This window comes from Pedobacter sp. SL55, assembly GCF_026625705.1.
Lineage (GTDB): Bacteria > Bacteroidota > Bacteroidia > Sphingobacteriales > Sphingobacteriaceae > Pedobacter.
Genome location: NZ_CP113059.1, coordinates 1,785,707 through 2,016,392, shown reverse-complemented (window position 1 = coordinate 2,016,392; position 230,686 = coordinate 1,785,707). Strand labels below are relative to the sequence as shown.

Here is a 230,686-nt window from a genome sequence, read left to right as displayed (position 1 = left end):
GCCCTGAGTAATTGAACCATCGGTGCTATTTTTAACCTTACCAAAATCTTTAGCACCTGAAGCAGTGCCATCGCCCCAGGCAGCGCCGTCAATAAATTTCCATTGCTCATTTGCGATAAGATTTACTAAACCAAGAAACTTATTAGTACCTATCAATGTAAGGCCTTGAGACGGAAAAACTCCTGGAGGGTTCCACCCAGCCGCTGTAGCCGAGCCTACTGCCCCCATTCTACCTTGCTGTATATAATATTTGTTGTTTTTCAAATCGGCGCTAACGCGATAATAACCCGCAGCTGGAATATCGATATTACCGCTGCCGCCGCTCTGAAGCAATTCGCCATCAGCCGAACCCTTTCCGTATATTTTCTGAGATGGTGTATTCCAATCGGTGTTTTCACTTAAAAACTTCATACCATCTTGTGTTAAATACACATAAGAATAAAAAGTTCCTGGTAGGTTTTTATCTGCAATCATTTGTATCGCCTGTGGTGGGTTCCAGCCAATTGGCGTTGCCCCACCAACCATAAACAATTTTACTTCTCTTACAATACTTAGATCATTTACGTAATCAGAATTTTTTACGTAAGTTCCCGACTTTGCTTCAACCGTCCATTGTATTTTAGCTGCCGATGACTGATCAGCAAAACCGTTTGCAGTTAGCATTTGATCCATCGCTTGGTAGCTAATGGTAAATGTAGAATCAGCTCCTGAATTGTTAGATACCGCTTCAAAAATTGGCGCATCAAAACTACCGCCCTCGCGTACAAATTTGATTTTGTAAGTTACTGGACTAGTCGACTTTCCAGGGAATGCCTTTTGCCATTTAAAGGTGATCAAATCTGTAGTAGAGTTGGGGTTAATCTCTACATTGTTGGCTGAAGAAACTGGACCATAAAGTAGGAAGTTGCTGATACCATCTCCAAAACGAGTGATAGAGATATTGTAGTTAGCATTTGCCAGTTCTTTTTTAGTGCCGTTATCTGCACGTACATTCCATATCAGATCTGTTTTTGCACCCTCTGCAACTCCCTTTGCTTTTAAGGCATCATCTAATTGTTTTTGCGTTAAGGTTAATTTGTTGCTTTTACCGCTGTTATCCGATGGAATTTCTAATAAAGGCTGTGTTAATGAGCCAGTTTTGAGGGCAGCTACAAACGTGTAAGTTGGTGCAGTTGAAACACCTGGCTTAGCGGCCGACCAAGTAATTTGTACTTGAGCGTTAGGCGTAGCACTGTTTAAAACTAAAATAGCGTTGTTTTGCGGTGCAGTTAAACTAAAAGTACCCAAAGCCTCGCCTCTCGATTGCTCGTCGAAATCGATTTTCTTACATCCAAAAATTATTACTGATACTGACAGTAATAAATAAAATATTTTATTCTTCATATCAATATTAATTAAAGGTTAAATAAGCTACCTCAACTACTGGACCCATGGTAACTATGTTAGCCCCCGTTGCGTCTTTAATATTACCCGAAAACTGATAACTAAATTTAGATAGCATTGTTCCCGCAGGAAGCGTGATTAACTTATCTGGAATGAAAGAATACGAGTATAATTTATCTGATTCCTTTTTAGCTACGAGGTTTGCCCTTTGAGCGAATTGATTACCAGCACCGTCGTAAAAGGTAATGGTCACCTTCACATCGAACATACGCTGCAAGTTCTGGTCGGTAGCTAAATCTTGATGAAAATAGACCGAAGCCATATCCGTTTGATCTAGCTTTGAAGGAAATATCCTGAACTGCGATGGCGAAAACACCAAAGGATCGAATTTGTAAGGCTTAAAATCTTGGGTTTGCTTTGAACCGTCTTTCGTTTTGGCCAAGAAACCAAAGTTAATCAGCTCTGCCGGACTTTGCGCAAACAAAGTAGTACCTATAAATTTAAAGGTAAACCTGTTAGTGCCAATCTTGGTAAACTTAGCAGCATCAGACGAGTTAGTCCACTGACCGTTTGCAATAGCATCTTTTCCACCCCCAACGCCATCGTTAGAGAAAGCCCAAATATAAATGTCGTCTATACCAGCTAATGGTGTATTGGAAACATCTAAGGTAATGGTTACCTCGTCTTCTGCAGTAAATGACGCTGGACTAAAAGTTACCTGAGCAAAAGCCCAAAGCGTGCATAAACTAAATATGGTTGATAATAAAAACTTTTTCATCGTGCCGTTACTTTTTAGTGAACTCGTATTTGTAAGAAATAATTACTTTACCATTAATAGATTTATTTCTGGTTAAGTAAAGCTTACCGCTGCTTAACCCGGCATAAGAACCCAATTTTAACATATTGGTTACCGTGCCGTTTTTAAGGGTAATTGCGGTTGGTGCCGTTGCATCGTCTACTGTCCAAGTACCCGAAGTTAAATCAGCAATTTTAGGTGCATTACCATTGGTGATGGCAAAATTTGTTGGGTTTCCGCTGGCATCGCCCTGTAAAGCGATGGTTAAATCTTTGTAAGGATAAATATTGGTAATATCCAATTCTTTATAGGGAAAGCCTTTTGTAGCGGCATCCTGATCTACCTGAGTAACTTTAGTTAAGCCCCAAGTTCCCTGCATTTGTTTTACTACTTCTACCTTAGAAGTGATGGGACCAAAGTCTTCCGGCTTGCAACCAAAAGTAAAAAGTATACAAGCTAATAATGAGAGATATTTTAATGTTTTCATCTTGTTATTTTTTAATTACAACCACCTTCTGGATTACGAACGAAAATATCGCTAGCGGCCATTTCGCCTTGCGGAAATTGCAAGTACTAAGCCGTTGCAATTCCACACCGCACCACGTCTATCGATATTCTCTCCTTTTGCGCCAATACGCTTAATTTCTGATAAGCGATTACCTTCGCCAGCCATTTCAATGCTACGCTCGAACCTGGCATTGGTTTTAATTAAGCTTGCTGAAGAACCCACCGGTATAGACTTGGTACCGCCATAAGCTCTAGCCAGAATTTCATTGATATCTTGCACTGCCACGGTTAAATTGCTATTGGTTTCTGCAGCAGCTTCTGCCCTAATTAACTTCATATCGGTTAAATAAAGTACCGGAATTTCAAACCTATCGCTGTTATACTTTTTAATAGCGATAAATCCTGGATATTTTACCGTTTCGAACCAAGCTTTTCTAACATCGTTAGTAGTATTTACGGTGCTCCAAAATGCCGTATTGAAACGCAATGTTGGCAAATTAAAATCTGACCTAAATTGACCTCTTAGTTCGCCTCCAGCTTCATAGGTGCCTCTTGTACTTATAATCTTGAAAACACTTTCCTTTGATCCTGTTTCTGAGAACCTAGATGCATAAGTATCTAAGAAAAACTTATTAGAAACGATGACTTCATTAGCGTATCTATAAGCATTTGGAAAATCATTCATTTGGAAATAAACCTTTGCCAGCAAAGCTTTGGCAGCCCACTTAGTGGCATAACCATTGTTTTCATCAGGTAGTTTTACTTCCGAGATTTTTAAATCTGCAATGATTTGATCGTAAACTTGCTTTACTGTAGCTCTAGGCTGCGAAGCAATATTTGTGGTTACTCTCAAAGGCACGCCTAAATGATCGTTATTAGCGGTAAATCCAAAGGGTTGCGCCCACAATTTCACGGCTTCGAAATGTCCAATAGCACGTACAAACCTGGCCTGTCCTTCTAGATTGTCTTTTAAACTAGCTGCCTTATCTAAGTTTGCTATTACAATATTAGCTCTATAAATGGCCTGATAGATATCGGTATACATATCATTTTTATAAGCGCCGAACACCGATGTATTTCTATTAAAAATTTCACCGAAATCTCCACTTAATTGTACCCCATCTAACTGGTCGGCAAGTAATTCGTTCATCACTTGTATTTTGCCTCCAAACATATTGGTTCCTCCAACAATTTGATAGGCTCCATTCATTGCTTGAACTAAGCCTTGCTCGTCTTTAAGGGCAACCCCAATTTCAATGGAATTAGCAGGAGGTGCATCTAAAAAATTTTTACAACCAGTACCAAAACCTGCAACTACAGAAAGCACAAGGAATGATTTCCATATATTGTTATACTTAATTTTCATTTCTTTGATGTTTATTTTGGTTAAAATGATGTAGTTAAACCGAAAGTGATAGATTTTTGCTGTGGCGTAGTTAAGTAAGTTACGTTAGGGCTCATGTTTCTATCTTGTGGATTTTCGAAATCTCTGGCAATTTCAGGATCGCCCCCTGGATACTTACTGAATGTTAACAAATTCATACCAGTAGCAAATAACCTTAAATTTTGCAATCTTAATTTACTTACGGCTTTTACTGGCACATTATAAGAAAGTGTAATTTCTCTTAAGCGAACGAAGCTAGCATCATATAGGAACATGGTAGAGTTGTACTGCCATTCGCTTGATAAACCAGGGTAATTGCTAGCATTCATGGTTAAGCGAGGAAACCTAGCCACATCGCCGGGCTGTCTCCAACGATCTGCAATATCTTCCCTAATGTTCCAATCTGTTACCACACCTAACTGGCGTTTTGCTGAACTATCGTATAAGTTACCACCAATAGCAAAAGTGAACAAGGTGTTTAACTCGAAACCTTTATAAGTAAACGTATTCGTTAAACCTCCTACATAGTCTGGTAATATTTTACCTACAGGTACGCGATTATCCAAAGAGAATGTTTTAGTTTCAAATCCGTCTTTATCTAACCAAATTGGCAAGCCATCATTAGGATCAACGCCCTTATATCTAACTAAGAAGTTCGTGCCAATTGGGTAACCGACAGCAATACGCGTATCATTTGTACCACCGCCCACAGCGTCAGGACTTAAGCCACTCAAGCTCAACACTTCATTAAAGTTTTTTGATGCATTTAAACGAGTTACCCATTTAAAACTTTTGGTTTCTACATTTACGGTATTCAACGATAGCTCATAGCCTTCGTTTAAGATTTCGCCCACGTTTCTCCAACCAGCATTGAAACCTGTAGACGGAGATATCCCACCGTTTAATAAAGCATCTTTGGTATTTTTGCGATAATAAGAAAGTTCTCCGCTAATGCGACCGTTAAATAAACCAAAATCAATGCCAAGGTCCAGATTTCTTCCTTCTTCCCATTTCAATCCAGGATTTTCTACATTCACAGGAAATAAAACTGGTTGCCCATTATATGATCCAGAAAATTGAAATTGCTGAAAATACTGTCCAGCAAGAAAACTTGAGCTCCCCACTAAACCATAACTGGCTCTCAATTTTAAATTACTGATGATTTTGCTATTTTTCAGGAATTCTTCTTGGTTAATGTACCATGAAGCTGAAGCCGAAGGGAAGTATCCATATTTATTGCTAGGGCCAAATTTAGACGAACCATCTCTACGAATTACCCCTTGCAAATAATACTTATCCTTGTACGAATAGTTGATACGACCAAACAACGAATAAAAATTATCCTTCTCAGCACCTACATAATAATTAGAGGCTCCCGATGCCGAAATTAGTCTCAATGCTTCATTATAGCTAGCGCCGTCAACATCAAATCTTGCATCTGCATCGCCAAAAATACCATTCAAATACAAGCTTTTATCAGAAAATTGCGTTTCTGCACCAGCTAAGAAAGTAAACTTGCTGTCTTTGTTTACTGCCCAATCATAAGCTGCAGTACCAGTAACGGTTCTATTATAAACTTTTACAGGATAAGAACTTGCGTAACCTCTAGCGGTATTCCGCAATTCTGCAGGAGTGAACACATTATCCTTAATGCCCAAGTTATCCATATTTGCAATGGCTTTAAGACTTAAATTTTTAACCGGCTTTAGCTCAAAGGTAACGCCAGCAATCAAACGCTCGTTAATGGTTTTCCAATCCAACAGTCCTAAATTTCTTGCCGGATTGGCTCCATTTGCGAAAAAAGAACCGTCTGCATTGTAAACTGGGAAAATTGGCAATGCTGTAGACATAGCCTCGCCCAAACCGCCCGACCAAGCTGCATTTACACGGTTGTTGGTACCGTTATCATAAGCAATGTTGATATTGGTAGTAAAATATGAGGTTGGTTTAACATCTACATTTGCCCTGAAACCGTAACGCTCGTAAGAGTTACCCTTTAGAAAGCTATTATTATCACTATAATTAGCAGAAAAATAAGTGTTTATTTTTTCCGACCCCTGGCTTATCGAAATAGACTGGTCGTTAGACCTACCAGTCTCGGTTACAATGCCCCACCAATCCGTATTATTTTGACGAGCCTGCACCCAGGTTAAACCACCAGGCAGTGGTGCCAAGCCGGTATTACCATCGTTAGTCCAAGCTTCTTGACGTAGCGACAACCACTCCTCGCCTGTAGCAAAAGTTGGCTTATTGGCATAAGTGCTTAAACCAAACTTACTGGAAAGCGTAACCCTTGGCTTTGTACCAGCTTTACCTCTTTTGGTAGTAATTAAGATTACGCCATTGGCACCCCTAGAACCGTAAATACCAGCTGCAGCAGCGTCTTTTAAGATTTCTATAGATTCAATATCATTAGGGTTAATTGTTGCTAGCGGATTTTGGTTCATTGCACCTCGGTTTCCTGAAATAAATGGATCGGAAGTGATAGGAATACCATCCAGTACATAAAGTGGATCGCCACCAGCACTAATAGAGCCAATACCTCTAATACGAATTACAGAGCCACTACCTGCCAAACCACTACCCTGTGTTACCTGAACGCCTGGTGCTTGCCCTTGTAAACTCGCTTCAAAACTTGGGGTTGGAAGCGCCGTTAACTTATCGCCAGTAACCTTTGAGATAGCTCCCGTGACCTGACGCTTAGTTTGCGTACCGTAACCCACAATCACTACATCATCTAGCATTTGGTTATCAGACTGTAAGGTAATGGTGACCTCTGCTTTACCGCTTACCTTTACTTGGCGTTCTAAAGTTTTGAAGCCGATAGAACGTACTTCCAACAAAACATCTCCATTGGCTACACCGGTAATTTGGAAAGCTCCACTATTGTCGGTCGACGAAGCTTTTTGAGTTCCTTTAATAAAAACAGAGGCACCCGGCAAAGGTAAGCCAGTTTCATCGAGCACCTTTCCTGAGATAACCCCAGTTTGCGCCTGAACTTTTAAAGCTACCAACATAAGTAACATTAAAAGCCCCCGTTTTAACAAGTAAAATATTTTCATACTTAGGCTTAATTTGATTAATAAATTTGGTTAGAATTTCAATTAAAATACACGAAGCACTAATTTACAAGGAGAAATTATTAATCAAAATTATTTTCAAAATAATTTTTTAAGTCGAAAAAAGAGTAAAAATTTAGATGCTTGGTTTACACTTAGATCATAAAAAAACACTCATAAAAAAGAGCAACTAAAAAATTTAAAATACTAATTAACAGTAATTTAAAATTTAAAAAATACTCATTAAAGTGTATTAAAAACACTAAGTTATTTTATACACTAATTATCGGGAACGTTCCCGATAATTGAACGCAAAAATCATTGCCTTTTTCGGGAACGTTCCCGAAAAAAGAGCAAAATTCTTCTTAAAATACACTAAGTGTCGATTTATTTTTAGAAAAACAGGGGTAAAAAAGCAGGTAAATTATGGCTTATTTTTCGGTTGATTTTCGGGTATAAAGTTTTGACTTTAGTACTACCTCTTGTATGGTAGCTACAGCTTCTTCTCCTTCCAGCATATTGAACAGTAATTGTGCTGCTTGCGAACCTATCTCGGTTGCAGGCTGTGTCATAGTTGTTAATGATGGATTGAGCAAAGGAGCTATTTCTAAACTAGAAAAACCTATCACTTTTAAGTCTTCTGGTATGCGTAATTGCAAATCGAAGCAAGCATAATAAGTAGCAAATGCTAAACGCTCTACCGAGGCAAACAAGCCATCAGGTTTTAATTCTTGAAGCGCAGCTTTTATAATTGTGGCGTTTTCTTCATAACTGTTACTACAATCTATTACCAGCTTTTCGCTAAAAGGAATGTTGTATTTCTCCAGTGCGTCCTGATAACCTCTCATTCGCGTTTTACCAATACTTAGGTTTTTATTTACCACCAAATACCCAATACGTTTGCAGCCTTGTTGAATAAGGTGTTCGGTAGCTTTAAAGCTACTATCGTAATCATTGGTAATTACACGAGGCGCTTCTATATCTTCATAAATCCGATCAAAAAAACTAATGGCAGTCTTTTTGACCCAAGGTTACTTAGATAGTCGTGGTCATTTGCCTCACCAGAAGCAGACATAATAATTCCATCTGCCCTACCATTGTGCAACAATCTAATGAAGTCAACCTCTTTTTGATAATCGTCATCGGTTACATAAATCAAAATATGATAATCGTGTTTCCGAGCAATACGCTCTATGCCATGAATAGCCTGCGAAAAATAATTATTTGCCAATTCCGGAACGATGATCGCAATTGTACGGCTTTTCTGTTCCCTTAAATTACTGGCATAATGGTTAGGCTGGTAATTAAGTTCGCGGGCTTTGGCCAGAATTTTTTCCTTGGTATCAGGTTTTATGTCGCTATTATCCCTAAATGCTCTCGAAACTGTAGATTTTGAGAGGTTGAGCGCTTCGGCCAGTTTCTTGATATTAATACGATCCATTTGTATAGCGATTAGATGATCACACATCCAGCAGCTTAAGGTTACATTAAAATTATCACCTACAGCGAGGGCAAATATAAAGGATAAATTTCCACATAAAAAAACCAAGATAGCTACTGCCACCTTGGTCCAATTCAAAAAAAACATTGCTAAACTTATCCCCTCATTACACCAATTTTCTTTCCGTCAAAATCTGGGAATAATACCTTATCGTTTTCGATGCCCAAATGCACATCTGCAACTTCGCTAAATACACTTCTAAAATCGGTAGTTACGGCCAAATCTCTGCCATCTTCCAAATTATCTTTAGCTAATGGATTTACCACACCATGTACCAAGCCACCGTTTACCGCATTGCCTAAAATAAAGTTACACGAAGCACGTCCATGATCTGTACCACCGGTACCATTTTGTGCCACAGTACGTCCAAATTCGGTCATGGTCATTACAGTAACCTCACCTTGGTATCTAGATAAATCGTTCCAAAAAGCCATCATACAATTACTCAAATCGTTTACGTTACGTGCAAACACCCCGGTATCCTTACCTTGGTTAAAATGTGTATCCCAGCCCCCAGACTCTGCAAATGCCACCTCCAAACCTACATCCATTTTAATTAATTGCGCAATTTGCTTTAACGAATTACCTAATGCGGTAGTTGGATAAACCACATTATTTTCTGGCTTATAATTTCTAACATCGGTTTTCTGAAGCATTTTTATGGCATCAAAACTTTCCTTGCCTGTATTTTTCAGCAAATCAGATGATGTTTGATCATATAGGTCTTCGAAACTTTTAGAAGCCACTTTTGCACCAGCTTGGTTTCCTCTTAATTGTATGTTAAAATCTGCCAGGTTTCTAATCGCTACGGCAGGGTTATCCCCATAAAATGATCTAGGTAAAGAAGACGTTAAGCTTACGCCCTGAAAAGGGGTAGCAGCATCGTGCCCCAACAAGCCTACGGCTCTGTTTAACCATCCACTTGTTGTCCCTTTTTTAAATGGCGTACCCGACTCCATGAAATCTTGTGCATCGAAGTGAGAACGAGTATTGTTTGGCGAGCCAATACCATGAACAATGCCTAATCGCTTTTCTCTAAACATAGGCTCTAAAGCCGCCATAGCGGGATGTAAGCCGAACCTACCGTCCAAATCTATCAATGGCTTTTCATTGCCTGCTCCTTTTGCGGCAGTCATAAACAGCGATGGGCGTGCAGCTTTCAAATAATCATCGGTGAATGGAGTGACAGCCATTAGACCATCCATTGCCCCACGTTGAAAAATGCAAACCAATATTTTTTTCTTTTTAAATAATGCAGGCCTTACTGTACCTGCAACGGCGTCTGCTAAAAAACCAGGAACACCGCCAAGGCCAATACCAAATAAGGCTAAACCACCTGCTTTTAAAAACCCTCTTCTAGAAACCATAATGTTAATTATTTACGTTGAAACTCTGGAGAACCAATGATTACACCCACTACCTGCGCCAGCATGGTATTGTTACCTGCCTGCGTTTTTATTGTTGGATTTTCGTTGGCCTTTTTGCCGTTGCCAAACTTCATTTTTTCTTCCTTCAATGGCACTTCATTCATGCGCTGCATTTCCATACCCGTATTGTTGCTATCCTTTTTTGCGCTATTTTGCGCTGCAGCTTTGGCTACCTTCTGCTGCAAATTAGGATCGTTTAACATTGGCTTTAATCTAGCAACTGTTTTTCCTAAATCTCTCTCGGGCATAATTAACTTACTATAGGTTACCAATGCCGCTTCCACACTTTCGGGCTCTCTGTTGCTATTTAACGCCGCTAAATTGAGTTTAACACCAGGTATACGTTGCGATGCCAATGCCAAACCAAAATTCATTCTATTTAATAAAGACCCAGTATTGATCCAGTATTGTCCATTGTCTGGAAAACCGGTTGGTGCCTGGTAATAATACATCTGCTGCCCCATTCTGTTTATCCAGCTGTATAATTGAAAAGGTTGATCAATTTCTGCTTTCAAGCTGCGCACCGCACTCATGGCCAATTCAAAAGGAGATTTCGTTTTCTCTCTTAATGCTTGTTCAGACCAAAACTCTGGCGAGTTAACCATAGTAATGAGTACACTTTTGATATCGCCTTTGGACGAAGTGAACGTTTTTGCCATCTTATCAATCAAAGAAGCCGGAGGCGTATCGTTAACAAAACGTACGGCTAATTTTTTTGAGATAAATTTAGCGGTAGACTGATGATGAGCTAACATTTTCAATAATTCTACTCCTTCTTCGTAGCCTCCACCAGCAGGAAATTTTTTACCCAACACTACTTTCTCTCCGTTATCGTGTCTGTTGGCATTGAAAAAGAAATCTCCATCTAATACAAAACCTTTGTCTTTAAGGCCGCTAGCACCTAAGCGTTCTATGATATTTCTATTCGCTGCGCCGTAGCCCTCTTTTCCTAGCGGAGCCACTGTCCAGCCGGTTAAAACCCTGGCCGCTTGTGTAACGTCGTTTTGTGTATAGCCCCCATCTACGCCCAAGGTGTGTAGTTCCATTACCTCACGGGCATAATTCTCGTTTAGGCCGCCTTGCTTTTTCTTATTCTGGATTTGCTGTTTTATCCTCTTTACACGTTCGTTCTTTTTTGCTTTTTGCTGCGCAGACATGCCCATGTCGCTCATAATCATCATGTCTTGATCTTCCATTGGCACGTTTACACCAGAACTAGATGAATTATCTAGGTACATTAGCATAGCTGGAGATTTTGCCGTAGCCAATAGCAAATCCTCGAACCCTCCAAACACATTAGGCCTAATTACATCCCGCTCATAGGCTGGTACAAAACTGGCACATTGGGTTTTATTCAATGCTACGTTAAAATGGTTGAACCAAAAATCGGTCATCATTTCTCTAAACTGATTTTCGCTGTAAGCCGCTCTTAATATTTTTTGGTTAAAAAATTGGCGGTATAGCTCTTGCAAAGGGCGATACCCTTTATCTTTCATGTAAGTTTGAAGAATTTCTCTCTGATATTTGTTATCGGCGCTATTAAGGGAATCTTTGTGCAAATAACCGTCTCTCACGGCCCAACGCCTAACCCTTGGCCCTTGCGGAAATTCATCTTCTACTTGGCTATTTGAAAAACCAATCGCATCATATTTAGCAAGCATTTGGTTCAGTTGCTCATCATCGGCATTAGCTTCTAATTGCTTTTTAAACCACTTTTCTAAACCCATTTTGGCTACTTCTTCTACTTGGCCCGGTTGTGCCCCATAAGTAAACCTGCTTAATAAGTGTGCCGCTGCCTGTCCTGTAGTTAAGCCAGCCTTTTTGTAAGGCATAGCAAGTTTATCAGCTACGCTAGCCATTCTAACAAATGAGGATAGAAGTATGGCAAAGCAAAATAAGATTACACTGACATAAAAATTACGAATATTACCTTTCATTTCTTTTGGTTTAGTTTGATGGTAAGACAGCGAAAGTTTAGCAAAGGATTAATAACCAATTGAAAAAAAACATCAAATATTAAAAATACACCCTAGCAGCCTTAAAACAAGCATATACAACTAATAGTTTTACCAACTGAAAGTATACAATTAAAGAGTTTAAAGCAATTTTGTCGAAAAACTAGATAAGATGTTATAGTATTAAATGATAATATCGTATCGCAATTTTTATTTTTCAACCATAAACGTTATATACTAAATATTTTGCTAGCATAAATTACCCTACAATAAGCACAAATAAATCTATTTGAAATATTTAGAACCTTTTAATAAGTTGAAGAACCACCAAAATCTTAGACTTTGCCGCTGTTTTTAGTATATTCGTTAACATTATGCCATTGCAACTATCATCAACCTCTGTTTTTAATGAGAAAGAGCTACTTCAAAAAGTAGCCAGTAATGATCAGCGTGCTTTTGAAACCATTTACCATACCTATGCTAAAAAAATCTATTTTTTCGCAAACAAAATACTTCAGCACGAAGAAGCAGCAGAAGAAGTGGTGCAAGAAGTGATGCTGAAATTATGGAACACCAGAAATGAGCTAACAAAAATAAATAGCTTAGAGGCTTTTATAAAAGTGCTTTCGCGAAACATCGCATTAAATGCACTACGCAGACTAGAAATAGAGAACAGGGCAAACCAGCGATTAAAAACCTATTGGACAGACGAAAGCAACCATACTGAAGAGCAGGTGGCTTTAAATGAAACCCGAGCTATATTAAACAAGGGCATAGCAGAGCTTCCCTTACAACAACGAGAGGTTTACCTATTATGCCACCAACAAGGGTTAAAATATGATGAAGTTGCTCAAAAACTAAATTTATCTCCGGCCACGGTAGCCACACACATGAAACTGGCCTTGCGTTTTTTACGTACCTATCTGCAAAAAAACACCGATTTGGCCATTATTTGTATCATTTTAAAAATTTTTTAACTTTTTTTCCATTTCCATTACCCTTAACCTAGGGAGAAGTGTGTCTTAGATATATAAAGCATTTTATAATTATCTAATTACGCTCCCTAATTATGGAAAAAGAAAGAATATTACATTTATACAAGGCGTATCAGTTACAAACGGCCACCAAAGAAGAAGAATTAGAGTTTGCCAAATTGTTGCACGACGAGCAATATGAGGAAATCTTTAACGAAATCTTAGATGAAAATTGGACAGAAATTACAGCACAGCAACTTCAAAACGCTGAGTTTGCCGGCCATGCCACTGTACTCGACAATTTAAAAAGCCAATTAACTGCCACGGCAAACCGTAGGAAACTATGGCCAAGCATAACTGCTGCCGCAATATTGTTGGCAGTTTTAGGCATAGGTTTCTTCTGGATATCAAACAAAAAAGCAGAAGAAATACACTTTGCAAATGATATTGCTCCCGGTAAAAATGGCGCTACCTTAACTTTAGCCAACGGACGCAAAATTTTAATTAACGATGCCATTGCCGGAAATATAGCCAACGAAACTGGCGTAAAAATCTCTAAAAATAAGGATGGACAGATTGTTTACGAAGTTGTTGGAAACCAAACTGGGGCTTTAGTATATAATACGCTAACTACCACCCGCGGCGAACAAACTCAAATACGGTTACCAGATGGAACAACTGTTTTTCTTAATGCAGAATCTTCGTTAAGATTTCCAACTAGTTTTGCTAATACGGCAAAGAGAAAAGTTTCTTTAACTGGAGAGGGATATTTTGAAGTTTCTAAAGACAAAAACCATCCATTTGTTGTAGAAAGTAACCAACAAGAGGTTGAAGTTTGGCACCTCATTTAACATCAACAGTTATACAGACGAAACAGCGGTAAAAACCACCTTGTTAGAGGGAAGTGTGCGTATAACCAATTTGAACACCAAAGTACAAGCATTACTTACACCAGGCCAACAGGCTATGATTAACAACGATAAGTTAGACACTAAAAACGTAGAAACAGAAGATGTGGTGGCTTGGAAAAATGGGTACTTTATGTTCAACAACGAAACCTTGGCCAGTATCATGAAGAGAGTATCTAAATGGTACGATATGGAAGTGATATATCACGATGAAAGCTTAAAAAACAAAAGGTTTTTTGGCTCTATTAGCCGTTATGAAAATATCTCTGAACTATTAAAAACATTACAAAAAACCGAAGTGGCCACTTTTGAAATTAAAGGCCAACAAGTAATTGTAAATGCCGAATGACGACCTCAACAATTAAAATCAACTTATTAACCTAACCTAACAAACAACATGAAAAGCCCAAAAGACATCCCATAACCACCATCATCAATTGCTGCTATGGGCAAAAAAAGGACCTCGACTGCCATCGAAGCCCTTATGGCCTGTACAAATTTGATAAACAAACTTTTTAACTGAGGGAATAGCAATACAATTAACAAACAATGCTATACCTATACAGACATTCCAAACTTAACAAATATTGCTTAGTTAAGCAATGGCGTATGCGTGTTTATCGCCGAGGGAGAGAGTGTCTGTAAAATGATGGATAAATATGCAAACAGACTATACTAAAATTTTTCCAACGCCAAAAGGCAAACTATCGAAACTACTATTGATGATGAAACTAACCACTTTCATATTAATGATTTCGCTAATTCAGGTTAATGCGGCAACTTTTGCCCAGAAATTAAACCTGGTACAATCTCCCGTAACAATTGAAAAGGTGCTACGAGAAATTAAAAAGCAAACCAATTACAACGTACTGGTAGAAAGCACAAATTTTAACACCAATACAAAGATCAATGCCAACTTTGTGAATACTTCGCTTGAGAAGGTAATGGAAACATTACTTAGCGGCAGCGAAATGACCTATGTTATTGAAAATAAAAACATTATAATTAAGCACAAGCCTAAATCCTTTTTTGAGAGGGTGGTAGAAAATTTTTTAACGATAGACGTAACGGGCAGGGTAGTTGACTCACTAACCAACAGACCTTTGGCTGGAGCCTCTATCATTTTAAAAAACAGCAACAAAGGAGTAACTAGCGGGGCTGATGGCTCGTTCAGTTTGGCAAATGTTGATGAAAATGCAGTTATTGTAATTAGGTACACAGGCTATAAAACAAGAGAAGTAAAAGCAGCCAAAAACCTGGGTACTATTTTGTTAAGTTTTGATGTAGGCGAGCTAAAAGAAATTGGCGTTACGGTAAACACGGGCTACCAACGTATTAAGCCAGAGCAAAGCACTGGTGCCATAGCACAAATTAGCACTAAAGAGTATGAATCTAGGGTAAGCTCGAACTTTTTAGATGGTTTGGTAAACAGACTACCAGGTTTAATGATTAACAATACCGTTAATTTTACCAGTACCTCTCCAGATGGCACCCAATCATCAAGACCTTTATTCAATATCCGCGGTATCTCTACCATGTCGGCAAACCAAAGTCCGTTAATTGTGGTAGATGGTTACCCAACCGAATTGACCTTAGAAATGATCGATCCGAATGAGATCAAGTCGGTAACGATTTTGAAAGATGCCGCCGCCGCTACGGTATATGGCGTAAGAGCTTCAAATGGAGTAATTATCATCGAAAGAAAACAAGCCGAACCGGGTGCAGCGCAGTTCAATTTCAGAACTACCTTAGGTTTAACGCCTGAAGAGAATTATAGCCGCTACAGGTGGGATCCAGAGGCGTCAAGTATCAACGCTAATTATTTACGCGAAAGGCAAGCGCTCATTGTAACACCCAATAGTTGGGGACAATTGTTTGCGCCTAGTTCATCAACTGGCGGAAACGTACGCCGTTCTATCCCTTTCTATATCTTAGCGCAGCAAGCTGCTGGAATTATCTCAAATGAGCAGGCAGAAAGCTCTTTTGCAGAACTAGAAAACTACGATAACATTAAAGACTATAATCGATTATTCTTAAGAACAGCCGCTACCCAAACGCACACATTAAACGTTTCTGGGGGTACACCTAACGCATTGTACTACATCACGGCCAACTACACAGGCAATAGAAATAACCAAATTATGAATGATAATAATAGGTTATTGCTAACTGGTAGAACTACACTTAAATTGGCCAAACGACTAAGTTTAGAACTTACTACCGAGTATCAAGAACAACGCAATAACGGTGCTCCAGTACCTATCCCTTTTTTAATTGCACCTTACGAACGTTACGAAGATGTAAATGGCAATCCTGCAGCAATAATCTCACAAAGCTTTGCTCCAGTATATAATAACCTAATTCAAGCGCAGGGTTTGCTAGACCAAAACTATTACCCTTTAGTTGATGCCAACTTAATTAGTGACAAAACACGAACCCTAAACTATAAAACCATCGCCAATTTCAACTACAGTATTGGTAAAGGCTTTAATCTATTGTTCGGTGGTGTTTATGAAAATTCAAATTCGGAATATAAGTACTTGGCTCGCCAAGGCTCGTCGGTAATCAATGCTTGGGTTAACAACTACACCGTTACCCCTACAGCTGCACAACCTACATTGGCTTTTAAACGGAATATTCCCGACGGAGATTTTCTTCGCCAGCGCAACACTAATTCTAGGAGCTACACGGGACGTGCACAACTGAATTACGACAAAAAAATTGGCAACCATTCTCTAAATGGAATCATCGGTGCAGAGATTAGAAGCGTACTCAATCAGGGTAATCTAGCATCCTATTTCGGTTACAATGACCAAAGTTTATTGCAACAATAGGTAGATTATGAGTCTATATTTAGCAATGCTGCTGCGGTTAGAGGTACATTGGTTACTTCAAATACACTAGGTTCTTTAAATAGTTTCTTTAACCAAACTTTTAGTGATGACCGCTTTTTATCAGGATTTTCAAATATTGTTTACTCCTACAAAGATACTTATTCGTTATCCGGAAGTATACGTGTAGACCAATCGAATCTTTTCGGAACTGATCCAAAGTACAAGTATAAGCCACTATGGTCATTAGGTGCTGCTTGGAACATCCATAAAGAAGATTTTATGAAGGGCTTTAATTGGCTAAACATGTTAAAGCTGCGTGGTGCTTTTGGATTTAACGGCAATGTGGCCAAGCTTTCACTACCTCAGGTAATTGCGCAATCACAACTCAACCAATCTAACACACCAACGTTAAATTCGCTTATTTTATCTTCTAATGCCAATAGCAGTTTACGTTGGGAACAAACAGAAAACTTTAACCTTGGCTTAGATTTTAATATCTTCAAGAACGTTTCTGGTAGTGTAGATTATTATACGAAAAAGACCACTGACATCATGGGTAATTCTACTGTTGATCCAACGTTGGGTGCCGCAGACCCATCATCTGGCGCTAGCAGAGCTTTGATCAATTATGCCACCATCAGAAACAACGGTATAGAATTTAGCCTTAAAGCAGATTGGATAGCCAACAGAAACTTTAACTGGAATACAGGATTAGTAATTGCGAAGAACAACAGCAAAGTTCTTGATGTGTTCAGAGTGGGCCAATACAATCCACAGGTATTAGATGTTTTGGGGTATGTAAGTGGCTATCCTGTAGGCGCTATGTTTTCTTACAACACCATTGGTCTTAATAACGAGGGCCACCCAATTATTGTAGATCAGAACGGAAACCAGTTCGTAGTAAATACCAGTTCTTCAACCAATCCTTTGGTGCAGGCCATGTCTAGAGAAGACTCAGGTCTAGTTCAATATTCTGGAACTACCGTTCCGAGTATTAGCGGAGGCTTAAGTAATAGGATTGATGTTGGAAATTTCTACTTTTTCGCAATGGTTAACTACTATGGTGGCTTCAAAGTAAGAGTACCAAGGCCTACACCTGCCGAAAACAGGCCATTAACAGGATCTAATAATTTTTGGAGAGTGCCTGGCGATGAATTGAATACCGATATTCCAAACTTAGTAGATCTAAATAGTTTTGCTCCGAGTATTGCTTACAGATCTAACAACAATTATGTAGTTCATGGCGATTACTTAACGCTTGGAGATGTGACCGTTTCGTACAGATTCAACAACCTTAACTTCATTAAAAAGGCTGGTTTTAAAAACTTCGAGCTTAAAGCACAAGCCTCCAATCTTTACACGGTAGGCTTTAACCGTTATAATTTTAGTATGGGTACCGGCAGCTATGCCAAATCTTACGTTACCCCTACTTATACACTAGGTTTATTCACTAACTTTTAAAATTTAAACCGATGAAAAAATTTCAATACATAGCCGCTCAACTTTTACTTTGCTGTTTAGTTTTTAGCGGTTGCGACAAATATTTGGATGTAGAACCCAAGGGTAAACAACTGTTAAAAACCACTGGCGACTATGATTTATGGTTAAACAATTCGAAACTTGTTACCGAAACCAATGCCGACAATATTTTGAATCTAATGACGGACAATATCGATTTAGTTACCGTCAACAATCCGCCTACTTCCCTTGGCGACCTTATTTACACCTGGGCGCCACAGTTTACCAATGATGTGAACTCGCTTGCGTATTTATGGGGAGAGCATTACAACCGAATTAACCTTTTTAACACGGTATTATTAGGTATTGATGCAGCACAGGGAGGCACAGATTCTCAGAAAAAAAGTCTAAGGGCAGAAGCTTTGCTTGGGCGTGCGCATTCTTATTTTTATTTGGTTAACGAATATGGTAAGCCTTATGATGCAGCAACAGCTGCTACCGATTTGGCTGTTCCTTTCGTTACGTCTGATGATGTGAGTAAGAAATCTCCTCCAAGAAGCACAGTTGCCGAAATCTATAAACATATCATAGACGATATCAACGAGGCTATCCCAAACCTTCCTCAAGATAATAGCAATGCAAGATTTAGGGGTTCTAAAGGGGCTGCTTACAGCGTATTAGCTCGTGTTTATTTATACAGAAGAGAATATGCAGAAGCGCTACGATACGCTGAATTAGCTTTAACTAATACCCGTGCCGTTATGATAGACTATACCAATGCTGCAACTTTCCCAACCACCACCAATGTGGTTTCCCATCCAGATGTGATCTATGGGCGGTCATCTGCTGCTTATGGGCTATCTATCTCTGCAGAATTAAAAAATCTATTTGCAAGTAACGATGCCCGTAGAACGGTTTTGTATTATAACTGGGCAAGTACGGCCAGAGGTGGAACTTCGTTTTATGCAGCTGCAGTTACCCCTGCTTTTCAGTTAACCAACTCTGGCACATCTGTACAAGAAATGCACTTAATTGCAGCCGAAGGTGCAGCAAGAGCAAATAGCTTAACCAATGCGCTTAGCCACTTAAATGAGGTTCGTAGAAATCGTCTCACAGGCACACCTATTACTAGCAGAGATTTTAGCTCTACCGACCAAAATGAGATACTAGATGAGATACTAAAGGAACGAAGACGAGAATTACCTTTTCATGGTTTACGATGGTTTGATATGCGCAGGCTGGATACAGAAAACAGGATGCCAGTAATCATTAGAACCACAGCTCAGAATGTGGAAATAGCTAGGTTAGAACCTCATAGTAATAAATACACACTGCAGATACCGATACAGGTATTGGCATTCAATCCAGACATGGTCCAAAACCCATAACATTAATACACTAGAGATGAATACATATCAATTAAATATACTGGCAGTGTGCGTGATGGCATTGTCAATTATATCGTGCAAAAAAGATAATGCTGGCCGAGAAGCGCTAGAAGAAGGGCGTGTAACTTTTGACCTACCCGCGACTACAGATGTAGTAACGACTTCCCTGAATATCAAAGAAGTTACATTGATAAGCACTGAAATGAAAGCGACATTACAAGGGGGCGCTTCTTCTGACGTACACTATGTGACATTTGCGCCAGATACTACCAAAATTGTGGATTACAGGTTAAAATATGGCAATAGTGCCATACTACTTCCCACTAAGAGTTATTTGTTTTACAAGCCCATAGTGGCCATTCCGGCCGGGAGCAATGTTTCTGAAGCAGCGGTGCTTAACCTTAGTTTCCAAACTACTTTAAGACCACTTAGTACTTTACGTGCTACCTTTAACCATTACTTCTGTTGATGGAAAGCCACAAGACCCGGTAACAAGAAGAGTAGTGTATTATGTTTTCAATACGGGCGAAGCACTATATGTAGACCATACTGGCTACGCACCTACCGCTACGGCCTCTTCAACTGCAGGTACAAATACAGCCAGCAGAGCCATAGACGCAAATATCAGTGGAACCTATTGGGCCAGTGCTACAACCGCAGCTTTGCCACAATGGATCAACATTGATTATGGCCGCAACGTTACCTTTTCTGGTTTAGATTACTTCTTCCCAACTGCAGTAACCCCAGCTGTTGGAGGTTATACTACCTCTGCTAAAATAGAAACCAGTACAGACAACACCAATTGGACCGATAGAGGAACCTATGCGATAGACGTTAATAACGCAGCTAAAAAGCAAACATTAAATTTACCAGCACCAGCTACCGGTAGATATGTGCGTTTTACTATTTTGGCTGCCACACCATACTCTAACACCTTTAGCATTGGCTTTGTGGCTGGCATTCTACTGAGGAATTAATCATTCTAACTAATTCACATAAAACACACAAATGAAAAAATTATTCTTAATGTTGTCGCTGCTGCCATTTTTGGCGGCAGCCCAACAATCTTACATCCTTACGGGTAAACTACCAGCTGTAAAAACACCTACAAAAGCCTACCTCACATTCCTTAAAAACGGTGCTTGGGTAGAAACTGATTCTACTGAAGTGAAGAATGGAAAATTTCAGTTTACCGGAACTTTGGACGAACCTAAAGATGTAATACTTGCCGTTAGGCCCACAACTACCGGGAAAAGAGATTACATCAGTTTTATCCTAGAAAACTCAAAAATTACTTTAGAAAGTAAAAGCACCTTAGCAAATGCCCTTGTTACGGGATCGGTTGCTGAAAAAGAAAATAGCGAACGCGAAGCGATGATTAAACCGTTGACTGAAAAAATCATGTCGCTACAAAAAGAGTATGGCAAGAAAAATAAAGATGGACAGTTTGAGAAACCTATAGAAATTAGAAAAAAAGCCGGGGATGCCGTTTCTATGCTGGTTGCAGAAATTAAAAACACTAACAGAAAATTTGTAGAAAGCCACCTGAACTCTTACGCTGGCTTATCTGCCTACAACCTTTACATACTCGATAGCAAATTTGTAGCTAAAGAAGAAGAGCCGCTTTTTAACCGCTTTTCTGCTGCACTAAAATCATCGCCACTGGGCAAACGTACTTTAGAGAAAATTGAGATTGGCAAACGCCGCCAAGAAGGTTCTAAAGCAACAGATTTTACGCAAAACGACCAAAATGGCAAACCTTTTACCCTATCCTCATTAAGAGGGAAATATGTGTTGGTAGATTTTTGGGCGAGCTGGTGTGTACCCTGTAGAGCAGAAAACCCCAATGTGGTAAAAGCTTACAATGCACTTAAAGGAGATAAATTTGAAATTGTTAGCGTATCTCTTGATGCCGGAAAAGAACAATGGTTGGCAGCTATTGAAACTGATGGCATGCCGTGGATACACGTAAGTGATTTAAAATATTGGAAAAACGAGGTGGCGGTAATGTACGGCATCAACTCGGTACCACAAAATATTTTGTTAGATCCCACCGGTGTGATTGTGGCCAAGAATTTAAGAGGCGAAAATCTTACCGAATTATTAAAAAATTACATCAAGTAATACCCACCGAATTAGAACTGATATGAAAAAAATAATTTTAGCTGCATTAATATCATCTGCAATTAGCGCAAAGGCGCAAGATAAATTTAACATTACTGGCACCCTTTCTGGCGTTGGAAACGACAAAATGATTTTGCTGTCATTTACCAACAGCGAAGGCAAAAGCGCTAAGGATAGTGCTAATGTTATGAATGGCAAATTTACCATTTCGGGAACAACAGCCTACGGCAACAGGGCTTATTTAGAACTTAAGCCTATTGTAAAAGATACGAGCAAGAGAAGAATGGTAGATTATCAAGAATTCTATCTCGAAAAAGGAAATACGGTTGTTGCTGGCACAGATAAAATTGCTACCGCAACCATTTCTGGCACTAAAGTACAAGCCGAAAACTTGGCCTATCATGCACAAATGGACCCATTACAAGCCGAATACAAAAAAATAGTAGATCGTTTTTACAAAGCTAGAGCGGCGAAAGATTCTGTGGAGCTTAAAAAGATTTCAGAAGATGCAAAACCTGTGATGGCTAAAATGGAATCAACATTAGATGATTTCATTAAAAACAACCCAGACTCGTACATGACCGCAGATTTAGTTTTGGGCAATAGAATGGCTGTGGTTGATTTGGAAAAGTTTGAACCCATTTACAACAGTTTGAGCAAAAGAGTGCTTGCCAGCTTTACTGGCAAAAAAATAACCGACAAGTACAACAAGGCAAAAAACATTGCCATTGGTAAACAAGTAGATTTTACATTGCCTGATGTTAAAGGAAACGAGTTTAAATTATCGTCTCTTAAAGGAAAATATGTGTTGGTAGATTTTGGGCTAGTTGGTGCGTACCGTGTAGAGCAGAAAACCCACACCTATTAAAAGCTTACGGAGAACTAAAAGACAAAAACTTTGAAATTGTAGGCGTTTCTTTAGACGATAAAAGAGAACCTTGGTTAAAAGCAGTAGAACAAGACAAACTACCCTGGACACAAGTAAGCGACGTTAAAGGCTTCAAAACCGAGGTAGCGGTAAGGTTTGGCATCTCAGCCATTCCGCAAAATTTCTTGATAGACCCGAGCGGAAAAATCATAGCTAAAGATTTACGGGGCGAAGATGTAAACAAGAAAATTGCTGCTTACATTAAATAATGCTAATTACCGCTATAAAACGGCATAAAATGTAAAAAACAGGTTAGTAAGAATAAGATGGCGAACTGGATGGTTCGCCTCTTTATTTTCTCAAGATCTTTTCCATTGCTTTCCCTTTGGCCAGCTCATCAACCAGTTTATCTAGGTAACGCACTTGGCGCATTACTTCGTCTTCAATTTCTTCGATACGATAGCCGCAAATTACACCCGTAATTTTGGTGGCATTTTCATTTAACTTAGCTTCTGCAAAAAAGTCCTGGAAATTAGTTTTGGTATCAATGTGTTGTTGTAAAGCGTTCTCGCTGTAACCAGTTAGCCAATAGATTACTTCATTTAGTTCGGCTACGGTACGGCCTTTCTTTTCTACCTTGGTAACGTAATGCGGGTATACACTAGCAAAAGACATTTTGTACACTTTTTCGTTGTTGCTTTTCATTTTTTAAAAATCTTTACATCAAAATTAATCAAAATTTTTAAGCAGGCTTTACAAGAACTGTTGCTATTCCTTTGCCCTCATGTTTTCTCCATCCTTAAAATGCAACCTCCTAAAAACCAATCCCGATAGGATGGTTAAGCCACCAATAACCAAAAACGTATAGCGAAAAGCATTGTGGATTTCGTTATGGATCAATTTTACATCGCCTTGAAAAATTTTCAATACAATTAGACCAAATGCAACGCCAAAACCAATGGCCAGCTGCTGATTTACCGAAGCCAAAGAGTTACCACTACTAGTATGGTAATGCCGTAAATCGGCAATAGAGATAGAATTCATGGCCGTAAATTGTATAGAATTGAAAAAACCTAGCAAAGCGATGATAGGCATATACCAATAAATGGAATTATCGATTACTGGGATGGCCATGCAACAAATTAAAACCCCAATCATAAAAGTATTGACCATTAAGGTGGTACGATAACCAAATTTGTTGAGGATTTTGATGACTTTAGACTTGGCCAACATAGCGGTAAGTGCCATTGGCGCAACAATCCAACCAGAGGTAACTGCCGATTGTCCAAAGGCAATTTGTATCATCATAGGCAGCAACAACGGCACCGAACTAATGCCTAAACGCGTAGCCAAACTACCCACAATACCCACCCTAAAAGTGCGTACTTGAAACAAGTTCAACGGAAAAATAGCATCCTTATCTCGGCTTGCGTGCCTATAGTAGAAATACAACATTAAAAAACCAAGAAAAAACACCGATAGCACGGGGGTAATGTGTGCCGTGTTGCCGAACATTTCTAAAGCTATAGATAGCAATAAAGAAGCCGCCGCAAAAATCAAGAAACCTTTCAAATCAAAATCTATGATACTAGATTTATAATCGGGCATGTATTTGATGCTCAAAATAATACCAACTAAACCGATAGGGATATTGATGAGGAAAATCCAATGCCAAGAAAGGTAATCTACCATATAGCCACCCACCAATGGCCCCAAAACCGGACCAATTAAAGCGGGGATAATGGCAAAGTTCATGGCTTTGAGCAGCTCGTTTTTAGGAAAAGTTTTAATGAGTGCCAATTTGCCCACGGGGGTCATTAAGCTACCACCAATACCTTGTAAAACACGGGCAAACACCAATTGCATTAAATTTTGCGAAAGCGAACAAAACAGAGAGCCCGCTGCAAACAAGATGAGCGAGGCGATAAAAATCTTTCTCGTACCGAATTTATCGGCCAAAAAACCACTTACCGGCATAAAAAGTGCCAGGGTAAGCACATAGCTGATAATGGCATTCTGCATATTAAGCGGCGATTCGTTTAAATCTTGGGCAATGGTTGGCAGCGAAGTATTCAAGATGGTAGAATCCAACATCTGCATAAAAATGGATGTCGCCAAGATGATGGGCAGCAGCTTTTTAGTGGTATCGATATGGGTAGGCGGTTGATTCATCCGTTGCTAGCTTTTAGAAATGCGTTTGTAAAATTACGAAGTAAAAAACGCATTGTACGATTTTGTTTTAGTGAAGATTTTTTATCGCACTACTCAACCTCTGGTTGTGATATGGTATGGTAATAACACCAAGCACAGGAACAATAGCGGTTAAAAGTTCGTATAAACTCTCAACCTCGCTAACAGGCAAAAGACCAACGAAAGTTGGGCTTTTTTTGGTTTTAGGCTACTTAGGTTTTACTCTGCTATAGGAAGATGCAAACAGCGAAATTTATTATCCGCATTTAATTTATAATTTTTCAGTTTAAAACCAAAAGTTGTACTACCTTTAATACTTAAAGACTAAAATGTGTAACTACTGAATTTTAATTTATGATGCAAAAACTATCAAAATATTTGATTTATACAGCAATTGGACGTCTTTGTTCATTAATTACGTTACTTTTCATCATCAATGCAAATGATGTAACGGCACAAATTACTGCAAAAGATGCTGGAGGTTGCATCCTTACTACTGATACTTGGTCTCCAGATGGCACTGTAGCTGGACACAACACCTATAAAACTCTCCTTTCATGCTGTGGGGCTCCTGCCAAAGTGGTGTGGAGCATATCCAACAACCGATGGGAAATAATCGCAGCATTAGAATCAGACGAAATTTTTAATGATTTATTACATTATAACACTACCAATACTTCCCCTAATCCCCCAGCTTTGGGAATAGGCACATGGCAAGACTCAGGATACGGATGCGGGTCACTCACTCAATTTAGCGGACCTTATACCACTACAGTGCTACCAGTATCTCTTGATGGCTTTAGCGCAAAATCTAACGGAAGTTTTATAAAGTTTGAATGGTCTACCACATCAGAGCAAAACAATAGTCATTTCATAGTACAGGCTTCTACAAACGGCAGCAAATGGACAGACTTAGGAACTGTGTTATCTAAATCTAAGGACGGTTCATCGTCGACCCCGCTTTCTTATTCTTTTAATTATAGCTTTACTGATATTGCAATTGCAGGATTTGGTTTATTGGGTTTGCTACTCTTACCAGCAAGCCGCAACAGGTACATTAAATTTGGCATATTTACATTAGCCATTATTACCTTGATATCTTGTACTAAAGACCAAGGCGATGCTAAATCTTTTGAGGGAAATCTTAAATCTGGAAAGCATGTATATGTAAGGCTTGCACAGTATGATTTTGACGGAAAAGTAACCTTTAGTGAAATTATTAACGTAAAGTAAACCATAACGAAGTTTGCCTTAAACTCTGGTTGGTATTATTACCAATCAGTTTGAATTAGGCATGTGGTATGGTATAGCAATCACACCCACCACAGGAAAAAATAATTAACCACAAAGACACAAAGAACAAAAAGCTTTGGACTGCGTCTATACATCTGAAAAGATAACTATTTTGGCTAATCTTTATCCTAAATCAATAGATATAAATTGTTCCGAACAGTTATGGTAATAACACCAATCACAAGAAGAAGATTTTTTAACGCACTAGTCTTTATTCAACAATGAACTTTTCTTGGTGTCTTTCATGAAAATATAAACAATCAATGAGAAAGCGATACAACCGGTAATATACCAATAGTAATAATGTTCTACCTGATGCTGCTTAAACCACAGCGCCACGTATTCGGCAGAGCCACCAAAAACCGCTACCGTAATAGCGTAGGGTAAGCCAACGCCCAATGCTCTAATATTGGTTGGAAACAATTCTGCTTTAACCACTGCATTAATTGACGTGTATCCAGAAACGATAATCAATGCGGCAATGAGGTAGGCAAATGCTTCCCATAAGTTGGTGGTTTTACCCAAAGCTGTTAACAACGGCACAGTAAACAGCGTACCCAAAATGCCAAAACCCAGCAGCAAAGGCCTACGGCCAATTTTATCAGAAAGCAAGCCAAAAAATGGTTGTAAACAGGCAAAAATGAGCAAAGACAGAAAGGAGATTAACGTTGCCTCTTGCTTACTCAGCAGCACAGTATTTACCAAAAATTTTTGCATGTAAGTGGTATAAGTGTAGAATGCCAGCGTACCTCCGAGGGTCAATCCAACTACTGTAAGCAACGCTTTGGGGTGTTTCAACAGCTCTCCTACCGAACCTTTTTTACTTTTTTGTTCCCGCAACTTTTCGCTACTTTTTTCAAACGATTCTGTTTCGTGCAAACTCTTTCTGAGGTATAATGCAATTACCGAAAGTACGGCTCCAATTACAAAGGGAATGCGCCAGCCCCATTCGTGCAATTGTGCATTGGTTAAAATCCATTTTTGCAAAATAAGCTGAATGCCCAATGCGGTTAACTGCCCTCCTATCAACGTTACATACTGAAAACTCGAATAAAAGCCCCTTCTATCGGCTGTTGCCATTTCGCTTAAATAAGTAGCCGAAACACCGTATTCGCCGCCAACGCTTAGCCCCTGCAACAACCGAGCAACTAATAGCAATATAGGTGCAAAAATGCCAATAGTTGCATAGTTAGGTGTTAAAGCAATGAGCAACGAACCAAAAGACATTAGTAAAACAGAGGTGGTCATTGCTTTTTTGCGACCCACCTTATCGGCTATGGTGCCAAACAGCCAACCGCCTATTGGGCGCATTAAAAAACCAACTGCAAAAATGCCTGCGGTATTTAGCAACTGGGCCGTTTGATCTCCGTTAGGAAAAAATGACGCTGAAAAATAGATAGCAAAGGCAGCATAGGCATACCAATCGTACCATTCTACCAAATTACCTACAGAACCGCCAACAATGGCTTTGATACGATTGCTGGTTGAAATTATCGGTGCTGTGGTACTTTTTTGTAAATCCATGGATGTGGAAAGATACGAGGTTGAAGCCTAAGTAGCAAAAAACAGGAGGCATCAGCTAGGGCAAACACATTAAAATTAAACATTATGTTAGGTTGTCACTCAAATAATAGCACAACCTTAGCCAAGCATGGATTGGCCTAGTAGATATTTTGAGGAAAAATCGTTGAAACCACCTATAGTTCCGCCCAAGTTGCATTGCACAAAATAATTTTCAGTCGTGTGGTGGCCAAAATAAAGGGTAAGACCTTAAATTATTTTCGAGAGTGGTTCGACGAATTTTTACCAAAATAGATACAAGCCTTGATTTAATCATTAGTAAATATGTTTTTAATGGTATTCATGCGCTCGCAAGCTCGGGTTTGCTCCACTTTTTATCAAGAAACCTGCGAAGCAAGCTAGAAGACCGTTAAAAACATAAAAGCTACTGAAAAAAGTGGAAAGCCTGTTTAGCAAGACAAAAATATTTTAATGCGTTTGCCCTGAGAGATCAGCCAAAATCATATTCGCCTACCAACTCATTTCTTTTTTAAGGTAATTGGATAATTCTGCCGCAATTTGCTTGTGCTCTGCCAAAGACGGATGGCTACCGCAACCACTACGATATTGCTTGGCAAAAAAGAAACTGCCAATATTATTTTCTCCTTCTTTACGGAGCGATTCTGTTACTGCGTTAATGTATTTTACTAAAGCAGCCTTCAGCTTTTCGTTTGCCATTGGACTGCTCAGCAATATCAATTTAGATTTAGGGCAATAGCTGCGCAACCGTTTCACAAAGTGGATATAGGCAGTAGTAAATTTTACCGAATCTTGTATGCCATCGTTTTGCCCTAAGCAAATAGTGACCACATCGGGTTGATACCTACTAAAATCCCACGCTATGGTATCTTTTGCTAAGTTTATCTTATCAAAAACTTGTGGCATTACTATTTTTTTATCGCAGCAACTATGCATTAAGCCAATGCCAGAAACCGAAGAAAGGTGCCATTGTGCATTTAAACTCCTGGCAGTTGTAGGGCCATAGGCAAAGTAAGCATTGTGCTGATCGTGCCACGAAGCACCTGGCGTTTCGCATTTCACTTCACTTTCGTCGCTTCCTGCACCACAGGTAATAGAATCGCCAATAAATTCCATCTTACGTACAGGTTTGGCATCGGGCTTTAATAACTCTTTGCAATTAAAACCCACAATTTCAATATAACCGTTTTCTGCCTCCGAGTTTTTACAAATGAGCACAGTATGGTTTCCCTTTGGGAGATTTTTGGCCAAAACTATGGTGTTTTCTTTACCGTAAGTCGAATGCGATAAGCCGGCTGGTCATCTACTTTTATTTCCAAATAGTTGAGCACCGTACCCCACAACATTTCGTCATTAATTTTTACGGAACAAAAGCTACCACTAAATTTAATTTGCACATAAGCGCCAGATGCCCAAGCTTTGGGCCTTGCAGGGTTGCTATAATCAAACCTGCCCGTGTATTGCACAAAGCGATGGTTGGCTTCATAAAATTTGCCTTCCGTAGCAGAAACCTGCAAGCCTACTAAAATTAAGCAAAGCTGAAATAATCGTCTCATATATCTATGTTGATTTGGTTGAACTTGATTTTTTATGCTAATGTTAGGCTAAAGGAGCTTTTCGAAAACTAATGATGAGAAAATGTTTCGACAAGCTCAACATGACACATCGCTCAATAAACCACCAATTTTCTTTAAACAAATATGCGATGGCCCGAAAGGTTATCTCTAAACTCTTTAGGCGTACACCCCTTCTTCTTTTTGAAAATACGATTGAAGTTGGAAATGTTATTGAAACCACAATTATAAGCCACTTCTGATACCGCTTCGGTAGTATCAATTAATTTCCTGGAAGCATGCCCCAAACGTATTTCTATTAAACTATCAATAAAACTTACGCCCGTTCTATTCTTAAAAAACCTGCTGAAAGACACCTCTGTCATGTTGGCAATACGGGCTACCTCAGCTAAAGACACTTGCTTATCAAAATTAAGGTTGATATACTCCATTACCTTCTCTACCCTTCTACTACTGTAAGAAAACTCAGCCTGGCTAAAAGTAGAATCAGAAAGGGTACGCATACTACGTGAGCTAGAAAGATCATGTAAAATAGACATCAGCTCTAACACAGAATCGAAACCGTGTTGCTTGTTAAGCTTAATTAAACGTGGACCAATATTCTTGGCTGTTTCTTCAGAAAAAAGAATACCGCACTTTGCTTTTTCAAACATGTCTCTGATGATTCGTAACTGATTACGTCGCAAAAATTTTTCATCGAACAAATCTTTATGAAACTGAATGGTAACTTCATGAATTTCCTTTCCATTTAATTTATGAGTTTCCCAAACATGGGGCAAATTAGCGCCAACAAGCACCAATTCTATATCGCCAATTTCTTCTATATGGTCTCCTACTACCCTGCGAGCCCCACTGGCATTAACAATATAGTTCAGTTCCATTTCTTCGTGATAATGTAATGGAAAATCAAAATCTTGCTTTTTCCGTTCAAAAATGGTAAAGCAATCGCCGGGAGTAAGCGGCGTAATTTCTTTGATTATATTTGATTGCATAGCATAAATGAATATAAAAACAACTTTAAAGATAAAATAATATCATAACCAAAGATAGGCTTTAAAAACCCTATTCATCAATAAAAAAGGCTATTACAAATACGCAAACCCACACAGGATTACTAAAACTGATATTGAAGCGATAAAAACATTACAAATGGATAAAATAGTATTACTTATTGCAGCACAATGAAGACTAATTTTGATATCAACCAAATAATATATTTATGCTTAATAAACTAACCACTATTTTATTGGCAGTATTTGTATGTATGTTAACCACTACCTTGTGTTTGGCACAAGACAAAAAGTTAACAGGAAAGCTAGTGAACGAAAGCGGTACTCCACTTCCAGGTGCTTCTGTAAGTATCAAAAATTCAAAAATTTCTACAATTACAGACGAGAATGGAAATTTTAGCCTTATGGCGCCAGCAAATGCGCAAACCTTGGTATTCTCTTATTTAGGGATGGAACCACAACAAGTAGCTATTGGCAGTACCACAAATTTCAATATCAGGCTTAAAGAAAGTGCCACCACATTATCAAATATTGTTGTGGTGGGTTATGGCACTGTTAAAAAGAGCGACCTAACAGGTTCTGTAACCAGATTGGAACGAGAAGAATTTATTAGAGATGCTCCAACCAATATTTTGCAAGCCATGCAGGGAAAGATTGCTGGTGTAAACGTTACGCAAAACGATGGTGCCCCAGGTGCAGGTTTAAGCATTAGAATTAGAGGATCTAACTCATTTTTAGGCGGCACTGAGCCACTATATGTGATTGATGGTGTTCCGTTTAACAACTCTAGTTCTGGTTCTACTCCTATGTCAATAGGCGATGACGAAAAACAAACGCTTAACGCCATGTCTTTCATCAACCCAGATGATATTGAAAGTATCGATATTTTAAAAGATGCTTCGGCAACTGCAATTTATGGTTCTCGTGGTGCAAATGGCGTAGTTTTAATTACTACCAGAAAAGGGAAAAGTGGCAAAGACAAAATTGAAGCAAACTTTACAGCAGGAATGGCGCAGGTTTCTAAAAGACTGGATGTTTTGAATGCCGCCGAATATGCGGCCTATCAGAACTTGGCCTACACCAACTCTAACATTTACACAGGTACGGCTTACACCCTGCCTTACAGGGGCGAAAATGTTCCAGACCCAAACAACCCCGGACAAACCTATTATGACAAAGGACCACAGGATTTTATTGGCGACAATAACAATTGGCAAGATAGAATTTTTCGCAGCGGCCTGTACCAAAACTATTCGGTAAATATCAATGGTGGTACCGATGCTGGTACACACAGTATCACTTTTAATTACTTAGACCAAGAAGGAACCATCCAAAATTCAGACTATAACAGATTTGGTTTAGGCCTAAACTTAGGCAGGAACATTAGCAAAACCTTTAAAATCGGAACCAGCACTTCATTGGCCAGCACCCTAACCAACGGCGTAAAAACAGGCACAGATAAATCTGATGCGGCAAGTGCTGGAGTAATTCGCTCGGCACTAACCTTTCCTTCTACCATTTCAGACCCTATTGCTTACGATGGTGTAGGAGATGCTTTTATAACCAACCCGTACATCTATGTAAACGATGTATTGAATAAAGTAAGGGGCTTAAATATTTTCTCTTCCAACTATCTGGAAGCCAAATTCTTGAATAATTTCAAATTTAGGCAGAATGTAGGTTTCAACTATTCTAATAGTGCGAGAGACCAATATTATCCAACAAGCGTTTATGAAGGCTTCTCCATGAGAGGATGGGGCTTAAAGGCTGATAACATTTGGAATAACATTACCTCTGAGAGCATTCTTACTTACGACAAAAAAATTGAAAAACACAGTTTGAACGTAATGGGTGCAGGAACTTTTGAACGCACCAACGGACAGAGCAAAAGAGCCGAAGCAAAAACCTTCCCTAACGATAACCTACAAAATGAAAACCTTGCTGCCGGCGAAGTAATTATGCTGGTAGTTACCAATCGCTATCAATCTACCTTGATTTCATTTTTAGGACGTGCAAACTACAGTTTTGATGATCGTTACCTCTTAACATTATCATATCGCCAAGATGGTTCTAGCAAATTTGGCAAGAATAACAAATGGGCAGGTTTTCCATCGGCCGCAGCCGCTTGGAAAATCTCTAACGAGGATTTCATGAAGAACATAAAAACCATCAGCGATTTAAAATTACGTTTCAGCTATGGAAAAACAGGGAACCAAGGCATAGGATCTTATGCATCTTTAGCAAAATTGAGTGTTTACAACTATGTTTTTGGCGGCGCTGTACAAACAGGTTTAGCTAACGATATATTTGCTGGCCCGGCCAATGAGAAACTAAAATGGGAAACTACCAGTGCTTACAACCTTGGTATAGATGTGGGTCTATTTAAAAATAGGCTAAACCTAACCATAGAAGCTTACAAAAAAATAACCGACGACTTATTGCAGAACCTAACCATTCCATCATCTACAGGTTTTAAAACCAAACTGGTAAATTCTGGCTCTATAGAAAACAAAGGTTTAGAAATTAGCTTAAACGGAACAGTAGTTAAAGCCAAAGATTTCGAGTGGAATTCAAATTTTAACATCTCCTTTAACAGAAATAAAATATTAAGCCTAAGCGCCGATGTAACCGAGCAATATGCCCGCAACATTTCTACTGCGATGCGCCATTTATACAAACGGTGGGCAAACCCATAGGTGCGCTTTACGGCTATGTAGAGGATGGCTACTACGACAATGAAGCCGAAGTAAGAAACGACCCCCAGTACACTAACCAAGGCAATGCTATTATTTTACGCACCATCGGAGAAATCAAGTATAAGAACCTAGACGGCGACCCAACAAGTATGTCGCAAAGCGATAGAACCTTTATTGGCGATGTAAACCCCGATTACACTTTTGGTTTTACCAATAACTTTAAATACAAGCGATTTGATTTAAGTGTATTTGTAAATGGTGTACAAGGCAACGATATTATTAACATGAACACTAGGTTTAATGCTAACCTGGGCACCAACAAAAACATAACCCAAGAAATGGCCGATGGCGCTTGGACTGCGGGCCAAGACAACAGCAATGCTACTGGCCCGAAAATTATGCGTCAGTTCTTTAGAAACCTTTTGTTTAGCAGAAGATTTGTTGAAGATGGTAGTTTCGTTAGGATTAAAAACGTGACTTTAGGTTACGACATTCCCCTAAAATCTACCGTAATTTCGAGAATGCGGGTGGCTGTAGGGGTAAACAACCTATTAACGTTTACCAATTATTCTGGTTTCGACCCAGAGATGAACAGCTACGGAGATAATCCAGCCCTATTTGGTGTAGATTTAGGCGGATACCCAAACAACAGAACCTTCAATTTTTCTTTACGTTGTAATTTTTAACCTTAACAAAATAATCAAATGAAAGCGATTTCAACCTATCTTATGGCATCAGTTTTCGGCTTAGCTTTGTTAAGCACTAGTTCATGCAAAAAAGCTTTAGAAGAAAAACCCTACTCTTTTTATTCGCCAGAAAACTCTTACAATAACCAAAACGATGCCAGAGCCGCCATTAACGGCGTTTATAACGAACTGTACTCTTGGGAATTATTTCAACAACCGTTTTGGAACATGACCGTACTAGACGATGACCACGTATCTGGGGCCGATTGGTATTTAGGCACTACTGGTGCTGGCAACCCGCAATCTTACTGGGGTGTTGATGGTCCTTGGGTGGGCTGCTACGCGATGATTGCCAGAGCAAATACGGTTTTAGAGAACGTCCCTAACATTACCGATATTGATCCCGATATCCAGAAACGTATCATGGGAGAAGCCTACTTTTTACGTGGCTGGGCTTACTTCCAACTTGTACAACTGTATGGCGGCGTGCCTATCAAACTAAAAGCGCTATCGGCTAGCAATCCAGAAACCAATGTACCAAGAGCTACCGTAAAAGAAACTTACGAAGTAGTGATTGCAGATTTTAAGGCAGCAGAAACCAATCTTTTCCAATTGGGACATGCCAAAGCTGGCGAACCAGGCAGAGTAAACCAAGGAGTAGCCAAAGCTTTTTTAGCCAAAACCTACCTAACTATGGCCTCTGGAGCATCTACGGGCAGTATTACCGTACGCGGCGGAACAGACAATGGCTACTACACTTATACCAAAAATGTGGTAGCAGGCTTAGAAGGTTTAGATGCTAGAGCATATTACACCTTAGCAAGAGACAAAGCACAAGAAGTAATTGACAGTGAAAAATACTCCCTCACAGAAAGCTGGAAAGAACTATGGAGCATAGCCGGCAGAAACAATAAAGAACAAATGTGGCAGTTACAATCTTTGGCTGGCACTGTATTCATTAATAACCTTCATAACTATTTCTCAGCTCGCTCTACCTTTGGTGTAGGCGCCGTTTGGACTACCAATAACCATTACAACGACTATGATGTTTTAGACGAACGGGTGCTAGATGGCATTACCCATAATTATCAAACACTGCAAGGTACTTATATTTTTTACCCATCGTGGCAAGCGGCACAATACAAAGTGGTGGGCGGCATTACCTATAACAATACAGGAAGCACAACCGCAGAACGTGCCTACACCATTAAATACGCTAGTGTAGCAGATCCGAGTGTGGCTAATAGCGATGCTTTTTACCCCCTAATGCGTTATTCGGAGGTTTATTTAATGATAGCCGAAGCTGAAAACGAAATTAATGGGGCAAATAGCAGTGCCTATGCAGCACTAAATAAAGTGAGGCTTCGCTCCTTTCCTTTATACACGCCAGCTCCGCCACTACCGCAAACCCCAATACCAGTACCAGAAGCTTATGCACCAGCCAACATGACACCAGAGCAGTTCCGCAGTTTTGTATTGGCAGAACGAGCTAGAGAATTTAACATGGAAGGCATTAGGCGCTTTGATTTAATGCGATGGGGAATTTACTTGCAAGTAATGAATAAAATTGGAACCGGACAGAACAACATCTCGAAAGTGCGTCAAGCAAAAAATTTGTTGCTTCCTATACCGCTCAACGAAATCAACTCAAACACTGCCCTAAAAGGCAAAAACAATCCTAATTGGTAATTTACGAAATTTTTTCAAGATGAAAATGATCAAAAAACATATAAATGCAAGCATAATTTTGCTCACATTTATGGCTATTAGTGCTTGTAAAAAAGATAACAGCGAAAACACCGCTCCGCCAACCTTAAGTTCGGTAACTACCCTTAACGACAGAAATACCTCATTGCAATCTATCGGTTATGGCGAGTGGATCATCATCAAGGGCACCAATTTGAGCACTACTTCGGAAGTAGATTTCAATGGTACTTTGGCTGCCGACTCGCTAACCTACGCTGACGATAACACCATTACCGTAAAAATTCCGGCCAACCTTACAGATCCAATCAACAATCCAATTAAAGTAACCACCAAATATGGTACAGCAACCCTAAACTTCCAAATTAAGCAACCAGGCCCACAAATCGATGATTTTAGTCCTGGAGCAGGTGTAGTTGACGACGAAATTACCATTAACGGCAATTATTACAAGGGAATAACCGGGGTAACCATTAATGGAGTAGCAGCTACTATTGTATCTAGCACACAAACTCAAGTAAAAATTAAAGTGCCAACAGGCGGAACTTTTGGGCAAGTGGTAATTACCACTCCTGTAGGCTCAGTAACAGCTACCAAAACCTTTGGGTTAAAACATGTAATTTATGACGACGGCTTTAAGAATTCTTGGACCAATACTTCGTATTCTACCACTTCGCTTAATTTAGCCAGTACTACCAACACAAGACGAGGAACCTCTGCCATTGACGTGACGCATAAATCGTTCTCTGCTGTACGTTTCAGGTTAGTTTCTAAATTCTCAACAGCAGGTTACAGCATGGTTAAAATATCAATGTTTGGAGGCCCAGGCACACAAGGCAAAAAAGTAAGAATAACAGTTTCTCCTGCCGCAGGAAACTATGAACTCTTACTTAACGAAGGCAAATGGACCGACTACCAAGTACCATTCATCAACATTGGCAATCCTGCAACTATTGAGTACATCACTTTTCAAGAGTTTAGTGGCTTTGCCTCGCAAATATTTATTGATGATGTAGGGTTTTACTAACCTATAATTTTGCTGTATATCTTAGTCTAAACCATTTTTAACCAAACAAACTATGAAGAAAATTTTATTACTCTTGTTAATAGCTACCAGTAGCCACTGCCAAGTATATGCGCAAGAATTAAGTAATAAAAATGCCACCAAAGCCACCAAAGCACTTTACCAGAACCTCCATAAGCTAAGCAAAAAACAGGTGCTTTTTGGCCATCAAGATGATTTGGCTTATGGTGTTGGCTGGAAGTACGAACCTGGCAAAAGCGACATCAAAGAAACCGTAAACGATTATCCTGCAGTATATGGCTGGGACCTTGGAAAAATAGAACATCAACGAGAAAAAAACTTGGATGGCGTACCTTTTGACAAAATGCGTGAATACATCAAAACTGCGCATCAAAAAGGTGCGGTAATTACCATTAGCTGGCATGCCGATAACCCACTTACCAATGGTTCATCTTGGGACACAGCTCATCACACCGTTAAATCTATTTTACCAAATGGCGAAAAACACGAAATCTTCAAAACCTGGCTTGATAGGGTTAGTGTTTTCTTACAAAGCTTAAAAAATGCCAAAGGCGAAGAAATTCCTGTTTTATTTAGGCCGTTTCACGAGTTAAAGGGCAAATGGTTTTGGTGGGGAAGAAACACAACCTCCCCAGAAGAGTATAAAGCAATTTGGAGGTTTACCGTAAACTATTTGCAAAATCAAAAAAAGTTAAACAACCTTATTTGGGTTTACAACACCAACGAATTTGATAACGAAAATGAATTTTTAGAAAGCTACCCAGGAGATGATGTAGTAGATGTTTTAAGCTTCGATCAATATCAATATGGCATTGAGGGAAAGAAAAAATTCATCAACACTGTTAAAAAGCAACTTGATATTACTACCAAACTAGCCACAGAAAAGAACAAACTTTCGGCTTTCGCAGAAACAGGTTTCGAAAACATTCCAGACCCAAGTTGGTGGACAGGAACACTATGGCCAGCCATCAAAGACTATCCTATTTCTTATGTGTTGGTGTGGCGCAACGCAGGCTACATGCCATCAACAAAAAAAATGCACTATTACGCACCCTACAAAGGGCAGGCATCTGCTAAAGACTTCAAGAAATTTTACCAAAACAAAAAAGTATGGTTTGAGAAAATGCTAAGCACCAAAAACCTATACCAAACCAAATGAAGCGTTCACGAGTAAACTACCATTAACACATCGTAATGATAATTTACTCGTGGCAAGCTCCTCCGATAAATCGCAACAAGCTATCTCACAAATAAAAACATATAGATCACTAGATGAACTTACAACTAATAGATATTGCCATTCTTGTTGTTTACCTTATTACCATGGTAATGATTGGCTTTTACATGAAAAACAAAGCCAAGCAAGACAAAGAAAGTTACCTTATGGGTGGCAAAAAACTGCCTTGGTATATGCTCGGATTAAGCGATGCCAGCGATATGTTCGACATTAGCGGCACCATGTGGATGGTTTCACTCTGTTTCGTATACGGCTTTAAAAGCATTTGGATACCTTGGTTGTGGCCGGTATTTAACCAGGTTTTTATGATGATGTTTCTTTCTAAATGGCTAAGAAGATCTAACGCCACTACTGGCGCCGAATGGTTAAAAACAAGATTTGGAATAACCGGAAAAGGGGTAACGGGCTCTCACGCCATCGTAATTGCATTTGCCTTAATTAGCTGTTTGGGCTTCTTAGCTTATGGCTTTGTTGGCTTGGGCAAATTTATTGAAATTTTTATCCCTTGGGAATACGTACAAAACTATATACCTTTTACTGTACCTGCTAAATATGTACCGCATTTTTACGGCATTGTATTTACGCTTTTTGCCATGTTCTATTCCATTTTAGGGGGTATGCACAGCATTGTTTTGGGCGATGCCATTAAATATGCCATCATGACTTTAGCTTGCATAGCCATTGGTGTTATTGCGATAATGCACTTACAAAACCAAAAGCTTAATGTACCTACCGGATGGAATACCCCATTTTTTAGTTGGAAATTAGATATGGATTGGAGCGCCATTGCAGCCGAGGCCAATAAAAAAATAGAAGAAGATGGTTTCAGCTTGTTTGGAGCTTTCTTTATGATGATGCTACTCAAAGGTGTTTTTGCTTCTCTTGCAGGCCCAGCACCAAATTACGATATGCAGAAAATTTTAAGTACCCGCAGCCCAAAAGAAGCCAGCAAAATGACAGGTTTTGTGAGTATTGTGCTACTACCAATCCGCTATTCTATGGTAACTGGCTTAACGGTTTTGGCTTTGCTCTACTATAATCAATTGTACTTAAAAGGGCCAGATGGCGTAACCGATTTTGAAAGAATATTACCTGCAACAATTAACAACTTTTTACCAGTGGGAGTTTTAGGCCTAGTGCTTACTGGATTATTGGGTGCTTTTATGGGCACGTTTAGCGGCACCTTAAATGCGGCGCAAGCCTATATTGTAAACGATATTTACCTCAAGTACATTAATCCAGCGGCAGCAACCAAAAAAATTATTTACATGAATTACATTATAGGCGTTGTAGTAGTAGCCGCAGGAATAGGCTTTGGTTTTTTAACCAAAGATGTGAATAACATTTTACAATGGATTGTAGGCGGCCTATATGGCGGTTATGTTGCTGCCAACTGCTTAAAATGGTATTGGTGGCGCTTTAATGCCAATGGCTTTTTTTGGGGAATGGCTGTGGGAGTTGGCGCAGCACTATTAATGCCTTACGTTACTACCGGACTGCCGCTATTTTGGTGGCCAGCACTTTTCTTACTATCGTTAGCCGGATGTTTAATTGGCACTTACACCGCCCCCGCTACCGACATTAAAGTACTGAAATCTTTCTATAGCACCGTAAAACCATGGGGCTTTTGGCAACCTATACACCAATTAGTAGCTGCAGAAAACCCCTCTTTCCAACAAAACAAAAATTTCAAACTCGATATGTTTAACGTGGCCATTGGTATTGTTGCTCAATTGTGCCTAACCATATTTCCAATGTATTTAATTACCGGTATGTACCTGCCGTTGCTAGTAACTATAGCCATTTTAGCAGTTATCGTTACCATTTTAAAAAGAACCTGGTGGAATAGATTAGAAGATTAAGATTATGAACACGAATTTCAAAGAGCGCATCTTGCAAATGGCTACAGCGCAAACTCAATTGCTAGAAAAACAAAACACACCAATTAATTTTAATAATGGCGTTTATCAACGTTATCAAAACCCCGTGCTTACAGCCAAGCATATTCCTTTCAATTGGAAATACGACCTCAACGAGGCTACCAATCCGTTTTTGATAGAACGCTTTGGCATCAACGCGGTGTTAAACCCAGGCGCAATAAAATGGAATGGAAAATATATTTTGATGGCAAGAGTCGAAGGCATAGACAGAAAATCGTTTTTTGCCATTGCCGAAAGCCCCAATGGCATAGATAATTTCAAATTTTGGGACTACCCTATTGAAATGCCCGAAACAGAAAACCCAGACACTAATATTTACGATATCAGATTGGTAGCACATGAAGACGGTTGGGTTTATGGCCTTTTTTGCACCGAAAGAAGAGATCTAAGCGCTAGCGAAGGCGATCAATCTGCTGCTATTGCTCAATGTGGTATTGCCCGCACCAAAGATTTAAAGAACTGGGAACGCTTGGCCGACCTTAAAACCAACTCGCCACAACAGCGAAACGTAGTATTACATCCAGAATTTGTAGCGGGCTGCTATGCTTTTTACACCCGCCCGCAAGATAGTTTTATAGAAGCAGGTAAAGGTGGAGGCATTGGCTTCGGCTTATCTAAAGCTATTGAAAATGCCTTGGTTGACGAAGAAATTGTTATCGATAAAAAAGTTTACCATACTGTTTACGAAGCAAAAAACGGACAAGGGCCGGCCCCAATCAAAACCGAAAAAGGATGGTTGCACTTGGCGCATGGCGTTAGAAATACCGCCGCTGGCTTGCGCTACGTACTCTATATGTTCATGACCGATTTGCACGATTTAACCAAAGTAATTCATAAACCTGCCGGATATCTTATTGCGCCAGAGGAAGATGAGCGAATTGGCGACGTTTCTAACGTAGTGTTTTGCAACGGATGGATTGCAGATGAAGATGGCAAAGTGTATATTTACTATGCTTCATCAGACACCCGCATACATGTAGCTACAAGTACAATTGAACAATTATTAGATTACGTAGCCAACAACCCCGAAGATGGGCTACGCTCTGCCGCTACGGTGCAAACCATCATTAATATTATTGATGCCAATAAAAGCTTGGCCAAAAAAACTGAGAACACCTTACATTTGAACGGACAAGTAGCACGCCCCTGAATGCAGGCACTAAAAAATTTTAAACCAGCCTTAGAAGCAGAATTACAAGATTTGCTCAGTTGGTGGTCTACTCACACCTTAGACCACCAGCTTGGGGGTTTTTATGGCCAAATTAACAACGCAAACCAGGCCATAAATTCTCCAAAGGGATTGGTGCTCAATGCCCGTATATTGTACACTTTTTCATCAGCCTACTTATTAAAACCAAAACCAACATACCTAGAAATTGCGGATAGAGCTTACAACTATTTAGTAGATTTTTTTCAGGATAGAAAAAACGGAGGTTTTTATTGGTCGCTTACACCAGAAGGGCTACCTCTAGACACCAAAAAGCAAGTTTACGGGCAAGCTTTTGCCATTTATGCACTAGCCGAATATTACAAAATAAACAATAGCAAAGCCGAATTAGATTTAGCAAAAAGCACTTATCAATTAATAGAAGAACACAGCTTCGATAAAGTAAACAGTGGCTATATAGAGGCGCACGCACAAAATTGGCAGGCAACAGACAATTTGCGATTGAGCGAAAAAGATCAAAATGATAAAAAATCGATGAATACGCATCTGCACATCATCGAAGCTTATGCAAATCTGTATCTGGTTTGGCCTAACAATCAATTAAAAATTGCCATACAAAAACTCTTAACAAACTTTAAAAATCATATCATTCATACAGAAACTGGGCATTTACAATTGTTTTTTAATATGGATTGGGAAGTAAAATCTAACTTGGTTTCTTTTGGACACGATATAGAGGCTGTTTGGCTTTTACTAGAAGCTGCAGAAATAATTAATGATAAAGAAGAAATCCAGGACTTTAAAATATTAGCTTTAAAAATGGCCGATGCGGCTTCACAAGGTCTACACAAAAACGGTGGCTTAGTCTACGAATTTAATCCAATTAACCAACATTGGATTAACGAATTTCATTGGTGGCCACAAGCAGAGGCTATGGTAGGTTTTTTTAATGCTTGGCAAATATCGGGTAACGAAAATTATTTAAACGCTACATTTAAAGTTTGGAATTTCATTAAAAACCATTTAAAAGACAACAAAAATGGCGAATGGTTTTGGGGTTTACACGAAGATCATTCTATAATGAAAAACGAAGACAAAGCTGGCTTTTGGAAATGTCCTTATCACAACGGCAGAGCTTGTATTGAAATTATTAAGAGAATTAACAAAATAGCTTCTTAATACAACGTACATAGCATAACAAATTTTACTTTAAACAGTCTTTTTCCTCAATTTTTACACCTGCCGTGATTAGAAAAATATCGCTCAATTTTTCTCATATAATTTAAAAGCCTCATTACTTACCATGAAAAAATGACTTGAATTTTGCAATCAACAGGTAGTAATTATTCGTTATTTGTACTACAAAACAAAAATAATAATTATGCAAACAACAAGTGTTAAAGCTTTTGGTACTACGGCACCCGAAGCAGATTTAGCTCCTCTGAGCATTAACCGTAGAGCAGTACAGCCAAACGATGTAGAAATTGAGATTTTGTACTGTGGCGTTTGCCATTCGGATTTACATACCGCCCGCAACGACTGGGGTGGTTCTATTTACCCAGCAGTACCCGGACACGAAATTGTAGGTAAAATTACCGCAGTGGGTAGCGAAGTAAGCAAATTTAAAGTAGGCGATTTAGCAGGCGTTGGCTGTATTGTAGACTCCTGCAAAACCTGTAGCAGCTGCCAACAAGATTTGGAACAATATTGCTTAAACGGTTTTATTGGCACTTATAATGGTAAAGATTTGCACTTGGGCGGGCAAACCTTTGGTGGCTATTCAGAAAAAGTAATAGTTAAGGAAGATTTTGTGCTGGCTGTACCTGCCAACCTAGATTTAGCTGCGGTAGCTCCATTATTATGTGCTGGCATTACCACGTGGTCACCATTAAAGCACTGGAATGTGAAAGAAGGCAGCAAAGTTGCCGTGATAGGCTTAGGTGGTTTAGGTCACATGGCCATTAAATTAGCAAAAGGTTTAGGAGCAAATGTTACCTTGTTTTCTAGAACACCAGATAAAACTGAAGATGCCAAAGCATTGGGTGCAGATACGGTAGTAATTTCTACAGACAAAGCGCAAATGAGAGCGGTAAGTGGGCACTTCGATTTGATTATCGATACTGTTCCTTATGTGCACGATCTAAATCCTTACATAGCTACTTTAAACATTAACGGAACTTTGGTTTTAGTAGGCTATTTAGGCGGATTAGAAGATATGTTAAACACCGTACCAATGATTTTGGGTCGTAAATCGGTAGCTGGGTCGGTAATTGGTGGCATTGCCGAAACTCAAGAAATGTTAGATTTCTGCGGAGAAAAGGGTATCGTTTCTGAAATAGAAATCATTAAAATGCAGGAAATTAACCAAGCTTACGAGCGTATGCTAAAAAGCGATGTACGTTATCGTTTCGTAATTGATATGGCATCGTTAAAAAACAGTTAAAAACTTGCCACAGATGCACAGATAAAATAATATGATTTAAATTATCCGTGCACCTGTGGCTACTTCTCTGCACTTTGTCAGTCTGAGCTTGTCGAAGACTTATTATAATCATTCTATTGCTATTGTAATACTACCTTTAAGATTCCCGCCTACGCGGGAATGACGCGATGATGAACGAAACTACTGTATCAAATTTGAGCGATTATCAAATCCCAACTTATTTTTCTTACTTTTATTTAGGGATTGCGCAACGCATATCTCCAACAAACAAAACAATTTCATTTAATAAATCCGTTGTCTTAAGCGATAAACATCCTTTATGAAGCAGGAGTACAATTTTTCTCGCAGGTTTTTCCTTAAAACCTCGTCGGCACTTGGTGCGTTGGCTTTTATCCCTAAAGGAGTAAAAGCATTTTACGAAGAGGTCAAAAACTTTATCGTACCACCAAAAGAGCAAATTCCGTTAAAGGTTTCTATCAATAAAAAAAGTTACGCTATAAAGGCGGATACACGAACTACGTTGTTAGATTTGCTACGCGAAGATTTGAACTTAACCGGAGCCAAAAAAGGTTGCGACCATGGGCAATGCGGTGCCTGTACCGTTCATGTAGATGGGCAGCGGGTACTCAGCTGTCTTACCTTGGCGGCCACTTTACCGGGCAAAGAGGTAACCACCATAGAAGGTTTGGCCAATGGTAACCAACTTCATCCAATGCAAGAAGCTTTTATCGAGTGCGATGGTTTCCAATGTGGTTATTGTACCCCGGGGCAAATCATGTCGGCGGTGGCTTGTGTAAACGAAGGCCATACCAAATCTGTTGCTGAAATTAAGGAGTTTATGAGCGGCAACCTCTGCCGTTGTGGTGCTTATAACGGAATTGTAGAATCTATCCAAAAAGTTGCTGCACAATGAGACCATTTCTATTTTCAAAATCTACTGCGGCTAATCAGGCTTTAGCAAAGAAAAACAGTACCACACAGTTCATTGCTGGTGGTACTAACTTGGTAGACTTGATGAAAAAACATATTGCCAATCCAGAAAGCTTGGTAGATATTTCATCGGCTTTGCCCAATAAAGTAGAAAATACAGCAAAAGGCATTAGCATTGGTGCAATGATGCGAAATAGCGCTACCGCAAATGATCCAAGCATTTTAACAAAAGCTCCGTTGGTAGCCAAAGCAATTTTAGCGGGTGCTTCGCCACAAATACGCAACATGGCCAGTGCTGGCGGCAATTTGTTACAGCGCACCCGTTGCCCCTATTTTTATGATGTAACTACGCCGTGCAATAAACGCCAACCTGGTTCGGGCTGTAGCGCTATCAATGGCGAAAACAGAATGAGTGCCCTTGCTGGTTACAGCGAACAATGCGTAGCCGTTCATCCTTCAGATTTGTGTGTAGCACTGGCCGCTTTAGATGCCAACGTAAAAATGCTCGATAAGGCTGGAAAAACACAGACCATTGCATTTACAGATTTTCATAGGCTACCAGACACAACGCCAGAACGCGACAATAATTTACCTGCAAATGCACTAATCCAAGCTATCGAAATTACAGATAATCCCTTTGCTAAAAACTGCGCTTATGTTAAACTTAGAGATAGAGAAAGTTATGCTTTTGCACTAATTTCGGTAGCTGCGGCCTTGCATTTAAATGGCGATAAAATTATAGAAGCTAGATTGGCCTCTGGCGGTGTAGCGCACAAACCTTGGCGCTGGCTCCAAGCAGAGCAATATTTAAAAGGCAAAACGGCCAATGCAGCAACTTTCGAAGCTGCTGCAAATATCGCCATTAAAGGCTTGAAACCTTTGGCACATAATGGTTTTAAAATCCCGATGTTAAAAGGGGCTATTGAAACTGCTTTACAACAATGCTTGGATCGTTAATCGTTCTTCGATAATCGAGAAGTGAAAAACAATAAACAAAAAAACATGGGATTTTTTGATGAACCTTTTGATTTAATGGCAACAACCGATAGACGTGTAGAAGGCGTAGCCAAAGTAACTGGCGCTGGCAAATACGCTGCAGAATATCAAGTCAACGGACTTTGCCATGCCGTGTTAGTAGGTAGCACTGTAGCCGCTGGCACTATTAAAAGTATTAACATAGACAATGCCAAGCAAGTAAGTGGCGTGCTAGAGATAATTACACACTTAAATAAGCCCTTTGTACCAGGTTTAGCCGACGAAGCAAAAATTAAAGAAGCTAGATTAGGTTTTGCCATTTTTCATACCGACAAAATCTATTTTAAAGGCCAGCCAATTGCCATGATAGTTGCAGAAACCTTAGAAGACGCTACTTATGCGGCATCTTTAGTAACGGCAAGCTATGAAAAAACCGAAGCTCACGTAGATTTTGATGCGGCGCTTAAAAACGTTCAGCTTACTGCGGCAGGAAAAGATCGTGGAAATACAGATGCCTTAAACAACGCTACACAAGTAGTTGAGGCCGAATACAACATTAAATCCGAGGTGCACAACCCAATGGAGATGCATGCCACCATTGCTGAATGGAAAGCTGATGATAAACTGAAACTTTTCGACAAGAACCAAGGCGTAAATAGCGTACAGCGTACTTTTGCCAAGCTATTTAATATCCCAACGGATAACATTGAAGTGATTAGCGAATTTGTAGGTGGCGGGTTTGGCTCTGGTTTACGGGTTTGGCCCCATGCCTTGGCTTGCATTATGGCGGCAAAACAGGTTAAACGCCCAGTAAAACTGATGTTAACCCGTCCACAGATGTTTCACTCGGTGGGTTATCGCCCTGCGGCTTGGCAAAAAATCAAATTAGGTGCTAATGCCGATGGCAAGTTTGTAGGCATACACCACCAAGCTAAAAATGGAACATCTGTTTACGAAAATTTTAATGAGGGCATTACTCGTGTAACCCGACTGATTTATCATTTCGAGAACTTGAAAACCGAAGCAGCCACAGTTCCGCTAAATTTATCTACACCAACTTGGATGCGTGGCCCCGGCGACTGTACCGGAGATTTTGCCATAGAAAGTGCTATTGATGAGTTGAGCTACAAACTTAACATAGACCCTGTGGCTTTAAGAATGAAGAACTTGGCCTTAGACAAACATCCAGATAATGGAATGCCGTGGTCTACCAACTACATTAACGAGTGTATTGAAAAAGGTGCCCAAATGATAGGCTGGAAAGATAGGAAACCAGCGCACTCGCAAAGTATTGATGGCGATTGGAGCATTGGCTATGGCATGGCTGTAGGCGCTTGGAATGCCGGCAGAGGCAATGCAAGCGCAGGCATACAAATGCAGAAAGACGGAGCTATTACCGTACAAACGGCGATGACCGACATTGGTACCGGAACCGGAGTTTCGATGCAGAACATTGCCCACGAACAAACAGGGATTTCTAAAAACAAAATTAATATTGAATTAGGCAATTCTAACCTCCCACCTGCACCTAGTCAGGGCGGCAGTAACGGCTTATCTTCTATTGGCGGGGCGGTTGTGGCTGTCGTAAGTGCATTAAAATTGAAGCTGGCAGGATATGCCTCGGCACAAAATGAGGCTTATCAAAACGCTGCACCTGCTGATATTTTACTATCGGATAGTGGCATTTCGTTGAAAACACCAAACAATCAGTTCATCAGCTATGCTGCACTTTGGGAAAAAAATAATTTAGACGTTTTAGAAGTTGAGGCAAGTTCTGGCCCGGGAGCCGAGCGACAAAAATATGCGTTTTGTTCTTCCGCAGCGCATTTTTGCAAAGTAAGGGTTAACCGAAAAACGGGAAAAGTAAAACTAGAAAGAATGGTAACCGTAGCCGATGGTGGTAAAATCATCAGCGAAAAGGCGGCAGCCAACCAAATGTCTGGCGCAGCGGTGGGCGGTATTGGGATGGCCTTAATGGAAGAACAGCAAACCGACGAACGTTTGGGCACTTTGGTAGGTAATGATTTTGCGGGCTATCACTTTCCGGTAAATGCCGATGCGCCAATTATTGAAGTTGCTTTTGTGAACAAACCAGATCCGAATATCAATCCGCAAGGTTCTAAAGGTTTAGGCGAAGTAGGTATTATTGGTACAGCGGCAGCCATTGCCAATGCCATTTACAATGCCACAGGAAAGCGATTGAGAGATTTACCAATTACACCAGATAAGGTATTGTTGGGGTAAATATTTTGTTAGACTTACGAAGTTTTGAAAACTTCGTAAGTCTTAAAAGGCCTTTTGTACTCTTGCCATGTTAAGCTTGTAGAAACATTTGCTATAGTATTCGACAAGCTCAGACTGACGGGATGCAAAACACTCAGCAGTTACCAACTCTCATCGGCAGCTTCTCGGCGTTCTTTATCGCTCAAGCCACTTTCTAAATGGTCTATTTTACCATCGGCTTCTGCCGCATTTGTTCTTTCTTTTTCAGATAAGCCACCAATTAAGGTTCCACTTGCAGCACTTCTCGAATCATCTGCTGCACTATCAACCGATTTATTTTCTGCCTCCGCAGCTTGTAACCGTTCTTTATCACTCAGCCCAGAAAGTACATTTTCCTGAGATTTGATTGCTACATTAGCACCTTCTTGTTGGCTTTTGATATCCTGGTTTTCTGAATTATTTTGATTTTCCATTTTACTAGTATTAGATTATTGGATGGAAATACTCCTTCCAGTTACCTAATAGTTTTTGTTAGTAAAAAGTTTTAGTAAAGTACACAAAACCATTAATCTAATCCTCAAATAAATAGCCACTATAAGCTAAACCTTTGGCAACACTTTTAAAGTTATCTCCCGAGTTTAATTTAAGATGTGGAAATTTACTTTTAAATAGGTTTTGAATACTTGCCACCATAGAAGTACCGCCAGTTAAAAACAAACTATCTATATTCGCCACATCAATCTTATTTTGCTGAAGAAACTCTTCCAGATAACTCGCAATCCTATCTACATCTTTTTGTATAATTTGTTCATACGCTGTTAACGAAACCTGTTCATCAATCTCTATTTCCATTTGATGATAGGCAAACCGTGCTTGTTGCTCAGTAGATAAAGTAATTTTTGCTTGCTCAATAGCTTGAAATACCGAGTAACCCAAGTTGTTTTCGATTAGCGTAATCAAGTTTTTAAACTTCTTGTCTTTACCAGAAAAATAATAGTAATCATCAATATCTTTTCTTATGCGTTGACCATTAAAAAAGTTCATTTGTTCCCACGAACAGATGTTTGCAAACAAAGATTTAGGAACAGTTAGCACTTTGCCAGGCGTGGCTTCGTAAGTGGTGTTTTTACCAAAATAAGGTGTTCCTCTTTCCCACATAAAAGCCGAATCGAAGCTGTCGCCTCCCACGTAAATACCGCCAGTAGCCATCATGTCTTTTTTACGGTCTTTACTCCCAACTTTTGCAGGATCTAAAATCAAATAAGTAAAATCGGTAGTACCGCCACCTAAATCTCCAACCAGCACATGCTCTTTTTTGGCTAAAGTTTGCTCGTAGGCAAAAGCCGCCCCTATGGGTTCAAACTGAAAACGAACTTCGGTAAAACCAGCAAGTGTTGCGGCTTTGTCTAGTCTGTTCTGCGCTAAAGTATCTTTCTGTACGTTATCGTCATCGAAGAAAACAGGTCTTCCAATTACCGCTTTTTGCACATCTTGCCCCACAATATCATCAGCTCTGCTTTTAAGTTCTTTTAAAATAATGGCTACCAAATCTGAAGCATTATATTTCCTATTATGAATGCGGGTTTCGGTAAAGCTACTTCGAGAAAGAATTTGTTTAATAGATTTGATGAAACGGCCTCTCATACCATCTTTCAAGTAAGCGCTGATGGCTTCTTCTCCTACTACGTAATTTTTTTCTTCGCCAGTATTTAGTTGATGATAGAAATAAATTAACGAAGGAATAATGATGGTACTGTGAATTTCTTTCAATCTTCGTTGTAAATAGCCAAAGCAGAATTGGTGGTACCAAAGTCGATACCATATAAAAATCGGTTCATAAGGAAAAGCTAAAACAATAAAAATTTGCGGGGCGACGAAGGTAGGTAAAATTTTAATCTTCTTTAGCCTAAGTGCAATTATCCAGAGCAATTGCCATACTATTTGCCCTATATTCTTTACCATTTCAAGTAAACTAAATCCCTAACTTTACCTCATGGAAAATCTCAATCAAGTAGAAGAACTAAAATCATCGCCAGAGCTAATCAAGAAACTGTACGAAAACAGCATCATGAAAACCTATGCAGCTGGCAGCGTGATTTTGAATGAAAATGCACACATCAGGGCTATCCCTATTGTAACTAAGGGCAGTATGAAGGTTATTCGCACCGAAGAAGATGGCAGAGAGATTTTACTGTATTACATTAAAGCTGGCGAAAGCTGCATCATGTCTTTTTTGGGTGGCATGCACAACGAAACCAGCAAGGTAAAGGCCGAAGTGGAAGAAGATGCCGAGATATTATTTTTACCAATAGATAAGGTTTCCCTTTTTATCAAGGAATATCCGCAATGGTTAGACTATATTTTCCGCTTATACCACAAACGTTTCGAAGAATTACTAGAAGTTGTTAACGCCATTGCCTTTAAAAAAGTAGATGAACGTTTGCTTAACCTGCTGTACAAAAAAGCTGAACTTACCAACAACAAAATTATTGCCATCACACACGAGCAATTGGCTAATGAGTTGGGTACGGCACGGGTAGTGGTTTCTCGCTTGCTCAAACAGCTAGAAGACCAAGGCACTGTGAAACTAGGCAGAAACAAAATTACCCTTGTGTAACTAAAGTAACTGTATTCCTTTTGGCTTTGCACTAGCTTTGAACCATCAAAGTAAAACATGGAAATAACAGGATATTTGGCTTCAATTCTCATAGGCATTTCGCTGGGCTTAATTGGGGGCGGCGGCAGCATTTTAACCGTACCGGTTTTAGTTTACCTCTTTGCGGTAGATACAGTTCTGGCCACCACCTATTCGCTATTTGTGGTAGGCTCTACCAGCTTGGCAGGTTCATTCTCTTACTTTAAAAAAAGATTAATTGATTTAAACACCGCCATTTACTTTGGCCTACCTTCAATTGTTACCGTATTTTTAACAAGACATTTCTTGCTACCCGCTATACCCGAAAACGTAATTCAGGTAGAAAACTTCTTGTTAACCAAATCTATTTTACTGATGGTATTTTTTGCGGTGCTCATGCTTTTTGCAGCTTACAGCATGATTAAAAAAGATACAAAAAACAATACCACACTACCGCAAACTACAGCCTTATCAATAATTATACAAGGCTCGGCTGTAGGCATAGTAACCGGATTAATTGGTGCCGGTGGTGGCTTTTTAATTATCCCAGCTTTGGTTAATTTATTAAGGTTACCTATTAAAACAGCCATTGGTACATCGCTACTTATTATTGCTGTAAATTCTTTGGCAGGTTTTATCTTCTCCATTAGTCAAAGCCAAATCCAATGGTCGTTTCTACTAACCATTACCTTTATTGCAATTATCGGCATTTTTATAGGCAGTTACCTATCTACCAAAATAGAGGGCAAAAACCTAAAACCTGCTTTTGGCTGGTTTGTTCTGGTAATGGGCGTTTATATTTTGATGAAAGAAACCATTTTGAAGTAACGTGATTTTAACAGACTTGCACGGTAGATCAACTCCAGCCTTAGCAAAACATCTCCGTTTACCTAAAATCGGCCTTGGCCTGTTCGGGTAGCAATAATAAGCATACATTCTGACTTTAATAGAACAGGGCGCAGCCGAGAGTTTATCAGCAAAGCTGATGAGCTCCGTAAACTCCGGTTTTGTTAATTTTGCGGTCAACCTGCGAAGCAAGCTTGAAGGCAATTAAAAACATAAAGAAATTCTGAAAAAAAGTAAGAGCCCAGCGGCGGCGAGCAAAAAAATTAACACTTCATAAAAATAACCTCACTTGTGTAACCAAAGTAACTGTACTACAAAACTATTAGTCGCAAATTTGTATCATCACTTAAATATTCAAAACTTATGTTTTTTCAACACGTATACGATAAAAGTTTAGCTCAAGCGAGCTATATCATCGGCTGCCAAGCCAAAGGCAACGCCATTGTAATAGATGCACAACGCGATGTAGACGTTTACTTAAAAATTGCAGCGCAAAACAACCTTAAAATTACCCAAATTACCGAAACGCATATCCATGCCGATTTCTTAGCGGGTTCTAGAGAATTGGCTGCCGTTACGGGCGCTCAACTCTATTTATCAGACGAAGGCGGCACAGATTGGCAATACCAATTTGATCACGTTGGCTTAAAGCATGGCGATATAATTAAGGTGGGCAACTTAACTTTAGAGGTTTTACATACCCCTGGCCATACACCAGAAAGCATCAGTTTTTTATTAACAGATCATCCGGCAACTAGCCAACCAGTAATGATTTTTACGGGCGATTTTGTTTTTGTAGGCGATATTGGAAGACCAGATTTACTAGAGAAAGCAGCCGGCTTAGCAGGTACGCAAGAGAAAGGTGCTAAACAAATGTACCAATCGGTACAACGTTTTGCCGAATTAGCACCTTTTATTCAAGTTTGGCCAGGCCACGGTGCGGGTTCTGCCTGTGGTAAGGCTTTGGGATCGGTGCCAAGCTCAACCGTAGGTTACGAAAAAATTAGAAATTGGGCTTTTAAATACGAGAACGATGAAGCTGGCTTTGTAGCTTATTTATTGGAAGGCCAACCTGAGCCACCTAAATATTTTGCCATGATGAAACACCTTAACAAAGTAGAAAGACCATTACTAGTTGAAGTGCCAAAACATAACAAATTAACCGCAGCAGAATTTAAAAAAGCTTATGCAGACGGCCTAAAAGTAATTGATACCCGCAACAAAGCTGATTTTGCAAAAGGATTTTTACCGGGCAGTATAAACATACAACATAACAATAGCTTAGCCACTTGGGCGGGATGGATTTTAAACTACCAAGAACAGTTTATTTTAGTTGCCAATGCTAGCGAGATGGAAGAAATTACACGAAAACTAATGCGCATTGGCCTTGACCATATTTATGGCTTTGTTGAAAGCGTTGATGATTTAGACATTGAGCTACAAACCGCCGATGTGATTGATTTAGCAACATTTAAAACTTATTTAGGTAAAGATGATGTACAAATTGTTGATGTACGTAATTCGAAAGAATACCAAGATGGACATATTGAAGGTGCAGAACCTATTTTTGTTGGTACTTTGCAAGATAACCTAGATAAAATTAGTAGAGATAAGCAGGTCATCATCCATTGCCAAAGTGGCGATCGTGCTGCCATTGCCTATTCCATTTTAAGGAGAAATGGTTTCAACGATGTAAAAAACTTCTCGGGCGGTATGAAAGAATGGTTGGCTAATACAAAACTTACAGATTAAAAAGCATTATGCAACAGACACATCCACTCGATCAATCTTTTTGGAATAGCCGTTGGGAAAACCAACAAACTGGCTGGGATATTGGTATGGCCTCGCCCGCCATTATTACTTATATGGCACAATACACTAATAAAGATGCCGCTATTTTAATTCCGGGTTGTGGCAATGCTCACGAAGCCAATTGGTTACTCCAAAATGGTTTTACCAACATTACACTGATAGATATTGCTCCAAAAGCGGTAGCTCAGCTACAACAGAAATATGCCAAAAATCCATCAGTAAAAATTATTCTTGGCGATTTTTTTGAGCATAAAGGCCAGTACGATTTAATGATTGAGCAAACCTTTTTTTGTGCCATAGATCCTAAGTTGCGCCAAAATTATGTAGCACAAGCTGCATCCTTATTAAAAGAAAATGGGCAAATTATAGGTCTGCTGTTTAATGTAGATTTCCAAAAACAAGGCCCACCTTTTGGAGGAAATACCATCGAATACCAAACGTTATTTGAAAAATATTTCTCCATCAAAAAATTGGAAGATTGTTACAATAGTATCAAGCCTAGAACAAATACAGAAGTTTTTATCAACTTTGTAAAGAAGTAAATATCCTATCTAAGTAATTAAATATTTGGCATGACTTTTCAAGAAATCATCAATCAAGATAAACCCGTTTTAATAGACTTTTTTGCCGAGTGGTGTGGGCCATGTAAAATGATGGCCCCTATGTTAGCAGACCTCAAAAAACGTGTGGGCGATAAAGCCAGTATCATTAAAATAGATGTAGATAAAAATCAGCAAGCAGCAGCAACCTACCGAGTAAGCGGTGTGCCTACGCTCATTTTATTTAAAAAAGGAAATATCATTTGGCGCCAGTCGGGTTTAATTCCAGTTGCCGACTTAGAAAGATTAATTACCCAAAACCTATAAAATCTATGTATAAAAGTATTTTCATTTGTGTTGCCGCAATAATTTTAGCCAGTTACAGTTACGCTCAAACCACCCCTACCATAACTAGTGTTTCGGCTACCGAATTGACCAAACAACTCGAAAAAGAACACCACATCCAACTCCTTGATGTTCGTACGCCAAGTGAATTTAAAAATGGGCATATCCAAAATGCCATCAATGCCAACATTAACGATAAACATTTTGAAGATAAAATTGCCGCACTAGACAAAACAAAACCTGTTTACGTATATTGTTTAAGTGGCGGCAGAAGCAAAATTGCGGTAAAACAATTAAGTGCCGTAGGCTTTAAAAACATAGTAGAAATGCCTGGCGGGATGATGGAATGGCGAACCAACAACTTACCAGAAACCAAAGATACCAATGCAACAGCAACCAAAGGAATGACTTTAGCACAATACGAAAAGCTATTAAAATCAGACAAAATGGTATTGATAGATTTTTATGCGGATTGGTGTATACCTTGTAAGAAAATGAAACCTTATTTAGATAAAATAGCTAAAGACATGGCCAATAAAGTGGTAATTGTACGTATTGATGCCGATGCCAACATTGACCTTTGCAAAAATCTAAAAATTGAGGCACTACCTGTACTTAAACTCTATAAAAACGAAAAATTAGTTTGGGATAATTTAGGTTTTGTTGAGGAAACTACGGTACGTAAGCAGTTGAAGTAAAGTTAATTTTAGAGCTTTAAGTCAGAGTGCTTTTGGGGATGTATCGTGGAAACATAATTTTACTCATTGCATTTTGGCATTTTGCTAAGGTCAGTTCATATATTGCTGTCTTAAGCTAAGCACGTCCGTCAATCCCCAGTGCCAGCTAAATCAAAAAAACAGGAGCACAACAGAAAAAATAGCACTACCAAATCTTAAACGCAGTGGTTTTGCGTTGGGGTTTGCACAAACAATGTTTTAGGAATTGCTAGCAAAACGAAATGCCACTGTTTTTTTGATGAGCGTTGGCTTGTGAAAAGGCACATAGCGGGATTGAAAAGCATTTATTCATCTATTAATATTTTAATTGGCATGAATGAGCTACGCTGCGCTCCGGGTTTGTTTACTTTTGATGCCTCAAAAGTAAAATGCCTCGCGGCATAGAGCGAAAAACAGCTTAATATTTATGTATATCCGATAAGAAACTAAAGTAGAAGTATTTTTGGATTTGACATTTAACCCATCGCTACAATTTAAGCTTAAAAGACCGCTCGGCTGCGCTCGAGACGAGGAAATTGGCCTAAATCTACGCTACACATCAATAATTAAGAATGAGAACTTTAAAACAATCTCCTTGTGTAACCAAAGTAACCGAACTTACAGTTTCGATATTGCACCTTTGTAACATTCAGAATTACATTATAAAATTATGTTAGAATTTTTAAAGCAACCTTGGCCTTGGTACATTGCTGGACCGCTAATTGGTTTAACCGTACCTGCACTGCTGATATTGGGCAACAAGTCTTTTGGTATTAGCTCATCGTTAAGGCACATTTGTGCCGCTTGTGTGCCGGCAAACATTCCGTTTTTTAAATACGATTGGAAGAAAGAGGCTTGGAACTTATTTTTTGTGTTCGGCATATTGCTGGGTGGCTTACTGGCCATAAGCATTTTTGCAAACCCCAACCCTATTCAAGTTAATCCTAAGTTAGTTACAGAATTATCTGGCTACGGTATTACCAATTATAATAACCTAGTGCCAGAAGACATTATGAACTGGCCTGCATTACTAAGCTTAAAAGGGTTTTTATTGATGGTAGTTGGTGGCTTTTTGGTAGGTTTTGGTACGCGTTATGCTGGCGGCTGCACCAGCGGACATGCCATTATGGGTTTATCAAACTTGCAATGGCCTTCTTTAGTTGCAACCATTTGTTTTATGATTGGCGGCTTTATCATGGCCAATTTAATTTTACCTCACATTTTAGCACTTTAATGTTATGAAAAATCAAGAAAATACAGATTTTGAAGTAAGATCTTTAGATACCATTTGTGTAAACGAAAGTCACTTAACGCACAAGTGGTACCACAACCTTAAATACTTAATTGTGGGACTGCTATTTGGCGTAGTGTTCGTAAAATCCGAAGTAGTAAGTTGGTTCCGTATTCAAGAAATGTTCCGCCTGCAATCTTTCCACATGTATGGCATTATTGGCAGTGCTATTTTAGTAGGTACAATTTCTATTTGGTTGATTAAAAAATTCAACATCAAAACCATTTACGGCGAAACCATCGAATTTCATCCAAAAACTTTTAACAAAGGTCAAATTTATGGTGGTTTACTGTTTGGCTTGGGCTGGGCAGTAACAGGTGCTTGTCCGGGGCCACTTTTCGCCCAAATTGGCACGGGTGCAACCGTAATTTCGGTAACACTTTTGAGCGCTATTGCAGGCACTTGGGTGTATGGTTTACTGAGGGATAAACTGCCGCATTAGTCGTTTCAATAAGTTTTCATTAAACATTAACAACTACTTGGCTCAGTTCAAGTAAGATTTCCTGACTACGTTACTTAACGTGTCAGAAAAAACTACTTTTAAGAATATTGTAGATATAGGGCCAAATGTCTTTAAAAGAAATCGGCAATATTTGAGGTAAACTTTGTTTATCAAAATTTACCTCTAAAATGTATCGAGAGCACAATTGATGACAATGGGTGTATTCATCATATCAAACCTTAGATAACATTCCGTCAATCTTTTAAGACTAACATGTTTTGTTAAATCCATGTACTATTTCAAAGGTAATATGTTTATACCAAGTAAATTATACCCTAATTAATTATAGCAAATTAATGCTATATAAGTTTAAAGAAACAACAATAAATTGTTACGAATAGTTGTACAAAAACATTCAATTGCAAACTGAGCTTAATTAAAACATTTTCTATTTTATTTTAGCCAAAAAAGATAAAAAAACGCAAAAAGAATTTTGTAAAGCATCAAAAATAAATAGCAAACTTATGCTATTATACAATACATCAATAGCATTAATTTGCCATAAAATAACCTAAGAACTACAAATATAAAGCTTCTCCATACTTTTATGATATATTTGGTTCGTTTATGAAAAAAAACGACGCTATTGCAATTATTTTTGACGACCATCTTTTATTTGCTGATTCATTTTCTGCATTAATTGAACGGTTGGAACTTTTCAGCTCGGTACATACCTTTAGCGAAGAGAAGGAGCTTACCCATTTCTTAATCAAACATCACCAATCTCCAATTTATCTATTTTTAGATTATTACCTGAAGCAAAAAAATGGGCTACCATTAATTAACGAGGCAAAAAGGTTAAATAAAAGCGTTACCATTATCATTATGAGCTCGGTAATAAGCCCAACGGCAATTACCAATATTTTAAGCTACAACCCTAATGGTTTTGTAAGTAAGTCTTCGGGGTTCAGTACAATTTTAGAATGCCTTACCACTATTTCGCAAGGCGAGCAATATATCTCTCCCACCATTAGCGATATTGTGCTAAATTCTAATTTAACAAAAAAGCTATTATTTACGGCACGTGAACTTGAGCTTTTGCAGTATTTTGCCCGCGGATTGTCTATTGCCCAAACCGCAGAGCAAACACATTTAAGCAGGCATACCATTGTGGCGCATCGGCGTAAAATGATGGCCAAGGTAAACGTAAATTCAATTACAGAACTACTTTCTTATGCACGTGAGCAGGAGCTGATTTGATATCTGCATCAATTGTTTAATAATGAGCCCTAAAATTTAGCTCTTACCTAGCGGGCTTAGCTTCTCACTTATTGTTTTATAAAAAAACTAAAACTTTCGTAGAACAAAAAAGGCAGCTACTATTAAAGTAGGCTGCCTATTCATAGGTAATTGATAATTTTTTAAGGATATTTATATTAAGAATAATAGCTATTAAATAGCTTTAACGTTTATAAATCGTTTTATACTATTCTTTAATAGAATGTTAAGACAAACATCGGTGTCGTGGGAAAATATATTCGGATAATAACCGTTTATAAACGCTTATAATCATATAAATGCCATTTACTGCATTTTTTCCAATAATTTCTTCGTATTTTTAGTTGGTACAAACCGATAAAGCCTATGAGTCGATTTTGTTTAGATTGCCACACCGAGATTAAAGGACGGGCAGATAAGAAGTTTTGTGATGATCAATGCAGAAACAATTACAATAACAAGCGTAAGAGTGAAGACGGAGAAACCATCAGAAAAATAAATCAAATCTTAAATAAAAACAGAAAACTGTTAAAAGAAGAGAGCAACAATGGTAATAACAAAGTAAAAAAAGAGAGCTTAGCTAAAAAAGGTTTCGATTTTGATTACCATACACACTACTACCTTGCCGAAACAGGAAACGTATATGTTTTTTGTTATGAATATGGATATATGTTTTCTCAAAATGATGAAGTTATCTTATTAAAAAGAGAATAGCAACGCTTTTGCCTGTTATGTTATTTGTGTTTAACCTAGGCTAACCATATATTTATGACAAATGATTACAGAAATTATGGAAGAAGTATTAGTGACTACCGGAGGAAGCAAAGGAATTGGAAAAGGCATTATTGCGGCATACTTAGCGAATGGTACAAGTATATTCTCAATTGCTAGAACTGTTAATACAGAATTAACCGAGAGCGGCGTAACCCAAATAACGCTAGACCTTACGCAAACAAATCTCATAGAAGCAACGCTGATCAACATATTTAGCTTACTTGATAAAGCAAAATTGCGCAAAATTACCTTAATCAACAATGCGGGCACATTGGGTACTATTGCACCTTTAGATCGGTTAAACCAAGATATAATTGAAAAAACGATATTGTTAAACACCACTGTGCCGTTTATATTAAGTTCGCTTTTCATCCACTATTTTAAAGATTGGACAATCGAGAAATCAATTATCAATATTACTTCTGGTGCTGCGTTAAAACCTTATTTTGGCTGGTCGGTATATTGCAGCAGCAAGGCTGCCATAAATATGTTAACCCAAACCATTGCCGCAGAACAGGCCGATGCTAAGTATGCCGTTAAAGCCCTCGCAATTGCACCAGGTGTGGTAGATACTGATATGCAAACCGAAATTCGCCAAAGCAATAAAAGCAATTTTAAAGATATAGAACGGTTTATAGCACTTAAAGAAGATGGCGCTTTAAATGATGCTGTAACTGTTGGGAAAAAGATTTTTGAAATGGATAATGATAAATCTTTACCGAGCGGCAGTATCTTAAGAATAGAAGGCAATTAGTTCTTTATCAAAAACATTTTTAGAGTTTCAACGTTCTTCTAATCAACTAAAACTAGAAGACTACATGAGAATTATTGGTGCATTAATAATCTCGGCAGGTTTATTTGCTTGCCAAGAAAGAACTAAAGTAACCGGACAAAAAGTAGAAAATGATACCGTGGCGGGCAATATTCCAATAGCAAAGCAAGATTGCTATTCTTATATTAAAGGTAAAGATACTGCGCAGCTAACTTTAATTACAACAGGCATGGTATCTACGGGAGAATTGAGCTACAAATGGTTCGAAAAAGATAAAAACAACGGGAGCATAGCAGGCGAAATGCGAGGAGATACGTTGATTGCAGATTACACATTTAATTCAGAAGGCAAACAATCGGTACGTGAAGTAGTTTTTCTAAAAAAAAGAGATCAGTTGATAGAGGGTTTTGGCGAAGTTGAGGATGAAGGCGACAAAGTTCGGTTTAAAGATTTGAGCCAAGTGCAATTTAACAATACCATTATTTTTAAAAAAGTAACTTGTAATTAGTTTCAAAAGCGAAAAGAATAACAGCAATGTAATTTTAACGATTGGTTAATTTAGCTCTTATAGTTTGCGTAGCTTTGTAGGCTCTTACAAAAACTGTATGGTTAAAACTGTGTGGCGTGCTTGTGCTTTCTATTTATTTTTTGCTGGCAGTATGTTTTGCTCAATTGCTCATGCCCAAAAAATAGTAGAGATAAACGACAATATAGAGCAACATATTTTCAATTTTTCGGAAATTGAGGTTTTAGAAGACCCAAAAGCACAGTTCACTTTTGAAGAAATAAGCAGTACGCTATTTGCTAGCAAATTTAAACCAAGCATCAAAAGCACACCACAAACCGCAAATTTTAACACTACTTATTGGTATAAAATCAACATCAAGCATAATAGCAAAGCTAATAACCGATTTTTGTTAGAGCTTTTCGATCAAACCATAGATCATCTTACTATTTATGCTCCTAATGGCAATGGAAATTACGATGTAAAAGAACTAGGAGATCGGTTACAGTTCAAACATAGAGACTTATCTCACAAGAACTTCGAATTTTACATCAATAATGATAATGACGAGGTTAAAACCTACTATTTCAAAATACAATCATCCCAAATAGCAGACGTAATTATTGTACTTAGGTCTGTAAACTGGTTTATTTCCTATGCGCTAGATGAGTATTTCTATTTCGGGATATTTTACGGCATGATCCTGGTTTTCAGTTTTTACAATCTAATTATGTACATCGCCATACGGCAAAAACAGTATCTGTTTTATGTATTATACAATTTGAGCGTAGGTTTATTTGAAATGAGCTCAGATGGTATTGCCTATCAGTACCTATGGCCAAATGCACCCAATTGGAACCAAATTGCTTATGCGTTTTTTCTGTGTGCCACCAGTATTTTTGCGTTACTATTTACTAGAGAACTACTCTTTGTAAAAGCCAAAGCACCTAAGCTCAACAAATTGATTATCGGTGTCATTCTAGTTCGATCGTTGTTTTTTCTCTATTGTTTATTGTTCGATCAAGAACTATTTAATTACAAATTTCTAGAGTTTATCCCTTTAACGGTTGCTTTTTTCACAGGGATTTACATCTTTAAAAACGGCTATCAACCAGCTCGTTTCTTTGTATTAGGTTATAGCTTTTTATTTTTTGGGTTTATGCTCAAATTCTTAATCATGTTGGGGATTTCGTGGTTAAATTTTGGTGTCATCAGCTATTATAGTCTGAGTTTCTGTTTCGTCTTAGAGATGATATTCCTATCATTTGCCATTGGCGATAAAGTACGCATCCTAAAAAAGAAAAAGGAAAAAGCACAGCGGCAAATGATTCAGCAAATGAGCGTTAACGTTAAGCTGAAAGATAAATTGAACCAAGAGTTAGAAGAGCAAGTCGAAGCTCGTACCAAAGAGGTTTTTAATAAATCAATAATTATTGAGGCCCAAAATGAGGAATTGCTGAGGGCTAACGAACAGTTGAAACAGCAAGCGGAAGAAATCTCAAGAATGAATGTGCTTTTGGAGCAAGACAATCAGGAGTTACAAATCAATGTAGAGAAAGTAACTAGAGACAGAGTAATGTCGGCTGATGTTGATTTTGACGAGTTTAGTAAAATCTATCCTGATAAGGAAAGCTGTGATAGCTTTTTGGCAGAACTGAAATGGAAGAATGGTTACGCTTGTAAAAAGTGTAAAAACGATCATTTCTATGCTGGTCATACACCTTACAGCCGCCGCTGCAGTAAATGCGATTATGACAATCGGTAACGAGTTATACTATTTTTCATAATACACGCATTCCCATCAATAAAGCATTTTACATGATTTTCTTGATTTATTCTACCAAAGGAAAAATCTCTTCACATAAACTTTCTGAGCTATTAAATATTAGGCAAAGCACCTGCTGGACCTACGGAACCCGTGTAAAAGCCATCATGGAAGAGCGAAAATCTATGCTCAAAAAATCGAATAAAAACGGTTGGAGCTTATTGGTATTAGATTAAAATCCTCTAAATTTTAATGTAAATGCATTTTTTTTCGATAAGGTGCTCAAGCGTATCAAGCTAGTTGCTTAACGCTTTCCCTAAATAACCGTTAGGTACTGAAAATCAATAGTAAGTAAGGCCATCCACTAAGGTGCTATAGCGTATCAAAATTAATATAAGTTATTGTTTTACAGTATTTTATGTAAATTTTAACTTGCATTTAACATAAAAATGAACTTAACTTTACCCTCGCTAAATATTTAACTGTAAAAATATGAACAAGAAAATTACGTTGCTTGCAGGGTTTCTTTTTTGTTTCGTGAGTTATGTCATGGGACAAGAGATTACCATCAGTGGTCAAGTGAAAGATCAACAAGGTTTACCTCTACCAGGGGTTTCCGTTAGGGTTAAGAACTCCAATTTAGGAGTGTCTACAGAAAGTAATGGTACTTTTAAATTAAAGGCCAAGGCAGACGCCATACTTACCTTTTCATTTATAGGTTTTAAGGCAATTGAAGAACCTGTAAACAATAGAACGACATTAACAATTACGCTTTCGGAAGATGATAATAAGCTTAACGAAGTGATTGTAGTAGGTTATGGTACCACTACCAAAAAGGACTTAACCACTGCTGTGGTTTCTGTTTCTTCAAAAGATTTGGAAAACCAGCCTATCACCAATCCTCTACAAGCTATTCAGGAAGAGCCGCCGGGGTTCAGGTTTCTTCACAATCTGGCAAACCAGGCGCAGGTATAGCTGTAAGTATTCGAGGTAACACTTCTATCACAGCTTCCAATAGTCCACTTTATGTCATTGATGGAGTGACATCTCGTGACGCAAGCTTCTTGAATGCCAATGACATTGAGACAATGACCATTTTGAAGGATGCCTCTGCTGCGGCTATTTACGGATCTAGCGGTGCAAACGGTGTAGTTTTAATTACCACTAAAAAAGGTTCGGCAAACAAATTACAAGTAGGTTTTAATGCATTTACAGGCTTTTCTAACTTTTGGCAAACGCAAGATGTGCTAAACCGCGACCAGTACATTTCGTTGATGACCGATTTGGGTTACACTAGCTTTGGAGGTGCCGAAAACACAGACTGGCAAAAGGAAACATTTGGTACAGGAACTCAAAATCAGTATCAAGTTTCTATATCTGGTGGTGTAAAAGGAGGTCAGTATTATTTCTCTAGCGGTTACCAACAAGACAAAGGAGTGGTAGCACCAGCGAGACTAGATCGATACACGGCTAACTTTAATGGTTCGCAGAACATCACACCTTGGTTAAAATTAACTGGTAACGCCATTTTAACTTCTAGCAAATCTGTAGATGTTGGCGATAACAGTAGCGTTTCTCGTGGTGGTGTTATCTTAGGGGCATTAACTACGCCTCCAACCATTGGTATTTTTGAACCAAATGGACAATATACCACTATTCCTAATGCGGGTGGTTGGGATAACCCATTAGCCTTGGCATTTGGGTCTAACAACTTGAACAGAAACTTTAGATTTATCGGTGCTTTTGGTGCTCAAGTAAACTTTACCAAAGATTTGTACCTAAAATCTACGATCAGCACTAATTCAAATAAAAATTTCTATCGTTACTTTACCGATAACTTTTTAACTACTTATGGCCGTCAGGAGCGTGGTGTTTATCGTGATAATACTACGAACGACCATGTTTGGTTAAACGAAAATATTTTAAACTATACCAAAAACGTAGGCAAAAATGCATTTACAGCAACTGGTGGTTATACGCTACAAGCTTCTGATTGGCAGTACAAAAACAATGAGCGTACTCGCTTTTTCGATACCGCTGGTAACCCAATAGCACCATCCGTAGCACTAACTATTCCTCAAAGAGCACAATGGAGCAAGCAATCTTATTTGGCTCGTATCACTTATGCTTACGATAATAAATACCTTTTCAGCTCTAACTTCAGGGCCGATGGTTCTTCTAGGTTTGCGAAGGAAAATCGTTTCGGTTACTTCCCTTCTGTATCTGCAGGTTGGAGAATTTCTGCAGAGAATTTTATGAAGGACAGCAAAACTATTGACGATTTAAAACTTCGTGGAAGCTGGGGTAAAGTAGGTAACGATGAAGGGATTGGAGACTATGCTTATATGAAGTTGTACGGCATTAATGCACAGGGCGAATATAATTTGCAAAATCCAGCGAACGATGAGCTATCATGGGAAAAAACTACGCAAACTAATATTGGTTTAGATTTAACCATGTTTAATAACCGCTTAACTTTTACGGCCGATGCTTATTTGAAAAAAACAAATGATTTGTTGATTAATGTACAGTTACCTCCATCTTCTACCTTTAGCAGCCAAGCTTACAATGTTGGTTCTATGGAAAACAAAGGTTTGGAGTTTGTGCTTTCTATCAAAAATGTGGATCGTGAAAAATTCAGATGGACAACCGATCTTAACTTCTCTATCAACCGCAATAAGGTTACCAGTTTGGGTACTACCACGCAATCTTTAGATTTCGCTGGTATTTACGAGCGTGATGCCGCGGTTAGAATTGTTACTGGCCGTCCCTTGGGTAGTTTTTATGGCTATGTATTTACAGGTGTAAACCCTGCTACGGGTGCAGCGCAATATGCAGATACCAACAACAATGGAACTACAGGTTCTGCAGATCCCGCCGATAGAACTTTTATTGGTTCGGCACAACCTGATTTTATTTACGGCTTAACCAATAACCTAACTTTTGGAAACTGGAATTTCAATTTCTTTTTCCAAGGTGTACAGGGCAATCAATTGTTTAATGCATCTAGAATTGATTTAGAAGGTATGTTCGATTCTAAAAATCAATCTACTGCGGTGTTAGATAGATGGACTACACCGGGTCAATTAACTAATGTGCCAAGAGCAACAAGAAGTGCAGAAAACTCATTAACCTCTAGCCGCTTTGTAGAAGATGCTTCTTACCTACGTTTAAAAACAGCAACCTTATCATACAGCTTTGGTTCGGCAGCTTTAGCAAAGCTGAAGATGAGTAAGTTAACCTTGTTTGCAACGGGTTATAATATCTTCACTTTTACCAAATACTCTGGCTTAGATCCAGAAGTAAATGTGAACTCTGCAAATGGCCCAGCTATGGGAGTTGATTATGGTACTTACCCACAGTCAAGAAGTTTCTTGTTTGGTGTTAATGTTGGATTTTAAGATTTAAAGAGATGAAACTAAATAAATATACTTTAGTAATGATTGCAGCTGCGGCATTTGGCTTGCAGAGCTGTAAAAAAGATTTCCTAGATAAACAGCCCTTTAACCAGGCAACTGCCAATGTAGCGTTTACTACCGCAGCTGGTGCAGAGAAGTTAATGGCTGGTGTTTACGGTGGTATGTATAACGATTATCACATTTGGGATTACATGATTAATGGTGATGTGACGGCAGACAATGCTTACGCAGGAGGCGATAATCCGGCTAATATTCAAATTGATGTATTTGATGTTAGTGCTACAAATGGTAACATTGGTCGCGATTGGGGCGGCTTATATTCCAATATCAAAAATGCCAACGAGGTATTAGAAAATGTGCCGAATATTCAGGATGCTGCGCTAGATGCAGGTAACAGAAGAGCGCAAATGCTTGGCGAAGCAAAAGCATTGAGAGCCTACTTTTATTTCCATTTGGTGCGTTTATGGGGTGCTGTTCCATTGGTTTTAAAATCGCCTACTAGCTTAGAGGAAATGCAAAAACCTCGTTCTACGGTAGATCAGGTATATGCCCAAATCATCAAAGATTTAGAAGAGGCTTTACCAGATGTACGTGTTACAGCGCCAAATAAAGGCATCATTACAAAAGGTGTAGTAAATGCTTTGTTAGCAAAAGTTCACGCCTCTAAACCTACGCCAGATTGGACAAAAGTAAATCAATATGCCGATGCAGTAATTGCAGGCGGCTATGCTCCGGTATCAAATTTCGACCATCTATTTGATGGCGCACATAAAAATAACTCCGAATCTATTTGGGAGATGCAGTACGACGGTTGGGGTGGGCCCACTGGTCGTGGTAACTGGATGACCAGCGTAATTGTTGGTTCGGGTTGGAAACGTTTCTGTACGCCTACAAATGATTTGGTAGCTGCTTTTGATGCCGAAGGCGATGTGATCCGTAAAAATTCTAGTATCAGTTTCAGAAACGTATCTACCGAAGGTTGGTCCGATGCTTACTGGAGCAAATCTAATTATCCATTCATCAATAAATATCGTAACGATGATTTGGCTAATTCTTATATCCTGCGTTTAGCAGATATTAAATTGCTAAAAGCAGAAGCATTAAATGAATTATCAGCTACTGGCTGGTCGGCCGCTAAAACCATTGTAGATGAAATTCGTAACCGTGTAAATTTAGGTGGAACCCCTGCAAACACACAAGCGGCAATGCGCTTGGCTATAGAAAAAGAGCGCAGGTTAGAGCTAGCTTTCGAAGGCCATCGTTGGTTCGATTTATTGCGTACCAACCGTGCAGTTGCCATAATGAATGCACAACGCGATGGTAATGGAAATCTTTTGTACAACATTTCAGAATCGAAGTTGCTGTTCCCAATTCCGCAGACAGAGCGTGACCGTAACCCTAACTTGTAGAGTAGACGTAAAAATTGTAGTGTGGGCACTTTAGGTGCTCATACTACAATACTACTACAGGGCATTGTTTTTTAAGCGTATTGTAACTGTTGTCTAACAGATAGGAAAAACGGCTTTTTAGATATGTAGACACCTATTTTGGTTAGATACTCAAGCGTGTTACTAGTTTTCGCAATGATATTACCATACGGTTGATGCACTCATCAACCTTTTATTAAAGGGAATTGACTGCTTATTTTTAAGGCATCAAATTACCAAAATAACACACTATGAACATTAAAAATTTTAGTTTATCGCTCTTACTTTTCTTAGCCGCTACTTCAGTTTTTGCGCAAAAGAAATTAAGCAAATCAGAAATTGACCAAAAAGTAAATGCCTTATTGTCTAAAATGACGGTTGAGGAGAAAGTAGGCCAGATGGCTCAAATTACTTTAGATGTGATAGGCAAGGGCAAAGATCGCTACACCAGCGATGAGCCTTTTTCTTTAGATAAGAAAGAAACCGAAAAAGCTTTATTACAATACCATATTGGTTCGGTATTAAATACCTCAAACAATAGAGCCAGAACGCCACAAGTTTGGTACAACATCATTAACGAAATACAAAATGTAGCCCTTAAACAAGGCAAGAATAAAATCCCGGTAATTTATGGGGTTGATGAAGTTCACGGTGCTACCTATACAGTTGGAGCTACCATGTTCCCTCAGCAAATTGGTCAGGCGGCAACCTTTAACCGAGCTTTGGTTAAGCAAGGAGCTAGCGTAACTGCTTACGAAACCCGTGCAAGCGCCATTCCTTGGAACTTCTCTCCTATTTTAGATCTAGGTGCCGACCCTCGTTTTCCTCGCCAGTGGGAAAGTTTTGGCGAAGATCCTTATTTGGTTTCACAACTAGGCATACAAATGATTAAAGGCCTAGAGGGCGATGATAACGATGTTTCTAATCCATTTAAAGTAGCTTCTTCTATCAAACATTTCTTAGGCTATCAAGTTCCAGTTTCTGGCAAGGATAGAACTCCGGCAATCATTTCAGATCAAGCTTTAAGAGAATATCATTTGCCCGCTTTTAAAGCCGCTATTGATGCTGGTGCCAAAACCATCATGATTAACTCTGGTTCAATTAACGGTGTACCAGTACATGCCAACTATAAAATATTAACCAAGTTGCTTAAAGAAGAGCTAGGCTTTAAAGGTTTGGTAGTAACCGATTGGGGAGATATCGAAAATTTGCACAAACGTGATCGCGTAGCTAAAGACAATAAAGAAGCCGTAATGATGGCAATTAATGCAGGTATCGATATGTCGATGATTGCTTACAACTATGAGCCTTTCTGTGATGATTTAATTGCTTTGGTTAAAGAAGGCAAAGTAAAACAATCTCGTATTGATGATGCCGTAAGAAAAATTTTGACTGCTAAATATGAGCTAAACTTATTCGAAAAACCAGTTACCAACATCAAAGATTATCCAAAATTTGGAAGCAAAGAATTTGAAAAGGCTGCTTATGATGCGGCTGCAGAATCAATGACTTTACTAAAAAACAACAATAATACTTTGCCATTAAGCAAAACTGCCAAAGTTTTAGTAACTGGCCCAAATGCGAACTCAATGAGAACCTTAAACGGCGCTTGGACATACTCTTGGCAAGGCGAAAAAGTAGAAGAGTTTGCCTCGAAATACAATACCATTGTTAAAGCTATCCAAAATAAGGTTGGTGCGGCTAACGTAACTTACTTACCAGGTGTTAGCTATAAAATGGATGGCAAATATTTCGAAGATTTCGCTGATAAAATGGATGAAACCATTACGGCAGCTAAAAATGCCGACGTAATTGTGCTCTGCTTAGGCGAAAATACTTATACAGAAACTCCGGGCAACTTGAGCGATTTGTATATCTCTGATTTACAAACCGAATTAGCTAAGAAATTGGCAGCGACAGGAAAAACCATTGTGTTGGTGTTAAACGAAGGCAGGCCAAGAGTAATCAGCAAGTTTGAGAAAAACATGAGCGCAATTTTGCAAAGCTATTTGCCAGGTAATTTTGGTGGCGATGCCATTGCAGATGTATTGTATGGCGATGTTAATCCATCAGGAAAACTGCCTTACACCTACCCTCAGTTCCCAAATGCTTTGTTTACTTATTACCACAAACCATCAGAATCTAGAGAAACTACAGAAGGTGTTTACAATTACGATGCAGATTACAACCCTCAATATGTTTTCGGTCACGGCTTAAGCTATACTACTTTTTCTTACAGCGATATTAAGTTAAGTAGCAATACTTTGAAAAAAGGGCAAACCTTAGAAATTAGCGTGAATGTGAGCAACACGGGTAAAGTAGCCGGAAAAGAAAGTGTATTGCTTTACATTTCAGATTTAGTAGCTAATGATATCAGTCCTGATGTGAAACGTTTAAGAGGTTTCGAGAAAATCGATTTAAAAGCAGGCGAAAGCAAAACCGTTACGTTTAAAATTACACCAGAAGATATTGCCTACGTAAATGCAGAACTTGTAAAAACAACAGGCGAAGGCGAGTTTACCGTACAATTAGGCGACAAGAAAGTAAACTTTAATTATACACCTTAAATAATGATTAGATGAGGATATTATTAACAGGATGTGTTGCTGTTGCACTGGCTTTCGCATCATGCGCTAGCAAAAAGAATTCGGTAACACCAAATAATAATACTACAGGAAAATCAGATGTAGCTTTTTGGATAACCAAAGGCGATAGATCAGTGCTCCTACAAAAACAAGATGTGGCTTTAAATTTCGGTACAGCTGCAAATACTCATAAAACCATCACAGTTGATGAAAATCAAACTTACCAAAGCATTGATGGGTTTGGTTATACCTTAACTGGCGGTAGTGCAACTTTGATTAACCAATTGCCCGAACAAGAAAAAGATGCTTTATTGAAAGAACTTTTTGCAACAGAAGGCAATGCCATTGGTATCAGTTATTTGAGGGTAAGCATTGGTGCATCTGATTTAAGTGCAAAGGTTTTCACCTACAATGAACTGCCAGCTGGCCAAACCGATGTAAACATGGAACGTTTTTCTATTGCAGAAGAAATGACCGATTTGGTTCCTGTGCTGAAAAGAATTTTAGCAATTAATCCGAACATCAAAATCTTAGGTTCTCCATGGACTCCGCCTACTTGGATGAAAACGAACAAAGCCTACAAAGGCGGAAGTTTGTTGCCAGAATTTTATCAGGCTTATGCCAATTACTTTGTAAAGTATATTGAGGCTATGAAAGCACAAGGTATTACCATTGATGCAATTACCATCCAAAATGAGCCTTTGCATCCGGGTAATACGCCAAGCTTATTGATGTTAGCTAAAGATCAGGCAGAGTTTATTAAAACCGCTTTAGGTCCAACATTTCAAAAAGCGGGAATAAAAACTAAGATCATTTTATACGATCATAATGCCGATCGTCCAGATTATCCGATGAGCATTTTAGCGGATCCTGAGGCGAGTAAATACGTTGATGGTTCTGCATTTCACTTATACGGGGGTAAAATTGATGCTTTGAGTAAAGTACATGATGCTTACCCAGATAAACATCTTTATTTTACGGAGCAGTGGGTTGGTGGACCTGGAAATTTTCCTGAAGATTTGAAGTGGCATGTGAGTACACTAATTGTTGGCGCAACTAGAAACTGGAGTAGAAACGTGTTGGAGTGGAATTTAGCAGCAGATGCAAACTATAATCCGCACACGCCAGATGGTGGGTGTACTAATTGCTTAGGGGCGATAACCATTGCTCCAGCAATCACTAGAAACGTAGCATATTATGTAATTGCACATGCTTCGAAGTTTGTAAGGCCAGGTTCGGTAAGAATTGGTTCTTCAGCAGATCAGACTTTAAGCAATGTAGCTTTTAAAACTCCAGACGGTAAAAAAGCTTTGATAGTAATGAACACCAGCAATACCAATCAAACCTTTAACATCAGCGATAAAGGTAAAATAGTAACACCAACATTGCCAGCAGGTGCAGCAGCTACCTTCGTTTGGTAAAAAATATCTTCCTAGTTTATATTTGATTGAATAAGTTAACCTCGCAATTGCGGGGTTTTCTTTTTTATAGAAAGTAGAAAATTTGAATTTGGTCAATACTTTCCTCGTCATTCCCGCATAGGCGGGAATCTTAAAGCGATTAATTAGATGTTGACCTCGTTGGCAGATGCAAAATAAAATCAGCACGACGGATTGTGAAGTATATAATTTCATCCTAAAAACACCCCGGTTTTCAACCACCCCTCTAGAAGAGGGGAATGTTGGATGCAAGTCCCCTCTTCCAGAGGGGTGCCCAACGGGCGAGGCGTTTGCTGTTGGTATGGATTTTATCAACAATGGATTTAAATCCATAATTTTACTGTCGAGATTGTAAATCACAACTATCGATTGATATTAAAACTTCTCAAACTTCTCCCAAAAACCATCTTTAGGCAGCTTGGCAAAAATCTTAATTGGTTCTTTCTTTACAGGATGTACAAACTCTAACTGACGTGCATGTAAGCAAATGCTGCCTTTTTTGCTGCCACGCGGATAGCCATACTTATTGTCGCCAACAATAGGGCAGCCCATGGTAGAAAGCTGTACCCTAATTTGGTGCGAGCGGCCAGTTAGCGGATTTACCCTAAGCAAATAGTAACCGTCAAGCTCGGCGATCATTTGATAGTCCAATTCACAGTATTGGGTACCTTTAGCTTCGTAATCAAAAGCCTTTACTACGTTCTTTTTGGGGTCTTTAATTAACCAGTTAATGAGTTTGCCTTGTGGCTTAGCTGGCTTTTTTCGTACCACCGCAAAATAAGTTTTCTTGATTTCACGATTTTTGAAAATGGCATTCATTCTATCTAAAGCCTTGCTGGTTTTAGCGAAAAGAATTAAACCACTAACTGGCCGATCCAATCGATGTGCTACGCCGAGAAATGCACCTCCAGGCTTGTTGTATTTGAGTGCCAGAAATTCTTTTACCATTTCGTCTAAGGGTTGGTCTCCAGTTTCGTCTACTTGCACTACATCGCCAGCTCTTTTGTTAATTGCAATAAGGTGGTTATCTTCGTAAAGTACGTCTGCTTCGGTAATGGCCATTGGTTGGTTAATTGTTTAAATCGATGAAATGGTTAATCGTAGTTGCTGTCTGGTTTAAGTTCTTTGCACTATTTTTTGTTAGCTAAACCCGATTGAAGTGAAAACCTTTTTTGTTGGTGTCACGCTGAGCCTGTCGAAGCGTTCTTGCCATAAAAATCCTTCGACAAGCTCAGGATGACAGTAATTGACAGCTGTGACGTTTACAAAAAAGTTGGAACAAAAAGCGGGGCTGATTTAACCAATTAGCACTAAAACTGCTTTCCAAAAATCCTTATTCTTTGTTCTTTTATCCTTGTTCCAATCTAATATTGTTCTTTTTCGTTCGGGAAATCATTCGCTTTCACATCGGCAATGTAAGATTGTGCTGCGCCTTTAATGCCTTCGTATAAATCTAAATACTGACGTAGAAAACGAGGTTTAAATCCTTTGGTTAGGCCAATCATATCGTTAACTACCAGCACTTGTCCATCGCAATTAGGCCCAGCCCCAATACCAATAGTTGGAATATCAAGGCTTGCTGTAACCTCTTTAGCAAGTTTAGCTGGAATTTTCTCTAACACAACAGCAAAACAACCTGCTTCTTGCAAGGCTAAAACATCTGTTTTCAGTTTATTTGCCTCAGCTTCATCTTTTGCTCTAACGGTATAAGTTCCAAATTTATAGATAGACTGCGGTGTTAAACCTAAGTGACCCATTACCGGGATGCCGGCCGTGATGATACGTTGGATAGATTCCACAATCTCTACCCCACCTTCTAGCTTAACCCCATGTGCACCGCTTTCTTTCATGATACGGATGGCCGAGTTTAAAGCTTCTTTAGAATTACCTTGGTACGAACCGAAAGGTAAATCTACCACTACGAAAGCTCTATTTGCACCACGCACTACAGATTGGGCATGGTAAATCATTTGGTCTAGCGTAATTGGCAATGTAGTTTCGTGACCAGCCATTACGTTAGAGGCCGAATCGCCAACCAACAATACATCTAAACCAGCATCATCTAAAATGGTGGCCATAGAGTAATCGTAAGCGGTAAGCATGGCAATTTTCTCATTGCGTTGCTTCATTTCTTGCAAAATATGCGTGGTTACACGTTTTATTTCTTTATTTACCGACATGCTTTTTGTTTTGGTGTGTGCAAAATTAGGGTTTATTTTTTAATAAAGTGGTCAGGCGACAGGCATCAGGTGCCAGTTGTAAGGAAATAGGGACTAGGGATTAGGTTTTAGGTATTAGGTATTAGGTATTACGAGTTAGGGATTAGTAATAGCTTAGGGTTATAGCATGGTTGTTGCTTAGCAATGTTACAATTCAACAATAAAACAATTTGCCACAAAACAATCTCAGTTAACCGATTTCAACAATTAACCAGTTAACCTTATTCCTTCATCCAAACTTTTTTAAAAAATCTTGAAAAGAACCATTTAAAACATATACCTTTGTATTCCGAAATGAGAGAGTTCAATCAGGCAGTTTTTTCTTCTACTAAAAACGGATTATCCGTTAAAAACTCTCTTCCTTTTTTATCATTTTTTATCCCCAATTTTTATTGTAATTTAAATGACTAACTACACTAAGTTACCAGCTATTTTGTTATTGGCCGATGGCACCGTTTTTTATGGCAAGGCTGCTGGAAAAATAGGAACTACCACCGGCGAAATCTGCTTCAACACGGGCATGACTGGCTATCAAGAGGTTTTTACAGACCCTTCTTATTTCGGACAGATTATGGTAACCACCAATGCGCATATTGGTAATTACGGTATGCACCGCGATGAGGTAGAATCTGGCGGAATTAAAATTGCTGGTTTGGTTTGTAAAAATTACAACATCAATTATTCTAGAAAAGAAGCCACAGAATCTATACAAGATAATTTCCAAAATGAGAATATTGTAGGTATTTGCGATATCGATACACGTGCCTTGGTTCGCCATATCCGTAACAAAGGTGCGATGAACGCAATTATTTCTTCGGAAATTACTGATTTGCAAGAGTTAAAGAAGAAATTGGAAGAAGTGCCACCAATGGACGGCTTAGAACTTTCTTCGGTGGTTTCTACTAAAGAACCTTACTACTATGGTAACCCAGATGCTGCAATTAAAGTAGCGGCTTTAGATTTAGGTATCAAGAAAAATATCCTTCGCAATTTCGACGATAGAGAGCTTTACATCAAAGTATTCCCTGCTAAAACTACTTTTGCAGAAATGGATGCTTGGGGAGCTAATGGTTACTTTATTTCTAACGGCCCTGGCGATCCATCGGCAATGCCTTACGCTATCGAAACGGTAAAAGCGGTTTTAGAAGCTGATAAGCCGCTGTTCGGTATCTGCTTAGGACACCAATTATTAGCAGAGGCGAACGGTATCGGTACCATGAAAATGTTCAATGGCCACCGTGGATTAAACCACCCGGTAAAAAATATCATTAAAAACCACTGCGAGGTAACTTCTCAAAACCACGGTTTCGGGGTAATCCCAGAAGAGGTTAAAGCTTCGGATAAAGTAGAGATTACGCACATTAACTTAAACGATGACTCTATCGAAGGTATCCGTGTGAAAGGCAAAAAAGCATTTTCGGTACAATACCACCCAGAAAGCTCTCCAGGCCCACATGATTCACGCTACTTATTCGATGACTTTGTAAGTTTGATTAAAGGCGATTTAGTTTGGTAGCAAAAAGGTAGGCGGAGGAAGGCTGAAGGTATAAGGTATTTAGCTGGCCGATATTAGAGGGATGTTTGTTCACGCAAACATCCTTTTTAGTTTTAAGTAAAGATAAACGATTAACCATTTAACCGATTTCAACAATTGCACAAAATGATCATCTAGAATTATGTTAGGCAATTTGCCGGCAATCGTAACTCGTAAATCTAAAATCGTCAATCCAAATCATCATTTCATCCTCATAATCATTCCAATTAGCGGAAAAACATTTCTCATTATTATAAAGCTTCTTACTTTTATATCCAATGACAAATAAAAGAGCAATAATTAGCGTAAACAATTTAGTGAAACACTATGGCGAGTTCAAAGCCGTTCAAGGGCTCTCGTTCGAGGTTTACGAAAATGAAATATTTGGATTGCTAGGGCCAAACGGTGCGGGCAAAACCACAACCCTAGAAATTATAGAAACTTTGCGCAAAAAAACCAGCGGCGAAGTTCTGGTAAATGGCTTAAATGTAGATAGCGATGCCAATGCCATTAAGCAAATTATAGGCGTACAATTGCAAGCGGCAGGTTATTATCCAAACTTAAATTTAGTGGAACTTTTAAAATTGTTCTCTGGACTTTATGGCATAGAGGTGTCTCCAATGGAAATGCTGGCCAAGGTAAACCTGCAAGACAAAGCCAAAGCTAAATACAAAGAACTTTCTGGCGGACAAAAACAGCGTTTTTCTATAGCAACTACTTTAATTAACTCGCCTAAAATTGTGTTTTTAGACGAACCAACAACTGGGTTAGATCCGCAAGCACGCAGAAACCTTTGGGATTTAATTAGCGAAATTAGAAACAACGGCACAACGGTAGTAATTACCACCCACTACATGGACGAAGCCGAGCAACTATGCGATCGGGTTGCTTTTGTAGAAGCAGGAAAAATCATCGCCTTAGATACGCCAGACCAACTGATAGATAATTTAATTGCCAGCGGTTTCGAACGTAAAAAAGAAGTAAAAGCTGCCAACTTAGAAGATGTGTTTATCAATCTTACTGGCAAAGAGTGGAGAGAGTAGTTCTAAGTTAAAAGTAGAAAGTCAAAAGTTAAAGAATAGCACATGTCGAAACCTTACAATCATACAAAAGCCACGTTGGCTCTAGCAAAAGCGAGCTTTAGATCAATTACTCGAAGCCCATCGGCGGTAATTTTCACTCTGGCGTTCCCGCTGATATTCATTATCGTCTTCGGCTTTATTGGCGGCGGCGGTATAAAAATAGATGTGGCCATTGCCCCCGGGTCAGATTTACAAAACCCAATAATTGCAGCACTAGAAAAAACTTCTGTAGTTCGTTTAACAAAAAACGATACGCAAGAAAACATCAATAAAAACCTAGAAAAAGGCGCTTACGATGCACTAATTAGCATAAAGAAAAATCCTAGCGGCATACCCGCTTACTTTACCGATGTGAAATATACATCAGCTTCAGTAACCAACGGAAATGTGTTACGTTCGGTATTAAACGACCTAGCACATCAATTAAATACCGTAAACCAAAAGCCAACAGTTACCGAAATTAGAGCCACTACCATTACCGGCAGGCTGCACCGCACCATCGATTTCATTTTACCGGGGCAATTAGGTTTCTCTTTACTTAGCACAGGTGTTTTCGGTACTGCATTTATCTTTTTCGCACTAAGACAAAATTTAGTAATCAAAAGGTTTTTTGCAACACCCGTAAGACGTTCTAGTATAGTTTTGGGCGAAGCTATTGCCCGTATCGGTTTTGCCTTATTGGGCGCTTTATTCATCATCATTATTGGTCACTTCGCATTTAATTTTACTTTAATTAACGGCGCAGTTACTGTACTTAACATGCTAGTGTTGGCTACCATTGGGGTCATTGTATTCATGGGATTTGGCTTTGTGGTTTCTGGCTTGGCAAAAAGTGAAAGCACCATTCCGCCAATCTCCAACATTATTACTCTGCCACAGTTTTTGCTTTCGGGCACTTTCTTTTCCATCAATGCTTTTCCAACTTGGCTGCAACCTATTAGCAGGGCTTTGCCTTTAACCTACTTAAACGATGCTATGCGTAAAGTAGCTTTCGAAGGCGCCAATCTTTGGGACGTAAAGCAGCAAATTTTAATTATGTTGCTATGGGGCATTGGCGTTTATGCGGTAGCTGTAAAAACCTTTAAATGGGAATAAAACTAATAAGAAGCGCAATTTCTCTGCTCGTTAACTCAGCTAGTCCCGCTTTCAGTTTAATCTTTTTGTGTCCTGTTGCCGTCATTTCGAACGCAGAGAGAAATCTATTGATTAGGCGCTGCTAGTTAACAGATCTCTTCTCGTTCCTCGTCGAAAATGACGCAACAAAAAGTATATCACTTCAATCGGGGCTATTAAACAACCCTTCTTCTCAGTCAACTAAAACCTAGCACTTCCAAATCAGCGAAAAAATCTGCGGCATCCGTAGGAAACCAAAACAACACAAGCAATATATTCGTTAATTTAGCAGAACAAACAAATAATCAACCATGCAAAAAATAGCCATTATATCCGCAAGTGTAAGAAAAGGGCGCAAGAGCCACAACGTAGCTTTATACTTTAAAAACTACGTAACACAAAAGCAATTAGCAGATACCGAAATCATTGATCTGGACGCTTACAATTTTCCTATTTTCGAAGAGCGTTTACGCTTAATCGAAAATCCAACAGAAGAAATGTTAGCTTTTGCCAAAAAAATTACCGATGCAGATGGTATCATTATCGTAACTCCAGAATATAACGGTGGCTATCCAGCAAGCTTAAAAAACATCATCGATTTACTTTACGCAGAATGGAAACGCAAACCAATTGGTATTGCTACCGTTTCGGCCGGTCCGTTTGGCGGTTCTCAAGTCATCACTTCGCTACAATTTACCTTATGGAAAATAGGTGCATTAGTTGTTCCAGCCATGTTCCCTGTGCCCACAGTAGAAAAAGCTTTCAACGATGACGGTACTCCTACCGATCAAGAAGCAACAGATAAACGAGCAGGAAATTTCGTAAATGAATTGTTGTTTTGGATGAAAGCAAAATCATCCGCAGCAGCAAACAGCTAAAATTAGTTATTGGCTTCAAACAATTTTTAAAAATATTTGCATCGTATATTAAAATCGCTATCTTTGCAACCTCGTTAAGAAATCCTCGGGCGGAAAAACGAGAAAACAGTACCAAAGTTCGGGATGTAGCGTAGCCCGGTATCGCGCCACATTTGGGATGTGGAGGTCGTAGGTTCGAATCCTGCCATCCCGACTTCGAAAGCCTTTTCAGTAAAATGGAAAGGCTTTTTTTATTCTACACTTTTCGGTTTTCTGCGTCTAATCCAAAATGGCTAACAAAAAAACACTCAATAGATTCCCTAAGTTTAAAAAAGTATTATAACTTTGAAAAACCCTATACTAATTGTATTTTATACACTAAGGGTATTTTTAATTCAAAACAAATATAAAATGAGTTTAATAATCGATGTCCATGCAAGACAAATCCTCGATTCGCGAGGAAACCCTACTATTGAAGTAGAAGTAATGACAGAAAATGGTTTTATGGGCCGTGCTGCTGTTCCATCTGGAGCAAATGCTTGGCCAGTATGAGGCTGTTGAGTTACGTGATGGCGACAAGAAGACCTATTTAGGTAAAGGTGTTTTAAAAGCAGTAGAAAACGTAAATACTAAAATTGCTAAGGCTTTGCATGGTGTTGATGTTTTTGAACAAGTTTTGATTGACAAGTTAATGATAGACCTAGATGGCACCGAAAACAAAGGTAGCCTAGGTGCTAACGCCATATTAGGTGTTTCTTTAGCTGTAGCCAAAGCTGCTGCACAAGAAAGCCGCCAGCCTTTATACCGTTACATTGGTGGTGTAAATGCCAATACTTTGCCAATCCCAATGATGAACATCATCAACGGTGGTTCTCACTCTGATGCGCCTATCGCCTTCCAAGAGTTTATGATTATGCCAGTTGGCGCACCTTCTTTCTCTGAGGCTTTACGATGGGGAACTGAAGTTTTCCATAACTTGAAAGCTATTTTACACGATAGAGGTTTATCTACTGCCGTAGGCGACGAAGGTGGTTTTGCCCCAACTTTTGATGGCACTGAAGATGCAATTGAAACTGTATTGAAAGCGATCGAAAAAGCAGGTTACAAGCCAGGTTCAGAAATTTGCTTGGCATTAGACTGTGCTTCTTCTGAGTTTTACAAAGATGGAAAATACGACTACACTAAATTTGAAGGTGCTACAGGCGTAATTCGTTCTAGCGAAGAACAAGCTCAATATCTAGCAGACTTAACAGTGAAATATCCAATCATTTCTATTGAAGATGGTATGGATGAGAATGACTGGGATGGCTGGAAAAGCTTAACCGAAAAAGTTGGAGATCGCGTTCAGTTAGTAGGTGACGATTTATTTGTAACTAACGTAAAGCGTTTACAACAAGGTATCGATACCAATACAGCAAACTCAATCTTGGTAAAAGTAAACCAAATTGGTTCATTAACTGAAACCATTAACGCAGTAAGTTTAGCACAAAACAGCGGTTATACTTCGGTAATGAGCCACCGTTCTGGCGAAACTGAAGATGTAACTATTGCTGATTTAGCTGTAGCGTTAAACTGTGGTCAAATCAAAACTGGCTCGGCTTCTCGTTCAGATAGGATTGCAAAATACAACCAATTGTTACGCATCGAAGAAGAATTAGGCGAGGCTGCAAGGTTCATCGGCAAAAACTTCAAGTTTGCGAAAAAGTAACCCCTAAATCCCCTAAAGGGGACTTACCAACACTGCCTATGATGCTAAAATAATTATTACGCATCATAAAAGCCCCTTTAGGGGTTGGGGTGTTAATAAATACATTTGCAAAACATCCGAAGATTTAAAACCTTCGGATGTTTTTTTTATAAAGTATAAAAGGTCAATATTAAATGTAGGCCATCTGCTATTTTTGATTTTTTAATTTTTACTTTTGACTTCGATGAAGCGACTGATAGATCTTTTCCGTAACAAATATTTTATTGCCATTGCCGCTTTCGGCGTATGGATGCTTTTCTTTGATAAGAATGACATTATTGCACAATATGAGTATAGTGCGCAAGTAAGCAAATTGCAACAAGAAAAAGATTTCTATACTAAAGAAATTGCGCTAGTTAAAAAAGACTTAAAGGAATTGGACAGTAACTTAAATAGTGCTGAAAAGTTTGCTCGTGAAAAATATTTCATGAAGAAAGCGAACGAAGATGTATTTGTTATTGTAAAAGAAAATACAAAGCCCTAAAATTGTTGTATTGCTATTTTGTTTTATTGTTGGAAAGCGGCCTTGCGAACTGCCAATTGTAAACTGAAAAACTATTCTCATGAGGAACACTGTCTTTGCATTCTTCCTTCTACTTTTTATCAATGCCGGATTATCCTACGGACAAGAACTTCCCAATCTTAAAAGCGTTAAACTTAACAAAAAAGCTAGCTATAAACAGGCCGAACCCACAGTAACAAAAGTTGTAGATTATCTTTTTAAAACTCCCGCCGACAGAAAAAACAAAGCTAGAAACGAAGCGGGTAGATTTTTGGTAGATTGGATGAACGGAACTCCCGACTACGTTTTTTATCTCGAAGAAAAAGAAACCCATTTTTTTAATACAGACTCTGATTTGTTATTGATGTACATGGCGGCACTGACTAAATTTTCGCTGGAAAATCCGGCAGTAAAAGAAAAGCAAAAACAGGCTTTAGGAGGGATGAATTTAGTTTTACCTTACCTGTATCAACACAGTAATAAAAAAACTTGGACAAAAGAGCTTTGGCAACTTTATGATGCGTATAAGAATGGGAAGCTGGAGCAGTTTCTTTATCCTTAATATGTGAAGCTGTCTCTCACTACGTCATTGCTGGGGTATGCTCCTATTATCGTCATTTCGACCGCAGCATAGCGAGCGAAGAAATCTTCCGATTTGTTAGTATATATTAATTTGCACAGTTCGAAGATTTTACTCCGCAGAGCTTCGGTTCTCCACTAAAGCCTAAATGAAGAAAGTCAATGCTGACAAATTAATACCCAAACCTTGGCAGTGCCAATTTATAACGTACTACAAGTATGCGCAGCGTTACAATAAAAACAATTACGATGATTTTAGCTAAATCTGCCGCAAGGTTAAAATACAACATTCCAAAATAAAGCATACCACCAGCAATACAAGCGGTAGCATAAATTTCTTTCCTAAATATTAGCGGTATAGTGTTTAACAAAGTATCTCTAATTACCCCACCAAAGCAACCAGTAATAGTTCCAAGTGCAATACAAATACCCGGATCTAAGCCAAATACAATTCCTTTTTGTACGCCTACTAAAGTAAACAAACCCAAACCTAACGAGTCGAAAAGAAATAGCGTTACTTTGAATTTTTTAATTTGGTGCTTAAAGAATAGCGTGAGGATAGAAGTTACCAAAATAAGCAAGCAATAGTTCACATCACGCATCCAAGCTACTGGCGTGTCTCCCAACAACAAATCACGCACAGTACCGCCACCAATAGAGGTTACAAAAGCGATAATTAATACGCCAAACGGATCCAAGCGCTTTTGTATTGCGGCAAATGTACCTGAAATGGCAAAGGAAATAGTTCCCAATACCTCAATAATTTCGGTAAGTACTAAAATCATCCATTACGCTTCGCCATTACGTTTTCTAAAAAACCATTCTGTTGTTAACAACACTAAAATAAGTGCAAAAATCCATTTCAGATTAATCATTTCTTCGTATCGCCTGTCTTCGTAAGTAATGGTTTTAACTTGGCCGCTTTGCTCTAAATCATCAACTATGTTTAACAAGTTAGCTGGCGTATACATTTTACCTTGCGTTTGCTGTGCAATTGTATTTAATAATTGATGGTTGGCGGTAGTTTGTTGGTACTCTGTAATTACTGCACTCACATGAAACGCACCGCTGGCAGTATGTTTTTTATCACCCAAACTCGTAGAAGCTATGTAAGTATAGTTTCCTTGTGGCAAAGCACCAGCATCTAACTGGTAGGCGTTACCAACTTTAGAAAAAGTGTAGCTGTAGGCTTTACCATCCGAGTTTTTAATTTGCACTTTCACTTCCGAAGCATTAACAGGTTCAAAAGCATCGTTATACAAAGTAGCATTGAGCACTACATTCTCGTTCTCTTCGAAGGTGCTTTTATTCGTATAAACTTTGAATTTACGTTTATCGTCTTTCACGGAAAGATACTGAACCGTTTTCGAAATCAGCTCTGCTACCAAAGGGTATGCATTTTCATTTTTCGCTTCTTCCAATTTCCATTTCCAAATCCCCTCCCCTATTAAATAACCGTTCTTTTTACCATTGTCCTCTATAAAAAACAACAATGGGCTTTGTGTATTTACCTTTCCAATTCGTTGGTTAAGTACGGCGGTGTAATCGCCTTTAATCATTAAGTTGGCAAAAGGAACTTGCAATGGGTCGTAGCCTTCCAATTGTTTCAGCGCATCGGCATTTAAGTTGTAGGCGGTAAAGTTATTTTCATAGTATGGAAATACTTCTTGCAACGAACCATTTGGCCGGGTAAAGTTTAACTGCGTTTGAATTTGGTTGAAACTCTGCAAATTTGTTTGCGCACCCAAAACATACCAAGTAGCTACTTTTTGTTGCTTTAATTTGTTGATTAAGGATGCAGCCGAATAATTTATAGCTGGCAGTTGATATAAGATTACCAAACTGTATTTAGATACATCTACGGTTTCTAGCTCTTCTGCAATGGCGGTACTTACTTCATAATGTTTACTCAGCTCAATGGCTTGCTTAAAGGTGGCTAAATCTGGATGTGGTCCCGCTGCAGCTAGCAAAACCTTTTGTCTACCATCAATAACTTCTACAAAAATGGTTTGGCTGTTATTTTTGGTAGTAATTTCGTTTTTAACTTCTGATACATTAACGGTATAACGATGAACGCCAACTTTGGTTGCTTTTAACTTGATTTGTACATCTTTCACGAAGCTGGTACTGCCAATATTTAGCGCTTGCTGCGTTACTTGCTTTCCGTTTTCTAGCACGGATAATTTTACCGTTTCGCCTTTACTTTCGAAAGCTTGCACCTGTACATCCAAAGTAAATTCATTATCAAGATAAACGATGTTGTTGTAATTCACATTGGCTACCAGCACATCACGTTTCGGGATGGTATCGCCCATGGCAATGGTGTAAACTGGTGCTTTGATTTTGTTGAGTTCGTAGATTGGATTTCCACCACGATTGAAAATACCATCGCTAGCCATGATAATAGCACCCACGTTTCTGTTCAGCAATTCATCGTTCAGTTGGCTAACCAAAGCTGTTCCGTTACTAATTTGATCTGTGCCCGCAAACGAAAAACCTTGCTTCACACTATCGCCAAAACTGTAAGTCTTTACTTCGTATTTTTCGCTGAGTTTATTGGCCAATTGCTTTAAATCTTGTTGGTATTTCTTGGCATCAAAACCTGCTGGTTGTATGGCTTTAACCGAAATAGAATTATCGTTAGCAATGATAATGATTGGCTTTTCTGGCGTATGCGTAATGCGACGAACTAGAGGCGCAAATAACAGAGAAGCTAATGTAGCTACAGCTAACGTTCTAACCACAACTAAAATATTTCTCGTTTTTTTGTCGAGATTTTTATTGGAAGCATATAAAACCCAAGCATAGGCAGCACCCAACAGCAAACAGCCGATAAAAATAAACAATGTATAAAACGAAAAGAAACTTGCCATACGTGTAATTGTAAAGATGCTATATTTAAGTCAAAAGTTGAAAGTAAAAAGTAAAAAGTCTTACCAGCCTAAAAAACCAAACAACAACTCAACTAAACATCTAAAATTGTAAATTGCATACAAGAAATCGTCAACATGAAAAATTTAGTATACCTTTTTTTATTAATAACAATGACCTTAACAGCTAGTGCACAAAAGTGCTTTAAGCAACAACAATTGAAATTTGAGCGTGTAAGAACTGCTTACGATTTGAAGTGGCCATCTTTAGAAAAAGAGCTACAAAAAGGTGGTTTTGATAAGGGATTTGAAATGCTTTTAAACTACTACAAGATGGAAGAAAAGTTAGAAGTTTGGCTAAAGACTTCGACACAAAATAGTTTTACGCTTTTCAAAAGTTACAATGCTTGTGCTAAATCTGGCTCTTTAGGCCCAAAAGTAGTTGAAGGCGATTTGCAAACACCCGAAGGTTTTTACAACATTAATGTATTTAACCCAATGAGCAACTTTCATTTATCGTTAGGCGTTAATTACCCAAATGCCGTTGATAGGGCTAGAACTGGAAAAAACAGAAGAACGGGTGGCGATATTTACATTCATGGCGATTGTTTTACCGTGGGTTGTGTACCACTAACGGATGATAAAATTAGAGAAGTTTATGTTTTGGCTGTAGAAGCTATAAATAATGGACAAAAAGAAATTCCAGTTAACATTTTCCCATTTAGGATGACTAAAACTAATTTAGAAAGACAAGGAAAGCTTTTTCCTCAGCATGTTGCTTTTTGGAAAACTTTGCAACCTGGATTTGATTATTTTGAGCAGCATAAGAAGATGGCGAAGATTACGCAGGTTGGCGGGAAGTATGTTGTTGAGTAAATTGTATGATTAGCAGGATATAAAACTATCGTCATTGCGAGGCACGAAGCAATCTTAAAGCTATAGTTGGATTATTTTAATATGAGTTGTAGGATTGCTTCGTACTTCGCAATGACGTGTCAAGTGAAAAACTTCAATTACCTTTTATCGCATTACGATTCCCGCCTACGCGGGAATGACGAGGAGCAAAAACCCTCGTTAATTAATAACACAAACCTTTGTTAAATAAGCCCGATTGAAACGTAAATCCTGTTTGTCATCCTGAGCTTGTCGAAGGATAAAACAGATTGAAGTGAAAAGCGGGGCAACAGCAGCGAAGCACTACTGGCTTTCACTTTCAAATTTCAATAGTCATAAAAAAATGCATAGCTAATTATAACTATGCATTATATGGTTTAAAGTGAGATTGCTTTCCCGAAAAGTCGGGACAGGCTGTCGTTCCTCCTCGCAATGACGAGTAGAACAACTTACACCTTTTATCTAATTCCTTATTCCTATTTTACAGCATACCGCCACAAACAGAAAGCGTTTGTCCGGTTACGTAAGCGCTCATGTCTGAAGCTAAGAATACGCATACATTAGCGATATCTTCTGTTTCTCCAGCACGTTTCATTGGAATATCTTTTTCCCAACCAGCTACTACGGCAGGGTCTAATACCTCCGTCATTTCAGTTTTGATGAAACCTGGCGCAACCACATTAGCACGGATATTACGAGAACCCAACTCCTTTGCTACCGATTTAGTGAAGCCGATGATACCCGCTTTTGATGCCGCATAATTAGCCTGACCAGCATTTCCTTGTACACCAACCACAGAACTCATGTTTATGAAAACGCCTTTACGAGCTTTCATCATCACTTTAGAAGCGGCCTTAGTTACATTAAACACAGATTTTAGGTTTACGTTAATCACATCGTCCCAGTTTTCTTCGCTCATGCGCATCAATAAACCGTCTTTAGTGATGCCTGCGTTATTCACTACAATATCCAAAGCACCGAAATCGGCAACAATATCATTGATCAGTTGTTCTGCTTCATCAAATTTTGAAGCATCAGAACGGTAACCTTTTACCTGCGTACCAAAAGCTTGTAGTTCTTGTTCTAAAGCTTGTCCTTTTTCTACAGATGATAGGTAAGTAAAAGCTACTTTAGCACCTTGTTTTGCAAACTCTTCTGCAATTTTTCTGCCTATTCCTTTTGATGCACCTGTGATGAGTGCTGTTTTTCCTTCTAGTAATTTCATTGAGAAATGTTGTAAAGTTGAAATGTTTTAATTCTTCCGTTGTGTCAGTCTGAGCTTTCCGATAAAATCGGAACAAGTCGTTGAAGACTACCTCTTCAAACAATTATCTTTATTAATCCTTCGACAGGCTCAGGATGACACGTATTTTCGGAATTGATTTAAACCTTAGTGTCAGTCTGAGCTTGTAGAAGACTAGTTGCACAAAGTTATTATTTCTTTTTTAGGTTGGATAATCTTTTTACTTCGTTCCAATCTTCGTTGAAAAGTGCTTCTTTCTTTTTTCTACTCCAACCTTTCAATTGCTTTTCAAACTCTATAGCTTGGTTTATCAAAGTGAACCGCTGATAATATCTTAGTATTACTGGTCGTCTAGTAAAGGTATACGCTTTAACATCATAACCACTATTATGCTGTTCAATTCTAATTTCTAAATCGTTAGTTACACCAACATAATAACTTCCATCTGCACACTCTAAAATGTAAACGAAGTAATTATGGATGTTTGGCATAAAAATTTGCTCTTTGGGTTAATACAGTTGTCAGTCTGAGCTTGTCGAGGACTTTATGGTCAACTTATCCTTCGACAGGCTCAGGATGACAAAGGCAGTGGTGTTTTGAACTGCCAACCGAAAACTGCCAACTACACCGCTGGTTCCTGCTGACTTAAACAATGGAAACTGCCCAATCCCCAAATGATATCTACCGAGTTGATACCTACTACTGGCCTATCAGGGAAACAACCTTGTATGATATCCAATGCTTTTTGGTCGTTCACATCATTAAAAATCGGTACAATTACCGCAGCATTAGCAATGTAAAAGTTAGCGTAAGATGCTGGCAAGCGAGTATCTTCGTAAATTACTGGCGAAGGCATTGGCAACTCTACAATGTTTAGTTTCCTGCCATCTTGCAAGGTCATCTTTTTTAAACGTTCCAAATTTTCTTTTAACAGCAAATAGTTTTCATCAAGCGGATTACTTTCTACTACCGTTAAAACAGTGTCTTCATTCACAAAACGAGTGATATCGTCAATGTGTCCATCGGTATCATCACCTACAATGCCATCTCCTACCCACAAAATCTGCTCTGCACCATAGAACTCTTTTAAATAGATTTCTATCTGTTCTCTGTTTAAATGCGGATTTCTGTTTTCGTTCAGCAAGCAAGCTTCACTAGTTAAGATCGTTCCTGCTCCGTTAAACTCTACCGAACCACCTTCCATTACAATATCTGGCGTGAACAGTGGCAAGTTAAAATGCTGCGCAATTTTGGTTGGCACTACATCGTCCAAATCGTAGGGAGGATATTTATCGCCCCAAGCATTGTAACCCCAGTCTACTATTGCTTTTTGATTTCCTTTCACTACAAAAGCAGGTCCGTGGTCGCGGCACCAAGCATCGTTAGTTTCATTGAAGTAAAACTCAATTTGTAATAAATTGGCACCTACTTTTTCCAACTCGGCAGTAGCAAAAGCTTTCATCGCCTCGTCTTTTACGTTAATGCGAACCTTCTCGCCAGTTGCCACCAACTTAATAAACTCGCAATATGGCTGGTAAATGGTCTCAATTTTGCCTGGCCAAGATGCTTCTTTATGAGGCCAACTTAACCAAGTTGCTTCGTGCTTTGCCCATTCCGCAGGGAATGCAAAGCCTTTCGCCTTTGGCGTTTCGGAAAGTTGGAAAGACGGGAAGTCCGAAAGTCCGGAAGATTTGGTGCTAAACAGATGTGACGTATTAGATTTATGATGGATATTATCAGACATTACTTCAATGATTTTATCAGACCATTTATCATCACTAAAACTTCTTCACAAGAAGCATAGAGTTTTGTAAAATGTTCCTCTTGTAAATACTTTCTTCTTTTGGCAAGATGCAAACAACCTACAACTTCAATATCAGACCTGAGTGCGTAACGTAGAAATCTTATGAATTCAGCATTACTTTGCCCAGCATTTCCTTCTGCGATATTTAACGAAATGGAGTCTGCCGCTCTTTTTATTTGTGAGTTTAATATATAAATTTCTTCTTTCGGGAAGGTTTTAGTCAGTTGGTCTATTTCATCGGCCAAGTCCAATGCCTTTTGCCAAACTTTTAGTTTTTCAAATTTAAATGACATAATTTGCTATTTCTTAGGTAAGCTGAAATATACAAATTGTCTTTGAAAAATCTCTTTCGGACTTTACTGGCTTTCCGTCTTTACTGAATAAATCTTACGGACTTACGGACTAAAAACTTCCCGACTAATTAATCCTCGTCTATATACCTCTTTGTAATTGGCTGGTACGAGTCAATTCTTCTATCACGTAAGAAAGGCCAGTGCTTGCGAATATAATCACTTTGTTTCAAGTCGATATCTACCACAGTTGTTTCTTCTTTATCGTGAGATGCCAAGTATAATAATTTACCTTGAGCGTTGGTTGCAAAACTTCCGCCCCAGAATTTCATGCGTCCTTCTTGCTCAAAACCCACACGGTTAACGCTAATTACAGGTAAGCCATTAGCTACCGAATGCGAACGTTGTATCGTTTGCCAAGCATTATATTGGTCTTGGTTGGTTTCTTCGTCTTGTGTAGTATCCCAGCCAATTGCCGTTGGATAGAACATGATATCAGCGCCCATCAAAGCAGTAATACGAGACGCCTCTGGATACCACTGGTCCCAACAAATTAAAACACCAATGGTAGCGAACTTAGTTTTGAAAACTTTGTAGCCCAAATCGCCTGGCGTGAAGTAAAATTTCTCGTAGTAAGCAGGATCATCTGGGATGTGCATTTTGCGATATTTACCCAAATAGCTACCGTCAGCATCTAATACAGCAGTGGTATTGTGGTATAAACCTTCTGCACGTTTCTCGAACAACGAAGCAATAATTACCACGCCTAATTCTTTCGCTACCGCTTGTAAAGCATCTGTAGATGGACCAGGAATTTTCTCCGCCAAATCGAAATTATCGTAATCTTCCACATCGCAGAAATACAACGATGTAAAAAGCTCTTGCAAACACACAATTTGAGCGCCTTTTGCAGCTGCTTCCCTTACTTGCGCAATCGCCTTATCTAAATTTTCTTGCTTATTGGCAGTACAGGTCATCTGCACCATCCCTACTTTTACTTTGCTCATATTTTTAGATTTGAGTATTGAGATGTGAGATATAAGACACCGTCTTCAACCCTACATCTTAAACCTTTTACCTTAAACCGTTTTCGAGCCGCAAAGTTAGGCAAAAACGCCGATATTTTTTAGAAAAGCAAGGCGTGTACAAAACACTTCCGAAAGCCGGGCTTTACGCTGCAATCTTTTTGTATCCTGTTGCCGTCATTTCGAACGCAGAGAGAAATCTGTTACATAGAAGCGCTTACCTTTGAGATTTCTCTCTGCGTTCGAAATGACGCTTCAAAAAGTATTTCCGCTGCAATCCCGTTTAGAATGGAACGGCAAGTGCCATCATTTTAATATTGCCGTCATTGCGAGGCACGAAGCAATCCTACAACAATCATGAGATAATTAACTATCGCATTACGATTCCCGCCTACGCGGGAATAACGAACTATTAACGTTCATTCACAATATACCTCATAATCTGTTCTGCATGCACACGAGAGTTTTCGATGAACCACTTATGCGTATCCATTCCACCGCAAACTACACCAGCTAGATACAAACCAGCAACATTGCTTTCCATCGTTTCTGGATTATAATTTGGAACTTTATTTTCATCCAAGGTAACTCCTAACTTTTCTAAAAACTTAAAGTTGGGATGATAACCAGTCATGGCGGCAACAAAATCGTTTTCTATTTCTACTTCTCCTTCTGGCGTAGTAATTAAAGCAGAATGCTCTTTGATTTCTTTCAAGCAGCTGTTGTAATAAGCTTTGATAGCACCTTCTTTAATGCGATTTTCGATATCTGGACGGACCCAATATTTTACATTTGGCCCCATCTCGCTACCACGGATAACCATCGTTACTTCTGCCCCTTTTCTGTAAGTTTCTAATGCCACATCTACCGATGAATTGTTAGCTCCAACTACTAAAACTTTGCTAAAAGCGTAATAATGTGGATCTTTATAGTAATGAATTACCTTTGGCAAATCTTCACCAGGAATATTCATCAAGTTAGGCACATCGTAAAAACCTGTAGCAATAATTACATTTTTAGCTTGGTAGTTTGCTTTTGACGTTTCAACTTGAAATAAACCATTGGCTTGCTTTTGGCAGCTTTGCACTTCCTCGAACAAATGTACATTAAGCTGAAATTTCTCGGTAACTCGACGATAGTATTCCAATGCTTCGTTGCGGTTGGGTTTTGTACTGATGCTCATGAAAGGCACACCTCCTATTTCCAAACGTTCAGATGTGGAGAAGAAAGTCATGAATACTGGATAATTGTACAAGCTATTAACCAAAGTACCTTTATCAATAACGACATAGCTTTTGCCTGCTTTTTGTGCTTCGATACCACAAGCTAAACCGATGGGGCCAGCTCCGATAATTAACACATCGAAATGTTGTTTTTCTGTTGCCACGATATTGTTGCTTTAAAAATTAAACCCGATTGAAATGTATCCCGATTTTTCATCGGGAGCAATGCAAAGCGGGACTAAAAAAGCCAAGAACTACTGAAATTGATTTTCTAAAAATCCAAAAATTTTCGTTTGTGCGGGCGAAAAATCTTTCGCCCCGACAGAAATCTTTCAACCCCGAGAGCATATTACGCCTTTGCCAATTTGCTAGGACAAACGAAATCGGTACGCTTTAAACCCGTGTTTTTAATAGCACCATAACCGCCAGCTACATCAATTACGTTCTCAATGCCTCTGGCTTTTAAAACAGAAGCCGCAATCATAGAACGGTAACCGCCTGCGCAATGGATGTAATAAGTTTTATCGCTAGCCACTTCATGCGTCCATTCGTTAATGTAATCTAAAGGGCGAGGATGCGTAAATTCTAAATGCTCTGCTTCGTATTCGCCTGGTTTACGTACATCTAAAGCTAAAACATCTGGATTTTCTTGGTAAGCTTTTTCAAATTCTTCAGCAGAAATGGAAGTAATTTGATCTACCTCTTTGCCTGCTTTTTGCCAAGCGGCAATACCGCCTTCTAAATAACCGATGGTATGATCATAACCTACACGAGCCAAACGAGTAATGGTTTCTTCAGCTTTGCCTTCTTCGGTAATTAATAAAATATTTTGCTTTAAATCTGTAATTAATGCACCAACCCATGGGGCAAACTGTCCATTTAAACCTACGTTAATTGAGTTTGGAATAAAGGCTTTGGCAAAAACTTGCGGGTCACGTGTGTCTAGAATTAAAGCATCTGCCTGATTAGCCAAATCTTCAAAGTCTTGCGGCGCCAATGGATTTAAACCTTTTTCGAAAACCTCGTCGATGCTTTCGTAACCACCTTTGTTCATGGCTGCATTTTTAGCAAAATATTGTGGCGGGGGTAAGATACCGTCCGTTACTTCTTTAATGAATTGTTCTTTAGTTTCGGCTTTTAGGGCATAATTCACTTGCTTTTGATGCCCAAGCGTATCGAAAGTTTCTTTGCTCATGCTTTTTCCACAAGCAGAGCCAGCACCGTGGCCGGGGTAAACTATCACATCATCAGCTAATGGCTTTATCTTTTCGTTTAGCGAATCGTAAAGCAAACCCGCCAAATCGTTCATGGTTAACGTGCCCTTTTGCGCTAAATCTGGGCGACCAACATCGCCAATAAACAAAGTATCTCCAGTAAAAATGCAATGGTTTTTACCTTCGGCATCTGTTAATAAATAAGTAGTTGATTCTAGCGTATGCCCCGGCGTATGCAAAGCCGTAATGGTTAAATCGCCCACTTTAAATTGCTCGCCATCTGTTGCAATGTACGCCTCGAAGGCGGTGGTTGCAGTTGGCCCATAAACGATAGTAGCACCAGATTTTTCGGCTAAATCAACGTGACCAGAAACAAAATCTGCATGAAAATGGGTTTCGAAGATATATTTGATTTTAGCTCCGTTTTGTGTTGCCTTTACTAAATATGGACTAACTTCACGAAGTGGATCAATAATAGCAGCTTCGCCATTACTTTCTATGTAATAAGCAGCTTCGGCCAAACATCCAGTATAAATTTGTTCTATCTTCATGCTTTTCAGATTTGAGTATTGAGATGTGGGTATTAAGATTTCCTCGCATCGTTTACAAAGTTAAGATTACAAGCCTGGTTTTGGAATGATGGTGGTCATAATTGCAGAAGTTTTACTTTTTGAAAGTCGGAAAGTTTTTAGACGGGAAGTACGAAAGAGTTAAATTAGCGTTATTTCCAATAGTGAAATTAAGATTACCGCTAAAAAGCCAACTAGAGAAAGTCGAATTCCCATCCTTTTAAGTTTTTTATTATCTCTATCGGAAAATAAATATACAAGCAACAAACCAACACCTCCCATCCAAACTAAGCAAAACAGATATTTAACAACTGAAAGGAATATTAAAATCGACATTAGATTTCCAAAAAACTAAAAACCCAACCACCCAAAAAACTAACTAATTTGTTAACTCGCCAGCAATTGGCGACTCCATTTGCTGTTTAATCTCTTCGGTATTCAAATCAGCGGCTAACAAATACATCAACTTGGTTACTGCAGTTTCAAACGTCATGTCGAAACCACTAATTACACCCATTTTTTGCAACTCGCTACTGGTTTCGTACATTCCCAATTGCACCGAACCGCGTTGGCATTGCGAAATATCCACAATGTGCTTGCCATTTTTAATGGCCTCTGCCAAAGCATCTGTAAACCATTTTGCAGTAGTGGTATTTCCCGAGCCAAAAGTTTCTAGTACAATGGCTTTTACTTTTGACCTAGTTACCGCATAAACTACAGCTTCGGTCATGCCTGGATAAATTTTTAACACGCCAATATTAGCATCGAATTTAGTATGGATATAAAAGTTTTTGGTTGGAACGGGTAAAATTTCTTTGTGAAAGAAAGTCAATTGAACGCCTGCTTCTGCTAAAATTGGATAGTTTGGAGAACGAAAGGCTTCAAATTTTTCTGTATTGTATTTAATGGAACGGTTACCTCTAAACAACTGATTGTCGAAATAAATACATACTTCTGGCACCACAGCCTTTCCGTTTTGTTTGGTTGCAGCAATTTCTAGCGCAGTAATTAAATTCTCTTTGGCATCTGTTCTAATTTCGCCAATTGGCAACTGCGAGCCGGTTAACACCACTGGTTTAGCCAAATTTTTTAACATAAAACTCAAAGCTGATGCGGTAAACGACATCGTATCAGATCCGTGTAAAATCACAAAACCATCAAACTCCTCGTAATTTTTTTCGATAATTTCTGCAAGTACATTTTTCCATTGATCGGGATGCATGTTAGATGAATCGATAATAGGTTCGAAAGAGTGGACCGCAATCTCATAATTCAATCGGGCTAACTCGGGCACATTCTCTTTAATTTGCTCGAAATTAAAAGGAATTAAGGCTCCTGTTTTAGCATCGTTAACCATGCCAATGGTACCTCCAGTATAGATGATGAAAACTTTGGTCATTAAAAAAGTACAGCTTTGTATTACAGCTGCAAATTAAGCAACATTAGTTTAGCTTTTGATAACTCGAAAAAGTTTTATGAAATATTTAACTATTTGGGTGTTGGTTTAAGAAAAGTATAAATGAAACGAATGTTTGTACGGAAAGTTCTTAACCACCAAGACACGAAGATCACTAAGATTTTTAAATATTAAGTAAAAAATTAACATCTAGCTTGATACAATTATTTGTGGCGCTAGCTGTAAGAAATTTTGTTACTTCGAGGTACGAGAAATGTATTAGATTTACTTCGTAGCTATTTCACGATATTTGCTATCGACAAACCAGTGTAAATTACGCTCAAAAAAGGAAAGAAAGCTATTAAAACTTTGTGCTCTTTGTGCCTTTATGGTAAAATCATTAAACCCCAAAAATTTTCTTGGAATTTTCTGTAGTAATTTCAGCAATCTCCTCCACATCCTTAACGTAAATATCTGCTACTTTTTGGGCAATATGTACTAGGTAACTACTTTCGTTTGGCTTACCTCTAAAAGGCACTGGAGCCAAAAAAGGCGAATCTGTTTCCAAAACAATATGCTCTAACGGAATTTCAGAAAGCACCAAATCCAAGCCTGCTTTTTTGTACGTTACTACGCCCCCAATACCTAAGTAAAAACCTAAATCTATAGCTCTTTTTCCTTGTTCTACATTACCCGTAAAACAATGAAAAATACCTCGCATTTTTTCGTGCTTCGTTTCTTCTAGCACTTCAAAAACTTCATCAAAAGCTTCTCTGCAATGAATCACAAAAGGTAAATCCAATTGCTTAGCCCATTCTATTTGTTGTTTAAAGGCATCTTGCTGAATAGCTAAGGTGGTTTTATCCCAATACAGGTCAATACCAATTTCGCCAATGGCATAAATCTTTCTTTCAGCTATGCTAGCATAAATTTCCGCCAACACCGATTGATAATCTTCTTTCACATCGCAGGGATGCAAGCCAGCCATAGCAAAACAATTTTCTGGATAAGTTTTTACCATTTCATCAATCATGGCAATAGAAGCTACATCTACGTTAGGCAAGAACAACCTTTTTACGCCGTTAGCAAAACAACGTTGCATTTGTTCTTCTCTTTTCGCTAAATCTTTCTCGTAATATTGATGGGTATGGGTATCGGTAAGCAACATGATGCAAAGTTAATTGTTAATTTGGTTAATCGTGGAAGTGGTTAATCGGTTAACTGATAATTGTAAACTCCCATTTTTTGTTTAAAAAATAAAAAAGCCGCCCCTAAGGGCAGCTTTCTTATAAATTTTATTGCTACTAGTGGTTGTGACCATCATTTGCCGAATGAGCTGCCGCTGGTGCAACTGGTACTGCCGGTGCTGGAGCAGAACCTGCTTTAGGTTTAATGATATCAACAATTTCAATCTCGAAAACCAATGGGCTATAAGGTGCAATTGGGCCACCACCTTGCTCGCCATAACCTAATTTAGAAGGGATGATTGCCGTAATTTTACCGCCTTTACCTACTAATTTTAAAGCTTCTGTAAAACCTGGAACAGTACCACCAACAACCATTTTAGTTGGACCATAAGGTCTTCCTGGTTGGTGTACTTTAGCTTCCTTAGCTACTTTTTCATCACTAGTGTCAAAAACTTTGTATTTTTTATTATCGCCTTTTTTAGTGAATTTGCCAGTGTAGTTAACATTTACTGTATCGCCCTCAACTGCTCTAGCGGCATCTCCAGGTTTTTCAATTACATACTGTAAACCACTAGCCGAAGTTTGCACTTTTAAATTATTATCTTCAACATAAGCTTTGATTTTTCCAGCTTCAGCATTTTTCTTTTTATCCATATCAGCCTTAAAGTCTGCTTGGAAAAAATCGCTAGCTCTTTTTTGGAAAGTAGAATCCGCTTCTTTTGGTCCCTTTTTGAAAACTTTCTCAACTTTCACAGTAAAAACAATGTATTTATCGTTTTTAAATTGCTCTGGTTTAGGCTGTTTCGTTTGCGCAGCCATGGTATCTAAGTTGATTTTAAAAGTTGCACTGTCGCCTTCTCCAAAAAGCGTTAACACATCTTGCATATCACCAGCATATTGTTTTTTACCTACCGGAAAAACTTGTGCCTGTTCGTTGTCATAAGTGCTACCTAAAATAGAATCTTTCTCATTTTTTTGAATAAAGTTCAATTTTACGATATCGCCTTCTGCAATTTTCTCTTTACCACCAGACTTGTGGATTTTATACAACAAGCCACCTGGACCTTTTTTCTCTGTGTTACAAGCAGCCAAACCTAAAGTAGCGGCAAACAGAATTACTAAACTTTTTTTCATCTATTTTTTAAATTGTCTTTTAATTGTGATGAAGCTTTTCCGAAATGGAATGGTTTCATCTATTTTTTTTAAATTGTCTTATTTGTCTTTGTTTTTAAAAGCCCGCTAAGTTAACGACCTTATTGTTATTTTTTTAATTTAATTTGTTAATTTTCTATACTACTGCAATAACTGAGTTTTATACTCTGGCAAAATGGCTTTAAACTCTGCAATGGTTTCTTGTAAATTCTTGTCAGAAGCTCCTCCGGCAGCATTTCGGTGCCCACCGCCCTGAAAGTATTTTTTACAGATTTCGTTAGCAGGAAAATCTCCAGTAGAACGTAAAGATAATTTTACCCTATCAGTTCTTTCGATAATAAAAGCAGCCAGTTTAATCCCATTGATAGAAAGTGCGTAGTTTACAATACCCTCTGTATCTCCAGTTACTATATTATACTGTTGCAGTTCTTCTTTGGTAGCACTAATAATCGCCGTATTGTATTCCCTTAAAATTTCTAATTTGCTAGACAAACAGTAACCCAAAAATTTTAAGCGATTTTCAGAAACGTTATCGTACACCAACTGGTGGATACGCCAATGTTCGGCGCCTAGATCTATCAAATCTGCCGCAATACGATAAACGGTTGACGTAGCTGATGGGAAACGGAAAGATCCAGAATCTGTCATGATACCGGTGTACAAACAAGTAGCTACGTCTTTGTTCACTTTCTCAGGTTCTTCCATTACGTTAACGATGAAATCGTAAACCAATTGGGCAGCAGCACAAGCGTTGATATCCCAATGACGATAGTCATCAAAGTCTTCTGGCTCTAAGTGATGGTCTATCATCAGTTTTACAGCACTCGTATTTCTAATGTGCTCGCCTAACTCATTAATCCTGCTAAGGGTATTAAAATCGAGACAGAAAATCATCGCCGCTTCGTTAACTAACGCGATAGATCGTTCTTCCTGTTCGGTGTAAATAATTACATCAGAGTTATTTGGCAGCCAGTGTAAAAACTCTGGGTAGTCTGTTGGTGTAATTAAACTCACGTGATGCCCTTTTTGGATAAGATAGGCATACAAACCTAGCGAAGAGCCCATCGCATCGCCGTCTGGCTTATGATGCGTGGTTATCACAATTTGTTGAGGCGTAGAAAGTAGTTTCTTAAGTTCTGGAACTGATATCATAATTTATATGGATGCGAAGTTAGTAATTTATTGTTTAACTGGGTTTAGGGTTTAGGGTTTAGGGTTTAGGGTTTAGGGTTTAGGGTTTAGGGTTTAGGGTTTAGGGTTTAGGGTTTAGGGTTTAGGGTTTAGGGGAAATTGCTTTATGGCTTAATTGTTTTGATTGTTGAAATATTATACCGTTGAAATGTTGCAAATTTATAGCTACCTTGTATGCCCAATTTTTAATGACTTCGGACTTCGGACTTTCCATCTTTCAAAAAAAACCGTACTTTTGCAAAAAATTTATACAAATGAGCACAAATAGAACTTTTACTATGATTAAACCTGATGCTGTTGCCAATGGCCACATCGGTTCTATCATAAATGATATCACTAAAGCTGGTTTCAAAATCATTGCTTTAAAATACACTAAATTATCAGCAGAAAAAGCTGGCGAATTTTACGCTGTACACAAAGAGCGTCCTTTTTATAACGACTTGGTAAGCTTCATGTCTTCGGGCCCTATCGTTGCTGCTATCTTAGAAAAAGATAACGCCATCGAAGAATTTAGAAACCTAATTGGCGCTACTAACCCTGCTGAAGCTGCAGAAGGCACTATCCGTCAGAAATATGCAAAATCAATTGATGCGAATGCGGTACACGGTTCTGATTCTGATGAAAACGCTCAAATTGAAGGCGATTTCTTCTTCGCTGCCGACGAACGTTTCTAGTACAAAGAAGTAAGAAAATAACTGATAAGCACTCTTTTGGGGTGCTTATTTTTTTGTCGTATATTTCGCCTTTTAACATAAACAATGAAAAAAATATTTCTTATAGCAATAGCTTCGGCTGCCGTTCTCAATGCAACCGCACAAACTAAACCCAAAGCAACTACTCCAAAAAAGCCAGTTTTAACAAAAAAAACAGTAACCAAAACAGCGGCAAAACCAATTGTTTTCAAAAACAAATTAGATTCTGCAAGTTACGCTTTTGGATTAGCAATGGGTGGCAATTTAAACTCTGGCGGTTTAACTGGACTGAATTACGATTTACTAAGCAAAGGCTTAAAAGATGCTTTTAATAAAGATGCTAAACCTTTAATGACGGAACAGGTTTCTCAAAATGCCATTAACAATTTATTCGAAAGCTTAGCTGGTGTACGTGAAGCAAAGGAAAAAGAAAAATTTGGCCCTGCAATTAAAGAAGGAGAAACTTTTTTAGCACAAAACAAAACTAAGCCAGGTATTAAAACTACGGCTAGCGGCTTACAATACGAAGTAATTACCGAAGGCACAGGCGTACAACCTAAGGCTACCGATAAGGTTACGGTACATTACAAGGGAACATTGTTAAACGGTAAGCAGTTTGATAGCTCTTATGATAGAAACGAACCCACTTCTTTTGGTTTAAACCAAGTAATTCCGGGCTGGACAGAAGGCGTAGCGCTAATGAAAGAAGGTGGTAAATATCGGTTCTTTATCCCTTACAAACTAGCTTATGGCGCTAGAGGTGCAGGCCAAGACATCCCTCCTTACAGCACTTTGATTTTTGAAGTAGAACTAATTAAAGTTGGCGAGAAAGCACAATAGGGCGTTTTACCTTAGACTTACGAAGTTTCAGAAACTTCGTAAGTCTTGCTCAAAGATATAAAAACAACATCAAAACTATTTTTTCTAAAACTATTCTATCCTCGTACTGTTAGGTTATCAAAAAACTCATAAACGTATGAAAAAATTGATGCCCCTAGCGCTAGTTACTTTACTAGCCACTACACTTAGCAGTTGTGAATTAGTCGAAGGAATTTTTAAAGCTGGCGTATGGACTGGAGTGATCTTGGTTGTAGTAGTTATTGCTTTGATAATATGGCTAGCTGCAAAACTTTTTGGTGGCAGAAAAGATTAATTACAGAAACACAATATCAGTAATTACTTGTGAGCCTGCTTTTTCGTTAAGCTTATCTACAATAGCACTTTTTACCATTAACAATTCATTTTTAACCACCGAAGATTCTATACGCACAAATAGTTTCTTCTGGTGTATGTAAATTTGCTTTGTTCTGTTGGCAACAGCAGTTCCCATAATTTCGGGCCACATTGCTAATATCCCAGTTTCATCAAACTTACCACGAAGTTTATAATGGTTTAGCATCTTGTCAATTGCCTGTTTTAAAGTGATATCATTAGGCTTACGCATTTACCACTCCCCCATCATTAACTTCAAACAAGGCTATATCTACTGCAATTTCATTAAAAACAGCTTCAACTCTGCTTCTATTTGCATCTGTTATAAAAATTTGCCCAAAATCTTGGTGCGATACCATTTCCATTAACTTATGTACGCGATTGTTATCTAACTTATCAAAAATATCATCGAGCAACAACAAAGGCTTAAAATTTTTAAACTTTTGCAAGTAACTATATTGCGCCAATTTTAATGCAATCAAAAAAGATTTTTGCTGCCCCTGCGATCCAAATTTTTTCATGGGCATACCCGCAATTTCAAATTGCAGTTCGTCTTTATGAATACCAGTAGTAGTACGCTCCAATAACCTATCTTTTTCTATGGATTGCTTAAGCAGATTTTCGAAACTATTTTCGTTTAATTGCGATTGATAGTTTAAAGAAACCTGCTCGGCATCATTGGTTAAAAAATGGTAATGCTTATCAAAAAGCGGAATAAAATCCAAGAGAAATTGCTTGCGTTTCTCAAAAATAGCATTGCCAGAATGAATAAGCTGTTCGTCTAAAATTTGTAGCAGCGCAACATCCAAAGTTCTAGTTACTGCTATTTGTTTCAGCAAAGCATTTCTATTCAATAGGTGTTTGTTATAAATGATCAGTTCATCCAAATACCTGCTATCGGTTTGCGAAATCACATTATCAATAAACCTGCGCCGCTCTTCGCTACCATCCATAATCAGATTGATATCGTATGGAGAAATCATCACTACGGGAAACAAACCAATATGATCGGCCAGTTTATCGTACTCTTTCTTATTTCTTTTGAAAGATTTTTTGTGGTTGCGTTTTAGTCCGCATGATATTTTTTCTTTCTTATCGTCCCTCTCAAAATTGCCCTGCACCAGAAACAATTCCTCGCCAGTTTTAATTTGCTGGCTATCTATCGGGTTAAAATAGCTTTTGCACAAACATAAATAATGTATGGCATCTAGCAAGTTGGTTTTTCCTGCTCCATTATTGCCCACAAAAGCATTTACCGTTTTCGAGAAGCTCAAATCGGCGCTGTTATAGTTTTTAAAATTTAAAAGGGTAAGATTTTCTAGCCACATATCAGACAGCTCAAAGTTACCCATTTTTACACTAGCTTAAACACATAACTTATAGATTTATTAAGCATATTTCTTTTTATCAGGTTACGATATTAACCAACTTGAGCTACACCACTTGATAAAAAAAGGCTTGCAACACTACGTTTCTATGTGGTTATAATTTATAAACCTTAATTAAATGATTTAAAAAGAGTTGATACTTTGAATGAAAAATGTATTTTTGCAATCCTTATAATTTTAAACTAAAAATGTCTGCAACACATAACGAAACAGAACAACCGGTAAAAAAAGGTTCATTTATACAAGAAAACACTAAAAGCTTAGCATTTATTGCTGGTGCCATTGTTATTTTAATCGGTATTTTCATTTGGTATCAAGGCGTATATCTAAAAAACAGATCAGAAGATGCAGCAAACCAAATGTTCAAAGCCGAACAATTTGTTGGTGTAGACTCTTTGGCAAATAAGGCAATTAATGGCGAAGGTGGATATCCGGGCTTAGAAAAAATTGCAGCAGAGTACGAAAATACAAAATCAGCTAATTTAGCTAACCTTTACTTAGGTGGCATTTATTTACGCAAAGGCGAATACCAAAAAGCAGTTGATGCTTTAAGCAAATATAGCGCAACTGGTAGCCCAGTAGCAGATCCGTTGGCTTTAGGTTTATTGGGCGATGCCTACAGCGAACTAAAAGACTATAAACAAGCTGCTACTTATTATAAAAAAGCAATCGACAAGTCTACAAATAAGTTTACTTCTCCAATGTTTCTTAAAAAATTAGGCTTAGTTAACGAGGCTCAAAAAGATTTAAAAGGAGCAGAAGAAGCTTATACAAAAATTAAAACTCAGTTCCCTGAAAGCCAAGAAGCTCAAATGATAGATTCGTACATCGCTAGAGTTGCTGCTCAGATTAAATAATTTTCCGCGTAGCGGATTTTAAAAGCCTCGAAAATAATTCGGGGCTTTTTATTGTTGGAGCGAAAAATCTTTCGCCCCAATTATTAAAATCTTTATCTCTGTAGCACGGGGCAAAAAATCTTTCGCCCCAACCATAAAATCTTTCGCTCCAACAAAAAATCCTATCTTTACCCCATGGCAACACATCTTAAAAATCTATCAGACTTTTCTCACACCTCTATTCCTTCTGGGAGTGGCTACAAAATCGCTATTGTAGTAGCAGAATGGAACGCTAAAATTACTGGCGCTCTTTACCAGGGTGCTTTTGACACCCTAATTAAACATAATGTTAAAGAAAGTGATATTTTATCGTTAACCGTTCCGGGAACTTTTGAACTTGCTGGCGCAGCCGATATCCTATTAAATAAACAAAAAGATATAAATGCCGTAATTTGTATTGGTTGTGTGATACAAGGCGACACCAAGCATTTCGATTTTATTTGCGAAGCAGCGGCGCAGGGAATTACCAACGTAGGCATTAAATACAGTAAACCTGTAATTTTTGGTGTACTTACCACCAATGATGAGCAGCAAGCCATTGACAGAGCTGGAGGCAAACACGGCAACAAAGGCGATGAAGCCGCTATTACCGCATTAAAAATGGTAGAATACTCTAAAAATTTGTAAGTTTTTGCTTCTAGTTTAAAGCCCTTAGCTTTACAACGAGATTTAAAACTTAAAACCTATTACTTAAAACGTAAAACTTTTCATAACTTAGTATTTGTAAAACAATCGTTTAAAATGAAAAAAATAGCTATTCTATTGTTGTTTGCTTTCTGCGCTATCGCAGTTTTAGAATCTTGCTCTAACCGTCTATGTCCTGCTTATGGCTCTTACCCAGAATCAAAAGGGAGAAGAAGGTAAGCATGAGCAATTGGATTGATTTAACTGACACCTCGCAAATTGATGAGATTAAAGCCTCTGAAGGCTACAGTTTAATTTTCAAACACAGCACCCGTTGTTCCATCAGCCTAATGGCTAAAAGAAGCTTTGAGCGAGATTGGAACGTGATCCCCGCTGAGGTAAATTGTTATTTTCTTGATTTGATCAATCATCGTGATGTTTCTGCCTATATTGCTGAAACTTTTCAGGTACATCACGAATCGCCCCAACTACTATTAATTAAAAATGGCGAATGCGTTTTAGATGCTTCGCACAGCGATATTTCTGCCGATGAAGTGGCCGAAGTAATAGCCAACAATTAGTGAATTTAAAATAGATATACAAAATGAAAGGGCTCTGAAATTCAAATTCAGAGCCCTTTCTATATATAGCTTACGAGAATCACTTAAACAACTGCTGTTTCATTTAATTTTAATGCAGCAGAGGTACGTTGGCGCACTTCTTGGCAAAGCTCATCATCTTCGGCTAATTTTTGCCCAAAGCTTGGTATCATCTCCCTAATTTTACTTTGCCAACCGGCAGTTTGCATCTGTTTTTTAAAACATTTGTTCATCAGCTCAATCATAATTGAAACCGCAGTTGATGCACCTGGAGAAGCACCCAATAACGCCGCAATAGAACCATCGCCAGCACTTACTACTTCGGTACCAAACTCTAAAATACCACCACCACTCGGCTTTTTCTTGATTACCTGCACCCGCTGACCGGCAATTTCCAGCTCCCAATCTTTGATATTGGCATTTGGCATGTATTCTTTTAAAGCTTCAAATCTATCTTCTGGCGACTGGCGCACTTGCTCAATCAAGTATTTAGTTAAATCTATACTCTTTAAACCAGCCGAAATCATTGGGCGAATATTGCTCAATTTAATAGAAGCAGCTAGATCGAAATACGAGCCATTTTTTAAAAACTTGGTAGAAAAACCAGCGTAAGGCCCAAACAATAGGGCTTGTTTACCATTGATAATTCTGGTATCTAAATGCGGCACCGACATTGGCGGTGCACCTACAGCAGCTTTGCCATAAACTTTGGCATGATGGCGAGCAATCACTTCTTCGTTGGTACATTTTAACCATTGTCCACTTACCGGAAAGCCGCCAAAACCTTTACCTTCTTTAATGTTTGCTTTTTCTAACAACAGCAAAGAGCCACCGCCCGCACCAATAAATACGAATTTGGCCAATCGTTTTTTTCTTTTTCCGCTATCTAAATTTTTAACTTTTACCTCCCAGCTTCCATCATCCTGTTTATTCAAATCTCTAATTTCATGATGAAAATGAAGCGAAACCTTATCTTGCTTAGCCAAATAATTAAACATCTCTCGGGTTAACGAGCCAAAGTTTACATCGGTACCCAAATCAACTTTTGTAGCTGCAATAGGCTCACTTTCATCCCTACCTTCCATTACCAATGGTATCCATTCTTTAATTTCTGATGGGTTTTCACTGTACTGCATCTCGCTAAACAAGTTGCAGGCTTTTAGATTGGTATAACGTATCTTTAGATAATCTACGTTTTTTTTGCCCCAAACAAAGCTCAAATGGGGTATATTTCGGATAAACGAGCAAGGTTCTTGCAAAATGCCTTTGTCTAGCAAGTAAGTCCAAAACTGCTTAGAAATTTCAAAAGATTCGGCAATAGAAATTGCTTTCTTTACGTCAACAGTTCCGTTAGCTTTTTGAGGAGTATAGTTGAGCTCACAAAAGGCCGAGTGGCCAGTGCCTGCGTTGTTCCAAGCATCAGAACTTTCTGCAGCAGCAACGTCTAAACGTTCATAAATTTCTATACTTAAATCAGGATTAAGCTCTTTGAGCAGTACGCCAAGCGTTGCGCTCATGATGCCAGCTCCTATTAAAATAACATCTGCGTCGGTTTCAACAACCGTCTTTTTTTCTCTACTCATTTTAAACCAAATATAAAATTACCCCAATTTTTAATCGGGACTGTAAAACTCAATACTGAAAAGCGATTTCTTTTTTAATATCGGGATGCAAACTATAAGCCACCGGGCATGTTTTTGCAGCTCTCTCTATAATTGCCTTTTCTTTTTCAGAATAATTGTTAGCTGGAAACTGAAAACTCACATGAATTTCGGCTACTCTACGTGGGTTTTCGGCCATGATCTTGGTAACTTCGGCTGTTGCCCCATCAATAGTAAAACCATGATTTTTAGCTGTAATGCCAACAATAGTTAACATGCAATTACCTAATGATGTTGCCAGCAAATCTGTCGGCGAAAAAGCCTCGCCTTTACCTTGGTTATCTGTTGGCGCATCGGTAATAATTTGGTTGCCAGATTTAATATGCTCAGAAATGGTTCTTAAATCTCCAGTATAAGTTATTTTCGAAGTCGCCATAGCTAAATTTTTCGCAAATTTAGTGCTTAAAATCAAATTATTATACAATCTAAACCAACTTTTGTTAACGATTTTACAATAATTTCATAAAACAATTGCAACAGCTCGCAATTAACACTATAAGCATTGTATTATTTCGCAAAAACACAGCAACTTAGAACAATATTTCTTGTTAAAAAGGCGGATTAACCGCTACCGTACTATTTAACCTATAGATAGATGGCGATACGCCGGTATATTTCTTAAAAAATTTACCAAAAAAAGACTGGTCACTAAACTTCAATTCATCAGCCACTTGGGCCACATTCATTACATGAGAAGAAAGTAATACCTTAGCTTCGTTAATGATCATTTCATCTATAATTTCACCAGCAGTTTTTCCAGTTACTTGCTTTACTACTTGCGACAAATGCCTAGAAGTTACAAAAAGTTCCTTTGCATAATGCTGAACTCTCTTTTCCTCCTTAAAAGATTCGCTTAATAAATTCAAAAAACTGGTAGTTAGTTCTTCTTGCCTATTTAATTTTACTGGAATAAAAACACGGTACTTGCTGTAAAAAATTAACACCTCATAAATCACTGAAATAAAACTATGCCTAATTACATCTTTAAAATGTGGCGTATGGGCAGGCAGGTTAATTTTTCTTTTCAAAGAGCGAAGCGAAAATACCATTTCTTCAAATTCATCATCATTTAGCGAAAACTTATGCACCAGATCCGAAGAAAAAAGGTGTACTATTTCTGCACCATTTAAAAATATTCCCTGTTCTTTAAGGTATTCCTTCTTAAAACCTACGCTAATAAACTCTGCATCAGCAGACAACTCGTGTAGTTCGCACAAGCTTCCCGGAGTAACCAAATATACATCTTTAGCCCTCAAAGTATTTTTTACGAAGTTGTTTTGCAAAGCCATTTCGCCTTTTTGCACTACAATAACCGCAAACGAATTAGACCTAAAAGGTTCGTTAAAAATCATTAACGGTTTAATTTCGTCACTGGTAAGCACATTCATTTTGCCACCATTTACCAAATCCTTTTCCATGCAACGTTGCTCTACCATTCCATTCATAGTGCTAAGCTAACTAATCAAAAAATAAATATAAAATATGTTGATGCGAAGGTCGCTAATCAAACTTTAAAAAATTGCCTAAATTAGATTTCATCTAGCTTAATGACAACATACTAACATATCAAAGCTAAAACCAGCTTTTAAAAAGCATAGAAAATTTTGCGCTTGCTATTTTTAAAATATATTTTTATAAAAAAAAGTTAAAACTTTTAGTGCTAATACTCGAATTACAAAACCACCAATTAATCAAATGATTAAATAATTGTATTTTTGGCACAAAAAAGGCCTAAAAAGCACTAAAGAAACAATTAAAATTGTTAAACAACGCAGACCAAAATTTGTTTGCCGAATGTCAGATTTACAAAAATAATACTTTTTGACCAATAAGCCATACTTTTAAACCACTATAACGGTATCAAACTTTTGTTAAATTTGCCAGAATTATTAATTCTCATTTATTAAATTGTTAAATTTATATTAGCAATACAGTAACAATTTTAATAAGGTCACTGTCTAACTCTTTATAAGAGTTATTCTTTTTGACCATTAAGGGGTAATTAATATCTAATACACACAAACTATATGCGTAAAAAATTACAAGATAGGGTAGCTTCGTTTCAAGACGCCAAAAGAATTAAAGAGCAAGGGCTTTACCCTTATTTTCGCTCTATTTCTTCTGCGCAAGATACCGAGGTTATTATTGATGGCAAAGAAGTTTTGATGTTTGGTTCAAATTCGTACCTAGGTTTAACCAACCATCCAAAAATTAAGGAAGCGGCTCAAAAAGCAATAGAAAAATACGGAACTGGCTGTGCTGGTTCGAGGTTTTTAAATGGAACTTTAGATATACACTTAGAACTAGAAAGCCGCTTAGCTACCTATGTTGGAAAAGAGGCTGCTGTGCTATTTAGTACAGGTTTTCAAGTTAATTTGGGTGTAATTTCTTGCCTATTAGACAGAAATGATTACCTAGTTTTAGACGAGTACGATCATGCTTCTATTATCGACGGAAGCCGTTTATCATTTTCTCGTTCTATTAAATATGCGCACAATGACATGAACGATTTGCGTGCCAAACTAAGCCGTTTACCGGAAGATGCTGCCAAACTGATTGTATCTGATGGTATTTTTAGCATGGAAGGCGACTTGGTGAATTTACCTGAAATGGTAAAAATTGCTGAGGAGTTTGGTGCAAATATTATGATGGACGATGCACACAGCTTGGGCGTAATTGGCTTCAATGGCTCTGGAACTGCTTCGCACTTTAACTTAACCAACAAGGTTGATTTAATCATGAGCACTTTTAGTAAATCTTTGGCATCATTAGGTGGTTTTATTGCTGCAGACGAAGATACCATAGAATTTATTAAACACAGAGCCCGCTCATTAATGTTTAGTGCAAGCATGACACCAGCTTCTGTAGCCAGTGTATTAGCCGCTTTAGACATTATAGAAGCAGAACCTGAACGTATCGATAAATTGTGGGCAAATACCAACTATGCCAAAAAGCTATTGCTAGAAGCTGGTTTCGAAATTGGGCACCCAGAAAGCCCTATTTTGCCAATCTATATTAGAGATAACGCAAAAACTTTCATTATTACCAATATACTGCAGCAGAATGGCATTTTTGTAAATCCGGTAGTTTCTCCAGCGGTACCATCAGATTCATCGTTAATTAGGTTCTCTTTAATGGCTACGCATACTTTTGAGCAAATAGAAAGAGCTATAGACAAACTGAAATTAGCGTTTAAAGAAGCGAGTGTTGACCTAGTTAAGGTTTCGATATAAAATGGCGCAAATTGTGGCCGTAACTGGCAAAAAGTTATTAGCAAAGTTTGTTGATTTTCCGCATGAACTTTACAAAAATGACCCATACTATGTGCCAGAGCTACATATTGCGCAACGCGATATGCTTACACCAGGAAAGCATCCTTTTCACGACCATGCTAAGTTGCAATTGTTCTTGGCCTACCAAGGCGATAAGATAGTAGGAAGAATTGCTGCGATTGTCAACGGAAATCATAACGCTACAAAAGGCGTAACAGAAGGTTTTTTTGGTTTTTTCGACACCATTAACGATAAAACCGTTAGTGAGGCCCTATTAAATGCAGCACAAAACTGGTTAAAAGAAAACGGCCAAACTTCAGTAATGGGGCCAGCAAACTTTTCTACTAATGATATTTGTGGCTTGTTAGTTAAAGGTTTTGATGGGCCGCCAGTAGCCATGATGCCTTACAATGCTCCTTATTATTTAGATTTATTGGAAGACTTCGGTTTTACCAAAAAAGTAGATTTAAGAGCCTACAGATATACTGCCGGAAATTATGACGATAGATCGGTTGGCTTGATAGACGGCTTGGAAAACAGGCTAAAAAGAAGCAACATCATCATCAGAAAAATAAACCTGAAAAAGTTTAAAGAAGAAGCTGCTGCTTTAAGAGAAGTTTACAACAAAGCTTGGGATAAAAACCTAGGATTTGTACCCATGACCGATAAGGAATTTGATTATACAGCCAATGATTTGAAGTTGGTTTTAGATACAGATTTCTGTTATATCGCTGAGCAAGAAGGTAAAATTGTAGCTTTTGCTTTGGCCATTCCAGACATTAACCAGATACTAATTAAAATTAAACGTGGAAGGCTTTTCCCTACTGGCTTAATTAAATTGTTAACTGGCAAAAAGAAAATAAACGGTATCCGTATCATGCTGTTAGGCGTAATAGACGGTTACAGAAAAATGGGTATCGAGGCTTGTTTGTACGGCAGAATAATCAAAGCTTTTAAAGCTAGAAATTTTCAATACGCAGAGGCAAGCTGGACCTTAGAAGATAATGATATGGTGAACCGTCCGATAGAAAATATTGGCGGGAAATTGTACAGAGAATATAGGATACTAGAGAAAAAGATATAAAAGTCTGATGTCCGAAGACTAGAGAACATAGATATAAGCACAAGTTAAAATAGACGCTTTTGCGCTCCCTTCCCTTTGGGGAGGGCTGGGGTGGGGCCAATAAAGATGAGCAAAAAGGTATTAATTACGGGAGCTAGTGGATTTGTGGGTTATCATTTAATTGTTACCGCAATTGAAAATGGCCTAGAAGTTTTTGCGGCAATTAGACCTAATAGCGACGTCTCGCATTTAAAAGATTTAAACGTTAACTATGTTAATTTAAACTTTAACGCAGTTGATGAATTAAAAGCAGAACTGGAAGAAAAACAGTATGCCTACATCATACACGCTGCTGGTACAACAAAGGCGAAAACCTTGCAAGAATACAACAAGGTTAACGCAGATTTCAGCAGGAATTTGGCACTAGCGGCTTCGTTGGTTAGCTATAAACTAGAGAAATTTGTATTCGTAAGTAGCTTGGCCGCAATTGGACCTATTACCGATTTTAACGCCGCTATAAATGATGATACTAATGCACAACCCGTAACTTTTTATGGATTGAGCAAGAAACTGGCAGAAGAGTATTTGAATAAAATTGAAAACCTACCGCTGGTTACCGTTAGGCCAACGGCAGTTTATGGCCCAAGGGAGAAAGATATTTTCATTCTCTTTAAGACTATTAACCAAGGTTTAGAACCATATATTGGCAGGTTTAACCAAACTTTAAGCTTCATTTATGTGAAGGATTTGGCCGAAATCATTATCCGTTTTTTAACATCGGATGTGGTGCACAAAACCTACAACATATCTGACGGACTAACTTATAATAGGTATGCACTAGCTGATGGTTTGAAAAAAGCATTGCAGAAAAAAACCCTGAAAATGCACATCCCGCTGGGAATAATAAAAAGTTTAGCTGGTTTAATGGATACCATTTACGCCAGAAGTAGCAAAACACCAACGCTAAACAAAGAAAAAATAAAAGAGTTAACGGCTCCAAATTGGGCCTGCAACATCGAAAATTTAAAAAAAGACTTACAGTTTGAACCTCAATATAATTTGGAAAGAGGCTTACAAGAAACTGTAAAATGGTATAAAGCTAATAACTGGCTGAAATAAACGGCCTCCCCCTGTCCCTCCAAAGGAAGGGAGTTACGTAATGCAGCTCCTCCCCTTTGGGGAGGTTGGGAGGGGCTTAAGATTAACACATATAATTAACAATAATAAACAGATGAAAAAGCAAGTAGAAGGAGCCAATGGAAAATTAGGTATCATGATGCCTGGCCTAGGTGCTGTAGCTACCACCATGATTGCTGGTGTAGTTGCCGCTAGAAGAGGTCTATCTAAACCTATTGGTTCTTTAACACAAATGGGTACCATTCGTGTAGGTAAAAGAACAGACAACAATGAGCCTTTAATTAAGGATTTCGTTCCATTAGCAAAATTAGAAGACTTAGCATTTGGTGGTTGGGATGTGTATGAAGATAATGTGTACGATGCCGCAATGAAAGCTAAGGTAATTGATGGTCATCTTTTATATGACATCAAAGACGAATTAGAAGCAATTAAACCTTACAAAGCTGCGTTTGATAAAAACTACGTTAAAAACTTAGACGGAACTTACGTTAAAGAAGCTGCTACAAAATGGGATTTGGCACAACAAGTAATTGAAGATATCAAAGACTTTAAAGCTAAAAACAACTGTGAGCGTATCGTATTGGTATGGTGTGGTTCTACCGAAATCTATTTAGAGCCTTCTGAAGTTCACCAAACTTTAGCTGCATTTGAGCAAGGTTTAAAAGACAACAACCCTAATATTGCGCCAAGTATGATTTATGCTTATGCAGCGTTGAAATTAGGTTATGCTTATGCAAATGGAGCTCCTAACTTAACAGTAGATATTCCTGCAATGTTAGAGTTGGCTAAAGAAACTCAAACTCCGGTAGCTGGTAAAGATTTCAAAACTGGTCAAACTTTAATGAAAACAGTTTTAGCACCCGGTTTAATGGCTCGTTCTTTAGGTGTACGTGGTTGGTTCTCTGACAACATTTTAGGTAACCGTGATGGTTTGGTATTAGATGATCCAGATAACTTTAAAACTAAAGAAGTTTCTAAATTAGGTGTGTTGGAAGATATCTTCAAACCAGAAATCAATCCAGATTTATATGGCGATATGTACCACAAAATCCGTATCAACTATTACCCTCCTCACGGCGATAACAAAGAGAGCTGGGATAACATTGATATCTTTGGATGGATGGGTTACAAAATGCAGATCAAGATCAATTTCTTATGCCGTGATTCAATCTTAGCTGCTCCTATCGTGTTAGACTTGGCTTTATTCTCAGATTTAGCTAAACGTGCTGGCATGAGTGGTATCCAAGAGTGGTTATCGTTCTACTTAAAATCTCCTCAAACTAAAGAGGGATTACGTCCAGAGAACGATATCTTCAAGCAATTAGAGAAATTACACAACACCCTGCGCTATTTTATGGGCGAAGAGTTGATTACCCACTTGGGGCTTGATTATTACGAAGAAGAAAAATAAAAAATCAATGAGCAGTGTTTGATAACCAATTCAAACACTGCAATTTGAAACGTTACGCATAGGTAAAAACTATACAAAAATTAACATCTCTTTACCTAATTCAAACACAAATCCCTCACGTTTTTTGCTTTTGTCTTGTGAATGTAATTTACGCTCAAAAGAAAGCAAACAAACCCACGGAAACTTTAGGTTTAAAAAAAGTTTCCATAGTTTTGAGCCGTTAAAAAATTAGAGGATTTGCATTTTAATAAAAAATTGAAGCAGTGATATTTCACAAGATCATAGCAACCACTTTTGGAATTGGCTATATAGGCAAAGGGGCAGGAACTTATGCTTCTATTTTTACCTGCCTTTTATGGTACTTTTTACAACCTAGTGGATATGAACTGAAACTTGCACCAGTTTTAGTGGCTTTGCTGCTAACAATACAGGGAGTAAGGAGCGCCAACGAAGTGGAGGCACTTTGGGGCAAAGACCACCAACGAGTGGTAATAGACGAAGTGGCGGGAATGTGTATTACCTTACTTTTTGTGCCGCTAGAGATTAAATACATCATTGCGGGCTTAGTGTTGTTTAGATTTTTCGACATTTTGAAACCACTAGGTATACGTAGATTGGAAAAGTGGCCCGGTGGTTGGGGCGTAATGGCAGATGATGTTTTGGCAGGGATTTATGCCAACATTGTTATGCAAATAATAATTTTCTTCAACATATTTTAAGAAGATGATCACCTTTATCAAAGCTCAAGCTTCGTCATTAACGGCAACGTTGGTAGACTACTTAGTCACATGGTTTTGTGTGAGCTTTTTGGGGATCTGGTATGTTGCAGGAAGTGTAACAGGAACAGTTGTTGGTGGCTGTGTAAACTTTTATATGGGGCGTAATTGGGTGTTTAATTCTACCGAGAAAGACATCAAGCTTCAAATTTTAAAGTATATTTTGGTATGGTGCGGCAATCTTTTGATTGTTACTACTGGAGTTTACATACTCACTCATTTTCTAGGCATTAACTATTTGCTATCGAAAATTCTCGTTTCTGGATTGATTGGTACTATTTATAATTACTTCATGCAGAAGCAATTCATTTTCACACAGTAAAAATGAAACACACATATAAAACATTAATTTATGCACTAACGTTTTTTAGTGCTACGATATTAGGCATATCATCAGCATTTGCCCAAAAAACCGTTATTACCGGAACCGTTAGAGATGCGGTAACAAAAGAAACACTTCCCTATGTATCAATTTTCTTTAATGATACCCGCTTGGGAACACAATCTGATTTGGATGGAAATTTCAAGATCAGCACTAACGAAGACTACAACAAACTGAAGTTTAACTACGTTGGTTACGAAGTTTTGTACAAGAATATTATTGTAGGACAAACCCAAAAATTAGACATCCTACTAAAATCTAATGCGCAATCGTTAAACGAAGTAACCATTATTGCAGGCAAAAAAGTTAGGTACTCTAACAAAAACAATCCGGCGGTAGAATTAATTAGGCAGGTAATCGAAAACAAAGATAAAAACCAGCCTAAAGCATACGAAACCGTACAATATAAGGAGTACGAAAAAATGTTGTTCTCTATGAGCAACCTCTCCGAAAAATTCAAGAACAAACGTCTCTTCAGAAATTACCAATTTCTTTTTCAAGAGCAAGACTCATCCAAAATAGGTGGCAAAAACTTATTGCCTATTTATATCCAAGAAAAACTGGCCGACCAATATTTAAGTTTCTACCCGATAAAAGTAAAACAGTAGTTCTAGCAGAAAAACAAGTAGAGTTTGATAATAGATTTATCGATAACCAGGGCATGAAAGCCTATTTCGATAGGATGTACCAAAACATCAACATTTACGATAATAACATCTCTGTAATGAGCAACGAGTTTTTAAGCCCAATTGCAAACTCGGCCCCTACTTTTTACAAATTTTTTATTACTGATACCTTAAAAAACATGACGCCGAATGTAATTGAACTTTCTTTTACGCCACGCACCAAGGGCGATATGTTGTTTGAGGGAAAAATCTACATTACGATGGACGGCAACTATGCTGTTCAAAAAGCTGCCTTTGGAGTAAATAAAAACATTAACCTCAACTTTGTTAGAGGATTAGAAATTGCCTTAGATTTTGAAAAAAATACCGATGGTAGATACTACCTAAGCAAAAGCAATTTAATTGCCGATTTTGGGATCAGCAAAAATAAAGGGATGGGTTTTACGGGCGAACGAAGTGTAAGCTACGACCAATACAAAACGAACGTAGAAATTCCTGATACGGTTTTTTCTGGCAAAAAACTAGAAGTACTAGAAGGAGCCAAACAGAGAACCAACGATTTTTGGGCGCAAAACAGGTTAGATTCTATACCACAGCAGCAGCTGAAAATTTACAGCAATATTGATACGCTTCAAAAGTTGCCATCTTTTAGAAGAACCGTAAAATTAGTAACTTTTGTCTTTGCCGGTTATTGGGATTTTGGACCTTATGAAGTTGGCCCTACCAACACTTTCTATAGCTTTAATAACGTAGAAGGCTTTCGTTTGCGTTTAGGAGGCAGGTCTACTCCTGCTTTAAGCAAACGTTTTTATTTCGAAAATTATGCAGCCTATGGCTTTAAAGACGAAAAATGGAAGTTTTTCTTATCGGGAACTTACTCTTTAAATAATAAATCCATTTATAAATTCCCGCAAAACTACATTAGAGCAAGTTTTCAACGAGATACCAAAATACCAGGACAAGAACTACAATTTGTACAAGAAGATAACTTTTTGTTATCATTTAAACGTGGTGTAAACGATATGTTATTGTACAACGATTTTTATCGCTTAGATTATGTGAAAGAATTCGAAAATCGTTTTTCTTACAATGTTGGATTTAAGAAATGGTCTCAAACTCCGGCTGGTGGCCTTTTCTATAACGATGCCAGCTCCAATTCTTTTATCAATAGACTTACCACTACAGAACTTAGTGTAGGCTTTAGATATGCGAAGAATGAGAAATTCTATCAAGGTAAAATTTATCGTATACCAATTATAGATAGATACCCTATTTATAACTTAAAATATACGGCAGGTATTAAAGGCTTTTTTGGAGGCGAGTATAACTACCACAACATTATGGCTAGTGTAGACAAACGTTTTTATTTGTCGCAGTTAGGTTTTAGTGATGTCAGAGTAGAAGGTGGTTATATCGCCGGCAAGGTGCCTTTTCCGTTATTGTCGGTACACCGTGCCAACCAAACTTATGCTTATCAGCTAAACTCCTATAACTTAATGAACTTCTTAGAATTTGTGAGCGACCGCTATGCAGCAATAAATATCGATCATAATTTTAACGGATTCTTTTTAAATAAGATACCTTTGCTAAGTAAATTAAAACTACGCGAGATTGTTTCATTCAAAGCAATTTACGGAGGATTGAGAGATGAAAATAATCCAGAAAAAAATAACGACGGCATTTACAAATTGCCTAGCTATGAAAATGGCACGCAAAGAACCTATTCTTTAAATAAAGAACCGTATATGGAAGGCAGCGTTGGTTTAGGAAATATTTTCAAGGTATTAAGGGTAGATTTGGTTAAGCGTTTCAATTACCTAGACCACCCAGAAGTTGCCGAATGGGGAATTAGAGCTAGAGTTAAACTAGATTTTTAAAAATGAAGCTAAGAGACGACCTTCAACAAGGTATTTATAAAGTAATTAACCCTTTTGTAAAAGGCTTAATTAAGTTAGGATTAACACCAAACATGGTAACCACTATTGGTTTGCTACTAAACATTGGTGTAGCGGTAATCTTTATTATAGGTGCAGAAAAATCTAATCGCGGCGAACTAGAATACGTAGGCTGGGCTGGCGCATTGGTTTTGTTTGCTGGCCTTTTCGATATGCTAGATGGCCAAGTGGCACGTTTGGGCAACATGAGCTCTAAGTTTGGCGCCATGTACGATTCGGTTTTAGACAGATATAGCGAAATGGTGATGTTTTTAGGGATTTGCTATTATTTAGTGGCACACCATTATTTTTTAAGCTCGTTATTTGCGTTTATTGCATTAATTGGTTCTATGATGGTAAGCTATACTCGTGCCCGTGCCGAAGGCCTTGGCGTAGAATGTAAAGGTGGTTTAATGCAACGCCCAGAGCGTGTGGTAACCATTGGTGTATTTGCTATTGCATGCGGTATTGCCTACAATTTCTTAGGTGCCGATTATAAAATCTTTATCCCCGGAATTAAGTTTCACGTATTCGAGACCATGAGCATTTTCACCTTGCCAATTACTTTAATGGCAATAATGACCAATATTACCGCAGTAAACAGATTAAGAGAAGCCAAAAAAGCTTTAGATGCGAAAGAGTTCCCAAAACCCAGCAACAAAGCAGCGCTAATTGCCGGAGTAATTTTATTTGCTGGTCTAGGTCTATCTAACTCAGCAGCGGTAAAAGCACAAACTGGCGATGATCCTTCTCCGCTTACATTTCCTATTCCCAAAAATATCACAAACCAGTTATTTTACGTACAACGAGATCCAAATATCAATACTATTATTTGCCAATTAAACGTAGATGAAGATGGTAATTTGGTTAAAGAACATCCCGTAAATGTTTTTTGGATGCGCTACGCTGATAAGCAAGGAAAAAAAGACTTGAATTATATTCAACGCAAATTTGCCTATGGAGTGCAAACTAAAGATATTGGTAATGGCAATTACGAGTTACGCTTCGTATCCTACAAAAAATTCCCTTTGTTGTTAACCAAATCGGCAATAGATAAAAAATATCATGTTTACGCAACAGCCAACAACAAAAAGATTTTGTTAGACAGAATTTTTCTAAGAATAGAAGGTGGTACGTTTTGGGTACCTAATGTAAAATATGTAGAAATAAAAGGTTATGATGCTAGCAATCCAACAAAAGCGATAACCGAAAGAATAAAAGTTTAATACCATGGCAAAGAATTTTATTTCAAATTCTAGCGAGTCTACAAGGATGTTTAAGAGCGACTTGTTAGAACCTCTATCTAAAGTTAAATATTACGTACCCTTAATTATATTTGTTCCATTAATTGTTTTCTTAGTGTGGAAAGCACTTTTTGATGTGCAAACCCCTGTCTTAGAGTTTTTCGGGTGGTTGGCTTTTGGACTTTTCGTGTGGACAATCACAGAGTATGTGATGCATCGATGGGTTTTCCATTTCTACCCTAAGGCCGCTTGGGCAAAGCGTATCCACTTCATTTTTCATGGCGTGCACCACGATTACCCAAATGATGCTAACCGTTTAGTAATGCCGCCATCGGCCAGTATTCCTTTGGCTTTGGCTTTTTGGTTTCTATTCGATTGGCTATTACCAGAAACCAAAATCTATTCGTTTTTTATAGGTTTTATTGGTGGATATTTATTTTACGATATGGTTCATTACGCCTTACACCATGCTAATTTTAAAAGTGGTTTATGGAAGAGATTGAAACATCACCACATGTTGCACCATTATCAGGATGCTTCTAAGGGATTTGGCGTAAGCTGGATGTTTTGGGACGGTGTATTCAGGTCTGGATTTGAAAAGAAAAAAGAAACCCAATAAAATTACTCGTACGGGCGAAACATGTTTCGCCCCAACAAATAATAAAATGACATCAGATATTTCCTCTGAAGATCCGCAAAAAAACCTTAAAAAAGATCTGCCATTAACGCTCGGCATTTCTGCAATCTATCTTATTCTCTCCTATTTTTTAGTTGGCTTTAAAACAGACCAACTAGTGCTGATTGCTATTTTTAATGCCCTTTACTACCTCACATCTACTACCAGAAAATTCATCATAGGTTTTTCTATCTTCATTGTATATTGGATCATTTATGATTACATGAAGGCTTTTCCTAACTACCACTACAATGCTGTACATATTGCAGATCTCTACAATTTTGAAAAAAGCGTTTTTGGAATAGAGCAAGGAGGAAAACTACTTACCCCTAATGAGTATTGGCTATTACACACCAACTCGTTTTTAGATGTGCTTACAGGCTTCTTTTATTTGATGTGGGTACCCGTACCGTTGGCATTTGCAGCCTTCCTGTTTTTTAATAACGAACGCAGAAACTTCTTAAACTTTCTACTCACTTTTGTGTGGGTAAACCTATTGGGTTTTGTGGTTTATTACCTCTATCCTGCCGCTCCACCTTGGTATGTACAACAGCATGGCTTTGAGTTTATAGCAGGCACTCCTGGTAATACCGCTGGCTTAATTCGTTTCGATAATTTCTTCGGTATCGAACTTTTTAAATCTATTTATAGCAAAGGTTCAAACGTTTTTGCGGCCATGCCATCTTTACACTCCGCTTACCCTTTAATTGTAGTTTACTATGCCACTAAGGGAAAGTTCCGTAAAGCAAATGTCTTTTTCATTACCGTAATGGTGGGGATTTGGTTTGCGGCAGTTTACACAAGCCATCATTACCTGGCCGATGTACTTGCCGGCATTACCACAGCCACCATCGGAATAATATCCTTCAACTGGTTAAAAGAAAGAAAACCTTTAGCTAACTTTATACAAAGTATGCTAAAATTAATTTCTTAATGCACATTAGCCAACTCGAAAGTATAAAAATACCTGCTAGCGCAAAAAAAATCACCCAACGCAAAGCTTTAAAAATGCTTCATAATTGATTATTCGCGTTTTTCTTCAAATTAACTAACTTTAGTCATCTAAACAGCAAAAGATGAACCCTAAAGTAGATGCGTTTTTAAGCAAAACAACCCAGTGGAAACAAGAATTTGAAGCCTTGAGAGCAATTATTCTTGAATGTGGCTTAACCGAAGAACTAAAATGGGGGCAGCCTTGCTACACATTCCAAAAGAGCAACATTGTTTTAATACATGGGTTTAAGGAATACTGTGCCCTGCTGTTTTTTAAAGGCGCATTGCTAAGCAACGAAGATGGTTTATTGATCCAACAAACAGATCATGTACAATCGGTTAGGCAAATACGTTTTGTTAACGCTAAAGAAATTTGGAGTGCAAAACAACAAATAAAACATTACATTTTCGAGGCCATTGAAGTTGAAAAGGCTGGCTTAAAAGTAGCAATGAGAAAAACCTCTGACTTTGAGGTTGCAGCAGAGTTTCAAGAAAAACTAGATGCTTTACCTGCGCTGAGAACTGCTTTTGAAGCTTTAACTCCTGGCCGCCAAAGAGCTTATCTATTTCATTTTTCGGAAGCCAAACAAGCTAAAACAAGAGCTGCAAGAGTTGCAAGAGTTGAAAAATATATGCCACAAATTCTAAGTGGCAAAGGTTTAAACGATTAATATCATGAGCAAAAAACTATCAGCCCAACAAAGCGAAGAACTTTTAAGCATTTTGAAAATCCGTTTCGAAAAAAACAAGAAACGCCACCCAGACTTAGATTGGAGCAAAGTGCAAGAAAAACTAGAAGCTCAACCAGAAAAACTATGGTCGTTAAATGAAATGGATATTACCGGCGGAGAACCAGATGTAGTGGGCTACGATGATAAAACAGGAGAATTTATTTTCTACGACTGCTCGGCCGAAACTCCAAAGGGAAGACGAAGTGTGTGCTTTGACCATGAAGCCTTAGCAGCAAGGAAAGAGCACAAACCAAATGATAGTGCTATAAATATGGCTACAGAGATGGGAATTGAACTTTTAACTGAAGAAGAATACAAAGCATTACAACAATTAGGCGAGTTTGATTTAAAAACATCAAGCTGGATACAAACCCCAGAACGCATTAGAAAATTAGATGGTGCGCTATTTTGCGACCGCCGATACAACACCGTTTTTGTTTACCACAACGGAGCCCAATCTTACTATGCAGCTAGAGGTTTTCGCGGTTCGTTAAAGATATAGCAGCTTTAAAAGCTCTAAAAGATAATTAGCTTTTAAAGAACTTAAACAATGTTATTTAAAACAAAATAACTATCTTTAGCTACCTCGAACCAAAGAAACTCAAAAACTAGGCTACATGCATACTGCTTTAAAACAACTCTCAAAGTGGGCCGTACTTTGTGTTGTATTACTCCTTTTAGGAATTAGCTCTAATGCCCAAACTTCTAAAATAGATGAGTTATTAGCCCAACTTAAACCAAACGATCCTGACACGGTTCAAATTAAAATACTTAAAAAACTATCTACTGCTTATTCTTCGGTAGATCCAATTAAAAAATTCTATTACGCCAACCAGTATAGATTACTAGGCGAAAAAAATGGTATCGACTCTACAATTGCCAATGGCTATTTAGATATGGGCATTTCTTATGGCATTAGAAGTAATTTGGATAGCGCATTATACTATTTTAAAATAGGTCAAGAAATAGCAAAAGCGAGCAAATATGAAAGTGGCTTGGGCCGTAGTTATGTAAACATTGGCTACATATATGATCGTTCTGACAGAAAAAAGGAAGCCGTTAATTGTTATGAAGAAGCACTAAAAATCTTCAGAAAAATTGACCACAAGAGAGGTATAAATCAATGCATTACCAATTTAGGATCCATATATTTCGACCTTAAAGAATACAAAAGCGCCGATAATTATTTTGAACAGGTTTTAGAAAATCTTTTAAAAAACCCTACCGGAGATTTAAGTTTAGGCAGTGCCTATTACTCTTTGGGTGGCTCTAAACGAAGATTAGGCCAACAAAAATTAGCAATGGATTTTTATCTAAAAAGCTTAGCTATTAGAGAAAAAATTGGCGACTTAAACGGAATTGCCTTAAGCAATTGGGGAATTGCCCAACTACATATAGAAAACAAGCTGTACAGCAAGGCGTTGCCCCTTTTAGAAATAGCTTTAAGAAATAACAGAACTTTAAAAAACATATATCAAGAGTGTTCTGTATTAATTACACTGGCCGAAGCTTACATAGGTTTAAAAGATTATCAAAAAGCCGAAGAAGCAGGAAAGTTAGCTTTAGTAAGAGCAAAGCAGACTGATGCGAAAATCCCGATTTCTTTAGCGTTAGACATGTTATCTAAGGTAAGTGCCGCAAAAAAAGACTATGAAGCAGCCTTAAAATATAAGTCTGAATATTTAGCAGTTAACGATAGTCTGGAGAATGACTCTACTACCAAACAAGTTATTTTAACAGACCTGCATCGAGTAAATATCGACAACAAAAACCTAGAAAAACGCAACGAGACCATTAGTGCAAAAATTACCGACTATGTAATTACCATTTCTATTATTACCGCCCTGCTTTTGTTGGTGGTTATACTTTTGATACTCTATTACAAAAGAAATGCCGAGAAAAAAATTGCCAATGCCTTGTTGCAAGAGCAAAAACATCAAATTGCAGAAGTAAATGAAGAGCTGGGAGCTTTAAATGAAGAGCTAAGAACACAAATGGAAATTGTATCTGCCCAAAATACCGAGTTAGAGAAATTAAACAATGTAAAGAATAAATTTTTCTCTATTGTATCTCACGATTTGAGAGCACCAATACATTCGTTAAAGGCATTATTTGGCTTATATAGAAGCGGAATTGTAAATGAAGAGGAATTTGGAAACCTGCTAGAGCGCTTAGAAGAAACTGTTTACAATACGGCCTCTTTTTTAGACAACTTACTGGAGTGGTCTAAAAGTCAGTTGGGAGGCATTGTGATAACCCCTGTTGAGGTAAATCTTTCGATGATCATCAACCATAATATCAAGTTGATGGAATCGCAGATTAATCTGAAAAAAATAAATGTGCATAACAATGTAGACGAAAAACTTGTTGTATTTTCCGATTTAAACATGGTTCATGTAGTGATAAGAAATATCCTTTCTAATGCTATTAAGTTTTGCAACAAAGAAGATAAAGTTATTTTTAATGCAACCACAAATAATGACCAAGTTACCTTTACCATTACTGATACGGGCCCTGGCATTAGCCCATTAGACCTCGATAACCTTTTTAATTTAACGCATACGCCAGGCACCGGCACTTCTGGCGAAAAAGGGCACCACATTGGGCTTATTTTATGTAGAGATATGGTAATGCAAAACAAAGGCAGCTTAAGTGTTGAAAGCAAATTGGGCGAAGGAACTACTTTTTACATTACCCTACCCACAAAACCCATTGAAGGATAATTAACGCAAGTTTGCCAAGCGAAAGCCCTATGAAATAAACCATTCCAAAATAGAATATTCGTAGTTTCACATTCTATACTTCAAGTAAATAAGATACTTTTAAGTTAAATTACCGTAGAAAAACTACCCATGTATCTAACCATGAAGAATCTCATACATCTACTCTTTTTATTTATTGGCCTAACATTTGGCTGTTCGGCTCCTGACACCGATGAAGAACTTTTAGCTTTAGATAAAGAAAAACTTAACGAAAACCTTGCCTACGATAAAATTACCTTTTACAAATTTGCAAAAATCGCCATCAGATCAGCGGCGGTGCAAGATACTACAAAGCCAGAGTACCAAAAATTCGGCAAGCACCTCAATACGGTTTTAAGTTCTTTAAGCAAGGTAAATATAGATTCGGGCAAAAGCATTTCGCCAATGGAAGCGCTTTTACTATACAAGGATTACCGTGCGGTTAAAGGTTTTGTAAAAGATACCAACGAAGACATTTTTCCAACACTGGTTGAAGGAATAAATAAAATGTATGGTAATGGCGGCACTAGCTCTACTGTATTAACAGGCCAAGAAAAAACCGAAGCCCAAAACATTGAACACGCTATATTGAGCATGGTTGTTTTAGCTACCAGAGAATTGGGACAACCTTTTGCTCTTTACGAATGCTCAAAAACCCAACCCGAGCTTTTGCCAGACCATGAGACGAAAACCTTACTTGAATTTGTGCGTGGCTTCTTATTTTTCGGCAATAATTTATTTTACCTATCGGAAGATGGGCTGACCAGAAATATCAAATGGTTAGACAAAAACCAAGATGTACCTTTACCTTACACCAAGGCTTTTTTTGGTTGGAGAAATTTGAGCGATGGCCAAACGCATACGGCTTTTCACAGTCTAAATTATTTGTTTAGAGGTTTTGATAGGCTAAGGATGGAAAGAGAAATTGATGAAGAAAGGGGATTGGATGATTTTGAGAAATTTTTGGAAGACACGAAAAAACTTGGCCTCGAGACAGAACTTACGCTAGCTGTAGAGAGTTACCTCTATTTAAAACGAGAAGACAAAGAAAAGGCAATAGTGGCATTAACCAAGTTAAAGAAAAGTCGGCTGTTGTCTGATAGCGAACGCGAAGCCATAGAAAAAACCATTGTTTATGTAAATAACCGTGAAGCCGGTAAGGCATTAAACGGGGTTTACGACAAGCTGTTTCTGAGTAAGATTGCTACCAAATACATGATGGCTGTATTGGTTAAAATAGATTGGCAAAAAGTTTTAAAGGCAAACAATGTACCTCATACCGATGAGATTTTTACGACTATACATAAGGTGCAGCAGATGTCTAATGCGGTAAGTTCTTATACCAGCGAAACTACGGTTGAAAAAGGGAAAAACGAGTTAAAACAGAAAGGCAGTGCGCTTTTAGATGGTGCCAAGAGTTTATTGAAGTAATTTTTTGCTAATGCTGGTAGGATTTAGTTTGTATTCTTTGATAATACTAAACCTCCAGCGCTGCCAATGTTTTTTTTGATTTTACGGTTCTTGGCATTAACGATGTACTTCGGTAAACTATTAACCTTAATTTAAGCCAAATGTATTGCAACTGCCGAGGGGCATTACTGCACAGACCTTGCATTTTAAACTTTATTGAAGCGGCAGCTCCCGAGTGTAACTCGGGACTATAGCGTAAAGAAGGGCTAACATTAATAGCAACAAAAGAACCTTGATTTTCAAATTATAAAAACCCAAATAACCAACCATCCAAAAAACTAACACCAAAACATTACAACTTTCCAACATTTCAACCTTACAACAATTCAGCAAGATTGCTTAACTTTGCGTTATGATTGAACTTCCAGTTGTTGCACCAGTTACCGAAAAAGCCCGCAAACCAGATTGGTTAAGGGTTAAATTGCCTGTAGGAAAAGAATATGCACAGGTAAGAAGTTTGGTTGACGAACATAAGCTACATACCATTTGCGAAAGTGGTAATTGCCCAAATATGGGCGAATGCTGGGGCGCCGGAACGGCAACTTTCATGATTTTGGGTAACATTTGTACCCGTTCTTGTTCTTTCTGTGCGGTAGCAACTGGCAGGCCTTTGGCAGTTGATACCGACGAGCCCAACCGTGTAGCCAACTCGGTAAAGCTGATGGGCGTTAAACATTGTGTAATTACTTCGGTAGACCGCGATGATTTGAAAGATGGCGGTTCGATCATCTGGGCCGAAACTTTACAAGCCATTAGAAGAGAAAGTCCGATTACTACTTTAGAAACGTTAATTCCTGATTTTAAAGGTCAATGGGATAATTTATACCGTGTTTTAGAAGAAAGACCAGAAGTGGTTTCCCACAACATGGAAACGGTACGCCGTTTAACTCGCCAAGTACGTATACAGGCTAAATACGACAGAAGCTTGGAGTGCTTAAAGCGAATTTCGGAATTTGGCTTACGCACTAAAACCGGCATTATGCTAGGTTTGGGCGAAACTGAAGAGGATGTTTTTGAAGCAATGGATGATTTAGTGGCAAATGGTGTTCATATCTTAACTTTAGGCCAGTATTTACAGCCTACCAAAGCGCACCACCCAGTGGTAGATTGGATCCACCCAGATCAATTTGCTAAATACAAGGAAGTAGGCTTGGCTAAAGGCTTAAAATACGTAGAAAGTGGCCCGCTGGTGCGTTCTTCTTATCACGCAGAAAAACATCTTTTCGATATCGAAGGAATTGTTTAATGAGTAGTTAGGGCTCAGTTTATCTGCCCATTTCAGTTCGCATCATCTTTTCTAGAAAAGCAATTTCGGTATTTCTTGGGCTACGAAAGTCCTTCCAGCCGCTATAGTCCCGAGTTACACTCGGGAGCTGTCGCTGCTGTAAGGTTTAACTAACAAAAAACTGTGCATTTAGGCAAGATTGCTTTTTCGTGGGGCTTGATAAACTCTATGTACGGGCGAAATATCTTTCGCCCTCGTTTTCTCAAATTCGAATTTTTTATGTTTGCATCATGTCCAACGGCGAAATATCTTTCGCCCAAACGTTATACATTTCCTTTTGCACAAGGGCGAACACATAGGTTCGTCTTTTTATTTGCACCGTGCTAATGGGCGAACACAAAGGTTCGCCCCTACGACATTTCCTTTTTCAAAAATTTGCCCGTTAAACTTATCGGGTTTTCAATCAATCCCTCTGGTGTGCCTTCAAAAATAATTCTACCGCCACCGGCACCGCCTTCTTCGCCCAAATCAATTACCCAATCGGCTACTTTAACTACATCTAAATTGTGTTCGATAACTAAAACCGTATTACCTTTATCAACCAAAGAATTTAACACACCTAACAAAACTGCAATGTCTTCGAAATGCAAACCTGTAGTAGGCTCATCTAAAATATAGAAGGTTTTACCCGTATCTTTTTTAGAAAGTTCAGTGGCTAATTTCACACGTTGTGCTTCTCCGCCCGATAAAGTGGTAGAAGCCTGCCCTAAACGGATATAGCCCAAACCAACATCGTTTAAGGTTTTTATTTTACGATAGATCGACGGCATGTGCTCAAAGAAATGGCAAGCATCCTCAATACTCATATCCAATACGTCACTAATAGATTTGCCTTTGTAGCGCACCTCTAACGTTTCACGGTTGTATCTTCTTCCGCCACATTCTTCGCAAGGCACCTGCACATCTGGCAAGAAATTCATTTCAATTACCTTCATGCCTGCCCCTTGGCAAGTTTCGCATCTACCACCTTTTACGTTAAAAGAAAAACGACCAGGCTTATAACCTCTAATCTTCGCTTCTGGCAAAGCCACAAATAAATTCCTGATATCAGAAAAAACACCGGTGTAAGTAGATGGATTGGAACGTGGTGTACGCCCAATTGGCGCTTGGTCAATCTCAATTACTTTATCAATCTCTTTTAAGCCTTTAATTTTTTCGTAAGGCAATGGTTTTTTCTTGGCCCTAAAAAAATGATGATTTAAAATTGGATATAGCGTTTCGGTAATTAAACTCGATTTACCACTACCCGAAACACCGGTTACGGCAATAAATTTACCCAAAGGAAAATCTACGGAAACTTCTTTTAGGTTATGCCCCGTAGCTTTAATAATGCCTAACTGATGGCCATTACCTTCACGTCGCTTTTGGGGTATTTCTATACTTTTTTTGCCATTTAAATAGGCTGCAGTTAGCGTATCTGATTTTAAAATTTGTGCTGGGGTTCCCTGCGCCACAATCTGCCCGCCATGTACACCCGCAGCAGGGCCAACATCTATCACGTGGTCTGCTTCCAAAATCATATCCTTATCGTGTTCTACCACCAAAACGGTGTTGCCCAAATCACGTAAGTTTTTCAAGGCAGTAATTAAGCGCTCGTTGTCACGTTGGTGCAAACCAATACTTGGCTCATCCAAAATGTACATTACATTCATTAATTGCGAGCCAATTTGCGTAGCCAAACGAATACGCTGCGCCTCGCCACCCGAAAGCGTACGCGAAGTGCGATCTAAAGTAAGGTAGTTTAAACCCACATCTAGCAAGAAACCAATACGAGCTCTAATCTCTTTCAGTATTTCTTTGGCAATGGTATTCTGGCGCTCACTTAAACGCTCTTCAACCCCATCAAACCATTGGTGCAAAGTAGCCACATCCATGGTAGCCAACTCAGAAATATTCTTACCATCTACTTTAAAGTGCAGACTTTCTTTCTTTAAACGAGCACCATGGCAATCCGGACAAGTTTCTAACCTGCGGAAAGCTTCCATGTCATCCGAAGCACCTTCTCCCCTTTTCTCCTGCTGCTCTTCTAGTAGTTTAATGATACCATCAAAAGTAACTTGGTAGTTCTGTACGTTCCATTTATTGTAGGCTACTTCTACCGAAATCAAATCTGGCGCACCTTTCAAAAGGATATCAATATGTTCTTCGCTTAATTTTTCTAAAGGTGTTGATAGCGAGAAGTTATATTTCTTGGCAACGGCCTTTAACACCTGAAAAACCCAAATATCACGGTATTCGCCCAGCGGAGCCAAACCACCGTTTAAGATGCTGATCTTCATATTTGGCATGATAGATTTTTTATCTACCACAAAAATATAACCCAAACCATCGCAGGTTTCGCATGCGCCATAGGGCGAGTTAAACGAAAAACTATTGGGTTGAGGTTCATCGTAAGAAATACCCGTAGTTGGGCACATCAAGAACTTACTAAAGTGCGCTACATTGTTATCCTTATCGCTAATTTTGATGATGCCTTTACCCAAACGCATAGCAGTTTGAATGCTATCACGCAAACGTTTATCGTCTTTAGGATCAACCATCAAGCGGTCTACTACAATTTCGATATCGTGAATTTTGTAACGGTCTACCTGCATTTTAGCCACCAAATCTTGGATTTCGCCATCTACACGCACCTTTACATAACCCTGCTTACGAATTTGCTCAAACAATTCGCGGTAATGGCCTTTACGACCTTTTACTACCGGAGCCAAAATGTTCACGGCCAAGTTCTCGAACTTTTTGTAGATGTTCTGCAGAATTTGATCTTCGCTCATGCGCTCCATCTTTTCGCCGGTATTGTACGAAAAAGCATCGCCCACACGGGCATACAGCAAACGCATAAAATCGTAGATTTCGGTAATGGTACCTACCGTAGAACGGGGGTTTTTGCTGGTAGTTTTTTGCTCAATGGCAATTACCGGACTTAAACCCGAAACCTTATCCACATCAGGGCGTTCCATGCCACCCATAAACTGCCGCGAATAGGCACTGAAAGTTTCCATGTAGCGGCGTTGCCCTTCGGCATAAATGGTATCAAAAGCCAAACTAGACTTGCCACTGCCACTTAAACCAGTAACCACCACCATTTTGTTGCGAGGAAAACTCACATCGATATTCTTTAGATTGTGCACCCTCGCACCATAAACCTCTACATCCTTTTGCTCGCCCAAATCTACGTGGTTCTTCGCCATATATCTATTCGCTCCGTTTTAAAATAAGCTTGCAAAATTAACGAATTTTAGGCACAAAAGCTACGGATACAAATACTTAAAAGCATTGAGAAATCAATAATTAGGGAAGTCTTTACATTCATTTAACTTCTTCGTGGTTTAATATTTTTTGAAGCGCAGAGACAATGCTATTTACATCGGTCGTCCCGCTTTACGCTTTACTTCGTCGGCAAACACATAGGTTTGCCGCTACGTGCTCGCTACAATCGGGGCTATTAAACAAAAAACCCTGCAAGTAAAACCTGCAGGGCGTCACTAAAAAACACTTACCATACTAATTCTTAATCAATTTTTGCGTTTCAACACCATCTGTACCGCTCAACTTCACAAAATAAATACCCGAGGCATAGGCCGATAAATCTAGCCTTACTTCTGTTTGACCAGGTAAAACACTCATGGTATTTAAAACTTTTCCATCTAACCCGATGATGCTTACTTTTTGGTATTTACCAGCACCAAAACTCAAAGTTACTTTGCCAGCAGTGGGATTTGGATAAACCCGTAACCCCACAGCAGACAGCGCAAAGCTTAAAGCTCGTTCGCCTAGTTCAGTTGGTGTTCCATCCAAATCTAGCTGTACCAGTTTGTAATAGTTATTGCCATTTAACGGCTGCTTGTCTTCGAAAGCGTAAATTGAATTGCTGCCTTTTGCATCTATCCCACCAATTTTAACCCACTGCTTATCGTCGCCGCTGCGATAAATCTCGAAACCTTTGTTATTGGTTTCTGTGACGGTTTGCCATTGTAGTTTAGCAGCATTGTTTTCTTTTTTAACATTAAAATCTAACAAAACTACAGGTAGTGTGTTTAAATAATTGATGGTAAAGGCAGCTGCAGCACTATTATTGTTGCCAACTGCGTCTGTAGCCACATTTGCTAGCACATTTATCGTTACATTGCCATTGGCCATTGGAGTAACATTAAAGTTATAACTTGTGCCACTACCACTAAAATTGCCAGCCGTGCCATTCGTCAAACTAATATCAGCCAAAGAAAAATCGGTTACGGTTTCAGAAAAAGTAATGGTAAAAGGAATAGGCGAAGTAGCTGTTGTAGTGCCCGATGCGCCTACCGAAGAACTGATGGTTACCGTTGGACGAACACCATCTACCAAAACATTGGCAGTTGAAGCTACGCTATTTAGCGTTAGTACTGGGTTGTTACCCACAATATCGTTAAGCAAACCACCATTTAAAGTCAAACTTGTTAAGGCAATTCCATTTGCATCTTGTTCGCCTTCGGCCACCACATGCCTAAATAACAAAGCTGATGTTCCGGAGCCGGAAACATAATTTGCGTATACCGTGCCCGTTCCCAAAGAAATTGCAATGGTTGGTGTACCGCAATGTACGGAAACAGTTACTGCTTCACTAAAATTGACAGTAAAATCTAGGTTATCGCCTATTTTATAACTACCGTTTACTGGCACCGTTACGCTAGCAACTGTTGGAGATTTGGTTTCTATCGTAAAATTATCTGATTGGGTAGTACCCGTACCAGCATTCCCAACTAAATCTTGCACACCAGTATTATTCAAAATAATAACATTAGTAGCATCTTCCAAATTATCGGTTGGCGTAAATGTAGTGGTCCAGGTAATGCCGCCATCGCTAGATGATATGGTGCCAAAACTACCATTACTAAAAGTTAAATCTGCACTGGTAAAATCACTAACCGCTTCGCTAAATGTAAAAGTAACTAAGGTAGTTTCCCCTTTAGCCAACCCATTGTTAGATAATGTGATGGTCGCCGTTGGCCTAACTCCATCAATCACAATCGCCTTATTTGTACCAAGCGAACCAGCCGTTCCTGGACTAGGCAAGAGCAAGACGGCGTTGTTATTTGCTACATCTCTTATTGTGCCGCTATTTAGCACTAAAGCCAGCGTTGAGATGTAATCTAAATCAGAGGTATTATCGCCTCCTTGTACTGTATAGTTAAAAGTTAAGGTAGAAGTTCCCGAACCTGAAGCATAATTGATTGTTCGGTCTGTTGTACCAGTTTCTAAGGTAATTTGAGGCGTTCCGGTTACATTTACTGTTTCAGAAAAATTAACCTGAATAGCAATTACGTCGCCGATTTTATAGGCACCATTGGCAGTAGATGAAGTTACCCCGTTAACCGTTGGCAAAACACCGTCAACCACTATATTTTTATTGGCAGCCAAAGAATTTGCTGCTCCCGGAGTAGGTAAAGTTAAATTAGCACTGCTGTTCGCCACACTTTTTATAGCACCCCCGTTTAGCGCTAATGCAGTGGTAGTAGTATAATCCAGATCAGTAGAATTATCGCCAGACTGTACCGTGTAGTTAAAAGTTAAGGTAGAACTTCCAGAACCCGATGCGTAATTGATTGTTCGGTCTGTTGTGCCCGTTTCTAAGGTAAGCTGTGGTGTACCTGTTACCGTCACAGCTTCCGAAAAATTAACCTGAATACTAATTACATCGCCAACTTTATAAGTACCGTTAGCTGTTGATGAGCTTATGCCCGTAACCGTTGGCGTTGATGATAGCGTACTGAAACTCATTAAGGTTCTATCTACCAAACCTTTTAACGAGTTTTCTGCATTTCTACGAAAGGGGTCTGGCAAGCCTGGGTGCAAACGGCTACCTACTTTAGTTACAAAGCCCTTGCCACTAGCATCTACAAAAGCTGATGGAGCAATTACCACATAATAATTTTTTCCTGAAGCAAAACTGCCGTTAGGGTTTCCATCGCCATCGTCTTCTCTTATTGAAATACTTCCAGAGCCTTTGCTAAGTGTACTATTATGACTAAATGTAAGCATTAAATTATCATTTGCCCCGGCAGTACCGTTAGCCGCAGGAGTAAAGCTAGTTAAGGTTGGCGGCGCTACCTGATTTTGGTAGTACATATCATTACCCAGCCCAGTAAGTCGTTGTAAAAAATCTAAATCTCCATCATTGTCATAATCGCCCAAACGCAAACTTACATGGCTCAAGTTCAAATCTGTAACTCCAGCGGCAATAACTACCGCACTGCTATAATTTCCAGCGCCATTATTTTTCAAAAACGTTACCGCAGTTCCCATTCCGCCTTCTTGGGTTAAGAAGTCTATATCACCATCATTATCAAAATCACCTACTTGTATAAAAGCGTGGTTATTTGTACCAGAATCGGGAAGCGGCAAAGTGCCAATAGAAAAAATCCCCGAGCCGTTGTTTACCATATAAATATCGTTGTTAGCAGCTGAAATACGTTGATAATAGTCCAAATCGCCATCGTTATCAAAATCGGCTATACGCACACTCGTGAAACCAATGTTTAAGCCAGTAAAACCACTAGCTACAGCCTCAGTGCCAGTAAAACTTCCAGACCCGTTATTCGTCCAGAGTGTAACAGCAGTTGCTGCACCACCTTCTTGTGTAAGTATGTCTACATCGCCATCGCTATCAAAATCGCCTACCTGTATCAAAGCGAAGTTAGCTATACCGGTATCGGTTAAAGGCAAAGTGCCTACAGAGAAGCTACCTGTGCCATTATTTTCCAAAAAAATGTCGTTGTTAGCTCCAGATATACGTTGGTAAAAATCTAAATCGCCATCATTATCAAAATCGGCTATACGAACGCTGGTAAAAGCAACCGCAAGCCCAGATATCCCGGCAGCTATGGCTGTAGAACTGGTATAGTTACCTGCGCCATCATTTTTCCAAAGGGTAACTTCTGTTTCGGCTCCGCCATCCTGCGTAAGGATGTCCATATCGCCATCTCCATCAAAATCTCCAAGTCTGATACCCGCAAGGGTTGCTGTACCCGTGTCGGCAATTGGCAATGAAGAACTGCTGAAAGTTTGCGCTTGTAAAAAGCCATAACTTGCCATAACAGTAAGTAAAATAAGTAAAGTTTTTTTCATAAAAAAGGATTAAATTCTTTAATGTACGTTAAATTCAAAACCTCGATCCCAAGGACTGAGAAAACAGATCTTATTTAAAAAACGGGATGATGTGGAGCGCATAAATGGATTATTTGCTTTTAAATAACACAACTATAAGGAGTAAAAATAGTTAAACATACTAACAATACAAATTAAGGCTAAAGAAATTTAACGAGGTAATTTTTAGAAGTTTAGCTTTTATTGGTGCACCTGTTGCCGAAATAACATTAATATTCCTAAAATGGCAAAACAAAGCCCCGCCAGTAATTAAATTGGCGGGGCTGAATTAGTGAAATGGCAATTAGTATCTTAGTTTAGTTGCTAAGCTTTGTTACTTTTTTGGGTCCAAATAAATTCAATCTCAAATTCACTTCGTAAGAACCACTACTTTCTCCGGCCAGCACCGCAGTTGCAGAAGTGTACATAAAATTCATAGCGAGGTTATCGGTTACTTTAGCGCCCAAACCTAAAGTTGCACTTTGCGTACTATGGTATAAGCCAAATAGGCTTAACTTTTGGTCTACAAATTTAATATTAGTACCAAAGTCGAAAATATCTTTAAAACCTTGTACTGCCCTATAGGCCAATTTTGGTTCTAAAGTAATTCCGTTTGCTCCAGGCAGCGAAAATTGATAGGATGCAGCTGCATAGTACCTGGCCAAATTAGCGACAGTACTCACATTCTCCTTATCTCTAAAAAAATTGCTAATGTTAGGCAAAGCCGCTTCTAAGCTAAAGCCCTTACGTTGGTATAAAGCTCCGAAATCGCCATCCATATAGGTTTGCCTCTGGTTAAAATTACCAATCGATGCATCATTTGCATTACCATTTAAGGAGTTAAAATCAACCAACTGATCTGTAAAGCCCAAAGAAAGACCAAAGCTTACTTTATCGTCGTTAGCATTTAACGGCAAGTGATAAGCGTAAGTGGCTACCGTTCTTATTTGCTTAATTAACCCAATTTGCTCGGCATTTACGTTTAAGCCTAATCCAGCTCTATCTGTTAAGGCATAAGTGCCGGTAAGAAACTGTGTTTTTGGAGCGCCAGGTAACTTACTATCCTGTATCTTCACGCCCAAATCTAATCTCAAACCTTTATCTAATCCGGCATAAGCCGGATTATTTACATATTGGTTTTGGTAATACATGGCACCAAGCGGACTTAATTGTGCCAAGGCCTGTGTTCCAGAAATCATGAATGATGCTAACACCAAAAAGCCTATTTTTTTATTTAATGCTTTCATTTTAAAACTTATTTTTTGGCTTACAATCAATTAATCTTTAATAATAGTGATGAAACCTTTGTATTTGCCTACATTTTTAAATTCGATGATGTAGTAGTAGGTACCTTCTGCTAGCGGAAGTCCATTCAGCCTTCCATCCCATTCGTTTTGATACCTAGCTTTGCTGTAGATTTTTCTTCCTGCCCTATCGTAAACATCCAATTGGTTATCTTGATAGAGGTCTACATTTTTAATAATTAGGTTATCATTTACCCCATCGCCGTTAGGCGTAATGATGTTTGTACCCGCAATTTGTTGGATATCTTCCTGTACCGATAGTGTAATACTTTCTGTAGAAACACATCCATACTCGCTAGTTACCGTAACCGTATAGGTACTGCTTGCCTGCTCCGGGCGCACTTTCAGCGTGTTGGTGTTTCTATCGCCAATCATACCAAGCGGACCCGACCATTGGTAACTTACCCCTCCTGTAGCTACCAAAGTAGCGGTTTGACCTTTAGAGAACGAAGTGCCCAAATCTGAAGTAATGGTAACTTGCGGAAGTGGATTAACCGTAACCACAAACACCTTACTGATGGTATTTACACCGCCGTTAGCCGTACCACCATTATCGGTAATGGTTACCGTTACGTTGGCCACACCGCTCTTACCTGAGGCCACACGATAATTTAACTGTGCCGAAGTACCGTTAACATTACCTGCGGTTAGCGAACTGAACAGCGCACTATTATCGCTGGTAACCGTTACCCTGGCAGTTTGGCTAGTTTCTGGACCTGTAGAAATACCAGTTAAGTTTACTGTTTGTTGCGATGTAGTGTAGCAGATGGTTTGGTTTGCAATATCAGCTAACGTAGGTATCTCGTTTACATCTGTTAAGTTGATGGTTAATTCCTTTTCGAAACTAGAACCGTACTGCGTAGTAGTTCTGATTCTGATATTGAAGCTATTTTGGGTCTCGTAATCCAATACCGCAGCACTTTTAATCACGTTTCCATCAATCGCAAATTTGCTATTATCGGCAGCGCCAATACCTGCCACCAAAGTATAGGTAAATATGGCGTTTGGATCTGGAGCTGTACTGCCCAATGTACCTACCGAAGTACCCGTAGCACTGTTCTCTAAGAACAAAGCTTGTGATAAGGCGATATCTGTTGGTGTACCTGGTAGTACCGTTAGCACTCCATTTACGTGTACAATCTCATAGTTTTGCGCCAAAGCACTTGCTGCCACAATTGGATAAGTTCCCTCTGGAGAAATATTAGTAGCTGCAGTGGTTAACGATACTTGAGTATTTAGGAGGCTATTGTTCTCTCCATTTACAAAACCATCGTAAGTTACCGTAAAGGCAGGCATTGGCAAACCTTGTATCTTCGTTTTATTCTCGGCAGTAATGGTTAAGGTTTTACGGGCAATAGTTGCTACCGTATTGGCCGTTGCATTTACCGAATAATTAGGGGCATCGGTACCGCTGATGCTGATACCGAATACCGCAACACTTTTGTTCACTCCCACATTCTTGTCATCAAATATGGCAAAACTATAAGCGGCAGTAAGTTCATCGCCAGTTACGCGGTTATCTGTTAAATTAACCGTTGCGGTAAAACTACCATCGTAAGTTTTGTTGATCCCCGCAGCCGTTACCGTTAGGGCTCTTGCAGTAACATTGGCTGTTGTGGTAGCGTTGGTATTAATCGCATAGTTTGCTGCATCAACGCCTGAAACACTGAGCCCGTTAACAGTTACCGTTTTGGCTGTGCCTACGTTCTTATTATCGAAAGCAGCGGTGGTATATTGTGTTGTCAATACATCTCCTGCAACACGGTTATCGCTTAATGTTACTGCGGCATTAGTTGTGGCATCGTAAACCTTGTTGATACCGCTGGCACTTATGCTTAGGGCTTTAGGCGTGATATTGGCCGTTGTAGCAACTGTAGTACCAGTAGTATAATTACCCGCATCGGTACCTGCAATACTGACACCTTTTACAGTTACGGCTTTTGCTGTACCTACATTCTTGTTATTGAAAGATGCCGTGGTAAATGCTGTTTCAAAAACATCGCCATTTAAACGGTTATCCGTAAGCGTAACTTCGGCATTGGCATTTCCATCGTAAACCTTATTATTAGCGGTAGCAGTTACCGTTAAAGTTTTAGGCGTAACATCTGCCGTGGTAACTACCGTAGTGCTGTACGCATATCTATCGGCATGTGTTCCGGTAATGTTAATACCTGATACAGTTACATTTTTACCTACACCCACATTTTTATTGTTGAATAACGATGCAGCATAAGTGATTGTAAGTTCATCGCCTGCCAACCTGTTATCTGCAAGCGTAACCTCTGCTGTTCTTTCCCCATCGTACACTTTATCTTTTGCAGTAGCCGTTAGGGTTAGGTTTCGTTTGTTCACGGTTAACTGCTGTACCTGACTAGCTGCTGCCAACCAAGCTGTATTGCCACTTTGCGAAGCGGTAATATTAGCCGTACCTGCGCCAACAATACGAACTTTGCCCGCAACAATAGTAGCAACGTCCAAATTATCCGAACTGTAGCTTATCGTTAGTCCCGAGCTAGCAGTAGCGCCAGCACTAAAATCGGCATCGCCGTAAGTTTTGGCTACCAAAGGTGCAAATGTGATGTTTTGCTCTCCTTGTGGCGTTGCCGTTGCCGAAATGCTGTAAGCACTTTCGAAACCTGCTTTATCTACTGCGGTAATGCGATAGTAATAGGTGGTTCCGTTGGTTAAATTTTGATGCGTGTAAGTTGCTATTGGCGCTGTAAGCACTTGTAGCAGCGCTGTTGGATTAGCGGTAGTGCCTCCGTACACTTTATAGCTGGCCAAATCTGTTTCTGTATTGGCAGCCCAAGTTAAAGTATTTCGGGTATTGCCCGCTTGTGCGGTTAAATTGGTTGGTACCGCTGGCGGCGCATCAATAAACACCTCTCTAACTACACTACAATTGTTGGCATCGGTAACAGTTAAGGTATAAGTGCCTTCGGCCAAATTGGTAGCCGTTGCACTCGTACTTGCGTTGCCGGCCCAAGCGTAGGTATAAGGTGCAACACCACCACTTACCGTTGCAGTTGCACTGCCGTTACTAGCACCAAAAGCTTGATTATCTACCTTAGTTAAATTGGTAATTACCAAAGCACTTGGTTCTTCTATAAGTACCGTTCTAGTGATTACTGTATTATTTGCATCGGTTATGGTTACGGTGTAGGTTCCAGCACTTAGGCCTTCTGCTGTTGCTGCGCTTCCGCCCCTTGGCGACCAAGCATATCTGTAAGGTGCTTTACCACCAACCACTGTTGCAGTTGCGGTGCCGGTTTGGCTACCATTACATTTTACATCGGTTTTACTTACCGTAGCCGAAAGTTTAATTACGGCAAAGGTAATAGTGGTTTGACTGGTACCACCAGAATTGTGTGCCGAAATGGTATAAGTAGTTCTCACGTAATCTGATGTTGGTGTACCACTAAGCACACCAGTAGTGGTATTGAAACTTAATCCGGGCGCTAAATTAGTTGGCGAAATAGCGTAGCGAGCAATAGTACCGCCTCCCGCTGCTACCTGTGGCGTTAACGGAGTTATGGCATAACCCACATAAAAATCATCCGTTAATTCTGCATAAGTAATGTTGCCTGGTGGCTTATCATTTACTTTAATTGAAAACGTTGCCTCATCTTGCCCACCATCATTTATGGCTGTTACGGTGTAGGTTTTTAAGGCAGTAGTATCTGTTGGTGCACCAGTAATTGTTCCAGTTTGCGCATTTAGGCTTAATCCGGCAGGCAATGCTGGACTAATGGTAAATGTAGCTTGGTTACCGCCAGTAGAACTTGGCTCGAAATTGGCAACAGGTTCGTTTTTAATTAAAACATTGGCACTATTGTAAGTAATAATTGGCTTGGCATTAGTTACAGATAGGTTAACTACAGCAGTAGCATTTCCTCCTGTATTGGTTGCTGTAATGGTATAATTTCTAGCCGCAGCACTGGCGGTTGGTGTGCCGCTAATCTCGCCTGTAGTTGCATTTAAACTTAATCCGGCAGGTAAAGCAGGGCTTACCGTATACTGTACCACTTGGCCACCAGTAGAAGTTACCGAGATAGGAGAAATGGCTACTGTTCTGGTAAGGTTTTGCGGTGTAGTATAGCTAATAGCCGGCTGCCTGTCTATTATAGTAATATAGAATGATGAAGTTGCATCGGGATTACCATAGTTACTTGCCGTGATGGTATATTGTGTTCTTACATTTAAGGCACTTGGATTACCCGATATTACCCCACTTACGGTATCAAGCGATAAACCTTGAGGTAAAGCTGGCGAAATCTTATATTTAGTAACCGCACCGCCTGTAGAGTTTACATTTAAGGTAGCTGCAGTTCCTTTGGTAAATACGTTATTGTTATTGTAGCTAATGGCAGGAGCCAAATCTTTCAATATAAATACCAAAGTAGCATTTTTACTACCTGCGCCGTTTTCGGCGGTAATGTAATACAGCTGACCATTGGTGTTCAAGATTTGTGTAGGCTGTCCGCTAATTACCCCTGTTGTAGGGTTGATACTTAAACCTGATGGCAAATCTGGCGTAATGGTAAAACGCTCAACCGGATCGCCACCTGTAGAAGTGTACGTTGGTGCAATGTTAGGTATAGCACTACCTTTGATGATAGTTACAGGGGTATTGTAAGCTATAGAATTAGGCGGCAAAGAAACCACTTCGATATTTAAAGTCGTCGTATCTCTTCCCCACTGCCCTCCATCTGCAATTACACGATATTCGGTACTCTGTTTCAACTGTGTTGGCGTTCCTGTGATAGAGCCGTTGGCATTTAAGGTTAAACCGGTAGGCAATCCAGAAATGCTGTAAGATACAATCGGCCCTCCGGCATTATCTGGCGGTGCAATTGGGGTAATGGCATCTCCCTTTTTAAATTTAAAATTATTTTGAATAGCATACGAGATGTTAGGTGGCAAATCCCTAACCTCCACATTTACAATTGCCGTTGTAAAGCCGCCACTATTTTCGGCCTTTACGGTATAATTAGCTGCTGCACGGGTAACTATTGGATATCCTTGTATAATGCCGCTAAGGGTATCAATAAATAAACCATCAGGCAATGCCGGCGAAATACTCCACTTGGTTACAGCTCCACCAGAAGTAGTGCCAGCCGAACCTTTAAATTGTTGGTTAATGATGGCCACATAAGACGATGGATAAACTAGGTTAGTTGGTTCTCTATCTACCACCTTAAAGGTAACCGTGTCTTTGCCTGTACCTCCAGTATTAGTTGCCGAAACTACATAGGTGCTAATCGCATCTTGTAATTTTGTTGGCGTTCCTGTAAAGGCACCCGTGGCTGGTGTAAAGGTAATTCCTAAAGGCAATTGCGTAGGCGATACAGAGTAAGAAGTAACTGGGCCTCCGGTTCTTGTTGGAACCATATTCAAATTGCTTACACCCGCAGTTAACACCTGATTTGGCTGTGCATAATTGAAACTTGGAATAGTGTCTACTACGGCAATTTTCAAGGTATCGGTACTTACACCATAAAATGAAGAGGCAGTAATTAAGAAGTTACCCTGCGACTGAACGTTAGTTGGTGTTCCGGTTACGGTACCATTGGCATTTAAGCTCAACCCAGCTGGCAGACCTGTGGTATTATAGCCAAATTGAGAAGCCTTGCCAAGTGCGCTATTAGTTGCGCTAAGTGCATAAAATGCGTTTTGATCTGCATCTAAAGACAAGCCCCTAGTTTTACCCGTAGTTAATTGAGAAACCAGTCTTTTACCACCATCTATGTAGTTATTCAGCACAATAATGCTATTTGCATCTGTACCTATATACAAATTATCTCTACCATCAATAATCATGTAACTGCTATAATCTACCGAAGTAATTACTCGGTGTCTGGTTACTTTCACATAATCATCTGATGCAAAATATTTGTACAAGAACATAAAGGCTACACGGTTATCAGATAATAAACTAGCTTGTAGCACATAAATATTCTTTTGTCTGTCAACCACAATATCTCTTGGGTTTTCGGCAGGAGTAACCAATGTGGCGCCAACATTAAGACCAGTAAGTTTAATGGCTTTTGTTGCTACGTCACAATCTGTGTATTTGATAACTTGGCCTAAACTATATTCTGCGGCGTAAAGATCATTATTGGCATCAATAAACAGGCCTGTAATATTGTTTAATCCAGTAGCAAAATCGCTAACTACTTTAGAAGGTGTAATTTTTTTAATTACCGTACCTACCGAAACGTAAATATTTCCAGAAACATCGGCAGCTAAATCATACGCTGCTGTAGTACCTACGCCAGAAGTCACAAAATCTACCATTTGCGAAGCTCCTTTGTCTAATCGTTTGATCTTGATATTACCACCTTCAAAATCGGCGATATAGGTATTACCAAAAGGATCTGTAGCCACTCCTGTTGGACTAACCAAGCCTGTATAAACAGCCTCGCCAATACGCTGTTGAGGAAAAACTACGCCAGTATTATTAGGTGCTGCGATAGTAGTGATTGGCGTACCTTTTGTAAATTTATAAGTATCGTTAGCATACGTTATTTCTGGAATTGGAATACGCGAAACCGATAACGGGAAAGAGACAGAGGTAGAACCACCGTCATTATTAGCTGTAACGGTATACGTAGTTACACTGCTTAAAGCTGTTGGTGTACCCGTTATTAAACCTGTGGTGGTACTGAAAGACAGACCCGCAGGCAAGCTTGGACTAACGCTAAACGAAATAGCAGGACTGCCCGAGTATTTTGGAGGATAATTTGGCAACAACACATCCTTTTGTAAATCGGTATCCCTAAAATCGTAGCGTAAATTTGTTGGTGGATCTACCTTTACCAATAATGGAAAACTAAAGGTAGTGCTACCCGCCGTATTACTTGCAGTAACTGTATAACTGGCATTTGCCGTAATGGCATTTGGTGTACCCGATATCACACCTGTGCTGCTATTTAAAGTTAAACCGCTTGGCAAACTTGGACTTACCGTAAACAGGGTTGCTGTACCACCGCTGTAGTTAGGTCTAACCTGCGCTAATTCAAGCCCTCTAAGTAGTTGCGAACTTATAAAAGCATACTGCAAATTAGTAGGTGCCAATTCTGTAACCGACAATGAGAAAGATACTGTAGTAAACTTTCCTCCATCATTAGTGGCAGTTACGGTATAGTTGGTAGAAGAACTTAAAACAGTTGGCGTACCCGATATCACACCTGTGCTCGCATTAATACTTAATCCTGTTGGCAAAGCCGGATTAATGGTAAAAGTAGCTACCCTACTACCACTATAAGTAGGCGTAACCGATGGAATGGTAGTGTTACGTAAGATGTTGGTATGCGCAAAATCATACTTTAAGTTAACCGGAGGATCTACTCTTACGGATATAGCAAATGTTCTATTTGTAGTGCCGGCATCATTGGTGGCTGTTACTGTATAATTAGTTGAGGTAGTAATGGCAGTAGGCGTTCCAGAAATTACACCTGTTGTTGGGTTCAAAGTTAAACCTGCCGGAAGTGCCGGATTTACAGTAAAACCAGTTACCCCACTACCATTGTAGGTTGGTGTTACAGCTGTAAAAACAACATCTCTTAGTAGGTTGCCGTCAAATGTATACACTAAGTTTGATGGTGGATCTAACTTAACCGATAAATTGAGGTTAAGCTGAGTGCTGCCACCGTTGTTGGTGGCGGTAATGGTATATGTTTTTGCCGCCGTAATTACCGTAGGTGTTCCCGATATTGCTCCGGTAGAAGTATTTAGGGTTAAACCCGTAGGCAAAGCAGGGCTTACCGAGTAACTTACACCTGCACCTGCGATAACCGTAGGTGTTACCGATACAGCTATATCTCTATTAAGTGTGGTACTAGCAAAGGCATATTGTAATGATGAAGGAGGCAGTTCTCTTACCGAAAAGGTAATGGTTGCCGTTTTATTGCCCGCAGTATTATTTGCGGTTATAGTATAGGTTGCACTGTTTTCATTAGTACTTGGCGTACCAGAAATTACACCTGTTGTGGTGTTCATAGAAAGTCCGGCAGGCAACGCTGGAGAAATACTAAAGCTATCTGGCTTACCACCTGTAACCGTTGGGGTTACCGCAGCCATTGGTACGCCTTTGTTAAGCACCGTTGGAAAAGTATATTGAAGACCAGTAGTAGCCACGTTTACAACGGCAATATTTACCGTAGCACTAGAACTGCCCAAAGGGTTTGATGCACTAACCGTATACGCTTTGGAAGCGGCAATACCTGTTGGCGTACCCGTAATTGTACCATTGGCATTAAAGGTTAAACCTGCTGGCAATGCCGGAGAAATGGTAAAACCACCCGAAGTAATTTTTACCGCCTTAAACTCGGCACTACCCGATTGTACTGGCGCTACATAAAGGTTGTTATCCCTATCTACACCTAAGCCAGAAAAATACCAACCATTTAAGTGTTGAGCTTCGGGCGTGGTACTGCCAGGTGCAATCTTGTACACATAAGTAGCTGCCGCTACATATACATTACCATAATCATCTGCATCTACCTCGTAGCCATTGGTAACCGTAGCCACTGTGGTAGGCGTACCCGGATTACTTAATGATGTTTTTTGCAATAACCCATAAATGTTTAAGATATAAAGGTTATCGCCAGATATGGCAATACTTTTAGGCTGATTTAAACCTGTAACTATTTTTAAATATTGTGCCGTAGCTGGAGTAAACTTATAGATATCTCCATTGCCCTGCAAAGCGGTGTACACATTTCCGCTGGCATCTATAGCTAAACCAGCTACAGAGCCTTTGGTTAAATCCGTTGGACGATCAAAGCCAGCATACATGGCACTTAAACTTACTTCGTTACCGTTAATTTGCGAGAAATAAAAAGTTCCGTTGTTTCTATCTATTGCAATATCAGATGGTTTGTTAAGGTTAGACAAGAAAACAGAGGCTTTTCCAGTAGCATCTATCTTTATGATACGGCTCGAATCTGGCTGTACAAAAAACTTATTGCCGTTGCCATCAAACGCAAAGCCCTGCATTTTGGTTCCGCCTTTATAAACATCGGCTACCGTTAAAGGGCCAATTTGTTGGTTAAACGAGCCGCCACTATTGTTTGGCGTAGGAATATTTGCCGCTTGAGCAATGGGTAAATTATAAGTAGAAGTGGCATAACTCAATTGTGGCGCCGCTATCTGTTTTACCTCTATATTGATATTTGTTTTGGCATAACCTGCCGCATTACTAGCAACAATGGCATATTGCTTATTTGCACTTACTGCACTAGCCGTACCGCTAATTGTACCATTGGTATTTAAGGTTAACCCCGTAGGCAAGCTTGGGCTTACACTATAACCATACAAACTTAATTTTTTGATGGCTCCAGTGCTCACAAATTTACCTTCCTTAACCCAAAGCTGGTTGTTAGTGGCATCTATATAAAGTGCAACTGGCGAAAGCGCATTTTGAGAGAAAACCTGCAAATCGTTTGAAGAAGTTCCCCCTACCGGCAACATCCAGATCTTATCCGCATAAAAATCAGACAAGTAAACATTTCCGGCAGCGTCTACCGCTAAATCTTGGTAAACGGGTCTATTTTGATCCAACCTAGTGCCAGCCTGAAATAAAAAGGTAGCAGTTTTATAAGTGTCCCCGGTACTTTGCCCTACCGGATATTTTCTTATCCTGGCAAAGCCGATGTCTTCCATGTTGTTACCATAATTGTACATCACGGTTAAGTTGCCTTGGGCATCAATCCCAATCTGGTTAGGGTAATCAATCCCTGTCCATGTACCTACATCACTTACCTGAGCGGTAGGCGTAACTTTGATGATCTTTGCGTTGTAGGTGCCCTCCTCATCATCTACTTTTTCAATAGACCCGCCCGAGAAAGATATGCCTCCCTTAACTGTAAAATTAGCAGTAAAGCATGATACAAAAAGATTATCGTTTTGATCTATAGCCAAACCTGTTGGCACTTGAACTTTATCTAAAAAAACAGTAGGTTCGGCAGCACCGGGAGCCAGTTTGTAAATTCTTCCAGAAAATTCTAGGATATATTTAGGAGGTTCTTCTACGCCACTTACATCACGTAACAAATCTCCCCCACCAGTAAAAGCCGAATAAAGGTCACTTACGTTGTTATAGAAAGAAAGCGCCGAACCCAATTTACCAGGTGCAATCTCGCCCCCAATAGCCAAACCCTGACTGGCATAGCTAATTGCATCTTGCGCATCAGGATTGGCAATAACTTTATATGAGCCTGTTTCAGTCCAGTATACATTTCCTTTGCTATCTTTCACTACCGCCCAAGGCTTATCTCTCTTGTCGCGTGTTCTAGTTATGGTTTTTGAAGTTAGGTTTACCTCTTGTATCTTGTCGGTACCTAATAAAAGAGAGATTAAGTTACCATCTCCAGTTTTGCTGATTTTGCTGGCGTTGTATTCGCCCAAGCCAACGGACTCCTCTACGCCGCCCCTAATTTTGGCGGGCACTGTGCCACCACTGTTACTCGGCCCAGAAAAACCACTTACGGTAATACCTTTAGTAAAAGTAAAACTACTTTGGGCATAGCTAATATTTGGTTTTTGCTGCGCCATAACCCCAAAAGGAGTTGCACCACAAAAAACCAAAATCACAAGGAATAAAAATCCAGTAAAATTCAATTTACTTTTAGAGATAGAGAGACTTAAAGGCGATAAGCCAATTTTGTAGCGTTTTAACATGTCAATTAGTGAAATATTTTGTTAAAAAAGCGAAATCTACCTTTGCAAAAACACACAAAGCAGACACAACTTGTCTAACGACAAATAAAACACAAACAAAATTTGACATCAATAGCTAAAACTAGCTACAGAAAACTTGACAAACCAAGAGAATTGACCAATAAATTAATAGCTAAATTGATACTTTTTTTTATACCAACCTTTGTTTTATGGCCATACCAACAGCTTCGGTTGCGCTGTTTACATGTAACTTATCATAGATTTTTTTGATGTGGTTGCATACCGTAAAATAAGATATCCCACTTTTAGCAGCTATCATTTTATAGCTATGGCCTTCTACCAACAGTTTTAGGATATTTTTTTCCTTTTCAGTTAAATCGTAAGAAGTAGGAATTGGTTCTTCCCTAAAAAATCTAGCACTTTAATAGCCACCGCTCCCGTCATAGGTGCACCACCCTGAAAAGCTTCTCTAATTTGCTCTAAAAGTTTATCAGGAGATGTCTTTTTCAGTAAATAACCGTTGGCACCAGCCTTAATCGCTTCAAAAATATGCTGGCTATCATCAAAAACAGTTTGCATAATTACAATCAGGTCTGGAAAATTTTGCTTTATTTTTTTAGTGCCAGTAATGCCATCTCCAAGTGGCATATCAATATCCATGAGCACCATATCTGGCTGTGTGGCTTGTACATTAGCAACAGCATTTGCCGCACTCACAAAGGCACCTACACACTCCATATCGTTACACATGTTAAGCAGCATGGTTAAGCTATCCCTTCTCGTTTGGTCATCATCAAAAATAACGACCCGCTTTTTTATTTGATTATCCACCCTTTTACAATTTCAGCTAGTTAAAACTTTATTATACAATACTGAACTATAACCATGCCAAGATTAAACAGTTACTATAATTAGCTACTCCTAAAACCACTAAAGGTTAAAAGTAAATGGGTTCCTTTACCTAATGCTGTAGCTATTTGCAATTTCCCTCCTATTTCTTCTGCCCTTCGTTTCATGTTTAGCAATCCATTCCCAACATTTACTACAGAATTATCAAATCCACTTCCATTGTCTGCAATTTTCAAGCTGAAACCTGCCTCATTTATATCTAAAACTGCCACCAACTTAGTTCCTCCACTATATTTTACAGCATTATTTACAGCTTCTTTATAAATAAGGTATAAATTTTTCCTAACTACCATTGTTAAAGGCTGCACTATCATAGATCCCTTAACCTCAAAATCAAAACAAATTCCGGCACATTCTGCCAAATCTGCTCCAAAAGCCCTCATCCTTGCAATGGTCTGTTCCATCGTATCCATATTCGGATTTACACTCCATATAATATCACTAATGCTTTCTTGTACATCTTGCGCATTTTTTTTGATCTTTTCCAATGTAGATTTCTGTTGATCTTCGGGAGATTGCATAATGAGCGAATGTGTATAAAGAGATATACTACTTAAAGTGCTACCCACATCGTCGTGCATATCTGCACTAAGCCGCTCTCTAAGTTCGATGATACGATTGAGCTCTTCAATTTTTTTCTTATCCTTACCTCTTTGTAACCTGTAAGCCCTAATGATGAAGAAAATCAACACTACCAAAAAGAAAAACACGACAATAGTCCAAAGTCTAATTTGAGAAACTTTACGGTAGCTTTCAAGCTTGCTTTTTTCTTCCGCTATTTTTTCCAAATGGTTTTTTTGCTGCACCCGCATTACCAAAAGCCCGTTAAAAACAGAATCGTTTCGCTTAATTGCTTTGATACTCGAATCTCGATAAGCCAAGGCTTGTTCTGTATCCCCGAGCAACTCGTAATATTTACTTTGTACAGGAAAAAGCTTTTCTAACCTTTCGAGTTGTTTACTTTCGGCAATACCATTTCTGGCCAGCTTAAGCATTGCTTTAGCCTTAACCACATTCCCTTCTGCTAAAAAAATATCTGCCAATGGCGTAGCCGCACCAGATATCAAACCAGGATCTTTTAATTTCAATCCACCATTGAGGTCTGTTTCTATGAGCGGCTTAGCCTTGCTGTAATCTTTTAACAAGTAATAATTATAGCCAATGTTACCTAGTGCAATTGTTCTATAAACATCTGCCATTTTCTTCTTCTTGGCTTCTTCTAAAGCTTTACCAAAGTAAACAAAAGAAGAATCTACATTAGCTAAGCCCTTATAGCACAAACCTATAGTGTTATACAGATACCATTTGTTTTCGGCTATTTTTAGACATCTTTTGCCCATTTTAATGGCCTTTCCAAAATCTTCAAATTTATAATAGGCGGTAATAATGTTTGCACAATAGTTGGCATAATCGGTAATCTCTTTTTCATTATAAACCTCAAGTAATTTCTCTAACCTACCATAAGAATTAAAAGCCTTCTCGTAATTTAACTCTCCAATAAAATAATGATAACCTACGGTATGTAGCGCTCTAGCTTGTAAATTCGGAAACTGCTTATAGTTTTTCAGCACATGCTCCACAAACTTATCCATTTCATTTGAAGTGGCGCCACTACCTACCGTTACGCAAAATTTAACTACTTTAATAAAACCTAGTACTTCTTCATCTTTGGCTTCTTGGTATTGTTTATTTAGCAGAGCTTCTATAGCTGGGCGATTTTTGACATCTGAAATGTAAGAAACATACAACGAATCAAAAACTTTCCCTTTTTGATAGCTATTATCCCATTGGGCAAAAACAGGAAAGGTTAAGCCGAGAAAAACTAAAACCAACAGATATAGATACTTCACAGATGTTTGTTTGGTACTCTAAGATAAGAACATTACTCAAAAAAGTTGTAAAACAATCTTAATAAAACCTTAAAACCCTGATTTTCAAAATCCATAAACACAAACCCAAATGATCTTAACCTTTTTAAAACCAGTCCAATTTGCATTCCCCAAAAATTAAGAATAGCTTTGAACTTGGATTATGGGCTAGCCCTATTTATAACAAAACAATATTATGATTATTGAACCTAGAATGCGTGGTTTTATTTGTTTAACAGCTCATCCAGATGGGGCTGCACAAAACGTAAAAAACCAAATTGAATATGTAAAATCTAAGGGGGCTAACAACGGCCCAAAAAGAGTTTTGGTAATTGGTGCTTCTACAGGCTTTGGTTTGGCTTCACGTATTACTGCAGCTTACGGCTCTGGTGCTGCTACAATTGGTGTTTATTTCGAAAAAGAACCTAAAGAAGGTAAAACCGCTTCGCCAGGTTGGTACAATACTGCCGCTTTTGAAAAACAAGCACAAACAGATGGTTTATACGCAAAAAGCATCAATGGCGATGCCTTTTCTAACGAGGTAAAACAACAAACTATCGATTTAATTAAAGCTGATTTGGGCCAGGTAGATTTGATTATCTACAGCTTGGCTTCTCCAGTGAGAACTAACCCAAAAACTGGTATTACCCATCGTTCTACGCTAAAACCAATTGGTGGTACTTTCTCTGATAAAACAGTTGATTTCCACACGGGCATTGTTTCTACAGTAACTATTGAACCTGCAAACGAAGAAGAAATTGAAAATACAGTTGCGGTAATGGGCGGCGAAGATTGGGAAATGTGGATAGATGACATGAAAGCTGCTGGTGTATTGGCCGAAGGTGCTATTACAGTTGCTTACTCGTACATTGGCCCTGCAGTTACCGAAGCAGTTTACCGAAAAGGAACTATTGGCAGAGCGAAAGATCATTTAGAGGCTACGGCTTTTACCATTAGCGATAAATTAGCTGATTTGAACGGAAAGGCTTATGTTTCTGTAAACAAAGCGTTGGTTACACAAGCAAGTTCGGCTATTCCAGTTATTCCTTTGTATATTTCTTTCTTGTACAAAACCATGAAAGAAAAAGGTTTACACGAAGGTTGCATCGAACAAATTGAGCGTTTGTTTGCTCAACGTTTGTATACTGGCGGCGATGTTCCTGTTGACGAAAAAGGTCGTATCAGAATTGACGATTGGGAAATGCAGGATGATGTACAAGCTGCAGTTGCCGAACTTTGGAAAACTGCCGATACCGACACTTTACCTCAAACAGGCGATTTAGCGGGTTATAAAAAAGATTTCTTAAACCTTTTTGGGTTTGATGTGGCTGGTGTTGATTACGCTGCCGATGCAAATGAAATGGTAGAGATACCTGGTTTGCAGAAGGCAGAAGCATAGTATTTTGAATTAGCTAATTAGTGAATATGCTAATTAGCTGATTTGGCCGTCATTTCGAACGAGGCACGAGGAGAAATCTAGCGATTAGTTAATATCTTATTAGATTTCTCTTCGTCATTCTTCCTCATCGAAATGACGGTTTTTTTATACAGTGAGCAATCATTAGCTAATTATCGCATCCACCAATCATAACATTACCTATCCGCCACTGCGTAAATAGGATCATCTATGTTCACTTCAATCGCCCCTGCGGCATTTCTCAACAATTTCCTACTATCCGCACTTAAATGTTTTAACGTAACAGATTTATCCAGCTTACGATAACGGTCGGTAATTTTATGCACTGCGTCAATAGCACTCATATCTGCAATTCTACTTTCTTTAAAATCAATCACAATTTCTGCTGGGTCTTCCTGTAAATCGAACTTTTCTAGAAATGCAGTGGTAGAACCGAAAAACAGCGGACCGTAGATTTCGTAATGCTTCACACCATCCTCATCGATGTATTTTCTTGCTCTAATTCGTCGGGCGCTTTCCCAAGCAAATACCAAAGCAGATAGAATTACGCCAATAAGTACCGCTAGCGCTAAATTATGTAGAAAAACAGTAACCGCAGCCACCACTACCCCAATAAAAATATCAGCCTTAGGCATTTTATTGATGATACGGAAACTGCTCCATTCGAAGGTGGTCACTGCCACCATCATCATCACACCAGTTAGCGCAGCCATAGGCAATTTTCCAATCACGGGTGCACCAACCAAAATAATCAGCAAAATAGTTAAAGCACCAATAATTGCAGACAACCTGGCTCTCGCTCCGGCAGAAAGATTAACCAAAGTTTGTGCAATCATGGGGCAACCGCCCATGCCAAAAAAGAAACCATTTAAAATATTGGCCGTACCTTGCGCCACACTTTCTTTGTTACCATCGCCTTTGTTGCCCACAATTTCATCTACCAAATTTAAGGTCAGCAAACCTTCGGTTAAACCTACCATCGCCATAATTAACCCAAAGGGAAAAACAATTTTCAAGGTTTCAAAAGTAAAAGGCACTTCTGGAATATGAAACGGAGGAAAGCCGCCAGCTACAGAAGCAATATCACTTACCGTTTTGGTGTGTATGCCAAATACAAGTACAAGTGCAAAAACCACCATAATAGCCACTAACGATGCTGGCACTGCCTTGGTAATTTTAGGCCACAACCAAACCACCAATATCGTAAGTGCCGTTAAGCCCACCATGGTATATAAAGGTGTACCACTTAACCATTCTTCTGTTCCTTGCACTTTAAACTGGGTTAACTGTGACATAAAAATCACGATTGCCAAGCCATTAACAAAACCATACATTACAGATTGCGGCACCAGCCGGATGAATTTCCCCAACTTAAACCAACCAACTGCAATTTGAATAATACCTGCCACTACCACCGCAGCAAAAACATACTCCAAACCATGCAGTTTCATTAGCGCAATTAAGGTAATCACGGTTGCTCCTGCACCACCCGATACCAAACCTGGCCTACCGCCTAAAACAGCAGTAACCAAACCCATAATAAAAGCAGCATACAAACCCATTAACGGAGGAAAACCAGCCAAAATAGCAAAGGACAACGACTCGGGTATCATCGTCATCGCCACGGTTAAGCCAGCTAGTATTTCGTTTTTATAGCTTATTTTTTGAGAAAAGTTGAAATGGGGCATCGCTGTCGGTTTTGTTTTTTGCAAAAGTACACTTATCTATGGTTTAGTTTACCACAGATGCACAGATAGTTTTTTTTTAAGAAAACCACATAGACACATAGGTTTTCATTTGCTGGTTCGCTTTGAGCTCTGTATCCTTTCTATGCTTGGTCGTCACTCCCCCGCGTAGGCGGGAACCACGAAGTGCTCAGCGAAGCTAATCGTAATGCTCTATAAACACCTAAATATTGTATTAAGATCCCAGACTAAGTCTGGGATAGTGTACTATTAATGTATATGCAAACAAAAGCTGTGCATCTGTGGCTAAAAGAACAACAATTCCCTATCTTTATATCATGTCAAATATTCAACTCATTATAGAAGAAAGACCAAGCGATATTGGTAATTTTTTAGTCGGCAGGTTACTTCCTTTTAGGGAAAAAAGATTGGTAGGGCCATTTTGTTTTATAGACCACATGGGACCAGTAACGCTTAGCGAAAATGAAAGTTTTGATATTGCGCCACATCCGCACATTGGCTTATCTACACTTACCTTTTTGTTTGAGGGAGCCATTATGCACCGCGATGGCTTGGGCACCGAAGTAGAAATTAAGCCTGGTCAAGTAAATTGGATGACTGCCGGCAAAGGTATTGCACACTCTGAACGCACACCAGATTATTTGAGAGGCTCGGTAAGAAATATGCACGGTTTACAAATTTGGGTAGCCCTACCAAAGCATTTGGAACAGATGGAACCCGAGTTTTACCATGCCGATGGTGCAGATATTCCAACTTGGCAAGAAGATGGTGTTGATTTTAAATTAATTGCTGGCGAAGCTTTTGGCAGAAAATCGCCGATACCGGTTTACAGTCCGCTGTATTTTATAGAAATTAAAAGTACCGAAGAAAAAACGCTAAAAATTGGCGATGATTTGTTTGGCGAAAGTGGCTTATACATTTTGGAAGGTAGCGTAAGCAGCGAAGGCAATACTTTTGGCCCGAAAAATTTCTTGGTAGCTAAAGATGCCAAGCTTTGCGAGTTTACTATAGCAGCTAATACCACAGTATATATATTTGGTGGCGAACCTTTTGCAGAAGAGCGTTTTATTTATTGGAATTTTGTGGCTACCAGCAGAGAATTAATTGAGGATGCCAAACAAAGGTGGTTAAAACAAGAGTTTGGAAAAGTTCCAGGAGAAACGGATTTTGTGCCATTGCCGCCGCAAAGCAAGAATGTGAAATAATTTGCAGCAACTGTTCGCTCTCCTTTTCAAGGAGAGGGCTAGGGAGAGGTGCAAATTGCAAACCCCTCTCCCCATCCCTAAAAAGGAGAGAGATTACAACAAACCACACTACTAAGCTCCCTATTGAAAAATAAAAAACTCATTATTTTCACAACTATTTTTTTCCTAATCGTTAATTCGATAGGAAGCTGGGAAGGAAAACTAGGTATTTTTGCATTTCCTTTATTCATAGTACTTTTTATATGCTATGTGCTACTCTTTATTTTATTTGTTCGGCAGTTATTTTTATTGGCTAAAGAAAAGCTAGCAGATAAACAACGTTTAATTACCTCAATTACATTAGCACTAGTTTTAACGCTAACTTTCTTTAAACCTCGTGGCCTTATCAACTTTGATGATTTGCGAGGAAAAAATCTACTAGTTGCAGATTACGAAGGCGCTGGAAGCTGTAATTCTACGCTTAAATTTAAAGAAAACAACAAGTTTACAAACAGAGACGTTTGTTTTGGAATAGACGAAATTACTGGCACATATTATAGGAAAGGAGATACTTTGTTTTTTCAAAATATAGCACCTATGAAAATGAAAAGCAAGTATAGCGAATTTGCAATAATCAAAACATACCAATCTCCAAAAGGAATTTATGTTGGGCAATTAATCTTATACAAAAACAGAAAAGATACAACTGGACTTCGATTTGATATTACTTTGAATAAACTTACAAGCAACTAATAAAGCCTAAACTACAGCAGTAGCAAGTTAAGGATGTCCGAAACCTATCCCATTTAATAAGGAGATTTGAAATAATACGTAGACTGCGAGGCCAACAAATACTAGGTTTCGAACATCTCTAATTTCATGTCTTAGCATTAAAATGCACTAAACCCATTCTAAACTGCCATTTATCGTTTTTACTTAGCAACTTTGTAAGTTCGTTTATTTATCCCAACACCTTTAATTACTACACTTTTCCAATGTGGCGGAAGCGCTGTTTTAATTTGCTCTATACCTCCATCATCTTTAATATTTACACCGCCAAAACCCATAATTACTGCTTGCAGCAAACCACCTGCACCAGTAGCAAAATAAGGGTTGGTACCGCCCTTAAACTCGGCAATAACCCTAAAAGGCGGATTAAGATTTTTTTGGTAAGCATCGCTAAACCAGTGGTAGGCTTTTTCTCCATCGCCAAGATGACTGTATAAGAGCGAAAATATGGCCTGTGTCATTGCAGGTGTACCTTTTTGTGGCACTTTAGTTTCGTAAAAAGCGAGATCTCGTTTAATTTGTTCTTTATCTCTTATCACTTTTAGTGGGTAAGCTAATAGGTTAACGTCGGCTTGTTTTATCTGCTGATCTGTATAAGAATCGTGCTCGCGAGTTACTCCATTTGGCATTTTTTTGATCACTAAGTTTGCGGCTATTTTTTGCCATTCGGCATTGGGCTGCAAACCAAGCTCTGCTGCGCATTTACTAGCTGCCAATAAATTTTTAGAGGCCGCAGCATTGGTAAATGCATTGTTATCTACATTTTCGGCCCATTCATCAGCCGCTACAACATTTTTAATCTCATATTCGCCCTTATCATTGGCTTCAACCCTACTTTGCCAAAAATTAGCAGTTTCTTTCAAAAGTGGCCATCCTTTTTCTTTAAGCCATTGCTTGTCTTTTGTTACCAGATAATAATTCCAAGCAGCAATGCCAACGCAAGCTGTGATATGATGTTCAAATGGACCTGTTAGTGCCCAAACAGGGGTTTCTTCCATTCCGGAGTGTGCGCTTTCCCAAGGAAACATTGCCCCTTTATAGCCGTAAATGCTGGCATTTTTCTTTGCCTGTTGCAAGCGATCAAAACGATAATCTATCATGCTTTTGGCCACTTCAGGGTGTAGCAACAGCATGGGCGGGTACATCCATATTTCTGTGTCCCAAAACACATGCCCATTATAACCCAAACCGCTTAACCCCATAGGCGAAACCGAGTAGCCGCTATCTTCCCTAGAAAAAGCGTACAAATGGTATAACATGCTTCTAATATCTTGCTGCGCCTGTAAATCTCCCTCAATTTCTATATCGCTTTGCCACAGTTTTTGCCATTCTTTATAATGTTTTTCTTTCAATCGTTTTACGCCCTCTAAGGAAGCAAATATAGTAGAGCGCTCGGCTTGGTTATATGGATCTGGCGTATGCACCGAAGAAATAAGGGTTCCTATCAAAGCAAAAGAATACTCTTGACCACTAGCCAATTGCTTGGCAAATTTAGCCGTATGAATGTGCATGTCATTCATTTTATGAACAATGTTAGGCTGGTTTTCTTTGCTCTCGTTAAATAGGAATGTATTGCTGGCGGCAATGGTTGTAGAACCTGTAGGGCTTTTTGCAACAGATGTGAGTAGAGGGATATATACATGCGCCTTCTCAATTTCGTTAAAATAATTTTGTTGGTCTCGCAGTGCGGATGGAGTTTCTAGCAAATTGTCTACTACAATTGTTCCGCTGGTCTTCATCTTTACGGTTACCTCCATCATTACCGTATGAGGCAAATGGCGTAAAGCAGTATAGCTGTAGGTTACATTGGCCACATCTTTATAATCAAAAGAGCCAACAAATTCGCCTTTGCGCATATCTAATTTTTGGGTGTAGTTAGCTATGTTGGCCATGGTAATACCTGCACCGTTAATGGCAAGTTTCATGTTGAGCAGGTTATAGCTAGGTAAAAAATTACTTACCCTCCCGCGGGCGTATTGGTCGTATACTCCGGCAAGCACCACTTCTTTTACCTGTAACGGCTGTGGCGACGACACAATGCCCACCATACCGTTAGCAACCGTAATTCCGTAATAGTTATCTGTAGTGATTTTTTCGGCAGTGATTTCCCAAGGGTGCTGAGCCCATATCGCCACTGGCAACATAAATAACATTAGCACTAAATATATTCTCAAATTCATTTCTGTTTTAATTTAAAAGTTTAAATATGCCGTAAGAAATGCCATCCAACTTTATTGGTAGGCATTTTCTATCTAATTAACATTTGCCTTACTCGCGGTTAGCAAATTAATTTGCGGCATACTTAATAAAGCATTTGCTTTTTGCAACACTATAAGTTGTTTTGTAAAGTTTATAATTACTAGAGGTTGGTTTTTCATTTTCTATGTTTGGTGTAAGCCCATTTTAATCGATAGAGAAACAAAAAGAGTTATAGATATTTCTAACTGTTTATTAGACAGTTAGAAATATCTATCGAAAATGTAATTTTAAAAAATAGACCTAAAAGCTAGTGCCGAATTAATTTCTGGAGACGAACCGCTCATACCGTTTACCTTCAAATAATCGGAACAAACACTGATCTGACAGCCAAAATCAAGATCCATAGTTCACGTTAAATAGCTGAGAAAATGAGCAAAATCTAATAATCTAGATCATCTTCATACCACAGAATAGGCAAGTAATTTTGTCTCAAGATTGATTAAATACAATTAACCTGAATTTGACCGTTATTTTGCTTTAGGATTGCTTACTGCTATTTTAAGGTATTTAGCCTTGTAACCTCTCTTTTTTTAGAGAGGATAGCATTAAGTATTGAGCACCCAAAACATTAACAATCAAACTCAGGTTTGTACTTCACAAAACAGCTTTTATTGTCAAATAGGATTGACTAGGCACCATGCGAAGCAAAATACCAGCTAATGTTATTTTAATAGCCTGTATTTTGTTTTAATTCTGGATTTGCCTCTAATGCACTAATTGGAATTGGCAATAAAACTTTATAGCTGGCCGATATGTAGTTTTTATTATCTCTGGCCGCAGTATAAGTACCAAAACGTACCATATCGTTTCTACGGTGACCTTCCCAATACAGTTCATAGCCTCTCTCGTTATAGATTTTTTCCAAATCAACCGATAACAGTGCCGCTTGGCTTCTTTTGGCTCTTAAAATGTTAATATCACCTAAGGCTCCGCTAGCATCACCGTTTCTAAATTTAGCTTCTGCACGCATTAAATAAGTATCTGCTAGGCGATAAAAGTGAAAATCATTACCTGCTGCACCAGTATTTTTAGTTAACGGATCTGGTGCATATTTAACCACACGTACCCCAGCCTGCTCTGATGAGTTATTGATATTGAACTGCTTAGTAAAAATTAATGGCTCTCCGGTACGTGTTTTTAAGGCAGTACCATCTACGCCATATTGTTGCCCTACCAAAAAGCCTTGGTTAAAACCAAGTTTGCTAACTAATCGTGTGTCCTTAAACCTTAAATCCGAAGTATTCCATGTATCAAAAAACGTTTCTGTGGTACAGCAACCATTCCAAAGGCTAGTGAAACTGCCAAATTTTTGGTTATAATGTAAGGTAATAGGAACCCAAACTGAACCGGTTAGCCCTAGGTTTTCATCGTAAATTACTGATAGAATAGATTCTGTATCGTATCCATATTTAGCATTATCGTATTGGAAAAGCGCCCAATAATCATCAGCTATTTTATATTGGCCAGAATTAATAATATCATCGCAAAGGGCAATTACTTCTTGCCATTTTTCTTGATTTAGATATACCTTATAATTTAAATATATTTTTGCCAGTAGCATTTGGGCTGCCGCTTTTGATATTCTGCCGTATGGTACTTCAGTTTTCTTTTTAAGCACGGGAATAATCTCGGTAAGTTCTTGTATCATTCTTGGCACAGCGGTTTCTCTTGTTAAAATTTGAGGTGAGGCAGAATAATCTAACTGAGAAAACTCTCTGAACGGGAATTTACCAAAATTATCGTTAAGCAAAAACATACACAAAGCACGCACAAACTTAACTTCTGCCTGGTACAATTTTACTTCTTCTGTTTGCGGGTATCTATCTAAATAGTACAAGGCAAGGTTAGCTTTTGTGATACCAATTAAAAAGCTGTTCCAAGTGTTTCTGATGTAAGTATTTTGTGGTGTATACTCATGCGTTGTTAAGGTTTGTTGGTTAGCATTTACCCAATCAGAACCACGGGCTGGCCAAGCCATTTCATCGGTAGTGGCCAATATTGTGCCCCAAACACCACTACGGTTTTGTATATCGCGAAGGTAAGCATACGCTGGGGCAACTACTGTGCCCATGTTTTCTATATCATTAAGCGTTTTGCTTCCGTCTTGCTCGTTAAGAATTTCTTCTTTAAGATCGGTACAGCCAGTAAAAAATACTGTTGCAAGCAAGCATATAATTATTTTTTTCATCTGGTTATATTTTTTTATTGATGATGATGAAGCTATCACGGTTTAATTGTTCTACTTTTTTTAAGTTCGAAAACCATGGTATTTTCATTTTTCTCAAAATTTAAAATTCAACATTTAAGCCAAAGGTTACTGTTCTCACTTTTGGATAGGTTGTCCAATCTATACCTATAGAAGGTACGCTGTTAGCAGAATGGTCGCTATTTACTTCGGGGTCGTAACCAGAATATTTCGTAATAACAAATAGGTTATTTCCAGAAGCATACAACTGCAATCTCTTAATAAAATCTATTTTTTTAGTATTTACAGTATAGCCCAAAGTTGCACTGCTTAAACGGAAATAAGATCCATTTTCGATAAACCTGCTAGAGTAAACCAATGTATTGTTTGACGCTTCTGCCAATTCTGTTGCACTTTGTATAGCATTCCAACCTTTAGGAAGTAGGGTTTTTTGAGCCATTACGTTGGCCAAGTTATTGTAAACTTTGTTGCCATACACTCCGTTAAAGAACAAGCCTAAATTCCATTGTTTATACCTAACACTAGAATTAAAGTTATAAGTAAATTTTGGCAGCGCATTGCCCAATTTTTGCTCCAGAGGTTTTCCATCGCTACCTAGCTCAAATATGCTTTTGCCGCTGGCATCGAAACCTAAAAATTTGTAGCCCCAAAAGGTACCAATTGGCTGGCCACTCATAATTACCTGCGATGAATAACCTGTAATACCTGGCCCACTTGGCGAGCCAGTAGTGATACGGCTTAAAGGCAAATCTTTAACTTCGTTGTTTACTTTAGCGAAATTAGCCCCAATATTCCATACCAGATCTTTCTTATCTACTAAAACACCGCTTAAGTCTAGTTCTACTCCTCTGTTAACAATGCGCATATTAGGTACGTTAGACCATACAGTAGTAGTAGGCGCCGGAGCAATAGCATATACTTGTACCAATACATCTTTGGTGTTTTTTTCAAACAAATCTACCGAGCCTGTAATTCTGTTTTTAAGGAGGCTAAAATCTAGACCAAGATTATACTGAGCTGTACTTTCCCATTTTAAATCGGGGTTTGGTGTACGTGTTAAAGTAATACCTGGAGTAACATTACCCAACGAGCCGCCTAATACAGCTCCATTATTGCTGCCTGTGCCCAATACTGCTTGCGAAATCTTATTCGGGATTTCTTGATTTCCAGTGATACCCCAACCTAACCTTAGTTTTAGTTCATCTATAAATTTCGCTTTTTTCATGAAACTTTCTTGGCTTAAACGCCATGCAACCGATGCCGAAGGGAATTTACCATACTTGTTGTTCTCGCCAAATTTTGTAGAACCATCTGTACGGAGTGTACCGGTAAATAAGTATTTGCCATTATAGCTATAATTTACCCTGCCAAAAAAAGACTGCAACTCGTTAACCTGAATACCAGACCGCACGCTAGCTGTTGTGTAGTTACCTAATGCCAAGTTGTTTAAATAATCTATCTCATCACTCTTAAAACCATTTACAGACAAACCATAATTGTAATTCTTAAAATGTTGATAAGAATGCCCCGCTAATAAATTTATACGGTGCATTTGGTTTATTGTGGTTTCGTAAGTAAGAAAATTTTCCATCAACTTACTAGTTAGCGAAATATCGTTAACATCAACAGTACCACCGTTTGAGAGATAAATTAAATCTTTACGTTGTACAACTTTTCTCGAAATGCTAGAATAATCAAGTGCAAAATTTACTTTATATGCTAGGTTTTTGATGATATTTACTGTGGTAGTTAAGTTACCCAAAAACCTATCTGTACGGTTATTGTCGTCGGTAAGTTTAATCATAGCCACTGGGTTTCTTTCGTCTCCGCTAGACTGGTAATAAGAGCCATCTGGCTTAAACACCGGAAAAGTAGGGTTTAACTTTAGTGCAGAGAGTAACACATCGCCCTCGTGCCCACCAGTTTCGCCTATCGGAATACGTTGGTCGTTGGTACGGGCCCAGGTAACGTTGGCCTCAAATTTCACTCTATTTTTAAGTGCGTTTTGTGTAACGTTAAATCGTCCGGTGTACTTTTCCATGCCAGTTTTGTCAATAATACCCTGCTGGTCCATCATATTCAACGAAAAACGATACAATGTATTCTCGGTACCGCCACCGTATGATAGATTGTGGTTTTGGGTAGTTGCCGTACGGAATATCAGCTCCTGCCAATCGGTATTGTTATTCAAATCGGTTACTGTAAAACCGTTGGCTTTTACGTATTGTCTAAATTCATCTGCTGTTAGTACATCTAGTTTTTTTGGCAGTTCAGAAACTGATGTATATCCAGAGTAATTGACAGAACCATCTCCCTTTTTACCTTTTTTGGTAGTTACTAATACCACACCATTTGATCCTCTTGCACCGTAGATTGCGGTTGCCGAGGCATCCTTCAAAACTTCGATAGACTCAATGTCGTCTGTATTAAGGAAATTTAATGGATTTTTCTTTGCAGAAGCTCCCACTCCAGAAATACTACCTCCAGAGGCCTGCACATCGGTAATATCTAACGGCACACCATCTACCACATACAATGGGTCTTGCCCAGAACGGATGGAGTTTGCACCCCTAACTCTAACAGTCATGCCTACACCTGGTTCGCCGCCGTTAGAAGTAATATTTACCCCAGCAACACGTCCTTGCATAAGTTGTGTTGGCGAGGTCATTAATCCCACGTTAAAATTTTCGCTCTTCAGCGTAGAAATAGAACCAGTTAAATCTCGCTTACGCACTGTTCCGTAACCTACCACTACTACTTCATTCATAACAATGTTCGATTCTTCTAGCACAACCTTTAGCGTTTTGCCTGCAACAGCTTGTATTTCTTCAGAAACAAAGCCCACGTAGCTGATCAAAAGTGTTGCTCCTTTTTCTGCAAGCAAGGAGAACTTTCCATTCTGGTCGGTAACGGTAGTTTCTGTGGTTCCTTTAATCTTAACACCCGCCCCAATAATAGGTTGGTTATCGGCTTCTGTAACCATTCCGTTTACCTTAATCTTTTCTGATGCTTTAGCTGGCAACAGATATATTTTCTTGGCTTGGGCATCAATACGATAGGTGTAATTTGGTAAAACTTCGTTAAGCACCTGTGTTAAAGGTTTTTGCTTTACGTTTACATTTACCTTTTGCGTTACATCAATATTGGCATCGTTATAAAAAAACACGTAATCAGTTTTGCTTTCAATAAGTTTTAACACTTCTTTTAAAGGCTTATCTTTTACATTTAAATCTAGTGGTGTTTGTTGCGCAAAAGCCCTATTAGAGCAAAATAATACACAGCAAAAAATGAGTATTTTCATGCTACATAAGCTTAGACTTTGCATAGAAAATAGATTTGGAATATCATCCCAAAAAGTTTTTTTCATAAATTTGTTAGGTTTAATTGATTTATCATATTGTTAAGGGCCGCTACCCTTAACCACTTTAATGAAATTAACATTTGCTGCAAGTGGGTTTTCTAAAACCTACTTGCTTTTTTATTTTGTTCATTTTTTACATAGGCATTATTACATTACTTATTAATAAAAAGTACATTATCTTTTTGCTGAAATTTTAATGAGGATACAAATTGTATAGATTTCATGATTTCGCTAAGCGATTCGTTTCTAATGATAAAAGTTAAGCGTGTTTGGTCTGCTATTGCCTTATCGCACGTAATATCTACACCGTACCAAGCCTCCATGTAAGGAATAATTTCTGAAAGCGGCTTGTTCTCAAACACTAATCTATCTTTAATCCACGAAACAGACGTTTCTGCTTTAACCTTATTTAACTTGGTAGATAAATTTTTCTTGTTTAGCACAAACTGCTGATTAGGAAGCAAAAAATGCTCGCCTGTAAACGAATCAGCCAAAAGACTAACCTTTCCCTCTAACAAAGTTACAGTGATATCGTTTCTTTCATCATAGTTTCTTACATTAAACTTGGTTCCCAAAACTTTAATAGCCAACTGGTTTGCATTTACTATAAAAGGTTTTTGCTTATTAGGCGCTACGTCAAAATAAGCTTCGCCAAATACTTTTACCGCTCTAACCTTATCCGAAAATGTTTCTGGATAAACAATTTTTGTATTAGATTTTAACCAAACCAAAGTCCCATCTGGCAAAACCACTTTACCTTTGCTCCCCTCTGGCATAATTACTTGGTTTATAACCATTGGTTGCTGCATTTGGATATATTTTCTCGAAATATAATATCCTAGAGAAAAAATAGCCAAAAGAAGAGATGCCGCAATTTGCAAACGGTACCTTACCAATTTTTTATTTTTATGGTCATATTTTTCGGAATTAATTACCCTCGATTTGAAACGATCTAAAGCGATAGCAGTGGTCAACTCGTTCTCGGCACCCAACGAGGCGGCAAGCCAAATATCATAAGCCTGTGAAAAAGTCTTCCTATTTTCATCACTTTGTTTCAACCAATCTAGCAACAATAGCTTCTCAGAAACATCGGCAGCTCCATCCCAATACTTGACAAACAATTCTTCCATTTTATCTTTTCTTAACACCATTTTATATGCCCGTTATATCAATACACAAAACATAAGCCCATAACCCTACCTCTAATTGCATTTTTTTTAAAAAAATTTCATTTAATAAATTTATTACATTTGCCTCAACCAGAAATAAGTGAGCGATGAACGCCAAAGAAGATCTGATATTTTTTGAAGATTTATTTAAGCAATACTATGCTACACTAAAATTATATGCCTTTCGCTATGTTAGCAACGAAGACATTGCCGAAGATATAGCACAAGATGTTTTTTTTACGTTTGGGAAAATAGAGCAAAAATAGATTTTACTGCTCCAATGCGGCCTTATTTGCTAAAGGCGGTTTTCAATAGAAGTATAAACCATAGTAAAAGCAAATATGTAAAATCTAATGTTTCCATAGAAGAAAATATAGACTATTATATTGAGAAGTATATCCAATCTTCGGTGCTGCACCAAGAAGACAGCTTGCTTTTAAAGGAAATAAATGCCGAAATAATGACTTGTGTGAGTGACTTACCTGAGCAATGCCAAAAAGTTTTTACATTAAGCAGAAATATAGGTTTAGCAAACAAAGACATTGCCAACCAACTTAACATTAGTGTTAAAACCGTAGAAAAACATATCACAAAAGCACTGAAAGAGCTAAAAACGCATCTTCAAAAAAAAGGCTATTTAGAAGTCATAGCCTTACTGTTATCGTACAAGCTCAAAATCTAATTTGTTTTTACTACTGTTATCCCCAAGTTATTGTTGTACCATTTTCTGTGGGATGCCCAGTACAAACCAACACCCTACCTCTAGCGATTTCATCATCGGTAAGCACCTCGTTATAATCCATTCTTACACCGCCCGAGATGCAAGTCGCAGTACAAGTACTACACACACCACCACTACAACTATAAGGAATTTTGATTTTATTTTCGAGCGCCACATCCAGTATCCTTTTAGGCCAGGGTACGTGTAAATGATGCGTTTCTCCTTCAAAAATCAGACTAATTGAATAGGTGTTTTTATCTACTACTTTTTCGGTGGCGTCATCTTCATCTATCTCATCTTCGGGCAATACAAATGTTTCTCGTTTTACCTGATGAGGCTTGTAGCCAGCACCTAAAATAGAAATACGACAAACATCCATATAATCTACCGGGCCACAAGTATAAAAAAGTGCATCTTCCTTGTTAAAAGATAGCTGTTCTCTAATCAATTCGTGAACCAAAAAACCATTTAACCTAGCCCTTAATAAGTTTTTAGAATTACTAAAGAGATTAATTAGCTTAAACCTATCGGGATAGCTATTTTGCCATTCTTTTAATTCATCCAAGAACAAAGTTTCTTCCGTAGATCTACTGCTGTAAATCAATACTATTTTAGAGTAAACTTCTCCAACCAAAGCGGTTTTTAAAATAGCGTATAATGGTGTAATGCCCACCCCCGCAGCAAATAGAAAAACAGTTCTTTCTTTATCCTTTTCGGGTTCGTAAAAAAACATCCCGTTAGGTTCGGTAACTTCTACTACATCTCCTGCCCTTAGCGAGTGATGCAAAAACCTGGAAATTTCCCCATTTTCTACTAGCTTAACAGCAATGGCCAAAGGTTCGTCTACCAAGGGCGAACTGTAGGCCGAGTAAGATCTTCGTAACTCTTTATCGCCTATGCGAAATGATAAAGTTAAAAATTGGCCAGCTTTGTAAACTGGTTTTACCCCATTAGTTGGCTCTAATACAATGCTAATGGTTTCGTTAACTTCTTGCCTAACGCTAATAACTTTTAATTGCCCCATACTTTAACTCAAAAGTAGAAAATAATTTAGCCACAGATGCTCAGATAATTAATTCTTATTCATTATTGCCCGATAAAAATCTGTGCATCTGTGGCTAAAAAACAAAAGAAAAGGCTGCCTCCCTTATCTGGGAAACAGCCTTTTAAAATGCTTATAAAAAAGCTATACCAATTTTATTACTATTCTACTGTAGTTGTGTTTTCTTCTACAGGCTTGTAAGCAATTAATGCTTCTTGATTTTTGTAACCGTTACGGCTCGGATTTTCTAAAATTTCCTTCATCGAGATCAGTTTGTAGACATAAGCCCCTGTTTCTCTATTTAGCTTCATTTTAAAATAATTATCCTGATTTTGGCGGTTAATTTGCCTACGCATGTGGCCATCGCCAACATTGTAAGCTGCTGCTACTAAAGTCCAGCTATCAAAAATCCCATAAAGCTCTTTAATATACTTTGCTGCGGCAATGGTAGATTTTTTAAGGTGGTAGCGCTCGTCTACTTTCTTATTTACCTTTAAACCATACATACGGGCAGTGCTTGGCATAAACTGCCAGTAACCTGCTGCACCTTTTGGCGATACCCCTCCTCTTAAGCCAGACTCTACCAAAGGCAGGTACTTAAAATCGTTAGGTATACCATAGGCGGCCAAAATAGGCTCTACAATAGGAAACCACTTTGCTGCTTTTAAATGCAAACGATTAGTTTGCAAATTTCCATAAGAAAATGAAGCTAAAGTTCTCTTCATCTTTTGAGTTACCTTGGCATCGCCAACTGGCAATGTTTCTTCGGCAAACTCTAGTTGAGCTATTGAAAATACCGGCTCTTCGGTTTCTTTTTTAACGTTGGTATAGTTATCTTTCTTAAGATTTTCTACTTCTGTTGGTAGCTTATAAGCAAACACATTTGCCATCAGCAATAATCCTAAAATTACTGTTAATGGAATGAGGTGTTTCTTTAACATCTTCCTCCTTTTTTAGTTAACACTTAATACTTGCGGCTGCAAAGATAAGTTTTATTTATTTAATTATCAAGCACTTACGAAAATAAGCTCTAAAATCGCTGTTTAAAATACTGTGAACGCAGATTTTAGACGATGTATTTTTTAGAAAAATCCGTATATTTCCAAATTGTTTATCCATGTAAATTTGCTAACTTTGCAGCCGCATTATTTTATGCGATTAAAAGCGTATCATGACAAATAGTAACAAAGGGAAAAGTCGGGATGACAAGTCCAAACCAGGCAGAGGCACAACAGGAAGAAGAACCGCACAAACAGATAGTGACAGGCCAAAAAGATCTAGTGCAAGAGACGATAGCAGAAGCAGAAGTTTTGGCACTGATGACAAAAGAGATTTTAAAAGTAATAGTACCCGAGGCGGAGACTCCCAGTCTCGTTCTACAAGACCTAGAAGAGATTCTAACGAAACATCAGATTTCAAAAAATCATTCGATAAAAGAGATAGCAAACCTTGGGAAAAAACAGATAGACCATACAGCAGCAGAGGCGGCAGCGCCGATCGTAGCGAAAATAGTAGGGATAGAAAAGATAGCAAACCCTGGGAAAAAGCGGACAGGCCTTTTACTGGCAGAACCAACAACAGACGCGATGAAGGCCAAACCGAGAGAAGAGATAGCAAACCTTGGGAAAAAAGAGACAAACCATTTACGCCTAGGGGAGCAAGCGGCACCCGCGACGAAAATAACGACGGAAGAAGAGGTTACGTAAAAAAAGACAGCTATGCCAAAGATGGCGCAGCAGCTAAATTTTCGGACAGAAAAGGAGATAAATTTGGAGATAGCCGTCCATTTAGAAAGAGAGAAGAAGGCGGTTACAAAGGCAAAAAAGAAGATAAAGGCGAAAGAGTTGCGCCAACATTAAGGAACAGAAAGGTTGCTCCAAAAGTGGATGACGACTTAATACGCTTGAACCGCTACATTGCAAACTCCGGAATTTGTTCTCGTCGCAAGGCCGATGAATTGATTGAAGCCGGCGTAGTTAGCGTAAACGGTATTCCCGTTACAGAGTTAGGCCACAAAGTAGACCCTTACAAAGATGAGGTTAGGTATAACGGCGAGCTGCTTAAACGCGAAAAAAGAGTTTATGTACTTTTAAACAAGCCGAAAGATTATATTACCACTACCGAAGACCCGCAAGAGCGTAAAACGGTAATGCACCTAGTAGAGAAAGCTAGTCGCGAGCGTATTTATCCCGTTGGTCGTTTAGATAGAAATACTACAGGTTTATTATTGATGACTAACGATGGCGATTTAGCCGACAAGCTTTCGCACCCTCGTAATGGTATCACTAAAATTTACCAAGTAGAACTAAACAAAAATTTATCCCAGGGCGATTTCAATAAAATCCAATTTGGCTTAGAGCTAGAAGACGGTTTAATTAAGCCCGACAATATTTCTTACGTAGCCGGTGCCGCTAAAAACGAAGTAGGCATACAAATACATAGCGGCAAAAACAGAATTGTTCGCCGTATTTTCGAACATTTGGGCTACGAAGTGGTAAAGCTTGACCGTGTAGTATATGGCAACTTAACCAAAAAAGATTTACCTAGAGGCAAATGGCGCTTCTTAGAAGAACACGAACTGATACAGATCAAACATCTGATCAAATAAAATAAAAAATGCGCAGAACTAACTTTTGCGCATTTTTTATTATTGCTAACTTTCCTAAAAATACAAAATATGTTGTTTAAAAAACTTTTACTTATCGCTGCTCTTAGTACAAGCACCTTATTTGCTGTTGCACAAAACCACAAACTTATTGTTGGAACCTATACCAATAAAGGCAACAGCGAGGGCATTTATGTGTATGATTTCGATAGTAAAACGGCGGATGTAAAACCGTTAAGCGTAATCAAGAATGTATCTAACCCGAGCTACCTCACATTAAGTAAAAACAACGATTTTCTTTACAGCGTTTACGAAGACGGTACAAATAGTGCTGCAAGTGCATTCAAGTTTAATGCACAAACTGGCGCAGCAAACTTCTTAAACAAAGAAGCAACCAAAGGCGCCAATCCTTGTTTTATTTTAACTGATGGAAAAAACGTAATAACTGCAAATTATACTGGTGGTAGCATTAGCGTTTTTGGCATAAAAGCCGATGGTTCACTTTCTGATATAAAACAGAATGTACAACACACGGGCAGCGGCCCTGATAGACGACAAGCCAGCGCACATGTGCACCAAATGCTTTCTCTCCCGACAAAAAATATGTGATTGCCAATGATTTGGGAGAAGACAAAACCTATATCTATCATTACGATGCAAACGCCGCACAACCTCTAAAATTTAAAACCAGCGTAAAAACCAACGCAGGCTCTGGCCCACGCCATTTAGCTTTTAGCCCTAACGGCAAGTTTGCCTATTTAGCCCACGAGTTTAATGGAAAAATTAGTGCATTTAGCTATAAAGATGGCAATCTTACTTTGCTACAAGAAGCAGAAACTGTTGCAAAAGATTTTAAAGGCAATATAGATGCTGCCGACATCCACATTTCTGCAGATGGCAAGTTCTTATACGAAAGTAACCGAGGCGATGCAAATACCATCAGTGTTTTTGCTATTCAAAAAAATGGCACATTGAAATTTATAGAAACCGTGAGCACGCTAGGTAAAGGACCTCGCAACTTTAGTATCGATACTAGCGGAAATTTCCTATTGGTAGCTCATCAATACACTAATGATATCATTATTTTTAATCGCCATGCGAAAACTGGCAAATTGACCGATAGCAAAAAACGAATTCAAGTGGGCACGCCTGTTTGCTTAGTTTTTAGCAAATAACAAATCACAAAAAAGGACTTACTTTAGAGGTAAGTCCTTTTTTGTGGACTGATAACAGCTGCCTAAACAGCTTCGCTTACCTTAGCAACATTACGGTACGGATATTCGTTAAAAATATGACGACGAGCAAAACGACCTGGAGAATCGGCATTTACTAATTTGATGTAAACCGCTCTTGGAACCTCGAAATATTCGTACGAACTTCCATCATAAAAATCGATAACAAGTACCTGTTGCTTATATTCAAAATCCTGAATATTAGATAACGTAGTTGTTTGCGTGTAGACCTCCAAATTTTTATGATGTGTTTCTGGAGCAATGCTTACTAAGAAATGGTAAGCCTCAATAATTTCTTTACTTTTAGCTTCTGCTTCTAATCTTTCTTCTTCCTCTTGAAACTTATCTGGATGAAAATCTTTCATCAACGTGCGATAAATAGATTTAAGATCTTTTAACTCTGCACTTTTATCTACACCTAAGAGTTTTCTGTAGTCGGCTATTTTTTTCATCAGCTATTATTTATTTTTAATTGAAATCGGCCTACTCCATCTAACCGCAGAGGTTATTTCAAGGGTGCAAAGATACGATTTATATCTTCTTGAGTTTCATAGATAAAGGCTAAAACCAGAAACTAAGCGTATGGAAAGCAAATTAACCGCAGCAAGTCAACGGGTTAGAAATTTGATAAATAGTTTATTTTTAATAAATTGCACAAATTCTAAATTAGCTCTAATGAAAAAGCTCCTTTTCATATTGGCTTCGGCCATTGTTCTCTTAGGTTCTTGCGCAAAAGAAACAGTATACCTTGATCCCACATCTGCAGAAGCAGGGTTCTCATTTGGAGGAACCACTTGGAATTTAATTGCCTCTACCAGCATTATTAATTTCGGACAGGATAAAATGGAATTTGATCTTTATGCTTTGATGCCTGAGTGCGGAAAAGACGACACAATGACCTTCAACAAAAACAATACAATTACCGGTTCTTACGGAAAATTAGCTTGTCAAAACCAAGATAATAGTTACACAAATTTTGGCACCTGGAAACTATCTACAGATCGTAAAATTTTAGAAATATCTAGTGCCGCTTTTAATGTTGTAGGAACAAGTCTATTAAAATGTGATGTAATTATACTTAACGAAAACAATCTCCAAATTAAATATCAAACCACTGCCAACGGAATAACAACCACAACTACATCATCTTACAAAAGGATAAAATAATAACAAATTCTCAAAATTTCATGAAAAGCCTTTATTTCATATTAATATTAGCTAGTATCTTACTAGGTTCTTGCGCCAAAGACACCGTTTATTTAGATGCTGGCGCAGGCACAGACACAGGCGGCGGCACATCAACAGCCGCACTTGAAGGCACCAAATGGAAAATGACCTCACTTATATTTGGGCAAGAGATAAATGGGCAAAAAATTGAGCAGGATTTATTTTCGCTTGCTGAGGATTGCTCTAAGGACGACCTTATGATTTTCAATAAGGAGAATATTTTTATTTATGACGCTGGCGCTACAAAATGCAGAATCTAGTGAGCCCCAGCAAGAGAATGGTAGATGGACGCTCTCTGGAGACAAGAAGAAACTTACTTTAACCTCAGAATCGATTAACAACACTACAGAACCTGTAATTTATGATATTGTAGTGACCAGCACAAAGCTTACATTAACTTATAAAGAAAATATGACCGTTAACACTGGCGGACAGAATGTAACAACAACCATCTATACCATATTTTCTTTTGTACCTCATAAATAAGTATTGTTTTTCCCAGCTATTACCTGCTCGTAATACGCGATGTATTGTGGTAGTATTTTTTTAAGATCAAAATCTTTGGCTCGGGTTAAAGCATTTTCTTTAAAATACCGCAGATTTTCTTCGTTACTTAAAATGGTTACGGCTTTATTTGCCATATCATCCACATCGCCAACGTTGCACATGTAGCCACAAAAGTCATCTACATTAAGCTCTGGCAACCCGCCAGCATTTGACGAGATTACCGGCACCTTACACGCCATGGCTTCTAATGCTGCCAAACCAAAACTTTCGTTTTCTGAAGGGATGATGAACAAATCGGAAACCGATAAAATCTCTTCTACCGCATCTTGTTTACCTAAAAACCGTACATTATCGCAGATATTTAGTTCTCTACACAATTGCTCGTTAGCAGAACGTTCTGGGCCATCGCCCACCATTAACAATTTAGAAGGTATTTTCTGTAACACTTTATGAAACATCTTAATCACATCCTCCGTACGTTTTACCTTTCTAAAGTTAGAAGTATGAATTAAAATGCGTTCGTTGTTTGGTGCTATTGCTTTTTTAAAATGATCTTTAGGCTGTAAACTAAAACGGTTAAAATCAATAAAATTAGGAATTACCTTGATCTCTTTCGTAATATCAAAATGGCGGTAAGTATCTTCTTTTAAATCTTCGGAAACGGTAGTTACGCCATCACTCTGGTTAATAGAAAAAGTAACCACTGGCTTGTAGGTAGCATCTTTCCCTACCAAAGTAATATCTGTACCGTGCAAAGTAGTTACAAAAGGAATATTGATGCCATACGTAGCCAAAATTTGCTTTGCCATAAAAGCAGCCGAGGCATGAGGAATTGCGTAATGCACATGCAGTATATCAAGTTGCTCAAAACGAACTACATCTACCAGCTTACTTGCTAAAGCAGATTCGTAAGGTGCATAATCAAACAGCGGATAATCTCTAACCGCCACCTCATGGTAAAATAAATTAGCAGAAAAAAAATCTAGCCTAGCTGGCTGGCTATAAGTGATAAAATGCACTTGGTGCCCTTCATTGGCAAGTGCTTTTCCAAGTTCTGTAGCTACTACGCCACTACCTCCAAAGGTAGGGTAACAAACTATTCCTATTTTCATTTACTATGAAATTGCTTTTATTTCGCATTGAAGCTAACATAATTTACCGACTAAAAAAGATAAATTCTTGGTTAACCCTTTTTTAGCTTGCCTTTAAACAACCTAAAAAACTTTGCTCAGCAAATGTAATAGATATCTTATTTAAATATTGTTATCTGTGGGTAATAAAACACCTTCATTTAAAACACAAAAAGAGATTGTCTCAATAGTAAAATAACGGCGTCATTTTCGACGATCAAAGAGCTTACCCCGAGATTTTCCTATTGTGTGGACACATCTTTTGCTCTTTCTTATGAATCATGTGTCATTCCCGTGAAAACGGGAATCCTAATGCAAGGGACATCACCTTTAATCGCTTTAAGAATTCCGCCTACGCGGGAATGACGACAAACCCTCGGACTTGTGTACACACGATAGGAGATTTTCAGGGAGGAGAAATCTCTTTTAGAAATTACTTAAAGGAGATCTCTCTCTAGCGTTCGAGATGACGAGCGAATTTGAGACAGCCTTACCATACTAATGTACAAACACAATGGCTGGCTTTTTATATCCGGCCTTACGTTCTTCAGTTTGTATATCTACTCTAATTTTTTCTACCACACCAATTTGCTTGTTATACCTATCCAAGGCTTTTTGCGAATCTTCTAACGCATTTTTAGCTTTTTTCGCTAATTTTTCCATTTCCTTGGCATCTACCGTACCCCCATCTAGCTTTTGCGTAGTTTTGTTGCTTTTATCAGCAGCATCTTTTGCCTTATCATTAGCCTCTAAAAGCTTTACCCTCAATTTCTCAACCTCTGCCTCTTCTTTGGCTTCATCAATTTTAAGCTCTTGTATTTTCTGGCTGGCCTTTAGGGCTTCCAATCTACTGGTTAAAATACTCACTGAGTCTTTCGAAACCTTAGCCACATAAACTTGCGCCTTTGCGTTAATTACATTTAACGTCACAAATGCAAGCAATAAATAAAAAAAGTTCTTTTTCATAGCAATTGTTTGCTGTAGCTACAACAACTATAATGCCTTACGCAAATATCAACCAGAAACTATAAATTAAGGCTTTTTCTAAAAGGGAAGTAAAAAAAATTGGGGAATGTTATTCACAACTTGAGGGCATTACGCCTTTATTTCATTTTGCAGCACTAGGTACATTTCGTTTGGCCTTTGTGTGCCAATGTAATACTTTAAGCCATCTCTATCGGTAAGCACCACGGCATCTCGGCCCGATGAGAAAAAACGAACCGTACCATTTTTATGAAGATTATAAACGGGATTGTTAAAAAAATATCTGCTATAGGTTTCCTTGCGGATATCGGTAACATTGTTTAAATCTATTACCACTTTTTTGGTGCTCCACAAGCCATCTATAATAACCTTTTTATTTTCTATAACGGTTTTGTACTGCACCATAAACAGCAAAATAATAGATACACCAATAATTCCGAAACCTACTACCAAGAATAAATCAACGGTATTATCTCTGTCGCGTTCGTAAACATAAACCGCAAAACAGAAAGCGGCCATTACCAAACGTATACAAATACGGATGTAATCGCGGCCAATGTATTGTTTTTCGATGTAGGTGTATCTGCCGTCCATTTATAAATTTGATAATTCGAATATAGCAACTTTTTTTGTTGTTGCACTTACTTTGTATCTTTCATCCTGCCTCATGCCTACAACCCAAAGCAAATCGCCATTACCATTAAGCAACAACGGAACCTTATCTTTTTGTGGCAGGGGTACTTTTTCATCCACAAAAAAATCGCTCAGTTTTTTAAATGATTTCATACCCAAGGGCTTAAACCTATCGCCAGGCTGCCTAGACCTTAATACAAGTGGAAAAATGAGCAGATTGGCATCTAAATATGCAAAATTTTTATCTGATTTAAAGTTTAGATTTTCAGAAACACTTAGAGTAAGCAACCCGTTAGGCAAGCGCAAACTACCTTCTCCGTGTAAATAGCTTAACTCTTGTTCTTGCTCTGCTGTTAAAGAGATGATAAGGCGTGCTCTATCTATAGTAAGGCGATGGCTTCTACTGTAGAAAGATGTACCGCTTTGCTTGCCTAGTGCGTTTAAAATTTCATCAACCACCGCAGCGGTAAAATTTAAGGGTTTTAACAACTCGAAAAGTAGTAATTTGCGAGGTTGCAAATTCATTATGGCTCCAATATCAATAGTAACGTTTCCTTGTTCTTCCCTAAAAATCTTTTTGCGGGTTTCGGCAACCACACGCTGCAATAAAATTTCTGTTTCCGCAAAGCGATGAATGTTCTCTGCAAAAGTTTCTTCCAGTTTCGGATTGATTTCCCGCAAATGCGGTATCACATTTAAGCGAATTTTATTACGGGCATATTTACTGCTTTGGTTAGAGCTGTCTTCAACAAAAGAGAAGTTATTACTCGCAACAATATCATCTATTTCTTGCCTCGATAAAAAGAGTAACGGCCTAATTAAATGCCCACGCTTAGGCAAAATACCATGCATACCGCTAATTCCTGTACCCCTTACCAAGTTAAGTAGCACGGTTTCTATCGCATCGTTTTGGTGGTGTGCCACAGCAACATATTGGTAATTGTGTTTTACTCTTAATTCTTCGAACCAATTGTAACGCAATTGCCTAGCAGCCATTTGAGTAGAAATGTGGTGTTGCTCGGCAAAAGCTTTGGTATCAAAATGCACTATATGAAAAGGCACACCAAAACCCTCGGCCAGCAGTTTCACAAACGCTTCATCTCGTTGGGCTTCATTAGCACGCAAATTAAAGTTACAGTGGGCTATACTAAAATTAAAACCAGCGAGTTTAAATAGCTGTGCCATTAAAACAGAATCTTTACCACCGCTTACCGCCAACAGCACGTGATTGTTTTTTTCGAAAAGCTGATGTTGAGAAATATAGTCGGTAAATTGCTGGAGTGGTAACATACATCCAAAAATACAAATATTTGGTTAATTGGTTAGTTGTTGAAACTGGTTAACTGTAATTTGCAAATTGATAAAGTAAACCGTAAACTGAAACTAAAATTGTAAATTTGTACCGTGCAAAAGTTACGCCTTTTATTCTTCTTCCTAATTTGTCCATTTGTATTGTTAGCGCAAACGCGTACCCAGATTAAACTGGAAAATGCGGAAAAAGCTACCGGCGATTTGAAAATTAAAGCCAGCTATTTACGGAAACCTACCTTTAGCCATGACGGCGCTATCTTGAAATGCGACAGTGCCGTACTTTATACCGAACGCAACTTCTTCGAGGCTTTTGGAAATGTACACATTAACCAAGGCGACACGCTAAACATTTACTCAGATTTTTTGAATTATGATGGTAACGCAAAAAAAGCACATCTGGACAAAAACGTGAAATTAGTTGACCGAGAAAATACACTGACCAGTAATGTGTTAGACTATGACATGGTGGCTAAAATTGGTAAATATACCACTGGCGGAAAGCTAGTAAATAAAGACGCCACCATTACTAGTAAAAGAGGTGTTTATTTTTCAAACTATCAAGATGTATACTTTACAAAGGATGTATTAGTAGTAACTTCAGAAAAAACAACTATTACTTCAGACAGTTTACGTTATAATACTGGCAGCAACTGGACTTATTTTTACGGTCCAACTAATATTAAGAACAAAGAAGACAAGCTTTATACAGAAGATGGTGCATACAACACCAAAAGTGAAAATGCATATTTCGGCAAGAAGAACTTATACACCAACGGCAGTAGATCTTTAAAAGGCGACAGCTTGTACTACTACGGAAAACAGGGCTATGGCAAAGCGGTTAAAAATATCCTTTTTAAAGACACCAAAGACCAAACCAACCTTTGGGGGCAGCTGGGAGAATACTACAGAGATGAAGAACGTATAGTGGTTACCCAAAAAGCGTACGTAGGCATTGGCACAAAAGACAGCATTACGGTAAATAATAAAAAAATACCCGATACGCTATGGCTAGGTGCAGATACCTTAGAAAGTCAACGTTCTTTGGTAAAAGATTTAAAACTGCTAGAGCGCCCCGTAGTTAAAAAAGATAACGAAATTGGTACTGAAGACGAGAAAGAAAAAGCAGAGAAAGAAAAAGAAAAAGCAGAAGCCAGAAAACTATTGGCAGAACAGAGCGAAACGGCAAAAACAGAGAACAAGAAAGTTACAAGCCCAAATAAAAAATTGAGCAGAAAAGAGCGTAAAAAGCTGGAAGAACAAGGCGAAAAGCCAAAAACAGAAGTCCCACCGCCTTTAGATAGTTTAGCATTAAACAAAATTAAACTACAGCGAGATAGCGTGGTTGCAGATAGTTTACTAAAACTAAAGCAAGTTGCTGTTCAGAAAACTGCAAATGTAGACTCTGTAAAAACTAAAATGCAGAAAACAACCAATAAAACTGCAAAAACAAAAGAAACAGGAATAGGCAAAGCCGCTAATACTACTGCTGTAAAAAACACAGTAAACCAAGTGGCAAAGCCTTTGCTAAAAGATACAGTGGTTACCAACCCGGCCGATACAGTGAGAGCAAGGGTAATTAAGGCTTTTCATAACGTGAGGGTTTATAAATCTAACATGCAGGCTAAGGCCGATTCGCTGTTTTACACTTCTGCCGACTCGACTTTACGCTGGTATAAAAATCCAATCCTTTGGTCAGACGGAACCCAACAAACCGGCGATACCATCAACGTGTTTTTCAAGAACAGCAAAATCCATAATTTCCAAGTATTGCAAAATGGTTTTATTGTTAACGTTGAGGGAGATTCAACCAAGTTTAACCAAGTAAAAGGTAAAATAATTACCGGCTTTTTTGTTGATGGCGAACTTCGCAACATGTACGTTGATGGCAATGCCGAAAGCATTTATTACAGTAAAAACAATAAAGGCGAATACGATAATGTAAACCAAACGGTAAGTAGTAGGTTAAGATTTAAGTTTATTGAAAAAGAACTTACGCATATTGTTACCATTCGTGAGGTAGAGGGAGCTGTAGACCCGCTGCATAAACTAACTAAAGAAGCTTTGCTAACTGGCTTTATTTGGAAACCCGAGCTGAGACCAACCAGCAAAGCCGACATTATTAAAGGAGTTCCAGCTACATCAAAACCTAAAGCGAAAACGCCAACAAAACAAGCAGCTTCTGTTGGAGCTAAAGCTAAAAAAAGGCTAGCAATAAAAGCGCTACAACTAAAACGTCAAATAAAGAAGCTGAAAAGAAAATAACAGAAACTAAGGAGCTTTTAAAAGCTTTACCAAAAACTATCGACTCTGTTAAAGTAGACAGCTTAATTAAAAAGCAATAAAAAACGGCAGCTTATTACACAGCTGCCGTTTCGCCAGAAGTGGCAAACTACTTCCAGTTAGGTTATCTTTCAAAAAAGATTTACATCTTCTTTAAGCCAATTTCTCTTAAACGCTCATCTAGGTATTCGCCAGCAGTCATATCACTATATACTTTCGGATGCTCGGCATCAATACAAGAATCTAAGCTTGTTAAATCCATATTACTGCGTGGATGCAAGAAAAAAGGCACCGAGAAGCGAGAAGTCTTCATCAATTCGCGAGGCGGATTTACCACCCTATGTGTAGTAGAACGCAGTTTATTATTCGTTAAACGTTGCAACATATCGCCTACATTCACTACAATATCAGTATGTTGCGCCTTAATAGCCAACCATTCGTTGCTACGGGTTAATACCTCTAACCCATCGGCGCTAGCGCCAATTAGCAAAGTAATTAAGTTAATATCTTCATGCGCACCAGCACGTACTGCATCTGGAGCAATAGAATCTGGGTCTTCTATCGGAAAATAGTGAATGCCTCTTAAAATCGAATTTCCATTATGTACATGCTGGTCAAAGTAATCAATTGGCAAACCTAAATAAGTAGCAATAGCTCTCAATAAGTGTTTACCATTTTCTTCCAGTTTCTGGTAAATCTCTCTAGTTACAGTATTAAATTCTGGAATTTCTTCTACTATCTCATTTTCCGGATATTCACTTTTAATGGCATCGCCATCGGTAACCGTCTGTCCAATTTGCCAAAACTCTTTTAAATCGGCAGTTTTTGCACCTTTGGCTGTTTCTTTACCAGCACTGGTATAACCACGTTGACCCGCTAATTCTACCTTTTCATATTTCCGCTTCACATCAACCGGCAACGCAAATAACTCTTTAATGTTTTTATAGAGTTTATCTATAAGCTCCTGACTAACGCCATGGTTGGTAATGGTTACAAAGCCCGAATCGTTAAAAGCTTTGCCTAATTCATCAGAAAACTTTTTACGCTGCTCTTCGGTTCCGTTTACGTAAGTGTTTAAATCTAAACACGGAATATAAGGTGTTGACATATCGTTTATTTTAATGTTCAAGTTAAATTTAGAAAAGATATGTTAACAAACCTCATTATTTAAAAAAATATCAATTTAAAAATCTGTCAATCAAACGCCTAAGTTATTAACAACAAGCACAATTTAAAAGAGAATGTGTAATTTTAGAAGCGCAGTGGCAGCAGCATTATTTCCCGAAAGTCCCGCTCTCCGCTTTACTTCGGGCAAACCTATGTGTTTGCCGCTACGTGTTCGCTCCTATCGGGTCTATAACACAAAAACTATTACATGCCACAAAAATTTATTAAGCCGCTCGTCATTTTTACATCAACGTAGAACTTTTTTCGACGCTTTTACGTATTATTACATAAACACAAAAAAAATGAAAAGGTTAATTATGACATCTTTAATTCTCTTCTCTATACTAGGTGCCGATGCACAAAAAACTAAACTAGAAAAAGCAACATTTGGCATGGGCTGTTTTTGGTGTACCGAAGCTGTTTTTCAGCGTTTAAATGGAGTAAGCAATGTGCGCTCTGGCTACGAGGGCGGAAATGTGCCCAACCCTACTTACGAAGAAATTTGCACAGGTACTACTGGGCACGCCGAGGTTATTGAAATGCAATACGACCCTAGCAAAATAAGCTACGAAGAGTTGTTAGAAGTTTTCTGGAAACTGCATGATCCCACTACCTTAAACAGACAAGGTGCCGATGTGGGCACGCAATACCGTTCGGTTGTGTTTTACCACAATGAGCAACAAAAAGCAACTGCCCAAAAATATAAAGCACTACTTAACAAAGAGAACGCTTTTGGCAAACCTGTGGTTACCGCTATAGATAAAGCCGAAACTTTTTACGTAGCAGAAAACTACCATCAAGATTATTACATCAAAAATGGCCAAGCGCCATATTGTAGAGCAGTAATTTTACCAAAAATGGATAAGCTCGAAAAATTATTTAAAGCAAAAATCAAGTAGGAACGAAACATTTTTCGTCCTCAACAAACAGCAAGGCCCTAGTAAGGGCCAGTAAGGGCGAAAAATGTTTCGCCCCGACCAACCAACCAAAAAATGTTTACAGTAGCACAAATAGAACAGGCTCACGAAAAGGTAAAATCTGGAGCCGATTTCCCGAAGTACATCCAAGAAATAAAGGAAATGGGTGTTTTAAGCTTCGAAACTTGGGTAGATGATAGTCATACCGAATATTATGGAGCCGACGGCTACCAAACCTCGTCTCAACCGCAATACGAAAATCTAGAAATCTCGTTAAAAACAAATCAAGATCAATTTGTAAAACAACTAAAAGCTCATCAGCAAGGGCAAACAGATTATTACACTTTCTGTAAAGACTGTGCCGAAACCGGCATCGAAAAATGGATTGTAGACCTTAACCAAATGACCTGCATTTATTACGATAAAGCCGGCGAAGAAGTTTTGGTAGAACAAATGCCAAGCTAGCCAGTAATTCTTTTTTAAGTTGTTGCCCAGTGCATTTGGCTCACATCATTTATACCCCTAATTGCCAAGGTTAAAAAAGTTTAACTAGCTACATATCGTTCTATCATCTTTAAGTAAAAAACAGGAATATATTTTTAGCTAACACTGTTAACTTTTACTTTTGCTAACAGTGTTAACTTAATAGAAAATGTTAGTTAAAAACGATAGGCAAAAGCAAAAAGAACTCACCAAAAATGCGATCCTAAAAGTTGCAGAAGAAATTGTGCTGCAAGAAGGATGGCAAGCAGTTTCTATGAGGAAAATTGCCGAAGCTATCGGTTACAGCTTGCCGGTGGTGTACAACCATTTCGAAAGTAAAGATGCCATTCAAGAAGAATTTGTAAAGCAGGGATTTAATATGCTTGCAGTGGCCATGCAAAGCACTAAAGAAAAACATACCAACCCACAACAGCAACTTACTCAAATGGCTTTAAGCTATTTCGAATTTGCTTTTAGCAATGCTGCTTATTACAAAATGATGTTTGGCTTGGGCATTCCCAGCTGCCAGAAAGCGAGAGAAATAGCCGAGATTGGCAAATTCAGTTGTACGCTCATCAATACCATAGGAAGTCTAATGGAAGCAGATAATGAGCAACGTAAACTCTTAAAGTTCCATACACTTTGGTCTATACTCCATGGGCTAACCTCTATCAGCATGTTTAACATTACAGCGGCACCAAACGAAATGCAACAGCAAATTCTTTTGGATGCCGTACAAGGATTTATCATAAATATCAATCGTTAAAAAAATCATGAGCTTAATTGAAGCATTAAACTGGCGTTATGCCACTAAAAAAATGAACGGCCAGGCTGTTCCAAAAGAAAAAGTAGACCAAATTTTAGAAGCTGCTCGTTTGGCACCTTCATCGTCTGGCTTACAACCTTTTAAAGTAATTGTAGTTACAGACCCTGCCTTAAAACAAGAATTATTGCCTCATTCTTTCGGTCAATCTCAAATTGTAGATGCATCTCACGTTTTGGTTTTTGCCGCTTGGGACAATTATACCGAAGAACGCATAGACGAAGTATTTAACCGTACCAATGCCGAGCGTGGCGTACCCGCAGAAGCTACTGCAGATTACGTAACTCGCTTAAAAAGCATGTATATACCTCGCGAAGCGCAAGTTAATTTCGAGCATGCAGCCCGTCAGGCTTATATTTCTTTTGGCCTTGCTATTGCCGAAGCCGCCTTGTTAAAAGTAGATGCTACCCCAATGGAAGGTTTCGACAATGCGAAATATGATGAAATCTTAAATTTAGCTGATCAAGGTTTAAAAAGCGTTACCGTTTTACCTTTAGGTTACCGCGATGAGGCTAACGACTGGTTAGTAGGCTTAAAAAAAGTACGTTCATCAAAAGAGAACTTCATTATCCAGAAATAGTTTTTCACAGCAGATATTGCAGATAAATAGCTCCGATTTTCACAGCTTAAATTTGTGCCAGTCTACAGCTAAATCGGCAATATCTGCTTTTTTTTCTTAGAACAGCGAACTCATCACAATTATGACCCGATAGTCCTGCTGTACATTACAACTCCTCCCCTCGCTTCACTCGTGTGCGGGGTTTCCATTTCCATCAGGTGTAGCTAACAAAAGCTCCTGCAACTAGCTAGCTCTTTCTTGGCAAATCCTTCAATCCGTCAGCTAAAGCAGACGGCAATGAAACGGCATCATCCACTGCCTTTAGATTTTGATATTTATCGATTTAAAAAACTAAAGCAGAAGCCTATGAAATGGTTTTAAATATCAAGCCAATTACAATTTAACACTATCCTATTAAGATTCATTGCCGTCAGGCTTTAGCCGACGGATAAAAAACAAAACAAATTTGGCTTTAGTCAAAACTCGCCATTAGCCAAAGTAGAGAGTTATTAATTTTTGTTACATTGCTAATGTAAAATTTTGTTAAACTTTAGATACAATTCCCCGTCCTTAACCAATAAACCATATATTTAGCCTTTTACCCGTCATTGCGAGGCACGAAGCAATCTCAGCACAGTATCGATTGGTATTTATTTTTGCTCCGCACCCTGCAAAGACGCAGAACTTGTATAAAAAATGAAATTCACGAAAATCCTTGTACTGCTTTTGTGCTTTGCGCTTACATCGGCCTATGCCCAACAAGATAGTGTTTCCCTAAACAATATTCTTACTAAAACCAAACGCTTATCAGAAGAGCAGCCGCTAGAAAAGGTATATCTACATTTCGATAAACCTTACTATGCCGTAGCCGATACCGTTTGGTTTAAAGCCTACGTAACTACACAGAACAACATCCCATCGCCATTAAGCAAAATTGTTTATGTAGAAATGTACAACGCAGTAGATTCTTTGGTGCAAACAGTAAAACTACCTGTAAAAAATAGCGTGGCTTATGGCAATATGCCTTTACCCATGAACACCTTTAAACAAGGTAATTACTACATTAGAGCGTACACCCTATGGATGTTGAATTTCGATCCAGATTATTTCTTTTCTAAGAACATACTCGTTGGCGAAGCTATAGACAAACAACTCATAACAAATGTAAATCTCACGAACGCACCAGCAGATAAAGCCATAAAAACTACTGCTCGTATCCAGTTTAAAGACATCAACAAAAAACCTTTAGCCAACAAAACCGTTAACTGGCGGGTGTTTCATAACTATGATGTATTTGCAAGAGGCAAAGGCACAACCGATGCCAATGGCTATTTGACCATTACAGTGACCAGTAAAGCTGGAGATCCCATCAAAAAAGGAACTTTGGTAGCTGATGTGAATATTGCTGATAAAGAGTTGGCGAGTGCAAGTTTCAACATCAGACAGGGCGAAAATGATATCGACTTCCAAGTTTTTCCAGAAGGTGGCCAATTAATTGCTGGCATACCTAACCAAGTTGGCTTTAAGGCAGTTAAAGCAAATGGATTGGGGGCCGATGTAAAAGGCAGTATTGTTGATGAGCAAAACACCGAGATTGTAACCTTTACCTCTTCTTTTGCTGGCATTGGCAGTTTCTTTATCTCGCCCGAAGCAGGTAAAAACTACAAGTTAAAATACACAGTTGGTGGGGTTTCAAAAACTGTAGATTTACCTAAAGCAGTAGAAGGCATTACCTTACAGGCAACCAACCCCGCAGCAGCAGATTTCATTAACCTGCGAATTTTAGCGAGCACAACATTTTTTGAAGCAAATAAAGAAAAGAGCTTTTATCTGGTTGGACAAAACAGCAATGTGGTAGCTTACGCGGCTCAATTACAATTAAAAAATCAAGTAATTACAGCTAAAATTCCAAAAGAGAACTTCCCTTCTGGTATTGCACAACTTACTTTATTTGATGAAAAAAGCGAACCAATTAGCGAGCGCTTAGTATTTGTTTTACATAAAGATGCGATGAACTTAGCCCTAAAAGCAGATTTGTCAACTTATAAACCTCGTCAAAAAGTAAAACTTACTTTAGATGCAAAAGGCAAAGGCCAACCCATAGCTGGCAATTTCTCTGTCACTGTTACGGATGAAACCAAAGTGCCAGTAGATGAAAATACGGAAACCACAATTTTAAGTTCGCTATTACTTACTTCAGATTTGAAAGGTTACATAGAAAAACCTAACTATTATTTCAACAAAACAGATGATAAGAAACTAGCGGATTTAGATCGATTGATGTTAACACAAGGTTACAGAAGATTTGCCTACAAAGAAATTTTAGCTGGACGTTATCCTAAAGTTTTCTTGCTACCAGAGCAAGGCATAACCATTTCGGGTACGTTAAGAGACCTCACCGGTATGCCTATAAGAAAAGGAGTAATGCGAATGATGGTAACGGGCAAACCTATCTCTAAAGAAATTACTACCAGTAACGTGGGCGTGTTTAGCTTTAAAGATTTGGTATTTCCCGATTCGTCTCAAGTAGTAATTACTGCACGTTCTAACCCTAACTATAACAACTTGATGATTATGCTAGATGGCACGCCAAGTGCATCGAAAGGATACAACGTACATGCGGCAGATGAAATTGAAAACATAGATACTGCTATGGCTTCGTATCTAAGCAACAGCCAAAAGCAATATCGTTTTATGCGTACGTTAAAAACTGTAGAAATTAGGGGAGCAGCGGTAAAGCGTCCCAGCCATTCAGATCATGCAGCTTTATCTGGCTTAAGCCAAATACCAGACAGGTTTATAGACGGCAAGAACTTGGAAGGCTGCAACATGCTGTTGGAATGTTTGAAAGTACAGGCGCCAAGTTTTACTTACGAGTTCAACGAACAAAAATTCTACATCACTAGAGATTATAACCAAGGTGGCCGTACTCCTGCCGCTATTTTCTTAAATGGGATGTTTGTTGACGCCAACGCCATTAATACCGTTGCCGCTAACGATGTAGAATCTATCGAGATTTTCTTGAACGACCCGCTTGGAACGGTAGACAGAATGTACAACACCCGTGGAGTAATTGTTATCAATACCAAGAAAATACCTAAAGGAGAAAAAATTTCTAAACAAGATTTCTTAGACATGATCCCTAAAAAATACGAAGTAAAATATTCGCCAATGGGTTATAGCAAAGAAAGGGAGTTTTATTCTCCAAAATATGCACCAAATGCACCTATTACTAGCAACGATTTAAGAACTACCATTTATTGGAACCCCAAATTAGTTACCGATGAAAAAGGGAACGTTAGTTTTGAGTTTAACAACGCCGATGGTAAAGGAACTTACAAAGCCGTGGTAGAAGGAATAGATAAAGATGGAAATGTAGGTAGAACCGTATTAAGGTATACGGTAAAGTAAGTTATTCCCAATTGCATCAAAATATAAAAAGGAAAAGCCAGCCACTTTTCCTTTTTATATTTTAGGGAACCATCAATTTAATACCCTTTTAATTCCTTTAACTAATTCATCAAAAAACTGATGACCTACTGCATTATTTTTAGCTTTCAGCATTTCTAATTCTAACTTTCTAGGATTATGCCTGATGTAAAAAACTACTCCATTAGTTAGCTTAATCTCTTTACCAACTGCTAAATCTTGCCTTAAAAACCCACTATCTTGTTTAAAGGAGTTTTGCAAAAAGACGCTCAGTTGCTTTTCTTTGTCATCGGGATATTGGGCTATTAACTCGAATCTGTCGGCAGTTTTGCTAACTTTTATAGAGGTTTCTTTTCTATTACAAGCCATCACTGTGATGAACATTGCTATATATAAAATTATTTTTTTCATATTTCAGCGATTAGTGGTTAGGAATTAGGTATTAACCTGGAGTTCGATAATTAAAGTGTGATTGGGTGGCGCTTAAACAGTCTATTACAATTTTTAACCACTCAGCCTTTCAGGCACCCCTCCAAAGGAGGGGAATTTTGGTCGCAGTTGCCTTCTTTGGAGGGGTGGTAGAAGACCGGGGTGTTGTAGGGCTACAAATATTAAATCTCAGGTTATTACTCTCATGCTGATTAAACAACCTAAAACCTATTCCCTAACACCTAATAACTATCCTCCAGTTCTACCTTTAATATCATCAATTGCAGTTTTTCTGTTTCTAGCCGATTTTACTTGCTGGTTGCCAAAAGCATAATTCAAACTAAAAGAGGCCCTGCGGCTCACGTAATAATTTTTGATGTACATATCTACGTTTTGATATTTCATTTGGCCCTCCCAATAATTGGTGGCCAACACATCATCTACGGCCAGGCGTAATTTTAGCTTGTTTTGCATTAATGTCTTTTGCACGCCAAAATTCAGTGCATATTGGGCAATGGTAGTTTCTTCTACGCCACGCACACTAGGCGAATCATACCAAAAGCTAACTTCGGCCCTAAAAGTTTTAGAAAAAGTAAAAGACTGAGAAGTATTAAAATTGAACGAAACCATAGCCTTTTGATAAGCCGCACCAACCAAGGTACCGTCTTGGTAATCTTGATACCTGGCCGAGAAGTTGTTTTGCATACTCCAAATTTTATTGATTTTTAGCGGCACATACAAATTGGCATTGTACAAATCGGCTTTGCCAAAGTTCTGACGTTGTACTTCTATTTGCTTGGTGACATCGTTCTGTCTACTCACTTGCACCAACATACCTCTTACATTGGCATAATTTACCGATAGGGAGATTTCCTTAAAACTGTAGCCCAACTCGAAATTATCTGTGAATTGTGCATTGAGGTAAGGGTTACCGCTATCAATAGTATACGGATCCAAATACTGCACAAAAGGATTGAGCTGCTGGTAACTTGGCCTGTCTATCCTTCGTCCGTACGAATAGTTAAGACTGTGATTTTTTGCCAATTCTTGCTTAACAAACACCGTTGGAAACAAGGAAACGTAATCCCTATCTACCACTTTATTGCTGGTTACCGAATTACCTTTGCTATGTGTATGCTCTGCCCTTAAACCCAACTGCACTTGCCATTTTTTCCAGCTTTGCGAGAGGTTAGCATAAGCGGCATTGATATTTTCTTTATAGATAAATAAATTTGATCGGCCTAAAATATCTGTCCATTGCCCATTGTTTAACTGCTCAGAAACGAAATCGTTATTGGTATTTACAATGCTGCTTTTCAATCCCGATTCGAACTTCAAGGTCTTAGAAAATGGCCAAGAAAAATCTGTTTTTGCGGCAAATACATCAATTCGGGCATCTACAATGTTTCTCAAATTGGTACTGCTGGTTTGCACCTGTGCTGCATCCAGATAAAAGGCATCAAAGCTGTCATTTCTATCCAATGCGTAACCAGCATAATCAAAATCAAATGTAATGTTGGCATCTTGTTTGGCCAAATCGTGCTTTAAGTTAAAATTAGAAGTTAAACTGTTAAACTTAGCACCGTTTCCATTTGCCTGGTTAACATAACTTAATGTTTGCGTATTTTGCTGGCGCTCGTTAAGATTAGCTCGGCTCAATCCATTTTGCTGATTATCATTGGTTGTCACATCCAACATTAGCCCTATTACCGTTTTTTCCGAAACGTAATAATCTGCCCCAATTTTACCTGCATAGCCTGTTCCTTTTTGGTTGCGGGCAAAAGACTGATCAAAAGTTGTGGTGGTATTGCCAATGTTTGCGGTTCTGTCTAACAAAGTTTGGTTGTAGCCGGTACGGGTATTAAATGCGGCATTACCGAAAACATTCCATTTGTTTACGCGATGGTTCAAGTTTAGGTTTCCGCTATGGCGATACAAATCTGAAGGTCCATTTTTAGCAGTGCCCAAGCCAGTATTGGCCGACAAAGTACCGTTGGTACCAAAGCTTTTGTTTCGTTTAAGTTTAATATTGATGATCCCCGCATTTCCGGCGGCATCATATTTAGACGAAGGATTGGTAATAAGCTCTATGGTGGCCACCTGATCGCTGCTCATGTTACTAAGCACCGTAGTAATATCGGCTCCCGAAAGGAAATTCTGTTTTCCATCTACCATAATGGTAATGCCCGCTTTGTTATTCAATTTAATCTGCTCTGTTTGCCTATCTACGGTTACACCGGGTGCTTTTTCCAATAATTCTAACACCGAATTTCCTGTAGCGGTTATATTATTTTCTACATTTAACACGGTTTTATCCGCTTTGCGTTCTACAAAAGGTTTTTGTGCAACTATGCTAACTTCATTTAACTGCTTGCTGGTACTTTCCAATTTAATAGCGGGCAATAGCTGGTCAGTTCCGTTAAAATCAATCTTTGCCGATTGGTAATTTTTGTAGCCCACCATTTTAACACGCAAATGATATTGGCCTGCCGCAACTTGCGGAAATTGGAAAATACCATCCAAATTTGCGGATGCTTCTTTAACGTTTAAAGTATCGGCTAAATTGATCAGCTTTACTAAGCTGTACGGTAAAGCTTCGTTATTATCAGCCACTATTTTACCGCTGATGTTTCCTTTTTTTGGGCAAAGGATGTCCCCCACGCCAAAAGGCATGTTATTAACAGTAATATTTTTTTCATTGTGCTAGGTTATTTTTTTAGATGAAGCATACATGATGAGCACTTAGTTTGTACAGTCATTATAGCTTCGCATTTTTTGTTTTTTATTAAGACTTATGTTTGTTAGAAGAGGTTACAGCTAGCCCAATTTTCAACGCTTCCATCAACCTGCCTTTCACTTATTTTTTGGGCAATACAGTAGCAATCCTCATTTTTGAGGCTTAAAAATTTTATAAAAACTATTGGATTTATTTAGGTATCAGCCGTGTTGCAAGCAAGCCCAACTGATACCTAGCCACTAACTACTGGCCACTTTTCTTTTCTTCTGGATGTTCAAGGTCATACCTGCATTTTAATCCTTCTTCGGTCATGATAAACTCACGATATGCCCCAGTTTGGTCTACGTCATCTTCGCGGCACCAGTAATAGTAAAAGCTCCAATACCTGTCGTTATTTTTGTTAATCAACACACGGGCTCCTACCGGGATTTTTAAACTTAAATGTACATTTTGGCCACGCCATGCAGTATGCTGCTTTAGCCTAATTGCCGGATTAAAGATGAGCGCCGAGTCTCTTTGTAAAAACTTATACTCTATGTTTTGTGCATATTTCAAAGCAGTTTCAAAATTTTTACCTTGCGACTCGTAGGTAGCAACAACTGCACTTTTACCGTCGTGGCTTTTCACCACTTCAAAGCTTACCGTTCTTGGGTTTCTAAACATTCCATTGTCGAAATCTTCTACCACCATTCGCCTGCCCATGTTGGTTTCCTCCAGATGGTAACGTATACTGTCTTGCTTACTAAAAACCATGTTTTTGTCTACTTCAATTACGTAAGTTTGATAAGGTTTCAAATCTACCTGCTGTACCAGCTTGGCATCATCCTTAAATTCGCCCATAATTTTTGCGGTATAGTAGGCCGATGTTCCAGCGCCAATCATCCAAACAATTAACAAGCCAAACCAAACATACTTGCTAATCTCTATCCTGTTGTTAACTACCTTTAAAGCAAATAGTACCAAAGCCAAAATTGGGATAAAAAACGTTAGAAAAGCATTAAAAATCAATCCATCTCTAAATGAAGTATCAATTACATTTAGCGGAAAACTTTGGTAGGTATTTTCATCCCAAAAACCCACCAACATCCCTAACGAAACGATTAAGAAAATCATCATACCAAAACCGAAAACGATGAAACAAATGGCAATAGTTTTTCCAAAGAACTTAAAAATCCATTTAATTAAACTACCCACCATTTTAACACCCTGCGTAATCAAATTACCTGATTTTCTCATTGCAGGTGCCAGATGGTCATTGGCAGATTTCATATTGGCCTTTAGTGCAGCTAGCTCCTCATCAAAACTTTTTTTGTAGCCATACAAATTGGTTGCTTCGCCTTTCATCTCCATTCTTTCAGAGCGTGTTGCCGCTCTAGGAACTACAACCCACAAAATTAGGTACACTAAAATGCTAGATCCAGCTAAAAAAGTAAGTAACAAGAAAGCTAAACGTAACCAACGTGCCTCAACGTTAAGGTAATGCCCCAAACCCGCACAAACACCGGCAATTACGCCTTCATCTGTATCGCGATACAGTTTTTTTACGCCATTATAGCTGGCATAAAAATTTTCGGTTTTTACTTCTTCTTCCTCTTCGTTCAAAAAATCTTGTACGCTGCCCATTTGCGCAATTACGCTACGCACATCGGCAACATCAATTACCTGCTTTTGCGCTTTTTGCAAAATTTCGGCAAACATCTCGGCAATTCTGTTTTCTATATCCTTTACAATTTCAAAATCATCTGCTGTTTTAGCAAAATGCTGCTTAATCTCGTTAAGGTAAGCCATTAGTATCTCGTATGCTTCTTCCTCTATGTGGATGATTGAGTTTCCTATATTGATGATAATCGTCTTATTCATATCGATATTTTTTATCAGTAGCTGGGCCACTGCGTTAATTCTTATTTCTCTTCTGTTGTTGGTTTTGCTTGTTGTGACGTGGTAATAGCGTAAACAAGCTCACTCCACGTGGTGTCTAGTTGGCTTAAAATTTGGCGGCCCTCGGGTGTAAGCACATAATATTTACGTGGCGGCCCCGAGGTAGATTCTACCCAGTTGTAACTGAGTAGGCCATTGTTCTTTAATCGCGTAAGTAGCGGATACAAAGTACCCTCTACTACTAATAGTTTCGCTCGCTTCAATTCGGCGATGATATCTGACGCGTAAATCTCTCCGCGGGAGATGATTAAAAGCACACAATATTCGAGTATGCCCTTGCGCATTTGGGTTTGCGTATTCTCTGCTATCATAATACAAAGATATATGTTTAATAATGTACTATGCAATACATAGTACCTTGTAAAAATACAAAAACTTGATTATCAATTAAATAAAATTAAACTCATGCAAAGAATATATATTAATACTTTGTTATTTTAAATTGCTAAAATTAACTACATTTGAATACTATAATTAGCAAAAAAAATGTCTAGATTAGAAGATATCAAAAAAGTTTTAGGTAGTCCGAGTTACGAAAACGAATTTGGCTTAATTTATAATATGGATTGTTTAGAGGGATTATCAATTCTTAGTGAATCAGGGTTGAATATTGATGCCACTATTACAAGTCCGCCATATAACATAGGAAAGGAATATGAAAAAATAATGCCACTTAATGAGTATGTAAACTGGCTAGAAGAGGTTTTTAATTTAGTATTCAACATTACTAAGGAAGATGGTGCATTATTACTAAATGTCGGATATTTGGGCATACCGAATATTGGCAAAGCTGTACCGATAACTTACTTGATTTGGGATAAGATCAAATTTTATTTACAACAGGAGATAATATGGAATTATGGCGCTGGAGTAGCAGCTAAAAAGTTCTTATCCCCTAGAAACGAAAAAATATTATGGTACATTAAAAATCCTGAAGTATATACTTTTAATTTAGACAACATAAGAGATCCAGATGTAAAATATCCGAATCAGAAAAAAAATGGTGTTCTACGATGCAATACTTTAGGCAAAAATCCGAGTGATGTTTGGCAGATAGCAAAAGTTACTTCTGGCGCAAATCGTTCATCCCAAGAGAGAACCAATCATCCTGCACAATTTCCAGAAGATTTAATATCAAGAATGATTAAAGGGTTTACTAATCAACATGACTTAATACTTGATCCATATATGGGTTCTGGAACAACAGCTAGTACGGCAATGAAAAATAACAGACTATTCTTAGGTTTTGAAATTGACAGTAATTATCTAGAAACTATTTCTAACAGACTAAACAAAACATTAGTCGAGATCCAAGATAAAAAAAAATTGCTGACGTTGTTTTAAGGATATATTTGTAATAATTTGGTTCTTTTAGCGGCAGGAGTCAATCTAGCCTGTTGACCAGTTGCTGCATTTTGCGCAATCCAATCATTATGTTCCAAATATCCAAACCTAATTTTTCTTATTTTGGGATAAACTAGAGAGCCCTTTTCATCAAACTTTGCTTTAATTTCTATTCCATCTTCGTCCAAATCAAATTTTTCAATATTTACAGCTATGTAGTAACCATTTTTATTTTTAGTTCCAGAGTTAAAACTTGGTTGTGCATAGCTTCTATTAGCAAAAATATCTGTATTATGACTAGAAGTTTTTACTTCAATTGAAAAATCTGGATTAGGGAGATATTCAATATCCTTTTCATTTTTTGACTTTCCTATCCTAACATCATTACCGACTAGTGCGGCGAGGTTGTATGGAATTAATTCGTGCAATATATTTGACATAACTTGTGGCGAAGGGAAAATATCAATCCCTATTGACAATGGACCAATTTTAGATACAAAAATTTGCTCCCAAGATTTTAAAACAGCATCAACAATCTCCATCTTTTTTAAAGGATGATCTTCGATTAATTTGTTTGTTACTTTTAAATGACCCTCAGTCGGGACATTAAAATAAGGTGATCTCATCAAATAGTTCTTTTATTTCTATATCTAATGCTTTAGCAATTTTTTCAATATTTAATAACGTTATATTCTTTTCAGCTCTTTCAATCATACCGATGTAAGTTCTATGTAAGTTCGCATGAAATGAAAGTTGCTCTTGAGACCATCCCTTAGACTTTCTAAGCTCTTTAACTTTTTCTCCGAATTGGATTAAAATCCGTTTATTTAAATTCATTGCTAATAATAGTATGCTAAGTTAGCCAGAGTCTAATCATCCTTCAACAGACTATAGTTATCACTTCAAACTTTTTCAAACTGAAATTAGTCGAAAGATTAATTCTTTTTACAAAAACACTACTTATTTGGTAGATTAGCAGTTCTAAACACAGCAATGGCATTACAGTACAAAAAAATAGTTGTTAAAATAGGATCTAACGTAATTACACAAGCCAACGGTTTACCAGATAATGAGCGCATTGCCCATTTGGTAGATCAGCTTGCGGCAATAAAACAAAAAGGTATCGAAGTAATTTTAGTTTCTTCTGGAGCAGTAGCCTCTGGCCGTAGCTTAATTAAAGTTTCCGAGAAACAAGATGCAGTAGCCACCCGCCAGTTATTGGCTGCAATTGGGCAAGTTAAACTAATCCACACCTACTCAGGCTATTTCGAAAAGCATCAAATTAAATGTGCGCAAGTTTTAGTAACCAAAGAAGATTTTAGAGACCGTGTACACTACCTAAACATGAAAAACTGTATGCAAATTTTGTTGCAAAACAATGTAATTCCGGTGGTTAATGAAAATGATGTGGTTTCGGTTACAGAACTAATGTTTACCGACAACGATGAACTTGCCGGATTAATTGCAGCCATGATGAATGCCGATGCTTTGTTTATCCTTTCTAATGTTAACGGAATTTACGATGGCGACCCTAAACTTGAAAGCTCAAAAGTAATTGAGAAAGTAACGGGAACGCTAACCGACTTGAGCAATTTTGTGAGTACCGGCAAATCGGAATTTGGCCGAGGCGGTATGATTACCAAATCTACCATCGCCCAAAAAACAGCCAAACTGGGCATCAACGTACATATTACCAATGGTAAAAACGACAATGTACTTATCAATTTGTTAGCAGGAAAAACTGTTCATACCCATTTTGTTGCCGACAAGATTAAATCTGGCCAAAAGAAATGGATTGCCCATGCAGAAACTGCGGCAACAGGCATAGTGCAATTAAATGAGGGTGCAAAACAGGTGCTTACGTCTGGCAAAGCCACCAGTTTATTGCCCATTGGCATCATCGCTATTAAAGCCGATTTTTTAAAAGGAGATATCATTAAAATTTTGGATGAAAATGAAAAATTAATTGGTTTGGGTATTGCCAAATATGGTTCTGATAAAGCCAAAGAACGCATTGGCCAAAAAAACCAAAAACCGCTGGTACATTACGATTATTTTTACGCCATATAGTCCGAAAGTTGGATGTCCAAAGTCGGAAGACAAGTCGGCGACTTATAATTACTGCCCCCTAACACCTGATACCTGACCACTAATACCTAACACCTGACCACTCAAAAATGAACCATTTCCAACAAGCCAAACAAGCTACCAGAAACATCATTTCGCTAAACAATGAAACCATTAATTTGGCACTTACTAGTTTAGCTGATGCGCTAATAAAAAACACCGATTTTATGCTTACCGAAAACCAAAAAGATTTGGATAGAATGGACAAAGCCGACCCAAAATATGACCGTTTACAATTAACTACAGAACGAATTAAGGCAATAGCTGACGATGTTAAAAATGTAGTAATATTGGCTAATCCGCTGGGGAATGTAATTAATGAGCGTACTTTACCAAACAACCTTAACATTAAAAAAGTACGTGTGCCTTTAGGTGTTGTTGGCGTTATTTACGAAGCTAGGCCTAACGTTACCGTAGATGTATTTTCGCTTTGCTTTAAGACTGGAAATGTGGCTATCTTGAAAGGTGGTAGCGATGCCGAATTTTCGAACTTGGCGATAGTTAAGGTTATTCACGAAGTGTTAGAGAAACATCAAATTAATAAAGATGTATTGACCTTATTACCAGCCGATAGATCTGCTACCGAAGCTTTGTTAAATGCAGTGGGTTTTGTAGATGTGTTGATACCCAGGGGAAGCCAATCTTTGATCAACTACGTTCGTAAAAACAGTAAAATTCCGGTAATTGAAACTGGTGCGGGTATTGTGCATACTTTCTTTGATGCTACTGGAAATTTAGAAAAAGGCCAGCAAATTATCGCCAATGCGAAAACCAGAAGGGTAAGTGTTTGTAACGCCTTAGATTGTGCTTTAATACACCAAAACCGATTAGCTGATATTCCAAAGCTTTTATCGCCATTGGCTGATAAAAATGTAGAACTTTATGCAGATGAAGCCAGTTACGCCTTACTTAAAGATACTTACCCGAGTTCTTTATTGCACCAAGCAACACCAGCACATTTTGGCACCGAATTTTTATCATTAAAATTAGCAGTAAAAGTAGTAAGGGATATTGAGGAAGCGCTAGATCATATTGCTGCACATAGCTCGAAACATAGCGAGGCAATTATTTCAGAAGACGCTGCAAATATCACTTTATTTTTAAACCAGGTTGATGCCGCAGCGGTATACGCCAATGTTTCTACAGCTTTTACCGATGGTGCTCAGTTTGGCTTAGGTGCCGAAATTGGAATTAGCACACAAAAACTTCACGCCCGCGGGCCAATGGCATTAGAAGAATTAACCAGTTACAAATGGTTGGTAATTGGCGACGGACAAGTGAGAAATTAACGAGTTTGATTGTTTACCAAACACTACAGCCTATTAAAAACTAGACAGTTAAATTGAATTACTTTGCTGAAATAAGCACGTATAAACACTTACTACCTTTAAGTTTTATACGTACTTATTCTGTTTTTTGTAACAAAACGCTATTTATTCACATTTCCACACCTTTTTGGCTTCGTCTTTGTTTATAGTTTATTACAAAAGGAGGGAAAAGACATGATAGCAAACGTACAACAAGCCGCCACCACATTATTTTACGGAGCTCGCGAAAAGCAAGTGGCAAAACCTTCTACCTATAAACAAAGAGTAGTAGCAGACAGAGTTGCAATGCTGTTAATGTTAGTTGCTACTATTATTTTTGCCGCAATTACGGCTTAAATTACAACAACAACGTATCTATTCGTTGCGCTTGTACCATATTTAAAGATTTAGACCAGCTAAAAACAGTAAAATGGCCATCTTGCGAAGCAACTAGTGCTAATGCATCTCGTTGGTCGAAGATAAATTGGGCAGCCGACAAATGCCTTGTACCGCCAATTTTTGCGGGGTGCACCACCAATGGCTCTGCATTATTAATAGGTTCGGTGTAAGAAATTTGCTGAATATGCTCACTACTGTTTGCCCTGCCTGTTTTAGCTCCAAAAGCTAACAATTCGTATTCGTCGGTAATTACGGTGGCTCCATCTACTGCAGTTAAACCAGCTAAGTGGTCTATTTCACGTTTCAGTGCCGTTTGCCAAAATATATCGCTGGCATCTTCCCTATCTCTGCGCACCAAATCTGCCAATCCTTTAAAAGATGGCGTTAAACCATAACTAATAGGATGAATAACCGACTGACGCCAATTGTCGTTATCTTGCGGCACCATTAATACCGCACCGCCTCTACCATGGGCACGCATAGAAACCGATAGCTGTATCAAGATATTTGCAGTATCACTCCAGTAACTTTCGGCAGTTAAATCCAGTAGCGACATTAGTATGCTTGGGCACTCTCCTGTTTTTGGGGCATTTTCGTTAACAATTTTAATCTGATCTCCTTTTAAAACGGCAACATTGGTAAACTTACCAAAACCAGCCATACGGCGATGTTTTACCACCAACAACGCGGGTTCAGAAACATCAACCACAAAACAATAATTAGGAATATTTAAAGTAGTGCCCCACACGTACAAATCGTAACCATCGTGCCATACTCCAATATGGATACCTCCACGCTCTACACCTGGTGCCAACTTAGTAAGCACATTGGGGTTTAAAGGCAAATTCTGCTTAAAAAGCAAAGGCTTAACCGCTTGTTCTGGTGGTAAAAAAGCAATAGAAATTTTGGGAGAATGGCCTTCCTCTTTTCTCAAACTACTCCAAAAAGCGGCATCTAAAATAGCTTCTACTACCCTAGCTGGCGGTTGTGGAGCTAAATCAAGCTCTCCTTTGGCGCTAGCTTCTGCCAAATGCCTTGCAAAGTGTGTTTCTATGGTGGGTGCAACAATTTGCGCCGCTTGGTAGGTAGCCCGATTAATCATGTTACTAATTTATCTATTTGGTTCTGCAAATTACGATTTTAGATTGACGAATGACGATTGCAAGACAGTTTTGGTTGTTTGGTTGTTTAAATAGAAAAGCAAAACATAACAAAGGTTTAGTCACTCCCTCAAAATATTAGTACCTTGTATGCCCATTTTCTTACGGACTTCGGACTTCGTAACTTTCTTATCCTACATCAATATCCACCTTAAACAAGTGCCGTAAATTTGTATCAACAAAGGAGAAAAAAATTATGGCACAGACCGTATTACACAAAGCCAACACTCGTGGCACCGCAGACCATGGTTGGTTAAAAAGCTTTCACTCTTTCAGCTTCGCTGGATATTACAACCCAGAGCGCATCAACTTTGGTGCATTAAGAGTTTTAAATGATGATTTCGTAACCGGTGGAATGGGATTTGGAGAGCATCCGCATGATAACATGGAAATTATCTCCATCCCATTGGAAGGAGCTTTACAACATAAAGATAGTTTGGGAACTACGGCTACAATCCAATCTGGAGAAATACAGGTAATGAGCGCAGGAACTGGTGTTTACCATTCAGAATATAATCCTGATGCAGCAAATCCTGCTAAATTTCTACAAATCTGGGTGTTCCCTAACAAAAGAAATGTGGAGCCTCGTTACGATCAAATCACTATTGACGCAACAACTAGAAACGAGTTCGTACAAGTGCTTTCGCCAAATGCTGATGATGCTGGCGTATGGATTTATCAAGATGCTTGGTTTAACATGGCAAGGTTTGATGCCGAAACTACAAAAACCTACCAACTGCACAAAGAAGGAAACGGAGCCTACGTTTTCGTACTTAAAGGCAGTATTAAAATAAACGGCCAAGAGGTTGATACGAGAGATGGATTTGGAATTTGGGACACCGATAGCTTTGAAGTTGTTGCAGATACCGATGCGGAGTTTTTAGTGATGGAAGTTCCAATGCAATTTTAAGTTTAATTAAGCCACAGATGCACAGATTTTTTTAGAACATTTATTCTAATTGATTTTTATCTGTGCATCTGTGGCTAAAAAACAAAAGCAAATGACAAATATCTTAATAGTTTGTACCAACCAGCGCATAGCAGAAACGATAGCACGCTTGATAGACCAAAGGGAAGATTGGAACGCTTTCATTGCTTTATCACTACAGAGTGCTTTAGAACGTTGTAACGCCATTAAGTTTGATATTGCTTTAATAGGCTCGGGCATAACAGCAACAGACGAAGAGGAAATCAAACTTCATCTTAAAAAACTGGAAATGAAAACCCAGGTGGTAAAACACTACGGTGGCGGTAGTGGCCTACTCTATGCAGAAATTTATCAAGCGTTGGATAAAAATAATCATTAGTTAAGTAAACACGTTACTTTAAGCAATTGCGTCTATGTTTAGTAGTAATTGCCTATGATAAGCCAAATAGTTCTGCCTTTCTTTATTTAATATTTTTTTATCTAAGCGGTAGTCTTTCCAAAACGCTACCACATCTCCAGATAATCGCTTTGAGAAAATTATTTGCCCTTCATCTGTAAATGAAATATATTTTAGGTCAAATAGCGAATCAATGGTTCTGCTTAAAAGTAAGCCATTGTTAGGGTCGTAGGCTTCTGTATCGTTAGATTCTATAAACGGTTTAATATGACTAGCTATTAAAACCGGATACCTTAATTTCTCCAAAACACAAATTGTGTTGCCATACAACTCTTCGCACTCTTCTTGTAGCTGATTTTTATATAGCCTATGCAAATAAGGATCTCTTCTCTTTACCGTAGCTCTTAATTCTTCTCCAAAAATCTGCACTGCATCTTCTATAAAATACAAATCATCGTTAACAAAAACCAAATCGTCGAGCTTACTCAAAATGTTATATAAATAGCCTATTTGATTGTATTTTCTATCAATAAAACCGATATCTTTAGCCTCTGCCACGTAGCGCTGTAATTCCTCTGCTTCAATAAATGTTTTATTGTGCGACTCAATATCAACCAGCATTAAAGCAATAATTTCTTCTTTAGATAATTTACCTTTCTCAATTAAGGTTTGAATTAAAAAGTTAATTTGCCTTATTTGTGAAGCATTGTTTACAGCTCTATTAAAGCTCGAATTAGAATAGATTATTTTAGACAAAATCGTTTCTCTCTTCTTATTTGTTTTGGCCGTTATATATTCTTTAGCTTGAGGATGGTAAGAAACCAAAAATGGATTGATAAACCCCATTTTAACTAGCTGATTTATTGATTTGCGTACGGATATTAAATTAATTGGGTTTACCTTTTGCACTTCGAGCTGAAGTCTGTTATATTTTTCTTCAGTGTATGGTTCATGAGTAAATTGATCAATGAAATGAATGCAAACGGCTAATGTATCTAAAAATTTTTTACCATTATAATCGGTAAAAGCGTTGGTTAATTTCCAATACTTTTCATAATTCTGTTGTGGCATATTTTCTTTCCTTATTCTCTTCCTTAAATTGATTCTCTACAATAAATAAATACTCCTTATTTACCTCTTTTCGTTCTTTACCGGTTATTTTGTAATTGTGTTTACGCTCAACAACCTTAACATTGCTTGAATATTTGTTGAGCAAGTATAACAACTCATCTTTTGTTGGAAAAGAGGAATTGTTATAACTTAAATACCAGTATTTAAAGTTTGACAATTTTGAAAACAGCTTATCAAACAATGAGCTAACTGTTTTTCTATCAATAAAATTATTTTGGAACGGGGCAGTTTTTGACATGGAAATATAATCATCTATCAGCCCATAAAAGCCAAAGTAATTATTCATAGTACCAGTATAGGGTGGATCTAAATAAATAATATCTGCTTTAACATGGTCCAATAAGTTAAAAATATCATCATTATAGGCTACATTGTTTTTTGAGTTATTAAAAATAGCATTATTATAATCATTTACATTTTGTAAGAAATGATGCTTGAAAGATTCGTTATGATAGGCTCTTTTTCTTTTATATTTTTCATAACTGTATTCTTCATCTCTCAATTGCTTAATTTTTTCCCAATTGATATTAAAACGCGAATAAGGCATTTTGCGAATCATTGTTCTACGCATTAAAGCAAAAGCTATTGATTTCTTAATTTCAGAATCCAGTTTTTCGATATTCGCTCTATACAAATCAAGCTCTTTACATTCTTCAGGAAAGAAAAATACCTCCGAATAATTTTTAAACATGAAGCCTTCAAACGGCTCGCCCGAAAAAATAGTTTCTACATCTTCTTTTGACAAAACAGTAGAATTGTTCTGTATCAAAGCTTTTGCAATATGATAGTTGATTTTTAAAATATCGTTTGTATAAACTTCAAATCCTTTAAATTTGGCCTCGTAGCTTAACGAGCAGCCACCAGAAAAAGCATCAAATAAAGTTTTTGCATCACTTGGAAATTGATCGCAAATCCACTTTGCAATTTTTTCCTTATTTCCTATATAGTTAACTTTTGGATACTTAAACATGCTCAGACATTTTAATGATTGCTTCTGCAATTGCCTCTGCCATTTTGGGCGGAACAGAATTACCTACCTGCTGTTGCTGCGAGATTTTAGAACCTTTAAACACAAAGCTATTGGGATACGACTGTAATTTTGCCAATTCTCTTACAGTTAATGCTCTATTTTGCTCATAATGGAATATTTTCCTCATATCACCTGTTACACAAACCGATGGCTCATTACTTTTATAACGTATGTATTTCCTTATATCGCCTGATTTTGGTCTAATATTTACTGGTATCTCTTCCCTACTACCACCATCTTTTACATAACTCATTTTTTCGAGCATTTGCTCAGAATGGTTCATTGCTACATGATTCGGAATTGTTGATTCTTCGCCCGATTCTAATGGTGGAAAATCATCCAACACTTCTTTAACTGTCAAATATCTTTTTACAGATTTTTCTGGAAAAATAATTTCTCGGTTCTGATTAGAGCCAATAAAGATTACTCTTTGTCTAACTTGCGGCACGCCAAAATCTGCCGAATTAAGAATTTTACACTCTACGTTATATCCAATTTTCTGGAAATCTTTAATGATTTCTTTTCTTGTTTCTCCTTTATTATGGTTGTACAGTCTGGCAACATTTTCCATTACAAAAAACTTTGGACGAACAACATTTACCACCCTTACAAATTCCTTAAACAACTTATTTCTAGGGTCTTCTATAAATTTACGTCCAATATTGCCTGCCATACTAAAACCTTGGCACGGTGGCCCGCCAATCACAACATCTATTTCTTCAAACTCTTTTAAATAGGATATTTCAGCATCACTCAAGTCACAAATATCTTTTTCAATGAGTTGATGCTTTGGGAAATTGTATTTGTAAGTTTCGCAAAAACTTGGTTCTATATCTATAGAAAAAACGTTCTGAAAGCCTTTAAGGTCGAAACCCAGAGAAAAACCACCCGAGCCAGAAAACAAATCAATATATTTTAGTTTTCCTTTCATAATTCGAGTACTCTTCGTTTTAAGGTTTTACTTTTAATGTAGTTTGCGGTATTTTCGGCTACACTAAAAACCGAATCCGAGCATTTATATTTAAAAGCTTCTCGGGCAAATTTATCCGCAAAAAACAAATCTATAACAACCTGTACTTCAACCTGAAACAACTCCGCTAACTTTTTCAATTTTGTTTTACTAAACTTTTGGCCTCCATTTTCAATACGGCTAATGGCACTTGTATTGATGCCAATCTTTGCACCAAATTCTGTTTGTGTCCATTCCCTTTTTTCTCTTTCTATTTTTATGAATTGTCCGAAACTTGCCATGTTACAATTTAACTAAAAAAAGATTTGATCTATTTTTAGCAAATGTAAAACAAGTTTTCTGATCGATTAGGTCTTTCGTCAAATTTAATTTTAAGAAATGTAAGATATTTAGCAGCAACAGCTAGATGGCAATTCAATAAAAAAGCGCCCCGATTTTATCGGAACGCTTTATCATCTACGGCAACTCGTAATTTTTACTTTTGCCTTTATACTTTTCACTTAACTAGTAAGTTGCGGCTAATTTTAATGCATTATAAGCGTTAACTACACCACCAGTAACCGAAATATCTTTTAAAGCATCTGCTTTTTCTACAGATTTCATGATGATTTCTTTTACTTGTGTAGCCTTTAACTTTGGATAGTAAGAACGGATTAAAGCCGCTAAACCAGCAACCACTGGAGATGCCATACTGGTACCATTGTTATCTTGGTATTTTTGATCTGGGTAAGTAGAATAAATACCGAAACCAGGAGCAAATACATCTACTGTAGTTTTTCCGTAGTTAGAAAAAGAAGCTTTCAATCTTTTGTCATTAAACGGTGTTGAAGCACCCACGGTTAACCAAGCATCAGCTAAAGTTCCATCTTCATATTTATTAGTAGGGAAGTTGGTTTCCACGTCCAAGTTTTTATTGTCGTTACCAGCAGCGTGCACCAATAAAACATCTTTACTTACTGCATATTTTACCGCATCATCAACTACTTTTTTATCCCATGAGTAAGCTTTACCAAAGCTCATATTTAATACTTTAGCACCATTATCTACCGCATAGCGGATAGCATTTGCTACGTCTTTATCACGCTCATCACCATTTGGCACATTACGTACCGCCATTAATAATACATTGTCTGCAACACCTTGAATACCTAAGTTGTTTTTACGATCAGCACCAACAATACCAGCTACGTGTGTACCATGAGAAGGATCTGGACCTTTCGAATCTGTGCTACCATAGATACGCTCATTGCTGTCATTTTCGTTATCGCCAACTAAGTTACGAGGGTTAAAAGACAAGTTATAGTTATAATTTACTTGATCGTAGAAATGATCGTAACCTGGTTTAATCTGGGTATTATAAAAAGTTTTATAATCCATGTTAGCCAAGGCTCTAATCAACGTATTTTTGATACTGTTTTCAATCTGGCCTTCTGCTTCAAAATTCTTGATATCCTCTACTGTAGGATTCTCTTTACCTATTTTTTTCGTAATTGCTTCTACCGTATTTTTAACGGTCTCGAACCTTTGCAAACCAGTTTTAGCTTCTGCCAAACCTTTATCAAAATCCTTCTTCATGGCTAAATAAGCCTCAAAAGCCGGTCTATCTTTAGCAGATACGTTCTCTTCTGTAGTGTTTGCAAAACGAGCTGCATCTCTACGAATTAAACGAGTTAACTCTAAAGTTTCTTGATTAATGTTTCCACCTTTACCACCTAAAAAGCTCCAGCCATTAACGTCATCGATATAACCATTTTTGTCATCATCTTTACCGTTTCCTGCTTTCTCTTTCTTGTTTACCCACATTACAGATTTCAAATCTTCGTGAACGCCATCAACACCGCTATCTAAAATACCAACAATTACAGTAGTAGATTTTTTGCCTTTTAGCAATTCATTGTATGCCTTTTCAGTACTTATACCAAAAACGCTATCTGCTTTTAAATCTAAGTTATACCAGTTTTTCTTTTGCGATTGGGCAGATGCAAACAAAGGACCAGTTGCCAATAAAGCTAATGCAACTAGGCTTCTAATTTGATTTTTATTCATTTGTGTAATTATAAATTAAGTTGTTAAGAAACGGCAAGTTACAGTGTTTTATTATAATTCACAATTATTATTGCAACACAACTGCATTTAAACTGTCGCTTTAACAAATACTTAACACAAAAAAGTTTTATTATTTGACTTAACCTACGCTCAGATACTTTAAAAATAACTAATAAACTAATCTACAACCATCCACCGCCCAACGCTCTGTACAAACCTACGCTTGCATTCAATTGCGCTGTTTTTAAACTCGCCAAGTCTAGTTCGCCTTGCAATAAGTTAGATTGAGCCGTAATCACTTCTAGGTAATTAGCCATACCGCTTTTAAACAACAAATCGGCATTTTTTACCGCCGATTTCAAAGTTTTTACTCTGTTTTGGGCAATGCCAAATTCGGTTTGCAAGTTCTCCAACTTAGATTGCTCGTTAGCCACCTCTACCACAGCCTGTATTACCAATTGCCTAAACAACAGTACCGATTTTTCGCGTTCTACTTTTGCCAGCTCAAATTGGGTTTTTAGCTCTTTGCGATTAAAAATGGGCTGTACAATGCCCGCACCAACCACACCAAATAGCGATGCTGGAATATTAAACCAGTTGCTTGCCTTAAAGGAGTTCAATCCGCCAGTAGCCGTTATGGTTAATGATGGGTACATACTTGCACTGGCTACGCCAACTTTGGCATTGGAAATTCTTAAACCCAACTCTACACTTCTTACATCGGGCCTTATCGCTAACATGGTTGCTGGCACACCTACAGCTAATTGCGTAGGAATTTCCAATTCTGCCAATGTCGCTTTGCGCTCTATAGCCGTTGGAAATTTCCCCGTTAGCTCGCTTAAGGCATTTTCTTGAATGCTTATGGCCTGTGTAATTTGCGGAATAAGCTGACTGGCACTAAGCAATTGCGCCTCGGTTTGTTGCACAGCCAATAAGGTTACCTGCCCGGCATCAAACTGCTTACTTACCATTTTCAAGGTGCTATCTGTAAGTAGTACGTTTTTTTTAGCAATGGCTAGTTGCGCATCTAACAGTAACAGCTGGTAAAAACCTGTGGCTACCATAGCAACTACACGAGTTTGCACTGCTTTTTTTGCTTCTTCGGTTTGTAAATAAGTGGCATAAGCAGCTTCTTTCTGCTTGCTAATCTTTCCCCAAATATCGGCCTCCCAAGTTAGTGCCAGGTTTGCATTAAAATCTTCGATATGACTGGTTTTCAAAAATTGTGAAGCACTAAGACCATTCAAACTATTTTCTGAAGGGCGGCTAGAGTTGGCCGCAACTTGTAAATTTAATTGCGGCAAGTTGCCCATTCTGGCTCTTTTTAATAACAAATTAGCCGCATCAATATTCTTTAGGGCAATTTGTAAATCAATATTTCGCTCAATAGCACTATCTAACAACTGTTTAATAGACTGGTTGGCAAAAAATTCTTTTATTGGAAGTTTACCAATGCTCGATGTATCTGCATTAGCCAAGCCTCTGTATTGTGAGGGAGTATCGTTAATTGGATTAATTACGCTTCTCGGGATGCTACAACCGTAGCTCCCAAGAAGTAATAAGATAAAAAAACTATAGATATAAGATTTCATTTTGATATGCTTAATGGTTTTCTTGATGTTCGTGTGCTGCCTTTGCATTAGTTACCGCTAAGGGTACACCAGTTACTTTTTCTTGTAAATATTGGAAGATGATAAAGAGCACTGGGATGATAAACAAGCCTAAAATTACGCCCGAAACCATGCCACCAGCTGCACCAATACTGATACTGTGGTTACCTTGTGCCGATGGCCCCGAAGCGAACATCATTGGCACCAAGCCCACAACAAACGCTAAAGAGGTCATGATGATAGGACGCAACCTTAACTTGGCAGCTTCTAGTGCGGCGGCTAGCAAAGGTTTACCCGCTCTTCTGCGTTGGGCGGCAAATTCGATAATTAGAATGGCATTTTTAGCCAACAAACCAATCAACATTACCAGTGCTACCTGCACATAAATGTTGTTGGCTATCCCGGCAAAGCCGATGGCTGCAAAAACCCCAAATACACCAACTGGAATAGAAAGTATAACACCCAATGGCAACAGATAACTTTCGTATTGCGCAGCCAACAAGAAGTAGATAAACACCAAACACAACATAAAAATTACTGCCGATTGGCCTCCCGATGAGATTTCTTCTCTTGTTTGACCAGAGAACTCATAACTATAACCCGCAGGCAGCTGTTTAGCGGCAACTTCTTCTATCGCTTTAATGGCATCTCCAGAACTAAAGCCAGGCTTTGGTATCGCATTTACAGCAATAGAGTTAAATAAATTATACCTCGATGCCGTTTCTGAGCCGTAAATTCTGCGCAAACTAACTAAGGTATTAATTGGCACCATTTCGCCACTTTTATTCTTTACAAAAACCCTATCGATAGATGCTGGGTCTGCCCTATCTGCAATATCGGCTTGTACAATTACCCTGTAATATTTACCAAATCGGTTAAAATCTGATGCCTGTGCACTACCAAAATAAGCCTGCATGGTTTGCAAAATATCTTTCACACTTACCCCTAGCTGGTCTGCTTTTTCCTGATTGATGTCTAATTCCAATTGAGGATAATCTGCTTTAAAACTGGTAAAAGCTACGGCGATGGCAGGTTGTTTCATCAGCTCGCCAATAAATTGTTGCGAAATACCACTGAATTTATCCAATTTACCACCAGTTTTATCTTGCAGCACTAAGTCCAAAGCTTCCACATTACTAAAACCTGGTACCGTTGGAAAACTGAACACAAAGAAACTTCCACCAGAAACTGCACCTAAAGCTCCTCTCACTTGGTTCATAATTTCATCTATATTCTTTACCTTTCCTCGTTCTTCTGTTGGTTTTAGCAACACGAAAACTACTGCCGAAGAAGGACTGGTTGAATTGGTCAAAAGATTGAAACCAGAAATTGCAGTAACAAATCTTGATGCATCTAGCTTGCCCAAAATGTTCTCCGCTTCTGTCATTACCTTTTGGGTTCCATCTAACGAAGTACCCGATGGAGTTGATACAGAAATGGCAATAAAACCTTGATCTTCTGTTGGGATAAAGCCCGATGGGGTAGTTTTTACCATCCAAATGGTAGCTAACGTTATTAAGGTTAAACCGCCTAAACTTAACCATCTGTTTTTAATTAAAAACTTTAAGCTGTTCACATAACGTTTGGTTAATGAGTTAAAGCTGCTGTTAAAGCCGTTGAAGAATTTTTCTTTAAAGCCTTTTTTAACCAGTTGCTCATCATCATGAGCAGCACCTGAATGGTTGTCTTTTAAAAACAAGGCTGCCAAAGCAGGGCTCAAGGTTAAAGCGTTTACTGCCGAAATTACAATAGCAATGGCCAAGGTAAAGGCAAACTGGCGGTAGAACAATCCGGTAGAGCCTTCCATAAAACCAACTGGCAAGAAAACTGCCGCCATTACCAGCGTAATTGAAATAATGGCCCCAGTAATTTCGCTCATGGCTTCGTGGGTAGCTACCTTAGGCGCCAAGTGTTTATGTTCCATTTTAGCATGTACTGCCTCAACTACCACAATGGCATCATCTACCACAATACCAATAGCCAAAATTAATGCAAACAAGGTTAAAAGGTTAATAGAAAACCCAAACAGCTGCATAAAGAAGAACGTACCCAAAATAGCAATAAGCACCGCAATGGCAGGAATAAGTGTTGATCTAAAATCTTGCAAAAAGATAAACACTACAATAAACACCAAAAGAAATGCTTCAATTAAGGTGTGTATTACCTGATCTATGGACTGGTCTAATGCTACTTTTGTACTGTAAAAAACATTGTGTTTAATTCCCTTCGGAAAATCTTTCGCTGCTTTTTCTAGCAATTTGTTAATAGCAATCTGTATATCGTTAGAGTTAGATCCAGCCAACTGTATTACCCCAATTACAATACCTTTTTGTCCGTTTAAACGGGTTAAACTGTTATAAGAATAAGCGCCCAATTCTACTCTGGCTACATCCTTTAAGCGCAGTATAGAACCATCCGCATTTGTTCTGATAGCAATATTTTCATACTCTTCTGGTTTAGTTAGCTTGCCTTTGTATTTAATTACATATTCGAAAACCTCGTTGCTTCGCTCTCCAAATTTTCCTGGTGCAGCCTCTAAGCTTTTATCCTGTATAGCACCCATTACTTCATTTGGCGTAACCTTATAAGTAGCCATTTGCGTTGGGTTTAACCAAACTCGCATCGAGTAATCTTTTACACCACCAAAAATACTTGCAGCACCCACGCCGGGTATCCTTTTATTTCTGGAATGATATTGATTTGTGCATAATTGGCTACAAAAGTTTGATCGTATTTGGCCTCGTCTTCGGTAAACATACCAATAGCCATGATGAAACTATTTTGCTGTTTAGCCGTAGTAATACCTTGTTGCACCACTTCCGCAGGCAACTGACTGGTAGCTTGTGCCACCCTATTTTGTACGTTTACTGCCGCTTGATCAGCGTTTGTTCCTAACTTAAAGAATACGGTAATTGCCAACGTACCATCGTTACTAGCAGTAGAGCTCATGTAGGTCATGTTCTCCACTCCGTTAATTGATTCTTCTATATATGGCGCCACCGAACGCAGCACAGTTTCGGCATTTGCACCCGGATAAACCGCAGTAACCAGAACCGATGGCGGTGCAATATCTGGAAACTGTTGGAGCGGCAATTTAGTTAAACCAAGCACACCAAGTATCACCAACAAAATGGAGATTACCGTAGCAAATGCTGGCCTTTGTATAAATATCTTAAACATTATCTTGTTGTTATTTTTTAGAAATTAATTGGGCTGTTCTTTCTGCTTTTTTCTCAGGTTGAATCAACTGCCCATCTTGCAATTTATCTAAGCCGCTTAAAACAATTTGATCTCCCGATTTTAGGCCATCTTTGATCAAATAATCTGTACCATTTTTACCGTCAATAGCAATAGCTACCTTGTTCACTTTGTTGTCTTTTCCAACTGCGAATACAAAGATTTTATCTTGCATTTCTACCGTTGCAGATTGAGGGACCAGAATGGTGTTTTCATGAGATAGGCCTAATCTAATTTTACCGGTATTACCAGATCTTAAAGAACCTTTAGCATTGGCAAAAACAGCTCTCAAAGTAATAGCGCCTGTGGTTTTATCAAATTGGCCATTAATCATGTCTATTTTTCCCTTAACAGGATATAGGCTTTGATTGGCCAAGACCAATTCTACCGCTGGCAAATGACTAATTCTATCGGCTACAGAATTACCTTCGTATTTAGCATTGAAATTGATAAAATCAGTTTCTGAAAGAGAAAAATAGGCATACACCTGATTAACATCTGAAAGTTGCGTTAGTGGCTCTGGATCTGATGGAGAAACCAAACTGCCTTGTTTTTTGGGCAAACGCCCAATATATCCACTGCTTGGTGCCTTAATTTGGGTATAGCCTAAATTAATTTGAGCAGTATTTACATTTGCTTTAGCTTGTTCTACATTAGCTAAAGCAATTTGATAAGTTGTTTTTGCTGTTTTCAACTGGAAATCAGACACTACTTTACTTTGCACCAAAGGGCTCAGCTTATCTATTTCCAACTGCGCATTTAAAACCGCAGCTTGTGCCGCTTGCAAAGCTGCTTTTGCATTATTTAGCTGTGCCTTAAAAGGAAGCTCAGAAATTTGCAGTAACAACTGGCCTTTGCTTACCAATTGACCTTCGTTTACGTAAATTCTGTCAATGGTACCAGCAATTTGAGGTCTTATCTCTACATCGGTAGTTCCTTGTATAGTAGCTGGGTAATCTACAAATGTTTCTTGTTCGCCGGTGGTAACGGTAGCTACTGGCAGTAACGGCGGAGGTGCCGCTGCCATAGGTTCTGCCTTACCTGTACAACTCGCAAGAAATAGCACTACCGCTAAACCTAAAAGAATAATCCATTCGTTAAATAATTTAACACCGTTAAATGATGGCGCCTGTTTGTATATATGATTCATGTGATTGGGTTTTTAAATTGTTGTTACTTTACGTTAATAATTTATTTAACAGCGTTAAATGGGTGGGCAAAAAAAATGTTTAGTCGTTAATGGTTTTAATAATTGCTTTAATAGCGCTTCTCAATATCTGCTGATTGATCTCGTCATTAGCTCCCTTTTGCACCAAAGTAAGTGAAATTAAGCCGTGTATAAGCGACCAAAAAGTATAATATTTTGTGCAAGATACGTCTTCAGGTACAGGTTGCTTGTCTATCAGCACGTCTATGGCATCATAAAACAAGTCTGTAGTGTATTCTGCTTCGGGCATTTTTTTATAGAGCTCGCAACAATTTACCTGCACACCGTACATTAACTGGTAAAATTCGCTCTCTGCGAAGGCAAAATCCCAATAGGCCAACCACATCGCTTCTAGCTGGTCTTCGGGTTTTATTTTACTATCCCTTGCTTCCTTAACTTTCAAACCTAGGTTAATGTAGCCTTGTCTAGTAAGCTCTAGCAAAATTCCTTCTTTGTTTGGAAAGTACTCGTAAATAATTGGAGCTGTGTATTCAATCACATCTGCAATCTTACGCATACTTAAAGCGGCCCAACCTTCCTGTTTCACAATTTGTAAAGCAGCAGCTAAAATACCCTTACGAGTATCTTCTTTTTGTCGCTGTATTCTTTCTTTACTTCCCATTGCAATTAGTGTGATAAATAATTTAACACCGTTAGGCAAATGTATAAACAGTTTTAAATATCCAAATCATTTATTTGTCAGAAAATATTGCTCAAAATTAAAACCCCATTCCGAATTAAATGGAACGGGGTTTTTAATGGGTTTAGCTAAAACTTACTAGGCTACTTTTTTTGCGCCTATTAGTCTTTTAATCCTATTTTCGATATAATCTAAATCAAAAGGTTTACTGATATAATCATCTGGACTAGATGCTTCGCTTAATGCTTCGTTCTGCACATTGGCAGACATCAGGATTACTGGAATATGTTTGGTAAAGGCATCATTTTTTAAATCTTTGCAGATATCCAATCCATTTCCATCTGGCAACATCACATCTAAAATAAATAAGTCTGGAATAGAATCGCTTAATTTCTCCTTCAATTCTTTAAAGGTAGATGATACTTGAATTTCGTAACCTTCATCTTTTAATAAAAATTCGATGATGTAGGCAATGTCTTTGTCGTCTTCTAAAACATGGATGCGCTTTTTCATGTGCATATAGCTTAATTTAAATAGTTTATTTTTAGTAAAATTTCAAGGTATCTAAACTTAAACAAAGCTTGTTTGAAATGGTTTTAGTTTTTTTATTTTTTTTAATCCTCGGTTAATTTCAGTTTACTGAAAAAATAAGCACACAATAACAATAAGGCTGTAATTGCAATCCATAGGGTTTGATAACCAAATTTCTCGGCAATATTGAACCCGCTAGTTGGTCCAACCACTTGCGCCACCGACCAGCTTAACGTGTATCCTGCCGCATAAATACCCCGATTATATTCGTTACTGCGCTTTACTACAAAAGTATTAAAGAAAGGCAGGGAGAACATCTCTCCGAAGGTAAAAAGTAAAATACTAATTACTGCTAAAGTTATTGGGAAACTCTTTGGCAACATCAACACCGCAAATGAAAAGCAGACAATAATTACTCCGAGTACAATGTAAAATATGGGTGAACGTTTGTTTTCTATTTTGGTAATCATTACCATTTCCATCAAAGCTATTACCACACCGTTAAGACCAAGAATTACCCCAATTAAAGATTCGTCTAAGCGCCAAACCTCTTTGTAAAAAACGGGCACCACCCTAAACATCATAAAAAAACAGGTGGTAAACATGGCCGATAAAACCAAGAACTTAACAAATGGTATATCGTTCCAAGGTTTTCGAACGTTCATTTCCTTTTTTTCTTGCGCTGTTTTACGCTGTATTTTTTTGTTTGGCAGCAATAAGAAAATCACTATGGCAACCAGCACACTTACGCTTCCCTCTACCAAAAACAGCAAGGTGTAATTATAAGATGCAATGATACCACCCATACTAATGCCAAAAGCCCAACCAATATTGGTAGCCAAACGATTGAGCGAATACGAACGGGTTTCTGTTCCTTTTGCCGCATAAGATGCAATGGCAGCATAATTCGCTGGTCTAAAAGCTTCCGAAAAAAAACTGATGACAACTGCCAGCGCACAAAGCCAAGTAAAATCTTTAACTATAGCAAATAGCAGAAAAAAAACTCCACCAATAAGAGAAGCTAAAATTTGCACTGGCCTGTAGCCAAAAACATCGGTAAGCTTGCCTCCTGCCGCTGCCCCTAAAATAGAACCTAAGCCAAATAAAGAGATAATAATTCCAGCATCAGACTCTGGCCTGTGTAATGCCTGCGTAACGTAAAGCCCCATAAAAGGCACCGCCATAAAGCCGCAACGATTAATTAAAATAACAATACTGAGGGTCCACGTTTCTCGGCTTAAACCAGAAAACGAGGTTTTATAGGCATTTAAAATACTGGCGAACATTTGCGATGGTTGGTGCTGCAAAACTAATCATTAACACTAAAAACAGCCACAGATACACAGATAAAATAAAACTACCATCAATTAAATTAGAAAGCGTTTTGAATACATACAAAGCATCGCTATTTGTCTATCTTAAAAGATAATCTCTGCATCTGTGGCTAACAATGCTTAATTTTGGTATTCTTTTTCAAAAATCAAGATCATTATGCCAACAGAAATCAAATGCCCTAATTGTAATCATGCTTTTCCTATAGAAGAAGTAATGGCCGAAGAATATAAGAAAGAATTGCGTGAGCAAATGGCCTCATTCAAGAAGAAGCAACAAGAAGATTTTGATAAAAAGGCGCAAGCCCTTGAGCAGCAGAAAAAACAACAGGAAGAACTTTTTGAAGCACAAAAGAAACAACAAGAACTCGCTTTTGAGCAACGTTTGGCCAAAGAAAAAGAAGCTTTGCAAACCGCAGTAAGCGAAAATCTACGTAAATCTATCAGTGCCGATTTTGAAAATAGGTTAAAAATGGCCGACGAAGCTAATAAGGAGAATGAAGAAAAGTTAAGAGCTGCACGTCAGAAAGAGCTGGAGTATTTGCAAATGGCCAACGAGATGAAACGCAAGGAAGAAGAGATGGAGCTATCCATTCAGAAAAAAATTGCCGAAGAGAGAGAGAAGATGGCGCTAGATATTAGAACTATAGAAAACCAGCGTTTGGCGCAAGCAGAGCTAGATTTTAAAATGAAACTGGCCGAAAAAGATAAGCAGCTCGAAGATCAGAAAAAACTGGCCGAAGAAATGAAACGCAAAGCCGAACAAGGTTCCATGCAGCTACAGGGAGAAATACAGGAGTTGGCATTGGAAGAACTTTTACGTAGTTCGTTCCCTTTTGATTTAGTACAAGAAGTGGGTAAAGGCGTTCGTGGTGCCGATTGTATACAAACCGTTCGCAATAATTTTGGCCAAGAGTGTGGGCGCATTATTTACGAAAGTAAACGTACCGTTGCTTTTGCTAACGATTGGATTGAAAAATTAAAAACGGATATGCGCAGCCAAGGGGCAGAAATTGCTGTTTTAGTTACGCAAAATATGCCAAAAGATATGAACTGCTTTGGTTTAAGAGATGGTGTTTGGATTTGTACTTTCAACGAAGTACAAGCTTTATCTGCAGTTTTACGTGACGGCATTTTACGTTTGTTTAACGCTGCAAAATCTCAAGAAAACAAGGGCGATAAAATGCACATGCTTTACGATTACTTAACCAGCAACGAATTTTCGGAGCAATGGAAAGCCATAAGAGAAGGTTTCATGAGCATGAAATTATCTATCCAAAGAGAAAGAGATGCCATGGAAAAATTATGGAAAGCAAGAGAAAAACAATTGGATAAAGTATTGTTAAATGCCGCTCATGTACGTGGTTCTATAGAAGGAATTGCCGGTAGCGACAATATACAATTGAGCTTAACCGACGACGAGGATCTATTGCTAGAATAACCCATCAACAATCGGTTGCATACAATTTTTTAATTTATTGCATAATAAGGTAATTTTTGTTTGCTTTGTTATGCACTTAACCAACAGTATTGAACAAGAAAACCACCATTTACGATATTGCCAAAGAGCTAAATGTGACTGTTTCTACGGTTTCTAGGGCTTTAAGCGGTTTTCCGGCAATTAGCGATGCAACTAGAAAAGCTGTTATTGAGGCTGCCGAGAGATTAAATTACAGTCCCAACAAACTGGCTTCGGCTTTAAAGTCTGGTCGTACTTACATTATTGGTGTTATTGTACCAAGTGTACAAGCTCATTTTTTTGCTTCAATTATTCATAGTATAGAAGAAGGCTTAAAAGACAGTGGTTATCGCATCATTTTATATCAATCTAACGAATCTGTTGCTTCAGAAATTAACGGCGTAAAAACCTTATTAGAAGCTCAGGTTGATGGTATTATGGCTTCACTTTCTTTAGAAACAGAAAACGTTGAGCACTTTGAAGAGGTAATTAAGCAAAATAAACCACTTATTTTATTTGATCGCGTACACGAAAAATTAAAAGTACCCACCGTAACACTAGATGATTTTAAAGCTGGATATTTAGCCACCCAACATCTCATTAATCAAGGTTATAAAAACATAGCCTACGTTACCACTGTGCATCAAATCCGTATTTTTAGCGAGCGTTTAAAAGGTTATAAAGCGGCATTGGCCGATCATAATTTACCAGTTAACGAAGAGCATATCATTTTAGGTGGTTTATCTATTAAAGACGGAAGATTTGGAGCAGGCAAATTAATTCGATCAGCAAATAAACCAGATGCCATTATTGCCGCTGATGATTTTACCGCACTGGGTGTAATTCAAAAACTAAAGGAAATTGAAGAGCCAATGCCAAAAATTGGTGTAATTGGTTTTGCCAACGAAGCTTTTTCTGCCTACATTACCCCTAGCCTATCTACTATAGATCAACATCCTAACCAAATGGGGGCACAATGCGCCAAGCTTTTTTTAAGTACTATTCAAAAAAAAATGGTTTAAAAATCGAAAATATCGTTATCGATCCTTCTTTAGTGGAAAGAGAATCAACTAAATTCTAAGAAAAACCGAACTCAATTTCAAAAATTTTTTCAAAATATTTGACATTATCGATTTAACAGCTACCTTTATGCAACCGTTTGCATAAACCAAATATAAAAATCACATCAACATGTATTTATTAGGCATTGATATAGGTACTTCTTCCATAAAAGTTGCAGTGGTAGATGCCGCCACCCAAAAAAGTATAGCCACTGTTCAATATCCAGAAGAAGAAACAGCCATTAAATCTTTGGCTCCTGGCTGGGCAGAGCAATCGCCTATGGATTGGTGGCACAACACCCAACAAGCCATACTTAAACTAAATGCTTTGCGGCTCTTCAATCCAAAAGAGATTAAAGCCATTGGCATTGGCTATCAAATGCATGGCTTGGTAGTGGTAGATCAAAATCAGGAAGTATTAAGAGATTCTATCATTTGGTGCGATAGCCGAGCGGTTGAGTTAGGCAATCAAGCTTTTGACAGCATTGGACACGAAAAATCACTTGCTACTTTACTCAATTCGCCAGGAAACTTTACGGCATCTAAGCTAGCCTGGGTAAAAGCAAACGAGCCTGAAATCTATAGTAAAATAGACAAGATGATGCTGCCTGGAGATTTCATTGCAATGAAACTTACAGGAGAAATTACCACCAGTATTTCGGCGTTATCAGAAGGTGTATTTTGGGATTTTAAGCAAAACCAAATTTCTGAAAATGTGCTAAACCATTACGGCTTAGATAGCCATGTAATTCCAGAAATAAGACCATTATTTTCATCGCATGGCCAAGTAAGAGAAAGTGTGGCAAGCTTGCTAGGTTTAACAGCGGGCATCCCAGTTGCTTACAAAGCCGGCGACCAGCCCAACAATGCTTTATCATTAAATGTACTACAACCCGGAGAAGTAGCGGCAACTGCGGGTACATCGGGCGTAATTTATGGGGTTAGCGATCAACTAACTTACGATAAACAATCGAGGGTAAATACCTTTGCCCATGTAAACTACAGCGCCGAAGAAGTTAGAACAGGTGTTTTGTTGTGTATCAATGGCACAGGCAGCATGTATCGTTGGGCTAAACACACTTTCGCTCCTTATTTAAGCTACAACGAGCTAAACCACATTGCAGCGCAAGCTCCTATTGGCAGCAAATCGTTAAAAGCGCTCCCTTTTGGTAATGGCGCAGAGCGGATGTTGAATAACAAATATACACGTGCACAGTTAATTGGCATCGACCTCAATACACATACGCAATCGCATATTTTTAGAGCTGTGCAAGAAAGTATCGCTTTTGCTTTTAGGTATGGCTTAGACATTATGCGTGAAAACCAAATGCAGCCAAAAGTAATTAGGGCCGGCAGAGCCAATCTATTTTTAAGCGATTTATTTGCCCAAACTTTTGTTGACCTAACCAATGTGCCCGTAGAACTATATGACAACGATGGCAGCGTGGGAGCCGCTTTGGGCGCTGGTGTTGGAGCAGGAATTTTCAGCAGCCCAGCTGAAGCTTTTACCAACCATCAAGTATTGAAATACATCGAACCAAAAAACACCCAAGCATACGAGCCAATCTATCAAGACTGGAAAGAAATATTAGTTAGACAATTAGAGAGCTAATGGTTAATTGACAATGGTTAGTGTTAAATAACAAAAAGACTATCCAACATCAACTATAATTTATCAGCCAAAACATTAAAACAACAACAATGACAAAAGTAGTTAAAGGAGAAAAAGAATTTTTTAGTGGTATAGACCAAATCCAGTACGAAGGTTTAGAAAGCCATAACCCACTTGCTTTTAGATGGTACGATGCCAACAAAGTAGTAGCAGGCAAAACTATGAACGAGCATTTTAAATTTGCTTGTGCGTACTGGCATTCGTTTAATGGCAACGGAGCAGATCCTTTCGGTGGGGCAACACATATTTTCCCATGGGATGCAAAGACTGATGCTGTAGAACGTGCTAAAGACAAAATGGATGCTGCTTTTGAATTTATCACTAAGATGCAGCTGCCTTACTACTGTTTCCACGATGTGGATTTGGTTGACTACACCGATAACGTTGTGGAAAATGAGCGTCGCCTGCAGGCAATTGTTGATTACGCCAAACAAAAACAGGCAGAAAGTGGTGTTAAATTACTTTGGGGTACGGCAAATTTGTTCAGTCACCAACGTTACATGAACGGTGCGGCAACCAATCCTGATTTTCACGTTTTAGCCCACGGTGGCGCACAAGTGAAAGCAGCTTTAGACGCAACCATTGCTTTAGGTGGCGAGAACTACGTTTTCTGGGGTGGCAGAGAAGGTTACATGAGCTTGTTGAACACCAATATGAAACGTGAACAAGAGCACCTAGCGAAATTCTTGCATGCAGCTAAAGATTATGCCCGTAAAAATGGTTTTAAAGGCACATTCTTTATTGAACCTAAGCCTTGTGAACCATCCAAACACCAATACGATTACGATGCGGCAACGGTAAAATCTTTCTTGCAACAATATGATTTATTGGAAGATTTTAAATTGAACCTAGAAGTAAACCACGCCACTTTAGCCGGCCATACTTTCCAACACGAGCTACAAGTAGCTGTTGACAATGGTTTGTTGGGCTCTATCGACGCCAACCGTGGCGACTACCAAAATGGCTGGGATACCGATCAGTTCCCTAACGACATTAACGAACTTACCGAAGCCATGCTGATTATTTTAGAAGGTGGCGGCTTACAAGGCGGTGGCGTTAATTTCGATGCTAAAATCCGCAGAAATTCTACCGATCAGAAAGATTTATTTTATGCGCACATTGGTGGCATGGATTTATTTGCCAGAGCACTAATTACCGCTGATAATATTCTCCAAAAATCTGATTACAAAAAAATTAGGACCGACCGTTATGCCTCTTTTGACAGCGGAAAAGGTGCCGATTTTGAAAAAGGTAATTTAACGCTAGAAGACCTAAGAAACTATGCTGCAGAAAACGGAGAACCAGAAGTAAGAAGTGGCAAACAAGAATACATCGAAAACTTAATTAACAGATACATTTAATTTTTCCTTAGCGTACACTTAGCAATGCGCTAAGTGTACTTTTAACACGCAAACTATTGTTTTTATAATTTACGAACAATACATTTGATTGTTAACAAACAACCTAACCTCAAATAAACCAAAACTAAATGAACAGTAATGTGCTAGATATAAAGGACTATATTGTGTTCTTTGTATATTTTGTAATTGTTGCAGCTTATGGCTTCTACATCTATTACAAGAAAAAATCAAAAGTATCAGATTCTAAAGATTATTTCCTTGCCGAAGGCTCCTTAACGTGGTGGGCAATTGGGGCTTCGCTAATTGCTTCTAATATTTCTGCCGAGCAGTTTATTGGAATGAGTGGTAACGGCTTTACCATGGGGCTTGCCATTGCAACTTACGAATGGATGGCCGCAGCAACTTTAATAGTGGTAGCTGTATTCTTTATTCCAGTATACCTAAAAAACAAAATCTACACCATGCCGCAGTTTCTACACCAGCGGTATAATGGCACCGTAGCTATGATTATGGCCGTTTTCTGGCTGTTATTGTATGTAGTGGTTAACCTTACTTCTATCTTGTTTTTGGGAGCATTGGCCATTAGTAGTATATCTGGCATTAGTTTAACCGCTTGCATGATATTTTTAGCGGTATTTGCGGTAATCATCACTTTGGGAGGCATGAAAGTAATCGGTTTTACAGATGTAATACAGGTTTTCTTTTTGATTTTAGGAGGATTAGCAACCACTTACCTAGCACTTGACTTGGTAGCGAAACATTTTGGTACTGAAGGCGCAGTAGAAGGTTTTAAGTACATCACGCAACAAGCCGATAGCCATTTCCACATGATATTGAAACAAGACAACCCACATTATATCAGTTTACCAGGTTTAACAGTATTATTTGGCGGTATGTGGATTGTGAACTTGAACTACTGGGGATGTAATCAGTACATCACGCAAAGAGCTTTAGGTGCCGATTTAAAAACAGCTCGTAGAGGAATTTTATTTGCTGCTTTTCTTAAAATATTAATGCCTGTTATTGTGGTACTTCCAGGTATTGCGGCTTATGTACTTTACCAAAACGGTTATTTCCAACAAGAAATGATGGTAAATGGCGAACTGGTGCAAGATAAGGCTTATCCTGTATTGTTAAACTTATTGCCATCTGGTTTAAAAGGACTTTCTTTCGCCGCCCTTACTGCTGCCGTTGTAGCTTCATTAGCGGGTAAAGCGAATAGTATCGCTACTATTTTCACTTTAGATATCTACAAAAAAGAATCAACCCAGAGGCTGATGAGAAAAAACAAGTTTGGATAGGACGAGCAACCATTGTAATTTCGATGTTGGTAGCCGTATTAATTGCGCCATTTTTAGGCATCGATAAAAAAGGTGGATTTGAGTTTATACAAGAGTACACAGGTTTCGTATCTCCCGGTATCTTCGCCATGTTTATCTTAGGTTTCTTTTGGAAAAAAACAACCAGCAATGCAGCGTTATTTGCTACAATCGGAGGTTTCGCTTTATCGGTTATCTTCAAAATAATGCCTAAGTGGGTAGATTTAGAATTTTTAAACCCTATGGGTTTCTCTAAACAGGTATTACAAAAAGATGGCAGTTTAATCTACGAAATTCCATTTTTAGATAGAATGGGATTTGTATTCTTATTTGCGGTATTGGGCATGTACATCATCAGCATACTCGAAAACAGACGAGGTATTGTGCCAAATGGCTTAGAAGTAGATACCAAAATGTTCAGAACCGACTCTAAATTTGCCGTTGGGGCATTGCTAATTATCGGAATTATTGTTGCGCTTTATACCGTTTATTGGTAGATCAATTATTATAACTTCTAAAAGCATCCAAAATTTGGATGCTTTTTTTTATGGAAAAGTATTCCCAATTTCATCTGTTTACCAAACAAAAGTTAATATTCGTAACTTATGCTATCTCTCATAACAAGAGAGAAAATTTATATTAATGTATTAAACATAAAAACGATGAACATGAAACTTAAACATTTAGCGTATGCATTTTTAGCACTTCCATTAGCATACAGTTGTAGCCAAAGTGGCAATAACCAATCGAGAAATGATAAGGCCAAAGTTGTTGATACCATTACACAATGTTACACTTCTGCCTTTGAAGGCGACAGTGCGCTGCTAAAGCTTAAAATTACGGATAGCACTAAAGTAGAAGGAGATTTGGTAATCCGCTATGCGCACAAACCAAAAAACGAGGGAATTGTACGAGGAGAATTTAAAGGCGATACACTTTATGTAGATTACAGTTTTAAAGTTGGAGAGGGAGGTAACGAATTTTCCAATCCCTTGGCTTTCTTAAAAAGCGGAAGTAACTTAAAAATGGGAGTTGGCGTAATCGAAACTACCTTAGGCAGATCTTACTTTGTAAAAGACAAACCCATCAATTTTGAAAAAGGAAAATTTGATTTTTCGTTAACTGAATGTAAATAGCGTGAGTTCGGGTTAAGTGTATTTATAATTCTTCAGAAATTCGCATTGAACGTATTTTTTTAGCTCGCCGCCACTGGGCTCTTACTTTTTTTCAGAATTTCTTTATGTTTTTAATTGCCTTCAAGCTTGCTTCGCAGGTTGACCGCAAAAAGTAACAAAACCGGAGTTTACGGAGCTCATCAGCTTTGCTGATAAACTCTCGGTTGCTTATTTATTCAGTGTAGCTTTTGTTTTTAATTGTCTTCATGCTTGCTCCGCAGGTTTCTTTCAAAGAAAATGCTTTGGCTCATTGGTGCGGCCCGAAAAATAAGAGACCGAAAATTAGCTGAACGAAGATTTGAAGCGCTATCGCTAGCAAATAGCATAATTTTCTTATCCCGAACCCACGTTAAATAGCGATTAAACAGTAACGGCCCCAAAAATTTGGGGCCGTTACTGTTTTCATATATGATGTACAGCTTAGTAAAGTGTAAACTCTACCCTTCTGTTTTGTTGACGACCTTCGGCCGTTTTGTTAGATGCAATTGGTTGGTCTGGGCCATAACCTGTTGCTTCAATTCTAGAAGCGTTAGCACCTTGAGAAACCAAGTAAGCTTTTACAGACTCTGCTCTTTCTTTAGATAAACGTAAGTTCAACTCTCTAGAACCGGTGATATCTGTGTGACCAGCTAGTTTTAAGCTAAAGTTTTTCTCTACCAATAAAGCAGCTACTCTGTTTAAGGTTTCGTAAGATTTAGAACGGATAGTTGCTTTACCCAAATCGAACTCTAAGTTAGAAATCGCATCTTTAACTACTTTACGATCTGCCTCGGTAACAATTACTCTTTCTGTAACTTGTGGTGCAGGCACTTTTAAAGGACAACCAGAACCATCTACCACTGTACCAGCAGGTGTGTTAGGGCACTTGTCTAATTTGTCTGCAACTCCGTCTCCATCGCTATCTTTCAATAGGTCGCTCATTTCGGTACGTAGTTTAGCATTTTCTGCTTTTTGAGCATCTAAATCAGATTTTAACGCATTAGCAGTGTTTTTTGCGGCTAAAGCTTCTTGATAAGTTGCTGCAACTGGGCTGTAGAAAGCTAATTGTTTTCCACCACCTAAAGCAAACTCTAAACCAGCATAAGCATAGTTGTATTTATCGTTGTTACCTCTTGCTGTATAGCCATCAAACTCGTCGCCATCAACAAAGTTAATTGTCCAACCTAAATCAAAGTTAACACCTTCTGATAAACGGAATTTTGCACCAACACCTACTGGTACCACAAATTTATTAACGGCATCACCAGTTATTTCAGTAGTAGATCCTGTAGGTACCACGGTTGTTTTGTAGTTTACCAAACCACCTCCAGCTAAAGCGTACAATTGTGCATTGTTACTTTGGCTAAACATGCTCCAGTTTACCATGTTTACTTGCGCACTTAAGCTAGCCGAATATCTCAAATCGGTTTCATAAGATGCAACTGGACTAGCCATTACGGTTCCGTCATTAAATGGCTCGCTGTTATCTCCCTTTACTTTGCCTCTAACTCCATCTAAACGTAATGCAAAACCTGGCGTAATTTGCTTTTTGATATACAAACCATAGCCTAAGCTAGATTTCCAATTTGAGAAGTCGTTTTGACCACCCAGAGGCGAAACACCAGTTAACGCACCACCATTTAATCCGATAGACCAAGTTTTAAAAGATGGTTTTGTGCCCATTGCTTCTTGAGCTTCTGCACTGTTTCCAATGATTAGACCAGCTAATGCAACTGGGAAAATTTTTAAGAAATTTAGTTTCATAATATTTACTTTAATAAGTATCTGTTTAATGCTCACAGATTGTCAATAGATGTACCAAACGAAATAGCATTATTGTTACAAAACACAAAAAACATTGATTTACAAATACTTATATTGAATTTCAAAATAATTAAAACAAAAGAAGTGTGTGCTTTGCTATACACTTATAAAAATTGAAACCTAAATAAACGGACAAAGTGGGCATTTTATTTCATGTCTAATCTTTTAAAGTTTCGAAAATTTTAATCATAAAAAACCTCGTAAGTTTAAAAAACCTACGAGGTATAGATAAAGGAAATTGATCCAATAGCTAAATTTTTATTACTCTCAAAGCTGTACTACCGTTTGCTCCATCTAACTTTATAATATATATGCCAGAAGACAGGTTGGATAAATTAAGGTTAATAAGCTCGTCTTTATTGCTAATCTTACCATTTAACACTACATTTCCATGCATTGCTGCCAAACTGTAATGGCTATAAACACCAGGCTTTAGTGCAATGGCTACTTTATCTTTAGCTGGATTAGGATAAACATTTGCAGTAGGAGTAGAAAAGCCTGTTTTTACTACCTGTGTAGCTAAGTAATTTATCGTTCCGTCTAAATCTTCTTGATGTAGTTGGTAATAGTAAGTACCTTGGGCAGCTAATTGATCGGTAATACCGTAACTTTGTGGTCCTACTGTACTTTCCGAACCTTTAACCTTGGTAACCAAACTGTAGTTTTCTCCATCTGTGCTGCGGCTAATAATGTATTGTTTGTGATTGATTTCGGAAGCAACCTTCCAGCTAAGTTGCACCCCATTTGTAGTTGCTTTTGCCGCAAAGCTGATAAAAGACACCGGCAAAACCGTGTAATACTCTACTGCACCAATATCGATGGTACCATTTTTACGAGCTCGCCCGTTGAAATCAAGTGCGGTACTATTCTCGCTATCTACACCAGCATCTTTAGCCGCACTAGCATTACCTGGCGCTAAAAAACTTGTGTGCCCAAGCGTGGTATTAATAAAAAGAGGGTTCATGTTAGTTTTATTATTTGTACCGTTCTCTGTATACGCAGTTTGTTGAATGAGATTATGATTTATTGCCCCAATTAATAAAGGATCGATAATAAAAAAATCTATAGTGGTCTTATTACTGTTGTATTGCGCCACGCTACCAAAAAACAGGTTATTGTATAAATACGTTTTTTTATCAGGATAATCTGAGCTAGTGCCTACTGCCGAAGCGAATATACCTGCACTATAATTTAGCGTGCTACCATAAATATTTCTATTATCGAAAAATGTGTTATTGCGAAAAACAGCACCATAGTTTCCATTTTGAGAACCATAGGCTGCTCCATTAGAAGTAGAAGCATAATTTTTGTGAAAAATATTATTCAAAAACGAGGGTCTACCGCTATAATTATAAACGCCTCCTCCGCTATTCCCCATAGCAGTATTTTCAGAGAATAGACAGGCAGTAAACACAGGTGTGCTTGATCTTACATCTACAGCTCCCGCCCTTGTATTACCCCTATTAAGCCTAAATGTACAATTTGTAAATAACGGACTGCAATCATTAGTTGCACCACCATTTATACCTACAGCACCACCAGAACCTCCAAAATTTTCTGAGAAAACGGTATTGGTTACTATTGGACTACTAGCTAAAACGATAGACATACCAGAGCCATAATTAGCCCCTGCCGATTTAGGTGTTGCATGGGTGCTGTAATTTTTTGTTACTACACAATCTTTTATTGTAGGGCTACTTGTATTGATATAAAAACCACCACCGGCACCATCTGTATCAAAATTGGCTCTATTAATGGTTGCGGTAACATTAGAAATCACGAAATCGGCACCAGAGTTTAGAATATACATACCACCTCCCAGTCTTCTATCAATAATTTCTCCATTAATTGTTAAGGTTGATGCTGTAGTTGCTGAAGCATCTCCTTTTGTTATTGTAAAGCCATCAAAAATTGTAGTATGAGTTATACCAATGGCCAATACCACATGGTAAGCATTGTCTGCTTTATTAAGTGTCATGTAATTTGTTGCATTTGCGGTAGTTTCTGCTACATCATTACCCGCTAAATCTCCACTTAAAACGGTTAGGTTAACCGCTGTACGCTCGTTTTCATTAGCCTCTGTACCTGTAAAACCACCAAAAACGCTCACTCCATTTTTAAGCACAAAAGCATAATCTCTGCTACTTACCATACCTACGGTATTGGTAATGCTACTTGGCAGGTAAGTTGCCGCTTGCCACAAAAATTTTATCGCCAGCAGTTGCTGCATTAATTACTTCTTGCAAATTATTAGATGCATTGCTCCAACTAGTGGCTGCGGCCCCGGCAGTACCGTCTGTTTTTACATAATAAGTAGTTTGTGCATTAGCGCTTATTGCGAATAGGCATACGATTAAAATTTTTAGATAAAGGTTTCTCATACATTTAATTTTATGGTTATTTATTTGGTTAAAATCTTGGTAAAAGGTTAGCATAAGCTGAAGTTTATAGGACAAACTGTAGCACATCTTTTTATAATTTTGACGAATGCCTACAGAAAATCCCAATTTGTAAATTGGCCTTTTACAAGCAGTTTTTTCTCTTATAAAAAAGAAAGTTTAAATTTTGAAATGGTACTGTTGAGGAAATAGCGATGGCTATTGATTGGTTAATTTTCATACAAAGTGGGTTTTTTTAAATGGTTAAAACAAATCTAAACGCATGACTAATTAATAGGGTTCGTTTTTGTACGAAAATGGTTTGGTTTTGTACAATAGCTTATTTAGCGTAAGCCATGGACCTTAAAACCTTCTGTGAACTGGCTGCTGAAGCGGCTGACAATAAAACACCAGCACACAAATACTAGATTTGGGAAACCGCTAATTACAAATCCATACCGCTTCGGATATGCAAACCATGTACAGCGAGTAATGTACCTTTCGAAGAGCGAAAACAGCTGCAAGTGTTATTTTAGCACAGACCTTTGTAGATTAAACCCGATGGAAATGGAAAGCCCGCAAGCGAGGTACGAGTGCGGACTTGTAATGAACAGCGGGACTAACCCTTAATTGATTTCAGAAAATTGCTTGTCAAAAAAATGTTTAAACAAAAAGCGGGATTAACGGTTGTTGATCCCGCTTAAACACTACACAATAAATTTTAGCTTACCAACCTCCAGCGGTATCGTCGCCTCTTGGGTCGGCACCGGTTTGGTAAAGGCCTGTTTTAGTTACCAAAATGGCATCTACCCTGCCTATACTGTTACGTTTATAAAAAGTATAACCTTTTGCTTCCAATTTCTGCTGTATTTCTGGTGTCAAAGCATTGGGTTCAATATCAACCCTATCTGGCAACCATTGGTGATGAAATTTCTTGGCATTTACTGCTTGCTGCATATCCATACCAAAATCTACTACGTTTAATATCGTTTGAAAAACGGATGTCATAATGGTAGAACCGCCAGGCGTGCCCACTACCATGGCAAGCTTTCCGTCTTTTTCTAAAATAGTTGGAGTCATGGAACTGAGCATGCGCTTATTTGGGGCAATGGCATTTGCTTCGTAACCAATTAAACCAAAATAGTTGGCTACTCCTGGCTTTACCGAAAAATCGTCCATTTCGTTATTTAATAAGAAGCCTGCCCCCTTTACTACCACATAATTGCCGTAAGAGGTGTTAATAGTTGTGGTTAACGATACGGCATTGCCTTCTTGATCTACTATAGAGAAGTGAGTAGTTTCTTCACTCTCTTTTATCGCAAATTCGCCCGCTTGTATCTCGGCACTTGGCGTAGCCTTATCCCAATTTAGGCTAGCCATTCTATTTTTGTTATATGCAGGTTCTAAAAGTTCTTTTTGTGGCACTTTCCAAAAATCTGGATCGCCTAAATGCTTTGCTCTATCTGCATATACTCTTCGCTCTGCCTCTACCATTACCTGCGTAGTAGAATCTGCATTGAAACCCCATTTAGAAAGCGGATACGCAGATACTGACTGCAACATTTGTACTAACGCGATACCACCACTAGAAGTTGGGGGCATGGTAATTACTTTATATCCTTTATAATCGCCTACTATGGGCTTTCTCCACGCAGCGTGGTAATTTTTTAAATCTTCTTTTGAAATTAAGCCACCGCCCCTTTTCATTTCGGCCTCAATAAACTCGGCAACTTCGCCTTCGTAAAAACCAGCCCTACCTTTATCGCGAATTAACCGCATGGTATTTGCCAACTCTGTTTGCACCAATACATCGCCAGTGGCCCATTCTCCTTTTTCTTTAATAAATACTGTACCCAGCGGATTAAATTGCTGGAACTTACTTCTCAGTCTATTTAATTCATTAGCCTGCTGTTTGGTTAGCTTAAACCCATTCTTGGCCAGTTGATAGGCCGGCTCAACCAACTCGGCCCACTTTAGTTTGCCATATTTTTTGTGCAGTTCAACCATCCCGGCAACGCTTCCTGGTACACCCGCTGCTAAATGGCCTTCCTTGCTTTTTTCAGAGATCGGATCACCGTTTACATCCAAAAACATATCCCTACCGGCCAATGCTGGTGCTTTTTCTCTAAAATCCATAGAGGCAATTTTGCCTTTAGCAGAGCGATAAATTAAAAAACCGCCGCCGCCAATGTTGCCAGCGTTTGGATATACTACCGCTAAGGCAAATTTTACGGCTACCGTTGCATCTACCGCATTACCACCTTTTTTTAAAATTGCTACACCTACTGCCGTAGCTTCTGGATGGGCAGATACTACCGCACCATTTTTAAATTCTTGTGCTTTTCTTTCAAATCCCTTGGCATTTTCCTTTGATAAAAACTCAAAAGCTTTTACATCTTTTTCCTTTTCTACCTGGGCATTAGCGTAATTAAAATTTAATGTTAAGGCTGCCGCAAATAATGAAAAGTGTTTCAGTTTTTTACTTAGCCTCGGGTTGATAGTTTTCAGCATCTTTATATATTTTTTCTATAGTGTCTTTATTTTTTTCGAGGATTACTTTACGTTTTAAACTTAATTTAGGAGTTAATTCGCCACCATCTATGCTCCATTCTTTTGCCAACAAAGCAAATTGTTTAATCTGTTCCCACTTACCAAACTCCTTATTCGCCTCGTCTAACAATTTATGGTATTTCTCTTGAACATCCTTATTATTTATCAAAGTATCATGATCAGTATATTCAATTCCTTTAATTTTACACCAAGCTTTTAACGCTTCAAAATTTGGCACTATCAATGCCGATGGAAACTTTCTGTTCTCTCCAAGCACCATAATCTGTTCAATTAGCGGTGCTTCTTTCACTTTATTTTCAATCATCTGCGGAGCCACGTATTTGCCACCCGCAGTTTTAAACATTTCTTTTTTCCTATCGGTAATTTTTAGGTAACCATCTGTAAATTCGCCAATATCACCAGTATGGAAAAAGCCCTCGTTATCTATTGCCTCATCTGTTAATTCGGGTTTGTTATAGTAGCCTTTCATTACATTATGGCCTTTCACTAAAATCTCTCCATCTTCCGCAATTTTAACCTCTACACCTTCAATTGGTGTACCTACCGATCCGAATTTAATGGCATCAAAGTGGTTTACCGATATTACCGGCGAGGTTTCTGTTAAACCATAGCCCTCAAAAACGGGTAAACCGGCAGCCCAAAATACTCTTGCCAATCGTGGGTTTAAAGCTGCCCCACCCGAAATAATTACTTGGATATTCCCACCTAAAGCTTCCTGCCATTTCTTAAAAACCAATTTTCTGGCAATGCCCAACTTAAAAGTATACCACCAATTTTTATCGGTATCATATTGCTCTGCTAAGCTTAACGACCAAAAGAAGATTGCCTTTTTAACACCGGTTAGCGTTTTTCCTTTCTCCATTATCTTATCATAGACTTTTTCTAGCAGCCTAGGGACCGTAGAAAATCCACTTGGCTTTATAAATTGAATATCCGCTACAATGGTATCCATACTTTCGGCGTAATAAGTGGCGATATTCAAATAGGCATATAGATAAGAAATCATTCGCTCGAAAATATGCGACAATGGCAAAAAGCTCAGTGCATGAGTTACATTGGGAGGAAGCAATACCGCAGATTTTTTGAAATTCTGCACTAAGTTATCGTGGGTTAGCATTACTCCTTTTGGTGTACCAGTGGTACCCGAGGTATAAATTAGGGTAAGTATATCATCTGGAGTTACCGCCTCTCTATAACTTTCTAAATCTACCTCTGTTTTCTTACCAATTTCTACCAGTTCTTGCCAATGATTAGCACCCTCAACTTTGTTGAAACTGTAGATCTTAACCTCATGCTTGATATCTGCAACTACCTTTTTTATTTTTTCGAACAACAGTTCGTCGCCAACAAAAACCACATTAATTCCTGCATCTTCAATAATAAACTTCACATCGTGCTCTGCCAAAGTGGGGTATAACGGAATTTGATAAGCTCCAAGTTGCATAATTGCATAGTCGCCAATGTTCCACTCTGGCCTATTTGCAGACATAATTGCTACCCTAGAGCCTTTACCAATTCCTAAAGTGGTAAGGCCTTTACTTAAATTATCGGTTACTTCACAAAACTGTTGTGTACTATATTTTAGCCACTCACCGTTTATTTTACCGCTAATGAATTCGTCTTTTGAAAAATTCTCTTGGTTATATTTGAGAAGATCGAAAACTCTTGTTACTGAAGTTGACATACAATTGGCATTTATATTGGCTAAATATTGAAAAACAACCCTTTGAGGTTGTACAACAGCCTAATTTAAGGCTTTTAAATTAAATTATTACTATGCAAGCATAATTTTTTCAATTACCCATGATTTAAAACAAAAACAATAAATACACTCCATTGTTGCTCGAATTATGTAAAAGGCATAAAGTTTGTAATGTGCTGCTTAATTAGAAAACAACAATTTTATATTATGAAAAAATTACTATTCACAATTATCGCAGGTGCAGCGTTGTTTACGATGAACTTGTCTAACGCAAATGCACAGAATTACAAGACAGCATTAGGTTTAGGTCTTGACTTTGGAAATGGTGCTACTTTAGTTGGCCCATCTATCAAACATTTTTTTAACTCAACTGGTGCTGGTCAGGCGGAAATCTTATTTGGTGGAAACAGCACTCGTGTACAAGCATTTTATCAATACCACGGCGCTATAAATGGAGCTCCAGGTTTAAAATGGTTTGTTGGTGGTGGCCCTGGCTTAAATTTCTTTAGCGTAAGAGGTTATGATCAAACTAACTTTTTACTAATTCCACAAGCAGGTTTAGATTTTAAAATCCCTGGTGCACCTATACAAATGGGTTTTGACTGGAGACCAACTGCTTGGATTGGTGATAACTCAGAATTTGAAGCTGGTAGATTTGGCTTTGGTTTTAGGTTTACTTTCTAAATAAAAAAGCGAAATAAAAAAGGTCCCGAAGAAATATCGGGACCTTTTTGCTATACAAGCAATGGCATTTACACGCCCATCCATCTTTTTCTTACCGCTAATTGTTGCGGTGTTGCATCTTCTTTATAGCTCGCTTTGATACGCACATTAGGGCTTTCTTTCAAAGTTAACGAAATCTTCTTTTTCTAAACCGTCGCGTTTTACGGTTACTTCTACTACATCGCCTACTTGTTTTTTAGCGATAGTTGGCAATGCTTCTAAAGTTAGCCCTGGGTTTGGCAACCTCACACTACGCATTTCATCGGCAATGCTTACGCCATCTATGGCTAAAATATCATCGTTTACATTTAAGCCTTGTACCCAAGCCGGCGAGTTTCTGGCCACACCGCTTACTGTTACCATTCTATCTACCTTTAATGAGGCTCCGGTGTAAGGTTTATTGGGCGAAGCGATTTCTTTAGTTGCTTCGATACCTGCGTAGGCAAAGAATTTTTCGAAATCAATATCAGCTGTGCCATCAATATATTTCTCCCAAAATTTAGTAAAACTGATGCCGCTAATTTTTTCTACCATAGCTTTAAATTCGGCATCGGTGTAACCACGTTTCTTTACTTTTCCTTCTTCATACATCGCTTTCATCACATCATCTAAACTTTTGGCACCTTTAGTGGCATTGGCTATTTCTAAATCCATTAATAAGCCTACAACTTCGCCTTTACTGTAATATGAGATGGCGCTGTTTTTAGAGTTTTCGTTAGGGCGGTAACCAATGATCCAAGCATCAAAACTTGAAGAAGAAGCCGACTGCACCTTTGAACCCGGTGTGTTAATTACGGTACCCAAACCACCAATGATATCATTTAAAAACGTAGTTTGGTTGGTTGCTCCAGCTCTAATCAGCAATTTATTTTCGTAATACGAAGTAAAACCTTCTGCTGTCCAAAGATTAGTGGTATAGTTCTCATTATCGTAATCAAATGGCCCCAGAGCAATTGGGCGTAATCTTTTCACATTCCACAAGTGAAAATACTCATGAGCTACCAATGAAAGGAAGCTCTTGTAGCCTCTTTCGGTACCATAGGCATTTCTGGTAGCACCCAAAACAGTAGAGTTTAAATGCTCTAAACCACCACCACCATTGTTGTAATTGTGTACAATAAAAGTATAGTGCTTGTTCGGGTTATCGCCAAAAATCTTTGTTCCTTCTTCTACAATTTTAGCCATATCAACCTTCAAACGTTCTTTATCGTAATTACCGCCACCGTACATCGCTACAATATGTTTTACACCAGCCGCAGTAAATTCAAAGACTTCTTGGTTACCTACCTCTATAGGACTATCGAAAAGCACATCAAAATCTGAAGCATAGTAAGTGAATTTTTGCCCGGCAACTGGCTCCAAGCCTGTATTTACTTGATCCCAATTACCAAAAGGTACAATTTTAACCGTACTAGGGTTTTTGATCATCCCAGCTGGGTACATAAAAATACCTGCCGAAGAAAGGAAGGCGTGCGACTCGTCTATAAATGCGGTACGCACCGAAATCTCGAAAGCGTAAACCCTATAATTCACTTTGATGGTCGCTGCTTTAGCATTAAAAACTCGCCAAGTATTTTTGGTAACTTTTTGCACTTTAGCAGGTTTACCATTTACTGTTGCGCTAAAATCTTCTACGTTTTTTGCAAATTCGCGAACCAAATACGAGCCTGGTGTCCAAACTGGCATTTTTAAATCTACATAGTCTTTTGCAGCTATACCGGCCACGTTCATTTCTACTTCTGCATAATGCGCTTGCGGCTCTTTAAAAGACACCTCGAAGCCAATTTTTACTTGCGATTTAGCTGCCATTGTTAACGTTAGCAATAATGCTATTCCTAATATTTTTTTCATTTATACTATTTTGTTTTACACCAAAAAGGCACGCAGAACACCAAGTATTTCAGCATTAAGGTTACGATAATCATCGCTATTACAGCCAAAATTTGATGCACTTTGTTTCTTTATGGCAAATTCATAAGTGCTAGGCACAAAAATAAAATTTAAAACTGCTTTCTTAAGTGTTTAATATTTTAAGCGCTGTAACATAGTTAGTACATCTTTACATTGGCAAAACAAATAGATATTTTTGTTTGTACTCGTTTGGTTGTTTTTCAAGATCGAGTTTAAACCTATAATTAAACCAAAAGCTATTCAAATTTCTCCATGAAGAAAAGATATATTTTCTACCTCGTATTGGCATTAGGACTTGGCTATCTTGTATATTACAGAATATCAGAAAACAAAAAAATTGAAAGCGGAGGAGCTGCTGGAGGCGGCAAAGGAGCTAAAGACAAAAGTGGCGCTGGTTTAAATGTAGATGGCGTAGTGGTAAAAACTTCCGATTTTTCTAACAACCTAGAAATTACGGGCAGCATAGAAGCCAACGAAGCTGTAACGCTACGAAGCGAAGTAGCTGGCTTGGTAACAGCTATCAACTTTAAAGAAGGCAGTAACGTGAGCAAAGGAACTGTGCTGGTTAAAATCAACGATCGTGATATACAAGCACAACTAAAAGAAGCCATTACCAGACAAAATCTATCTGCAAGTAACGAAAACAGGGCAAAGCAATTATTAGAAAAAGGCGCCATTAGCCAAGAAGAGTACGATACTTCGCAAGCCGAATTGCAAACTTTAAAATCTCAGGTACAACTAATTAGAGCACAATTAGCAAAAACCACTATTATTGCGCCATTTAGCGGAAAAATTGGTTTACGCAACATCTCAGTTGGCGAATATCTTACTCCAAATACCGTAATTGCCAACTTATTAAGTACCAATCCAGTTAAAATTGGTTTTGCTATTCCAGAGAAATATGTTTCGCAGCTAAAAACCAATAGCAGTATTTCTTTTAATATAGATGGCAATAACAAAACTTACACAGGAAAAGTATTTGCCATAGAGCCGGGCATTAACGAGCAAACCAGAACGCTACAAATCAAAGCCTTGGCGCCAAATGCCAACAGCGAGCTTTTGCCAGGATCTTTTGCCAAAATCAAACTTTCGCTGAGTGTAATTAAAGATGCAATGTTAATTCCAACCGAAGCCGTAATTCCGGTATTAAAAGGTAAAGTGGTGTATGTAACCAAAAATGGAAAAGCGCAACAAGTGCCTATTGAAACTGGCACCAGAACTGCCGATAAGATTTTGGTGCTTTCGGGATTAAATGTAGGAGATACGGTGTTAACTACTGGCGCCATGGCTTTAAAACCTGATGCAGCAGTAAAAGTAAAAATAGCTAACAACTAGGCATGAGCATATCGACCACCAGTATTAAACGTCCGGTTCTAGCCATTGTAATGAACCTCATTATCATCCTTTTTGGGGTAATAGGCTATAATTTTTTGGGTGTAAGAGAATATCCATCTATCGATCCCTCTATTATTTCGGTACGAACCTCCTATCCGGGAGCCAATTCAGATATCATCGAATCTCAAATTACCGAGCCCTTAGAAAAATCTATCAATTCTATTGATGGAATTAGGAATATCACTTCATCGAGTAACCAAGGTACAAGCAACATTACCGTTGAGTTTAATTTAGGGAAAGATATTGATGTTGCCGCCAACGATGTGCGAGATAAAGTATCGCAAGCTGCCAGAAACCTCCCTAAAGACATAGATGGCTTGCCTATTGTAAGCAAAGCCGATGCAAACTCGGATGCGATTATTTCTATGACCATACAAAGTGATAAGCGCAGCGTAACCGATTTGAGTGACTTTGCAGAAAACGTAATTGCCGATAGGATACAGACCATTCCGGGGGTAAGTAGCATGCAAATACAGGGGCAGCGCAAATATGCCATGCGTATTCGTATAGACCCTACCCGATTAGCTTCTTACGGTTTAACTTCTCAAGATATTGTAACCGCTTTAGATAGGGAAAACGTAGAGTTACCTTCTGGAAAATTAACTGGCGCATCAACAGAACTTACGGTTAAAACCCTTGGAAAGCTTGTTGATGCAGAGCAGTTCAACAACTTGATCATCAAAAATGACAGCACCAGCGTAGTACGTTTACAAGATGTGGCAGTTGCCGAAATTGGTTCTGAGAATGAAGAAACGGTGTTACGCGAATCTGGTAAACCGATGGTGGCCATTGGCGTAATTCCACAACCAGGAGCCAATTATTTAGATATCAGTAAAGAATTTTACGCTCGTTTTGATAAGCTACAAGCTGATATGCCTGCGGATATCAAATTGAAAGTATCGTTAGACACCACTAGGTTTATTAAAAGTTCGGTAACGGAAGTAGCCGAAACCATCCTGATCTCTCTGGTTTTGGTAATTCTTATCATCTATCTTTTTTTTAGAGATTGGGGCATTGCCTTTAGGCCTTTAATTGATATTCCGGTATCGTTAATCGCTACTTTCTTTATCATGTACATTTTTGGGTTTTCTATTAATGTACTTACCTTGTTAGCCATTGTTTTGGCCACAGGTTTAGTGGTTGATGATGGTATTGTAGTAACCGAAAATATCTTTAAAAAAGTAGAAGAAGGTTTATCTCCAATCGAAGCCGCTATTAAAGGTTCCAACGAGATTTTCTTTGCCGTAATCTCTATTTCTATCACACTGGCAGCGGTATTTTTACCAGTAATTTTCTTGCAAGGTTTTGTTGGTCGACTATTCCGGGAATTCGGGGTAACCATTGGTGCCGCGGTATTAATTTCAGCATTTGTATCGCTGACTTTGACACCAATGCTTAATGCGTATCTAATGAAAAAAGGTGGGCACAAACCCTCTAAATTCTACAGGTTAACCGAACCCTATTTTGTGAAGTTGAACGAGGGCTACCAAACTAACTTAGAAAAGTTCTTGAAGCGTCGTTGGTTAGCAGCACCTATCATTATATTTTGTGCAGGACTGATTTTTCTTTTCTGGAAAGTATTACCTAAAGAAACTGCTCCCTACGATGACAGAAGTGCCATTAACATGAGTATAAGCACACCAGAAGGTTCTTCATTTGCATTTACAGATAGGTTTGTAATGAAAATCAACCAGATGGTTTTAGACTCTATACCAGAGAAAAATGTGAACATTACCATTACCTCTCCAGGTTTTGGCGGTGCAGGTGCCACCAACTCTGGTTTTGTAAGAATGGGCCTGGTTGATCCAGGCGATCGTGAAAGATCACAAAAGGAAATAGCAGAAAAACTAACAAAAATTACTCGTAAATACACCGAGGGCAAAGTTACCGTAACACAACAGCCCACCATCTCGGTGGGCAGAAGAGGTGGTTTGCCGATCAGCTATATCATACAAGCACAAAACTTTGAGAAATTACGAGAAAAGGTTCCGTTGTTTATGGAACAGGTTTCACAAGACCCAACTTTTACGACATCAGATGTTAACTTAAAATTTAACAAGCCAGAAATTAACTTAACCATAGATAGAGATAAGGCAAAAAACCTTGGCGTTTCTATTGTTGATATTGCCCAAACCTTACAGCTTGGATTAAGCGGACAGCGTTTTTCTTACTTCTTTATGAATGGCAAACAATACCAAGTAATTGGCCAGTTTGATGTTGCCAACAGAAAAGATCCGTTAGATTTAAGTTCGGTGTATGTTAGGAACGATAAGGGTCAATTAATTCAATTAGACAACTTAGTAACTTCAAAAGAAGAAAGCAGTCCACCGCAATTATACCGTAACAACCGCTTTATCTCGGCTACCGTTTCGGCGGGTTTGGCACCAGGCAAAAGTATTGGCGATGGTATTGAAGCGATGGATAGAATTGCAGCAAAGGTTTTAGACGAAAGTTTTACCACCGATCTAAGCGGCGAGTCTAGAGATTTCAAGGAAAGCTCTTCTAACACCATGTTTGCCTTTGGCTTAGCTTTGCTATTGGTTTATCTAATTTTATCTGCTCAGTTCGAAAGTTTTAAAGACCCAATTATTATCATTTTAACCGTACCAATGGCCGTGGCTGGAGCATTTTTATCCCTTTGGTTATGCGGTCAAAGTTGGAATATTTTTAGTCAAATTGGCACTATTATGCTAATCGGTTTGGTAACCAAGAATGGTATTTTAATTGTTGAATTTGCTAACCAACTAAAAGAACAAGGCAAATCGGTACAAGAGGCCATTAGAGAAGCCGCAGTTTCTAGGTTACGTCCTATTTTGATGACCAGTTTGGCTATTGCCATTGGTGCATTGCCTATTGCCATGGCCTTGGGCGCAGCCGCAAAAAGCAGAATGAGCATGGGTACGGTAATCATAGGCGGAACTATGTTTTCACTGATACTTACCTTATTTGTAATCCCTGCCATTTACTCGTTGTGGTCTAAAGAGCATAAAGAAAATACAGATTTAAAACAATCTTTGGCTGCGGCATTGGCCGATGAAGAAAAACCTAAAAACCAATAGCGCAATTGAAAATGAAACATTATAGATTTGGATTGCTTGCTACACTTTCGATATGCTTTTTTAGCATTTCAATGGTTAATGGGCAAGAAAAATTAACTTTAAAAGAGGCTATCAGCATTGCTCTACAGAACAATTACGATATCAAATTAATTAAAAACGAAGTTGAAATAGCAAAAAACAATGCCAACTTAGGCAATGCAGGTATTTTACCTATAGCTGCAGCAACCTTTAATACGGGGGTAGCAGACAAAACACTATACAAACCCAAGCCAGTGGTACCGAAAGACGAATAAACGGCGCCCGTAACAGTAACTTAGGCTATGGCGTGGGCTTAGATTGGACAGTTTTTGATGGCTTTACCATGTTCGCCAACTACGAACGCTTGAAAACTTTACGCCAACAAGGCGAAAAAAATGCCGACTTACAAATTTTAACTACCATAACCGATGTACTTTCTGCTTATTACAACATAGCTAAACAACAGCAGTTGGTTGTTGCGGCAGACAGTACCATTGATATTTCTGCCTTTCGCTTACGCATAGCTGATAGTAAATTAAAAATTGGACGTGGCTCTAAGCTGGATGTATTGGCAGCTCAAGTAGATTACAATACAGACACATCGGCCTATTTGCAACAAAAAAATTTGCTCAACAACTATCAGGTTACTTTAAACCAATTGTTAGCAAGAGATGTAAATATCAAATTTACGGTAGACAATACTTTCGATATAGAAGAAACGCTTAACTACACCAATCTTGCTGCTCAAATGGAGCAATTAAATCCGGCTTTACAAAGCGCCTTATTAAATAAAAAAGTTGCAGAACTAAGCTTAAAGCAAGTACAAGGAAATCGCTACCCTCAAATTAGCTTAAATAGTGGTTACGATTTTAATAAAAGTGAATCTCCAACCGGCTTTAATACTCAATTTAGGGCAAAAGGCTTTAGTTATGGGCTAACAGCTAGCTTTAATATTTTCAATGGTTTTTTGCAACGCCAAAATGAGCGAAATGCAAAGGTAAATATCAGCTCTGCGAATTTACAGGTAGAACAAACTAAGCAAAATTTATCTGCACAATTAATAAGTGCTTATCAGGATTATACCACCTTTATAGAGTTAACTAAATTAGAACAAGGAAATATCAATATCGCCAATCAAAATTTAGATATAACCTTAGAAAAATACAGATTAGGCAACATTACCCCTTTAGAACTAAGAGAAGCACAAAAAAATGCTATCGATGCCAATAACAGATATTTA

181 protein-coding genes, 1 tRNA gene and 6 pseudogenes (2 of these 188 cut by a window edge) are annotated in these 230,686 nt (G+C 38.4%); 107 read left to right on the top strand and 81 right to left on the bottom strand.

Features of this window, described 5'->3' with window-relative positions:
* The 9 genes from OVA16_RS09065 to OVA16_RS09025 form a co-directional block, all read right to left on the bottom strand.
* Nucleotides 1–1,383, bottom strand: the 5' portion of a protein-coding gene (locus OVA16_RS09065; RefSeq protein WP_267765026.1) for a SusE domain-containing protein. It extends 387 nt beyond the left edge of the window; only the first 1,383 of its 1,770 coding nucleotides appear in the window; the start codon lies at nt 1,381–1,383; the stop codon falls past the left edge of the window.
* A 7-nt stretch (nt 1,384–1,390) separates the two neighbouring features.
* Nucleotides 1,391–2,161, bottom strand: coding sequence for a hypothetical protein (locus OVA16_RS09060; protein WP_267765025.1), 771 nt, complete (start codon nt 2,159–2,161; stop codon nt 1,391–1,393).
* A 7-nt stretch (nt 2,162–2,168) separates the two neighbouring features.
* Nucleotides 2,169–2,666 carry a DUF5004 domain-containing protein gene (locus OVA16_RS09055; protein WP_267765024.1) on the bottom strand — a complete coding sequence of 166 codons (498 nt, stop codon included), beginning with the start codon at nt 2,664–2,666 and terminating at the stop codon, nt 2,169–2,171.
* A 51-nt stretch (nt 2,667–2,717) separates the two neighbouring features.
* A complete protein-coding gene (locus OVA16_RS09050) occupies nt 2,718–4,052 on the bottom strand; it encodes a RagB/SusD family nutrient uptake outer membrane protein (protein WP_267765022.1) in 1,335 nt (444 codons plus the stop codon).
* Nucleotides 4,053–4,072: 20 nt separating this feature from the next.
* Nucleotides 4,073–7,132: a SusC/RagA family TonB-linked outer membrane protein gene (locus OVA16_RS09045; protein ID WP_267765020.1), complete on the bottom strand. Its 3,060-nt coding sequence runs from the start codon at nt 7,130–7,132 to the stop codon at nt 4,073–4,075.
* Between the two features lie 428 nt (nt 7,133–7,560).
* Nucleotides 7,561–8,091, bottom strand: coding sequence for a substrate-binding domain-containing protein (locus tag OVA16_RS09040; protein ID WP_267765370.1), 531 nt, complete (start codon nt 8,089–8,091; stop codon nt 7,561–7,563).
* A 14-nt stretch (nt 8,092–8,105) separates the two neighbouring features.
* Nucleotides 8,106–8,570, bottom strand: a complete 465-nt coding sequence (locus OVA16_RS09035) for a LacI family DNA-binding transcriptional regulator (RefSeq protein ID WP_267765019.1) — start codon at nt 8,568–8,570, stop codon at nt 8,106–8,108.
* A 155-nt stretch (nt 8,571–8,725) separates the two neighbouring features.
* Nucleotides 8,726–9,997 (bottom strand): DUF1501 domain-containing protein, encoded by a 1,272-nt coding sequence (locus OVA16_RS09030; RefSeq protein WP_267765018.1) that lies wholly within the window; start codon nt 9,995–9,997, stop codon nt 8,726–8,728.
* Between the two features lie 8 nt (nt 9,998–10,005).
* Nucleotides 10,006–11,994: a DUF1800 domain-containing protein gene (locus OVA16_RS09025; RefSeq protein WP_267765017.1), complete on the bottom strand. Its 1,989-nt coding sequence runs from the start codon at nt 11,992–11,994 to the stop codon at nt 10,006–10,008.
* Nucleotides 11,995–12,386: 392 nt separating this feature from the next.
* Between OVA16_RS09025 and OVA16_RS09020 the strand changes: the two genes are divergently transcribed.
* From OVA16_RS09020 to OVA16_RS08970, 11 genes are all read left to right on the top strand, one after another.
* Complete coding sequence (locus OVA16_RS09020; protein ID WP_267765015.1) at nt 12,387–12,989, top strand: RNA polymerase sigma-70 factor; 603 nt, start codon at nt 12,387–12,389, stop codon at nt 12,987–12,989.
* Nucleotides 12,990–13,081: 92 nt separating this feature from the next.
* Nucleotides 13,082–13,837 (top strand): FecR family protein, encoded by a 756-nt coding sequence (locus OVA16_RS09015; RefSeq protein WP_267765014.1) that lies wholly within the window; start codon nt 13,082–13,084, stop codon nt 13,835–13,837.
* Complete coding sequence (locus OVA16_RS09010; protein WP_267765013.1) at nt 13,815–14,243, top strand: FecR family protein; 429 nt, start codon at nt 13,815–13,817, stop codon at nt 14,241–14,243. The genes OVA16_RS09015 and OVA16_RS09010 overlap by 23 nt, the downstream gene beginning before the upstream one ends.
* Nucleotides 14,244–14,553: 310 nt before the next feature.
* Nucleotides 14,554–16,728, top strand: a complete 2,175-nt coding sequence (locus OVA16_RS09005; protein ID WP_267765012.1) for a SusC/RagA family TonB-linked outer membrane protein — start codon at nt 14,554–14,556, stop codon at nt 16,726–16,728.
* Between the two features lie 48 nt (nt 16,729–16,776).
* The gene (locus OVA16_RS09000; protein WP_267765011.1) at nt 16,777–18,189 is read left to right on the top strand and encodes a hypothetical protein; all 1,413 of its coding nucleotides are present in this window, start codon (nt 16,777–16,779) and stop codon (nt 18,187–18,189) included.
* Between the two features lie 11 nt (nt 18,190–18,200).
* On the top strand, nt 18,201–19,574 hold the full coding sequence (locus tag OVA16_RS08995) for a RagB/SusD family nutrient uptake outer membrane protein (RefSeq protein WP_267765009.1): 1,374 nt from the start codon (nt 18,201–18,203) through the stop codon (nt 19,572–19,574).
* A gap of 16 nt (nt 19,575–19,590) precedes the next feature.
* On the top strand, nt 19,591–20,043 hold the full coding sequence (locus OVA16_RS08990; protein ID WP_267765007.1) for a DUF1735 domain-containing protein: 453 nt from the start codon (nt 19,591–19,593) through the stop codon (nt 20,041–20,043).
* The gene (locus OVA16_RS08985; RefSeq protein ID WP_267765006.1) at nt 20,015–20,551 is read left to right on the top strand and encodes a discoidin domain-containing protein; all 537 of its coding nucleotides are present in this window, start codon (nt 20,015–20,017) and stop codon (nt 20,549–20,551) included. The genes OVA16_RS08990 and OVA16_RS08985 overlap by 29 nt, the downstream gene beginning before the upstream one ends.
* Before the next feature lie 31 nt (nt 20,552–20,582).
* Complete coding sequence (locus OVA16_RS08980) at nt 20,583–21,698, top strand: TlpA disulfide reductase family protein (RefSeq protein WP_267765005.1); 1,116 nt, start codon at nt 20,583–20,585, stop codon at nt 21,696–21,698.
* 22 nt (nt 21,699–21,720) lie between these two features.
* The gene (locus OVA16_RS08975) at nt 21,721–22,566 is read left to right on the top strand and encodes a DUF4369 domain-containing protein (RefSeq protein WP_267765004.1); all 846 of its coding nucleotides are present in this window, start codon (nt 21,721–21,723) and stop codon (nt 22,564–22,566) included.
* Nucleotides 22,500–22,835 carry a peroxiredoxin family protein gene (locus OVA16_RS08970; RefSeq protein WP_267765369.1) on the top strand — a complete coding sequence of 112 codons (336 nt, stop codon included), beginning with the start codon at nt 22,500–22,502 and terminating at the stop codon, nt 22,833–22,835. Before OVA16_RS08975 ends, OVA16_RS08970 begins: the two co-directional genes overlap by 67 nt.
* 82 nt (nt 22,836–22,917) lie before the next feature.
* Here the strand turns inward: OVA16_RS08970 and OVA16_RS08965 are convergent, their stop codons facing one another.
* Together OVA16_RS08965 and OVA16_RS08960 are read right to left on the bottom strand one after the other, a co-directional pair.
* Nucleotides 22,918–23,271, bottom strand: coding sequence for a DUF2200 domain-containing protein (locus OVA16_RS08965; protein ID WP_267765003.1), 354 nt, complete (start codon nt 23,269–23,271; stop codon nt 22,918–22,920).
* A gap of 63 nt (nt 23,272–23,334) precedes the next feature.
* Nucleotides 23,335–24,738: an MFS transporter gene (locus OVA16_RS08960; protein ID WP_267765001.1), complete on the bottom strand. Its 1,404-nt coding sequence runs from the start codon at nt 24,736–24,738 to the stop codon at nt 23,335–23,337.
* Nucleotides 24,739–25,110: 372 nt separating this feature from the next.
* Here OVA16_RS08960 and OVA16_RS08955 point away from each other — a divergent pair, with 372 nt between their 5' ends.
* Entirely contained in the window at nt 25,111–25,989 is an 879-nt protein-coding gene (locus tag OVA16_RS08955; RefSeq protein WP_267765000.1) for a hypothetical protein, read from the top strand.
* Between the two features lie 264 nt (nt 25,990–26,253).
* Here the strand turns inward: OVA16_RS08955 and OVA16_RS08950 are convergent, their stop codons facing one another.
* The 4 genes and pseudogenes from OVA16_RS08950 to OVA16_RS08935 all read right to left on the bottom strand — a co-directional run bounded on the left by OVA16_RS08950 (nt 26,254) and on the right by OVA16_RS08935 (nt 30,154).
* A complete protein-coding gene (locus tag OVA16_RS08950) occupies nt 26,254–27,573 on the bottom strand; it encodes an MFS transporter (protein ID WP_267764999.1) in 1,320 nt (439 codons plus the stop codon).
* A 507-nt stretch (nt 27,574–28,080) separates the two neighbouring features.
* Nucleotides 28,081–28,704, bottom strand: coding sequence for an SGNH/GDSL hydrolase family protein (locus OVA16_RS08945; protein WP_267765367.1), 624 nt, complete (start codon nt 28,702–28,704; stop codon nt 28,081–28,083).
* 90 nt (nt 28,705–28,794) lie between these two features.
* A pseudogene (locus tag OVA16_RS08940) lies at nt 28,795–29,144 on the bottom strand (acetyl xylan esterase); the annotation flags it as partial.
* A 134-nt stretch (nt 29,145–29,278) separates the two neighbouring features.
* Nucleotides 29,279–30,154, bottom strand: a complete 876-nt coding sequence (locus OVA16_RS08935) for an AraC family transcriptional regulator (RefSeq protein WP_267764998.1) — start codon at nt 30,152–30,154, stop codon at nt 29,279–29,281.
* A 227-nt stretch (nt 30,155–30,381) separates the two neighbouring features.
* Here OVA16_RS08935 and OVA16_RS08930 point away from each other — a divergent pair, with 227 nt between their 5' ends.
* The 12 genes from OVA16_RS08930 (at nt 30,382) to OVA16_RS08875 (ending at nt 47,240) form a co-directional block, all read left to right on the top strand.
* Complete coding sequence (locus tag OVA16_RS08930; RefSeq protein ID WP_267764996.1) at nt 30,382–32,868, top strand: SusC/RagA family TonB-linked outer membrane protein; 2,487 nt, start codon at nt 30,382–30,384, stop codon at nt 32,866–32,868.
* Nucleotides 32,853–33,554: a hypothetical protein gene (locus OVA16_RS08925; protein ID WP_267764995.1), complete on the top strand. Its 702-nt coding sequence runs from the start codon at nt 32,853–32,855 to the stop codon at nt 33,552–33,554. The genes OVA16_RS08930 and OVA16_RS08925 overlap by 16 nt, the downstream gene beginning before the upstream one ends.
* An 18-nt stretch (nt 33,555–33,572) precedes the next feature.
* Entirely contained in the window at nt 33,573–35,243 is a 1,671-nt protein-coding gene (locus OVA16_RS08920) for a RagB/SusD family nutrient uptake outer membrane protein (RefSeq protein ID WP_267764994.1), read from the top strand.
* A gap of 25 nt (nt 35,244–35,268) precedes the next feature.
* A complete protein-coding gene (locus tag OVA16_RS08915; RefSeq protein WP_267764993.1) occupies nt 35,269–36,285 on the top strand; it encodes an IPT/TIG domain-containing protein in 1,017 nt (338 codons plus the stop codon).
* A 52-nt stretch (nt 36,286–36,337) separates the two neighbouring features.
* Nucleotides 36,338–37,462, top strand: a complete 1,125-nt coding sequence (locus tag OVA16_RS08910; protein ID WP_267764991.1) for a glycoside hydrolase family 26 protein — start codon at nt 36,338–36,340, stop codon at nt 37,460–37,462.
* Between the two features lie 113 nt (nt 37,463–37,575).
* Complete coding sequence (locus OVA16_RS08905) at nt 37,576–39,402, top strand: sodium:solute symporter family protein (RefSeq protein ID WP_267764989.1); 1,827 nt, start codon at nt 37,576–37,578, stop codon at nt 39,400–39,402.
* 4 nt (nt 39,403–39,406) lie between these two features.
* Nucleotides 39,407–40,630 carry a glycosidase gene (locus tag OVA16_RS08900; RefSeq protein WP_324288582.1) on the top strand — a complete coding sequence of 408 codons (1,224 nt, stop codon included), beginning with the start codon at nt 39,407–39,409 and terminating at the stop codon, nt 40,628–40,630.
* Nucleotides 40,631–41,827: an AGE family epimerase/isomerase gene (locus tag OVA16_RS08895; protein WP_267764988.1), complete on the top strand. Its 1,197-nt coding sequence runs from the start codon at nt 40,631–40,633 to the stop codon at nt 41,825–41,827.
* A 202-nt stretch (nt 41,828–42,029) separates the two neighbouring features.
* Nucleotides 42,030–43,091, top strand: a complete 1,062-nt coding sequence (locus OVA16_RS08890) for an NAD(P)-dependent alcohol dehydrogenase (protein ID WP_267764985.1) — start codon at nt 42,030–42,032, stop codon at nt 43,089–43,091.
* 319 nt (nt 43,092–43,410) lie between these two features.
* On the top strand, nt 43,411–44,004 hold the full coding sequence (locus tag OVA16_RS08885) for a (2Fe-2S)-binding protein (protein ID WP_267764984.1): 594 nt from the start codon (nt 43,411–43,413) through the stop codon (nt 44,002–44,004).
* Nucleotides 44,001–44,978, top strand: a complete 978-nt coding sequence (locus OVA16_RS08880) for an FAD binding domain-containing protein (protein ID WP_267764983.1) — start codon at nt 44,001–44,003, stop codon at nt 44,976–44,978. The genes OVA16_RS08885 and OVA16_RS08880 overlap by 4 nt, the downstream gene beginning before the upstream one ends.
* 45 nt (nt 44,979–45,023) lie before the next feature.
* Nucleotides 45,024–47,240 (top strand): xanthine dehydrogenase family protein molybdopterin-binding subunit, encoded by a 2,217-nt coding sequence (locus OVA16_RS08875; protein WP_267764981.1) that lies wholly within the window; start codon nt 45,024–45,026, stop codon nt 47,238–47,240.
* Nucleotides 47,241–47,380: 140 nt separating this feature from the next.
* On the opposite strand, the gene OVA16_RS08870 is transcribed toward OVA16_RS08875, so the two are convergent.
* A complete protein-coding gene (locus OVA16_RS08870) occupies nt 47,381–47,692 on the bottom strand; it encodes a hypothetical protein (protein WP_267764979.1) in 312 nt (103 codons plus the stop codon).
* 97 nt (nt 47,693–47,789) lie between these two features.
* A complete protein-coding gene (locus OVA16_RS08865) occupies nt 47,790–48,989 on the bottom strand; it encodes an Hsp70 family protein (protein ID WP_267764977.1) in 1,200 nt (399 codons plus the stop codon).
* A 223-nt stretch (nt 48,990–49,212) separates the two neighbouring features.
* Between OVA16_RS08865 and OVA16_RS08860 the strand changes: the two genes are divergently transcribed.
* From OVA16_RS08860 to OVA16_RS08770, 19 genes and pseudogenes are all read left to right on the top strand, one after another.
* Nucleotides 49,213–49,836, top strand: a complete 624-nt coding sequence (locus OVA16_RS08860; RefSeq protein ID WP_267764975.1) for a Crp/Fnr family transcriptional regulator — start codon at nt 49,213–49,215, stop codon at nt 49,834–49,836.
* A 57-nt stretch (nt 49,837–49,893) separates the two neighbouring features.
* On the top strand, nt 49,894–50,682 hold the full coding sequence (locus tag OVA16_RS08855) for a sulfite exporter TauE/SafE family protein (RefSeq protein ID WP_267764973.1): 789 nt from the start codon (nt 49,894–49,896) through the stop codon (nt 50,680–50,682).
* A gap of 381 nt (nt 50,683–51,063) precedes the next feature.
* On the top strand, nt 51,064–52,452 hold the full coding sequence (locus tag OVA16_RS08850) for an MBL fold metallo-hydrolase (protein ID WP_267764971.1): 1,389 nt from the start codon (nt 51,064–51,066) through the stop codon (nt 52,450–52,452).
* 8 nt (nt 52,453–52,460) lie between these two features.
* Entirely contained in the window at nt 52,461–53,054 is a 594-nt protein-coding gene (locus tag OVA16_RS08845; protein WP_267764970.1) for a methyltransferase domain-containing protein, read from the top strand.
* A gap of 30 nt (nt 53,055–53,084) precedes the next feature.
* Nucleotides 53,085–53,378, top strand: coding sequence for a thioredoxin (gene trxA / locus OVA16_RS08840; RefSeq protein ID WP_267764969.1), 294 nt, complete (start codon nt 53,085–53,087; stop codon nt 53,376–53,378).
* A 5-nt stretch (nt 53,379–53,383) separates the two neighbouring features.
* Entirely contained in the window at nt 53,384–54,094 is a 711-nt protein-coding gene (locus OVA16_RS08835; RefSeq protein WP_267764967.1) for a thioredoxin domain-containing protein, read from the top strand.
* A gap of 688 nt (nt 54,095–54,782) precedes the next feature.
* The gene (locus OVA16_RS08830) at nt 54,783–55,346 is read left to right on the top strand and encodes a YeeE/YedE family protein (RefSeq protein WP_267764964.1); all 564 of its coding nucleotides are present in this window, start codon (nt 54,783–54,785) and stop codon (nt 55,344–55,346) included.
* Between the two features lie 4 nt (nt 55,347–55,350).
* Nucleotides 55,351–55,845, top strand: coding sequence for a DUF6691 family protein (locus OVA16_RS08825; protein WP_267764962.1), 495 nt, complete (start codon nt 55,351–55,353; stop codon nt 55,843–55,845).
* Nucleotides 55,846–56,472: 627 nt separating this feature from the next.
* Nucleotides 56,473–57,105 (top strand): LuxR C-terminal-related transcriptional regulator, encoded by a 633-nt coding sequence (locus tag OVA16_RS08820; RefSeq protein WP_267764960.1) that lies wholly within the window; start codon nt 56,473–56,475, stop codon nt 57,103–57,105.
* A gap of 384 nt (nt 57,106–57,489) precedes the next feature.
* The gene (locus OVA16_RS08815) at nt 57,490–57,837 is read left to right on the top strand and encodes a hypothetical protein (protein WP_267764959.1); all 348 of its coding nucleotides are present in this window, start codon (nt 57,490–57,492) and stop codon (nt 57,835–57,837) included.
* A gap of 61 nt (nt 57,838–57,898) precedes the next feature.
* The gene (locus OVA16_RS08810; protein ID WP_267764958.1) at nt 57,899–58,651 is read left to right on the top strand and encodes an SDR family NAD(P)-dependent oxidoreductase; all 753 of its coding nucleotides are present in this window, start codon (nt 57,899–57,901) and stop codon (nt 58,649–58,651) included.
* Between the two features lie 64 nt (nt 58,652–58,715).
* The gene (locus OVA16_RS08805) at nt 58,716–59,177 is read left to right on the top strand and encodes a hypothetical protein (protein ID WP_267764956.1); all 462 of its coding nucleotides are present in this window, start codon (nt 58,716–58,718) and stop codon (nt 59,175–59,177) included.
* Between the two features lie 97 nt (nt 59,178–59,274).
* Nucleotides 59,275–60,939, top strand: coding sequence for a 7TM diverse intracellular signaling domain-containing protein (locus tag OVA16_RS08800; protein WP_267764954.1), 1,665 nt, complete (start codon nt 59,275–59,277; stop codon nt 60,937–60,939).
* Nucleotides 60,940–60,992: 53 nt separating this feature from the next.
* Nucleotides 60,993–61,175 carry a hypothetical protein gene (locus tag OVA16_RS08795; protein ID WP_267764953.1) on the top strand — a complete coding sequence of 61 codons (183 nt, stop codon included), beginning with the start codon at nt 60,993–60,995 and terminating at the stop codon, nt 61,173–61,175.
* A 256-nt stretch (nt 61,176–61,431) separates the two neighbouring features.
* Entirely contained in the window at nt 61,432–61,914 is a 483-nt protein-coding gene (locus tag OVA16_RS08790) for a carboxypeptidase-like regulatory domain-containing protein (protein ID WP_324288581.1), read from the top strand.
* Nucleotides 61,905–64,340, top strand: a pseudogene (locus OVA16_RS08785) (SusC/RagA family TonB-linked outer membrane protein); the annotation flags it as partial. The gene OVA16_RS08790 and the pseudogene OVA16_RS08785, both read left to right, overlap by 10 nt.
* Nucleotides 64,341–64,351: 11 nt before the next feature.
* A complete protein-coding gene (locus tag OVA16_RS08780) occupies nt 64,352–65,767 on the top strand; it encodes a RagB/SusD family nutrient uptake outer membrane protein (RefSeq protein ID WP_267764950.1) in 1,416 nt (471 codons plus the stop codon).
* A gap of 269 nt (nt 65,768–66,036) precedes the next feature.
* Nucleotides 66,037–68,352: a glycoside hydrolase family 3 N-terminal domain-containing protein gene (locus OVA16_RS08775; RefSeq protein ID WP_267764948.1), complete on the top strand. Its 2,316-nt coding sequence runs from the start codon at nt 66,037–66,039 to the stop codon at nt 68,350–68,352.
* 11 nt (nt 68,353–68,363) lie between these two features.
* Nucleotides 68,364–69,791: a glycoside hydrolase family 30 protein gene (locus OVA16_RS08770; protein WP_267764947.1), complete on the top strand. Its 1,428-nt coding sequence runs from the start codon at nt 68,364–68,366 to the stop codon at nt 69,789–69,791.
* A 393-nt stretch (nt 69,792–70,184) separates the two neighbouring features.
* Here the strand turns inward: OVA16_RS08770 and OVA16_RS08765 are convergent, their stop codons facing one another.
* The gene (locus tag OVA16_RS08765) at nt 70,185–70,871 is read right to left on the bottom strand and encodes an RluA family pseudouridine synthase (RefSeq protein ID WP_267764945.1); all 687 of its coding nucleotides are present in this window, start codon (nt 70,869–70,871) and stop codon (nt 70,185–70,187) included.
* Nucleotides 70,872–71,173: 302 nt separating this feature from the next.
* On the bottom strand, nt 71,174–71,989 hold the full coding sequence (gene panB, locus OVA16_RS08760; protein ID WP_267764943.1) for a 3-methyl-2-oxobutanoate hydroxymethyltransferase: 816 nt from the start codon (nt 71,987–71,989) through the stop codon (nt 71,174–71,176).
* A 442-nt stretch (nt 71,990–72,431) separates the two neighbouring features.
* Between panB and carA the strand changes: the two genes are divergently transcribed.
* The 8 genes and pseudogenes from carA to OVA16_RS08720 all read left to right on the top strand — a co-directional run bounded on the left by carA (nt 72,432) and on the right by OVA16_RS08720 (nt 79,425).
* Nucleotides 72,432–73,544, top strand: a complete 1,113-nt coding sequence (gene carA / locus OVA16_RS08755; protein WP_267764942.1) for a glutamine-hydrolyzing carbamoyl-phosphate synthase small subunit — start codon at nt 72,432–72,434, stop codon at nt 73,542–73,544.
* A gap of 296 nt (nt 73,545–73,840) precedes the next feature.
* The gene (locus tag OVA16_RS08750; protein WP_267764941.1) at nt 73,841–74,605 is read left to right on the top strand and encodes an ABC transporter ATP-binding protein; all 765 of its coding nucleotides are present in this window, start codon (nt 73,841–73,843) and stop codon (nt 74,603–74,605) included.
* A 42-nt stretch (nt 74,606–74,647) separates the two neighbouring features.
* Nucleotides 74,648–75,739 (top strand): ABC transporter permease, encoded by a 1,092-nt coding sequence (locus OVA16_RS08745; protein ID WP_267764940.1) that lies wholly within the window; start codon nt 74,648–74,650, stop codon nt 75,737–75,739.
* Nucleotides 75,740–76,068: 329 nt separating this feature from the next.
* Nucleotides 76,069–76,635: an NADPH-dependent FMN reductase gene (locus OVA16_RS08740; RefSeq protein WP_267764939.1), complete on the top strand. Its 567-nt coding sequence runs from the start codon at nt 76,069–76,071 to the stop codon at nt 76,633–76,635.
* Between the two features lie 119 nt (nt 76,636–76,754).
* Nucleotides 76,755–76,828 (top strand) — tRNA-Pro (locus OVA16_RS08735).
* Between the two features lie 197 nt (nt 76,829–77,025).
* Nucleotides 77,026–78,322, top strand: a pseudogene (gene eno / locus OVA16_RS08730) (phosphopyruvate hydratase).
* Between the two features lie 223 nt (nt 78,323–78,545).
* Nucleotides 78,546–78,845 (top strand): FtsB family cell division protein, encoded by a 300-nt coding sequence (locus tag OVA16_RS08725; RefSeq protein ID WP_267764936.1) that lies wholly within the window; start codon nt 78,546–78,548, stop codon nt 78,843–78,845.
* Between the two features lie 79 nt (nt 78,846–78,924).
* Nucleotides 78,925–79,425: a hypothetical protein gene (locus OVA16_RS08720; protein WP_267764934.1), complete on the top strand. Its 501-nt coding sequence runs from the start codon at nt 78,925–78,927 to the stop codon at nt 79,423–79,425.
* A gap of 190 nt (nt 79,426–79,615) precedes the next feature.
* Here OVA16_RS08720 and OVA16_RS08715 read toward each other — a convergent pair whose 3' ends face one another.
* Nucleotides 79,616–80,227 (bottom strand): trimeric intracellular cation channel family protein, encoded by a 612-nt coding sequence (locus OVA16_RS08715; protein WP_267764932.1) that lies wholly within the window; start codon nt 80,225–80,227, stop codon nt 79,616–79,618.
* A 3-nt stretch (nt 80,228–80,230) separates the two neighbouring features.
* A complete protein-coding gene (locus OVA16_RS08710) occupies nt 80,231–82,315 on the bottom strand; it encodes a hypothetical protein (protein ID WP_267764931.1) in 2,085 nt (694 codons plus the stop codon).
* Between the two features lie 171 nt (nt 82,316–82,486).
* Here OVA16_RS08710 and OVA16_RS08705 point away from each other — a divergent pair, with 171 nt between their 5' ends.
* Nucleotides 82,487–83,188 carry a L,D-transpeptidase family protein gene (locus OVA16_RS08705; protein ID WP_267764930.1) on the top strand — a complete coding sequence of 234 codons (702 nt, stop codon included), beginning with the start codon at nt 82,487–82,489 and terminating at the stop codon, nt 83,186–83,188.
* 499 nt (nt 83,189–83,687) lie between these two features.
* Here OVA16_RS08705 and fabG read toward each other — a convergent pair whose 3' ends face one another.
* From fabG to OVA16_RS08650, 11 genes are all read right to left on the bottom strand, one after another.
* Nucleotides 83,688–84,431, bottom strand: a complete 744-nt coding sequence (fabG, locus tag OVA16_RS08700) for a 3-oxoacyl-[acyl-carrier-protein] reductase (RefSeq protein ID WP_267764928.1) — start codon at nt 84,429–84,431, stop codon at nt 83,688–83,690.
* A 209-nt stretch (nt 84,432–84,640) separates the two neighbouring features.
* Nucleotides 84,641–84,940, bottom strand: coding sequence for a GIY-YIG nuclease family protein (locus OVA16_RS08695; RefSeq protein WP_267764926.1), 300 nt, complete (start codon nt 84,938–84,940; stop codon nt 84,641–84,643).
* Nucleotides 84,941–85,071: 131 nt separating this feature from the next.
* Entirely contained in the window at nt 85,072–86,193 is a 1,122-nt protein-coding gene (locus OVA16_RS08690) for an agmatine deiminase family protein (protein ID WP_267764924.1), read from the bottom strand.
* Nucleotides 86,193–86,546: a four helix bundle protein gene (locus OVA16_RS08685; RefSeq protein ID WP_267764922.1), complete on the bottom strand. Its 354-nt coding sequence runs from the start codon at nt 86,544–86,546 to the stop codon at nt 86,193–86,195. Before OVA16_RS08685 ends, OVA16_RS08690 begins: the two co-directional genes overlap by 1 nt.
* Before the next feature lie 128 nt (nt 86,547–86,674).
* Nucleotides 86,675–87,550 carry a carbon-nitrogen hydrolase gene (locus OVA16_RS08680; protein WP_267764921.1) on the bottom strand — a complete coding sequence of 292 codons (876 nt, stop codon included), beginning with the start codon at nt 87,548–87,550 and terminating at the stop codon, nt 86,675–86,677.
* A gap of 430 nt (nt 87,551–87,980) precedes the next feature.
* A complete protein-coding gene (locus OVA16_RS08675; protein ID WP_267764919.1) occupies nt 87,981–88,955 on the bottom strand; it encodes a YpdA family putative bacillithiol disulfide reductase in 975 nt (324 codons plus the stop codon).
* Nucleotides 88,956–89,140: 185 nt separating this feature from the next.
* On the bottom strand, nt 89,141–90,556 hold the full coding sequence (locus tag OVA16_RS08670; protein WP_267764918.1) for an MBL fold metallo-hydrolase: 1,416 nt from the start codon (nt 90,554–90,556) through the stop codon (nt 89,141–89,143).
* Nucleotides 90,557–90,953: 397 nt separating this feature from the next.
* Entirely contained in the window at nt 90,954–91,973 is a 1,020-nt protein-coding gene (locus OVA16_RS08665; protein ID WP_267764916.1) for an asparaginase, read from the bottom strand.
* A gap of 397 nt (nt 91,974–92,370) precedes the next feature.
* Nucleotides 92,371–93,138 (bottom strand): TatD family hydrolase, encoded by a 768-nt coding sequence (locus tag OVA16_RS08660; RefSeq protein WP_267764915.1) that lies wholly within the window; start codon nt 93,136–93,138, stop codon nt 92,371–92,373.
* A 136-nt stretch (nt 93,139–93,274) separates the two neighbouring features.
* A complete protein-coding gene (locus tag OVA16_RS08655) occupies nt 93,275–94,291 on the bottom strand; it encodes an FKBP-type peptidyl-prolyl cis-trans isomerase (RefSeq protein ID WP_267764914.1) in 1,017 nt (338 codons plus the stop codon).
* Nucleotides 94,292–94,450: 159 nt separating this feature from the next.
* Nucleotides 94,451–95,461, bottom strand: a complete 1,011-nt coding sequence (locus OVA16_RS08650; protein WP_267764912.1) for a DHH family phosphoesterase — start codon at nt 95,459–95,461, stop codon at nt 94,451–94,453.
* A gap of 293 nt (nt 95,462–95,754) precedes the next feature.
* Between OVA16_RS08650 and OVA16_RS08645 the strand changes: the two genes are divergently transcribed.
* From OVA16_RS08645 to OVA16_RS08635, 3 genes are all read left to right on the top strand, one after another.
* Nucleotides 95,755–96,174 carry a nucleoside-diphosphate kinase gene (locus OVA16_RS08645; RefSeq protein WP_138730012.1) on the top strand — a complete coding sequence of 140 codons (420 nt, stop codon included), beginning with the start codon at nt 95,755–95,757 and terminating at the stop codon, nt 96,172–96,174.
* An 84-nt stretch (nt 96,175–96,258) separates the two neighbouring features.
* Entirely contained in the window at nt 96,259–97,032 is a 774-nt protein-coding gene (locus OVA16_RS08640; protein ID WP_267764911.1) for an FKBP-type peptidyl-prolyl cis-trans isomerase, read from the top strand.
* 136 nt (nt 97,033–97,168) lie between these two features.
* Complete coding sequence (locus tag OVA16_RS08635; protein WP_267764910.1) at nt 97,169–97,345, top strand: hypothetical protein; 177 nt, start codon at nt 97,169–97,171, stop codon at nt 97,343–97,345.
* On the opposite strand, the gene OVA16_RS08630 is transcribed toward OVA16_RS08635, so the two are convergent.
* Nucleotides 97,346–97,636: a DUF721 domain-containing protein gene (locus OVA16_RS08630; protein WP_267764909.1), complete on the bottom strand. Its 291-nt coding sequence runs from the start codon at nt 97,634–97,636 to the stop codon at nt 97,346–97,348.
* Nucleotides 97,629–98,732 (bottom strand): DNA replication/repair protein RecF, encoded by a 1,104-nt coding sequence (recF, locus tag OVA16_RS08625; RefSeq protein WP_267765363.1) that lies wholly within the window; start codon nt 98,730–98,732, stop codon nt 97,629–97,631. Before recF ends, OVA16_RS08630 begins: the two co-directional genes overlap by 8 nt.
* A gap of 248 nt (nt 98,733–98,980) precedes the next feature.
* On the opposite strand from recF, the gene OVA16_RS08620 reads away from it, so the two are divergent.
* The 3 genes from OVA16_RS08620 (at nt 98,981) to ytxJ (ending at nt 100,893) form a co-directional block, all read left to right on the top strand.
* A complete protein-coding gene (locus OVA16_RS08620) occupies nt 98,981–99,649 on the top strand; it encodes a tetratricopeptide repeat protein (protein WP_267764907.1) in 669 nt (222 codons plus the stop codon).
* Nucleotides 99,650–99,823: 174 nt separating this feature from the next.
* Entirely contained in the window at nt 99,824–100,315 is a 492-nt protein-coding gene (ribH, locus tag OVA16_RS08615; protein WP_267764906.1) for a 6,7-dimethyl-8-ribityllumazine synthase, read from the top strand.
* Nucleotides 100,316–100,554: 239 nt separating this feature from the next.
* Complete coding sequence (gene ytxJ / locus OVA16_RS08610) at nt 100,555–100,893, top strand: bacillithiol system redox-active protein YtxJ (RefSeq protein WP_267764904.1); 339 nt, start codon at nt 100,555–100,557, stop codon at nt 100,891–100,893.
* An 83-nt stretch (nt 100,894–100,976) separates the two neighbouring features.
* On the opposite strand, the gene OVA16_RS08605 is transcribed toward ytxJ, so the two are convergent.
* The 3 genes from OVA16_RS08605 to OVA16_RS08595 form a co-directional block, all read right to left on the bottom strand.
* Entirely contained in the window at nt 100,977–102,494 is a 1,518-nt protein-coding gene (locus OVA16_RS08605) for a malate:quinone oxidoreductase (protein WP_267764902.1), read from the bottom strand.
* 49 nt (nt 102,495–102,543) lie between these two features.
* Entirely contained in the window at nt 102,544–102,948 is a 405-nt protein-coding gene (locus tag OVA16_RS08600; protein ID WP_267764900.1) for an OsmC family protein, read from the bottom strand.
* 172 nt (nt 102,949–103,120) lie between these two features.
* The gene (locus tag OVA16_RS08595) at nt 103,121–104,017 is read right to left on the bottom strand and encodes a helix-turn-helix domain-containing protein (protein ID WP_267764899.1); all 897 of its coding nucleotides are present in this window, start codon (nt 104,015–104,017) and stop codon (nt 103,121–103,123) included.
* Nucleotides 104,018–104,599: 582 nt separating this feature from the next.
* Between OVA16_RS08595 and spt the strand changes: the two genes are divergently transcribed.
* The 16 genes from spt (at nt 104,600) to lipA (ending at nt 122,274) form a co-directional block, all read left to right on the top strand.
* Nucleotides 104,600–105,805 carry a serine palmitoyltransferase gene (gene spt / locus OVA16_RS08590; RefSeq protein ID WP_267764898.1) on the top strand — a complete coding sequence of 402 codons (1,206 nt, stop codon included), beginning with the start codon at nt 104,600–104,602 and terminating at the stop codon, nt 105,803–105,805.
* 1 nt (nt 105,806) lies between these two features.
* On the top strand, nt 105,807–106,928 hold the full coding sequence (locus OVA16_RS08585) for a hypothetical protein (RefSeq protein ID WP_267764897.1): 1,122 nt from the start codon (nt 105,807–105,809) through the stop codon (nt 106,926–106,928).
* 105 nt (nt 106,929–107,033) lie between these two features.
* Complete coding sequence (locus tag OVA16_RS08580) at nt 107,034–108,026, top strand: NAD-dependent epimerase/dehydratase family protein (protein WP_267764896.1); 993 nt, start codon at nt 107,034–107,036, stop codon at nt 108,024–108,026.
* A 112-nt stretch (nt 108,027–108,138) separates the two neighbouring features.
* Entirely contained in the window at nt 108,139–109,455 is a 1,317-nt protein-coding gene (locus OVA16_RS08575; protein WP_267764895.1) for an inositol-3-phosphate synthase, read from the top strand.
* A gap of 263 nt (nt 109,456–109,718) precedes the next feature.
* Complete coding sequence (locus OVA16_RS08570) at nt 109,719–110,174, top strand: phosphatidylglycerophosphatase A (protein WP_267764894.1); 456 nt, start codon at nt 109,719–109,721, stop codon at nt 110,172–110,174.
* A gap of 4 nt (nt 110,175–110,178) precedes the next feature.
* Nucleotides 110,179–110,553, top strand: a complete 375-nt coding sequence (locus OVA16_RS08565) for a GtrA family protein (RefSeq protein ID WP_267764893.1) — start codon at nt 110,179–110,181, stop codon at nt 110,551–110,553.
* A 2-nt stretch (nt 110,554–110,555) separates the two neighbouring features.
* Nucleotides 110,556–111,221 (top strand): carboxypeptidase-like regulatory domain-containing protein, encoded by a 666-nt coding sequence (locus tag OVA16_RS20050; protein WP_324288579.1) that lies wholly within the window; start codon nt 110,556–110,558, stop codon nt 111,219–111,221.
* 53 nt (nt 111,222–111,274) lie between these two features.
* Nucleotides 111,275–113,116, top strand: a complete 1,842-nt coding sequence (locus OVA16_RS08560; RefSeq protein WP_324288578.1) for a DUF5686 family protein — start codon at nt 111,275–111,277, stop codon at nt 113,114–113,116.
* 2 nt (nt 113,117–113,118) lie between these two features.
* Nucleotides 113,119–114,399: a DUF4833 domain-containing protein gene (locus OVA16_RS08555; RefSeq protein WP_267764892.1), complete on the top strand. Its 1,281-nt coding sequence runs from the start codon at nt 113,119–113,121 to the stop codon at nt 114,397–114,399.
* Nucleotides 114,400–114,403: 4 nt separating this feature from the next.
* Nucleotides 114,404–115,036 carry a sterol desaturase family protein gene (locus OVA16_RS08550; protein WP_267764891.1) on the top strand — a complete coding sequence of 211 codons (633 nt, stop codon included), beginning with the start codon at nt 114,404–114,406 and terminating at the stop codon, nt 115,034–115,036.
* A gap of 46 nt (nt 115,037–115,082) precedes the next feature.
* Nucleotides 115,083–116,027 carry a phosphatase PAP2 family protein gene (locus tag OVA16_RS08545; protein WP_267764890.1) on the top strand — a complete coding sequence of 315 codons (945 nt, stop codon included), beginning with the start codon at nt 115,083–115,085 and terminating at the stop codon, nt 116,025–116,027.
* Between the two features lie 142 nt (nt 116,028–116,169).
* A complete protein-coding gene (locus OVA16_RS08540) occupies nt 116,170–116,757 on the top strand; it encodes a YdeI/OmpD-associated family protein (protein ID WP_267764889.1) in 588 nt (195 codons plus the stop codon).
* Nucleotides 116,758–116,761: 4 nt separating this feature from the next.
* The gene (locus OVA16_RS08535; RefSeq protein ID WP_267764888.1) at nt 116,762–117,319 is read left to right on the top strand and encodes a DUF4256 domain-containing protein; all 558 of its coding nucleotides are present in this window, start codon (nt 116,762–116,764) and stop codon (nt 117,317–117,319) included.
* 115 nt (nt 117,320–117,434) lie between these two features.
* Nucleotides 117,435–119,540 carry a tetratricopeptide repeat-containing sensor histidine kinase gene (locus OVA16_RS08530; protein WP_267764887.1) on the top strand — a complete coding sequence of 702 codons (2,106 nt, stop codon included), beginning with the start codon at nt 117,435–117,437 and terminating at the stop codon, nt 119,538–119,540.
* Between the two features lie 141 nt (nt 119,541–119,681).
* A complete protein-coding gene (locus tag OVA16_RS08525; RefSeq protein ID WP_267764885.1) occupies nt 119,682–120,989 on the top strand; it encodes a hypothetical protein in 1,308 nt (435 codons plus the stop codon).
* Between the two features lie 391 nt (nt 120,990–121,380).
* Nucleotides 121,381–122,274: a lipoyl synthase gene (lipA, locus tag OVA16_RS08520; protein WP_267764884.1), complete on the top strand. Its 894-nt coding sequence runs from the start codon at nt 121,381–121,383 to the stop codon at nt 122,272–122,274.
* 389 nt (nt 122,275–122,663) lie between these two features.
* Here the strand turns inward: lipA and uvrA are convergent, their stop codons facing one another.
* The 7 genes from uvrA to OVA16_RS08490 all read right to left on the bottom strand — a co-directional run bounded on the left by uvrA (nt 122,664) and on the right by OVA16_RS08490 (nt 144,181).
* Nucleotides 122,664–125,504 (bottom strand): excinuclease ABC subunit UvrA, encoded by a 2,841-nt coding sequence (uvrA, locus tag OVA16_RS08515; protein WP_267764883.1) that lies wholly within the window; start codon nt 125,502–125,504, stop codon nt 122,664–122,666.
* Nucleotides 125,505–125,817: 313 nt separating this feature from the next.
* The gene (locus tag OVA16_RS08510) at nt 125,818–129,417 is read right to left on the bottom strand and encodes an Ig-like domain-containing protein (RefSeq protein WP_267764882.1); all 3,600 of its coding nucleotides are present in this window, start codon (nt 129,415–129,417) and stop codon (nt 125,818–125,820) included.
* Nucleotides 129,418–129,752: 335 nt separating this feature from the next.
* Complete coding sequence (locus tag OVA16_RS08505) at nt 129,753–130,682, bottom strand: PorP/SprF family type IX secretion system membrane protein (protein ID WP_267764880.1); 930 nt, start codon at nt 130,680–130,682, stop codon at nt 129,753–129,755.
* A gap of 30 nt (nt 130,683–130,712) precedes the next feature.
* Nucleotides 130,713–141,422, bottom strand: a complete 10,710-nt coding sequence (locus OVA16_RS08500; RefSeq protein WP_267764879.1) for a putative Ig domain-containing protein — start codon at nt 141,420–141,422, stop codon at nt 130,713–130,715.
* 190 nt (nt 141,423–141,612) lie between these two features.
* Entirely contained in the window at nt 141,613–141,741 is a 129-nt protein-coding gene (locus OVA16_RS20245; RefSeq protein ID WP_420712340.1) for a LuxR C-terminal-related transcriptional regulator, read from the bottom strand.
* 53 nt (nt 141,742–141,794) lie between these two features.
* Nucleotides 141,795–142,253, bottom strand: a complete 459-nt coding sequence (locus tag OVA16_RS08495; protein ID WP_267764877.1) for a response regulator — start codon at nt 142,251–142,253, stop codon at nt 141,795–141,797.
* An 80-nt stretch (nt 142,254–142,333) separates the two neighbouring features.
* Nucleotides 142,334–144,181: an ATP-binding protein gene (locus OVA16_RS08490; RefSeq protein WP_267764875.1), complete on the bottom strand. Its 1,848-nt coding sequence runs from the start codon at nt 144,179–144,181 to the stop codon at nt 142,334–142,336.
* A 214-nt stretch (nt 144,182–144,395) separates the two neighbouring features.
* Here OVA16_RS08490 and fabV point away from each other — a divergent pair, with 214 nt between their 5' ends.
* Nucleotides 144,396–145,598 carry an enoyl-ACP reductase FabV gene (fabV, locus tag OVA16_RS08485; protein ID WP_267764874.1) on the top strand — a complete coding sequence of 401 codons (1,203 nt, stop codon included), beginning with the start codon at nt 144,396–144,398 and terminating at the stop codon, nt 145,596–145,598.
* 194 nt (nt 145,599–145,792) lie between these two features.
* Here fabV and OVA16_RS08480 read toward each other — a convergent pair whose 3' ends face one another.
* On the bottom strand, nt 145,793–147,304 hold the full coding sequence (locus tag OVA16_RS08480; protein ID WP_267764873.1) for a SulP family inorganic anion transporter: 1,512 nt from the start codon (nt 147,302–147,304) through the stop codon (nt 145,793–145,795).
* Nucleotides 147,305–147,639: 335 nt separating this feature from the next.
* Here OVA16_RS08480 and OVA16_RS08475 point away from each other — a divergent pair, with 335 nt between their 5' ends.
* Nucleotides 147,640–148,527: a pirin family protein gene (locus OVA16_RS08475; protein ID WP_267764871.1), complete on the top strand. Its 888-nt coding sequence runs from the start codon at nt 147,640–147,642 to the stop codon at nt 148,525–148,527.
* Between the two features lie 123 nt (nt 148,528–148,650).
* Nucleotides 148,651–149,259 (top strand): hypothetical protein, encoded by a 609-nt coding sequence (locus OVA16_RS08470; RefSeq protein WP_267764869.1) that lies wholly within the window; start codon nt 148,651–148,653, stop codon nt 149,257–149,259.
* A 179-nt stretch (nt 149,260–149,438) separates the two neighbouring features.
* Here the strand turns inward: OVA16_RS08470 and OVA16_RS08465 are convergent, their stop codons facing one another.
* The 4 genes from OVA16_RS08465 to OVA16_RS08450 form a co-directional block, all read right to left on the bottom strand.
* Entirely contained in the window at nt 149,439–151,475 is a 2,037-nt protein-coding gene (locus OVA16_RS08465) for a glycosyl hydrolase family 95 catalytic domain-containing protein (protein ID WP_267764866.1), read from the bottom strand.
* A 746-nt stretch (nt 151,476–152,221) separates the two neighbouring features.
* Entirely contained in the window at nt 152,222–153,742 is a 1,521-nt protein-coding gene (locus OVA16_RS08460) for a RagB/SusD family nutrient uptake outer membrane protein (RefSeq protein WP_267764865.1), read from the bottom strand.
* Between the two features lie 100 nt (nt 153,743–153,842).
* Nucleotides 153,843–157,127 (bottom strand): TonB-dependent receptor, encoded by a 3,285-nt coding sequence (locus tag OVA16_RS08455; protein WP_267764863.1) that lies wholly within the window; start codon nt 157,125–157,127, stop codon nt 153,843–153,845.
* A 146-nt stretch (nt 157,128–157,273) separates the two neighbouring features.
* Nucleotides 157,274–158,272 carry a FecR family protein gene (locus OVA16_RS08450; protein ID WP_267764862.1) on the bottom strand — a complete coding sequence of 333 codons (999 nt, stop codon included), beginning with the start codon at nt 158,270–158,272 and terminating at the stop codon, nt 157,274–157,276.
* Between the two features lie 125 nt (nt 158,273–158,397).
* Between OVA16_RS08450 and OVA16_RS08445 the strand changes: the two genes are divergently transcribed.
* Both OVA16_RS08445 and OVA16_RS08440 read left to right on the top strand, forming a co-directional pair.
* The gene (locus OVA16_RS08445; RefSeq protein ID WP_267764861.1) at nt 158,398–158,556 is read left to right on the top strand and encodes a sigma factor; all 159 of its coding nucleotides are present in this window, start codon (nt 158,398–158,400) and stop codon (nt 158,554–158,556) included.
* Nucleotides 158,557–158,570: 14 nt separating this feature from the next.
* Nucleotides 158,571–158,972 carry a sigma-70 family RNA polymerase sigma factor gene (locus OVA16_RS08440; RefSeq protein ID WP_267764858.1) on the top strand — a complete coding sequence of 134 codons (402 nt, stop codon included), beginning with the start codon at nt 158,571–158,573 and terminating at the stop codon, nt 158,970–158,972.
* 16 nt (nt 158,973–158,988) lie between these two features.
* Here the strand turns inward: OVA16_RS08440 and OVA16_RS08435 are convergent, their stop codons facing one another.
* Nucleotides 158,989–160,035 (bottom strand): ferredoxin--NADP reductase, encoded by a 1,047-nt coding sequence (locus OVA16_RS08435; RefSeq protein ID WP_267764856.1) that lies wholly within the window; start codon nt 160,033–160,035, stop codon nt 158,989–158,991.
* A 179-nt stretch (nt 160,036–160,214) separates the two neighbouring features.
* Nucleotides 160,215–160,994, bottom strand: coding sequence for a lytic transglycosylase domain-containing protein (locus tag OVA16_RS08430; protein ID WP_267764855.1), 780 nt, complete (start codon nt 160,992–160,994; stop codon nt 160,215–160,217).
* 230 nt (nt 160,995–161,224) lie between these two features.
* On the opposite strand from OVA16_RS08430, the gene OVA16_RS08425 reads away from it, so the two are divergent.
* Together OVA16_RS08425 and OVA16_RS20240 are read left to right on the top strand one after the other, a co-directional pair.
* Nucleotides 161,225–162,661, top strand: a complete 1,437-nt coding sequence (locus OVA16_RS08425; RefSeq protein ID WP_267764854.1) for a pseudouridine synthase — start codon at nt 161,225–161,227, stop codon at nt 162,659–162,661.
* Between the two features lie 69 nt (nt 162,662–162,730).
* A pseudogene (locus OVA16_RS20240) lies at nt 162,731–163,833 on the top strand (lactonase family protein).
* A 62-nt stretch (nt 163,834–163,895) separates the two neighbouring features.
* On the opposite strand, the gene OVA16_RS08410 reads toward OVA16_RS20240, so the two are convergent.
* Entirely contained in the window at nt 163,896–164,342 is a 447-nt protein-coding gene (locus OVA16_RS08410) for a KTSC domain-containing protein (RefSeq protein ID WP_267764850.1), read from the bottom strand.
* Between the two features lie 130 nt (nt 164,343–164,472).
* On the opposite strand from OVA16_RS08410, the gene OVA16_RS08405 reads away from it, so the two are divergent.
* Genes OVA16_RS08405 through OVA16_RS08395 form a run of 3 tightly spaced genes read left to right on the top strand, consistent with a single transcriptional unit; the run spans nt 164,473 to nt 165,603 of the window.
* Entirely contained in the window at nt 164,473–165,057 is a 585-nt protein-coding gene (locus tag OVA16_RS08405) for a hypothetical protein (RefSeq protein ID WP_267764848.1), read from the top strand.
* 20 nt (nt 165,058–165,077) lie between these two features.
* Nucleotides 165,078–165,377 carry a hypothetical protein gene (locus OVA16_RS08400; RefSeq protein ID WP_267764845.1) on the top strand — a complete coding sequence of 100 codons (300 nt, stop codon included), beginning with the start codon at nt 165,078–165,080 and terminating at the stop codon, nt 165,375–165,377.
* Complete coding sequence (locus tag OVA16_RS08395; RefSeq protein WP_267764843.1) at nt 165,346–165,603, top strand: hypothetical protein; 258 nt, start codon at nt 165,346–165,348, stop codon at nt 165,601–165,603. Before OVA16_RS08400 ends, OVA16_RS08395 begins: the two co-directional genes overlap by 32 nt.
* Here the strand turns inward: OVA16_RS08395 and bshA are convergent.
* From bshA to tilS, 4 genes are all read right to left on the bottom strand, one after another.
* Nucleotides 165,594–166,736: an N-acetyl-alpha-D-glucosaminyl L-malate synthase BshA gene (gene bshA, locus OVA16_RS08390; RefSeq protein WP_267764840.1), complete on the bottom strand. Its 1,143-nt coding sequence runs from the start codon at nt 166,734–166,736 to the stop codon at nt 165,594–165,596. The genes OVA16_RS08395 and bshA overlap by 10 nt on opposite strands.
* 516 nt (nt 166,737–167,252) lie before the next feature.
* Nucleotides 167,253–167,720 carry a hypothetical protein gene (locus OVA16_RS08385; protein ID WP_267764839.1) on the bottom strand — a complete coding sequence of 156 codons (468 nt, stop codon included), beginning with the start codon at nt 167,718–167,720 and terminating at the stop codon, nt 167,253–167,255.
* A 129-nt stretch (nt 167,721–167,849) separates the two neighbouring features.
* Nucleotides 167,850–168,332, bottom strand: a complete 483-nt coding sequence (locus tag OVA16_RS08380) for a hypothetical protein (RefSeq protein ID WP_267764838.1) — start codon at nt 168,330–168,332, stop codon at nt 167,850–167,852.
* Nucleotides 168,333–169,661 (bottom strand): tRNA lysidine(34) synthetase TilS, encoded by a 1,329-nt coding sequence (gene tilS, locus OVA16_RS08375; RefSeq protein ID WP_267764837.1) that lies wholly within the window; start codon nt 169,659–169,661, stop codon nt 168,333–168,335.
* A gap of 114 nt (nt 169,662–169,775) precedes the next feature.
* On the opposite strand from tilS, the gene OVA16_RS08370 reads away from it, so the two are divergent.
* On the top strand, nt 169,776–171,944 hold the full coding sequence (locus OVA16_RS08370) for an OstA-like protein (RefSeq protein WP_267764836.1): 2,169 nt from the start codon (nt 169,776–169,778) through the stop codon (nt 171,942–171,944).
* 160 nt (nt 171,945–172,104) lie between these two features.
* Here the strand turns inward: OVA16_RS08370 and OVA16_RS08365 are convergent, their stop codons facing one another.
* On the bottom strand, nt 172,105–173,070 hold the full coding sequence (locus OVA16_RS08365) for an isopenicillin N synthase family dioxygenase (RefSeq protein WP_267764834.1): 966 nt from the start codon (nt 173,068–173,070) through the stop codon (nt 172,105–172,107).
* A gap of 361 nt (nt 173,071–173,431) precedes the next feature.
* Here OVA16_RS08365 and msrA point away from each other — a divergent pair, with 361 nt between their 5' ends.
* The 5 genes from msrA to OVA16_RS08340 all read left to right on the top strand — a co-directional run bounded on the left by msrA (nt 173,432) and on the right by OVA16_RS08340 (nt 179,322).
* Nucleotides 173,432–174,028, top strand: a complete 597-nt coding sequence (gene msrA / locus OVA16_RS08360; protein ID WP_267764831.1) for a peptide-methionine (S)-S-oxide reductase MsrA — start codon at nt 173,432–173,434, stop codon at nt 174,026–174,028.
* 93 nt (nt 174,029–174,121) lie between these two features.
* The gene (locus OVA16_RS08355) at nt 174,122–174,511 is read left to right on the top strand and encodes a DUF1398 domain-containing protein (RefSeq protein ID WP_267764828.1); all 390 of its coding nucleotides are present in this window, start codon (nt 174,122–174,124) and stop codon (nt 174,509–174,511) included.
* 187 nt (nt 174,512–174,698) lie between these two features.
* Nucleotides 174,699–175,295: a TetR/AcrR family transcriptional regulator gene (locus tag OVA16_RS08350; RefSeq protein WP_267764826.1), complete on the top strand. Its 597-nt coding sequence runs from the start codon at nt 174,699–174,701 to the stop codon at nt 175,293–175,295.
* A 7-nt stretch (nt 175,296–175,302) separates the two neighbouring features.
* Nucleotides 175,303–175,932, top strand: a complete 630-nt coding sequence (locus OVA16_RS08345) for an NAD(P)H-dependent oxidoreductase (RefSeq protein ID WP_267764824.1) — start codon at nt 175,303–175,305, stop codon at nt 175,930–175,932.
* 675 nt (nt 175,933–176,607) lie between these two features.
* Nucleotides 176,608–179,322, top strand: a complete 2,715-nt coding sequence (locus tag OVA16_RS08340) for an Ig-like domain-containing protein (protein WP_267764823.1) — start codon at nt 176,608–176,610, stop codon at nt 179,320–179,322.
* A gap of 72 nt (nt 179,323–179,394) precedes the next feature.
* Here OVA16_RS08340 and OVA16_RS08335 read toward each other — a convergent pair whose 3' ends face one another.
* The 4 genes from OVA16_RS08335 to OVA16_RS08320 form a co-directional block, all read right to left on the bottom strand.
* Entirely contained in the window at nt 179,395–179,751 is a 357-nt protein-coding gene (locus tag OVA16_RS08335) for a hypothetical protein (RefSeq protein WP_267764822.1), read from the bottom strand.
* 267 nt (nt 179,752–180,018) lie between these two features.
* The gene (locus OVA16_RS08330) at nt 180,019–182,442 is read right to left on the bottom strand and encodes a TonB-dependent receptor domain-containing protein (RefSeq protein WP_267764821.1); all 2,424 of its coding nucleotides are present in this window, start codon (nt 182,440–182,442) and stop codon (nt 180,019–180,021) included.
* A 307-nt stretch (nt 182,443–182,749) separates the two neighbouring features.
* On the bottom strand, nt 182,750–184,366 hold the full coding sequence (locus OVA16_RS08325; protein WP_267764819.1) for a PspC domain-containing protein: 1,617 nt from the start codon (nt 184,364–184,366) through the stop codon (nt 182,750–182,752).
* 41 nt (nt 184,367–184,407) lie between these two features.
* On the bottom strand, nt 184,408–184,755 hold the full coding sequence (locus tag OVA16_RS08320; RefSeq protein ID WP_267764817.1) for a PadR family transcriptional regulator: 348 nt from the start codon (nt 184,753–184,755) through the stop codon (nt 184,408–184,410).
* Between the two features lie 175 nt (nt 184,756–184,930).
* Here OVA16_RS08320 and OVA16_RS08315 point away from each other — a divergent pair, with 175 nt between their 5' ends.
* Nucleotides 184,931–185,788: a DNA-methyltransferase gene (locus tag OVA16_RS08315; RefSeq protein ID WP_267764816.1), complete on the top strand. Its 858-nt coding sequence runs from the start codon at nt 184,931–184,933 to the stop codon at nt 185,786–185,788.
* Here OVA16_RS08315 and OVA16_RS08310 read toward each other — a convergent pair.
* The gene (locus OVA16_RS08310; protein WP_267764814.1) at nt 185,785–186,414 is read right to left on the bottom strand and encodes a ScaI family restriction endonuclease; all 630 of its coding nucleotides are present in this window, start codon (nt 186,412–186,414) and stop codon (nt 185,785–185,787) included. The two genes, OVA16_RS08315 and OVA16_RS08310, sit on opposite strands and share 4 nt — an antisense overlap.
* Complete coding sequence (locus tag OVA16_RS08305; RefSeq protein ID WP_267764812.1) at nt 186,395–186,625, bottom strand: helix-turn-helix domain-containing protein; 231 nt, start codon at nt 186,623–186,625, stop codon at nt 186,395–186,397. Before OVA16_RS08305 ends, OVA16_RS08310 begins: the two co-directional genes overlap by 20 nt.
* A gap of 156 nt (nt 186,626–186,781) precedes the next feature.
* Here OVA16_RS08305 and proB point away from each other — a divergent pair, with 156 nt between their 5' ends.
* The 3 genes from proB to OVA16_RS08290 all read left to right on the top strand — a co-directional run bounded on the left by proB (nt 186,782) and on the right by OVA16_RS08290 (nt 189,579).
* Entirely contained in the window at nt 186,782–187,858 is a 1,077-nt protein-coding gene (gene proB, locus OVA16_RS08300; RefSeq protein WP_267764809.1) for a glutamate 5-kinase, read from the top strand.
* A gap of 107 nt (nt 187,859–187,965) precedes the next feature.
* Nucleotides 187,966–189,204, top strand: a complete 1,239-nt coding sequence (locus tag OVA16_RS08295) for a glutamate-5-semialdehyde dehydrogenase (protein ID WP_267764807.1) — start codon at nt 187,966–187,968, stop codon at nt 189,202–189,204.
* A 213-nt stretch (nt 189,205–189,417) separates the two neighbouring features.
* Nucleotides 189,418–189,579 (top strand): hypothetical protein, encoded by a 162-nt coding sequence (locus OVA16_RS08290; RefSeq protein WP_267764805.1) that lies wholly within the window; start codon nt 189,418–189,420, stop codon nt 189,577–189,579.
* 1 nt (nt 189,580) lies between these two features.
* On the opposite strand, the gene OVA16_RS08285 is transcribed toward OVA16_RS08290, so the two are convergent.
* Nucleotides 189,581–190,723 carry a putative sensor domain DACNV-containing protein gene (locus OVA16_RS08285; protein ID WP_267764804.1) on the bottom strand — a complete coding sequence of 381 codons (1,143 nt, stop codon included), beginning with the start codon at nt 190,721–190,723 and terminating at the stop codon, nt 189,581–189,583.
* Nucleotides 190,724–190,977: 254 nt separating this feature from the next.
* On the opposite strand from OVA16_RS08285, the gene OVA16_RS08280 reads away from it, so the two are divergent.
* On the top strand, nt 190,978–191,691 hold the full coding sequence (locus tag OVA16_RS08280; RefSeq protein WP_267764803.1) for a pirin family protein: 714 nt from the start codon (nt 190,978–190,980) through the stop codon (nt 191,689–191,691).
* A gap of 91 nt (nt 191,692–191,782) precedes the next feature.
* Nucleotides 191,783–192,088: a hypothetical protein gene (locus tag OVA16_RS08275; protein WP_267764800.1), complete on the top strand. Its 306-nt coding sequence runs from the start codon at nt 191,783–191,785 to the stop codon at nt 192,086–192,088.
* Between the two features lie 18 nt (nt 192,089–192,106).
* On the opposite strand, the gene OVA16_RS08270 is transcribed toward OVA16_RS08275, so the two are convergent.
* The 11 genes and pseudogenes from OVA16_RS08270 to OVA16_RS08220 all read right to left on the bottom strand — a co-directional run bounded on the left by OVA16_RS08270 (nt 192,107) and on the right by OVA16_RS08220 (nt 205,794).
* Nucleotides 192,107–193,177, bottom strand: coding sequence for an HNH endonuclease (locus OVA16_RS08270; RefSeq protein WP_267764799.1), 1,071 nt, complete (start codon nt 193,175–193,177; stop codon nt 192,107–192,109).
* Nucleotides 193,158–194,207: a DNA adenine methylase gene (locus tag OVA16_RS08265; protein ID WP_267764797.1), complete on the bottom strand. Its 1,050-nt coding sequence runs from the start codon at nt 194,205–194,207 to the stop codon at nt 193,158–193,160. The genes OVA16_RS08270 and OVA16_RS08265 overlap by 20 nt, the downstream gene beginning before the upstream one ends.
* The gene (locus tag OVA16_RS08260; RefSeq protein WP_267764796.1) at nt 194,200–195,198 is read right to left on the bottom strand and encodes a DNA cytosine methyltransferase; all 999 of its coding nucleotides are present in this window, start codon (nt 195,196–195,198) and stop codon (nt 194,200–194,202) included. Before OVA16_RS08260 ends, OVA16_RS08265 begins: the two co-directional genes overlap by 8 nt.
* Nucleotides 195,195–195,518 (bottom strand): helix-turn-helix domain-containing protein, encoded by a 324-nt coding sequence (locus OVA16_RS08255; protein WP_267764794.1) that lies wholly within the window; start codon nt 195,516–195,518, stop codon nt 195,195–195,197. The genes OVA16_RS08260 and OVA16_RS08255 overlap by 4 nt, the downstream gene beginning before the upstream one ends.
* 223 nt (nt 195,519–195,741) lie before the next feature.
* Nucleotides 195,742–197,283, bottom strand: coding sequence for a S8 family peptidase (locus OVA16_RS08250; RefSeq protein WP_267764793.1), 1,542 nt, complete (start codon nt 197,281–197,283; stop codon nt 195,742–195,744).
* 182 nt (nt 197,284–197,465) lie between these two features.
* Nucleotides 197,466–198,875 carry a TolC family protein gene (locus tag OVA16_RS08245; protein ID WP_267764792.1) on the bottom strand — a complete coding sequence of 470 codons (1,410 nt, stop codon included), beginning with the start codon at nt 198,873–198,875 and terminating at the stop codon, nt 197,466–197,468.
* A 10-nt stretch (nt 198,876–198,885) separates the two neighbouring features.
* A pseudogene (locus tag OVA16_RS08240) lies at nt 198,886–202,073 on the bottom strand (efflux RND transporter permease subunit).
* 10 nt (nt 202,074–202,083) lie between these two features.
* Nucleotides 202,084–203,280 (bottom strand): efflux RND transporter periplasmic adaptor subunit, encoded by a 1,197-nt coding sequence (locus OVA16_RS08235; protein ID WP_267764790.1) that lies wholly within the window; start codon nt 203,278–203,280, stop codon nt 202,084–202,086.
* 79 nt (nt 203,281–203,359) lie between these two features.
* On the bottom strand, nt 203,360–203,959 hold the full coding sequence (locus OVA16_RS08230) for a TetR/AcrR family transcriptional regulator (RefSeq protein WP_267764789.1): 600 nt from the start codon (nt 203,957–203,959) through the stop codon (nt 203,360–203,362).
* 156 nt (nt 203,960–204,115) lie between these two features.
* Entirely contained in the window at nt 204,116–204,490 is a 375-nt protein-coding gene (locus OVA16_RS08225; RefSeq protein WP_267764787.1) for a response regulator transcription factor, read from the bottom strand.
* Between the two features lie 101 nt (nt 204,491–204,591).
* Nucleotides 204,592–205,794: an MFS transporter gene (locus tag OVA16_RS08220; protein WP_267764786.1), complete on the bottom strand. Its 1,203-nt coding sequence runs from the start codon at nt 205,792–205,794 to the stop codon at nt 204,592–204,594.
* Nucleotides 205,795–205,999: 205 nt separating this feature from the next.
* On the opposite strand from OVA16_RS08220, the gene OVA16_RS08215 reads away from it, so the two are divergent.
* The 6 genes and pseudogenes from OVA16_RS08215 (at nt 206,000) to OVA16_RS08190 (ending at nt 213,847) form a co-directional block, all read left to right on the top strand.
* The gene (locus OVA16_RS08215) at nt 206,000–207,280 is read left to right on the top strand and encodes a DUF2130 domain-containing protein (RefSeq protein ID WP_267764784.1); all 1,281 of its coding nucleotides are present in this window, start codon (nt 206,000–206,002) and stop codon (nt 207,278–207,280) included.
* 89 nt (nt 207,281–207,369) lie between these two features.
* On the top strand, nt 207,370–208,320 hold the full coding sequence (locus tag OVA16_RS08210) for a LacI family DNA-binding transcriptional regulator (protein WP_267764783.1): 951 nt from the start codon (nt 207,370–207,372) through the stop codon (nt 208,318–208,320).
* 169 nt (nt 208,321–208,489) lie between these two features.
* Entirely contained in the window at nt 208,490–209,971 is a 1,482-nt protein-coding gene (locus tag OVA16_RS08205; RefSeq protein ID WP_267764782.1) for a xylulokinase, read from the top strand.
* 89 nt (nt 209,972–210,060) lie between these two features.
* Nucleotides 210,061–211,392, top strand: a complete 1,332-nt coding sequence (gene xylA / locus OVA16_RS08200; protein WP_267764780.1) for a xylose isomerase — start codon at nt 210,061–210,063, stop codon at nt 211,390–211,392.
* 128 nt (nt 211,393–211,520) lie between these two features.
* Nucleotides 211,521–213,208 (top strand): annotated as a pseudogene (locus OVA16_RS08195) (sodium:solute symporter family transporter).
* 171 nt (nt 213,209–213,379) lie between these two features.
* Nucleotides 213,380–213,847: a hypothetical protein gene (locus OVA16_RS08190; protein WP_267764779.1), complete on the top strand. Its 468-nt coding sequence runs from the start codon at nt 213,380–213,382 to the stop codon at nt 213,845–213,847.
* 459 nt (nt 213,848–214,306) lie between these two features.
* Here OVA16_RS08190 and OVA16_RS08185 read toward each other — a convergent pair whose 3' ends face one another.
* The 5 genes from OVA16_RS08185 to OVA16_RS08165 all read right to left on the bottom strand — a co-directional run bounded on the left by OVA16_RS08185 (nt 214,307) and on the right by OVA16_RS08165 (nt 222,322).
* Complete coding sequence (locus OVA16_RS08185; RefSeq protein ID WP_267764776.1) at nt 214,307–215,629, bottom strand: OmpA family protein; 1,323 nt, start codon at nt 215,627–215,629, stop codon at nt 214,307–214,309.
* Nucleotides 215,630–215,939: 310 nt separating this feature from the next.
* Nucleotides 215,940–217,892 (bottom strand): T9SS type A sorting domain-containing protein, encoded by a 1,953-nt coding sequence (locus OVA16_RS08180; protein WP_267764775.1) that lies wholly within the window; start codon nt 217,890–217,892, stop codon nt 215,940–215,942.
* Nucleotides 217,861–218,070, bottom strand: coding sequence for a hypothetical protein (locus OVA16_RS08175; RefSeq protein WP_267764774.1), 210 nt, complete (start codon nt 218,068–218,070; stop codon nt 217,861–217,863). Before OVA16_RS08175 ends, OVA16_RS08180 begins: the two co-directional genes overlap by 32 nt.
* Nucleotides 218,071–218,793: 723 nt before the next feature.
* Complete coding sequence (gene ggt, locus OVA16_RS08170; protein WP_267764773.1) at nt 218,794–220,578, bottom strand: gamma-glutamyltransferase; 1,785 nt, start codon at nt 220,576–220,578, stop codon at nt 218,794–218,796.
* Entirely contained in the window at nt 220,547–222,322 is a 1,776-nt protein-coding gene (locus OVA16_RS08165) for an AMP-dependent synthetase/ligase (RefSeq protein ID WP_267764772.1), read from the bottom strand. Before OVA16_RS08165 ends, ggt begins: the two co-directional genes overlap by 32 nt.
* A gap of 225 nt (nt 222,323–222,547) precedes the next feature.
* Between OVA16_RS08165 and OVA16_RS08160 the strand changes: the two genes are divergently transcribed.
* The gene (locus tag OVA16_RS08160; protein WP_267764771.1) at nt 222,548–223,024 is read left to right on the top strand and encodes a hypothetical protein; all 477 of its coding nucleotides are present in this window, start codon (nt 222,548–222,550) and stop codon (nt 223,022–223,024) included.
* Between the two features lie 147 nt (nt 223,025–223,171).
* Here the strand turns inward: OVA16_RS08160 and OVA16_RS08155 are convergent, their stop codons facing one another.
* Nucleotides 223,172–224,914: a M61 family metallopeptidase gene (locus OVA16_RS08155; protein ID WP_267764770.1), complete on the bottom strand. Its 1,743-nt coding sequence runs from the start codon at nt 224,912–224,914 to the stop codon at nt 223,172–223,174.
* A gap of 312 nt (nt 224,915–225,226) precedes the next feature.
* Between OVA16_RS08155 and OVA16_RS08150 the strand changes: the two genes are divergently transcribed.
* The 4 genes in view from OVA16_RS08150 to OVA16_RS08135 are tightly spaced (at most 32 nt apart) and all read left to right on the top strand, a layout consistent with a single transcriptional unit that may run on beyond the window.
* Nucleotides 225,227–226,309, top strand: a complete 1,083-nt coding sequence (locus OVA16_RS08150) for an efflux RND transporter periplasmic adaptor subunit (protein WP_267764769.1) — start codon at nt 225,227–225,229, stop codon at nt 226,307–226,309.
* 2 nt (nt 226,310–226,311) lie between these two features.
* Nucleotides 226,312–229,428, top strand: a complete 3,117-nt coding sequence (locus OVA16_RS08145) for an efflux RND transporter permease subunit (protein ID WP_267764768.1) — start codon at nt 226,312–226,314, stop codon at nt 229,426–229,428.
* Between the two features lie 11 nt (nt 229,429–229,439).
* Complete coding sequence (locus OVA16_RS08140; RefSeq protein ID WP_267764767.1) at nt 229,440–229,721, top strand: TolC family protein; 282 nt, start codon at nt 229,440–229,442, stop codon at nt 229,719–229,721.
* 32 nt (nt 229,722–229,753) lie between these two features.
* Nucleotides 229,754–230,686, top strand: partial view of a TolC family protein gene (locus tag OVA16_RS08135; RefSeq protein WP_324288575.1) — the 5' portion only. 72 nt of this gene lie beyond the right edge of the window; the window shows 933 of its 1,005 coding nt (coding positions 1–933); it begins with the start codon at nt 229,754–229,756; the stop codon falls past the right edge of the window.

Bases quoted from the DNA above. Each gene is read 5' to 3' on its own strand.
- OVA16_RS09060 (WP_267765025.1), bottom strand. From the start codon at position 2,161: ATGAAAAAGTTTTTATTATCAACCATATTTAGTTTATGCACGCTTTGG.
- OVA16_RS09055 (WP_267765024.1), bottom strand. From the start codon at position 2,666: ATGAAAACATTAAAATATCTCTCATTATTAGCTTGTATACTTTTTACT.
- OVA16_RS09050 (WP_267765022.1), bottom strand. From the start codon at position 4,052: ATGAAAATTAAGTATAACAATATATGGAAATCATTCCTTGTGCTTTCT.
- OVA16_RS09045 (WP_267765020.1), bottom strand. From the start codon at position 7,132: ATGAAAATATTTTACTTGTTAAAACGGGGGCTTTTAATGTTACTTATG.
- OVA16_RS09035 (WP_267765019.1), bottom strand. From the start codon at position 8,570: ATGGATCGTATTAATATCAAGAAACTGGCCGAAGCGCTCAACCTCTCA.
- OVA16_RS09030 (WP_267765018.1), bottom strand. From the start codon at position 9,997: ATGGTTTCTAGAAGAGGGTTTTTAAAAGCAGGTGGTTTAGCCTTATTT.
- OVA16_RS09025 (WP_267765017.1), bottom strand. From the start codon at position 11,994: ATGAAAGGTAATATTCGTAATTTTTATGTCAGTGTAATCTTATTTTGC.
- OVA16_RS09020 (WP_267765015.1), top strand. From the start codon at position 12,387: ATGCCATTGCAACTATCATCAACCTCTGTTTTTAATGAGAAAGAGCTA.
- OVA16_RS09015 (WP_267765014.1), top strand. From the start codon at position 13,082: ATGGAAAAAGAAAGAATATTACATTTATACAAGGCGTATCAGTTACAA.
- OVA16_RS09005 (WP_267765012.1), top strand. From the start codon at position 14,554: ATGCAAACAGACTATACTAAAATTTTTCCAACGCCAAAAGGCAAACTA.
- OVA16_RS08995 (WP_267765009.1), top strand. From the start codon at position 18,201: ATGAAAAAATTTCAATACATAGCCGCTCAACTTTTACTTTGCTGTTTA.
- OVA16_RS08990 (WP_267765007.1), top strand. From the start codon at position 19,591: ATGAATACATATCAATTAAATATACTGGCAGTGTGCGTGATGGCATTG.
- OVA16_RS08980 (WP_267765005.1), top strand. From the start codon at position 20,583: ATGAAAAAATTATTCTTAATGTTGTCGCTGCTGCCATTTTTGGCGGCA.
- OVA16_RS08975 (WP_267765004.1), top strand. From the start codon at position 21,721: ATGAAAAAAATAATTTTAGCTGCATTAATATCATCTGCAATTAGCGCA.
- OVA16_RS08965 (WP_267765003.1), bottom strand. From the start codon at position 23,271: ATGAAAAGCAACAACGAAAAAGTGTACAAAATGTCTTTTGCTAGTGTA.
- OVA16_RS08960 (WP_267765001.1), bottom strand. From the start codon at position 24,738: ATGAATCAACCGCCTACCCATATCGATACCACTAAAAAGCTGCTGCCC.
- OVA16_RS08955 (WP_267765000.1), top strand. From the start codon at position 25,111: ATGATGCAAAAACTATCAAAATATTTGATTTATACAGCAATTGGACGT.
- OVA16_RS08950 (WP_267764999.1), bottom strand. From the start codon at position 27,573: ATGGATTTACAAAAAAGTACCACAGCACCGATAATTTCAACCAGCAAT.
- OVA16_RS08945 (WP_267765367.1), bottom strand. From the start codon at position 28,704: ATGGAATTTATTGGCGATTCTATTACCTGTGGTGCAGGAAGCGACGAA.
- OVA16_RS08935 (WP_267764998.1), bottom strand. From the start codon at position 30,154: ATGCAATCAAATATAATCAAAGAAATTACGCCGCTTACTCCCGGCGAT.
- OVA16_RS08930 (WP_267764996.1), top strand. From the start codon at position 30,382: ATGCTTAATAAACTAACCACTATTTTATTGGCAGTATTTGTATGTATG.
- OVA16_RS08920 (WP_267764994.1), top strand. From the start codon at position 33,573: ATGAAAGCGATTTCAACCTATCTTATGGCATCAGTTTTCGGCTTAGCT.
- OVA16_RS08915 (WP_267764993.1), top strand. From the start codon at position 35,269: ATGATCAAAAAACATATAAATGCAAGCATAATTTTGCTCACATTTATG.
- OVA16_RS08910 (WP_267764991.1), top strand. From the start codon at position 36,338: ATGAAGAAAATTTTATTACTCTTGTTAATAGCTACCAGTAGCCACTGC.
- OVA16_RS08905 (WP_267764989.1), top strand. From the start codon at position 37,576: ATGAACTTACAACTAATAGATATTGCCATTCTTGTTGTTTACCTTATT.
- OVA16_RS08900 (WP_324288582.1), top strand. From the start codon at position 39,407: ATGAACACGAATTTCAAAGAGCGCATCTTGCAAATGGCTACAGCGCAA.
- OVA16_RS08895 (WP_267764988.1), top strand. From the start codon at position 40,631: ATGCAGGCACTAAAAAATTTTAAACCAGCCTTAGAAGCAGAATTACAA.
- OVA16_RS08890 (WP_267764985.1), top strand. From the start codon at position 42,030: ATGCAAACAACAAGTGTTAAAGCTTTTGGTACTACGGCACCCGAAGCA.
- OVA16_RS08885 (WP_267764984.1), top strand. From the start codon at position 43,411: ATGAAGCAGGAGTACAATTTTTCTCGCAGGTTTTTCCTTAAAACCTCG.
- OVA16_RS08880 (WP_267764983.1), top strand. From the start codon at position 44,001: ATGAGACCATTTCTATTTTCAAAATCTACTGCGGCTAATCAGGCTTTA.
- OVA16_RS08875 (WP_267764981.1), top strand. From the start codon at position 45,024: ATGGGATTTTTTGATGAACCTTTTGATTTAATGGCAACAACCGATAGA.
- OVA16_RS08870 (WP_267764979.1), bottom strand. From the start codon at position 47,692: ATGGAAAATCAAAATAATTCAGAAAACCAGGATATCAAAAGCCAACAA.
- OVA16_RS08860 (WP_267764975.1), top strand. From the start codon at position 49,213: ATGGAAAATCTCAATCAAGTAGAAGAACTAAAATCATCGCCAGAGCTA.
- OVA16_RS08855 (WP_267764973.1), top strand. From the start codon at position 49,894: ATGGAAATAACAGGATATTTGGCTTCAATTCTCATAGGCATTTCGCTG.
- OVA16_RS08850 (WP_267764971.1), top strand. From the start codon at position 51,064: ATGTTTTTTCAACACGTATACGATAAAAGTTTAGCTCAAGCGAGCTAT.
- OVA16_RS08845 (WP_267764970.1), top strand. From the start codon at position 52,461: ATGCAACAGACACATCCACTCGATCAATCTTTTTGGAATAGCCGTTGG.
- trxA (WP_267764969.1), top strand. From the start codon at position 53,085: ATGACTTTTCAAGAAATCATCAATCAAGATAAACCCGTTTTAATAGAC.
- OVA16_RS08835 (WP_267764967.1), top strand. From the start codon at position 53,384: ATGTATAAAAGTATTTTCATTTGTGTTGCCGCAATAATTTTAGCCAGT.
- OVA16_RS08830 (WP_267764964.1), top strand. From the start codon at position 54,783: ATGTTAGAATTTTTAAAGCAACCTTGGCCTTGGTACATTGCTGGACCG.
- OVA16_RS08825 (WP_267764962.1), top strand. From the start codon at position 55,351: ATGAAAAATCAAGAAAATACAGATTTTGAAGTAAGATCTTTAGATACC.
- OVA16_RS08820 (WP_267764960.1), top strand. From the start codon at position 56,473: ATGAAAAAAAACGACGCTATTGCAATTATTTTTGACGACCATCTTTTA.
- OVA16_RS08815 (WP_267764959.1), top strand. From the start codon at position 57,490: ATGAGTCGATTTTGTTTAGATTGCCACACCGAGATTAAAGGACGGGCA.
- OVA16_RS08810 (WP_267764958.1), top strand. From the start codon at position 57,899: ATGATTACAGAAATTATGGAAGAAGTATTAGTGACTACCGGAGGAAGC.
- OVA16_RS08805 (WP_267764956.1), top strand. From the start codon at position 58,716: ATGAGAATTATTGGTGCATTAATAATCTCGGCAGGTTTATTTGCTTGC.
- OVA16_RS08800 (WP_267764954.1), top strand. From the start codon at position 59,275: ATGGTTAAAACTGTGTGGCGTGCTTGTGCTTTCTATTTATTTTTTGCT.
- OVA16_RS08795 (WP_267764953.1), top strand. From the start codon at position 60,993: ATGATTTTCTTGATTTATTCTACCAAAGGAAAAATCTCTTCACATAAA.
- OVA16_RS08790 (WP_324288581.1), top strand. From the start codon at position 61,432: ATGAACAAGAAAATTACGTTGCTTGCAGGGTTTCTTTTTTGTTTCGTG.
- OVA16_RS08780 (WP_267764950.1), top strand. From the start codon at position 64,352: ATGAAACTAAATAAATATACTTTAGTAATGATTGCAGCTGCGGCATTT.
- OVA16_RS08775 (WP_267764948.1), top strand. From the start codon at position 66,037: ATGAACATTAAAAATTTTAGTTTATCGCTCTTACTTTTCTTAGCCGCT.
- OVA16_RS08770 (WP_267764947.1), top strand. From the start codon at position 68,364: ATGAGGATATTATTAACAGGATGTGTTGCTGTTGCACTGGCTTTCGCA.
- OVA16_RS08765 (WP_267764945.1), bottom strand. From the start codon at position 70,871: ATGGCCATTACCGAAGCAGACGTACTTTACGAAGATAACCACCTTATT.
- panB (WP_267764943.1), bottom strand. From the start codon at position 71,989: ATGTCGGTAAATAAAGAAATAAAACGTGTAACCACGCATATTTTGCAA.
- carA (WP_267764942.1), top strand. From the start codon at position 72,432: ATGACTAACTACACTAAGTTACCAGCTATTTTGTTATTGGCCGATGGC.
- OVA16_RS08750 (WP_267764941.1), top strand. From the start codon at position 73,841: ATGACAAATAAAAGAGCAATAATTAGCGTAAACAATTTAGTGAAACAC.
- OVA16_RS08745 (WP_267764940.1), top strand. From the start codon at position 74,648: ATGTCGAAACCTTACAATCATACAAAAGCCACGTTGGCTCTAGCAAAA.
- OVA16_RS08740 (WP_267764939.1), top strand. From the start codon at position 76,069: ATGCAAAAAATAGCCATTATATCCGCAAGTGTAAGAAAAGGGCGCAAG.
- OVA16_RS08725 (WP_267764936.1), top strand. From the start codon at position 78,546: ATGAAGCGACTGATAGATCTTTTCCGTAACAAATATTTTATTGCCATT.
- OVA16_RS08720 (WP_267764934.1), top strand. From the start codon at position 78,925: ATGAGGAACACTGTCTTTGCATTCTTCCTTCTACTTTTTATCAATGCC.
- OVA16_RS08715 (WP_267764932.1), bottom strand. From the start codon at position 80,227: ATGATTTTAGTACTTACCGAAATTATTGAGGTATTGGGAACTATTTCC.
- OVA16_RS08710 (WP_267764931.1), bottom strand. From the start codon at position 82,315: ATGGCAAGTTTCTTTTCGTTTTATACATTGTTTATTTTTATCGGCTGT.
- OVA16_RS08705 (WP_267764930.1), top strand. From the start codon at position 82,487: ATGACCTTAACAGCTAGTGCACAAAAGTGCTTTAAGCAACAACAATTG.
- fabG (WP_267764928.1), bottom strand. From the start codon at position 84,431: ATGAAATTACTAGAAGGAAAAACAGCACTCATCACAGGTGCATCAAAA.
- OVA16_RS08695 (WP_267764926.1), bottom strand. From the start codon at position 84,940: ATGCCAAACATCCATAATTACTTCGTTTACATTTTAGAGTGTGCAGAT.
- OVA16_RS08690 (WP_267764924.1), bottom strand. From the start codon at position 86,193: ATGTCTGATAATATCCATCATAAATCTAATACGTCACATCTGTTTAGC.
- OVA16_RS08685 (WP_267764922.1), bottom strand. From the start codon at position 86,546: ATGTCATTTAAATTTGAAAAACTAAAAGTTTGGCAAAAGGCATTGGAC.
- OVA16_RS08680 (WP_267764921.1), bottom strand. From the start codon at position 87,550: ATGAGCAAAGTAAAAGTAGGGATGGTGCAGATGACCTGTACTGCCAAT.
- OVA16_RS08670 (WP_267764918.1), bottom strand. From the start codon at position 90,556: ATGAAGATAGAACAAATTTATACTGGATGTTTGGCCGAAGCTGCTTAT.
- OVA16_RS08665 (WP_267764916.1), bottom strand. From the start codon at position 91,973: ATGACCAAAGTTTTCATCATCTATACTGGAGGTACCATTGGCATGGTT.
- OVA16_RS08660 (WP_267764915.1), bottom strand. From the start codon at position 93,138: ATGTTGCTTACCGATACCCATACCCATCAATATTACGAGAAAGATTTA.
- OVA16_RS08655 (WP_267764914.1), bottom strand. From the start codon at position 94,291: ATGAAAAAAAGTTTAGTAATTCTGTTTGCCGCTACTTTAGGTTTGGCT.
- OVA16_RS08650 (WP_267764912.1), bottom strand. From the start codon at position 95,461: ATGATATCAGTTCCAGAACTTAAGAAACTACTTTCTACGCCTCAACAA.
- OVA16_RS08645 (WP_138730012.1), top strand. From the start codon at position 95,755: ATGAGCACAAATAGAACTTTTACTATGATTAAACCTGATGCTGTTGCC.
- OVA16_RS08640 (WP_267764911.1), top strand. From the start codon at position 96,259: ATGAAAAAAATATTTCTTATAGCAATAGCTTCGGCTGCCGTTCTCAAT.
- OVA16_RS08635 (WP_267764910.1), top strand. From the start codon at position 97,169: ATGAAAAAATTGATGCCCCTAGCGCTAGTTACTTTACTAGCCACTACA.
- OVA16_RS08630 (WP_267764909.1), bottom strand. From the start codon at position 97,636: ATGCGTAAGCCTAATGATATCACTTTAAAACAGGCAATTGACAAGATG.
- recF (WP_267765363.1), bottom strand. From the start codon at position 98,732: ATGTGGCTAGAAAATCTTACCCTTTTAAATTTTAAAAACTATAACAGC.
- OVA16_RS08620 (WP_267764907.1), top strand. From the start codon at position 98,981: ATGTCTGCAACACATAACGAAACAGAACAACCGGTAAAAAAAGGTTCA.
- ribH (WP_267764906.1), top strand. From the start codon at position 99,824: ATGGCAACACATCTTAAAAATCTATCAGACTTTTCTCACACCTCTATT.
- ytxJ (WP_267764904.1), top strand. From the start codon at position 100,555: ATGAGCAATTGGATTGATTTAACTGACACCTCGCAAATTGATGAGATT.
- OVA16_RS08605 (WP_267764902.1), bottom strand. From the start codon at position 102,494: ATGAGTAGAGAAAAAAAGACGGTTGTTGAAACCGACGCAGATGTTATT.
- OVA16_RS08600 (WP_267764900.1), bottom strand. From the start codon at position 102,948: ATGGCGACTTCGAAAATAACTTATACTGGAGATTTAAGAACCATTTCT.
- OVA16_RS08595 (WP_267764899.1), bottom strand. From the start codon at position 104,017: ATGAATGGAATGGTAGAGCAACGTTGCATGGAAAAGGATTTGGTAAAT.
- spt (WP_267764898.1), top strand. From the start codon at position 104,600: ATGCGTAAAAAATTACAAGATAGGGTAGCTTCGTTTCAAGACGCCAAA.
- OVA16_RS08585 (WP_267764897.1), top strand. From the start codon at position 105,807: ATGGCGCAAATTGTGGCCGTAACTGGCAAAAAGTTATTAGCAAAGTTT.
- OVA16_RS08580 (WP_267764896.1), top strand. From the start codon at position 107,034: ATGAGCAAAAAGGTATTAATTACGGGAGCTAGTGGATTTGTGGGTTAT.
- OVA16_RS08575 (WP_267764895.1), top strand. From the start codon at position 108,139: ATGAAAAAGCAAGTAGAAGGAGCCAATGGAAAATTAGGTATCATGATG.
- OVA16_RS08565 (WP_267764893.1), top strand. From the start codon at position 110,179: ATGATCACCTTTATCAAAGCTCAAGCTTCGTCATTAACGGCAACGTTG.
- OVA16_RS20050 (WP_324288579.1), top strand. From the start codon at position 110,556: ATGAAACACACATATAAAACATTAATTTATGCACTAACGTTTTTTAGT.
- OVA16_RS08560 (WP_324288578.1), top strand. From the start codon at position 111,275: ATGAAAGCCTATTTCGATAGGATGTACCAAAACATCAACATTTACGAT.
- OVA16_RS08555 (WP_267764892.1), top strand. From the start codon at position 113,119: ATGAAGCTAAGAGACGACCTTCAACAAGGTATTTATAAAGTAATTAAC.
- OVA16_RS08550 (WP_267764891.1), top strand. From the start codon at position 114,404: ATGGCAAAGAATTTTATTTCAAATTCTAGCGAGTCTACAAGGATGTTT.
- OVA16_RS08545 (WP_267764890.1), top strand. From the start codon at position 115,083: ATGACATCAGATATTTCCTCTGAAGATCCGCAAAAAAACCTTAAAAAA.
- OVA16_RS08540 (WP_267764889.1), top strand. From the start codon at position 116,170: ATGAACCCTAAAGTAGATGCGTTTTTAAGCAAAACAACCCAGTGGAAA.
- OVA16_RS08535 (WP_267764888.1), top strand. From the start codon at position 116,762: ATGAGCAAAAAACTATCAGCCCAACAAAGCGAAGAACTTTTAAGCATT.
- OVA16_RS08530 (WP_267764887.1), top strand. From the start codon at position 117,435: ATGCATACTGCTTTAAAACAACTCTCAAAGTGGGCCGTACTTTGTGTT.
- OVA16_RS08525 (WP_267764885.1), top strand. From the start codon at position 119,682: ATGAAGAATCTCATACATCTACTCTTTTTATTTATTGGCCTAACATTT.
- lipA (WP_267764884.1), top strand. From the start codon at position 121,381: ATGATTGAACTTCCAGTTGTTGCACCAGTTACCGAAAAAGCCCGCAAA.
- uvrA (WP_267764883.1), bottom strand. From the start codon at position 125,504: ATGGCGAAGAACCACGTAGATTTGGGCGAGCAAAAGGATGTAGAGGTT.
- OVA16_RS08510 (WP_267764882.1), bottom strand. From the start codon at position 129,417: ATGAAAAAAACTTTACTTATTTTACTTACTGTTATGGCAAGTTATGGC.
- OVA16_RS08505 (WP_267764880.1), bottom strand. From the start codon at position 130,682: ATGAAAGCATTAAATAAAAAAATAGGCTTTTTGGTGTTAGCATCATTC.
- OVA16_RS08500 (WP_267764879.1), bottom strand. From the start codon at position 141,422: ATGTTAAAACGCTACAAAATTGGCTTATCGCCTTTAAGTCTCTCTATC.
- OVA16_RS20245 (WP_420712340.1), bottom strand. From the start codon at position 141,741: ATGATAGCTGCTAAAAGTGGGATATCTTATTTTACGGTATGCAACCAC.
- fabV (WP_267764874.1), top strand. From the start codon at position 144,396: ATGATTATTGAACCTAGAATGCGTGGTTTTATTTGTTTAACAGCTCAT.
- OVA16_RS08480 (WP_267764873.1), bottom strand. From the start codon at position 147,304: ATGCCCCATTTCAACTTTTCTCAAAAAATAAGCTATAAAAACGAAATA.
- OVA16_RS08475 (WP_267764871.1), top strand. From the start codon at position 147,640: ATGTCAAATATTCAACTCATTATAGAAGAAAGACCAAGCGATATTGGT.
- OVA16_RS08465 (WP_267764866.1), bottom strand. From the start codon at position 151,475: ATGAATTTGAGAATATATTTAGTGCTAATGTTATTTATGTTGCCAGTG.
- OVA16_RS08460 (WP_267764865.1), bottom strand. From the start codon at position 153,742: ATGAAAAAAATAATTATATGCTTGCTTGCAACAGTATTTTTTACTGGC.
- OVA16_RS08455 (WP_267764863.1), bottom strand. From the start codon at position 157,127: ATGAAAAAAACTTTTTGGGATGATATTCCAAATCTATTTTCTATGCAA.
- OVA16_RS08450 (WP_267764862.1), bottom strand. From the start codon at position 158,272: ATGGTGTTAAGAAAAGATAAAATGGAAGAATTGTTTGTCAAGTATTGG.
- OVA16_RS08445 (WP_267764861.1), top strand. From the start codon at position 158,398: ATGAACGCCAAAGAAGATCTGATATTTTTTGAAGATTTATTTAAGCAA.
- OVA16_RS08440 (WP_267764858.1), top strand. From the start codon at position 158,571: ATGCGGCCTTATTTGCTAAAGGCGGTTTTCAATAGAAGTATAAACCAT.
- OVA16_RS08435 (WP_267764856.1), bottom strand. From the start codon at position 160,035: ATGGGGCAATTAAAAGTTATTAGCGTTAGGCAAGAAGTTAACGAAACC.
- OVA16_RS08430 (WP_267764855.1), bottom strand. From the start codon at position 160,994: ATGTTAAAGAAACACCTCATTCCATTAACAGTAATTTTAGGATTATTG.
- OVA16_RS08425 (WP_267764854.1), top strand. From the start codon at position 161,225: ATGACAAATAGTAACAAAGGGAAAAGTCGGGATGACAAGTCCAAACCA.
- OVA16_RS08410 (WP_267764850.1), bottom strand. From the start codon at position 164,342: ATGAAAAAAATAGCCGACTACAGAAAACTCTTAGGTGTAGATAAAAGT.
- OVA16_RS08405 (WP_267764848.1), top strand. From the start codon at position 164,473: ATGGAAAGCAAATTAACCGCAGCAAGTCAACGGGTTAGAAATTTGATA.
- OVA16_RS08400 (WP_267764845.1), top strand. From the start codon at position 165,078: ATGAAAAGCCTTTATTTCATATTAATATTAGCTAGTATCTTACTAGGT.
- OVA16_RS08395 (WP_267764843.1), top strand. From the start codon at position 165,346: ATGACGCTGGCGCTACAAAATGCAGAATCTAGTGAGCCCCAGCAAGAG.
- bshA (WP_267764840.1), bottom strand. From the start codon at position 166,736: ATGAAAATAGGAATAGTTTGTTACCCTACCTTTGGAGGTAGTGGCGTA.
- OVA16_RS08385 (WP_267764839.1), bottom strand. From the start codon at position 167,720: ATGAAAAAGAACTTTTTTTATTTATTGCTTGCATTTGTGACGTTAAAT.
- OVA16_RS08380 (WP_267764838.1), bottom strand. From the start codon at position 168,332: ATGGACGGCAGATACACCTACATCGAAAAACAATACATTGGCCGCGAT.
- tilS (WP_267764837.1), bottom strand. From the start codon at position 169,661: ATGTTACCACTCCAGCAATTTACCGACTATATTTCTCAACATCAGCTT.
- OVA16_RS08365 (WP_267764834.1), bottom strand. From the start codon at position 173,070: ATGTCAACACCTTATATTCCGTGTTTAGATTTAAACACTTACGTAAAC.
- msrA (WP_267764831.1), top strand. From the start codon at position 173,432: ATGAAAAGGTTAATTATGACATCTTTAATTCTCTTCTCTATACTAGGT.
- OVA16_RS08355 (WP_267764828.1), top strand. From the start codon at position 174,122: ATGTTTACAGTAGCACAAATAGAACAGGCTCACGAAAAGGTAAAATCT.
- OVA16_RS08350 (WP_267764826.1), top strand. From the start codon at position 174,699: ATGTTAGTTAAAAACGATAGGCAAAAGCAAAAAGAACTCACCAAAAAT.
- OVA16_RS08345 (WP_267764824.1), top strand. From the start codon at position 175,303: ATGAGCTTAATTGAAGCATTAAACTGGCGTTATGCCACTAAAAAAATG.
- OVA16_RS08340 (WP_267764823.1), top strand. From the start codon at position 176,608: ATGAAATTCACGAAAATCCTTGTACTGCTTTTGTGCTTTGCGCTTACA.
- OVA16_RS08335 (WP_267764822.1), bottom strand. From the start codon at position 179,751: ATGAAAAAAATAATTTTATATATAGCAATGTTCATCACAGTGATGGCT.
- OVA16_RS08330 (WP_267764821.1), bottom strand. From the start codon at position 182,442: ATGCCTTTTGGCGTGGGGGACATCCTTTGCCCAAAAAAAGGAAACATC.
- OVA16_RS08325 (WP_267764819.1), bottom strand. From the start codon at position 184,366: ATGAATAAGACGATTATCATCAATATAGGAAACTCAATCATCCACATA.
- OVA16_RS08320 (WP_267764817.1), bottom strand. From the start codon at position 184,755: ATGATAGCAGAGAATACGCAAACCCAAATGCGCAAGGGCATACTCGAA.
- OVA16_RS08315 (WP_267764816.1), top strand. From the start codon at position 184,931: ATGTCTAGATTAGAAGATATCAAAAAAGTTTTAGGTAGTCCGAGTTAC.
- OVA16_RS08310 (WP_267764814.1), bottom strand. From the start codon at position 186,414: ATGAGATCACCTTATTTTAATGTCCCGACTGAGGGTCATTTAAAAGTA.
- OVA16_RS08305 (WP_267764812.1), bottom strand. From the start codon at position 186,625: ATGAATTTAAATAAACGGATTTTAATCCAATTCGGAGAAAAAGTTAAA.
- proB (WP_267764809.1), top strand. From the start codon at position 186,782: ATGGCATTACAGTACAAAAAAATAGTTGTTAAAATAGGATCTAACGTA.
- OVA16_RS08295 (WP_267764807.1), top strand. From the start codon at position 187,966: ATGAACCATTTCCAACAAGCCAAACAAGCTACCAGAAACATCATTTCG.
- OVA16_RS08290 (WP_267764805.1), top strand. From the start codon at position 189,418: ATGATAGCAAACGTACAACAAGCCGCCACCACATTATTTTACGGAGCT.
- OVA16_RS08285 (WP_267764804.1), bottom strand. From the start codon at position 190,723: ATGATTAATCGGGCTACCTACCAAGCGGCGCAAATTGTTGCACCCACC.
- OVA16_RS08280 (WP_267764803.1), top strand. From the start codon at position 190,978: ATGGCACAGACCGTATTACACAAAGCCAACACTCGTGGCACCGCAGAC.
- OVA16_RS08275 (WP_267764800.1), top strand. From the start codon at position 191,783: ATGACAAATATCTTAATAGTTTGTACCAACCAGCGCATAGCAGAAACG.
- OVA16_RS08270 (WP_267764799.1), bottom strand. From the start codon at position 193,177: ATGCCACAACAGAATTATGAAAAGTATTGGAAATTAACCAACGCTTTT.
- OVA16_RS08265 (WP_267764797.1), bottom strand. From the start codon at position 194,207: ATGTTTAAGTATCCAAAAGTTAACTATATAGGAAATAAGGAAAAAATT.
- OVA16_RS08260 (WP_267764796.1), bottom strand. From the start codon at position 195,198: ATGAAAGGAAAACTAAAATATATTGATTTGTTTTCTGGCTCGGGTGGT.
- OVA16_RS08255 (WP_267764794.1), bottom strand. From the start codon at position 195,518: ATGGCAAGTTTCGGACAATTCATAAAAATAGAAAGAGAAAAAAGGGAA.
- OVA16_RS08250 (WP_267764793.1), bottom strand. From the start codon at position 197,283: ATGAATAAAAATCAAATTAGAAGCCTAGTTGCATTAGCTTTATTGGCA.
- OVA16_RS08245 (WP_267764792.1), bottom strand. From the start codon at position 198,875: ATGAAATCTTATATCTATAGTTTTTTTATCTTATTACTTCTTGGGAGC.
- OVA16_RS08235 (WP_267764790.1), bottom strand. From the start codon at position 203,280: ATGAATCATATATACAAACAGGCGCCATCATTTAACGGTGTTAAATTA.
- OVA16_RS08230 (WP_267764789.1), bottom strand. From the start codon at position 203,959: ATGGGAAGTAAAGAAAGAATACAGCGACAAAAAGAAGATACTCGTAAG.
- OVA16_RS08225 (WP_267764787.1), bottom strand. From the start codon at position 204,490: ATGAAAAAGCGCATCCATGTTTTAGAAGACGACAAAGACATTGCCTAC.
- OVA16_RS08220 (WP_267764786.1), bottom strand. From the start codon at position 205,794: ATGTTCGCCAGTATTTTAAATGCCTATAAAACCTCGTTTTCTGGTTTA.
- OVA16_RS08215 (WP_267764784.1), top strand. From the start codon at position 206,000: ATGCCAACAGAAATCAAATGCCCTAATTGTAATCATGCTTTTCCTATA.
- OVA16_RS08205 (WP_267764782.1), top strand. From the start codon at position 208,490: ATGTATTTATTAGGCATTGATATAGGTACTTCTTCCATAAAAGTTGCA.
- xylA (WP_267764780.1), top strand. From the start codon at position 210,061: ATGACAAAAGTAGTTAAAGGAGAAAAAGAATTTTTTAGTGGTATAGAC.
- OVA16_RS08190 (WP_267764779.1), top strand. From the start codon at position 213,380: ATGAAACTTAAACATTTAGCGTATGCATTTTTAGCACTTCCATTAGCA.
- OVA16_RS08185 (WP_267764776.1), bottom strand. From the start codon at position 215,629: ATGAAACTAAATTTCTTAAAAATTTTCCCAGTTGCATTAGCTGGTCTA.
- OVA16_RS08175 (WP_267764774.1), bottom strand. From the start codon at position 218,070: ATGAGAAACCTTTATCTAAAAATTTTAATCGTATGCCTATTCGCAATA.
- ggt (WP_267764773.1), bottom strand. From the start codon at position 220,578: ATGCTGAAAACTATCAACCCGAGGCTAAGTAAAAAACTGAAACACTTT.
- OVA16_RS08165 (WP_267764772.1), bottom strand. From the start codon at position 222,322: ATGTCAACTTCAGTAACAAGAGTTTTCGATCTTCTCAAATATAACCAA.
- OVA16_RS08160 (WP_267764771.1), top strand. From the start codon at position 222,548: ATGAAAAAATTACTATTCACAATTATCGCAGGTGCAGCGTTGTTTACG.
- OVA16_RS08155 (WP_267764770.1), bottom strand. From the start codon at position 224,914: ATGAAAAAAATATTAGGAATAGCATTATTGCTAACGTTAACAATGGCA.
- OVA16_RS08150 (WP_267764769.1), top strand. From the start codon at position 225,227: ATGAAGAAAAGATATATTTTCTACCTCGTATTGGCATTAGGACTTGGC.
- OVA16_RS08145 (WP_267764768.1), top strand. From the start codon at position 226,312: ATGAGCATATCGACCACCAGTATTAAACGTCCGGTTCTAGCCATTGTA.
- OVA16_RS08140 (WP_267764767.1), top strand. From the start codon at position 229,440: ATGAAACATTATAGATTTGGATTGCTTGCTACACTTTCGATATGCTTT.